Genomic DNA, 230,686 nt, shown 5'->3' with positions numbered 1-230,686 from the left:
AATTAAGCCGACATGTTCATTAGTAGGTAACTTTGGTAGGCCACGAACGTCACGATTAACACGCCGCCTTCAATACGATTCACACTGCGTGATTTTCCTAGTGCCATCACAACAAGCAGTAGTGAGACACCTAGCATTACCCAGAAGTCACGGCCCATTGCAAACTCGCTCAAGATTGAAGGATTCAAGATGCCCGGGATACCCATAACAGCAAGGATGTTGAATACGTTTGAACCGATGATGTTACCCACGGCCATATCGTCTTCACCTTTCATTACACCAGCCAGTGATGCTGCAAGTTCAGGAAGGCTAGTACCAACAGCAATGATGGTTAAACCAATCACAAGGTCGCTCATGCCGAAGAATTTCGCGATGATCACAGCGTTATCTACTAGCATATCAGCAGCTAAAGGTAAGACGATTAGACCAATCACCACCCACATTGCGGCTTTAGGGTTACTGACGCCTTCTGGGATCTCTGATTCTTGTTCATCAAGGAAAGCATCGCCGTTCTTTTTCTCGCTGCGGCTGATTTGCAACATAGCAAACAAAAACGCGGCAAAAAGAACAAACAACAACACGCCTTCATAGAAGCCTAAGTGGTTATCCCACAATAGGGCGCCCGCTAGTAGAGTGACACCGATCATTAATGGTAGTTCACGACGAATCACGCCTGAGCTAATAGATAATGGCTTAATCAGCGCTGTAATACCTAAAATCAGAGCGATGTTGGCGATGTTTGAACCTAAAACGTTACCAACGGCTGTATCTGTTTTGCCATCAAGGGCTGCTGTTGCAGAAACCATCATTTCAGGAGCCGAAGACCCCATTGCTAAGATCGTCATACCGATAACTAGTGGTGAAATACCGAAGTTTCGAGCAAGAGCAGCGGCACCGTAAACCAGCTTATCTGCACTCCACACCAAAAAACCTAGACCGATAATAAGAAACGCAATCGCTTCAAGCATGATGATTCCTAAAAATTAATAAAAAACGGAGAATTAACCGCTAATTTTGACTTGTTGCTAGTTAAAAGGGAAGTCACTCGACAAATTAATTACCAGTTAGTAGTAAAGAAATAGAATCGAATGGATAATTTCTCAATGCTTTCAAATCCCTGCCATACTTTTCTGTTTAATATGAATTAATCGAACAGTGCTTTTAATTCTAAAGTAGACTCATTATTATTGCAGCCATAAATGGCGTTTTTTAAAGCAAGGAAACAACAAAAATATGTTGAACACTGAGCTTGTGAAAGTTAAGAACCTCAGCTTTTCACGCGGTGATCGCGTTATCTTTGATGATATAAGTTTAGAGGTACCTCAAGGCAAGATAACCGCAATCATGGGGCCGTCAGGGATCGGTAAAACGACTTTGCTGCGTTTGATTGGTGGTCAATTGCCGCCAGATGAAGGCGAAGTTTGGTTTGATGGCGACAATATCCCTGCATTATCACGTCGAAAGCTGTATCAAGCACGTAAAAAAATGAGCATGCTTTTCCAGTCGGGTGCACTTTTTACGGATCTCAATGTCTTTGATAATGTGGCGTTTCCACTACGTGAACACACTGAACTGAATGAAAAGTTCATTCGTACCATCGTATTACTTAAGCTTGAGGCGGTAGGGTTACGAGGAGCGGCACAGTTAATGCCGAGTGAATTGTCTGGTGGTATGGCGAGAAGAGCGGCATTGGCACGTGCGATTGCCTTAGATCCAGAACTCATCATGTACGATGAACCGTTTGTTGGCCAAGACCCAATCACCATGGGTGTCTTGGTTGAGCTTATCCGTAACCTCAATCAAGCGTTGGGCTTAACCTCGATTGTCGTTTCTCACGATGTTCCAGAAGTAATGAGTATTGCGGATTGGGTTTATCTCATGGCTGATAGCAAAATCATTGCTGCGGGAACGCCTGAAGAGTTGTACAACAATGACGATCCGAGAGTGCAGCAATTCTTGCAAGGTGAAGCTGATGGCCCGGTGCCGTTTAGATTCCCTGCACAAAGTCTAGAAAAGGATTTGTTTTAATATGATTGCTAAAACTATTGCGGGTGTCGGTAGACGCACACTTGCGATTTGCGAGTCATTTGGTCGAGCAAGCCTGATGTTATTCGGGGCTTTGTTTGGCATCCCGCGACTAAAAAACTTCCCTTTATTAGTAAAACAACTTTATAGCGTTGGCGTTCAGTCATTAGCTATTATTTTAGTTTCGGGTCTGTTCATTGGCATGGTACTTAGCCTACAAGGCTATGTCGTGCTCATCGACTACGGCGCAGAGGGTAACCTTGGTCAAATGGTCGCTCTTTCTCTATTACGAGAGCTCGGTCCTGTAGTGACAGCACTGCTATTTGCAGGTCGCGCAGGTTCGGCGTTAACGGCTGAGATTGGCTTAATGAAAGCAACGGAGCAGATCTCAAGTCTTGAGATGATGGCCGTTGATCCTCTAAAACGCATTATTGCACCACGACTTTGGGCCGGGCTTATCTCAATGCCATTGCTTGCTATGATCTTTATGGCAGTAGGTATTTGGGGCGGTCAGTTAGTGGGTGTTGATTGGAAAGGTATTGACCACGGTAGTTTCTGGTCTGCAATGCAGTCTTCTGTTGAGCTAGGCCGAGATATTGGTAACAGCATGATCAAGTGTATGGTCTTCGCTATCACCGTAACTTGGATCGCACTTTTCAATGGTTATGATGCGGTACCAACCTCTGAAGGTATTAGTCAGGCAACCACACGCACAGTAGTGCACTCTTCTCTAGCGGTATTAGGGCTAGATTTTGTTCTTACCGCATTGATGTTTGGGAATTAATCATGCAACAAACTCGAAAATTAGAATTATGGGTCGGCACCTTTGTTATTGCCGGAATTTGCGCAATCTTAATCATGATCTTTCAAGTCGCTGACGTAAAAGGTATAGGTTCGAACCATACTTATAATCTAAAAGCGACCTTTGACAACATTGGTAGCCTAAAGGTTCGTTCTCCTGTGAAAGTCGGTGGTGTGGTTGTTGGCCGAGTTCAAAGCATTGAACTTGATACTGAGAGCTACCTACCAGTGGTTCAATTGTCTATTGATTCGAAGTACTCACAATTTCCAGATACCTCTAGTGCTCAAATCTTAACGTCTGGCTTAATCGGTGAGCAGTACATCAGCTTGGTGCCGGGTTTCATTTTTGATGATGAGGAGATGTTGGTTGATGGTGACTCGATTGAAGACACCAAGTCAGCATTGGTACTAGAAGATTTGATTGGCCAAGTGCTGTATAGCGTTGGTGGTTCTGATGATAGCGAAGCTAAGGAGTAGGCACATGTTAAAGACGAATAACTTATTCAAGGTATGGTTTCTGACAGCCGTCGCTTTTCTTATGTCGGCTCAAGCTTTTGCTGCAGAGTCGATTGATCGTACTCAGCCATACCAGATGATGACTCAAGTAGCAGAAGTTGCATTTGATCGTTTGAAGAGCGAACAAGACAACATCCACCAAGACCCAGAACTGTTGAAGGTCATTGTGGAAGAAGAGTTGATGCCTTATGTGAATGCACAATATGCAGCACTTAAGTTGCTTGGGCCAAACTTGAAAGGCGCGGATAGAAAAGACGTGCGTGTATTTATCGACTCATTCCGTAAATACCTGGTTTCTTCTTATGCTCAAGTTCTGACTCAATATACCGATCAGACAATTGAATTTGGTCCTGAACCAAAAATCAAAGCGGATAGCCGCATTACCAGTATCAAAGTAGACATCATCGATTCGCCGCGACCTAACATCAAGCTTGAATTTAAGCTTCGCAAAGACAAAAAGTCGGGCGAGTGGAAGGCATTTGATATGGTTGCAGAAGGCATTAGCCTATTATCGAGCAAGCAGTCAGAGTGGAATACTAAGATTCGTCAGGAAGGCATCTTACAAGTTGCCGACGAACTAGAGAAACTGGCCGCACAACCGATTCGTTTTGAGAGTAACAAATAATGAGCCATTCTCAATGGCAAGCACTAAGCTCTAAAGAGTATCAGCTGCTCGGTGATATCGACCGAGACAGTGTCCCTGCAATCTGGCGTATATTGGAAAAGTGGCAAACAACGGAATCGAGCGTTGAAATTGACCTTAGCCATATAAATCGAGTCGATTCAGCAGGAATGGTGATGCTAATTCACTTATTAGAGCATGCAAAAAATCAAAACTGTCATATAATGCTCAGTTTCGTGCCAGAACAATTACGAACGTTGTTCCAATTGAGCAATATCCAGCCAATGATGGCAGAACACATAAAAAATTAGGCAGGAGCTATTTGTGGACAGCACAAAAGTACAAGAATTATTAGCAGAGGCACTGAACCTTCAAGAGATTTTCGTGAAGGGTGAAGGCAGTCATTACGAAGTTGTTGCAGTTGATCCATGTTTTGACGGCATGAATCGAGTTAAGAAGCAGCAACTAATCTACGGCCCACTAATGGAATACATTCAACGCAATGACATCCATGCTCTTTCTATTAAGGCTTTCACGCCAGAAGAGTGGGAACGTGATAAGAAACTGATGTCACTTTAAGGTTTATGATGGAAAAGTTTCGAGTTATTGGATCGGACAAGCCGCTAAGCGGTGAAGTGACGATCTCAGGCGCAAAAAATGCAGCGCTACCTATCTTATTTGCTTCAATTCTTGCTGAAGAGCCAGTGGAAGTGAGTAATGTTCCTCACCTACGTGACATCGATACTACGATGGAACTACTAAAGCGTCTTGGCGCAAAAGTATCACGTAACGGTAGTGTTCATGTTGATGGCAGCGAAATTAATGAATTTTGTGCGCCTTACGATTTAGTAAAAACAATGCGTGCTTCTATCTGGGCTTTGGGTCCACTGGTAGCTCGTTTTGGTGAAGGCCAAGTGTCACTTCCTGGTGGTTGTGCGATTGGTGCTCGTCCAGTTGATCTGCATATCCATGGCCTAGAGCAGCTAGGTGCAACGATTACGTTGGAAGATGGTTATGTTAAAGCAAGCGTTGATGGCCGTCTGAAAGGCGCGCACATCGTGATGGATAAAGTAAGCGTTGGCGCTACGATTACTATCATGTGTGCAGCAACACTAGCGGAAGGTACAACAGTATTAGACAACTCTGCGCGTGAGCCTGAGATTGTTGATACCGCTGACTTCCTAAACAAGCTGGGTGCTAAGATTTCTGGCGCAGGTACAGACACGATTACTATCGAAGGTGTTGAACGCCTTGGTGGTGGTCAACACTCTGTGGTTGCAGACCGTATTGAGACAGGTACGTTCCTTGTTGCTGCGGCAGTGTCTGGCGGTAAAGTTGTTTGTCGTAACACTAACGCTCATCTTCTTGAAGCTGCATTAGCGAAGCTTGAAGAAGCGGGTGCGAAGGTTGAAACGGGCGAAGACTGGATCAGCCTTGATATGACAGGTCGTGAGCTGAAAGCGGTGAAAATCGTAACAGCACCTCACCCTGGCTTCCCAACCGACATGCAAGCTCAGTTTACCCTGCTTAACATGATGGCGAAGGGCAGTGGTGTTATCACTGAGACTATCTTTGAAAACCGCTTCATGCACATTCCTGAATTACAGCGAATGGGTGCAAAAGCAGAAATCGAAGGCAACACGGCTATCTGTGGTGAAACGGAAAAATTGAGCGGCGCTCAAGTAATGGCAACGGACCTTCGTGCATCAGCGAGCCTTGTTATTGCTGGCTGTATCGCTCAAGGTGAAACCATCGTTGACCGTATTTATCACATCGATCGTGGCTACGATAAGATTGAAGATAAACTGTCAGCCCTAGGCGCAAACATTACACGATTTCGAGAGTCTAGCTAACTTAGGTTAGTGAGTTCATGAGTCAGTAAAATGAAAACACAAAAGTCGGAACCTTGGTTTCGGCTTTTTTATAGTTGTATTTACCGCAAGTGAATCTATTGCCAGTGTTTGTGTGAATAGATGAACCCGCTTCGCGGTTGGTGAGGAACAAAATGATAGCAATATTACGTATTTTCGCAGTGGCGATATTTGCGATTCTTATGTTTGTATTTGGATGTGGTTACTGTTTACTGAGCCCACGTAATCCGAAACACGTATTTACCTTTGGCCGTTACTTCGGCCGTATGTCGAAAATTTTCGGCATGAAGTTAGAACTTCGTATCCCAGAAGATGCTTATTCTCGTGGCCAACATGTGTATGTGGCAAACCACCAGAACAGCTGGGATCTATTCACGATTTCATCGGCGGTAACGCCTAAAGTTGTGACGGTTGGTAAGAAGAGCTTAGTGTGGATGCCGCTATTTGGTCAGCTTTACTGGCTGACGGGTAACATCCTTATTGACCGTGCTAACCGCAGCAAAGCTGTAGGTACTATCGATCAGGTAGTGACTAGCCTAAAAGAGAGCGATGTTTCAGTATGGATGTTCCCTGAAGGAACTCGTTCTCGTGGCCGTGGTTTGCTGCCATTCAAAACGGGTGCTTTCCACGCTGCAATTGGCGCTGGCTTACCGATTATCCCTATCGTGTGTAGTTCAACGGGGGGCGTGAAGCTAAACCGTTGGAACAATGGCCATGTGATTGTTGAGATGCTGCCACCAATCAGCACTGAAGGTTTTGATAAGTCTAACGTTCGTGAACTGGCTAACTTAGCTCGTGAGCAAATGGCTGCGAAACTTGAAGAATTAGACAAAGAAGTGGTTGAGCTCAACAAGAAGTAATTGAGCAAAACGCTGAACAATAAAAAAAGGTTGCCAAATGGGCAACCTTTTTTTATATCTGGTAAACGCTCAGCTTTATGCTCAGAGTTTATTTTAGATTTAGAAAGACTATTTACGAACCGCAATAGCTTCGATCTCGATACCTACATCTTTTGGCAGACGAGCAACTTCAACACATGAACGTGCAGGGTAGTTTGCAACGCCGTGCTCATCGAAGAATTTGCCGTAAACTTCGTTTACTGTGCCGAAGTCGTTTAGGTCTTTAACGAATACCGTTAGTTTTACGATGTCTTTTACAGTCAGGCCTGAGGCTTCAACAACCGCTTGAACGTTGTCTAGAGATTGGCGAGCTTGCACTGCGATATCCGCAGATACTTCACCAGTTGCTGGGTTTACTGGGATTTGACCAGAAGTCAGTACCATGTTGCCAAGGTCAACACCTTGTACGTATGGGCCGATTGCAGCTGGAGCAGATTCTGTGTGAAGTACTTTAGTCATTGGTTTATTCCATCAGTTATTAGATAAAAATCGTTTTTCAGTGTGCCTTCAAACTTAGCCTAGGTAAAGCGCAAAATACCCCGCACAGGCGAGGTATTTGATAGTTTTTTCGTTCAAACGGGTTGCCGTATGACGTTATCTTTCTGTCACGATTTCGCGAGAGAAAACTTTTTCGCAGTACTTACACTTCAATCGAATATCTTTTTTCTTTTCAAAGATCTTAAAGCTACTTTCAACAGGCTCGTTATGCGTAATGCAGTTAGTGTTTGGACACTCGAACACATCGTTGATTTGCTCTGGAAGTTCTAAGGCTAACTTCTTAACCACTTCGTAATCTTCGATTTGGTTCACTGTTGCGTGAGGTGCGTAAAGCGCCAGCTTGCTTGCCTGTTCTTCTGTGATAAACACATTCTCAATCTTGAGCAGGTCTTTTCCACCTAGTGCAGATGACGGCAGATTTAGGCCAATGGTCACACGCTGGTGAGAGTTGTGCATGTCGAACAGTTTTAGCACCTTGATCCCGATGTTCGCTGGGATATGGTCGATAACAGTACCGTTTTTGATTGCTTCAACTTTTAATTGAGTCTCTTTAGACATGATATCTCTCCTCTACAGCGTTTCGTTAAGAACAAGGGCCAGTAATGCTTCACGCGCGTAAACACCGTTCTCGGCTTGCTGGAAGTAGTAAGCGTAAGGTGTTTTATCGACATCGATAGTAATTTCGTCAACACGAGGAAGAGGGTGTAGAACCTTCAGGTTATCGCGTGCGTTTTCTAGAAGTGCAGCCGTTAGGATGTACGCTGATTTGATGTGCGCGTATTCCGACTCATCAAAGCGCTCTTTTTGAACTCGCGTCATGTACAGAACATCCAGCTCAGGAATCACATCTTCCATGTCGGTCAGTAGTTGGTACTTGATACCCGCTTCATCAAGTTCTTCACAAATGTAGTCTGGCATCGCCAACGCTTCTGGTGCCACAAAGTAGAAACAGATGTTGTCGAATTTCGCGAGTGCTTGAGTCAGAGAGTGAACCGTACGACCGTACTTCAGGTCACCAACGAATGCCACGTTTAGGTTATCTAGGCGGCCTTGTGTTTCTGCAATAGAGAACAAATCTAATAGCGTTTGCGTTGGGTGTTGGTTTGCACCGTCACCTGCATTAATCACAGGTACGCCGTTAGAGAATTCAGAAGCCAGGCGTGCTGCACCTTCTTGAGGGTGGCGCATTACGTAAGCATCAACGTATGAAGAGATAACCTGCACTGAGTCTGCTAGCGTTTCACCTTTCTTCGCCAGTGAAGTGTTACCGCCACTGTCGAAACCAATCACATCACCACCGATGCGTTGAATCGCAGTTTCAAAAGAGAGACGAGTTCGTGTTGAAGGTTCGAAGAAGCAGCTGGCAACAACTTTGTTCTTGATGAGTTCTGGGTTTGGTTCAGCTTTAAGTTGACCTGCCGTTTGAACAATTAATTCTAGCTCTTCACGAGAAAGCTCTGGAATTGAGATGATGTGCTTTTGATAGAGCGAATTCGCCATGATCTTCTTCCCCACAATAATGTATTGGCCATAAAAAAGCCCCCCATAATGGGAGGCTTTAAAAAAGTGCTGAAAAGCAGAATAGACGGCCTGGCAAGCATGCTAGCTTGCGAGCAATATTATGTGTTTTCACAATTTTATTATGTGTTATCACAATATCATTATGTTTTATCACAACATTGCTTGGCGTCATTTTCACTACTCTCAGACAAATTGCCGAGAATTATACGCTTTCAATTTGTGAGCGCAAGCGATTACATCAAGCTTTTGTTTACTTTCATTATTGTCTATTGACCAAGAGTCGCGACCATCACCGCCTTGATGGTGTGCATGCGATTCTCTGCTTCATCAAATACAATCGAGTAGTCAGATTCAAACACTTCGTCAGTCACTTCCAAGCCGTTCATTCCATACTTGTCTGCGACTTGCTGACCAATCACTGTTTCATTGTTATGGAAAGCGGGTAGGCAATGCATGAACTTCACTTGAGGATTACCAGTTAGCTTAATGACATCCATATTCACTTGGTATGGTTTCATTACTGCTACACGTTCGTCCCAAGCTTCAGGGGCTTCACCCATTGAAACCCAAACGTCGGTGTATAGGAAATCACAACCTTTCACGCCTTCAGCAACGTCTTCGGTTAGCGTGATTTTTGCACCAGTGTTTTGTGCAATGGCTTGGCACTCTTCGACAAGTTGTTCTTCTGGCCAAAAGGCTTTTGGCGCGACAAGGCGAATATCCATGCCCATTTTCGCAGCACCGACTAACAGTGAGTTACCCATGTTGTTACGCGCATCGCCTAGGTAAGCAAAGCTGATCTGGTGTAGGTGTTTACCGCGACCATGTTCGACCATTGTAAGGAAGTCAGCCAAGATCTGAGTTGGATGGAATTCATCGGTTAGGCCGTTCCAAACTGGCACACCAGCGTATGCGCCAAGATCTTCGACAATGCTTTGGCCAAAACCACGGTATTCAATGCCGTCGTACATACGACCTAATACACGAGCCGTATCTTTCATTGATTCTTTCTGACCAATCTGAGAACCAGAAGGGCCTAAATAAGAGACTTGAGCACCTTGATCAAAGGCCGCTACCTCAAAAGCACATCGAGTTCGTGTTGATGCTTTTTCAAAGATCAAAGCGATGTTTTTACCGTTAAGCTTTTTCTGCTCTGTACCTGCATACTTAGCTTTTTTCAGGTCAGCGGACAGATCGAGTAAAAACTGAATCTCTTTAGGAGTAAAGTCGAGAAGTTTTAGAAAGTTACGATTGCGAAGATTAAAGGCCATCTCTCGCTCCTTGTGTATATAGAATCAATGAAGAACTCAGTTAAACATAAAAATGCTATATTTGTGAATATTTATTTTGTTAATTTAATAAAAAAGGCCAGTACGATGGTACTGGCCTAGATAAGTTATTGTGTTTGTTCTATTGAATTATCAGCTTAGATACCGTCTCTTTCGATAGGACAACTCATACAACGAGCGCCACCACGACCACGACCTAACTCGTTGCCTGGAATCGTCAGAACTTCGATGCCCGCTTTGTCGTACTTCTCGTTGGTGTAAACATTGCGTTCATAACCGATAACAGTCCCCGGTTTCACTGTCAGTACGTTGTTAGCGTCATTCCACTGTTCACGTTCAGCTTCATAGTTGTCACCACCAGTTGTGATGATCTTCAGCTGATCAAGGCCTAGAGCCCCTTCAATTGCTGACAGGTAGTTTTCGGCTTTCTCTACGCGCATCTCACCATTTTCTTTAGGTGTTAGGCGCCAAGTATCTAGATCTTTGCGAACAATCTCTGGGTAGACAGAGAAAGTGTCTATATCCATGTGTGTCATCACCGTATCAAGGTGCATACAAGAGCGGTGTTTTGGTAAATCGATAGCAATCACTTCGGTTGCTTGGCCCGAACGGAATAAGCTCGCCGCTAGGTTTTCAACACCTTGTGGCTTAGTACGCTCAGAGATACCAACCAGTACCGCGCCTTTACCGATAACCAGTACGTCACCGCCTTCAATATTGGCGTTGTCGTAGTGCAAATCTTCATCACCGAAGTACTTAATGAAGTCTTGTCCGGCAAACACAGGGTGCCAGCGGTAGATAGCACGTAAGTGGTTTGTTTCGCGTTGACGAGCTGGTTTCATCATTGGGTTCAGCGATACACCGCCATAAACCCAGCATGAGGTATCACGCGTAAATAGGTGGTTCGGCAGTGGTTCGATAACGAAATCAAGTGGGCGATGCATCTTAGGTAGCATCGACGATGATTTGATTGGGAGCTCAGAATAAGCCAAGCCACCGAGTAAGATAGTTGCTAGATGCTCATTATCCATTTGAGCAAGATAGCTTCTTAAGTCACGGGCAAAAGTCGGCCCATAACGGAAATCTGAGATTTGAGTATTTAGCAGCCACTCGCGAGCCTGAGGTACGGCAAGCGTTTCGACAAGTAAGTCATGCAGTAGTAGCACTTCTACGTCTTGACTACGCAGTGTCTCTGCAAAAGCATCATGTTCTTCACCAGCAGCTTCAACAGCAAGCACATCATCAAATAGAAGATCATGACAGTTTGAAGGGGTGAGGTGGGTGAGTGCTCTTTCAGGTCTATTTAGGAGAACTCGTCTTAATTGACCGACTTCGGAGCCAACGTACAGCTTACTCATTTTGCATCCTTACTATTAATCCAGGGTCTATTTATGACAAGCTTGGCCGTAATATGCAAGTTTTGGAGGTTGCGTAAATACAAAGTATTTTTTGAATTTACGGTATTAAAAACCGGGTTGATTTGGTTTTTTGGGCTTAAATACTAATTGAGCATGTATCTCATGGAACAACTGTTTTGAAGATCTATGCTCGATTTAGTGTGTGCGAGAAATCTATTTTGCTTATTATTCGTGACTTTTTATTCACTATTATTCACTTTTTGATAGCAAGCTGGGATTTTATGCACCTTGAAACGGGTTGAACGTATGCATCTGTGGTGACTAAGCACGCAATTTCTATTCAAATACGCTTGAAGCGACAATAAAGATGAAATGCTAAAACAGACGTCAGTTAATAAAATGTTGAAAATTTGTTTCTGTGATTTTGATTTCACTTTTGAATTGATATTGCTCCCGCTATCTAGCGATAAACTTACCTTTCTAAGCCTGATCTGGGTGGCTTTTCTGGACGATCCGTGCCATATTTCGTGGCAATCAAATTTGATCTTTTCATAGTCAACACTCTGGAGCAGACACATGTCTCACGAAGATGAATATCTATCAGTAGCGGAATTAATTGAATTTCAAAAGGAAGAGACTCGCGACATCATTGCAGCACTAATTGAAGATGGTAGCGATCCTGAAGCTCTATACGATATCGAGCATCACCTATTTGCTGAAGATTTCGAAGTGCTTGAGAAAGCAGTTGTTGAAGCATTCAAAATGGGCTTTGAAGTGCTTGAAGCTGAAGAGACAGAAGACGAAGATGGCAACAAGCTACTTTGCTGTGATGCAACCATGCAGTCAGCTCTAGATGCAGAGGCGATCGATGCGCAAGTTGAGAAGCTTGTGAACCTTGCAGAGAAATTCGACATTATCTACGACGGTTGGGGCACTTACTACGAAGGTGAAGATGCTATCTACCCTGACGAAGATGATGAAGGCGAAGAGTAATTTCTTCCCAGTTTGAAAGAATGCCAGCCTAGAGCTGGCATTTTTTTATCCTCAGAAAAATAAATGTCTTTAAATGCATTCATTCATTATAATGCGGTCAAAATTGATCTAGCTCAAGGAATGATATGCGGTTACTTCTCGATGGTCTTTGGCAAATTTCGCCATTGACGGATCTCTCTATCCCACAAGATGACATTACCTTTCCTGCTCCATTAAGCTCAAAGCTCCCTGATAGCTTAAGTGAAGATGAAATCGCAGAGCAAGAGTGGCACCTGATGCATGACATCGAAGTTGATGATGCTATGTTGGCGTGTCCATTCGTTGAGTTGGTCGTAGCGGGTGTCGATTACTTTGCTGAAGTGCGACTTAATGGTGTTGCTGTGTTTGATTGCGATGGTAGCCAAGCTGAATATCGCAAAGATATCCGCCCTTATATGCAGCCTGGCCGAAACCGTTTTGAGATCCTTTTCCTTGAAGAAGAGGAGAGCTTGTTACTCGAAGAGGATATGGATGAGTCTATATCTTCACAGGCTATCGCGAAATCTGATTCACGCATCGGGATTTGGCAAGCACCGTACCTGCAGTTCGTTCGAAACGTCAAACTAGAACAAGTTGTCACTGAGCAGATCTGGCACCACGGTGGTGGCTGTGAGTTTAAAGTGGATGTGATTTATCAGACGCTAAAAGCAGGTTTGGTATCTGCATCAATTAAGTTCAACGGCATGACACTCGTGATGCCGATAGATGTGCGAGCTGAGCATACTGGCGTGGTGTTTCAAGTGGAGGCTCCTATGGTATTTAACCTTGAGAAGCCTAACCCTAAGCACTTATACCAGTTAGAAGTTGAACTCGATGGGCAAAAAGAGAGTTCTTTCGTTGCCTTAAATCCAGCGTCTTGTGTGAGTAACTTTTTACGTTAAAAGCTAGTAACTAGCGTCTGATACTTATAACGCTTTGGCCATGACAACTTCACAAGCATCATGGCCTGTTTCTCCCCAAGCTGAATCAAGGTGTTCAAACTCCAGTTTTTCATAGAGTTTTACTGCAGCACCCAAGCATTCCGTTGTTTCCAAGTACATGTGTTGGTAGCCAAGTTGCTTAGCCAGTTTTAGGCTTTGAGCTACGATGCGCTTTGCCAAACCTTGCCCTCGGGTTTGTGGTAGGAAGTACATTTTCTGTAGCTCACATACATCTGGTCGGCCAGCTAATGGTGCAAAACCACCGCCACCTACCACTTCACCTTGATATTCGATCACCCAGTATATTGCGTTATCTTTGTTATAGACAGAGTACATGTCATCAAGGGTAGGATCGGCCACGCCATAACCTTTATCTTCGGTGAGTCCATGTTCCGCTGAAACTTTACGAATCACATTGGCTAACTGCGGGTTATCTGATTGAGTGAGTGGGCGAAGTATGAACTCGTCAACTTGGCAGACATTTGCTAACCCTTTTAAGTACGTTTCCAGTCCAACTTTCAGCTGTTGTTGTTCATCTTCATTGAGAGTCAGCAGCATGTCTTCGAAAAAGGTGTTTTGTTGCACGTCTAATTGACTCAACATGTTTTGCCCAAGAGACGTCAGTGTCACCCATTGGCTGCGTTTGTCTTTTGAATTTTCGATAGTCTCTACCAACTCAAGTTTGCTGAGTCCAGCCACCGTTCGACTGGCATTAGATTTATCGACATTGAGCTGTTGTGCTAATTGATTGATGGTTAAAGGCTGGAGTTGGATCTCTCCTAATGCATGAGCTTGGACAGGAGTGAGCGTGACCTCACCACATTGTTTATCAAGCATACCCAGTAAGCGCACGGCTTGGCGGGAGTATTGTCTTAGCTTTCGAGCATCCATAATTTTCACCTTTAAATAAAGTTGCGAACCGCAATTAAATTAATTGCGGTATGCAACTTTGTCAATGGTAAATTCTCTTAATTAAGCATGTTGGTGCAAACAGAACTGAGGTTGGGTTGTTTGGCTTTCTGCTTTTCGTAGCCACACTTTCTCGTGGAAGTAGTAAGCAACTGTATTTAAAGTTGGCTCAAGCAAAGCCATCACGCCGCCGATGAAGGCATCGCCAGTCAACAAGTAGACGACGGTAAAGGCAACACTAAAGTGAATGGTCGCAAAACTTGCTGTTTTTAACTTTGTCATCCACTGACGAGTTTTAAGCGCTGGAACTTGAGCCCACGCCTTTTCATGAAAATAGAAGGCAACCGTATTCACAGAAGGCTCAATCATAGCGATTAAGCTACCAATTAAGATGTCGCCTGTTAGTACGTAAGCGACACTAAATGCGATAGTAAAATGTAATGCAGCAAAGGTTAGTGTCTTTTTCATGATAATTACTCAGTCGTTGTGTTGTTTCGATAGAACTATTATTGAGAATTATTATCATTAAATCTAATGGGTAGTTAAGATTGTTTTGATAGGCAAAAGCTATCAAAGAATTCTAGAGATAGCATTATCACTAGTTAAGTGTCATTACATAGTGATAAATATCTTAGTAAGACCCATTCAGCTCTTTGTTATTATTTGTAAAAATTATGATAACTCCCTTTGATTTATCCACTCAAGTTATTGATTAGCATGGCGTGTTTCTATAGCGTGCACTCTCTCAATGCGCACCAAGATGCGCATGATTTAATGATAAACGTCAGATGGAGTTAAAATGGAAAACAAAGAGTTGGAAACCAAGGTTCTCTTTAGTGGGAAAGGGAAAGAGTACTTTGGAATATGGATTGTTAATATTCTACTATCGGTGATCACGCTCGGTATTTATTCGGCGTGGGCAAAAGTACGCAACAAGCGCTATTTCTACGGCCATACGTCGATCGCAGGTGATAGCTTTGAATATCATGGACAACCAATACAGATCCTAAAAGGGCGTATTATTGCGGTAGTTTGTGTAGTGATTTGGTCTGTGTCTGAACAAGTGTCACCTTTGTTGTCTTTAGGGCTAATAGTCGCGTTTGTACTACTGTTGCCTTTGTTGTCTCGTAGCAATGCTCGCTTTGATTCTGCGATGACCAGCTTTCGTAATGTACATTTTTCATTTAATGGAACAATTGCAGGGGCGTATTGGGCGATTCTAGGGCGAGGTACTTTAGCGACTGTAGGATTTGTTGCAGCAATGGGTATGGTTGTGTTTGCAATGAAGCTGAATATAGTGGCGGGCGTGCTAGCAATATTGGTGTTATTGCCTGCTTATGTATACCTACAAGCGTGGTCGTTGGTTGGCATTGCAAACTACTTCTCTAATGGTTATCGCTATGGTGAACGCCAGTTCAAAGCGGATTACAAAAATGCGTTTTACTTTAAAACCTATATTGTCGCGACACTGATTTGGTTGGCGCTGATGGCTCTGGTTTTGGTGAGCTTTGTTGCTATTGTTGGCGTAAACCTAGTTAGTAACCTTGAATCTTTTACTGAGATCATGAGTCATAGCGATATTGCTACCTTTATGATCGGGTACTATTTGGTCTTTATTGCTATCGGTCTTGCGATTGGTGCTTACCTTAAAGTAAAAGTTCGTAACTACACATTCTCTCGATTGGTTCTAGAAGGAAAAGACACTGAGACTGCGTCTGAATTTAGCTTTGTATCTACATTGACCGTTAAAGGTTATGTGAGCTTAGTGGTAACTAATTTCTTACTTCAAGTTGTGACTATTGGTCTTGCTCGACCTTGGGTTATGGTAAGAACGACGAACTATCTTGCTAATAATACCTTTGTTTACGGCGACATAGAGTTATTAGTTGCTAGCGATCAAGACTCTAATGTGAAGTCAGCTGTTTCTGATGAAGTAGCGCAAGCTTTTGATGTCGATCTCGGTATTGGCTAATGTTATTGGGATTGGCTCATCCACCTCGCAGCTCTCAACGCTGCGAGGCAAAGCTTGATACTTCACTGGATGGTATGCTGGTACTTTACGTTGGAGACCAACGTATATCTGCAGGGCTAGATAGGGTAGAGGTCAGTGTTGGTGTTAGTTCAACGCCAAGTAAAATTACTTTTCCCGATGGTTGGCTTTTTGTCGCTCAACCTTGTGATGAACTAACGACATTTTTAAAGCAGCATAACCAACATGATTGGGTTGGAAAGTTAGAAAAGAACGCATTAGCGCTCGTAATCTGCAGCGTAGTCATACTTTCTTTGACGGTTGGAACATTCACTCATGGTATTCCGTGGCTGACTGAGCGTGTCGTCGCTTATCTTCCTGAACCGTTCTCAAAAGTGGTAGAAGAGCGAGTTTTAGTTTCCCTAGATAAGCAATTATTTGAGCCGTCGGAGTTAGCTTTGTCTCGTCAGGTCAAGATTCGGCAGCGGTTTGAAGGACATTTAAGAGAGCTCGGTATTGATGGGAAGGTTCGTTTACTATTTCGCTCTTCCGATTTAGGAGCAAATGCGTTTGCGTTAAGCCATCGCACCATTATTGTGCTCGATGATCTGGTTAAGCTCATGGAAACCCAGCAGCAATTGGATGGTATTTTGTTTCATGAATTGGGGCATTTAGAGCATCAGCATGTCATGAAAACCATTGTGCGTTCGAGCTTGATCTCGCTCTCTATTGCATTGTTGACCGGGGAGAGTTCCGGAGTGATTGATAACTTAGCGGGAATTGGTGTATTTGTTGCTAACAATGGTCAGTCACAGCAAGCAGAACGCGAAGCCGATAGGTATGCAGCGGACTCGATGTGGCAGATACATGGTACCAACAAGCCAATGATTGAGATGTTTCAATTATTACAAGGAAGCTCTGAGCATGTGGCTGAGCTGCCGGCGTGGTTAAGCACTCACCCTGAGTTAACAGAGCGTATTGATTTACTGAAAAGTGTTCAATAGCAATAACTGACAAGATCAAAAAAGGGCAGAATAATCTGCCCTTTTTTACATGCTTGAATTGGTCGGTTAATTTACCAATTACAGTGCAGCGATAGTCGCTTTTTGCTCTTCAAGCTTAACAAGAGTCTCTTGGTAGCCTTCAAGCTTCTCACGCTCTTTCGCGATAACGGCTTCTGGTGCTTTAGCAACAAAACCTTCGTTACCTAGCTTACCTTCGATACGCTTAATCTCACCGTGAGTCTTCGCTACTTCTTTATCTAGACGAGCAAGCTCAGCATCTTTGTCGATAAGACCCGCCATTGGGATCATCAACTCAGATTTGCCAACCAGTTTAGTTGCACAAGCCGGAGTCTCTTCACCGTCTGCTAGGACTTTAATGTCGTCTAGTTTAGCTAGAGAGTTTAGAACGATCTTGTTCGCTTCGATACGAGCAGCGTCTTTCTCATCAGCGACTTTGATCATTACTTCTAAGCCTTGGCTTGGTGCAATGTCGTATTCCGCACGTAGGTTACGGATAGCTGTGATGAAAGTCTTAACCCACTCGATGTCTTCAACGATCTCAGCATTGAAGTTATCTTCGTTAAACTGAGGAAGCGCTTGAGTCATGATTGTCTCGCCTTCAACGCCGTCTACTAGCGGCTTAACGCTTTGCCAGATAGATTCAGTGATGTAAGGAAGAACAGGGTGAGCAAGACGCAGAGTCTTCTCTAGAACCGTGATAAGCGTGTAACGAGTCGCTTGTTGCTGAGCTTCAGTACCTTTCCAAAGAACAGGTTTAGTTAGCTCTAGGTACCAGTCACAGAATTGGTTCCAGATGAATTCGTAAAGCGTGTTTGCTGCCATGTCTAGACGGTAGTTGTCTAGGTGAGCGTTAAACTCTTTCGCTGCAACTTCAAACTGAGATTCAATCCACTTATCTGCTAGAGAGAATTCCATGTTTGCACGGTCTTCAACAGACAGTGACATGCCACAATCGTGCTCTTCTGTATTCATCAGTACGTAACGGCTTGCGTTCCATAGCTTGTTACAGAAGTTACGGTAACCTTCAAGACGCTTCATGTCCCAGTTGATGTCACGGCCCGTTGAAGCCATAGCAGCAAGAGTGAAACGCAGTGCGTCAGTACCGTATGGTTCGATACCGTTTTCGAAAGTTTTACGTGTTGCTTTTTCGATCTTAGCAGCCAGTTTAGGTTGCATCATGTTGCCACAACGCTTCTCTACTAGCTCTTCAAGGCCGATGCCGTCAATCATGTCGATTGGGTCAAGTACGTTCCCCTTCGATTTAGACATCTTGTCGCCGTTTTCATCACGGATAAGACCTGTCATGTAAACCGTTTTGAAAGGTACTTGAGCCTTGCCATCTTCGTCTTTCACGAAGTGCATGGTCATCATGATCATACGAGCAACCCAGAAGAAGATAATATCAAAACCAGATACTAGTACTTCAGATGGGTGGAATGTTTTCAGCGCTTCAGTATCTTCAGGCCAGCCTTGCGTGCCGAATGTCCAAAGTGCAGAAGAGAACCAAGTGTCTAGTACGTCGTCGTCTTGCTTAAGTACAACAACAGGCGCTAGGTTGTTCTTTTCACGAACTTCTTCTTCAGTGCGACCTACGTATACTTTACCATCGTTGTCGTACCATGCTGGGATACGGTGGCCCCACCAAAGTTGACGAGAGATACACCAGTCTTGCACGTCACGCATCCACGCGAAGTACATGTTTTCGTACTGCTTAGGTACGAACTGGATTTGACCATCTTCAACGGCTTTAACTGCAGGCTCAGCAAGAGGTGCTGTGCGCACGTACCATTGGTCAGTCAGCATTGGTTCGATAACTACACCACCACGGTCGCCGTAAGGTACGGTTAGGTCGTGATCTTTGATCTCTTCAAGAAGACCAAGTTCTTCGAATTCAGCAACAATAGCTTTACGAGCAGCAAAGCGCTCCATGCCTTGGTATTTAGCAGGGATGTCTGTTGAGTAAACATCGCTTTCTTCGCCGTTAGTTGTGAATACTTCAGCAGCATCACGGATATCAGCGTTGAACGTTAGGATGTTGATCATTGGTAGGTTGTTGCGCTTACCCACTTCGTAATCGTTAAAGTCGTGAGCTGGTGTGATCTTCACACAACCAGTACCTTTTTCCATGTCTGCGTGCTCATCACCTACGATAGGGATAAGACGGTTTACTACAGGAAGTAGGATTTCTTTACCGATAAGATCTTTGTAACGTGGATCTTCTGGGTTTACCGCTACGCCAGTATCACCAAGCATGGTTTCTGGACGAGTAGTAGCAACAACAATGTAGTCTTTGCCATCCGCCGTTTTAACACCGTTCGCTAGCGGGTAGCGGAAGTGCCACATGAAACCTTTTTTGTCTTTGTTTTCAACTTCAAGATCAGAAATCGCAGTGTGCAGTTTAGGATCCCAGTTTACTAGACGCTTACCACGGTAGATTAGGTCTTCTTCGTATAGACGAACAAACACTTCTTGAGTCGCAGCCGATAGGCCGTCATCCATAGTGAATCGCTCGCGATCCCAGTCTACAGATGCACCAAGACGACGAAGTTGTTGAGTGATCGTGCCACCTGATTCACCTTTCCATTCCCAGATCTTGTCGATGAAAGCTTCACGGCCGTAGTCGTGTTTTGTTTTGCCTTCTTCAGCAGCAATCTTACGCTCAACAACCATTTGAGTTGCGATACCAGCGTGGTCAGTACCCACTTGCCAAAGCGTGTTTTTGCCTTTCATACGTTGAGCACGGATAAGCGTATCCATGATCGTATCTTGGAACGCGTGACCCATATGCAGGCTGCCAGTGACGTTCGGTGGCGGGATCATGATGCTGTAAGCTTCTTTTGATGTGTCACCGTGTGGCTTAAAGTAGCCTTTCTCTTCCCAAGTCTGATACAGAGCTTGTTCGATTGATGTTGGGTTGTATGTCTTTTCCATAGTGCTCTTAAACGGATACTGTGAATGGTTAATCGTGGTCAAACTTCATAAGTGAAGCTTCTTGAATCTAAATCCAAAGATAGCTTTAACTATGAGGTTTGACTATGGATGTTGAATCTCGATAGTTTGTAGCTGATATCCAGCCTGACGGTAAATTTTATACCTTTCTCGAGCGAGTTGCTTAGCTTTTTCTTCGCAAGGAACGAAGTCTATCACCTGAGCAAAGGCGTTCGCAAAGGTTGTATGATTATCGGCCAGATTAATTACCAGCTGACGATTCCAATTGTGTTTTACACCTTGGTAGCCAATTTCAATGTTGGTTGAATATTTCGGACCTTCGCCAACTAAGTTGTGCGCAATAAATTCACTGGGTTCAACTTGCCAGAAAATCTCTGCGATACGCTCGGCATGTTCTTTGTCATTACAGTTGAGGTAAAGTTTAGCGCCTTGTTTCGCAAAATGCTGAGCAAGAAACAGCACATAGTGAGCAAAACCTTCTTCACTGGCTTGCGGGCTATCTGATGACACTATGTAAAACGTAGCTGTCTGCATGCTTAATACTCGAACTGGAAATCGTGGCTATTCATCTTACTGGGTCAATAGACTCTGACAAATAGCGCTTATTAAAAAAGGGCCCGTAGGCCCTTCTCATTATTTTGAAGATTGCTCTTCAGTCTCATGGCCGCTGCGGTTCAATAAGAATTGGACTAGCATTGAGACAGGACGACCTGTCGAGCCTTTCGCTGCACCAGATTTCCAAGCTGTACCTGCGATATCTAGGTGAGCCCAGTGGTACTTCTTAGTGAACTTAGACAGGAAGCAACCAGCTGTGATAGTACCGCCAGGGCGGCCGCCGATGTTCGCCATATCTGCGAATGGGCTGTTTAGCTGCTCGTGGTACTCGTCTGCCATTGGTAGACGCCATGCACGGTCACTTGCTTGCTCTGAAGCATTTACAAGTTCGTGAGACAGTGGGTTGTGGTTTGATAGAACGCCACTGATGTGGTGACCTAGAGCAATAACACACGCGCCTGTTAGCGTTGCGACGTCAACTACGCAATCTGGTTCGAAACGCTCAACGTAAGTTAGCGCATCACAAAGAACCAAGCGACCTTCAGCATCAGTGTTTAAAACTTCAACGGTTTGGCCTGACATCGTCGTTAGGATGTCACCTGGGCGGTAAGCATTGCTACCAGGCATGTTTTCACAACCCGCTAGAATACCGACAACGTTGATTGGCAAGTTAAGTTTCGCCAATGCTTTCATTGTACCGAATACAGACGCCGCACCACACATATCGTACTTCATCTCATCCATGCCTTCACCAGGCTTAAGTGAGATACCGCCTGAATCGAACGTAAGGCCTTTACCAACAAGTACAATCGGTTTTGCATCTGAATCAGGTGCGCCTTTGTACTCCATGATAGACATCATAGATTCGTTCTTAGAGCCACGACCTACCGCTAGGTAAGAAGTCATGCCCAGTTTTTCCATCTCTTCTTCACCGATGATCTTAGTCGTTACGGTTTCGAAGTCGTCAGCTAGGCGACGAGCTTGAGAGGCAAGGTATGCTGGGTTAGCAATGTTTGGTGGCATGTTGCCAAGATCTTTAGACGCTTTAACACCAGAAGCAATAGCAAGACCATGAGAGATCGCTTTTTCACCAAGGCTTAGCTCGCGACGTGTTGGTACGTTGAATACCAATTTACGTAGTGGGCGACGAGTCTCTGGTTTGTTGCTCTTGAATTGGTCAAATGTGTAAAGACCATCTTTAGTCGCTTCTACTGCTTGGCGAACTTTCCAGTAAGTGTCACGGCCTTTAACGTGAAGTTCTGTAAGGAAACATACTGCTTCCATAGAACCTGTTTCGTTTAGTGTGCTGATGGTTTTTTGAATAATTTCTTTGTATTGACGCTCGCCTAGCTCACGTTCTTTACCACAGCCTACTAGTAGAACACGTTCTGAAAGTACACCAGGTACTTGATGCAGTAGTAGCATCTGGCCAGGTTTACCCTCTAGATCACCGCGACGAAGCAGTGAACTAATGTAGCCATCGCTAATCTTATCTAATTGCTCGGCTACTGGAGAAAGGCGGCGCGGTTCGAATACACCGACAACGATACATGCGCTGCGCTGTTTCTCTGGGCTGCCACTTTTTACACTGAACTCCATGCGTACTCCTACATCCTGAAGACAAATCGAACTAAATGTTAGATAATGGGTTCTTACTTGTTGGATCCTATAATGGAACTAACCTTAAAGAAGAACGCTAACACTTAGCTAAAAATTTAAAAAAATAAAAGGTTCAACGGGAAATTATAGTGATTCAATCAAAAAAACAAGTTTTGTATAGGTAATTTGAGCGTGATTATTGTTAGATATTTGATCCGCGAGACAATCAAGAGCCAATTTGCGATCTTTTTTGTTCTCTTTCTCGTGTTTCTCAGCCAAAAATTCATCAGTGTTTTAGCGGACGCCTCTGATGGTGATATCCCTGCGAGTCTCATATTGTCTATTGTTGGTCTAAATATGCCAGCAATGGGCTTGTTGATGCTGCCACTCAGTATCTATATTGGTATTTTGCTCACTTTTGGCCGCCTTTACGCTGAAAGTGAAATTGTAGTGATGAACGCTACGGGTATCGGTAATAAATTCCTGATCCAATCTGCGCTTTACTTAGCTTTGATTACAGCATCGGTTGCAGCCTTTAACTCATTTTGGTTATCTCCTTGGTCGCAAGACAAAGTTGAGCAAATGTATGAAGAAGTCGCTGCAGAGAACAGTGTTGATTTGCTACCTAAGGGTAAGTTTGAAGGCACGCCAGATGGCTCATCTGTGGTATTCATCGATGATATCGAAGGTAATAAGCTAGAAAATGTGTTCGTTGCTCAAATGCGTCCACGTGATTCTGTACTTCCGAGCGTGATGTTCTCTAAGTCAGGGGATGTGAAAGAGCTAAGTGATGGTCGTCAAGTTATTGTGATGTACGATGGCACGCGTCATGAGGGTGTGCCTACACGCCTTGATTATATGGTGACGCACTTTGAAGAGTACGAAGGCCTGATTGGTCAGCGTGAAGTGGAGAAAAAAGGTCGAGATTGGGAAGCGATTTCAACTCTTGAACTGATTGGTAATCCAAACAATAGTGCGAAAGCGGAATTACAGTGGCGTATTTCATTGGTACTTTGTATTCCATTGTTGACCATGCTTGTTGTGCCACTATCTGCGGTAAACCCAAGACAGGGGCGTTTTGCAAAGATTGGCCCGGCGATTCTCATTTACCTGACTTACTTCTTGGCAATCAGTGCGACTAAATCTTCTATTGAAGAGGGCAGTATCCCGGCGGTAATCGGCATGTGGCCAATCAATGCGTTATTGTTATTTGTCGCGATTGGTGCAAACTTTATGGATAGCGTGCCAGTAAGGCGTTTGAAAGAAAAATTCAAGAATAAGAGGTTGGCTTAAGCCGTGTTTAAGATTCTCGATTTATATATAGGCAGAACCATCATCGCAACGACGTCACTGGTTTTGGTGACGTTTGTTGGTCTTTCTGGGATCATCAAGTATGTTGAGCAACTGAGAAAGGTTGGTCGTGGTACATACGATCTACTGCAAGCCCTGTATTTCGTTTTACTGAGTATTCCTCGTGATATTGAAATGTTCTTCCCAATGGCGGCACTGCTTGGTGCATTGATTGGTTTGGGGATGTTGGCTGCGAGCTCTGAGTTAGTCGTTATGCAGGCGGCAGGTTTCTCTAAGTTAGATATTGGCTTATCGGTACTCAAAACCGCTATCCCACTCATGATCGTCGTGACTCTTCTTGGTCAATGGGGCGCGCCTCAAGCTCAGAAGATGGCTCGTGACTTAAGAACTATCTCGATTGCTGGTGGTAATATCATCTCGACTCAAAGCGGTGTTTGGGCTCGTGACGCCAATGATTTCATCTTTATCGTTAAAATCGATGATGAGAAGCTTTACGGTATGAACATGTGGCGCTTTGATGAGAACAAAGCACTCAAAACGGCTATCTACTCTGAAGAAGTGGATTACGTCGGAGACAACGTTTGGACTATGAACGATGTGGAGATTACGTCGTTCGAAAATGAAATCCAGATCACTAAAGAAAGTTTACCCACTTATAGATGGGAGACATCACTAGCTCCGGATAAGCTTGCGATAGTAACGGTTAAACCAGAAGAGCTGTCTTTGAGTGGGTTGTATGATTATGTGTCTTATCTGAAGGCGTCAGAGCAAGATGCATCACGCTATGAACTGGCATTGTGGAGAAAGATAACTCAACCTATATCGATAGCAGTAATGATGTTGATGGCACTATCGTTTATCTTCGGCCCTCTGCGTAGTGTGACCATGGGTGCTAGGATTTTGTCTGGTGTTATAGCTGGCTTTACCTTCTATATATCCAGTGAGTTCTTTGGCCCTGTGAGTTTGGTTTATCAAATACCACCGGCCTTTGGTGCGATAGCCCCGAGCGTGGTGTTCCTCGGAATCGCGATCATGCTCTTGAGGCGGAAACTGTAGATAGAAAAAAGGAAGGCATAACGCCTTCCTTTTTTGATCTTGTTTGGATTTCGAATAATGGTGTTATCGAGCCTTCGGTAACACGACCACTTCCGTCTTCGCCCAGATATCGTGGAAGCCACGCTTTTGAGGGTCGAATGGAACACACAAGTTTGCTAGTCCAAAACCTGAAGTGCCTAAGCGAATTAGTGCTTGAGTGATTGTGATCGCAGAGCCATCTTTGTTTTGAACTCGTAGTTTCCAAGCTCGCATCCCCAGTGTTTGGCCTGCTTTTGTCCAGAAGAACATAAAGAAGTACACCCAAACCACTACTAGATAAAAAGTGTAAGCAGGGCTCCAAATAGGGTGGTTAGTTAAGAAGTCACTAACATCGGCATATCCAGTATGGTTGAAAACGCCAAGAGCCATGAGTGCGTGTAGCAGAGCAACAATGACGCCAGCCGCCATCATCTCAATAGCGATTACGATAAGAGCGTCATAGAACAAGGCACCAAATCGGCGCATTACCCCAGCTGGTGGCAGAGTGTTTGTTGATGTCATGGTGTTATTACTTCTTTAAAAATTGAGGCGTCAGAATATAGTTTAAGGCTTGGCCTGAAAAGAGACATGACGCACAGCTTATGACTTAGTGGCGAAATTATCGGCAAACACACATGAATTCAAGTTTTTATACTTGCCACATCAGTTCGCATACGTATAATGCAAAACATCGACAGGGCAATGCCCCAGATAATGCCGGTATGGTGAAATTGGTATACACGACGGATTCAAAATCCGTTGCCTTCGGGCGTGGCGGTTCAAGTCCGCCTACCGGTACCATATTTTAAGACAGAGCCTCAACGAAAGTTGGGGCTTTGTTGTATCTGGAGTTTGGAAAGCGTTGCCTTAGTGGTTACGAGATCAGTACCTGTCTAATCAGTCAGATCTTATTGTTTCATTCCTAAATCTCGCAGTTTCCCTTCGTAATTTCATTTCCTAATAAATTAATCATCTTAAATCATACTGTTACCTGTCATTCCTTCTTCTATTGTCTATGTTTAAATAAATAACAGAGGAGAGAGATATGCTGACAGTAACCCCTTACTTGTTTTTTGATGGTCGTTGTAGTGAAGCGTTGGATTTTTATCATAAGTGTTTTGGCGGTGTGGTTTTATCTAAGCAACTCTTTAGTGATGCACCACAGGTAATAGAGGGAGCTCAACCTGATTGGGTTATGCATGCTGAGTTCGAAGCATTTGGTATGAAGCTCATGATGTCTGATGGTGTAAAGGCAAAAGAACTAGAAGGGAACAACCTTGCGCTCTCTCTTGTTACTGAAGATACCGCAACTCAAGAGCAAATCTTTGAAAAGCTAAAGCAAGATGGTCGCGTAATGACGCCGTTAGCGGATACTTTTTGGGGGGCTAGGTTTGGTAAGGTCGAAGATAAGTTTGGGATACGCTGGATGGTGCATTGCGATTCTTTAAATTGAACCTGTGAAATTGGATAGTGAAATTGCTGCTTGGTTTTATTAGAATTATAAATAGAGATTATTAATCAATATTATATATAAAAATGGGCAGCATAAAGATTACCGTAGATCGCATTCAGCCCGGTCTGCATATACGACTCCCCGTAAAATGGAATGAACACCCATTTTTATTCAACAGTTTTAAAATCAAAGATGACGCCCAAGTAAAGGTAATTCGACATCTTGGGATTAAGCACGTCTATATAAACTTGAATCAAAGCGATACATCTCCTCTACCTGCTAACCATGTGATTGAGCAAGAAGCCGATACTGATTTACAAGTAAGCCTTGAAGCAGAAAGAATGTGGAAAGATAAGCATGAACGTATCGAAACTCTAAGCTCTTATCGTCGCAGAGTGAGTCATTGCGAGAAAGAGTTCGAACGTTCGCTTGCTCGCATGCGTTCTGTGATGACCAAGATCCGTAACCGACCTTTAGATGCAGTAGGGGAGGTAAAAGCTCTGGTTGATGACATTGTCGAAACATTAGTAAGCGATGATAACGTCACATTGCACCTTATGAATGCTAAAGCTGATTTTGAAGACATCTACTTTCATACACTGAATGTTTCTGTTGTCGCGCTGATGATAGGTAAAGCGAAAGGTTACAATACGCAGCAATTAAAAGATCTTTCTTTCGCAGCGTTGTTCCACGATGTAGGCAAAATCAAAATACCAGCCGCTATATTAAGAAAGCAGAGTGCGCTTACGGTACCAGAAGAGAACTACTTAAAGCTCCACACTAAATATGGTGCAGATATTGTCTCAACAATTGATGACTTTCCTGAAAGGGCCAAAAAGGTGATTGCTCAACATCATGAGATGAATGATGGTTCTGGTTATCCTGAAGGCTTAAAAGAAGATGAGATAGATGAATTTGCTAGGATAGTGGCAGTGGCTAATGCATTTGATAACCTTTGCCATGGTAAAACGCAATCTCAACAAATGATCCCGTATCTGGCATTGTCTCACTTATATAAGAGTTGCAAGCATCTATATAGTCAGGACAACTTGAGTTTGCTGGTCAAGTTTATGGGAGTGTACCCGCCGGGAACGGTAGTACAGCTTTCAAATGATTCGATTGGGATTGTGATATCCGTTAATGCTAAGCATATGCTTTATCCGAATGTTCTTATCTATGATCCTAGCGTACCAAGAACCCAAGCTCCGATTATTGACCTCTTTATTAAAGAGATAAAAATCGTCAATGCCGTTCATCCAAGTAAATTACCGGAACAAGTGAGAGAGTATCTAAACCCAAGAGCTCGTTTATCTTACTTTTTTGATAACGGAGAGTAGTTATCCACAAGGTGTTGTGGGTAATTTGTTCGAAACTTGGGGTGAAAATGGTATAAATAAGCCCTTGGTTGAAATGTCTTCGCTTAACCTCTTTTTTCAATAAAAAACGCATTTAATGCTTGCCAATAAGAGCGGCATCTCTATAATGCCGCCTCACTGACACGGCAGACGCCACAAGGCTTCAGCGCCGAATGTTAGTGAAGGCAACTAGCTTTGAGTGATTATTCGCTCCTACTTTTAGAAAGTAGAAATTAATTCCAAATAAGTGTTTGACACTGAGGATTAAGTCGCTAGAATGGCCGCCTCTTCCGAAGTGATGTAAGTCACAACGAAGAGAAGCTCTTTAACAATTTAAACCTATCAATCTGTGTGGGCACTCGTTGATGAATATCAAAACGTTTTATCGTTAGATAAAACAGATTCTTCGGAATCAAAATGATTTCAATGAACTGAGTGACCAATACGAATAATTACTTTCTTTATAGAGAGGGGTTATTTGGCACAGTCAATTCATTACCATTCTGTTGGAATGGTAATAGCTTTAGAATTACTTTTTGTAGTTTTGAAGTCAGTATTCGTTGAGTCACAAAATCTTAAATTGAAGAGTTTGATCATGGCTCAGATTGAACGCTGGCGGCAGGCCTAACACATGCAAGTCGAGCGGAAACGACACTAACAATCCTTCGGGTGCGTTAATGGGCGTCGAGCGGCGGACGGGTGAGTAATGCCTAGGAAATTGCCTTGATGTGGGGGATAACCATTGGAAACGATGGCTAATACCGCATAACGCCTACGGGCCAAAGAGGGGGACCTTCGGGCCTCTCGCGTCAAGATATGCCTAGGTGGGATTAGCTAGTTGGTGAGGTAATGGCTCACCAAGGCGACGATCCCTAGCTGGTCTGAGAGGATGATCAGCCACACTGGAACTGAGACACGGTCCAGACTCCTACGGGAGGCAGCAGTGGGGAATATTGCACAATGGGCGAAAGCCTGATGCAGCCATGCCGCGTGTATGAAGAAGGCCTTCGGGTTGTAAAGTACTTTCAGTTGTGAGGAAGGGGGTAGCGTTAATAGCGCTATCTCTTGACGTTAGCAACAGAAGAAGCACCGGCTAACTCCGTGCCAGCAGCCGCGGTAATACGGAGGGTGCGAGCGTTAATCGGAATTACTGGGCGTAAAGCGCATGCAGGTGGTTCATTAAGTCAGATGTGAAAGCCCGGGGCTCAACCTCGGAACTGCATTTGAAACTGGTGAACTAGAGTACTGTAGAGGGGGGTAGAATTTCAGGTGTAGCGGTGAAATGCGTAGAGATCTGAAGGAATACCAGTGGCGAAGGCGGCCCCCTGGACAGATACTGACACTCAGATGCGAAAGCGTGGGGAGCAAACAGGATTAGATACCCTGGTAGTCCACGCCGTAAACGATGTCTACTTGGAGGTTGTGGCCTTGAGCCGTGGCTTTCGGAGCTAACGCGTTAAGTAGACCGCCTGGGGAGTACGGTCGCAAGATTAAAACTCAAATGAATTGACGGGGGCCCGCACAAGCGGTGGAGCATGTGGTTTAATTCGATGCAACGCGAAGAACCTTACCTACTCTTGACATCCAGAGAAGCCAGCGGAGACGCAGGTGTGCCTTCGGGAGCTCTGAGACAGGTGCTGCATGGCTGTCGTCAGCTCGTGTTGTGAAATGTTGGGTTAAGTCCCGCAACGAGCGCAACCCTTATCCTTGTTTGCCAGCGAGTAATGTCGGGAACTCCAGGGAGACTGCCGGTGATAAACCGGAGGAAGGTGGGGACGACGTCAAGTCATCATGGCCCTTACGAGTAGGGCTACACACGTGCTACAATGGCGCATACAGAGGGCAGCAAGCCAGCGATGGTAAGCGAATCCCAAAAAGTGCGTCGTAGTCCGGATTGGAGTCTGCAACTCGACTCCATGAAGTCGGAATCGCTAGTAATCGTAGATCAGAATGCTACGGTGAATACGTTCCCGGGCCTTGTACACACCGCCCGTCACACCATGGGAGTGGGCTGCAAAAGAAGTGGGTAGTTTAACCTTTCGGGGAGGACGCTCACCACTTTGTGGTTCATGACTGGGGTGAAGTCGTAACAAGGTAGCCCTAGGGGAACCTGGGGCTGGATCACCTCCTTATACGAAGATACTCACGATAAGTGTCCACACAGATTGATATGTTTAAACAGTTAAGAGTAACCTATGTCCCGTTCGTCTAGAGGCCTAGGACACCGCCCTTTCACGGCGGTAACAGGGGTTCGACTCCCCTACGGGATACCATCTTTAAGCGCATTTATTTAAGTGTCTTTAAAAATGGTTCATTTATTGAATCAAGCTCTTTAACAATTTGGAAAGCTGACTGATTGATTACTTACGAGTAATTCAATCAAATTTAAAAGTTCTCAATGTTTATCTTTTGATAAACACAACAAACACATTCAAGTGTCTTGTATTCGATTCAAATTCGTTTGAATCACATTGAGTCCGGCAAACAGTCATTGAGAATTAACCCTTCTTAATGACAACCAAAAACCTTGGTTAGTTGCCATACACTAAGACCCTTTCGGGTTGTATGGTTAAGTGACTAAGCGTACACGGTGGATGCCTTGGCAGTCAGAGGCGATGAAAGGCGTAATAACTTGCGATAAGCCCAGATTAGGTAGTAATAACCTTTGAGTCTGGGATTCCTGAATGGGGAAACCCACTTACATAAGTAAGTATCCTGTTGTGAATACATAGCAACAGGAGGCAAACCGGGGGAACTGAAACATCTAAGTACCCCGAGGAAGAGAAATCAACCGAGATTCCGAAAGTAGCGGCGAGCGAAATTGGATTAGCCCTTAAGCTTTTAATGAGACAGATGAAGGCTCTGGAAAGTGCCGCAATAGAGGGTGATAGCCCCGTAATCGACATCTCATCATCAGTGAAAACGAGTAGGGCGGGACACGTGATATCCTGTCTGAATATGGGGGGACCATCCTCCAAGGCTAAATACTACTGACTGACCGATAGTGAACCAGTACCGTGAGGGAAAGGCGAAAAGAACCCCTGTGAGGGGAGTGAAATAGAACCTGAAACCGTGTACGTACAAGCAGTAGGAGCACCTTCGTGGTGTGACTGCGTACCTTTTGTATAATGGGTCAGCGACTTAATTTTAGTAGCAAGGTTAACCGTTTAGGGGAGCCGTAGGGAAACCGAGTCTTAACTGGGCGTACAGTTGCTAGGATTAGACCCGAAACCAGGTGATCTAGCCATGGGCAGGTTGAAGGTTGAGTAACATCAACTGGAGGACCGAACCGACTAATGTTGAAAAATTAGCGGATGACTTGTGGCTAGGGGTGAAAGGCCAATCAAACCTGGAGATAGCTGGTTCTCCCCGAAAGCTATTTAGGTAGCGCCTCGGACGAATACTACTGGGGGTAGAGCACTGTTAAGGCTAGGGGGTCATCCCGACTTACCAACCCTTTGCAAACTCCGAATACCAGTAAGTACTATCCGGGAGACACACGGCGGGTGCTAACGTCCGTCGTGGAGAGGGAAACAACCCAGACCGCCAGCTAAGGTCCCAAAGTATAGCTAAGTGGGAAACGATGTGGGAAGGCTCAGACAGCCAGGATGTTGGCTTAGAAGCAGCCATCATTTAAAGAAAGCGTAATAGCTCACTGGTCGAGTCGGCCTGCGCGGAAGATGTAACGGGGCTAAGCTATACACCGAAGCTGCGGCTACGTACCTTAGGGTATGTGGGGTAGGGGAGCGTTCTGTAAGCCGTTGAAGGTGGTCTGTAAGGGCTGCTGGAGGTATCAGAAGTGCGAATGCTGACATGAGTAACGATAAAGGGAGTGAAAAACTCCCTCGCCGGAAGACCAAGGGTTCCTGTCCAACGTTAATCGGGGCAGGGTAAGTCGACTCCTAAGGCGAGGCCGAAAGGCGTAGTCGATGGGAAACGGGTTAATATTCCCGTACTTCTTACAATTGCGATGGGGGGACGGAGAAGGCTAGGTGGGCCTGGCGACGGTTGTCCAGGTTCAAGTACGTAGGCGGAAAGTTTAGGTAAATCCGGACTTTCTTAACGCTGAGATACGATGTCGAGCTACTACGGTAGTGAAGTCATTGATGCCATGCTTCCAGGAAAAGCCTCTAAGCTTCAGATTGTAAGGAATCGTACCCCAAACCGACACAGGTGGTCGGGTAGAGAATACCAAGGCGCTTGAGAGAACTCGGGTGAAGGAACTAGGCAAAATGGTACCGTAACTTCGGGAGAAGGTACGCTCTTATCAGTGAAGTCCCTTGCGGATGGAGCAGACGAGAGTCGCAGATACCAGGTGGCTGCAACTGTTTATTAAAAACACAGCACTGTGCAAAATCGTAAGATGACGTATACGGTGTGACGCCTGCCCGGTGCCGGAAGGTTAATTGATGGGGTTAGACTTCGGTCGAAGCTCTTGATCGAAGCCCCGGTAAACGGCGGCCGTAACTATAACGGTCCTAAGGTAGCGAAATTCCTTGTCGGGTAAGTTCCGACCTGCACGAATGGCGTAATGATGGCCACGCTGTCTCCACCCGAGACTCAGTGAAATTGAAATCGCTGTGAAGATGCAGTGTACCCGCGGCTAGACGGAAAGACCCCGTGAACCTTTACTACAGCTTGGCACTGAACATTGAACCTACATGTGTAGGATAGGTGGGAGACTTTGAAACCGCGTCGCTAGATGTGGTGGAGTCGTCCTTGAAATACCACCCTTGTAGTTTTGATGTTCTAACGTTGGTCCCTGAATCGGGATTACGGACAGTGCCTGGTGGGTAGTTTGACTGGGGCGGTCTCCTCCCAAAGAGTAACGGAGGAGCACGAAGGTGGGCTAAACACGGTTGGACATCGTGTGGTTAGTGCAATGGCATAAGCCCGCTTGACTGCGAGAATGACAATTCGAGCAGGTGCGAAAGCAGGTCATAGTGATCCGGTGGTTCTGAATGGAAGGGCCATCGCTCAACGGATAAAAGGTACTCCGGGGATAACAGGCTGATACCGCCCAAGAGTTCATATCGACGGCGGTGTTTGGCACCTCGATGTCGGCTCATCACATCCTGGGGCTGAAGTCGGTCCCAAGGGTATGGCTGTTCGCCATTTAAAGTGGTACGCGAGCTGGGTTTAGAACGTCGTGAGACAGTTCGGTCCCTATCTGCCGTGGGCGTTGGAAAATTGAAGGGGGCTGCTCCTAGTACGAGAGGACCGGAGTGGACGAACCTCTGGTGTTCGGGTTGTCATGCCAATGGCATTGCCCGGTAGCTAAGTTCGGAATCGATAACCGCTGAAAGCATCTAAGCGGGAAGCGAGCCCTGAGATGAGTTTTCCCTGACGCTATAAGCGTCCTTAAGGGTTGTTCAAGACTAGAACGTTGATAGGCAGGGTGTGTAAGTGCTGCGAGGCATTGAGCTAACCTGTACTAATTGCCCGTGAGGCTTAACCATACAACACCCAAGGGGTTTTGTGGACTCAAAGACAGACCTTGAATGAGTTTGAAGAGTTACTTTTAAATACAGTTTTCCGAATTTTAAAATTTGCTTGGCGACCATAGCATTGTGGACCCACCTGATTCCATGCCGAACTCAGAAGTGAAACACAATAGCGCCGATGGTAGTGTGGGGCTTCCCCATGTGAGAGTAGGACATCGCCAGGCTTTAATTTCGACTTTGTCTACAAAGTAGACAAGTCACCATAGAGTTCTAAGTTTTCTTAGTATTTTATGTTGACTTTCAAAGTAGAAAGCGTATTATACGCGTCCTGCTTAAGTGCTAAGGCACTGAAAGCAAAGCTCTTTAACAATTTAAACCTATCAATCTGTGTGGGCACTCGTTGATGAATATCAAAACGTTTTATCGTTAGATAAAACAGATTCTTCGGAATCAAAATGATTTCAATGAACTGAGTGACCAATACAAATAACTTCGGTTATTTGGCACAGTCAATTCATTATCATTCTGTTGGAATGGTAATAGCTTTAGAATTACATGTTTACTTCGGTAAATATTAGTTTTGAAGTCAGTATTCGTTGAGTCACAAAATCTTAAATTGAAGAGTTTGATCATGGCTCAGATTGAACGCTGGCGGCAGGCCTAACACATGCAAGTCGAGCGGAAACGACACTAACAATCCTTCGGGTGCGTTAATGGGCGTCGAGCGGCGGACGGGTGAGTAATGCCTAGGAAATTGCCTTGATGTGGGGGATAACCATTGGAAACGATGGCTAATACCGCATAATGCCTACGGGCCAAAGAGGGGGACCTTCGGGCCTCTCGCGTCAAGATATGCCTAGGTGGGATTAGCTAGTTGGTGAGGTAATGGCTCACCAAGGCGACGATCCCTAGCTGGTCTGAGAGGATGATCAGCCACACTGGAACTGAGACACGGTCCAGACTCCTACGGGAGGCAGCAGTGGGGAATATTGCACAATGGGCGAAAGCCTGATGCAGCCATGCCGCGTGTATGAAGAAGGCCTTCGGGTTGTAAAGTACTTTCAGTTGTGAGGAAGGGGGTAGCGTTAATAGCGCTATCTCTTGACGTTAGCAACAGAAGAAGCACCGGCTAACTCCGTGCCAGCAGCCGCGGTAATACGGAGGGTGCGAGCGTTAATCGGAATTACTGGGCGTAAAGCGCATGCAGGTGGTTCATTAAGTCAGATGTGAAAGCCCGGGGCTCAACCTCGGAACTGCATTTGAAACTGGTGAACTAGAGTACTGTAGAGGGGGGTAGAATTTCAGGTGTAGCGGTGAAATGCGTAGAGATCTGAAGGAATACCAGTGGCGAAGGCGGCCCCCTGGACAGATACTGACACTCAGATGCGAAAGCGTGGGGAGCAAACAGGATTAGATACCCTGGTAGTCCACGCCGTAAACGATGTCTACTTGGAGGTTGTGGCCTTGAGCCGTGGCTTTCGGAGCTAACGCGTTAAGTAGACCGCCTGGGGAGTACGGTCGCAAGATTAAAACTCAAATGAATTGACGGGGGCCCGCACAAGCGGTGGAGCATGTGGTTTAATTCGATGCAACGCGAAGAACCTTACCTACTCTTGACATCCAGAGAAGCCAGCGGAGACGCAGGTGTGCCTTCGGGAGCTCTGAGACAGGTGCTGCATGGCTGTCGTCAGCTCGTGTTGTGAAATGTTGGGTTAAGTCCCGCAACGAGCGCAACCCTTATCCTTGTTTGCCAGCGAGTAATGTCGGGAACTCCAGGGAGACTGCCGGTGATAAACCGGAGGAAGGTGGGGACGACGTCAAGTCATCATGGCCCTTACGAGTAGGGCTACACACGTGCTACAATGGCGCATACAGAGGGCAGCAAGCCAGCGATGGTAAGCGAATCCCAAAAAGTGCGTCGTAGTCCGGATTGGAGTCTGCAACTCGACTCCATGAAGTCGGAATCGCTAGTAATCGTAGATCAGAATGCTACGGTGAATACGTTCCCGGGCCTTGTACACACCGCCCGTCACACCATGGGAGTGGGCTGCAAAAGAAGTGGGTAGTTTAACCTTTCGGGGAGGACGCTCACCACTTTGTGGTTCATGACTGGGGTGAAGTCGTAACAAGGTAGCCCTAGGGGAACCTGGGGCTGGATCACCTCCTTATACGAAGATACTCACGATAAGTGTCCACACAGATTGATTAGGTTTAGAAAAGTTAAGAGACGATATTGGGTCTGTAGCTCAGCTGGTTAGAGCGCTCGCCTGATAAGCGGGAGGTCGGTGGTTCAAGTCCACTCAGACCCACCAATATCGACCTAGATGGGGCTATAGCTCAGCTGGGAGAGCGCCTGCCTTGCACGCAGGAGGTCTGCGGTTCGATCCCGCATAGCTCCACCATCTTTAAGTATTCTCTTAAGAGAGTCTTTAAAAATGGTTTCGAAAGAAATCAAGCTCTTTAACAATTTGGAAAGCTGACTGATTGATTACTTACGAGTAATTCAATCAAATTTAAAAGTTCTCAATGTTTATCTTTTGATAAACACAACAAACACATTCAAGTGTCTTGTATTCGATTCAAATTCGTTTGAATCACATTGAGTCCGGCAAACAGTCATTGAGAATTAACCCTTCTTAATGACAACCAAAAACCTTGGTTAGTTGCCATACACTAAGACCCTTTCGGGTTGTATGGTTAAGTGACTAAGCGTACACGGTGGATGCCTTGGCAGTCAGAGGCGATGAAAGGCGTAATAACTTGCGATAAGCCCAGATTAGGTAGTAATAACCTTTAAGTCTGGGATTCCTGAATGGGGAAACCCACTTACATAAGTAAGTATCCTGTTGTGAATACATAGCAACAGGAGGCAAACCGGGGGAACTGAAACATCTAAGTACCCCGAGGAAGAGAAATCAACCGAGATTCCGAAAGTAGCGGCGAGCGAAATTGGATTAGCCCTTAAGCTTTTAATGAGACAGATGAAGGCTCTGGAAAGTGCCGCAATAGAGGGTGATAGCCCCGTAATCGACATCTCATCATCAGTGAAAACGAGTAGGGCGGGACACGTGATATCCTGTCTGAATATGGGGGGACCATCCTCCAAGGCTAAATACTACTGACTGACCGATAGTGAACCAGTACCGTGAGGGAAAGGCGAAAAGAACCCCTGTGAGGGGAGTGAAATAGAACCTGAAACCGTGTACGTACAAGCAGTAGGAGCACCTTCGTGGTGTGACTGCGTACCTTTTGTATAATGGGTCAGCGACTTAATTTTAGTAGCAAGGTTAACCGTTTAGGGGAGCCGTAGGGAAACCGAGTCTTAACTGGGCGTACAGTTGCTAGGATTAGACCCGAAACCAGGTGATCTAGCCATGGGCAGGTTGAAGGTTGAGTAACATCAACTGGAGGACCGAACCGACTAATGTTGAAAAATTAGCGGATGACTTGTGGCTAGGGGTGAAAGGCCAATCAAACCTGGAGATAGCTGGTTCTCCCCGAAAGCTATTTAGGTAGCGCCTCGGACGAATACTACTGGGGGTAGAGCACTGTTAAGGCTAGGGGGTCATCCCGACTTACCAACCCTTTGCAAACTCCGAATACCAGTAAGTACTATCCGGGAGACACACGGCGGGTGCTAACGTCCGTCGTGGAGAGGGAAACAACCCAGACCGCCAGCTAAGGTCCCAAAGTATAGCTAAGTGGGAAACGATGTGGGAAGGCTCAGACAGCCAGGATGTTGGCTTAGAAGCAGCCATCATTTAAAGAAAGCGTAATAGCTCACTGGTCGAGTCGGCCTGCGCGGAAGATGTAACGGGGCTAAGCTATACACCGAAGCTGCGGCTACGTACCTTAGGGTATGTGGGGTAGGGGAGCGTTCTGTAAGCCGTTGAAGGTGGTCTGTAAGGGCTGCTGGAGGTATCAGAAGTGCGAATGCTGACATGAGTAACGATAAAGGGAGTGAAAAACTCCCTCGCCGGAAGACCAAGGGTTCCTGTCCAACGTTAATCGGGGCAGGGTAAGTCGACTCCTAAGGCGAGGCCGAAAGGCGTAGTCGATGGGAAACGGGTTAATATTCCCGTACTTCTTACAATTGCGATGGGGGGACGGAGAAGGCTAGGTGGGCCTGGCGACGGTTGTCCAGGTTCAAGTACGTAGGCGGAAAGTTTAGGTAAATCCGGACTTTCTTAACGCTGAGATACGATGTCGAGCTACTACGGTAGTGAAGTCATTGATGCCATGCTTCCAGGAAAAGCCTCTAAGCTTCAGATTGTAAGGAATCGTACCCCAAACCGACACAGGTGGTCGGGTAGAGAATACCAAGGCGCTTGAGAGAACTCGGGTGAAGGAACTAGGCAAAATGGTACCGTAACTTCGGGAGAAGGTACGCTCTTATCAGTGAAGTCCCTTGCGGATGGAGCAGACGAGAGTCGCAGATACCAGGTGGCTGCAACTGTTTATTAAAAACACAGCACTGTGCAAAATCGTAAGATGACGTATACGGTGTGACGCCTGCCCGGTGCCGGAAGGTTAATTGATGGGGTTAGACTTCGGTCGAAGCTCTTGATCGAAGCCCCGGTAAACGGCGGCCGTAACTATAACGGTCCTAAGGTAGCGAAATTCCTTGTCGGGTAAGTTCCGACCTGCACGAATGGCGTAATGATGGCCACGCTGTCTCCACCCGAGACTCAGTGAAATTGAAATCGCTGTGAAGATGCAGTGTACCCGCGGCTAGACGGAAAGACCCCGTGAACCTTTACTACAGCTTGGCACTGAACATTGAACCTACATGTGTAGGATAGGTGGGAGACTTTGAAACCGCGTCGCTAGATGTGGTGGAGTCGTCCTTGAAATACCACCCTTGTAGTTTTGATGTTCTAACGTTGGTCCCTGAATCGGGATTACGGACAGTGCCTGGTGGGTAGTTTGACTGGGGCGGTCTCCTCCCAAAGAGTAACGGAGGAGCACGAAGGTGGGCTAAACACGGTTGGACATCGTGTGGTTAGTGCAATGGCATAAGCCCGCTTGACTGCGAGAATGACAATTCGAGCAGGTGCGAAAGCAGGTCATAGTGATCCGGTGGTTCTGAATGGAAGGGCCATCGCTCAACGGATAAAAGGTACTCCGGGGATAACAGGCTGATACCGCCCAAGAGTTCATATCGACGGCGGTGTTTGGCACCTCGATGTCGGCTCATCACATCCTGGGGCTGAAGTCGGTCCCAAGGGTATGGCTGTTCGCCATTTAAAGTGGTACGCGAGCTGGGTTTAGAACGTCGTGAGACAGTTCGGTCCCTATCTGCCGTGGGCGTTGGAAAATTGAAGGGGGCTGCTCCTAGTACGAGAGGACCGGAGTGGACGAACCTCTGGTGTTCGGGTTGTCATGCCAATGGCATTGCCCGGTAGCTAAGTTCGGAATCGATAACCGCTGAAAGCATCTAAGCGGGAAGCGAGCCCTGAGATGAGTTTTCCCTGACGCTATAAGCGTCCTTAAGGGTTGTTCAAGACTAGAACGTTGATAGGCAGGGTGTGTAAGTGCTGCGAGGCATTGAGCTAACCTGTACTAATTGCCCGTGAGGCTTAACCATACAACACCCAAGGGGTTTTGTGGACTCAAAGACAGACCTTGAATGAGTTTGAAGAGTTACTTTTAAATACAGTTTTCCGAATTTTAAAATTTGCTTGGCGACCATAGCATTGTGGACCCACCTGATTCCATGCCGAACTCAGAAGTGAAACACAATAGCGCCGATGGTAGTGTGGGGCTTCCCCATGTGAGAGTAGGACATCGCCAGGCTTTAAATTTATTTTCACTTTTCAAAAGTGAAGACAAAAGTTTCAGAATCGTTTTAAATGATTCTTGAACTGCTGATATAGCTCAGCCCGGTAGAGCGCACCCTTGGTAAGGGTGAGGTCCCCAGTTCGAGTCTGGGTATCAGCACCATATTTGGTTGATTTGATTATTCAAATTAACAACAGAATTTGTTTGACGACCATAGCATTGTGGACCCACCTGATTCCATGCCGAACTCAGAAGTGAAACACAATAGCGCCGATGGTAGTGTGGGGCTTCCCCATGTGAGAGTAGGACATCGTCAGGCTCAAATTGCTTTAAGCTGAATAGACACTGCGGAGTGGTAGTTCAGTTGGTTAGAATACCGGCCTGTCACGCCGGGGGTCGCGGGTTCGAGTCCCGTCCACTCCGCCAATTATAGAGAAGCCCTGCTAGAAATAGCAGGGCTTTTTTACATTTGAATCATTGTATATTCTCCCTTCGGTCGAAAGAGTCCCGCTCGTGCGCGAGTCCGATGGAATGCCAGCCCAGCCACTTCTTAGAAAGCCTCGTCTTATGACTAGGCTTTCGTCATTTCTGAGCGTAGATGTTTTGATCTTTGACTACGAGTCCCAATCTTCTGAGGCCCAAGCTACAACTACTCTTATAAGAAGTCTCGTTAGACATAGCGGAGTCTTTTGTAGCTAAATAATGGCTTATCTTTCTTTGGACTTACTTACATCAGTATTTAGCCTATCTTACTTTGAAAAAGCTTGTTGCACGTCGATAAGCATACGTCTTTGCTCTGTGAGTAATGATTTCTTGCTGCATGAGTCGTTAGTTATTTACTCATCATAAAAAACCTTCGTTGAGAGTCATTAGGCTTTTTGGACTTAATCTAATTATCCGGACTCCGTTGTTACTTATAGGCTCGACTATTTAGTCACAGTCCAGAAGCTCAATAGTAGAATTAGATTAACGCGCTTCTTGCATCGAGTTTTGTTTTTCGGCTACTTAATCTAGTGAAGACTTTAATGCCATTACAAGGCTCTGTTGAGAGTATAAACATTTCCCTAGAGGGTAGCTGCGCAGTTCGACTACCGAACTGAGTGACTTAAGAGGTTTATATGGATCAGTTCTCGGAAGGTTTACTATCAGCTACGTCTTCATACTCACGCAGGAATCTTGCGATCAAAATAGTGCTATTAGAAAGCGCGAGATATAGATACTTGTAAACAAAGCTTCACCCTACTTTTACCCTCCGCTCACTCTGTTTGTCGCTCACAATCAGGATTTGTAATGATTAGCCAGAGGTTTCCCCAGAAATATCACAGCCTCTAAGCTGGCATAGAGTGTAGAAAGAATTTCGCTCTGCAGTTATACAAGCTAGTACTTACCACAAATACCTTTTGTTGAAGCGCTAGAGGCTATCGTAGCTGCTACTCAACAGTCTTTGTCGCTATCGCCTTAGATAGCTCTTAGAGACTTTAGGCGCCTCATGAATGCACCTTAGAGATGAGCCTCAACATTATTACTTTGCTTGCTATTCATGTACTAGTTAGTCGTTGAATAAGAAGGAGGGGGGGGTAGATTGGAAGAGCATTACTAATGTGTATCCAATTAGGGACAATATCTTTAGCACTGATGTATATAAAGTTGTATGAGGTTTATTGGTTACGACTTCCCAAGAGATATTTCTTGGCCTGTCGGTGGAGGTGTGCTTGTTTCCTCAACACTGGCGATGGATATGTGAGGATAGTGATTAGTGATTAGTGACTGTGAGTTATTTATTTTAATGCTTGTTAGTTCAAGCTATGTTCTGGCTAATGCGGCTAACATTAGGTTGGAACTATTAAATTCCCTAAGATAATGAATTTACGATTTTGGAAACTAGGCACATTCCTAAGCCTCAAAGGTAACTCGATGAAATTAAGTTTTAACTTTGAAGATGCTAGCCAGATCTTTGTTGGATCTTTTGCTTTGGCCGTACCGATTTCTTTTTCTGAAGAGGCCTGGAAACTAGGGGAGACTTTACCCACAGCTAACTTATTATTACTGTTCTTGTTGTCTGCGGTGTTCCTGGGCTTTTATACCTATGAGAGTGTCTTTCAGAAAGATATTGTTGCTCGCCTGCCGGTCTTTATTTTTCGAATCGTTATTGCTTATGTGATGACAGCGTTGGTTGTTGCGTTGGTACTGACTTGTTTGGACAAGTTGCCTTTACTAAGCGATCCAATTGTATCGATCAAAAGGGTGATTGTAATTTCCATGCCTGCATCTATGGGAGCGATTGTAGTGGATAGTTTTGATAAAGAGTGAATCGTATATCATCTCAATTTAATCAACCAGTAGCGCCTTTCTAGAGCCAATTTGGTTCACTCTAAAGCTTGTTCATTTCTATAGAATTAATCAACAGTAACGTAACTAATAAGTCCGTTATGACTGGCTCTTTGTACAAATTGATAATCTGTTGTTACTGGATCTAAAACGGAATTAAAGAGTAAAGCGTGATGAGCTTTGAAGGGTATTTAAAACTGTTGGTTTCTGGATTAAATGAGATATTAGAAAGAGGAAGTTATTGAAAAATCAGGATCTCCAGATGCAAAAAAGCCGCATCAGTGATGCGGCTTTCTTTAATTGGCTCCCCTTGCAAGACTTGAACTTGCGACATACGGATTAACAGTCCGCCGTTCTACCAACTGAACTAAAGGGGAATTGATTGTTTAGTCTCTAATCAAGAGAATGGTGCCGACTACCGGAATCGAACTGGTGACCTACTGATTACAAGTCAGTTGCTCTACCTACTGAGCTAAGTCGGCATCATGAATCAAAAAGCTTATGCTTGATGATTAACTTGGCTCCCCTTGCAAGACTTGAACTTGCGACATACGGATTAACAGTCCGCCGTTCTACCAACTGAACTAAAGGGGAATTATTCTTAAAGCTTTAAAGAAATGGTGCCGACTACCGGAATCGAACTGGTGACCTACTGATTACAAGTCAGTTGCTCTACCTACTGAGCTAAGTCGGCACATAATATTTCTTTGTGCTTTACTGTTGTTGTCTAAGACACCAACAAATAAATTGTGGTGCCCGGAGGCGGAATCGAACCACCGACACGAGGATTTTCAATCCTCTGCTCTACCGACTGAGCTATCCGGGCGACGAGGTGTATTAAACGTGTTTTCGCGTTCTGGGTCAACATTAAATTGCAAAAAAAGTATCGTTTGATGTTTTTCTATACTTAGTGGGTTGTTTTTGTTCATTTGGCACGAAAAACCTAGGTCTAGCATGCCTTAAAAGAGAGCAAAACTTAGGTTAACTACACTGAATGGGTGCCGAAATAAAAAAAGCACGTATGAAAACGTGCTTTTTTACTGAAGAATTTTATCGAGAGTTTAGTGTTTTACTTCAAACCTATTAACCCAAGCTTCTAATTCGTTAGAAAGAGAGGCTAGGGTTTGGGTACTGTTGTGACTTTCTGTCACGACATTACTCAGTTGGTTGCCACTTTCTTCGATCATGTTGATGCGCTTTGAAATGTCATCGCTCACCTGGGTCTGCTCAGCAGCAGCTGTCGCGATTTGATGACTCATCGAGGAAATAGACTCCAGAGCGATAACAATCTGTTGTAGCGCTTCAGAGGCATTTTGAGACTCGGTTACGGTGCTCTCACTGGTTGCTGCACACACTTTCATGGTTTGAATAGCGTTACGAGAGCCTTCTTGAAGGTTATTAATCATCAATTGGATTTCTTTGGTGCTTGATTGTGTTCGACCAGCAAGGTTACGAACTTCGTCAGCAACAACCGCAAACCCACGACCTTGTTCGCCAGCTCGTGCGGCCTCAATAGCTGCATTCAGTGCCAATAGGTTAGTCTGTTCTGCAATGTCACCGATAACGTCGAGTACTTTCACAATGTTATTTACATCGTTATCTAGATTAGCGACAGCTTCACTTGCTGTACCTAGTTGGCCTGCTAGCCCTTGAATGTTGTCTACTGTGTTGCGAATAAGACGTTGGGTATGCTTGCTCTGCTTGTCTGCTTCATCAGTATTACGAGCTGTATCGCCTGCTGAATCAGCAACATTGTTAGCCGAAGAAGCCATTTCGGTCATTGCTGTCGCGATCATCTCAGTCGATTGTTGCTGAGTTTCGGTTAGTTGAGCGATAGAACCTGCACGATCTTCCACGCGCTGTAATTCGCCTCTTAATGCCAGCATAGAAGCATTTAGGTTCGATACTAGTTCAGCTAACGATTTACTCATTTGCTGAACAGCGTGATAGATACTGCCGTTGATCGCTTGAGTTTCGAAAGAGGTTTGAATACGACCTTCTGCGACGGCTTGTACCGCTTCTCTTACATCTTTAGGCTCGCCACCAAGAAGCGCTAGCATGCGTTTAATGGATACGATTAAGCTCGATAGAATGAGGCCTGCAATCATGACACAAAGGAATAGCTGCCATTGAGCGGTAGACCAAAAACGAGCGTTAACTTCGTTGAAGCCGATACCTGTGCCGACAACCCAACCCCAGTGCGGGGTTTTCTCTGCAATAGACAGTTTTTCTTCAATGGTTCCGTCTGGCAGATTTTGCGTCCAAGTGTATTCAACGATCTGTCCAGTACGATTGCCAAGTACTCTTTGTATAAGCTGGCCTACGCTATTTCCATCACCGTCTTTAAAGTCATTGAAGCTGGTTCCATGCAGCTGTGGATCTAGCGGTGTCGCGACAAACGTCATGTTTTCATCTGCAACGTAGACGTATTCATTGTCTTTATAGATGTTGTTACGCAGTAGGCGAGTAGCAAGTTGTTTCGCTTGTTGCTCTTCTAAAGTTCCATCAATAGCCATTTTCTCGACTTCAGTAAGAATGCTGTATGCACTCTTAAATAGCTCTGTAACGCGAGCTTTGTTGTCCATGTTGCTAGCGACTCTCAAGGTCCATAAACCAGTAGCAGTCAGCGCTAGCAAGGCGATCAAGATGATGCCTGATAATAAGTAAGCTTGCGTTTTTAATTTCATATTTCCCCGCGCAGCGATTCAATAATTAGTATTAGGTATATTTCATCGAATCTTAATCTAAGTCGTGTAGGGCAGATATCAGAAAGATATCAAAACATGATGAAGATTAAATTTACGAAGAAAAAAAAGTAACAGAACGAAAGCTCGTTTATTTTTGTGTGACTATGAACGAGTTTGAAAAGTGTTGGTTTGGTGAATTTACGGAGTTTGGGGCGCGAGTTCGTGGGAAGTTAATTAAGAAGAAGATATTGTCGTGAGAGTGAAGAGGGGCTTTATAGGGGTTGTTAAGGTTAGATGCTGTGGTCGAATAGATTTAGCTTTCGTTCAAACGAAAAAAAGCCAAGTCTTTCGACTTGGCTTTCTTGAATGTGGCTCCCCTTGCAAGACTTGAACTTGCGACATACGGATTAACAGTCCGCCGTTCTACCAACTGAACTAAAGGGGAATTACTTGTCTCAACATCAGGTCTATTAAGACCATTATTTGTTAAGTATCAAATAATGGTGCCTCGAGGCGGAATCGAACCACCGACACGCGGATTTTCAATCCGCTGCTCTACCGACTGAGCTATCGAGGCAAAAGAATGGTGCCGACTACCGGAGTCGAACTGGTGACCTACTGATTACAAGTCAGTTGCTCTACCTACTGAGCTAAGTCGGCACACTAAATTCTTTGCTTGAAGAGTAAACTCTTCGTTAGAACCTCATTAAAATGAAGCCCTTTAAAATGGCTCCCCCTGCGGGACTCGAACCTGCGACATACGGATTAACAGTCCGCCGTTCTACCAACTGAACTAAGGGGGAATTACTTGTCTCAACATCAGGTCTATTAAGACCATTATTTGTTAAGTACCAAATAATGGTGCCTCGAGGCGGAATCGAACCACCGACACGCGGATTTTCAATCCGCTGCTCTACCGACTGAGCTATCGAGGCAAAAGAATGGTGCCGACTACCGGAGTCGAACTGGTGACCTACTGATTACAAGTCAGTTGCTCTACCTACTGAGCTAAGTCGGCACACTAAATTCTTTATGCTTTTGTCCGTGTTGCTACTCCCTGTTAAAGAGTGTTGACACCAACAAATCAAATTGTGGTGCCCGGAGGCGGAATCGAACCACCGACACGAGGATTTTCAATCCTCTGCTCTACCGACTGAGCTATCCGGGCAACGGAGCGCTATTAAACGGATTTTCTGCATAACCGTCAACACCTTTTTTGAAAATAATTAAAAAAAACGTTCGTTAGTTGTTTTTTTATTCAAAAGTGAGGCTTACGTTTTACCTTGGTTAAAATCTTTCTTGAATTTTGTTACTTTTTCTAGGTATCGGCGCGACTCTTTATTTGGGTGCTTCTTGGTAAGTGCCCAGTACGCTTGGCTAGGTTGGAGCGAGTTTAGGTCTCGCATTGCTCGTTTTCTGTCCTTACTGAACGTATTGAGTACGCCACCAGTACCGCCGTTGTATGCAGAAATCATGCTGTACTCAAGTGTTGTTGGGTGTTGCACGTCTTTTAAATAACGATTTTTAAGGATGTAAAAGTACGCCGTGCCAGCATCAATGTTGTTTTCTGGATTGAATAAATACTCAGGGGTCGGTTCTCCAGGCTTGTTCTTTACCAGCTTAAATACGTCTCGACCTGCAGTTTTCGGCACGACTTGCATAAGACCGTAAGCATTCGCCCAGCTCACAGCATATGGGTTAAAACTACTTTCTGTTTTGATGATGGCGTAAATCAAGTCTTCAGGAATGTCATAACGCTGAGACGCTCTGCGCACGATATCGGCATATTGATAACTACGCTGACTCGCGTGATCGGCCACCATTGGGATCTCAACGTAGTAGGCTTTTTTAAAGTCGACCTCTTTAGTTTTGAGGTTATTAGCGATCAAGTAATCTGCGAATTGGTTAGCGCGCCATGTCCATTGAATGGGCTTTTTCTCTTGGTCGACGACCTGATTGTAGAGGAAAGGTTTACCTTCTAACTTGATGCTTTTTGAAGAGAATAGGTCGACATGCGCCGGATCATCTGGTGTCAAAAGCGTCGTCATTATTGCATTTTTGAGGTGTTTTTTAGGCTCAGTTGAGGACACAGTTTCTACTGTGATCAGGCCTTCGCTAAAGTTTACTTCTGAACGACTCAAGTAATTATCTATGTATTTCACATAGTTACTCTTACCTGCTATTTTTACTTCACTGCTGCCCCAGCGCTTTTGGATATTGCCAGAAAAGCTATTAATCAAAGCATCCAGTGCACCGGTGTCTTTTTCAAACTGACCAGGTAGCTCTGCCAAGTTGCTGACAAATCGGTTGGTCGGTTCGTAATTCACATCATAAATGCTTTCGACAAATTCACGGCTGCAGCCTGTTAATAACATGGCTGTTAGGAAGTAACTTAGCTTTTTCATAGTTCCTCATACAAAAATGACATCGCAGCGTTAACCATGATGTCATTAAAATTTGCTTAAATAAATGTCTTATTCGCTTGGTGGAGTATAGCCATCAATTACGACATCTTTACCTTCGAAAAGGAAGTTAACCATCTCAGTTTCAAGAAGTTTACGATGCTCAGGATCCATCATATTTAGCTTCTTTTCATTGATCAGCATTGTTTGCTTGCTTTGCCATTGTCCCCAAGCTTCTTTAGAGATGTTGTCAAAGATACGCTTACCTAAGTCACCTGGGTAAAGTTGAAAATCTAAGCCTTCAGCGTCTTTCTGGAGGCGAGCACAAAATACAGTGCGGCTCATAGTGGTTCCTCTTATCGCGTTCGTTGATTCAAACGTCGTCGTTCAGTTCAAAGGGTAGGCTCTCAATAAGCTGCTTCACAGGAGCGGCTAGGCCAATTTCTTCCGGTTTTGATAAGTTATACCAGAGACCTTTGGTCCCTTCCATTATCAAATCTGGTTGTTTATCTAATTTTACTAATACTGGTGTGATATCTAAGTGGTAGTGACTGAAAGTGTGCCTAAACGCAATCATGGTCTTGATTGAATCGGTTTCAGCATCTTTGATCGAGCGAAGATCTAACTGATGTTCAATCTCTGCGTTTTCATTTTGAGGAAAGCAGAATAAGCCTCCCCAGATACCAGACTGAGGACGCTGTTCAAGCCACACTTGATTGTTGTGATAAAGAATCACAAACCATGTTTCTTTTACTGGTTTCTCTTTCTTAGGTTTCTTGCCCGGGAAGTCGAGTTGTCTATCAAGCTTCTTAGCTTCACACATGCTTTCAATCGGACACAGAGTACATTTAGGTTTGCTACGAGTACAAACCATGGCACCCATGTCCATCATTGCCTGATTGTACTTATCGACATTTTTCTTCGGAGTATGAGCTTCTGCATGCTCCCAAAGTTGGTTTTCAACCTTCTTTTGTCCAGGCCAACCTTCAACGGCAAAGCTTCTTGCAAGCGTTCGCTTTACATTGCCATCAAGAATCGCATGAGGAAGCTTATGAACGGAAGACAGCACTGCGGCGGCTGTTGAGCGGCCAATACCCGGTAGCGCGTTCATCTCTTCAAGAGAAAGCGGAAACTCACCACCATACTGCTCAGCAACAATCTTAGCTGCTTTATGCAAGTTACGAGCTCGCGCGTAATAACCAAGCCCCGTCCATAAGTGGAGCACCTCATCTTGTTCAGCGTTCGCTAGGTCAATCACCGTAGGAAAGCGTTCTAAGAAGCGCTGGTAGTATGGAATCACCGTGGCGACCTGAGTCTGCTGAAGCATGATTTCAGATAACCAAACGGTGTAGGCGGTTTTGTTTTGTTGCCAAGGTAATTCTTTACGCCCGTAGGCGTCATACCACTTTAATATGGCGGTTGCGAAAGGAGTCACGACATGCTCTATGCTTTGCTATTATTAGAAGCGAAATTGCACCACACTTAACGTTGGATGTAAAACAGACAAATTGTGTGGGAATTTATCCACGGAAAGACTTGCACCGAAGGCAATTCTTTGGATAATCCCCGCTTTGATTAATCAATGTGCAGGCAAAAATCAATGAGTGAAGTGACCACTAACGAATATACTGAAGACGGCAAACTGGTTCGTAAGATCCGTAGTTTTGTTCGCCGCGAAGGCCGCTTAACAAAAGGCCAAGAAAACGCGATGAATGAATGTTGGCCAACAATGGGTATCGACTACAACCCAGAGCTTCTGAATTGGAAAGAAGTATTTGGCAACGATAACCCAGTTGTACTAGAGATTGGCTTCGGTATGGGTGCATCACTGGTTGAAATGGCAAAGAACGCACCTGAGAAAAACTTCTTAGGTATTGAGGTTCACAGCCCAGGTGTTGGTGCTTGTTTAGGTACAGCGCGTGATGCTGGCGTAACTAACTTGCGTGTAATGTGTCACGATGCAGTAGAAGTATTTGAACACATGATTCCAGATAGCAGCCTGCATACACTGCAACTGTTCTTCCCTGACCCATGGCACAAAGCTCGTCACCACAAACGTCGTATTGTTAAGGCTGAGTTTGCAGAAATGGTTCGCGGTAAGCTTCAACTTGATACTGGTATTTTCCACATGGCAACAGACTGGGAAAACTACGCAGAGCACATGATTGAAGTGATGAACGTTGCTCCAGGCTTCGAGAATATCGCTGAAGATGGTGATTACATTCCTCGCCCTGATGAGCGTCCACTGACTAAATTTGAAGCTCGTGGCCACCGTCTTGGTCATGGTGTTTGGGATATTAAGTACAAGCGTACTAAGTAATTCTCGAGCACAACAAGTGAAGGCAAACCTGCTTTAGGTTAAACCTTACACTTTGTGGGATTGATTAAAGCCAACATTATTGTAATGTTGGCTTTTTTGTCCTTAGGCTTTTATTGAAATAAAGGTTTAAGGACAGAAAGTAATGTTAGACCCCTACAAAAATAACAATATAGAAGTAAGCACACATGAAACCAACTCAAGCTATTTTGGCCGAGATTTTAGACGAAGTTCGTCCCCTAATTGGTCAGGGAAAGGTTGCTGATTATATCCCTGCATTGGCTCGCGTATCGAACCAGAAACTGGCGATTGCGGTATACACAAACGAAGGTGAGGTGATTCAAGCAGGTGATGCAGAGGAGGCCTTTTCTGTGCAATCTATCTCTAAAGCCTTGAGCCTGACGTTAGCTATGGTGTTATACAAGCCTGAAGAGATTTGGCAACGCGTAGGCAAAGAGCCTTCTGGTCAAGCCTTTAATTCTATGATTCAGCTTGAGATGGAACATGGCATCCCCCGCAACCCGTTCATTAATGCGGGTGCAATTGTCGTTGCAGACCTACTACAAAGCCGCTTGTCTGCGCCTAGACACCGTTTGTTAGAGTTTGTTCGTCAGCTATCGGGTGATACTCATATTGTGTATGACAAGGTGGTAGCTGCTTCAGAAATGATGCACAGCGATCGTAATGCTGCCATTGCTTATTTGATGCGTTCATTTGGTAACTTTGAGAATGATGTTATCCCAGTTCTGAATAACTACTTCCATGCTTGTGCGCTTAAAATGACGTGTGTGGATTTGGCGAAAACCTTTAGTTATTTGGCGAACAAAGGTGTGTCGGTTCAGACTAAGAAAGAGATCATCACGCCAGTTCAAACTAAGCAGTTGAATGCCTTGCTTGCGACATGTGGTTTGTACGATGGGGCGGGTGAGTTTGCTTACCGTGTTGGTATGCCGGGTAAGTCGGGTGTGGGTGGCGGTATTATTGCCATCGTTCCGGGTGAGATGACAATCGCCGTGTGGTCTCCAGAGCTTGATCCTTCTGGTAACTCTCTTGCTGGTACTAAGGCGCTAGAGTTGCTTTCAGAGCGAATTGGTCGTTCTATTTTTTAAAAGCGCTTTTAAGTTGGAGTTCTACATTTACAAGATCTCCCCAACGCACTCTTGAGGATGACGGTGTTGTTGGTAACTTTCGATGCACTCGCCTCTAACTTTTTGGGATAAGACTTGTTTGATGTCCGTCATTCCCGATAGCGACGAAGGAGCGTAATCGGGAATCTATTATTTGTCGGCGCGTAAATTAGAAAAGGGTTGGCCCTAAAGCCAACCCTACACAATACATCTCGAATCTCGAACTATTCGTCTTCTTCAGCCATAAAAGCTTCCAGCAGATCATTTAAGAACAGCTTTCCTTTTTCGGTGATCTGCCAGTGAGTGTCGGTTTCGTTTAAGTAACCTAGCTCTTTTGCCCACTCAATCGTTGACTGAACAGCGTCAAAACCAAGCCCTGTCGTATCGATGAAATCTTGTTTTGGACACGCTTCCATTAACCTAAAGCGGTTCATAAAGAACTCAAAAGGGCGGTCTTCATTCGGCACTTCAAACTCATCAGATAGATAAGGCTTCACCATGTTTTGGTAAGCCGCTAAATAGCCTCTAGGGTGTTTAACCTTAGTCGTGCGAATGATGCGTCCATCAGCAAAACTCAGCTTGCCATGAGAGCCACAACCAATACCTAGGTAGTCACCAAAGCGCCAATAGTTAAGGTTATGTTGACACTGGTAGCCGGGCTTGCTGTAGCCTGAAATTTCGTACTGCACATAGCCTGCGTCTGCGAGTTTCTTATGACCTAGGTCGAAAATATCCCAAAGGTCATCGTCGTCAGGTAGCTTTGGCGTTTTGTAATAGAACATGGTGTTAGGTTCTATTGTTAGTTGATACCAAGATAAGTGTGGAGGATTAAGCTCGATCGCTTTATCTAGATCCGCCAATGCTTGATCTATGCTTTGATCCGGCAAGCCATGCATGAGATCTAAGTTGAAACTGTTCAATCCGATCTTATGTGCTAAGTGAGCGGCATTCACTGCTTCATCTTGACCATGAATTCGCCCAAGTCTTTCTAGCTTCTCTTGCTCAAAGCTTTGTACACCCACTGAGATTCGAGTAATACCCGCCTTTTGGTAACCTGCAAAACGTTCAGCTTCAATGGTGCCTGGGTTGGCTTCCATGGTGATTTCGATTTCCGGTTTGAACGGGATACGTTGTTCAATGCCTTGGAGTAATCGACCTATCCCTTCTGGAGAGAATAGGCTCGGGGTACCACCACCAATAAAGATTGAGTGCAATGGACGAGGTGCGCCCTTGAGTTGGTACTTTTCGATATCAGTATCGAGATCCTCAAGCAGCGCATCGATGTACTCCTTTTCAGGAATATCGGCTTTCAGAGCGTGTGAGTTGAAATCACAATACGGACACTTTTGTACACACCATGGGATGTGTACATAGAGACTAAGTGCTGGTGGTATAAGCGCTGTATCGTGCATTACAGAGCTTGCTCCTTGATTGCTTCGAATAGAGAAGCAAGGGCTTTACCGCGGTGTGAAAGCTGCTTTTTACGTGTAGATTCTAGCTCAGCAGATGCACAGTTATCTTCTGGTACAAAGAATACAGGATCGTAGCCAAAGCCATTCTCACCGTGCTCTTCAGTCAGAATACGACCTTCCCATTTACCGTGACACACTAATGGTGTTGGATCGTTTTCGTGACGCATTAGCACCAACACACAGTGGAAACGAGCAGTACGCTTTTCAGTTTCCACACCTTGCATGGCATCAAGTAGCTTTTCAATGTTTTGCTTATCCGTCGCCCCTTCACCTGAGTAACGAGCTGAGTAGATGCCCGGAGCACCCTTAAGGAAATCAACCTCTAAACCTGAGTCGTCAGCGATCGCTGGTAGCCCTGTCTCTTTAGCAGCATGGCGAGCCTTGATGATGGCATTTTCAATGAAAGTTGTTCCTGTTTCAGCGACTTGTGAAACGTTGAACTCACTTTGTGCGACAACGTCAAAACCAAACTCAGACAGAATATCTGCCATCTCGCGAACTTTACCTTGGTTGCCTGTGGCTAAAACAATCTTACTCATGGGGATGTGGCTCTAATAAGTTAGTGAACAGAAAAGTGACGGTTGAAGTTACTCTTCTATATAGAATTTTTGTGTGAATCGCAGTGGGCCTGTGCCTTTCAAACCTGCGTTAACATCGATATTAAAAGTGATGTTTTCTTCGTGTGTTACAGGGAACTCAGCTAGGTAATAAATCGCATCACCCTCCTTTATTTCGCGGAAGTTAAGTGTGCGAGTGTTGCCGACAAGGTTCTTCGCTGTTCCTGTGATTTTAGCCGTTGTTGCTGGCTTGCCAAGGGAAGCTCTGTCTAACACGCTGATGTTCAGAATCGCTGAGTAGCCATTTCGCTTAAGCTTGTATTGCTTAGCGACCTGAGCTGTTAGAAATGTCGAGTTAAAAGCCGAGTAGTGAACCTCGACATCCTTAATGTTTTTAAATTGTCCTGCTGAGCTTGGTAGGGCAACAAGAGCGGTGAGTAGTGCTGTAATCCATAGACGCATAGTGACTCCAATAAATAGCAAAAAGCCATCATAGGATGGCTTTGACTTCAGTTGGGATTTGACTTGGCGAGCATATTCGAACTTGCTTATGCCGACCGAGCTCTCCCTTTTCTATCTTAATTTGCCCTTTAGCGACCTTAAACTGTTTCGCTAGGTATTTCGCTAAGTGGGCATTGGCTTTGCCATCTACTGGTGGAGCAGTAATGGCAATTTTGAGTTCCTCACCGTGCAAGCCAACAATATTGTCTCGGCTTGCTTTGGGTTGGATATAGAGCCTAAGAAGAATATCGTCTTCCTCGGCCCAAACCGCTTTTGGCATCGTCAAAGTACCTGATGTTCGTACTTGAATTATAGCTGATACCAAATAGGACCAATCATGTCGCCCATTAGGAAGTTCGCAAATTGCAGAACAATGAACAGAACCAGCACGCTTAGGTCGAAGCCACCCATATCCGGTAGGATACGGCGGATAGGCATTAGCATTGGCTCAGTCAGTTGATGGAAAACGTACTCGATTGGGCTACGGCCTTGGCTAACCCAGCTAAGGATTGCGCGGATTAGTAGAACCCAGAAGATCAAACCACCCGCCGCTTTTAACAAAGATAATGCACCAAAGATCAGGAAGCTGATATCGAATACCGCAGCGCCGCCAGAGATAATTAGGTTTAGAGCAACGAACTTAAGCACACATAGCACATAAGCAAAAACAACCGTCGCAAGATCAAGGCTGCCGATAGATGGGATAACTCGGCGTAGTGGGGCAACAACCGGTTGTGTCGCTTTTACGATGAATTGTGAGAATGGGTTGTAGAAATCTGCACGTGAAGCTTGTAGCCAGATACGCAAGATCACAACCATGATGTAAAGATCAAAAACGGTCGAGATCAGAAAGCTCATCGAGTTCATATTGTTTCCTTTTTCGGATTTACTTGCCGCTTAGATATAAACCGAGCGACAAAATGCTTAAAACAGTTTTTCCATCTCTTCAGCTCGAGCGACAGCCGCTTGCATGGCTTTGGCTACGATGTCTGATAGTTGATGTTCATTGAACGTGCGCAATGCTTCTGCGGTTGTCCCGCCTTTTGAAGTCACTTGTTCACGCAGTGTTGATAATTCAGTATTTGGGTTCGCTACTACCATCTCTGCCGCGCCTAATGCAGACTGCTGCACTAATTTGCGAGCGGTTTCCTGATCGAAGCCTTGGTTGATTGCCTCAGCTTGCATTGCTTCCATAAATAGGAAGAAGTAAGCCGGAGCACTACCCGCCGCCGCAATGATGTTGTTGATACCAGATTCTTGTTCAACCCAGCTCACTTCACCTACAGCTTGCATCAGCTGAGATGCGAAGTCTTTATCATCTTGGCTGACCGTTGAATCGGCATAAAGACCGCTCATTCCTTTACCTAGCAGTGATGGCGTGTTTGGCATCACACGAACAAGGTTCAGTTGGCAGTTTAACATCTCATTGAGTCGATTCGCATTAATACCCGCAGCAATTGAGATAACCAGTTTGTTGCTAAAGTCGATGCTTTGTAAGGGTTTACATACATCAGCCATCATCTGTGGCTTCACTGATAACACAACAACGTCTGCTTGTTCAGCTGCGGCAATATTATCGCTGGTGGTATTGATGCCGTATTCTTGCTCTAACGGCAGCCTTCTGGTGTCTGAAGGCGCTGTCGCAGTAATCTTTTGCGCTGGGTAACTACTTGCTACTAAGCCCGCTACAATTGAGCGAACCATGTTTCCCGCCCCAATAAAGGCGATGTTCTTATGTTCCATATATAAAATCCTGAGCGTGTCGCTGCGCGATTCAAGCGAAGCGGTATCAATACTTATCGTCGATTTCTGGTTGCTAACTATCTGGTTGCTAACTAATTGCTATTTTGCGTAATCACGAGCACCAAAGATGGCCGTTCCAATACGAACCATGGTACTGCCAGCCTCAACTGCTGCGTCCATATCACCACTCATACCCATAGACAGGGTATCGATGTCTGGATACTTCGCGGAGAGCTTATCTTTAAGCTCTGCCAGTTGAGAGAATGCATTAAGCTGAGATTGATAGTCAGAGACGTTTGCAGGAATTGACATCAATCCTCTTAAAGTGAGGTTAGGGAGCGACGAAATCAACTCCGCCAGTGCAAAAACTGTCTCTTCAGAAGTACCAGACTTAGACTCTTCACCACTGGTGTTCACCTGGATAAGCACCTGTAGAGGTGAAAGTTCGCTTGGGCGTTGATCGTTAAGCCTTTGTGCGATCTTATCGCGATCGACTGAATGCACCCATCCGAAGCTTTCTGCGATAGGGCGAGTTTTATTGGACTGAATTGGACCAATAAAGTGCCACTCTAAATTTAGGTTAGAATGTTGTTCTGAAAAGTGTTTTACTTTATCGACACCTTCTTGAACATAGTTTTCACCAAAGGCAACTTGGCCTCCGAGTGCGGCTTCTAGAATCGCATCAATAGGTTTAGTTTTGCTGACGGCTAAAAGTTGCACGGACTCTGGAGCTCGTCCGCACTTTTGCTCAGCACTACGAATCTGTGAGGTGATTTGTTCGATATTTTGTTGAATACTACTCATAGCTGACTTTACTTAAGGGAAAATAAATGGATATCACTGAGTTACTAGATTTTAGTGTAAAGCATAACGCGTCAGATCTACATCTTTCTGCGGGTGTATCTCCAATGGTACGTATAGATGGTGAAGTAAGGAAGCTTGGAATACCAGCTTTGAGTCATGCTGATGTGCATCGTTTAGTTTTTGAGATCATGAGCGATTCACAGCGTGGTGAGTTTGAAGAAAAATTGGAAGTCGACTTCTCTTTTGAATTACCCAATGTTGGTCGTTTCCGTGTTAACGCTTTTAACCAAGCTCGTGGTTGCTCCGCTGTCTTTCGAACTATCCCTGTAGAGATCCCGACTTTAGATCAGTTAGGTGCGCCTGAAATCTTTGAAAAGATTGCGAACTACGAAAAAGGTTTAGTGCTCGTTACTGGCCCTACTGGTTCTGGTAAATCGACAACGCTCGCAGCGATGGTTGATTACGTAAACCGTAACCACAATAAGCACATCCTGACGATTGAAGACCCGATTGAATTCGTTCATACCAACAATAAATGCCTTGTTAACCAGCGTGAGGTTCATCGTGATACTCACAGCTTTAAAGCGGCGCTGCGCAGTGCGTTACGTGAAGACCCAGATGTAATTCTTGTTGGTGAGCTTCGTGACCAAGAGACGATCAGCTTGGCGCTAACCGCAGCGGAAACCGGCCACTTGGTTTTTGGTACTCTGCATACCAGCTCTGCTGCTAAAACTATCGACCGTATTATCGATGTATTCCCGGGTAGCGACAAAGACATGGTGCGTTCAATGCTGTCTGAATCGTTGCGTTCGGTCATCGCTCAGAAGTTGTTGAAGCGTGTTGGTGGCGGTCGTGTGGCTTGTCATGAAATCATGATGGCGACACCTGCTATTAGAAACTTGATTCGTGAAGACAAGGTCGCGCAGATGTATTCGATCATTCAAACGGGCGCAGCACATGGTATGCAGACCATGGAGCAAAATGCGAAGCAGCTAATGGCTCAAGGCTTGGTTGACTCGGAAGAGGTCGAGAGAAAGATCGAAATTGAAACCTCAATGTTTTAATCAAGGTGAAGAAAATGGAATTGAATCAAATCCTTGAAGGGATGCTGTCTCAAAAAGCATCGGATCTTTATATCACCGTTGATGCACCTATCCTGTTTCGTGTTGATGGTGAATTACGACCTCAAGGCGATAAGCTGAATGCGGCTCAGATTGCTCAATTACTTGATGCGATGATGGATCAAGACCGACGTGATGAATATCAGCAAACACGTGAGGCAAACTTTGCCATTGTGCGTGAGTTTGGTCGCTTTCGTGTCAGTGCATTCTTCCAACGAGAGCTACCTGGAGCGGTAATTCGACGCATCGAGACTAACATCCCAACCTTTGAGCAATTAAAGCTTCCTGATGTATTACAAGACCTTTCAATCGCTAAGCGGGGGCTTGTGCTGGTGGTTGGTGCGACTGGCTCTGGTAAATCGACCTCAATGGCCGCAATGACAGGCTATCGCAATACCAATCGTTCAGGGCACATCTTAACGGTTGAAGACCCGATTGAATTCGTCCATGAACATAAGAAATGTATTGTGACTCAGCGTGAGGTCGGGCTCGACACCGAGAGCTACGAAGTCGCACTTAAGAACTCGTTACGTCAAGCACCAGATATGATCTTGATTGGCGAAATCCGTAGCCGTGAAACCATGGAATACGCGATGACCTTTGCTGAAACGGGTCACTTGTGTATGGCTACACTGCATGCGAATAACGCTAACCAAGCACTAGAGCGTATTCTCCACTTGGTGCCAAAAGAGCAGAAAGAACAGTTCCTGTTTGATCTGTCGATGAATCTGCGTGGTGTGGTCGCTCAACAGCTAATTCGAGATAAGAATGGCTGCGGTCGTCATGGTGTGTTTGAGATTTTACTCAACAGCCCCCGAGTGTCTGACCTAATTCGTCGTGGTGAGCTGCATGAACTAAAAGCAACGATGGCGAAATCGAAAGAGATTGGGATGCAGACCTTTGACCAAGCTTTGTATGATTTAGTTATAGCAGGCAAGATCAGCGAAGAGGATGCGTTCCACAGTGCTGACTCCGCTAACGACTTACGCTTGATGCTAAAAACCAGACGTGGCGATGATGACTACGGGACCGGTGCTTTGGCTGGTGTGAAGATCGATATGGGGTAGATTCAGTGCTTAGTGCTCAATCTTAGTACCAATAAAAAAACCCGCTCGAAAGGCGGGTTTTTTGTGAAGCGAATAAATTAGTGGTTTGCAAAACTGTTGTTATCGTTCGAGTAACCGCGTTCTTTTTCTAATTTAATTTTAGTTGGATATTGCTCGCCAGTATAACCAGCCGAACCACCACCCATTGAACTACATGCTGAAATAGTTAGAGCGGCGAAGATTGCTAGAAAAATTTTCATGTGAACTCCCACGTTCTTATTTTGAATTGCATCGACATTACGATATGAAATTCGAGTGGGATCACAGGTTAGTTCACATTTTGCTCACTTATTTTTCGTTATGAATATTGTGCTTCAAACCAGCTCTCTAAAATAACCACAGCTGATTGGTTATCAACATTGCCTTTGCTTAGTGCTTTATAGCCACCCATGTCAAAAAGATCGGCTCTTGCTTCTGCGGTCGATAGCCTCTCATCATGCAGTTCAACATCAACACCAAAGCGTCCTTTCAGGCGGTTAGCGAACTTCTTCGCTCTAGGTGTGATGGTTGCTAAATCTTTGCCGTGAAGGTCGGTAGGAAGGCCAACCACAATCAGATTCGGTTGCCATTCCTTAATTTGCTTCTCGATATCGTCCCAGTTTGGGATGCCATCTTTGGCTTTAAAGGCTTTCAGAGGGCTTGCTGTGCCTGTGATTTCTTGTCCAATCGCACTGCCGATACTTTTTGTACCGTAGTCAAATGCCATAATTGTTCGTGACATGGGGCTTCCAAATTAATCTGTGTTTGAGTGTTTATTTTATTGATCTGAGCTGAGTTAGGCGTGGCCTGCATCTGCTGAAAGCTGAGCGGCATTAATACCTAACATTTGTACCGCAACTTTCCAGCGGTCTGAGATTGGTGTGTCGAAGATGACCTTTGGATCGGCTTCAACGGTTAGCCATGAGTTCTGGGTCAGTTCGATCTCCAGCTGACCAGGCTCCCACCCAGAATAACCAAGTGCAACCAGATAATTGATAGGTTCATCTTCGGTCCCTAACACCATCAAGATATCTTTTGAGGTTGTTACCGATATTTGGTCGGTCATGTTGATACTGGATTGATAGCTGCCTTTGGGCTTGTGCAAAATAAACCCGCGGTCTTCTGCTACAGGTCCACCATTTAATACAGGCTTATCAAGGCTTGCTTGGTTGGATTTTGGTTGTTCAGAATCAACCTCAACTTGTTTGAGCATGCTGCCGACAGTGACATCGATAGGAGCGTTGATCATCAAACCCATTGCACCTTCGTCATTGTGCTCACAAAGGTAGATCACCGAGTTTTGAAAGTATGGGTCTTTCATTCCGGGCATTGCGACCAGAAAGTGGTTCGTTAAATTCATAGAGCCTCCTGCCAGTGTGTTCCCAGTAAAGGAAGAAGAGCGGCGTAAAGCCGCTCATTGATTCTGTGTCTAAATGTTTGCGAATAGCTAAGACTTTCTTAAGTTTAGGCTATTTAGCGTTAACGCGACGCTCGATTGCATCCATTAATTTACCCGTAACTGAAATATCAAAAGCAGCTTCAATTTCACGGATACACGTAGGGCTCGTCACGTTAATCTCAGTCAGCTTGTCACCGATAACGTCAAGTCCTACGAAGATTAAGCCTTTCTCTTTTAGTGCTGGAGCAACCGCTCGTGCGATAGCCCAGTCAGTTTCACTTAGAGGGCGAGCTTCACCAGTACCACCAGCAGCTAGGTTGCCTCGAGTTTCCCCTTTAGCCGGAATACGCGCTAGGCAGTAAGGCATTGGCTCACCATCAACCACAAGAATACGCTTGTCACCGTTGCTGATGTCTGGAACAAAGGTTTGTGCCATTGCGTAGTTTTGACCGTGGTTAGTCAAGGTTTCAATGATCACTGATACGTTTGGATCGCCTTCCTTAACACGGAAGATAGATGCGCCACCCATACCATCAAGTGGCTTAAGGATTACGTCACCGTGCTTCTCGCGGAACTCTTTAATCTTTTCAGCTTTACGAGTCACGATAGTGGTTGGTGTCAGCTCTGGGAACCAAGCTGTAAATAATTTCTCGTTACAGTCACGTAGGCTTTGTGGTTTGTTTACGATCAGTGCGCCGTTCTCTTCAGCACGCTCAAGAATGTAGGTCGCGTAGATGTACTCAGTATCAAACGGAGGATCTTTACGCATTAGCACTGCATCTAAATCAGATAGCGCGATAGTCTGTTCTGACTTGAACTCGTACCAACCGTTTGGATCTTCTTTGAGTTCTACAACCTTTGTGTCAGCAATGGCTACGCCTTGATCTAAGTGTAGATCATTCATTTCCATGTAATGGATTTCGTAACCACGACGCTGCGCTTCAAGCATCATGGCAAAGCTAGAGTCTTTTTTGATGTTAATGGATGAAATCGGATCCATTACGATGCCAAGTTTGATCATTTTTTTCTCCTAGCCTAGATCGCCAAAACGGACTTGTAAGGCAGTAATTGCGGTTAGAGCTGCTGTCTCGGTACGAAGTACACGTGGGCCGAGTAGCGTCTCTTCAAATTTGTATTGTTCTGTCATGCCGATTTCTTCAGCTGACAAGCCACCTTCAGGACCGATCAATAGGCGTACCTTGCTGATAGGTTCTGGAAGGGTATTAATTGAGTATTTTGCTCGAGGGTGCAGGTTCAGCTTTAATGCTTCACTCGGTTCGCTACACCACTCTTCAAGTTGCATGATTGGGCGAATGACTGGAACCGTGTTACGGCCACACTGTTCACACGCCGCGATCGCAATCTTTTGCCACTGCGCGAGTTTTTTCTCGAAGCGCTTAGTATCGAGTTTAACGCCACAGCGCTCTGAAATCAGAGGGGTAATGGTGTTCACACCAAGCTCAACCGACTTTTGAATCGTAAATTCCATTTTGTCGCCACGTGAAATCACTTGGCCTAAATGTAAGTCTAACGGAGATTCATTGCTGCGCTCGATTCGCTCAGTAACATTAACCGTTACATTCTTCTTTGATACTTCAGCAATTGTCGCTGGGAATTCAGCGCCACTGCCATCAAATAGAAGAACCTCTTGACCTTCTTTCATACGAAGTACACGACCAACATGACCCGCGGCATCTTCGCCTAAAGCGAGAGAACCTAACTGGTGAATGCGTTCTGGGTGATGGATACGAGGGATTCTCATGCTGGTAAACCTATAAATATGATCATTTGGGTATTTTGTCTCTGCATAACATGGATGCTTTTAGTTGAAAAAACAAGGGTAGAGCAAGAGTTTCAGGGGCAATTCTGAAACTCTTGTTTGAGATGGTTAGGAATGTGGGTTACGCGAGCGGCGTTATTTACAAGCTGGGTAAACAAATGGGTTGTGATTACCTTGGATGGCATGAATACGCTCATCACGAGTACATTCCCACTCATCGACAGGGAACTGCTTGTTCCACGCCATCATCAGGTTGGTTTGTTGCTTAGATAGCTTGAAACCATACTCTTGGCTCATGTAAAGATAAGTACGAGCGATAGAGCCTTTTGCTCTGTCTGGCGGCATCACCTTACGTTGCTTGAAGTTGACCTGCATTTCACACTGACCATAGCTCACTCCATCCATGCCATTCCATTGACTGAAATTGTAGTTGGATCGATCACCGTTAACCTCGCCAATCGCCGGAGTTAGGTTGTGAAGGTCGGCTTCCATGGATTTGAATACTTTGTCATTACGAGTGCAATTCTTGCGTCCACCGTCTTGCCAGCACTGACGCTGGTGGCCAAATTGCCAAGCGGGCACCACGTGTTCCCATTCAATTCGACTCGCCCGTTTTTGCTGCTTTCGTACTTGATAACCACAGCCGTCAAGGTCTGGAATGCCTTTCTTTTTGTCTTTCCAAGTAATGTCACACCCACAATAGAATGAAGTCGGGTGATCAAGGTAGATCTTCACGGCTTCTTTTTTTGCTTTGGAGAATGAGCTTGGTGGAGCGGCGAAAACGCTTTGGGTTACCAATAGGCCAAATACTATTGATAAGTAAAAAGACACTGATAGGCCAAATGCTTTTGGAGTGGTTTTATGCATAGAAAAAGACTGATAAAAGTATGATAAATATCAGTCTAGCACTCAAGTGATAGATTTCTCCATTACATTTCAATCATCTACTTGTTGGAGTGCAGTTTCTTGAAGAAAAGTAAGCGGGCTACTCAATTGGACACGTGCGAGTGATAGGGCGTTAGCTGAGCTGCGTTCCTGTAAAGGCCAAGGTTTGATTGCACTGTTGGCAGCGATAGCTTGACTGGTTACGCAATACCTTGTTGTGACGTCTAATCGAAAGTGGGTAAACCGTGCAGTCGCAGCGGTATTCAAAGGTCTTGCCTTGCACTGAGGTGATCTCAAAACTGTGGGTTGTTTTGGCTGGTACGTTGAATACCTTTTCCATCACGTATTTCCACTCATTCCCGTGAGGTCTCACTCGTCCAAATACTTGATGTGTGATCAGATGTGCCAGTTCATGAGGCACCACCTCGTTAATGAAGGCATCTTCATTCTCGGCGAAGAGTACATGGTTAAGCTTAATTTCATTGAGCTGAAGGTAGGCCTTTCCCGCAGCTTTGCCTCTTAACTTGTAAGTAATGGTTGGGCATGGGAATTCACGAGAGAAATGTTGATTAGCGATAGCTAGGCACTCGGCCAACTTCTTATTTGCTCGATGTTGTTGCGGGGTGTAAGACAAACGTTGTTAACTCCAAAAAAAGGCCTCAGCGTTTAAGCTAAGGCCTCATCATAACATTGCTCGTTATTCTGGCGATAATTTATAGGTGGTGATTCTTCTTAATGATTTCGTGGTAGGCATGCCATGTACCATAACCAAGTAGTGGCATGGTGACGATCATACCAATGCCGTAGGTCGCGAAGCCCACCAGAATACCGGCACAAATAATACTTGCCCACACCACCATTGCTGGGATATTGGATTTCACGGCATTGAAGCTAGTAAAGATCGCGCTCATCACATCCACGCGTCTCTCCATCATCAATGGGATAGAAAACGCTGAGATGCTGAAGATTAGGCTAGCGATAACGAATCCAATCACAGACCCCGTGATCAAGAAGGGCGCAAACTCGGCCAGTGGCGCACCTTGTACAGATGGATACAAAGCATGCAACAGAGCGGCGATACGCATCCAAAATATCATCGCGACCATTAAGACAATCGCAAAAGCCCATTGATGGGTTGAGTTGCGAGTGATGGCTTTCATGGAGTGGAGTAGGCTGGCGTTGTGTCCTTTTTCTCTTTCCCAGGCTGCGTCATACAAGCCCAGAGCAAGAAAAGGTCCTATTAGCATGTACACAATCAAGCTTGGCATCACCACCAAGTGTGTTCCTTGCCATTGGACAAGTTGAACTATGGCGATTGCCGCTCCCATAAAGCACAAACCGTAAAATGCGCTGATTAATGGCATTCTTACTAAGTCATGCAGAGCAAGCGACAACCAATGAAAGGGTGCGGAAATACTGATTTGGTTGCAAGGAATGGTACGAGCGTAATCCTTATCGCTGACCTTGTGTTTTTTATCGTTCAGTTCGGATGGGTGCGCGGTACGAGGCATAGATCCCCCTAGTTAAATAACGTCCTAGTTATAATTCCATAAGGCTCATCGGTGTGGCTTTTGTGAGAGTTATGGTGTTGAGCTAAATTGCTCTTTGTCATCCCAGTTTTTGTTCTAGCGTGCATTTAACGAGCGTTATCAGACTGAATTAATTTAAGTTAAATGTGAGCTTGATCGCCTAGGAGTTACCTTAACTATTGTCAGTAGTGTTAGAAAACACAAATTATCGGCGGCTTTTTATACTTAGTGGTTAACGGTAAAGAAGGGCGTGAAAGAAGGGTGTTGCGAGTAAAAGTTTGGTAAGTACATAAAAATAAAGCCCTTACTAAGCAGTAAGGGCTTTAAAGAAACAAATCGCAGTGGCTAAATTATTTTAGGCCAGCGAAGTCTGCAAGGATTGCTGCTTTGTCAGTCGCTTCCCAAGGGAACTCTTCACGACCGAAGTGACCGTATGCTGCAGTCTGCTTGTAGATAGGCTGAAGAAGGTTCAGCATTTCTTGAAGACCGTATGGACGTAGGTCGAAGTTTTGACGAACAGCTTCAATGATGATTTCGTGAGCTACTTTCTCAGTACCAAACGTTTCAACCATGATAGATGTTGGATCTGCAACACCGATAGCGTAAGACAGTTGAATCTCACAACGGTCAGCCATGCCAGCAGCAACGATGTTTTTCGCAACGTAACGTGCTGCGTAAGCTGCAGAACGGTCAACTTTTGATGGATCTTTACCAGAGAAAGCACCGCCACCGTGACGAGCTGCGCCGCCGTAGGTATCAACGATGATCTTACGACCTGTTAGACCACAGTCACCCATTGGTCCACCGATTACGAAACGGCCTGTTGGGTTGATGAAGAAGTTAGTGTCTTTGTTGATCCACTCAGAAGGAAGTACTGGCTTGATGATCTCTTCCATTACTGCTTCACGTAGATCCGGAGTTGTTACTGAATCACAGTGTTGAGTAGAAAGAACAACAGCATCGATACCAACGATCTTACCTTGGTCGTACTGGAATGTTACTTGAGATTTCGCATCTGGGCGAAGGAAGTCAAGTTTGCCGCTCTTACGTACTTCAGCTTGCTTCTTAACAAGAAGGTGAGAGTAAGTAATTGGAGCTGGCATTAGGATTGGCGTTTCGTTAGTTGCGTAACCAAACATGATGCCTTGGTCGCCAGCGCCTTGCTCTTTAGGGTCTGCTTTATCAACACCTTGGTTGATGTCTGGAGACTGCTTACCAATTGTGTTTAGAACAGCACAAGAGTCAGCGTCAAAGCCCATATCAGAATGAACGTAACCAATTTCACGTACTGTTTCACGAGTGATTTCTTCGATATCAACCCATGCAGACGTTGTTACTTCACCGCCAACCATAACCATGCCGGTTTTTACGTAAGTCTCACAAGCAACACGTGCTTTTGGATCTTGTTCCAAGATGGCATCAAGAACAGCATCAGAGATTTGGTCTGCAATTTTATCTGGATGGCCTTCTGAAACAGATTCAGAAGTGAATAGGTGCTTAGCCATGAGAGCTCCACTTTTAGGTTTTGGTGTAAATAGTTTTATGGCGTCGCAAGCTAGGAAGCGCCGCCATTAAATACAGTATATTTTGTAGGTGTTTCTACATCTAGACGGCTATTCTAAATTCCAGCGGTCGAATTACAAGCTCTTTTTTATGATATGTCATAACTAAACGTTTGCGTATCGTTTGAGATAAGCCGTTGCTAAGTGATGTAAATGATCGAAAATTGCGAAAAATGACCGTTAAAATGCCAGTAAAACGTTTGCAGTCGCTATAGTCGTTTGAGAGAATACCCGCGCTAATAAAAATGAAAACTTTAGCATCAATCTCTTTTTTAAATCGCTTATGTATCCAGGAGCAGACATGCCTTCTCGTAAAGATCTAGCCAATGCAATCCGCGCACTTAGCATGGACGGTGTTCAACAAGCAAATTCAGGCCACCCAGGCGCACCTATGGGCATGGCTGACATCGCTGAAGTTCTTTGGCGTGGCCACTTGAACCACAACCCAGCAAACCCAGAGTGGGCTGACCGCGACCGTTTTATCCTGTCTAACGGCCACGGTTCAATGCTGATTTACTCTCTGCTTCACCTTGCAGGTTACGAGCTTTCAATTGAAGACCTTAAAAACTTCCGTCAACTTCACTCTAAGACTCCAGGTCACCCAGAGTACGGTTACGCTCCTGGTATCGAGACAACTACTGGTCCTCTAGGTCAAGGCATCACTAACGCTGTTGGTATGGCAATGGCTGAGAAAGCACTGGCTGCACAGTTCAACAAAGAAGGCCACGACATCGTAGACCACTACACTTATGCATTCATGGGTGATGGCTGTCTGATGGAGGGTATCTCTCACGAAGCATGTTCTCTAGCAGGTACGCTAGGTCTAGGTAAACTGGTAGCTTTCTGGGATGACAACGGCATTTCTATCGATGGTGAAGTTGAAGGTTGGTTCTCGGACGATACACCTAAGCGTTTTGAAGCATACGGCTGGCACGTAATCCCAGCGGTAGACGGTCACGATTCTGATGCTATTAACGCTGCGATTGAAGCGGCTAAAGCGGATCCTCGTCCAACGCTTATCTGTACTAAAACTATCATCGGTTTTGGTTCTCCAAACAAAGCGGGTACGCACGACTGTCACGGTGCTCCACTAGGCGCTGATGAAATCACAGCAACTAAAGCTGCACTTGGTTGGGAGCACGGTCCTTTCGAAATCCCAGCTGATATCGCAGCTGAGTGGAATGCGAAAGAAGCAGGCGCAGCGAAAGAAGCAGCGTGGAATGCTAAATTTGACGCATACGCAGCGGCTTACCCAGAGCTAGCAGCAGAATTCAAACGTCGTACTAACGGTGAACTTCCAGCTGAGTGGGAAGAAAAAGCAAATGCAATCATTGCTGATCTTCAAGCTAACCCAGCAAACATCGCTTCACGTAAAGCATCTCAAAACGCACTAGAAGCGTTTGGTCAAATGCTTCCAGAATTCATGGGCGGCTCTGCTGACCTTGCGCCTTCTAACCTAACTATGTGGTCTGGTTCTAAGTCTCTTGAAGCAACTGACTTCTCTGGTAACTACATCCACTACGGCGTACGTGAATTCGGTATGACGGCTATCATGAACGGTATCGCTCTGCACGGTGGTTTCGTACCATACGGCGCTACTTTCCTAATGTTCATGGAATACGCGCGTAACGCAATGCGTATGGCTGCTCTGATGAAAGTTCAGAACATCCAAGTTTACACGCACGACTCTATTGGTCTTGGTGAAGATGGTCCTACTCACCAACCGGTTGAGCAGATCGCATCTCTACGTTTGACTCCAAACATGAGCACATGGCGTCCATGTGACCAAGTTGAATCTGCAGTCGCTTGGAAACTGGCTATTGAGCGTAAAGATGGTCCTTCATCTCTAATCTTCTCTCGTCAAAACCTTGCACAACAAGATCGTAACGCTGAGCAAGTCGCTAACATCGCTAAGGGTGGTTACATCCTGAAAGATTGTGAAGGCAAGCCAGAGCTAATCATCATTGCAACAGGTTCTGAAGTTGAGCTTGCAGTTGAAGCTGCTGCACAACTAACCGCTGAAGGTAAAGCTGTACGCGTAGTATCTATGCCTGCAACTGACGCGTTCGACAAGCAAGACGCTGAATACCGTGAGTCTGTACTTCCATCTGACGTTACTGCTCGTATCGCAGTAGAAGCTGGTATCGCTGACTTCTGGTACAAGTACGTAGGTTTCGGTGGCAAGATCATCGGTATGACAACGTTCGGCGAATCTGCACCAGCAGGCGAGCTATTCAAGATGTTCGGTTTCACTACTGAAAACGTAGTAAACACAGCGAAAGAGCTTCTTGCTTAATCATTGACTGATGGCCTTGTGCTAACAGTTAAATGAAAGAAAAAACCGAGCGCTGAGCTCGGTTTTTTGTATCTGGGATTTGTTTTCTCCTAGACTCATCTTTATACGCAGCAGATCAATCTGTCCTAAGTAGGCTGAGTTATTCAAGTAATGCCTTTTGGGTAGGATTCAGTTATCATCTGTTGCACGAAATTTTGGTTAGATGTACGGAACTATGCTAAAAGTCGCGATAAACGGATTTGGAAGAATAGGGCGTAATGTATTACGCGCTGTTTATGAAAGTGGCAAAAGCCAACAAATCAAAGTAGTAGCTGTCAATGAGCTTGCTCAGCCTGACGCTATGGCTCACCTATTGCAGTACGACACCAGTCACGGCCGCTTCGGTAAGAAGATCTCCAACGACCAAGAGCACATCTATGTCCATCATGGCATTGGTGCGGAAGATAAAGGTGACTTCGACACTATTCGTATCTTGCACCTTGCTGATATCGAGTTGTTGCCTTGGCGTGACCTTGAGGTGGATATTGTACTCGATTGTACCGGTGTTTACGGTTGCCGAGCTGACGGCCTAGCACATATTGCTGCTGGGGCGAAAAAGGTGCTGTTTTCACATCCTGGTGCGAACGACCTTGATAACACCATTATCTATGGCGTGAATCACGATACCATCGAAGCTGACCACCGAATCGTTTCCAACGGTTCATGTACCACCAACTGTATTGTTCCTATCATTAAGGTTCTTGATGACGCCTTTGGCATCGAATCCGGTACCATCACAACGATTCACTCTTCAATGAATGATCAGCAAGTGATCGATGCGTACCACAGCGACCTTCGTCGTACTCGAGCTGCGAGCCAATCCATCATTCCTGTCGATACCAAATTGCATAAAGGTATTGAAAGAATCTTCCCGAAATTTTCTAACAAGTTCGAAGCGATATCTGTGCGTGTACCAACGGTAAACGTAACAGCGATGGATTTAAGTGTCACAATTAATACAAATGTGAAAGTTAATGACGTAAATCAAACCATTGTTAATGCGTCCCAGTGTACATTACACAATATAGTTGACTATACTGAAGCGCCGCTCGTTTCCATCGACTTTAATCACGATCCCCATAGCGCAATCGTCGATGGTTCACAAACTCGAGTGAGCAACGGCCACTTAGTAAAAATGCTAGTGTGGTGTGACAATGAATGGGGCTTTGCGAACCGAATGCTGGATACGGTTCTCGCAATGCAAGCTTCTGAAGGCAAGAAGTAAGACCTAGAAGCAAATGTGCGGATTATTTATTTTTTAGCTTGAAATAAATGCTAAGTGTCCACATATTAATAGTAGTTAAAGAATTACCAGTTGAATAATTTATAGGCTTAGCAGGGTTGCTGAGTTTCCAAAACTTTATTTTTATTTAAATTTGAGAGGACAAATCATGTCTGTGATCAAGATGACTGACCTGGAACTTGCAGGTAAACGCGTATTTATCCGTGCTGACCTAAACGTACCAGTAAAAGACGGTAAAGTAACTTCAGATGCACGTATCCTAGCATCTCTACCAACTATCAAGCTTTGCCTAGAAGCTGGTGCAAAAGTAATGGTTACTTCTCACCTTGGTCGTCCTACTGAAGGCGAATACAACGAAGAGTTCTCTCTAGCTCCTGTAGTTAACTACCTAAACGACGCACTAGATTGCGAAGTTAAACTAGCTAAAGATTACCTAAACGGCCTAGAGCTAAACGCTGGTGAACTAGTTGTTCTTGAAAACGTTCGTTTCAACGAAGGTGAGAAGAAGAACGAAGAAGCACTTTCTAAGCAGTACGCTGCGCTATGTGACATCTTCGTGATGGACGCATTCGGTACAGCTCACCGTGCACAAGCATCTACTCACGGTGTTGGTACTCACGCTCCTGTAGCATGTGCTGGTCCTCTTCTTGCTGCTGAGCTTGAAGCTCTTGGCAAAGCAATGGACAACCCAGAGCGTCCGCTAGTTGCTATCGTTGGTGGTTCTAAAGTATCGACTAAGCTAACAGTTCTTGAGTCTCTATCTAAAATCGCTGACCAACTTGTTGTTGGTGGTGGTATCGCGAACACATTCATCGCTGCTGAAGGCCACAATGTAGGTAAGTCTCTATACGAAGCTGACCTAGTTGAAACTGCTCAGAAGCTAATGAAAGAGTGTGCTATCCCAGTAGCGACTGACGTTGCATGTGCTAAAGCATTCGACGAAAACGCAGAAGCTGAAATCAAGCACGTTTCTGAAGTTCAAGACGACGACATGATCTTCGACCTTGGCCCAGATTCAACTGCAGCACTAGCTGAAATCATCGGCAACGCAAAAACTATCCTTTGGAACGGCCCTGTAGGCGTATTCGAATTCAAAAACTTCGAAGCGGGTACAGCTGGTATCTCTAAAGCAATCGCTGAGTCTGCAGGTTTCTCTGTAGCAGGTGGTGGTGACACGCTAGCAGCTATCGACAAGTTCGGTATCAAAGCTGACGTTTCTTACATCTCTACTGGCGGTGGCGCTTTCCTTGAGTTCGTTGAAGGTAAAGTACTTCCTGCAGTAGCAATGCTTGAAGAGCGTGCTAAAGCATAATTGATTTAGAAAGGCGAGATGCGAATCTCGCCTTTTAACGTTTGCTGCATATCACACTTTTTTGCTAGAATGGCATAAGTTGTGAGCAAACGATTGCAAGTTTTTGAACTTAAGTTTTTTAATCTTAAAACGATAGAATAAATAGGACTATTTCCATGTCTAAGATCTTCGATTTTGTAAAACCTGGTGTGATTTCTGGCGATGACGTACAGAAAGTATTTGAAGTAGCAAAAGAAAACAAATTTGCTCTTCCTGCTGTAAACGTTGTTGGTACTGACTCTGTAAACGCAGTACTAGAAGCAGCTGCTAAAGTTAAAGCTCCAGTAGTTGTTCAGTTCTCTAACGGTGGCGCTGCATTCTTCGCAGGTAAAGGCGTTAAACTTGAAGGTCAAGGCGCACAAGTTCTTGGCGCTGTAGCTGGTGCAAAATACGTACACGCTGTAGCTGAAGCTTACGGTGTTCCAGTTATTCTACATACTGACCACGCTGCTAAGAAACTTCTTCCATGGATCGACGGTCTACTAGACGCTGGTGAAGAGTTCTTCGCACAAACTGGTAAGCCTCTATTCTCTTCTCACATGCTAGACCTTTCTGAAGAGTCTCTAGAAGAGAACATCGAAACATGTGCTAAGTACCTAGAGCGCATGGCTAAAATGAACATGACAATCGAGATCGAACTTGGTTGTACTGGTGGTGAAGAAGACGGCGTAGATAACTCTGATATGGACGCATCTGAGCTTTACACTTCTCCAGAAGACGTAGCATACGCATACGAGAAACTAATGGCTGTTAGCCCACGTTTCACTATCGCTGCTTCTTTCGGTAACGTACACGGTGTTTACCAAGCTGGTAACGTTGTACTTACTCCAACTATCCTACGTGATTCTCAAGCATACTGTGCAGAGAAGTTCGGTATCGCACCTAACGCTCTAAACTTCGTATTCCACGGTGGTTCTGGTTCTTCTGAAGCAGAAATCCAAGAGTCTATCGGCTACGGTGTTATCAAAATGAACATCGATACTGATACACAGTGGGCAACTTGGGACGGTATCCGTCAGTACTCTGCTGACAACTTCGATTTCCTGCAAGGTCAAATCGGCAACCCAACTGGCGAAGCTGCTCCAAACAAGAAGTACTACGATCCACGCGTATGGCTACGTGCTGGTCAAGCTTCAATGGTTGCTCGTCTAGAGAAAGCATTTGCTGACCTTAACGCTGTAGACGTACTATAATTCTTTGAATTAAGTACTCTTTAAGTTTTAAAAACCCGCTCATTGAGCGGGTTTTTTTATGTCTGATAAAAACTTGTATTAATTATGTGAAAAACCTAGCGTGCGGTGAATAAATTTCGTAGTCTTTTAGTTATCGGTATTTGTGTTTATCAGTAAGTTTTATTATTTCAAAAGCTTACATAAATATGACTTTGCAATCTGTCAAAGATAGGATATCGTGCCGAAAAACTGGACTTGGTTCAGTTTATAAAAAAGGACTTGGCTTTAATTTACTTTTAACACAATGACTTAACAGAAATTAAACTGTTTGCTTTGTTGTTTGGTAGGTTTGGCTTAAGGCAGTTTAGCTCATAGCATATTACATAGAGGATGCACATTATGGCTGAGAGTTCTACAACGATTGAGACCCCGCTTGTGGATGGTCTTTCAAATGCAGAACAATGGTTAACGGATAACTCAGATTTGTTTATTCAATACGGTGTAAACATTATTTCTGCGCTCGTTATTCTATTTATTGGTAACTTAATCGTTAAAGCAGTAGCGAATAGCGTGTCTAAGGTTCTTCAGAAGAAGAAAATGGACCGAGCGGTTGTCGAGTTTATCCATGGCTTAGTTCGTTACTTGTTATTTGTTATTGTTCTAATTGCAGCCCTTGGTCGCTTAGGTGTTCAAACAGCATCTGTCGTTGCTGTAATTGGTGCGGCTGGTTTAGCTATCGGTCTGGCTCTACAAGGCTCACTATCTAACTTTGCTGCTGGTGTACTTATTGTAGCATTCCGTCCATTCAAGTCTGGTGACTACGTGGAAATCGGTGGTGTAGCGGGTTCAGTTGATTCGATTCAAATCTTCCAAACTGTTCTAACAACACCTGACAACAAAATGGTTGTGGTACCAAACGGCAGCGTTATCGGTAGCCCAATCACGAACTACTCTCGTCATGACACACGTCGTATCGACCTAATGATCGGTGTTTCTTACGGTGCTGATCTACAAAAGACCAAAGAACTTCTGACTAAGATCTGTGAATCTGATGAGCGCGTATTGAAAGAACCAGGCGTTCAAGTGGGTGTTCACACACTTGCTGACTCTTCAGTTAACTTCGTGGTTCGCCCATGGGTTAGCACTGCAGAGTACTGGAATGTTTACTTCGACCTGATGCAAGCAATCAAAGAAGGCTTGGATAAAGAAGGTATCGAAATTCCATTCCCACAAATGGATGTGCACATGAATAAAGTAGAAGCTTAATTCTTTAATCGGCTTTTACAGCGGTAAGCTTTTATAACGAAAGGCGGATAACTTAGGTTGTCCGCCTTTTTTGTTGTCTTCAATATCATTCCTCTTACTCGTTAGCTCTTGTTACTGCTTAGCTTCTTTTCTTTGTATATCCCTATTTTGCGTTCTACTTGACGTTGGCCATAACGATGTTTTCAGCATCGCATATAAGGGTTTTCTGACTTCTTGTCCTCCCAAGATAGCCAATAAACATAAACCTCCAGGAATCAAAATCATCATCAGTAGTGGTCGAAGTAGGTAAGAGAAGCAAAAGATCGTGGGCAGAAAAATCAGCACTTGTCCCAGTCGGTTTAATATATTCATCATCTCCGTATCTCCAAAATTAAATTGAGCGTGCTCATTTTTATAATTGAGCGCGCTCAATTTGTCAAATTAGAGCACTAAGAGTATGATCAAGCTTGATTTGAGAAGGGTGTATTTTCGTGAGTAAGAGAGAGATAACGAAACAGAAGATCTTAGCATCTGCTTGGGAGCTGTTTGAGGAGAATGGTTATGACAACACCACAACTCGCCAGATCGCTCGTCACGCGGGTGTGGCAGATGGCACGGTGTTTAGTCATTTTGAAACCAAGCTGACGATTCTTCGAGAAGGAATGCTATTGCAGTTGGAAAAGCTTGGTCAGGAAGTGTTAGCTGCTGATCAAGATAGACGTGCTGTGGATGTCGGTATCTCGCTGATTGAACATTACTATCGCTATTATTTTGATAATGTTGAGTTAAGTCGAGCGTTACTCAAAGAGGTCATTTGGGATTTAGACTATTATCGCACCTTTGATCAGGCACTCTTTCAGACGGTTAATATCGATGCATCTATTTCTGAAAAAATGCCATTGATTATGGATAGCTATTTCATGACCTTGATAAATCACTTGAGCCAACCGGAACCAAGCCTTGAAGCTGCGTTGAGTCAGCTGAACAGTAAAATTCGAGTCATTCTAGCGTAACTCATTATTATATTAATGAGTTACTGATGTCTTCCCTGGCTTGGTCGGCAGTCTTTGTTCTTTAATTGCTTACCAGTATTGCTCAACCAGTCCATTGGTAAGCACAGCAGCAATTGCGAACATCATAGTTGCTACTGCGATATCAATGCCTTTCTTAACATTCGGTTTAGATAGCGTTGGTCCTAGCTTGGCTGCACCCAGTGACAAAGAGTAAAACCAAACGAACGAAGCCAAGATGGTTCCCATAGCAAAAGCAATTCTGTCGTTACCTTCAAACTGTCCGCCAATCGACCCAAGAATCACCACGGTATCCAAATAGAGGTGTGGGTTTAATACTGTCACCGCCAAGGCACCCAAAATAACGGTGCGCTTACCACGAGCCAGTATCTCCCCTTTTGACTCCTCGCTTGAGCGCGCTTTAAATGCACTGCGCAGTGATAACAAACCATACACGGTTAGAAAAGCGATGCCGCCTAATGTCACTGAGGTAAGTAGCAATTCATTTTGCGACAGAATCGCACCGCCACCAAAGATACCCAATGAGATAAACAGAGTGTCGAGCAGGCTACAGATTGTCGCTGTGGTTAAATGGTGGTTGCGCTTTATCCCTTGATTTAGGACGTACGCATTCTGAGCGCCAATAGGGATAATCATGCTTGCCCCTAGACCAAAACCTTGTAATAAAACCCAAAAACTCATTTTAACCTCCACTTATTTAACGATATTTACGTGCTATATGGCGAAGATACTCCGACCCTGTAAATAAGTATAATTAATGATTTTAATCTATTATTAGAGTTGCTAATGTGGTGTTGAGTTAGCTTAAAAAGGAAGCAAGTTGATGCGTGGATTGGATTATAAGTGGATAGAAGCACTGGATGCTGTGGTGAAACAACGCAGCTTTGAAAGGGCTGCGGAGCAGTTATATATCTCCCAGTCTGCGGTGTCTCAACGCATCAAACAGCTAGAAAAGTGGTTAGCTCAACCTGCTTTGGTGAGAGAAAACCCGCCTAGGCCGACTCCTGCTGGTAAAAAGTTATTGGGTTTGTATCGCCGGGTTCGTTTGTTAGAGCATGAACTGGTGCCTGAGTTGATGAATGAAGATAGTGTGCAACCTTTATCAATATCTATTGCCACCAATGCTGATAGCTTAGCGACATGGCTGTTACCAGCATTATCGGATGTGATGAAGTCTCGCCAAGTGGAACTGAACCTCGCGATTCATGGCGAGGCGAGAACCATTGATAAGATAAAAAGTGGTGAGGTTGCTGGCGCAATCAGTTTAGAGTCTCAACCTATCCCCGGTTGCAGTGCTGACTATCTTGGCAGGATGGATTATGTGTGTGTGGCGAGCCCTGACTTCCATCAGCGCTATTTTTCTGAGGGCGTAAACTACGCCACATTAAGTAAGGCACCGGCGGTTTCTTATGACCAATACGATGATCTGCATAAGAAGTTTCTGCACGATCACTTTAACGTACCAAGGGACAGCGTAATCAATCACACAGTCGGCAGCTCGGAAGCATTTGTGCGTTTAGCGTTGTCAGGTGTTGCTTATTGCTTGATCCCTCGGTTGCAGATCATCGATGAGCTAGAGTCCGGTGTATTGATCGATATTACGCCCGGTTTTTTGTTGTCTTATCGTATCTATTGGCACCACTGGCAGCTTGAAAGTGGGGTACTCAAAGAGATATCTCAAGCGATATTAGGGTTTGCTCACAACCACTTACCTCAGTAAATTGTTGGTTTTTTCAGCGTCAAAGTTCTGTTAGAAGTTCGGCATCAGGATTGGCTAAACGGCAAATTGCTCTATGATGAAAGTACATTTGTTTAGCATAGGTCTACCTAATGAAGTTTGCACCAAAGATGTTAGCAACGTCTATTACTCTTACTGCAGCGTTGAGTGCTGTGAGTTTTCCATCATTGGCTGACTCTCCATCCTTCCCGCATATTTCAACGACGGGTTACGGTGAAGTGATCGCAACACCAGATATGGCGACATTCTCTGTTAGAGTCGTGGAATCGACGATGACTGCTGAACAAGCTAAAAATACCGTAGATAAAGTAGTGACTGGCTTCCTCAATAAACTGCATCAAGCCGGTGTAGAAGAGGCGAGCGTACACAGTTCTAACCTGTATCTATCTCCTCAATACCATTATCCAAAAGATGGCAAACCAGAATTGGTAGGCTACCGCGCTTCACGTAATGTGACCGTTCAAGTGAACGAGCTAGCTAATCTCAATGAGTACATGGATATTGCGATTGGAGAGGGCATTAATCAGATCGACAACATTCAGCTTCAAGTTCGTGATCAAGCTAAGTATCAAGAGCAAGCGCGTTTAGAAGCCATCAAGGATGCGCGATCGAAAGCGAAATCATTAGCGAGTGGTTTTGAGCGTGAGCTAGGTGATGTTTGGCGTGTTGATTACAACGCACAATCTTCTCAGCCTGTGCTAATGCGTTCAATGGCGATGGATGCGAGAACTGAATCGAACTCTTATGAAGACTCAACGATCACCATTCGAGATCGCGTTAATGTGATCTACCAGATCGAAGAGTAATGACAGCTGCATAGAGGCTTTTGGATCATGATGATCTAATTACCTACGATAGGCTAAATACTAAAAAGGCTCTCATAATGAGAGCCTTTTTGTTTTTACTAATATCGAGTTCGATGATTAGTGAAGTAGACGAGCACGGATTGTGCCTTCGATCTCTTTCAGTTTAAGCAGTGCTTCTTCTGAACGATCCGCTTCTACATCGATAACTACATAACCCATATCAGCCGCAGTCTGTAGATACTGACCCGCGATGTTGATGCCTTCTTCAGCGAAGATGGTGTTGATCTGAGTTAGGATACCTGGGCGGTTTTCGTGAATGTGTAGCAAACGAGACGTGCCCGTGTGTAGCGGTAGAGATACCTCTGGGAAGTTAACACTTGATAACGTAGAACCGTTATCTGAGTATTTCGCTAGCTTGCCAGCCACTTCAACACCGATATTCTCTTGCGCTTCCTGAGTTGAACCACCTACGTGAGGCGTAAGAATCACGTTGTCGAACTGCATTAATGGAGACTCAAATGGGTCTGCATTGGTTTTTGGTTCAGTTGGAAAAACGTCGATCGCTGCACCTGCAAGGTGACCAGAATCTAGAGCGCCACACAGAGCTGGAATGTCTACCACTGTGCCACGCGCTGCGTTGATAAAGATAGAACCAGGCTTCATGCGCTCGAACTCTTCTTTACCCATCATGTTCTTAGTTTCGTTGGTTTCAGGGACGTGCAAAGAGATCACATCACACTTGTTCAACAGTTCAGTCATGGTGTGAACTTGCGTTGCGTTACCCAAAGACAGCTTGTTTTCGATGTCGTAGAAGTAAACGCGCATACCAAGGTTTTCCGCAATAATACCCAGCTGAGTACCAATGTGACCGTAACCAATAATACCTAAACGCTTACCACGAGCCTCGTAAGAGTTGTCTGCACTCTTTTTCCAAATACCACGGTGCGCAAGAGCGTTCTTTTCTGGAATGCCACGAAGTAGCAATAGAACCTGACCAAGAACCAGCTCAGCAACACTTCGAGTATTTGAGAACGGTGCGTTGAACACAGGGATGCCGCGCTTTGCTGCTGCTTGAAGGTTGACTTGGTTAGTACCAATACAGAAACAACCAACGGCAACCAGTTTTTCAGCCGCATCAATTACTTCTTGGGAGATGTTTGTGCGAGAACGGATACCAATGAAGTGAGCATCTTTAACTGCTTCAAGAAGTTCATCTTCCGGTAGCGAGCCTTTGTGGTACTCAATATTTGTGTAACCAGCAGCTTGCAGTACTTCTACAGAAGAAGGGTGAAGACCTTCTAGAAGTAGAATTTTTATTTTTTCTTTTTCCAGTGAAACTTTGGCCATTGTTCTCGTCCTTAAAATGGAAAGGTTGGGCAAATGCGGCGCACGTGCTACAAAATGGCTGAAAGGGGAACAAATTCACCACTTTGTTAGGAGACAAACGTTTTCCCTGTGCGTCTTCTGAACAATAAAGTAACAAAAAAAAAATGTTTTGGGTAAGAAAATTACGGAATAAGACATAATTTTACAGGTATAAAGCAAAAAAAACGGCGCCCTTGGGCACCGTATGTAATGAAGTAACAGAAAAACTCAATCTTCTATTATTTATTCTTCGATTTTTGCACCTTCTGGTGTGCCAGTGATAACTACATCAGCACCACGGTGAGCGAACAGACCAACCGTTACCACACCAGCGATACCATTGATGATATCTTCTAGTTGTTTCGGGTTTTCGATCGCCATGCCGTACACGTCTAGGATCATGTTGCCGTTATCGGTTGTGCAACCTTCGCGGTAAACTGGGTCACCACCAAGCTTTACTAGCTCACGTGCAACGTATGAACGCGCCATTGGAATCACTTCAACAGGCAGTGGGAATTTACCCAACACATCGACTGCTTTAGTGCCGTCAACAATACACACAAACTTATCAGAGATAGCCGCTACGATTTTTTCACGAGTCAGAGCAGCACCGCCGCCTTTGATCATGTCGCGAGTTGGGTTGATTTCATCTGCGCCATCAACATAGATGTCTAGCTTAGCGACATCGTTACACTCATACACTTTGATCTCTAGCTCTTCTAGTCGTTGCGTTGAAGCAACAGAGCTTGAAACCGCACCTTTGATTTTGTCTTTCATTGTGCCTAGTGCGTCGATGAAGTGATTTACTGTAGAGCCAGTACCTACACCTACAATGCTGCCTTCTTCAACATATTGAAGTGCTGCCCAGCCAGCTGCTTTTTTCATTTCATCTTGAGTCATGCCATTCTCCTGAATAAGGTCTTGCGCTTTGAATTGATCGTTTGCGTAATGATGAAGTTAACGTTTAGATATTGAGTTAACGTTTAGATATTGAGTTAACGTTTCTATATCGAGGTTAACGTTTGCGGCGCGATTATAGCGCTTTAATGGTCATTTTCCCATTGCCAAGTTTTACTCGGAGTCACGATTTTAGGTAAGGGAATGTCCCATTCTTCAATCGGTAAGGTATCGACATGTTGGCAATCGTGAGCCAAACCAATTGGAGTTGCGCCTTCGCCAGTCTCGAACCATTTCGCTAGGGTGCGATCGTAATATCCGCCCCCCATGCCCAAGCGATGACCATGAGAGTCAAAGCCGACAAGGGGCGTCAGGATAAGGTCGAGTTGCTGACAAGGTTTCACCAACATTTGATTAAGCTTGGGTTCTACAATGCCGTACTTATTTAAAACCGTGGGTGTGGTTGGAGAGTAATGTAGGAACAACAGGTGTCCGGCAGAGAAGGGGTGCAATACTGGTAAATAAGTTTGCTTACCTTGCGACCATAACCATTCAATTAAAGGCTGGGTATCGAGCTCGCCATCAATCGAAATATAAAGAGCAATATGCTGAGCAGACTGAATCTCATCAAGCTGCGTGCACTGCTTAACTAGGTCTAAACTAGATTGAGTTTGTTGTTCGCCAGATAAGGCATTGCGTTTGATACGGATCTGTTTGCGAAATTCGCTGCGTGTGAGCGTCTTCATAAGAAGGGATACCCCAAAGTGCCGTTGAGAATAGATGGCCCTTGAACCAGCGAGTTCAAGGCGGATCAGCAATGATTACCGTAGGCTTCTCGGCGGACCGAGCATGCTCAATAGCACTCAAGTACTAACCCTTAGGGATTGCTTATCGGCTCGGGGACGTGAATCCTCTGACAAACACTCCAGGGTAAATTTTGTGTACGCTATTGCTGTCCGTGCTTAACTTTACTGAGGACATCTGAAAGCGATGTCGTGAGCTGTTCCATTCGCTCGGTCAGTGCGTTTTGTTCATCATTTGCTTCAAACTTCTTGGTTTGTAATTCGTAGCAAATATTCAGAGCTGCAATAGTCAGCAGCTTCACTTCATTGGTTACCTTAGTACGTTCAGCCATCTCTTTCAATCGATTATCAAGATCGGCCGCCGCTGCAATCAATGACTCTTCTTGCCCTGGTGGACAATTCACTCGAGTCAGTTTTCCTAATATTTCAACGTCTACCGCTTGATTACTCATGATGGATGAACTCTTTAACGCGCTATTTTAAGGCTGTTGCCCTTCGCCATTTTTTGAGAAAGAAAAAGTGCAAGTACCGATGAGGAAGCAATCTCCTCTGAGGGAGAAACTATAGGTAAACCGCTATTAAGATTCAAGCTTTTCAGAGTGACTGTTTGTAAATGAGAGCTTGAGCACACAGTAATTCAGCAAATTGAACAATTGCTAGTCAGTCATCCTTCAATTGCTAGGGATCGATGCTTACCAGAATTGGGGTGAAGTGGTACGATTATACTATCGATATAAAGAATAACTGAGCGAGCTATCTGATGAGCGAAACTACTTTACCTGACTACCTAACGGTTGCGACTGAACTTCAATCGGCAAGTCTAGCCGTAACCCCTGCTGAGATGCATGGTTTATTAACGGGTATGTTAAGCGGAGGCTTAAACCTTGCAGATAAAAGCTGGCAACCATTGATCTTCGATTACACCAATGAAGGTATGGGCTGGCCAGATCGCGCGCTAACGCTAGCGGAAGCAACACTGAAAGTCACAACTAGCGAAATCACAGGCTCAGGCATGGAACTGTCTATGTTACTGCCGGATGAAGATGCAAGCGCGAGCGTGTTTGATCTTGCTGATGGTGTATCTGATTGGATTAACCATTTCATCTCTGGTTTAGGTCTTGTTGGCGCTCAATTGAACAAAGCGTCTGAAGGCACGAAAGAAGCATTGGCTGATCTTGAAGAGATGGCGAAGCTAGGCATTGACGAAGAAGATGATCTGGAAGAGCAAGCACAACTTCTAGAACACGTTATTGAGCATGTAAAAGCGTGTGCATTAACGATTCATGCTGAATTTGGTGCACGCCCATCAGAAGATGCGGCTCCAACTATTCACTAATCGTTTGTCGGTTTGAGGTTATGATGGCTCAATATGATGTTGTAATTGCTGGTGGCGCAATGGCAGGGGCAACTCTAGCCCTTGCTCTGAATCACCTAAGCCAAGGTTCGTTGTCGATTGTGGTCGTTGAGCCTTATCAGGTTGATCATCAAGCTCACCCTGGGTTTGATTCTCGTTCGATCGCATTGTCTTACGGCACGGTACAGATCCTTGATTCATTGCACTTGTGGCAATCTATCGCTCCAGTCGCTACCCCGATTAAAGATATTCATGTATCGGATCGTGGGCATGCTGGGATGACGGATATCTACAGTGAAGAATTGGCTGTAGATGCGCTTGGCTATGTGGTCGAGTTAGCGGATGTTGGTCGAATCTATCAGCAGAAGCTGGAATCAGAAGCGGCAATTACGATGCTGTGTCCTGACTCGGTAGCGAAAGTCGAACGAAGTGAGTCACTGACGACCATTGACCTCAACAGTGGACAAACCGTCACAACTAAGTTGCTGGTTGCGGCTGACGGTGCAATCTCAACCTGCTGCCAGCAACTCAATATCTCATTGAGTGAGCATGACTTTGAACAGGTCGCTGTGATTGCCAATATCGTGGCGAGCGAACCTCATCAAGGTCGAGCGTTTGAGCGTTTTACTCATCATGGGCCTGTTGCTCTACTACCGATGAGCGATAACCGTTTGTCTCTGGTTTGGTGTTTGCCGCCGGAGCAAGCGGATAAAGTTATGGCTTTCAACGACGACGAATTCCTTGAACAGCTTCAGAGCGATTTTGGTTGGCGATTAGGTCGACTAGAAAAGGTTGGTAAGCGTGCGAGCTACCCACTGATTCTTCGTCATCGTAAGCAAAATATCTCTCATCGATTCGCGATTGTAGGCAACGCCGCTCAAACCCTTCACCCAATTGCAGGGCAAGGTTTTAATCTCGGTATTCGTGATGTGGCCTCTCTAGCGGAAGAATTGTGTACTCAGTTGGATGATGTCGGTCGTTACACTGGTCTTGTTAACTTTAGAAAACGTAGAGAACAAGACAGAGGTGCGACGATTACACTGACTTCAAGCCTCGTTCATCTGTTCTCAAACGATTTTTTGACTGCTCGTATCGGGCGTAATCTTGGGTTAGCCGTTATGGATAACCTTCCACCACTTAAAGGTCCACTTTTGCGTCATACGCTTGGCCTAGTAGAAAGATAAGGTAGATAAATAATGATGCAAAGTGTTGATATCGCGATTGTTGGTGGTGGAATGGTTGGCCTAGCGCTCGCGGCTGCATTGAAAGACAGCGATCTAAGAATTGCCGTAATAGAGGGTAAAGCACCTAGCGAAGGTCTGAATGAATTACCGGATGTTCGTGTGTCGGCATTGAGCCGCTCTAGTGAGGTGATTCTGCGTAATCTAGACGCATGGCAAGGCATTGAACAAAGACGTGCTGCACCGTATCAAGCGATGGAAGTGTGGGAGCAAGATAGCTTTGCCCGTATTGAGTTTGACTCAACACGTTTGGCACAGCCTAATCTAGGTCATATTGTTGAGAATCGTGTGATTCAATTAGCGTTGCTTGATCAGGTTAAGAAACAAGACAATGTTAGCCTCTACATGCCTGCGACATGCAAAACAATGGCAATTGGAGAGAGCGAAGCGTGGCTAACTCTAGACAATGGCCAAGCACTGACCGCTAAGCTAGTTGTCGGTGCGGATGGCGCAAATTCTTGGGTTCGTAAGCAGCAAGATATCCCATTAACACATTGGGATTACGGGCACAGTGCAATTGTCGCGAACATCAAAACCACAGAGCCGCACCACAGCGTTGCGCGTCAAATATTCACACCTCAAGGTCCACTGGCATTCTTACCAATGCAGCCGAGCAACATGAGCTCGATTGTATGGTCTACTGAGCCTAATCGTGCCGAGAATCTCGTATCTATGTCGGATGCTGAATTCAATAAGCAGTTAACGGCAGAGTTCGATTCAAAGCTTGGGTTGTGCGAAGTCGTCGGTGATCGTTTTGCCTTCCCACTGCGCATGCGATACGCACGAGACTTTGCTGTTGATCGTGTGGCTTTGGTGGGTGATGCTGCCCACACCATTCACCCGCTAGCAGGGCAGGGCGTGAACCTTGGCCTATTAGATGCTGCAAGTTTAGCGCAGGAGCTGTTAAAGCTTTGGGCTGCTGGTGAAGACATTGGCACCAAGCGTAACCTACGTGGTTATGAGCGCTGGAGAAAGGCAGAAGCGGCGAAAATGATTGCTTCAATGCAGGGCTTTAAAGATCTGTTTGAAGGCGACAATCCGGCTAAGAAGCTGATTCGTGGCATTGGTATGAAGCTTGCGGGTCAACTACCTGGTGCGAAAGATGAAATCATGAAGCGAGCACTTGGCCTTGCGGGCAACCTGCCTGATTTAGCAAAGCGCCCTGTGACTCATCGTTAGTCGTTTAATTTTCAGGTGATCAGTCACCTGAACTCATGGCCTCTCTCAGAGTCATGTGTACGAAAAAAGGGTTGGCACATGCCAACCCTTTTTGTTTTGAATTCTTTAGATAATCAGATTATGCGTAAGCACAGCGCAGTTTCATGATTTCACTATTTATTTCTTTCACTGTTTGAAAGTGGCGCTTCTCTGCTCGATCTGGCAGGACTAGCTTGCCGTTATCAAACTCAAATTTCCCTACGCCGTAAATGTAGATTCGTCCTTTGAAAAGTCGACTTACATGTTTAGCAATCATACTCGGTGTATAGCGCTTAAACAGTCTCATTCTTAATTATCCTTATATTTACCTAGCCTGCACATTATAGAAAAACTCCGAGATAATAATTGTGATAAGCATGGAGTAATATGCAGTAGCGATGACGTTAATTAGATATTTGTGCTGTTCTAAGCACTTTCTACAGTAAATATCTATTTTTACGTGAGCTCCTCCCCAAAATAATACTGAGTCGTGAACTGCTGTGAACTTTCCTGTCCGGTATTAAGCAGTGGTAATGTTACAAGTATAAGAATAGGCGGGATTTTTTTGTTTGTGTAATCAAATTGTAAATTTTAGACATAAAAAAAGCCCGTATAAAACGGGCGAATAGTCACAGATGCATTACACAAAAGTGGATACTGATGTTACTCAGTGGATTCACTTGTACTGATTTGCCTAAAGGCTAGTCAGTAAATTCACAATAACGCAGATTTTGCTTTGTGACTACTTATGCTTTAATTTTGATTAACTATTTAATGTTGGCGTGTTTTTCTTATGACGAGCTTCACACTAAATATGTATCTAATGAAAACTTTAAAGAAGGTTTGCGATCAATTACGTCTTAGAATGGATCATCGACTGATCTCTGCAACGATTGGCGCGCATAACGCCATAAGATCCTCGAGATCAAGTGCAACGCCTGCCATTCGATCACCAGAACTAATGGTCACGGTTGAGTTACTCTGAATGGAAGGATCAAAAATGATCGGCATGTGCCTCTTTAGAGCAAGCGGACCGACACAACCAACCTTAAAGCCGGTGATGGATTCCACATCGGTGAGTGGTACGCAGGTCATGCGGCGGCAATTCAACACCGAGCGCACTTTCTTGGGGTCGACTGAGCGATCGCCAGTTGTACAGGCCAACGCATATTGGTTGCCCATATCCTTGAGCAAGATGCACTTAACCATTTGAGAGGCGTCGATGCCTCGTTCTTGCGCGGTTTCTTCGATGCTGGTGGTAGGTTTGCTTTGCATCAGCAGGCGGTAGCCCACCTGCTGTTGATCCAGCCATTGTGTAATCAGTGTTTCCACGTGATTACTCGTCTTCGAGGCTGTAAGGCAGTGGCAGGATATTCCATGTTTGATCAGGCTGAGCAGTCAATCGAAGTTGAACATCGTCATCAAGGTTGTTTGGCAACACCATCAAACCAATCGCTTGGTTATCAGCAAATTGATATACGTTTAATAGTCGGCCAGCACCACGCCAGTTCTCACCCACACTACGCTCTAGTTCAATAGGGTTCTCTAGAGACAGTACGTCCGCAGTTGTGCCCGACACAATGCGCATCTCACGCTTGTTCATGCCGCGGTACTTAGCACGAGCAACCGTTTCTTGACCTGTGTAACAACCTTTTGAAAAGCTGATACCGCCGATTGCTTGTAGGTTAAGCGCTTGAGGGATGTGCTCGTTTTGCTCTGCTTTTGATAGGTTAGGCTGAGCATCAATAATTTCATGATACTGCCATAACGCTTCTGATACTTTTTCCGCAGCGGTGTTTGACACCAAGGCTTCAGCGGCTTCTTCTGTCACAAGTAGAGCCCAGCGGTTATCTGCAACTTGAACGGCTGTACCGCCAGAGATTGCACGTACATTGCCTTGGCTTTCTGAAATAGAATCAATGTATTGATTAGCAGATGCACCCATCACACCGATAACAACGTCCGACGTTTGCTCGATATCGACCTTAGAGAACACCGCGTATTTCTTGATTTCAACGAGCTCGACTTCAATCGCAGATTTAGGTTGCATGAGTGCGTAGCCACCGTTGTGGTGGAACAAACGAAAGATACTCCATACCTTTCCTTTTGCATCACAGTGTGCACCTAATGTCGATTCATCATTAGGAAGAGTCACGACGTCGCACGTTACTTGACCTTGCAGGTACGATTTTTTGTCATCGCCTACCATGGTAATTGCGCTCCAATCTGATACGTGTGTCATCATCAGTTCTGGAAGCGAGTCATTTTGCGTATGAGCGTGCGGCTGAAATGTGTTTTTCCAATCCATTTTATCTTTCCTAAGAATTTTATTTGGCTCTATGTTAATCCTGTTCTGTTTCTTTGTCAGCCTAGGTTTTTTTGTGAGCTTAGATAGGGACTGTGACTCACATAGTAGTTGCAGAGCGTATGACTTGTTACACTCCGAGAAAGAAAAATTATAGGTGAGGATAGCCAATGTACACTGCAGAGCAGAAAGCACGAATTAAATGGGGTTGCCGTCGCGGCATGTTAGAACTTGATGTAGTCATCATGCCATTTTTCGAAGAGTGTTTTGATTCATTGCAAGAGCAGGAACAGCGCGAGTTTGTTTCTCTACTAGAGTGTGATGACCCAGATTTGTTTACTTGGGTGATGGGACACGGACGCAGTGAAAATCTAGGCCATGCATCAATGGTTGATAAAATTGTCGCACACAACCTCAGCAAGGTTCGTTAAGCTCCAGCTTAACCCTTCATATTTCGCATTATTTGCAAAAGGCACTGTTTTCGGCTGCCTTTTGTTTTTCATCGTCCTGTCTTCTATCCCACTTGTTGTCAGCCTTTATTGCTTGGCACTGCTGATTCATCTGCTTCAAACCAACCATCTGATTTTGAATAGTGCCCATGGCCGTTTTGACTATAAAGAGGATGGTGAGATTCGATTGAATGACCGACGCTATATTCTAAAATCCGTGGATAAGATCTGGGCGCAATTCTTTATTAAATTGCAGTTTGAGTGTGGACACTCAGTCTTGTTGTGGCGGGATAGTTGTTGTGATCGTGAATATCGACATTTCTTGGCGAACCTGCAACGAACAGGTTAGATAAATCAAAATATCAGGCTGAAAGCAATGAGCACAGATGAAAGAAAGGGAGCACTAGGCTCCCTTTTTCGCATTTTATCCATCAATCTATCAAGATTAAGACTGGCTTTTCTCTGGTGTCAGAATCGTTGGGCCGCTGTCTTCAGCAAGTTCTGGATAATCCAACGTGTAATGAAGGCCGCGGCTCTCTTTACGTTGCATTGCACAGCGAACCATTAGTTCAGCGACTTGTAGCAAGTTACGCAGCTCTAATAGGTTGTTTGAAACCTTAAAGTTGCTGTAATACTCGTGAGTTTCTTGCTGCAACATCTGGATACGACGCATTGCGCGCTCAAGACGTTTATCAGTACGCACGATGCCCATGTAATCCCACATGAATAGACGCAGCTCATGCCAGTTGTGCTGAATGATAACCTCTTCATCACTGTTAGTGACTTGGCTTTCATCCCATGCTGGCAATTCAGCGCATAGCTGAGATTGGTCGATGTTCTCGACGATGTCTTTGGCCGCTGCCCATGCGTAAACCACACACTCAAGCAGTGAGTTTGAAGCCATACGGTTCGCACCATGCAGGCCAGTGTAGCTCACTTCACCAATCGCATACAGATTCGCTAGATCGGTTTGACCTTGCTTATTGACCATGACACCACCACAGGTGTAGTGGGCTGCTGGTACGATAGGAATCGGCTCTTTGGTCATGTCGATACCCAAGTCCATCAAACGAGTGTGGATCATTGGGAAGTGCGCTGTGATGAATTCTTCAGGCTTGTGGCTGATGTCAACGTACATGCAGTCAGCACCTAAGCGCTTCATTTCAAAGTCAATTGCGCGAGCAACCACATCACGAGGAGCCAGTTCACCGCGCTCATCGAAGTCCTTCATGAAGCGAGAACCGTCTGGACGACGCAGGTACGCACCTTCACCACGCAGTGCTTCCGTTAGTAGGAAGTTACGCGCTTCTGGGTGGAACAAGCAAGTTGGGTGAAATTGGTTGAACTCAAGGTTCGCCACACGACAACCTGCACGCCAAGCGATAGCAATACCATCACCTGAAGAGACATCTGGGTTAGACGTGTATTGATAAACCTTTGAAGCGCCGCCAGTTGCTAATACAACAAATTTAGCGCGCACGGTTTCGACGTGTTCTTGGTTGCGGTTCCAAATGTAGGCACCGATAACCTTGTCTTTCGAACCACCAACCTTATCTTCAGTGATCAAATCCAACGCATTATGGCGCTCGAAGATCTCGATGTTTGGGTGATTCTTTACGTTATCTTGTAGTGAGGTTTGCATCGCCATGCCGGTTGCATCGGCAGCGTGCAGAATTCTGCGGTGGCTGTGTCCACCTTCACGAGTAAGGTGGTATTTTGGCTGGCCTTCGGTGCTGTTCTCATCTTTATCAAATGGAACACCGCCATCAATTAGCCATTGCACACACTCTTTAGCATTTTCAGCAATGAATTGAACTGTATCTTCTTCACATAACCCAGCCCCAGCAATTTGAGTATCTTCTACATGAGACTCAATACTGTCCGACTCATCGAACACCGCGGCGATACCACCTTGTGCGTAATACGTCGATCCTTCGCTGCGTGGTCCTTTGCTTAATACAATTACTTTTGCATGTTCTGCTACGCGTAAGGCTAATGACAAGCCTGCCGCACCACTTCCTACCACTAATACATCACACTGATGTTCACGGTTTGCGTTCATAAAACTTATTAAATCCCGGGCTATAGTCGAGTTGTCCACTCTCAATTGACTTTGTCTTGTTTTAGGACTTGCGGTAAGACTGTTATAATCTCCCCAGAGTCATCCTAAAACGCTACGCAAAATCAATATATAGACAGCTATCTAGAAATATTTAATTGCTCAATACCATTGCTTTTGCTCAAGGTTTCCCCAAATTGATAGGGATAACCATTTTTATTACATCACATTGTGAAACAATAATGGCAAATAATTTTAAGAAAGTTGGAACTTTCGGTATTTGGCTTAGTCACAATAGTGCTCTTGTAGACGGTGGTGTCAATACTACATTTCGCATAATTAGTACCCATATCTGTGAAGGTGAGGGTTATAACAATAGGAGTACCCGCTCGAATGAACGAGCAGCTAACCGATCAAGTGTTGATTGAGCGAGTTCAGAGTGGAGATAAGCAGGCATTTAACTTACTAGTGGTTAAGTATCAAAACAAAGTTTGTAATCTTATCTCTCGATACGTGAATAATTCCGGTGATGTACCTGATGTAGCACAAGAAGCTTTTATTAAAGCTTACCGCGCGATACCTAACTTTCGCGGCGAGAGTGCCTTCTATACATGGTTATACCGAATTGCCGTGAACACCGCTAAAAATCATATTGTTGCCCAGAGCCGTAGGCCGCCAGCAACAGATGTAGATGCAGAAGATGCTGAATATTACGAAACAGGCAGCGCGTTAAAAGAAATATCGAACCCTGAGAACTTAACGCTGTCAAAAGAATTGAAACAAGTCGTTTTTGGAGCGATTGAAGCGCTGCCAGAAGACTTAAAAACTGCAATGACGCTGCGTGAGCTTGAAGGTTTGAGCTACGAAGAGATTGCAGAAGTAATGGATTGCCCTGTAGGAACCGTACGTTCGCGTATTTTCCGAGCTCGTGAAGCAGTGGAAAAGAAAATTAAACCTCTTTTGCAACGCTAGAACTTGTAATAATTATGGTGAAAATAATGGCTGATAAAGAAAAGCTTTCGGCACTCATGGATGGTGAAACGATCGATAAAGCTCTCATTGTAGACCTTGAATCTGATCAAGAAAGCATGAATACCTGGCAGAGTTACCATTTGATTGGTGACGTAATGCGTGGGGATGCGCCAGAAACTCAAGATTGGAACATTGCTGACAGTGTGGCAGCGGCGCTTGAAGCCGAGCCTGCACATAGTGCAATGCCGAACCTGCACCAAGTGAATGTTGAACCTACTGTTGCTCCAATTGAAGAGCAGCCGAAACCTCAGCAAGCGAAGCGTCAGCTTCCTGCGTGGTTACAACAGTTTGGACAAGTTGCCGTGGCAGCTTGTGTATCGTTAGCCGTTGTACTCGGTGTTCAGCAATATGGTGGCAGCGACCCTGCAGCACCTGAGCAATTGCCTGTACTACAGACGATTCCATTTGCGGGTTCTGCGGAACCAGTAAGCTTAACGCGCGACTCTGTTGAGAAGCCGGCATCTGAAGCTAACCTGCAAGAGCAACGCAAACGTGTTCATGCAATGTTAGAAGATTATGAGCTACAACTAAGATTAAACAGTGATGCATCGCCAATGCAAGATGCACATCTAGAATCGGACATTGAATGAAGAAAATCCTGGTCAGTGCACTGACACTGTTCAGCTTGATGTCTCCAGCAGCCTTTGCAGAGGAACCCACTGCAAAGGCCTTGTTGCATCAAATGAACGAGGCCAGTCAGCATCTAAATTACGAACTCTCCTACATATTGATAAAGAAGAGCAGTATTGAACCTCTACTTTATCGTCATGCAGTTAACGACGACCAACAACTCGCACACCTTGTTTACCTAAGCGGCCCTGTTCGTGAGGTCATTCGACGTGGCAATGAAGTTAGCTACATAGAACCGGGTACAGAGCCATTTACCATTCAATCGGGTAGCATGGTTGCACCTGTTATTCCGATGATTAACCGAGATATCGACTCTCTTAACCAATACTACGACTTCGTCAAAGTGGGACGCTCTCGTGAAGCGGGCAGCACAACACAAGTATTGCGCGTAGTGCCGAAGGATGGTCTGCGTTACTCATACGTAGTTTGGGTCGACGAGAAAACGAATCTTCCTTTGCGTGCCGATCTCTTAGATCGTGACGGTGAAGTGCTTGAACAGTACCGTACTATCTCTTATGTGGTGAATGACAAGATCGCAGAAGCTATGGGTGGTTTAAACCAAGCGAAATTGCCGAAGGTTTTATCACTACCAGAAGGCTTAGTGAGCGATACCAACTGGCAAGCGTCTTGGGTGCCTGAAGGGTTTAAGTCGAAAGAGCTTAGCCGTTACCAAATGGCAGCGACCGAAAAAATGGTCGAGAGTCAGCTTTTCAGTGATGGATTGTTTAGCTTTTCGGTGTACATCGCCGACAAAGATGAGCATTCATTGAAAGGGCAGTTGGTACGTCAAGGACGCAGAACCTTACACAGCTTAGTGATTGGCGACAGAGAAATCTCAGTGGTTGGTGATATTCCGCCAGCAACGGCTAAGCGTATTGCTCAGTCAGTCACGTTCAATAACCCGGTACCAGCGCAATGATGACCGCGCTGGCGACCGTTAGCTCAGTCGAACAAAAAGGTAAGCAATATTTTGTTCAACTGAGCTGCGAACAACAAACCAGTTGCAGCAGCTGCTCTTCTCAAAAGAGCTGTGGAACCGGTATCGTCACCAAGGCTGTAGGCAATAAATCGTTGTTTTGGCAGCTTAAAACCAAAAGTCTTGTTAAAGCCGGACAAATCGTAGAGATCGGCTTCCCAGAAAAAAGCCTGCTTCAGTCGGCAGCTATCGTTTACCTCATCCCACTTTTCATGTTGATGATTGGTGCTGGCGTTGGACAACTCTTGTTACAACCCTTACTCCAAGGGGGCGAGGGGATTGTTATACTCTGTGCTGCACTATTTACTGCTGGTGGTATTGCCTTAGCGAAGCGGCTAGCCAAACCTATGGAAGACAAATCCAAGCAAGAAGTCGTCTTGATTCGAATCCTAGGTGAGTCTCTCGTCTAATTTATGATGCTTATTGCCCTTAAATTGGGTAGAATCTGCCAACTTGATTGAAATGCCGCCACCAATGCTGATGCTAGATTGGAAGCATAGCGGCTTTCTTATTATCCCTATTCAAAGAGTTTAGTCACACCAAGCCTATGAAGCACATTCGTAATTTTTCGATTATCGCCCACATCGACCACGGTAAGTCGACCCTTTCTGACCGCTTAATCCAAGTTTGTGGAGGATTAAGTGAACGTGAGATGGCAGCTCAAGTCCTCGATTCTATGGATATAGAACGCGAGCGTGGTATTACAATTAAAGCGCAGAGTGTGACTTTAGATTACAAAGCTAAAGATGGTGAAACTTACCAACTTAACTTTATCGACACTCCTGGACACGTAGACTTCTCGTACGAAGTATCTCGTTCTCTAGCGGCTTGTGAAGGCGCACTACTTGTAGTGGATGCTGGCCAAGGTGTTGAAGCACAAACTCTAGCAAACTGTTACACAGCAATCGAAATGGAACTGGAAGTTGTGCCAATCTTGAACAAGATTGACCTACCAGCTGCTGAACCAGAGCGTGTTGCTGAAGAGATCGAAGAGATCGTTGGCATCGATGCGATGGAAGCGACTCGCTGTTCTGCGAAAACAGGTTTAGGCGTTGATGATGTTCTAGAAAACATCGTGACGGCTATCCCACCACCGGAAGGCGATCCTGAAGCGCCTCTACAAGCGCTGATCATTGACTCTTGGTTCGATAACTACCTTGGCGTTGTTTCTTTGGTTCGTATCAAGAACGGTACACTGAAGAAGAACGACAAGATTCGCGTAATGTCGACAGACCAAGTTTGGGGTGTTGACCGTCTAGGTATCTTCACACCTAAGCAAATCGACACCACTGAGCTAAATACTGGTGAAGTAGGTTGGGTTGTTTGTGGTATTAAAGACATCCTAGGTGCACCGGTTGGTGATACGTTGACGCTTGCTAAAGGCGGCAGCACTGAACGTCTACCTGGTTTCCAAAAAGTGAAACCTCAGGTATACGCAGGCCTGTTCCCTGTTTCATCTGATGACTACGAAAACTTCCGTGATGCACTAGGCAAACTAAGCCTGAACGATGCGTCACTGTTCTTCGAACCAGAAAGTTCGGCAGCACTTGGTTTTGGTTTCCGTTGTGGCTTCTTAGGAATGCTTCACATGGAGATCATCCAAGAGCGTCTAGAGCGTGAATACGACCTGGACCTAATCACAACAGCTCCAACAGTAGTGTATGAAGTTGTAAAAACAGATAAAACGGTTCTTTACGTTGATAGCCCGGCTAAACTGCCAGCGGTTAATGATCTAGAAGAAATTCGTGAGCCAATTGCACGTTGTAATATTTTGGTACCTTCGGACTACCTAGGTAACGTAATCACACTGTGTGTTGAGAAGCGTGGCGTACAAGTAGACATGGTTTACCACGGTAACCAAGTTGCTGTGACATACGATCTTCCTATGGCAGAAGTAGTTCTAGACTTCTTCGACCGTCTGAAATCAACGTCTCGTGGTTACGCATCATTGGATTACAACTTCCAACGTTACGAGCCATCAAACATGGTACGTGTAGACGTATTGCTGAATGGCGAAACGGTTGATGCACTGGCTATCATCACGCACAAAGACATTGCTCAGTCTCGTGGTCGTCTACTGGTTGAGAAGATGAAAGAATTCATCCCTCGTCAGATGTTCGATATCGCGATTCAAGCAGCGATTGGTAACCACATCATTGCTCGTTCTACAGTGAAACAGCTGCGTAAGAACGTAATCGCAAAATGTTACGGTGGTGATATCAGTCGTAAGAAGAAACTTCTTAAGAAACAAAAAGAAGGTAAGAAGCGTATGAAGCAGATCGGTAACGTTGAACTGCCTCAAGAAGCATTCTTAGCGATTCTTCATGTTGGTAAAGACTAGGTATCAATCGCACTAACTACCTGCTGAACATTACTGGTTAAAATCGTTTATTTCTTTGTTGCAAAGATTGCAATTAGGCCCACTAGTCACTGCACTTTGCGTCTCGAACTAAACGATTTTTCCTGCGTAATCTCCCCAGCATTTAGTCAGCATGATTGATACAGATTAGAAATATTAAGCAGAGTGAAAGGGTTATACTCTTTCACTTTCGTTATTTTTAAAGAAATGAAATTTAAGGGATATCAATGGCTAATACATTTTCGCTTATCTTAGTGATCGTAACTCTAGTGACTGGCATTGTATGGGCGTTGGAAAAGTTTGTGTGGGCGAAGAAGCGCCAACAAAAACTGGCTGACGTTGAAGCACAATCGAATGGCCTAGACGCTGAAACCAGCGCAAAAGTTACGGCTCAGCCTTGGTGGGTTGAGAACAGTGTTTCCATTTTCCCGGTAATTGCATTTGTTTTGGTTCTGCGTTCATTTATTTATGAACCGTTTCAAATCCCTTCTGGCTCGATGATGCCAACCCTTTTGGTTGGTGATTTCATCTTGGTAGAGAAGTACGCGTACGGTCTAAAAGACCCGGTATGGCGCACTCAACTGGTAGAAACGGGCAAGCCAGAGCGTGGTGATTCAATCGTATTTAAGTACCCACCTCAGCCTAACATCGACTACATCAAGCGTGTTGTTGGTATGCCAGGTGACACCATTCGCTACAGCAGTCGTAAAGAGATCTGCATTCAAGCGAAGGGCACAAGTAGCTGTGAACCAGTGAAACTAAGTAACGTTGAAGAAAGCCAATTTGTTCAAGATGGTGTGCCTCTGATTCAGCTGAATGAACAGCTTGGAGACGTAGAGCACCAAATTTTAGTTAACCCATTACGCCGCGACCGTGTGCAAGCATATCAGCCTCGCAATGGTGTTAACGAGTGGGTTGTTCCAGAAGGTCAGTACTTTGTGATGGGTGATAACCGTGACAACAGTGCCGATAGCCGTTACTGGGGCTTTGTCCCTGAAGCAAACCTTGTTGGTAAGGCCGTTGCAATTTGGATCAGCTTCGAGTTCGAACGTGGTTCAGACAGTGTACTTCCAACATGGATTCCTACTGGTGTGCGTTTTAATCGCATCGGTGGGATTCATTAATCGATCAATTAACACATCGAGAGAGCATGAATTCTCCAATTGATAAACTAGAGAGAAAGATTGGCTATCAGTTCAATGATGCCGATCTTATCCACTTGGCGCTGACTCACCGCAGCGCCGCAGGTAAACATAACGAACGTCTTGAGTTTCTGGGCGATTCAATTTTAAGTTTTGTTATCGCTGATGATCTTTACCACCGTTTTCCTAAGGTAAACGAAGGTGATATGAGCCGCATGCGCGCAACATTAGTACGTGGTCATACATTGGCAGAACTAGGTCGTGAATTCGAACTAGGAGATTACTTAAAATTAGGTCCAGGTGAGTTGAAGAGTGGCGGTTTCCGTCGTGATTCTATTCTAGCGGATGCTGTTGAAGCGATCATCGGCGCTGTCTATTTAGATAGTGATACCGAGACGGTTCGCGGCATTATTTTAAGCTGGTACCAATCTCGCCTAGAAGCAATTCAGCCTGGAGTATCTCAAAAAGATCCGAAAACTCGTCTTCAAGAGTTTTTGCAAGGTCGAAGAAATCCTCTACCTGTCTACACAGTGACTAATATTAAAGGTGAAGCACACAACCAAGAGTTTACGGTTGAGTGTGAAGTGGCAGGTGTGGATAAACCTGTTATCGGTAAAGGCACTAGCCGCCGCAAGGCAGAACAAGCGGCTGCTGAAACAGCATTAGAGCAACTAAGCAATGTCTGATAACAACCAAGATTTCGATATCGATGCATTCTTTTCATCTGATAGCAAACAAACAGGCCTACCGGAAAACCAACACTGTGGCTTCATCGCTATTGTCGGTCGCCCAAATGTAGGTAAGTCGACGCTTCTGAATCATATTCTGGGTCAGAAGATCTCTATTACATCACGTAAACCACAGACGACACGCCACCGTATTATGGGCGTTGAAACTGAGGGTGATTACCAAGCGATTTTCGTTGATACTCCTGGACTTCATATTGAAGAAAAGCGTGCAATCAACCGTTTGATGAACCGTGCGGCGAACAGCTCACTGAGTGATGTGAACCTAGTATTCTTCCTTGTCGACGGTACTCACTGGACTGACGACGATGAAATGGTTCTGAACAAACTGAAGAAGACCGATTTCCCAGTTGTACTTTGCATCAACAAAGTAGATAACGTTCAAGACCGTACGAACGTCATGCAACATATGATGGAAGTTTCTAAGAAGATGGACTTCATTGATGTTGTGCCAATCTCTGCGAAGCAAGGTAAGAACATTGATGTACTGCGTAAGCACGTACGTGAACACTTACCAAAAGCGACTCACCACTTCCCAGAAGAATACGTGACGGATCGCTCGCAACGCTTTATGGCATCTGAAATTATCCGTGAAAAGCTAATGCGCTTTACGGGTGACGAGCTACCTTACTCGGTAACGGTTGAAATTGAACGCTTCGATTACAACCCAGATAACGATGGTTTCCACATCAATGCTCTGATTCTTGTTGAACGTACTGGTCAGAAGAAGATGGTGATTGGTAAAGCGGGCGAGAAGATCAAAACGATTGGTCGTGAAGCGCGTATCGATATGGAAGAGCTATTCGGTCGTAAGGTTTACCTAGAGACTTGGGTCAAGGTTAAATCTGGCTGGGCTGATGATGAGCGTGCACTTCGCTCGTTAGGCTACATCGACGATCTATAATATATTGAACGTCACTTTCTGAGATTAAGAAAGTTGAACTGAAGATAAATCCAAGAGAGAGTGCGAACTCTCTCTTTTTGTATCTGTAATAAGGGTAAGTGATTGAGCGAAGGGTTACAGCGATGCTTTGTGTTGCACCGTCGGCCATACAGTGAGTCGAGTCTGATCTTGGACGTCTTCAGTGAAGAGTTCGGTCGGATGACGTTGATGTCTAAAGGCGCACGCAGCAAGCGTTCCAATTTGAAAGGTGCATTGCAACCTTTTACGCCGCTACTGCTTAAGTGGTCTGGTAATGGTTCGATGAAAACCTTACGCCAAGCTGAGCCAATCAGCTTGGGGCTTCCTCTCGCGGGGATAAACCTGTATTCAGCCATGTATGTGAATGAGCTTATCGGACGCGTATTGATGGCTGAAGTACCAATGCCTGCACTTTTTCACGACTATCTTCATGCTTTAACAGAGCTCGCGCATAATGAGAACCCTGAGCCAGCACTGCGTCGCTTTGAGTTGGCTCTGTTATCAGCTATGGGTTATGGCGTCGACTTTTTACACTGTGCAGGTACCGGTGAACCGATCGATCCAACAATGACTTATCGCTATCGAGAGCAGAAAGGTTTCATCGCTTCAGTGCGTCGAGATAACCTGACTTTTATGGGCGATGAACTTATTGCAATCAGCGAACGTAGGTTTATCACTAAAGAGCAGTTAAAAGCGGCAAAACGCTTTACACGCATAGCCTTAAAGCCGTATCTTGGCGGCAAACCATTAAAAAGTAGAGAGCTATTTATGCCAACAATAGCCCTCTCTAGAGCACGGAGTATTGGAAAATGAGCTCAATCCTTTTAGGCGTTAATATCGACCATATTGCAACACTACGTAATGCACGTGGTACTAAATACCCAGATCCAGTACACGCAGCTGAAATTGCTGAACGTGCTGGTGCAGACGGCATTACTATTCACTTGCGTGAAGACCGTCGTCATATCGTTGATCGCGATGTGCGTATTCTGGCTGAAACACTTCAAACTCGCATGAACTTGGAGATGGCCGTAACGGACGAGATGGTTCAAATTGCACTCGATACTAATCCTGAGTTTGTTTGTCTGGTTCCTGAAAAACGTGAAGAGCTAACCACTGAAGGTGGCTTGGACGTCGTTGGTCAACTAGAGAAGATCAAAGCGGCGACACAAAAACTGTCTGCAGCGGGTATCAAGGTGTCTCTGTTTATCGATGCTGACCGTGAGCAAATCGACGCAGCAAAAGCGTGTGGCGCACCGTTCATTGAACTGCACACGGGTCACTATGCTGATGCTAAGACAGAAGAAGACCAACAAGACGAGCTTAAGAAGATCGCAGCAGGCGCAAGCTACGCAGACGATCTTGGTATCACAGTCAATGCGGGGCATGGCCTGACTTACCACAACGTTGCACCAATTGCGGCACTTCCAGAGATCTACGAGCTGAACATCGGTCACTCAATCATGGGACGCGCTGTGTTTGATGGCTTAAACAAAGCCGTTGCAGACATGAAAGCAATCATGGAAACAGCACGTAACAACGCTTAGTTCGGCAAGTCGTCGGCACTAAGCGACGTTCAGTTAATCAGTGAATCATTAGATAGAAGTTAAGTAGTAGAGGAAGCATGGCAGTTGTTGGATTAGGTACAGATATCGCAGAAATCGAACGTGTCGAGAAGGCGCTGTCGCGAAGTGGCGACGCTTTTGCTCAGCGTATTTTAACGGATTCTGAGTTTGAAGTATTCCAACAGTTGAAGCAAAAAGGCCGTTACCTTGCAAAACGCTTTGCCGCTAAAGAAGCAGCATCTAAGGCGTTAGGTACGGGTATTGCGCTGGGTGTTACCTTCCACGACTTTGAGATTTCAAACGATGAGCATGGTAAGCCAGTATTGAGCCTGCACAAGAAAGCGCGTGAAATCGCAGAGGCGAGTGGTACAACATCAATTCACCTGACAATCTCAGATGAACGCCACTATGCTGTGGCAACCGTGTTACTCGAATCGTGATTGATTACGACTAACCTGAACCTAATGTTTGATTAGCGACTCGCTACAAGACAAAAAAGCAGAGCTTATGAGCTCTGCTTTTTTATTGGCTGGAAAACCGTTTAACGATTTTTTTGAACAACTATTCGTTAAGCCTTCGCGGGTTTCAAATAGTGAATCGCAGTGGCTTGGACTTTTTCTAGTTCATCCTGAAGTTCAAAAAGCTCCGGCTCAATATCTTCAACAGAAGTGCCTGAACGTAGTTCTTTCTCTATCGTTGCACATACCGATTTGAGCCTTGGAACGCCACTGTACGAGCTGCTGCCATGCATCTTGTGGATGATGTGTATCAGTTGTTCAACAGGGTAGTCGCTGTCTTCAATGGCTTTCTCTGCGGCCTCATAAACCTCAGGAATGAAGTCCACTAGCATTTGCAACATATCGCGTGCGAGGTCTTCTTTATTGGCGGCTTGCTTCATTGCAGCTTGCCAATCAATGATGATGTTCTTGTGCACGCTGGCTTCAGTTTCTGACACTTGGCTGTTGTCGATTTCAGCTGAAACAGCAGGGTGGTCTGGATTGATTTTTTCGATGTGCTCAACCTCAGAGGTCGGGCTCCAGTGAATCAGAACCTGCTGTAACACATGCTCTTCAATTGGCTTGGTTAGGTAATCATCCATACCGGCTTCAAGCAGTCGGTCACGCTCGCCAATCATCGCATGAGCGGTCACGGCAATGACTGGCGTATTAGCATTGTTCGCCAGCTTCTTAATATTCTCACAAGCCGTCACACCATCCATTTGTGGCATTTGAATATCCATGAAGATGATATCAAACGGTGTTTCTGTCGCCTTGTCGATCGCCTGTTGCCCGCTAGTACAACTGATAACGGTTTCTACACGTTCTTTAAGCAGCGCGGTAATCAACTTAAGGTTGGCTGGGTTGTCGTCCACTGCCATCACAGTAAGCGGCAGCTTCTCTTCAGAATGCGTTTCAATTGCTGGTGCTATCAAGGTTGGTGCTTGGTTAGACACCAAAGTTTGCAGTAGCTTCTTACGAGACAGAGGCTTGGTGATACACTGAACATCAACCTCTTTCATCAGTTGCTCACCCAATGCTAACTCGGTACTCGGTGTACCAATAATCACGTTCTGAGCAATCTTCTTCGCACCAATTGCCCAACCACTTACCGTATCAAATTGGTAATCTTGGTTAGCCGCAAGGTTAAGCAGAACGTAGTCGTATGAGGTCGACTCATCAGGCATTACCGAACGGTAAGTAACGACTAAGCCTTCTTGAGTCAGAATTTGCTGAGTAATCGAAGCCGCTTGCATGTTTGGTTCGATAAGCAGCAGTTGCTTGTCTTGCAGACATTGAGTTTCAATCAGCTCGGTCATTGGCATATCGGTAGTCGAAAGCCTTAAAGTGAACCAGAAGGTTGAACCTTGGTGCAGACGACTGGTTAGACTGATTTCACCACCCATTTGGCTAACAAGCTTCTGAGTGATAACCAGACCTAGGCCAGTACCGCCATAGCGACGAGAGATACTCGCATCCGCTTGGCTGAAGGCTTGGAATAATTGGGCTTGTTGACGCTCTGAGATACCAATACCGGTATCGCGAACCATGAATTGCAGCTCGATGTTGTCTTCGCTTTGCGAGCGCAGTTCAACACTGATATCAATGTTGCCACGCTCAGTAAACTTGATTGAGTTACCAACGAGGTTGGTTAGGATTTGCTGGATACGCAGTGGGTCACCAACAACGCCCGGTGGCACTTTAGGATCAATCTTAAGCGTCAATTCTAATCCTTTCTCATGGGCGTTAGTCGCTTGAAGGTTCACAACCTCTTCAAGGCTGGCTTGGAATTCAAATGGAATGTTTTCTAGGGCTAGTTTACCGGCCTCAAGCTTCGAGAAGTCCAAGATATCGTTAATGATACTAAGTAAGTTATTGGCAGAGCGTTCGATGGTTTGTAGATAATCGGTTTGGCTGTTCGACAGGTGAGTTTTAAGCATCTGTCGAGTAAAGCCAATCACACCATTTAGTGGTGTTCTTAGCTCGTGAGACATATTGGCTAAGAATTCAGACTTAACACGAGCCGCTTCTTGTGCGCGTTTTTTCGCGATGTCCAACTCAACGTTTTGAATCTCTAACTGTTCAAGGGTTTCACGCAGATCCGAGGTTGCTTGGTCAATGCTGTGCTGCATCTCGACGTGATATTCCGACAGCGACACCGCCATCGCGTTGATACCATTTTTCAGCGAGTCCAACTCACCGTGCATTTTACCTTCAATACGGACATCTAAGTGACCACGACGAATCCGGTCGACCATGTTCTTCATGTGTGTGATCGGTTGAGTCACATCGTGCATCAAGCGGAAAGCGAACACACCAGAAAGCCCCAGTCCTAGAATCAGTACTAAGAAGGCTGAGAACACCTCTTGGTATTGTTGCAAACGAAGTGAAGATAGGTCTAACTCAATCGCGATATAACCAATGGCTTGGTTGGCTTGTGATTGGCCATTGGCCGAATTGATGTACTGACCTTCCGCAATAATTGGTGTCCGAAGAATCAGCGTATTATCGAGCAGATTCGACGAGCTTAAATGCGGAATAGGTTTATCTTTCGGGTAGGTCAGGCTTTCAAAATCAGGGTGGAAGTTTGACGTTACAAACAACTCGTGTCGTTCATCGAACACCGCGATACTGCGCACAAGCTTAGAATTCTTTCGATGCGCATAGCTAATCAGCTGACGAACAGACTCTCGGCTTTCGAGTTGCATGCCGGATTCACTCGCAATCGCCAGTGGTTCAATGATGCTAGTACCAGTGTTAACCACTTGCCCCTCAAGGTCTTGATAGCGGTTAAATGAGAAAAATGCACTCAATAGCAACCCAATAATCAGGGTTGGAGCTAGAGTTAAGGTAATTACACGGGCTCTTAAGCCATATCTGGTCATGTTCTTTAATTACATCGAGGTCTGGATATGGGAAAATAACGCACACAATGGCGGTTAAGTGAACGGTAAGCTTAATCAAAGCCGTGACGTTCGACAATGATTCCAAGACAGAATAATGAGTCCTGGATACCAATTACTTATTAAAAGATACATTAGGCGCAAGCAATGGCACGTTTTTTCCAACCAAAAAAGAAAACTCAACTCGAGACCAAGCATCAATCGGTTTTAGTTGAACGAATGGATCACAATGGCGCTGGTATCGCTTATCAGAAAAACAAACCTGTTTTCATTGATGGCGCATTGCCTGGTGAGCAGGTGGTTATTCAACTTACTGAGAGTAAGAGTAAATTTTCACGCGCGAAACTCATCAAATTATTGAAGCCGAGCGAGCAACGTTTAAAGCCTTTTTGTAAACACTTTAATCAGTGTGGTGGCTGCCATCTTCAGCACCTTGGTTACGAATCTCAGATTGAGCACAAGGCGCAATCTCTCACGCACTTAATGAACCAATATAAGACGGATAAGACCGAAGTTGCCCAACCGATTGTGGGTGATGAAACCGGTTATCGTCGTCGTGCGCGCATCAGCCTGTTTGTTGATAAGAAAACACAGAAGCTTCAGTTTGGATTCCGTAAGAAGCAAAGCAAACAGATTGAAAACATCACTGACTGTGCCGTGCTTGATCCTCGTCTTAATGTCTTGCTGCCAAAGCTGAAAAATTTACTCAACACTTTCAGCAACCTTACCTCTTTAGGACACGTTGAATTGGTATTGGGTGATACTGGCCCTGTTATGGTGCTGCGTCACCTTAAGCCTTTGGTAGAAAAAGATGAGCAAGCGCTGATTGCGTTAGCGAAAGAGGAAGATGCGACTCTGTACTTGATGCCAGAAACCGACAAATTACTTCGCTTAGTGGGTGATGCGCCAGCTTATAAAGAAACGGGTGTGACATTGCCGTTTGAACCAAACCACTTTATTCAGGTTAACCAGAAGGTAAACCAACAGATGGTGGCTCAAGCGATTGAGTGGTTAGAACCTAAAGCGGATGAGCGAGTGCTTGACCTGTTTTGTGGGTTAGGTAACTTCAGTCTGCCTATCGCACAGCAATCGGCGTTTGTGGTTGGTGTTGAAGGTGTTGACGAAATGGTACAACAGGCCACGTCGAATGCAGAATTAAACCAATTGAGTAATACCGAGTTTTACCAAGCGAACCTTGAAGAAGACTTATCTTCACAGCCTTGGGCAAAAGAGAAATTCGATAAAGTATTGCTCGACCCTGCAAGGGCTGGAGCGAGTGGGATCGTTGATCAAATTTCAGCGTTAGGAGCGAAGCGTGTGGTTTATGTTTCGTGTAATCCTGCTACTCTAGCTAGAGATTCTGAGAGCTTGGAAAAACAAGGCTACCAATTAGCCAAGCTTGGTATGTTGGACATGTTCCCACATACCAGTCATCTAGAATCCATGGCTCTCTTTATCAAGGCTTAGAGGCCCTTAAACAAGGCTTCAAAATGAATCACAAAGGCGCAGGGAAACTTGCGCTGATATCAATATGGTCGAACTAACTTGGAACCAGTTAGTCATATTGAATTGGGTATAAACAGAATAACTAGGAAGGCATGATGGTTGCGGTACGAAGCGCACATTTAAACCCAAGCGAACAGTTTGAGCTAGAAAGTTGGATTGCGTCATTGAATCAAGACGCAAAAACCTCGAATAAACTGATTAAAGTTTATCGTCACTGTGAAGAACTTTTAAAAGATCACGAGCAAGCATCGCTCTTGCTTTGGCGTGGCCGAGAGATGATCGAAATCTTGGTCACCTTGTCCATGGACCGTGCCACTTTAATTGCTGCACAACTTTTCCCCGTCGTCTCTAGCGGCGTTTTTGAGCGCGAAGCGTTTGAAGAAAGCTACGGCAAAGAAACCGTAAAGTTGATTGATGGCGTTGAAGAAATGGCGGCCTTGGGCCAGCTTAACGTGACCCTTGAAGGCAGTGCAGCCTCGGGTCAAGTCGATAACGTTCGTCGCATGCTATTAGCAATGGTTGACGACTTCCGCTGCGTAGTCATCAAGCTAGCAGAGCGAATCTGTAACCTTATCGAGGTGAAAAAAGCGCCTGATGCTGTGCGCCGCGCGGCAGCAAAAGAGTGTTCTAACATCTATGCACCACTGGCTAACCGTCTCGGCATTGGTCAGCTTAAGTGGGAAATCGAAGATTACGCATTCCGCTACCAACAACCAGACACTTACAAGCAGATCGCTAAGCAGTTGTCTGAGCGTCGCATCGTACGTGAACAATACATTACAGATTTCGTTGACGACTTAACGGCAGAAATGAACCGTTCAAGCATTAATGCTGAAGTCAGCGGTCGACCAAAACACATCTACAGCATCTGGCGCAAAATGCAGAAGAAAGGCTTGGCCTTCGATGAGCTTTTTGACGTTCGAGCTGTGCGTATCATCGCCGACCAACTTCAAGACTGTTATGCCGGTCTAGGTGTCGTTCATACCAAATACAAACATCTACCAAGCGAATTTGATGACTACGTGGCGAATCCTAAGCCAAATGGTTACCAGTCGATTCACACGGTTGTTCTTGGCCCTGAAGGCAAGACCATTGAGATTCAGATCCGTACCAAGCAGATGCACGAAGACTCCGAGCTTGGCGTTGCGGCGCACTGGAAGTACAAAGAAGGCGCTTCAAGCGGTCGCAGTGGTTACGACGAGAAAATTACTTGGTTGCGTAAGCTTATCGATTGGCAAGAAGAGATGTCGGATTCTGGCGAGATGCTGGATGAAGTTCGTAGCCAAGTCTTCGATGACCGCGTATACGCGTTTACACCGCGTGGTGACGTGGTCGACTTGCCAATGGGTGCAACTCCGTTGGACTTCGCTTATCACATCCACTCGATGGTTGGTCACCGTTGTATCGGTGCCAAAGTGGCAGGGCGTATCGTACCGTTCACCCATAAGCTATCAATGGGCGACCAAGTAGAGATCATCACCCAGAAAGAGCCGAACCCATCTCGCGATTGGCTGAACCCAACCACAGGTTTCGTTCACTCTGGACGTGCTCGAGCGAAAATCAATGCATGGTTCCGCGCGCAAAGTCGTGAGAAGAACCTAGAAGCGGGTCGTGACATCCTTGAGGTTGAATTAGCGAAGGTTGGTGCAACTCTCAAAGATGCTGACCAATACGCGCTAAGACGCTTTAACGTGAACACACCAGATGAGCTTTATGCCGGTATCGGTAGTGGCGACTTGCGCATTAACCAAGTGGTTAATCACATCAATGCGCTGGTTAATAAGCCAACAGCCGAAGAAGAAGACAAAAAAGCACTAGAGAAATTGCTTGAGTCGGAAAACAAGCCAGCACAACAGAGTCGTCCAAAGAAAGATGCCGTAGTCGTTGAAGGCGTTGATAACCTAATGACGCACCTTGCACGTTGTTGTCAGCCAATCCCAGGCGACACCATCAAAGGCTACATCACTCAAGGTCGTGGTATCTCGGTTCACCGCAGTGACTGTGAACAACTGAGTGAGCTAAGCTTGCATGCGCCAGAACGTATCATTGATACCGTTTGGGGTAACGGCTTTGTCGGTTCTTACATCCTAACGCTGCGTGTTGAAGCGCTAGAGCGTAATGGCTTGCTGAAAGACATCACCTCACTGTTCTCGAACGAGAAGATCAGCGTGACCACGATGAAGAGCCGCATCGACTACAAGCGTCAGCTGTCGGTAATGGATTTCGATTTGGAAGTGACCAATATTGAGATTCTGAGTCGAGTGACGAGCCGAGTCGAGCAGATTAAAGATGTAATGAGCGTCAAGAGATTAGGATGATATTTGGTATCATCCTCGTCATTCCCTACAGTGAGGGACGAACGTGATAGGGAATCTCGCCAAGCGGTTTGAGATCCCCAACTCGCTCATTCTTCACTCTTGGGGATGACGAATAAAGATAAAGGTGAGTGGTTTTGGCTGCTCACCTTTTTTAGTTTTAGAAGACGTTATAAATTTAAAAATCAAAGACAGTAATAGGAAGAAAACGATGAATCACCCGATTGAACAACTTGAACAGATCATGACTAAGCTGCGCGATCCAGAAGGTGGCTGTCCTTGGGATTTAAAACAAAATTTTGAAACAATTGTCCCGCATACTATCGAAGAGACCTACGAAGTGGTGGATGCGATTCACAACAAAGATTGGCCGAACCTACAAGAAGAGTTGGGTGACTTGCTGTTTCAGGTGATCTTCTATAGCCAGTTAGCGAAAGAGCAGGGGCTTTTTGAGTTCTCTGATGTGGTTGACGGCATCAATGAGAAGTTAACACGACGTCACCCGCATGTGTTCTCTGATACCGAGTTTGCCAGTGATGAAGAAATCAATGCTAACTGGGAAGCGGAAAAAGCCAAAGAAAAAGCACAAGCAGGCAAAACTCAAGAAAGTATTCTAGACTCAATACCAAACTCTCTACCTGCGCTTTCGCGTGCTACAAAGATTCAAAAGCAGGTCGCGAAATTTGGCTTTGATTGGGACTCAATTGGCCCCGTCGCGGATAAGGTTTTAGAGGAAGTTGACGAGGTGCTGGAAGAGGCGCTTCAAGTCACACCTAACGAAGATTTGGTTGAAGAAGAGTTAGGTGATTTGCTGTTTGCGACGGTCAATTTGGTGCGACATTTAGGTAAAAATCCAGAAACGGCGCTGAACAAAGCCAATCTGAAGTTTTCGCGTCGCTTTAAAGGGGTGGAACAAAAAGTTCGTCAGCAAGATAAAAATTTGACCGATTTTTCACTACAACAGCTTGATTCCATGTGGGATGAAGTCAAAGTGGCGGAGAAAAGATAACCAAAGCTTTTATCATGAATTGATTTGAAGCAAAAAATAAAAAATAGCAGTGTGATAGATTTCACGTTGTGGCGATAAGGGGCTTCTGGTATATTTTCATCCCGTCCAGAAGTAGTCCATTTCCCTCATTCAACCAATTTCAGGTTAAACATGACGACAAATTACATTTTTGTTACTGGCGGGGTTGTATCCTCTCTAGGTAAAGGTATTGCTGCAGCATCTCTTGCGGCTATTTTAGAAGCTCGTGGTCTTAAAGTGACTATGATGAAGCTTGACCCTTACATCAACGTTGATCCAGGCACTATGAGCCCGACTCAGCACGGTGAAGTGTTCGTTACGGAAGATGGCGCTGAAACAGACCTTGACCTTGGTCACTATGAGCGATTCATTCGCACCAAGATGACTAAGCGTAACAACTTCACTGCAGGTCGTGTTTACTCAGACGTACTCGCTAAAGAGCGTCGCGGTGATTACCTAGGTGCAACAATTCAGGTTATCCCACATATCACAAACTCTATCAAAGAGCGTGTTATTTCTGGCGCAGCTGGCCACGATATCGCGATCGTTGAAGTTGGTGGTACGGTTGGTGATATCGAATCTCTACCATTCATGGAAGCGATTCGTCAGCTAGCAGTAGAACTAGGCCGTGAACGCGCAATGTTCATGCACCTTACTCTAGTGCCATACCTAGCAGCTGCGGGCGAAGTGAAAACTAAGCCAACGCAACACTCTGTAAAAGAGCTACTGTCTATTGGTATTCAGCCAGACATCCTAGTTTGTCGTTCAGACCGCAACATTCCTTCGAACGAGCGTAAGAAAATTGCTCTGTTCTGTAATGTGCAAGAAAATGCAGTTATTTCTATGCGCGATGTTGACTCTATCTACAAGATCCCTCAGCTTATTAAAGCTCAAGGCACTGATGAACTTGTATGTAAGCGTTTCGGCATCACAGCTCCAGAAGCAGATCTGTCTGAATGGGAACAAGTAATTTACGAAGAAGCTAACCCAACGGGTGAAGTGACGATTGGTATGGTTGGTAAGTACATTGAACTACCAGACGCATACAAATCAGTAAATGAAGCGCTAAAACACGCAGGCTTGAAAAACCGCCTAAGCGTTAATATTAAATACGTAGATTCACAAGATGTTGAGTCTCGTGGCGTAGAAGTTTTAGAAGGCCTAGATGCAATCCTAGTTCCTGGTGGTTTTGGTGATCGTGGTGTTGAAGGTAAGATTCTTGCTGCTCAATACGCTCGTGAAAACAAAGTACCGTACTTAGGTATCTGTCTGGGTATGCAAGTAGCGCTTATCGAGTACGCTCGTAACGTTGCTAAAATGGAAGGGGCGCACTCTTCTGAATTCTGTACTGAAACTAAGTACCCAGTTGTTGGTCTTATCACTGAGTGGACTGATGGCGAAGGTAAAGTTGAAGAGCGTACAGAATCATCTGACCTAGGCGGCACGATGCGTCTTGGTTCACAGCTTTGTCACCTAGCGAAAGGTACGAAAGCATACGAATTATACGGTAGCGCGACGATCCATGAACGTCACCGTCACCGTTACGAAGTGAACAACAATCTTCGTCCACAAATCGAAAAAGCGGGCCTAAAAGTATCGGGTCTATCTGCGGACAAGAAACTGGTTGAAGTTATTGAGAACCCGAACCACCCATGGTTCGTTGCGGCTCAATTCCACCCAGAGTTCACTTCAACACCTCGCGATGGTCACCCATTGTTTGCAGGTTTCGTTAAAGCGGCTGGTGAGTTCCAGCGCGGCGAGTTAGAAAAGTAAAAAGGAATACAGGTAGCTGCGTAAGTTGTGCTGCTACCTTTAAATTTGACATTTATATATTCAACGAGAAGGAAACATTCAATGTCTAAGATCGTTAAAGTTCTAGGTCGTGAAATCATCGATTCACGTGGTAACCCAACTGTAGAAGCTGAAGTACACCTAGAAGGCGGTTTCGTAGGTATGGCTGCTGCTCCATCTGGCGCATCTACTGGTTCTCGCGAAGCTCTTGAGCTACGTGACGGCGACAAATCACGTTTCCTAGGTAAAGGTGTTCTTAAAGCTATTGAAGCTGTAAACGGCCCAATCGCTGAAGCTCTAGTTGGTACTGACGCTAAAGCACAAGCTGACGTTGACCAAATCATGCTTGACCTAGACGGTACTGATAACAAGTCTAAGTTCGGCGCGAACGCTATCCTAGCTGTATCTCTAGCTAACGCAAAAGCTGCTGCTGCTGCGAAAGGCATGCCTCTATACGAGCACATCGCTGAGCTAAACGGTACTGCTGGTCAGTTCTCTATGCCTCTACCAATGATGAACATCATCAACGGTGGTGAGCACGCAGATAACAACGTTGACATCCAAGAGTTCATGATCCAACCAGTTGGCGCTAAAACTCTTAAAGAAGGTCTGCGTATCGGCGCTGAAGTATTCCACAACCTAGCTAAAGTTCTTAAGTCTAAAGGCTACAGCACTGCAGTTGGTGATGAAGGTGGTTTCGCTCCTAACCTTAAGTCTAACGCTGAAGCTCTAGAAGTTATCGCAGAAGCTGTTGCAGCTGCTGGTTACGAACTAGGTAAAGACGTTACTCTTGCTATGGACTGTGCAGCATCTGAGTTCTTCGACAAAGAAGCTGGCATCTACAACATGAAGGGCGAAGGTAAAACTTTCACTTCTGAAGAGTTCAACCACTACCTAGCTGAGCTAGCGAACAACTTCCCAATCGTTTCTATCGAAGACGGTCTTGACGAGTCAGATTGGGATGGCTTCAAGCACCAAACTGAACTTCTAGGCAACAAACTTCAAATCGTTGGTGACGATCTGTTCGTTACAAACACTAAGATTCTTGCTGAAGGTATCGAGAAAGGCGTAGCTAACTCTATCCTTATCAAGTTCAACCAAATCGGTTCTCTAACAGAGACTCTAGCTGCTATCAAGATGGCTAAAGACGCTGGCTACACTGCAGTAATCTCTCACCGTTCTGGCGAAACTGAAGATGCAACTATCGCTGATCTAGCGGTAGGTACAGCTGCAGGTCAAATCAAAACTGGTTCTATGAGCCGTTCTGACCGTGTTGCTAAGTACAACCAACTAATCCGTATCGAAGAAGCTCTAGGTTCTAAAGCTCCTTACAACGGTCTTAAAGAAGTTAAAGGTCAATAATTCCTAGTGAATTGTTAATTTAAGCTTTTTAAATGCCTCGCTTATGCGGGGCATTTTTTTGTCTGCAGAAAGGTGGAGTAAAGAATCTCTAGGTTCTAAAGCTCCTCCTTTTTACAACGAAAGCGGTCTTAAAGAAGTTAAAGGTCAATAATTCCTAGCGAATTATTAGCTTAAAGCTTTTTAAAACGCTCTACTTCGGTAGGGCGTTTTTTTGTCTGTAAAAAATGACGGGAAGAAGCTCTAGGTTTTAAAGCTCCTCCTTGTTACATCTAAAGTTCGTTATTCCCTAGACTGACGAAGGAAGGAATCGGGGGGATCTCTTATTTGCGTTTGCCTCGATAGATTCCCAACTCAGTCGTTCCTCCTTCTTGGGAATGACGGGGCACGTGACTTAGGAAAGATACTCTGTCTTCGGTTCTTTCGTCTGCAGTCGTTTGTATCCTTCGTCATTCCCTAGACTGACGAAGGAAGGAATAGGGAATCTCTTATTTGCGTTTACCTCGATAGATTCCCAACTCAGTCGTTCCTCCTTCTTGGGAATAACGGGTGACGTGATTTAGGAAAGACGTTCTGTCTTTGGTTGTTTCGTCTGGAATAGTTTGTTCGTCATTATCGAGATCGATGGAGGAGGGCGTTGAGAATCTTATTACAGGTTTCGAACAACAATAATTCTCCTACTTATTGATTCCCTTACGCCACATATCTCGCACCAATAAGCTCATTATGGTATATATGTGCCTTATTCTAGTTCCTTCTTTTTCAACCGGCGAAAGGTGTTATGCGAATTTTTGCTTTAGTACTGCTCATAGTGTTTGGCTGGCTACAACACACACTGTGGCTCGGTAAAAATGGTATCTCTGATTACTACGGTGTGAACAACGAAATCCAAGTTCAGCAACAAGTAAACGAAAAGCTGCATGTTCGTAATGCCGAGATGTTTGCCGAAATCGACGATCTACGCCAAGGCTTAGACGCGATAGAAGAGCGTGCACGTCATGAACTTGGAATGGTAAAAGAAGGCGAAACGTTTTATCGCATCATTGGTGAGGAATCCCATTAATGTCGACTCAACTTCAAAGCGTGATTGCTGTTGTACCTGCGGCGGGCGTGGGTAGCCGAATGCAGGCCGACCGTCCTAAGCAATATCTTAAGATTAACGGCACAACGATTTTAGAACACACGGTTGAGAAATTATTGTCTCACCCACAAGTCTCTCAAATTGTCGTCGCGATTAGCGATGATGACCCATACTACCCAGAACTTGCCCTTAATCAGAACCCACAAGTGATCAGAGTCCCTGGTGGAAGCGAAAGAGCGGACTCCGTACTCTCTGCTTTAGATTACATAGCTGAGCAACAGCTCGGTGATTGGGTAATGGTCCACGATGCCGCAAGGCCTTGTGTTCAATTGGGTGATATCGATAAGTTGATCTCAGGTGCGATGAACCATGATGTCGGGGCTATTTTGGCCGCGCCCGTTCGTGACACGATGAAGCGAGGTGCCCAAGGGCAGATTGAGCATACCGTTGAACGAGCTGATTTATGGCACGCACTGACGCCGCAAATGTTTAAAGCCGAGCCTCTGTGGAATGCATTGAGTGAGGCGCTTCAACAAGGTGTTTCGATTACCGATGAAGCTTCCGCTTTTGAGTGGAAAGGTTTATCGCCCGCTTTAATCGCTGGGCGTTCAGATAATTTTAAGATTACTCAGCCAGAAGATTTAGCGCTCGCTGAGTTCTATTTAAGTCAGAATAAGGAATAATGATGATTCGTATTGGCCATGGCTTTGATGTACATAAGTTTGGTGGTGAAGGCCCGGTAATTATTGGTGGCGTGAGCGTCCCTTATGAACAAGGTCTTATTGCACACTCAGACGGTGATGTTGCCCTGCATGCGTTATGTGACGCTTTATTAGGTGCGATTGCTGCGGGTGATATCGGTCGTCATTTCCCAGATACTGATGATGAGTGGAAAGGGGCAGACAGCCGTGAGTTATTGAAAGATGTTTATCGTCGAGTAAAAGAGCAAGGCTACGTGATTGGTAATGCCGACATTACTATCATGGCGCAAGCACCAAAAATGGCGCTTCATATAGAATCGATGTGCCAAGCTATTGCACAAGACTTAGAAACCAGCATCAGTAATGTGAATGTAAAAGCCACGACCACAGAGCGTTTAGGTTTTACAGGTCGCAAAGAGGGCATCGCATGTGAAGCGGTGGTCCTAATTACCAAAAGTGCGTAAGCACCAACACGAAAAGAACAGCATGTCAGATATTTTATCTTCATTGGATTATCTAAACGGTAAACCAACTGCAAAAGCAAAACTAAAAGCAAAAGCCGAACACTTTGTCGTTAATGAAGACTTGGGTTTTGAATTTACTGGCGAAGGCGAGCATCTCATGGTTCGCATCCGTAAAACGGGTGAGAACACGAGCTTCGTGGCGAATGAGTTGGCTAAGGCTTGCGGTGTTAAGTCTAAAGACGTGAGCTGGGCGGGTTTGAAAGACCGTCACGCAGTGACAGAGCAGTGGTTGAGCGTTCACCTACCGAAAGGTGAGCCTGACTTTTCAGCGTTCTTAGCACAATACCCAAGCATTGAAATCCTAGCGACAGCACGTCATAACAAAAAGTTACGTCCAGGCGATTTAGTTGGCAACCAATTTGAGTTGACCTTGTCTGAAGTAACGGATTGCGAAGATGTGGTAAAGCGTTTGGAAAAAGTCGCTCAAGTGGGCGTGCCAAACTACTTTGGTGCTCAGCGTTTTGGTAATGAAGGTAACAACCTATCTGAAGCTCGTCGTTGGGGTCGTGATAACGTTCGTACTCGTAACCAGAATAAACGCAGCTTGTACCTTTCTGCTGCGCGCTCGTGGATTTACAACCTAATCCTTTCAGACCGTATTGAGCAAGATGCGTTTGCATCAGCATTGGTTGGCGATATCGTGCTGAAAGACGGCGCTCAACTAACGGTAACGGCTGACAACATTGAAGCTGTAAACCAAGACATCGCGAGCGGTTCTGCTTTGATGACTGTTGCTTTGGCTGGCGATAATGCCTTGCCAACGACTGATGAGTCTCAAGCTCTAGAACAGAAACACCTTGATGCTGAACCAGATCTAATGGCTCTGATTCGTGGTAACCGTATGCGCCATGATCGCCGTGAAGCGTCACTGAAACCAACGGATTTAACTTGGGAAGTGAACGAAGATAATGTCACGCTTAAGTTCTCTCTTGATGCGGGTTGTTTCGCAACAGCGATCGTTCGCGAATTGGTTGAAGAAGTACACGTAGAAAGAAGCTACGAGCAATAACGATTCTGCTTGGAGCTAAGTCACTTGATATTGGAATTTAGTCACTTGGCATTGGAACAAAAAGAAAGGATACAAGATGAAGATTTTACTCAGCAACGATGATGGTGTGCATGCTCAAGGTATTCATGAGCTAGCAAATGAATTACGTGATCTTGCTGAAGTTATCATTGTTGCACCTGACCGTAATCGCTCAGGTGCTTCAAATTCATTAACTTTAGAACAACCTTTGCGCGTTCAAGAAATTGCAGAAAATACCTACTCGGTACAAGGCACGCCGACCGATTGTGTGCATTTTGCGTTAAATGAACTGCTAAAGAACGATATGCCCGATCTGGTTTTAACGGGCATTAATCACGGTGCTAACCTTGGCGACGATGTGCTTTATTCAGGCACAGTCGCAGCCGCAATGGAAGGGCACTTTTTAGGCGTTCAATCGGTGGCGTTTTCACTGGTGGGTAAAAAACATTTTAAGACAGCGGCAGCGATTGCTCGTCGTATCGTCGAACAACATTTAGTAAACCCAATCCCAACCAATCGCCTGTTAAACGTTAATGTTCCTGATCTGGCTTTAGATCAGCTCTCTGGTACTCAAGTAACGCGCCTAGGTGCTCGTCACCATGCTGAAGATATGATTAAGCAAAAGGACCCTCGTGGTCATGATATCTACTGGCTTGGTCCTCCGGGTAAAGAGCAAGATGCTGGCGAAGGTACCGATTTTTACGCGATCGAACATGGCTTTGTATCGGTAACACCGTTACAAGTTGATCTGACGGCGCACGAGTCGTTAGGTGCGATGACAACATGGTTAGGGGAGAAGTAAGTGAGCAATCCACAAGCCGAGCGCTTAGTTACTTTTCTGATTGAAAATGGCATCCGAGATCAAAAGGTTCTTGATGCTATTTACCAACTGCCGAGAGAGAGCTTTTTATCACAAGCGATGTACCATCAAGCTTATGATAATAATGCGCTACCGATCGGACAGGGGCAAACCATCTCGCAACCATACATTGTTGCTAAAATGACAGAGTTACTTGAGTTACAACAAGATAGCCGCGTTTTGGAGATCGGAACAGGTTCTGGCTACCAAACCGCAGTATTGGCTCAGCTTGTTGATCATGTCTATTCGGTTGAAAGAATAAAGTCGCTACAATGGGATGCTAAACGCAGGTTGAAGCAACTCGATTTCTACAATATTTCAACTAAGCATGGTGATGGTTGGCAAGGGTGGTCTTCAAAGGCGCCTTTTGATGCGATTATTGTTACCGCTGCTGCAGAGTCGATTCCTCAAGCGCTTCTGCAACAGTTGAAAGATGGCGGTCGTTTACTGATTCCTGTTGGGGATGATGAACAACAACTGTTGAAGATCGTTCGTCACGGCGATGAATTTTTGTCGAGTGTTATCGAAATGGTGAGATTTGTACCTCTTGTTCCTGGTGAACTAGCTTAATAACAAGACTAATGGTGTAGGTGGATAGAGAGTCGATGCGTTCGAAGTTGTTTAAAGGAAGTACTTTACTGCTTAGCTGTGCCCTTGTTGGGTGTGCAGCGAATTCGCCTGCGCCGGTTTCAAGCCTTAACAAGAAATACTCATCGATTGATCGTGGTAGTTATCGCGGTAGTTACTATGAAGTGAAAAAAGGCGATACGCTTTATTTCATCGCTTATGTGACCAATAAAGATGTGAATGACCTCGTCAGTTACAACAAATTGTCTGCGCCTTATACTATCCACCCAGGGCAGAAGCTTAAGTTGTGGCGTCCTAGCTACAACGCGCCAGCGTATGGTAAATCAACGGTAGCGGCTGCAGCAGTTGCTGCGCCTGTCGCGGCATCGACAACGTCATCTGCGGCAAGTAAACCTAAAACCACATCGCAACCGAGCAAAAACTCTAAACCTGCCCCAGCTCAAACTACCACCAAAGTGGCGAAAAAAGATCCACCAAAGAAGGTTGAACAATCCAAATCAAAGGAGTATGTTGGTTCTAAAGGTAAACAGAATGTTACACCGTCCACCAAACCAACAAGTGATAAAGTATCCAAATGGTTATGGCCAACTAAAGGGAGAGTAATCAAGAATTTCTCTGTAGGCGAACAAGGAAATAAAGGCATAGACATAGCAGGACAGCGAGGTCAGCCAATAGTATCTACTGCAGGGGGAACGGTTGTTTATTCGGGTAATGCACTACGAGGCTACGGCAATCTAGTGATTGTGAAGCACAATGATAATTACTTAAGTGCATACGCGCATAACGACCGACTATTAGTATCTGAAGGGCAAAGTGTGAAACCAGGGCAGAAGATTGCAACAATGGGAAGCTCTGGAGCCAGCAGTGTTAGGCTGCACTTTGAGATTCGTTACCAAGGTAAATCCGTAAATCCAAAACGATATTTACCTTAAATACAGTATGCAAAATTACGTATTGTATGGAGTGACACAGTCATTTAGCGACATATGAAGTTGTAATGTCATGCTAATTTCGCCAGGGGGAGGCGTTATGAGTATAAGCAATGCAGTAACCAAAGAAGAGTTCGATCTTGACCAAGTAACCACGGAACCGGAAGCTCTTGGAAAAGCAAAACGAACAGTCACTAAGAAAACCGAAGCGAAAGAAGAAGTTGAAGTTACGTCTAAAAGCTTAGATGCCACTCAACTGTATCTAGGCGAAATTGGTTTCTCACCACTATTAACCGCAGAAGAAGAAGTGCTTTACGCACGTCGAGCTCTACGCGGTGATGAAGCAGCTCGTAAACGCATGATCGAAAGTAACCTGCGTTTGGTGGTAAAAATTTCTCGTCGTTATAGCAACCGTGGTTTGGCACTTCTCGATCTAATCGAAGAAGGCAACCTAGGCTTGATTCGCGCCGTAGAGAAATTTGACCCAGAGCGTGGCTTCCGTTTTTCAACTTACGCAACATGGTGGATTCGTCAAACCATTGAACGTGCGTTGATGAATCAGACTCGCACTATCCGTTTGCCAATTCATGTTGTGAAAGAGCTGAACATCTACCTACGTACTGCAAGAGAGCTATCACAAAAGCTTGATCACGAACCAACGGCAGAAGAAATTGCTTCTAAGCTAGATAAGCCGGTTGGTGATGTGAGTAAGATGCTTCGTTTAAACGAAAGAGTGAGCTCTGTTGATACGCCAATTGGTGGTGACGGTGAGAAAGCACTGTTGGATATTATTCCAGACATCAACAATTCAGATCCTGAGGTTTCAACTCAAGATAGCGATATCAAGAACTCACTGATATTCTGGCTTGATGAACTGAATCCGAAGCAGAAAGAAGTGCTTGCACGTCGATTTGGACTACTAGGCTATGAACCGTCAACGCTAGAAGAAGTTGGCCGTGAAATCAGCCTGACTCGTGAGCGAGTTCGTCAAATCCAAGTTGAAGGTCTTCGCCGTCTACGTGAGATTCTGATTAAGCAAGGTCTGAACATGGAAAACCTGTTCAACGTTGAAAACGACTAAACGATATTCCATGATATCGAAATAAAAAAACGCTGACCTCATGTCAGCGTTTTTTAGTTTTAGCTTCTGGTTTAGCTTTTTACTTCAGCTAGAAACCACAGCGCTTAGCTATTTAAACTAGAGTGCTTCTTAAGTTAGAGAAGCTTCTTCAAGCGGTAGAGTTCTTCTAATGCTTGGCGAGGTGTTAGATCATCAGGATCAACATTCGCTAGTGCTTGTTCCACTTCACTCGGTTCAGGGATCAGGCTAAGTTGGTTTGCGATATCAACGCCACTTGGTTTCGATGTCGGAGACTCAATACTCAATGCCTCGAGCTGTGTTAGCTTCGCGCGAGCGTTTTTGATCACGGCTTTTGGTACACCCGCCAACCCTGCAACCGCTAGGCCGTAAGACTTACTTGCCGCACCTTCTTGAACCGCGTGCATAAAGGCAATGCTGTCGCCGTGTTCTACTGCGTCTAAGTGGACGTTGGCCAGTGTTGGAAGTTGGTTAGGCAGCTCGGTTAACTCAAAGTAGTGCGTTGCAAACAGAGTCATCGCATTGATCTGATTCGCTAGCCATTCTGCGCTTGCCCACGCCAGTGATAGACCATCGTAAGTACTGGTACCACGGCCAATTTCGTCCATTAGCACAAGGCTATTTGGTGTTGCGTTGTGCAGAATATTAGCGGTCTCTGTCATCTCAACCATGAAGGTTGAACGACCAGAAGCCAGATCATCCGACGCGCCAATACGAGTAAAGATACGGTCGATAGAGCCAATAGTCGCGCTTTCAGCTGGCACATAACAACCGATATGAGCCATCAATGCGATAAGTGCAGTTTGGCGCATGTAAGTCGACTTACCACCCATGTTTGGACCCGTGATGATCAGCATTTTACGCTTATCGTTAAGGTCGATAGGGTTGGCGATGAAAGGTTCGTCCATCACTTGCTCAACCACTGGGTGACGACCCGCTTGGATCTGTACACCGGCTGCTTTTGTCATCGTTGGGCGACAGTAATCCAGCGTATCTGCGCGCTCAGCTAAGTTCTGTAGTACATCAAGTTGCGATACTGAAGAAGCGATGTTTTGTAGTCGTTCTAGATATGGCAGTAGCAAATCAAACAACTCTTCCCACAACTGCTTCTCGATAGCCAGTGCCTTCGATTTAGAGTTAAGCACTTTGTCTTCGTGCTCTTTCAGCTCAGGAATAATGTAACGTTCAGCATTCTTCAGCGTTTGACGACGAACATAATGTGGCGGTACAAGGTGGCTTTGTCCGCGGCTTACTTGAATGAAGAAACCGTGTACGTTGTTGTAACCAACTTTTAGCGTGTCGATACCGTGACGTTCACGCTCTTCTTGTTCAAGCTTATCCAGAAACTCGGTTGCACCCGCAGCAAGGTCACGCCATTCATCTAGCTCGGCGTTGTAGCCTTCTGCAATCACACCGCCGTCGCGGATAACCACGGGCGGGTTCTCTTTGATTGCACGTTCAAGCAGTTCTGAAACCTCATCTAAAGGAGATGCATACTGAGCAAGTTGAGTTAGGTATGGGTGCTTAAGTTGCGTTAGCGTTTCAGCAAGCTCTGGCAAATATTCCATTGCTTGGCGAAGGCGCGCCATATCTCGTGGACGAGCAGAACGAAGTGCAAGACGAGCCAGAATACGCTCGATATCACCAATCTGTTTTAATGTCGGTTGTAGCTCTGTGAATAGAGCCAAATCTTTCATTTCACCAATCGCATCTAGGCGTTGATCAAGTGCAGAGATATTGCGCATTGGTTGATGTAACCAACGCTTCAGCATACGACTACCCATTGCCGTAGCAGTGTGATCAAGTACTTCAGCAAGGGTGTTATCTGTTCCACCGCCAAGGTTTTGCGTGATCTCTAGATTGCGGCGAGTCGCAGCATCGAGGATCACTGAGTGATCTTGCTTATCCATGGTCAGTGAACGGATGTGTGGAAGGGCAGTACGTTGCGTATCTTTTACATATTGAATAAGACAGCCAGCTGCACAAAGGCCAAGTTTGGCACCTTCGACGCCAAAACCAACAAGGTCGCGAGTGCCAAATTGTTGGTTCAGCTGCTGCTTCGCGGTATCTAATTCAAATTCCCAGACTGGGCGACGACGATTACCGTTACGGCTTGCCATTAAATCGACAGGTTCGAAATCTTCAGGGAACAGCAGCTCTCGCGGAGAGGTTCTCTGTAGCTCAGCGGCCATTGCTTCTTCAGTTTCAGGCTCGCAGAGTTGGAATCTACCGGAAGTAATATCGAGCGTCGCATAGCCGAACTTACCGTTGTGGTGATAAATGGCTGCAATCAGGTTATCAATGCGTTCAGAAAGCAATGCTTCGTCGGTTACTGTACCCGGTGTCACGATACGCACGACCGCGCGCTCAACAGGGCCTTTTGAAAGTGCTGGATTACCAATCTGTTCACAAATTGCTACGGACTCACCAAGTTGCACTAACTTTGCAAGGTATCCTTCAACCGCATGGTATGGAACACCTGCCATCGGAATCGGCTCACCATTTGATGAACCACGCTTAGTCAGTGAAATATCGAGGAGTTGAGAAGCTTTTTTAGCGTCATCGTAGAAAAGCTCGTAGAAATCGCCCATGCGGTAGAACAGCAGAATTTCTGGATTTTCTGCTTTTAGTTTTAGGTACTGCTGCATCATGGGAGTATGTTTTTGATCGGCTTTCACAGTTAACTTCTTTCGTTTATTTCTATTGCGGCTTAGGATACGTGAAAGCGTTTCGTGCGAAAAGCGGCTGATGCGAAAAGATGCGAATCCAAATGATATGACAGTAAATAAAGGGAAGTTGATAATGCAGATGACTCAAGCTCTTAGTGAAAAACTCGGATCATTACTGGCAAAACATAAACAAGTGCTAGTGACCGCTGAATCTTGTACTGGCGGCGGTGTAGCAACGGCGGTCACCGATGTGGCAGGTAGCTCTGGATGGTTTGATCGTGCTTTTGTCACATACAGTAATGAAGCTAAGCAAGAGATGATTGGTGTTCAGCTTGAAACCTTGGTTGAGTTCGGTGCGGTAAGTGAACCTGTGGTGATAGAAATGGCCAAGGGTGCGCTACAACATTCAAATGGCACTATTTCTGTGTCGATCAGTGGTATTGCTGGCCCTGGCGGCGGCACAGAAGAGAAGCCTGTTGGTACCGTCTGTTTTGCTTGGAAGGCATTAAACGGTTGGGATAAAGTGGAAACGAATGTATTTACAGGTGATAGATCACAAGTACGCCAACAAGCCACGCACCATGCCCTGCAAGTTATTTATGATTACCTATCAATGGAAGGTAAGTAACATTTGTACAAATTATTTTCATACAGGTATAGACACTGTATGAATCAACAGTATAATGAAAGCCAATTAGTCACCCCTATGTGGGTTAGAAATAGATTCTAGATCGCTTGTTGAGACAACCGATTATGTGGAGATAGAAATGGACGAGAATAAACAAAAAGCGTTAGCCGCAGCCCTTGGTCAGATTGAAAAGCAATTTGGTAAAGGTTCTATCATGCGTCTTGGTGATAACCGCACAATGGACGTAGAAACTATTTCTACTGGTTCTCTATCTCTAGATATCGCACTAGGTGCTGGTGGCCTACCGATGGGACGTATCGTAGAAGTTTACGGTCCAGAATCATCAGGTAAAACAACGTTAACGCTTGAGCTTATTGCTGCAGCACAAAAAGTTGGCAAGACGTGTGCTTTCGTTGATGCGGAACACGCACTAGACCCTATCTACGCTCAAAAGCTTGGTGTTGATATCGATGCGCTTCTTGTTTCTCAACCAGACACTGGTGAGCAAGCACTAGAAATCTGTGATGCACTGGCTCGTTCAGGTGCAATCGATGTACTTGTTATTGACTCAGTAGCAGCACTAACACCAAAAGCAGAAATCGAAGGCGAAATGGGCGATAGCCACATGGGTCTTCAGGCTCGTATGCTTTCTCAAGCGATGCGTAAGCTAACTGGTAACCTAAAGCAGTCTAACTGTATGGCTATCTTCATCAACCAAATCCGTATGAAGATTGGTGTGATGTTTGGTAACCCAGAAACCACAACTGGTGGTAACGCTCTTAAGTTCTACGCATCTGTTCGTCTTGATATCCGCCGTACTGGTGCGATCAAAGATGGTGATGAAGTTGTTGGTAACGAAACGCGTATCAAGGTTGTTAAGAACAAGATTGCTGCACCGTTTAAACAAGCTGAAACTCAAATCCTATACGGCAAAGGCTTCAACCGTGAAGGTGAGCTTATCGATTTAGGTGTTAAGAACAAGCTGGTAGAAAAAGCGGGCGCTTGGTACAGCTACAAGGGCGATAAGATCGGCCAAGGTAAAGCTAACGCTGGTAAATACCTACGTGAGAACCCAGAAGTTGCTCTTGAGATCGACACTAAACTTCGCGAGTTGCTACTAACTCCTGCTGTTCTTGAAGAGAAAGATGTAGAACAGGAAGAAGAAAACGAAGAGCTATAAGCTAACGTTTTATTGAGTGGACGTTTGAAAGGAGCATCCACTTTGAAAAATTTAAAGCCTCGCATTTTTTATGCGGGGCTTTTTTATTGGGGCTTACCTTTGCAGTAAAACGAGTTCAACAGTGGTGTAATGATTGAGTGGTAGATATTTGCGTTATCTAGTTTCTGCTTAAATATGTTTTGGCTTTTTCTATTACTGGTAAAAACAAAGGCGTACATCGAGATAATATTATCCCTGTATGCTGAATTACTGATTCGAATGTAGATGCTTTTCACGTTGCATTGCGACAACTCCAAACTATCTATATAGGCTTTCATTTGTGTCGAAGTTACCTTCTTGGAATCGTCATTGAGGTACAGCGTCGCACTGCCGAATTGATAAGGTTGGTAGCTTTCTTTATTTAAGAAGGGCGCTTGTTCAGTGCTGTAGTGAATAAGGTAATAAGCAACCAAAATGACGCCACACCATAGTGCACATAAATTTATCGCAAATTGACGAGGAGACCTTAGCTTTGCACCTTCATTGTTGGTTGGTCGCTGAGTGTGAGGGTTGTTTTTTTTCACATCTTCAACTGTTATCTCGTTATCTAAAATGTCGTTTTCAGATGTCGCCTCTATTATATTTCGGTCTATTACTGGTGACCTATCCGTTAGCTGCTGTTGAACCTGCTTGCTCTCGGTAACTGAAAGTGAGTATCCCTTTTTACTAATTGTTTTGAGCTCTAGCTCGTCCGTGTCTAAATTTTTGATGACCTTTCGAATATAACTGATGGTATTGGTCAGGGATTGATCGGTGACCAATACCCCTTGCCAGCACTCTTCAAACAACTCGTCTCGAGATATGCACTGACCTTGGCGCTCTAACAGATACAAAAGAACCTTGAATGGCAAAGGACGCATACTGATCGTGGTGTCAGATGATGTATGTGTGATTGTCCTCATTTCACTATTGATAATGATTTGAGCAGTGATATTGCTTTTGTGATTCATGGTCTCGGTATGAGTGGTCGTTTTGGTTTGGCGGGCTGTACTCTAAGCGTAGGAGGCTAGGCTGTAACTGTAAAACGTCATTGGTTATATAAAAATTACATTTCGTTATCTGGTTATATTTTTATTTGGCAATGGTTTGTAGCGAAAGCAAAAGGTGATTGTTAACGTTACGCCGCCTTGAGCTTGGATGATAGCTCGATTACTAATCGTTGTTTAATAGGTAAATAGGATGCCAGAAATCAAACAGAAGAACTCTGAATCAGTGAAGACCCTGTTGCAAGAGTACAAAGAAGTGACCTCTGTTGAGTCTTTTCAATTAGATGTCGTTAAGTCTTTAACCAAGATCTTTACCGACACTGATAAAAGCCTTGAGCAAGGCGACAAAGTGACCTTAATAAAGGTCGCACAACAACATATCGATGAAGAGATCGATTTTTCACTTTCTGTTGGCTTTGATGATGCGGTTCCTATCCTAACTGAGATGAGAAAAGTAATTGAGGCTGTCTAAGCGTTGTTTTGAATGTCTTTAGATAGAGACAACGCAGTGAGCTAGAACAGCAATATTATAATTACATTGAAAGGAAGAAATCATGAACACAGTTACATTTTTAGGCGACAAGATTGCACTAGCAGGTGACTTCCCACAAAAGGGCGAAGTACTGACAACACCTGCGATGACAACAGTATCATTAGCTCCGCTAACGATCTCAGAAAAAACGGCTGAGTTTAAGCTGATTTACTTGCTCCCAAGTGTTGATACGCCGGTATGCTCAAGCAGCACTAAGACTATCTCTGAACTAGCTGAATTGAAATCAGATTCTGTTGATATCTACACAATTTCAACCGACCTTCCATTTGCACTTGCTCGTTTCCAAGAGAAAGAAGAAGTGAAAGGCATTGAACAACTGTCAGTATTTAAGACCCCTGAGCTGTTGAAAGCGTTTGGTACTCAATTTGAAGAGCACGCTTTGTCTGGTTTATCAGCTCGTGCGGTTATCTTGTTAGATGCTAATAACGTTGTAGTGCACAGCGAATTGGTTGCTGAAGTAACTGAAGAGCCAAACTACAGCGCTATCATTGAAGCTTTAAAAGCCTAATGGTGTTTGAGACCTTGGTGAATTTTGGGCACCAAGGTTTCATTGTTTTAGGAGCAGCGACAACCCGTTGGTTTCGTTTTCGCAATCTTGGGTAAATTCGGTCTACGCTTATAATTCAGTTGCTTGTCCGTGGACTACAGGGCAAGTGTTTGGGGCTATTAGTCAGATATACGGTGTTATCCATTGAGAAAAGCTAAGTTAGCGATTTTTGTTTGTGTTTCAGTGATAGGGGCGCTTACTCTTGCCATTGTGTTACTTACCCCACCACTCGTTCTGCGAGGGAGTCAGTGGGCTTGCAACCTCAAACAAATGGGCTTTGTCACACCCTCGTATGCGCAATACTCTGAATTGAATGAATTTATGCTTTACTCATTTAGTTCAGATGAAGACTTTTTTGTCAGCGACAGAATTCAAACCTTGAATCAACAAGGCGATGTTGAAACGGCAGAAGTGGTCTTTGTGGGTAAATATACCCTGAACGATAATCAGCTAGAGATGGTGTTTAATGAGGTCAACTTTAGACACAAGCACCCTAATGACATGATCAATCGCAACCAGCAGTTGTATAGAGGGTTCACTATCCAATATGAGATCGAATTGGATGGGGATTTTCTTTACTTGTATTCATCCAACAACAGTGAAGAATTTAACCACATTTGTACCAAGCGCTAACGGCGGTTATTCACCTACTAGTAATGTTTTCCTCTAAGATAAATCCTATCCCGCGTAACTCTATTTCGCTGTATGTTCCCGGTCTCAGCTAGTGAAATATTCTCCATTTTGTCGATTTACAACTAAAATCCTGCCCAAGGGTGTCTTTTCTACAAGAAAACTAGTCGAAGCCTTAACCATGATCTACAATACGGCAAAATTCTAACTCGACTATTTTCAGGAAGAGCTGCATGTACATGAGCACTGATGAGGTTCGCAACGCGTTCCTTAAGTTCTTTGAGAGCAAAGAACACCAAATCGTAGACAGTTCATCGTTAGTTCCACATAACGATCCAACCCTGCTATTTACTAACGCAGGTATGAACCAATTCAAAGATTGCTTCCTAGGCGCCGAAAAGCGTGCCTACACACGAGCAACTACGGCTCAGCGTTGTGTACGTGCGGGTGGTAAACACAATGACCTTGAAAACGTAGGTTTCACGGCTCGTCACCACACATTCTTCGAAATGCTAGGTAACTTTAGCTTTGGTGATTACTTCAAAGAAGAAGCAATTGCGTTTGCTTGGGAATTCCTGACTGAAACTCTTCAACTGCCAAAAGATCGTCTACTGGTAACGGTATACGAGACAGATGATGAAGCATTCGATATCTGGAACAAGAAAGTAGGTGTACCTGCTGACCGTATCGTTCGCATTGGCGACAAAGAAGGCGGTAAACAGTTCGAGTCTGATAACTTCTGGACAATGGGTGACACTGGTCCTTGTGGTCCATGTACTGAAATCTTCTACGATCACGGCGAGCATATCTGGGGCGGCCGTCCTGGCACACCTGAAGAAGATGGTGACCGTTTCATCGAGATCTGGAACAACGTATTCATGCAGTTCAACCGTCACGCTGACGGCACAATGGAACCGCTACCTAAGCCTGCTGTTGATACAGGCATGGGTATTGAGCGTATCTCTGCAATCATGCAGGGCGTGCACTCTAACTACGAAATTGATGTATTCCAAAAGCTAATCAAAGCGACAGCTGAAGTTGTGGGTCATGACGACCTATCTAACCAATCGCTACGCGTTATTGCTGACCACATCCGTTCTTGTTCATTCCTAATCGCTGATGGCGTTATGCCTTCAAACGAAGGTCGTGGCTACGTTCTACGTCGTATTATCCGTCGTGCAGTTCGTCACGGTAACAAGCTTGGCGCACAAGGCGTGTTCTTCCACAAACTTGTGGGTGTACTGGCTGAAGTGATGGGCTCTGCGGCAGATGAACTTAAGAAACAGCAAGAGCTTGTTGAAAAAGTACTTCGCATTGAAGAAGAGAACTTCGGTCGTACTCTAGAGCGCGGCATGGTTATCCTTAATGACGCATTAGATGCACTTGAAGGCAAAGAGCTTGACGGTGAAACAGTCTTCAAACTTTACGATACATACGGCTTCCCTGCTGACCTTACTAACGATGTAGCTCGTGAACGCGACTTTACTATCGATGAAGAAGGCTTTGAGAAGGCGATGGAAGCACAGCGTCAGCGTGCACGTGAAGCTGGACAATTCGGCACGGATTATAACGCGACGATCAAAGTAGACACCAACACTGAGTTCTGTGGGTACACAGGTACTGAAGGTTCTGGTGAAATTTCTGCGCTATTCGTTGACGGCGAAGAAGTATCTTCACTATCAGCGGGCGACAAAGCCATCATCATCCTTGAAGAGACGCCATTCTATGCAGAATCAGGTGGTCAATGTGGTGATGCTGGTAGGCTGAAAACGGCTTCGGGCCTATTCAAAGTACAAGACACTCAGAAGCTAGGTAATGCATTTGCGCACCACGGTGAGCTAGTTGAAGGTGTATTTGCTCAAGGTGACAAAGTAGAAGCAACAGTTGATGCTGAGCGTCGTGCTGCTATCTCGCTAAACCACTCTGCAACGCACTTACTTCACTCTGCACTGCGTGAAGTTCTAGGTGAGCATGTTGCTCAGAAAGGTTCTTTGGTTAAGCCTGATAACCTACGTTTTGACTTCTCTAACCTTGAAGCGGTAACACCGGCACAGATTAAAGAAGTCGAGCGCTTGGTTAACGCACAAGTTCGTAAGAACCACGTGATTGAAACCAACATCATGGACATCGAGTCAGCGAAACAAAAAGGTGCAATGGCACTGTTTGGCGAGAAGTACGATGATGAAGTTCGCGTTCTGTCTATGGGCGATTTCTCTACTGAGCTTTGTGGTGGTATCCACGCAAGCAACACGGGTGATATCGGTCTGTTCAAGATCACTTCTGAAGGTGGTATCGCTGCTGGTATTCGTCGTATCGAAGCGGTAACAGGCGAAGCGGCTCTAGATGCTATAGAAGCTCAAGCTAACGCTTACGAAGAGAAACTGGCTGAGTCAGCTAAGAAAGCGAAATCTCTAGAGAAAGAAATCCAACTGCTTAAAGAAAAGATGGCTGCAGCTGAAGGCGCAAACATCATGGGCAAAGTGGAAGAAATCTCAGGTACTAAAGTACTGGTTGCTGCAATCGAAGGCGCAGACAACAAGAACCTACGTACTATGGTTGATAACGCTAAAAACCAAGTGGGTAGCGGCATCATCCTGATTGCTAACGTAGCAGACGGTAAAGTTGGCCTAATTGCTGGCGTAACCAAAGACCTTATCGGCAAAGTTAAAGCGGGTGACCTAGTTAAGATGGTTGCTGAGCAAGTTGGCGGTAAAGGTGGCGGTCGTCCAGATATGGCTCAAGCGGGTGGTACTGATGTTGAAGCACTACCTGAAGCGCTTAAATCTGTACGCACTTGGCTAGAAGAACGTCTTTAAGCTTAAGTAATTGATACAAAGATGCCCAATCAGATGATTGGGCATCTTTTATTTTGTCTATTGGAAGTGTGTAAATCAGGTTTGATTGAGATTAACCACGAAGTCTAATGGTTACGTTAGACTCCTTGGTTCATTTTTTATTGCTTCGCCATGACGCGGAGTATGTGTTTTTTTGTCATATATAGACATTGGTCTTGGGAAGGTGAGGACGGGTGAAAATGCCTCTTATCGTGCAGAAATTTGGTGGAACGTCGGTGGGTTCAATAGAACGAATCCATCATGTAGCAGAAAAAATCATTGAAGCGAAAAATGAAGGGAACCAGATCGTGGTTGTCGTTTCTGCTATGTCAGGTGAAACAAATCGGTTGGTTAACTTAGCCACACAAGTTGATAGCGTCCCCAACGCTAGAGAACTGGATGTGCTGTTAACGGCTGGAGAGCAAGTTTCCATGGCTTTGTTAGCAATGACGTTACACAAGTTAGGTTATGAAGCGACATCGATGACTGGCTATCAAGCCAAGATACACACCGATTCTAATCATAATAATGCGACGATAGAGCGTATTGATACTGCTCCTATTCAAGCCTTGTTAGACGATAATCAGATTGTGATTGTGGCTGGCTTTCAAGGCATGAATGCGAAAGGCGACATTACCACTCTAGGTCGAGGCGGCTCAGATACCACGGCGGTTGCGTTAGCGGGTGCACTTCAGGCGAAAGAGTGCCAGATCTATACTGATGTTGATGGTGTGTACTCTTGTGACCCGAGGGTTGTAAAACATTCGAAGAAACTTGATACCTTAGACTTTCCGTCGATGGAAGAGATGGCTCGCCGAGGTGCAAAGGTTCTTCATTTACCGTGTGTTCAGTATGCATGGCAACATAATGTGCCATTAAGAGTGCTTTCCAGCTTTGAAGCAGGCGAGGGCACATTGATTGCGGGCAGCCAGTGTTTGAATGATATTGCTGGCATCGCCATTCAAAGAGACATGGTACGTATCGAGTGTTTGAATGAGGATTTACCGTCTTTCATATCGCATTGCCAACTGTTAGGGATCGAAGTCTGTAGTGTGATCGAGGAAACAGAACGGGCAGCACTCATTATTAAACAAGACATAAGTGCCAAATTAAAACTAGTTTTTGACGAGAAAATCCGTAATAGTGAACAGGTTAGTTTGTTAACTGTGGTAGGAAGCCGAACACAAGAAATTGTGGTCAGTTCACATGGATTGTTGTCTGAAGGCGAAATTGATGTACAGCATCACTTATTGCAGCAGCAGTCTTTAACTTTGGTGATATCACCAACGCAAGTCGATATGGCTGCTAACATATTACACAATGCATACATCGTAGCGCGTGAAACACAGGGTTATCCTAAAAAAGAAGTGCATTTTGGTTAAATAAACTCAATCGATAGTTTACGAAAATATAACTTTTGTTGGATAATGCTCTCGTAGCTAGATAAATTTAGAGATTACTCAAGGAGCAAAGAATGCTAATTTTGACTCGCCGCGTTGGCGAAACACTGATGATTGGTGATGAAGTAACAGTTACTGTACTAGGCGTTAAAGGTAACCAAGTACGTATTGGTGTTAACGCACCTAAAGAAGTATCTGTTCACCGTGAAGAGATCTACATGCGCATTCAAGCTGAAAAAGGTAATGGTAACGTTGCATCTGGCAACTACTAATACTTTTGCGTAGAGAAGAGGCTAGCATTGTTGCTAGCCTTTTTTGATCTTGGAGAACAGAAGTGTTCATTGAGATATAGATGGCTTAGATAACTGGCCAGTATTCACTCGGTGAAATGAATGCTCCATAACACTGTGAAATACCGTTGCGGTTGTTCAACGTTGTTTATTTCCATTTTGTTTGGCAAAGCTCAAGATTTGTTTGCTTCTCCTATAGCGTAAAAACGCATCCCGTAGTAAGGTGCAAACAGCGTTAGCACTTGCTGCTGAAGAAATTAGATAATTGTTTTCGGCTGTTTATTCTTGCCAATCTTTCGCCTTAATTTTTAAGGAAAAAAGCGCGACTTGAATCTTATAAGTTCAATTTGCAAGCGCTTTGATTAAATAGCAAACGGTTGAGTGTTTTTGTCCAATTTTTTTCAATAAAGTGTTTGACATATTTTCGGTAAAACGTAATATGTGCCTCCGCAAGACGGTGAGGTGGCCGAGAGGCCGAAGGCGCTCCCCTGCTAAGGGAGTATGTGGTTTGTAGCTGCATCGAGGGTTCGAATCCCTCCCTCACCGCCATTTCTTGCGAGTCTAAAATTAGCAATTTAGACAATGTAAATGTGCGTCCTTAGCTCAGCTGGATAGAGTACCTGGCTACGAACCAGGCGGTCGGAGGTTCGAATCCTCCAGGACGCGCCATTCTCTCTTCTCTTACTTGTAAGTGATGTGAGAATAATGAATTAGGTGAGGTGGCCGAGTGGCCGAAGGCGCTCCCCTGCTAAGGGAGTATGTGGTTTGTAGCTGCATCGAGGGTTCGAATCCCTCCCTCACCGCCATTCATTACAGGCCGATGGCCTTTTTTTTTCTTCGTAGCAAGAAGAATGTGATATATTTCACAACTTCATTCTTAATGAATGAACACCGTGCGTCCTTAGCTCAGCTGGATAGAGTACCTGGCTACGAACCAGGCGGTCGGAGGTTCGAATCCTCCAGGACGCGCCACTATTTAGGGTTTCCTCTCTTTGAGAATGAAAATCCTTGTATTGGCTATAAGTTGATACTAAAACCGTGCGCTCTTAGCTCAGCTGGATAGAGTACCTGGCTACGAACCAGGCGGTCGGAGGTTCGAATCCTCCAGAGCGCGCCACTATTTAGGGTTTAGTTCATATATGAATTTGAATCCTGATATTGATAAATCGTTTATCGAGAATTAATATCAAAAGCGTGCGTCCTTAGCTCAGCTGGATAGAGTACCTGGCTACGAACCAGGCGGTCGGAGGTTCGAATCCTCCAGGACGCGCCACTATTTAGGGCTTCCATCTTATGAGAGTGAAATCCTTGTATTGATTGTGTAATAGCAACTTGATACTAAAACCGTGCGTCCTTAGCTCAGCTGGATAGAGTACCTGGCTACGAACCAGGCGGTCGGAGGTTCGAATCCTCCAGGACGCGCCACTATTTAGGGCTTCTCTCTTACGAGAATAGAAATCCTTGTATTGGCTATAAGTTGATACTAAAACCGTGCGCTCTTAGCTCAGCTGGATAGAGTACCTGGCTACGAACCAGGCGGTCGGAGGTTCGAATCCTCCAGAGCGCGCCACTATTTAGGGCTTCTTTCTTATGAGAATGAAATCCTGGTATTGAAATGTTGTTTACAACGAATTGATACTAAAACCGTGCGTCCTTAGCTCAGCTGGATAGAGTACCTGGCTACGAACCAGGCGGTCGGAGGTTCGAATCCTCCAGGACGCGCCACTATTTAGGGCTTCTTTCTTATGAGAATGAAATCCTTATATTGATACGTTGTTAGTAACAATGAATTGATATTAAAACCGTGCGCTCTTAGCTCAGCTGGATAGAGTACCTGGCTACGAACCAGGCGGTCGGAGGTTCGAATCCTCCAGAGCGCGCCACATTATTAAAAAAAGCCTCGTTTTTACGAGGCTTTTTTTATGCCTGCTATATAAATGTTGATCAAATGTTAAATTTTATTAAAATTTAACTTGTTGTATTTTAAGTACTTCTTGAATGCTTCTTTGTTATTCCACCTTTCTCATATCATTTCTCAGAAAAGCCCCGTTTAAGTCACAGTTTAAATATCTAAAAATGACTCATTTGACAGATTTATGTGATCTGATAGGCGAATAATTAACCTTATGTGTGCGTTATCCGTAACAGAACCTTAAACAAAATTGACAAAGTTTTACCAATCGAGATAATCCATGGGTCGGGATCACTATTCGCTGAAATCCTGTACATATGTCAGGATGACGAAGAAAGGAAGCAACATGACTAATATTGGAAGCCTGCTAGGAGATGCGGCGACTCTAATGATAACGGGAATGTCCGTTGTCTTTATTTTTCTAACTATTCTAGTTTACCTCGTTCGGTTGATGTCAAAACTGGTACCAGAAGAAGTACCTGAGCCGATCGCAGCACCTAAAAAAATTCAAAAATCACAATCAAACCCTTCAGCTGTTAGTCCACAGGTAGTGGCAGCAATTTCGGCCGCGGTTCATCAATACCGTGCGTCTACTGCTAAGTAGCATTTAAAGGATTAAAAAGGAGTTTATGAGCATGTCTAAACCACTAGCTATCACAGATGTGGTACTTCGTGACGCGCACCAGTCACTATTTGCTACTCGTATGCGTATCGAAGATATGCTGCCAATTGCGGCAGAACTGGATAAAGTCGGTTACTGGTCTCTAGAGACTTGGGGCGGCGCGACGTTTGATTCGTGTATTCGTTTTCTTGGAGAGGATCCATGGGAGCGTTTGCGTGAACTGAAAAAAGCGATGCCAAATACACCAATGCAGATGCTACTGCGTGGTCAAAACCTGTTAGGTTACCGTCACTACGCGGATGATGTAGTAGAAAAATTTGTTGAACGTGCCCATAAGAATGGCATGGACGTATTCCGTATTTTTGATGCGATGAATGACGTACGTAACTTTGAAAAAGCGGTGAAAGCAACGATTGATGTTGGCGGCCACGCTCAAGGTACCTTGTCTTACACAACCAGTCCGGTTCATAACTCTGATACTTGGGTTGATCTGGCTAAGCGTCTAGAGGATCTAGGTTGTCATTCACTATGTATCAAAGATATGTCAGGTTTATTAAAGCCTTATGAAGCGGAAGAGTTAATTACACGCATCAAAGCATCGTGTGATGTTCCTCTAGCGCTACATAGCCACGCGACAACGGGTCTATCGACAGCAACAGCGGTTAAAGCCGTTGAGGCGGGTATCGATATTCTAGACACGGCTATCTCTTCAATGAGTTGTACTTACGGCCACACGCCAACTGAAACGGTTGTGGCGATGTTAGAAGGCACTGAGCGCGATACGAACCTTAAACTTGACCAAATTGAACCAATCGCATCTTACTTCCGTGATGTACGTAAAAAGTACGCGAAATGGGAAGGCCAGCTAAAAGGTGTCGATTCTCGCATCTTGATCGCTCAGGTTCCTGGCGGCATGTTGACTAACATGGAAGGTCAGCTGAAAGAACAAGGCGCAGCCGATCGTATGGACGAGGTTCTTGAAGAGATCCCACGCGTACGTAAAGAGCTTGGTTACATTCCTTTGGTAACACCAACTTCTCAAATTGTCGGCACTCAAGCGGTTATTAACGTGCTAACGGGTGAGCGCTATAAGAGCATCACTAAAGAGACTGCTGGTCTACTGAAAGGCGAATACGGCCAAGCACCTGCGGAAGTAGATGCTGAATTGCAAGCAAAAGTTCTGGATGGTGCAGAGCCAATCACTTGTCGCCCTGCTGATTTGCTTAAGTCAGAAATGGATACGCTGACTACGGATCTTTTAGAGAAAGCGAAATCAGAAGGCATTTCTCTAGCTGAAGATACCGTTGATGATGTACTGACTTACGCACTTTTCCCACAAGTGGGTCTTAAGTTCCTTAAGAACCGTCGTAATCCTGAAGCATTTGAACCTGCACCAACGGCAGAAGTTGCGACTCCAGTTGCTGCAGCTCCGGCGCCTGTGTCTGGTGGCATCGAAAGCTACAGCGTGAAGGTTGATGGTCAAGTTTACGATGTCGAGGTTGGCCCACAAGGTGAACTAACATCTGTTGCGCCATCAGCAAAACCTGCTCAAGCGGCTCAGGCTGCACCTGTAGTAGCTTCTGACGCTGAAGCGGTTCCTGCTCCATTGGCGGGTAACATCTTTAAAGTTAACGTTCAGGCGGGTGCTGAGGTTGCTGAAGGCGATGTTCTACTTATCCTAGAAGCGATGAAGATGGAAACGGAAGTTCGTGCTGCTCGTGGTGGTATCGTTCAAGAACTGAATGTTAAAGAAGGCGATGCAGTTACTGTAGGCGCTCCACTACTAAGCTTGGCGTAAGGGAGTACCATGGAAGGATTGATGACCTTATGGTCTGAAACAGGGATTGCGAACTTTGAGTTCGGCCAGATCTGTATGATGTTGGTTGGTTGCTTATTGTTGTTTTTGGCAATTCGTAAAGGATTTGAACCGTTACTTCTACTACCGATTGGTTTTGGTGCTGTATTAGCAAACATTCCAAATGCTGGGTTTACTGATCCAGGTGGTTTGCTTTACTACGTTTACTACATTGGTATTGAAACGGGTATTTTCCCACTGCTTATCTTTATGGGTGTTGGTGCGATGACGGACTTCGGTGCGTTGATTGCGAACCCTAAAACATTGTGGCTAGGGGCAGCGGCTCAGTTTGGTATCTTCGCAACGCTATTTGGTGCGATCTTACTGAACTATGTTCCAGGCATGGAATTCTCGATGGCCGACGCTTCTTCCATTGCGATCATTGGTGGTGCCGATGGCCCAACCGCGATTTTCTTGGCGAGTAAGCTCTCTCCTGATCTTTTAGGTGCAATTGCAGTAGCGGCGTATAGCTACATGGCATTGGTTCCTATTATTCAGCCGCCAATCATGAAGGCGTTAACGTCTCCTGAAGAGCGTAAGATTAAGATGGCTCAACTTCGTCACGTTAGTAAAGCAGAGAAGATCCTCTTCCCGCTTGCTGTACTACTGATGACGATTTTGTTCCTCCCTTCAGCAACACCTCTAGTGGGTATGTTCTGTCTGGGTAACTTGATGCGTGAAGCGGGTGTGGTTGATCGCCTATCGAAAACAGCGCAAAACGAATTGATTAACGTTGTGACTATTTTCCTTGGTCTCGGTGTTGGTTCTAAGCTTCAAGCGGATACTTTCTTGAACTTAGAGACACTGGGTATTCTTGGCTTAGGTGCAGTTGCGTTCAGTATTGGTACTGCGGGTGGTGTATTGATGGCGAAGGTTCTAAACCGCTTCTCGAAAGAGGACATCAATCCATTGATTGGTGCAGCTGGCGTATCAGCGGTTCCAATGGCGGCACGTGTTGTAAACAAGGTCGGTCTTGAGGCAAACCCTCAGAACTTCTTGTTGATGCATGCGATGGGCCCGAACGTAGCAGGTGTACTTGGTAGTGCGGTTGCGGCGGGTATTCTATTAGCGCTAGTCGGTTAATGGATTACTGGTCATGTATCGTTACGTTAATTGGTCGTCAATTTACGAATGAGCGGTTAACTTAGCCTTATTAAATGGTTTATAGTCAAAGGGATGCTTTCGCATCCCTTTCTTTTTATTAATTAGGGTGCTTGCTCACTAGGGCTTTTATCAATCAAGGAAATGTGGAAATGGAAAATAAACAGATTGCGATTACTCAATTCGGCGGCGTCGAAAACCTTAGTATTCAAACCAGTACGATTCCTGAGCCTAAGGCTGGAGAAGTGGTGGTTAAAGTTTCCTTTTCGGGCATTAATCCGATTGATGTGAAAACCCGAGCTGGCCTTGGTTGGGCAGCAGCACAAAACAAAGACAACCTTCCTTGGGTGCTGGGATACGATATTTCGGGCCAAGTTGTCACGCTAGGCGATCAGGCTGAGCGTTTTACTGTTGGTGATAACGTTGCAGGCTTTATTGGTTTTCCACTGCAAGGTGGCGGTTACAGCCAATATGTGTGTGTTCCAGAAGCGGCACTCAGCATGGTTCCGGACTCTGTTACCCTAGAAGCGGCAGCAGCATTACCGCTTGCTAGCCAAACAGCAGCACAAGCGCTTAATAAAGCCGAAGTGAAAGAAGGTGATCGCGTGCTTATCTTAGCGGGCGCGGGCGGCGTTGGTCACCTTGCAGTTCAAATTGCAGTGGCAGCAAAAGCCGAGGTTTACACCACCTGTAGCGAAGCTAACCTCGATTATCTTGCAACGCTTGGCGCTCATGCGATCAACTATAAATTTGCCCCTGCTTCAGAACGAGTTTCTGATGTTGATGTGTTGATTGATTTGGTCGGTGGCGATACCGCGCTTGATGCATTGAAGTGCTTGAAAGACGGTGCGAGAGTAGTGACCGTTCCGACTCTATCTGCAGAACTGATCTGCGAAAAAGCCACACTACTAGGTTTTACTGCATCAGGCATGCTTGTTGAGCCAAAACCTGAGCAGATGGACACCATGCTTTATATGGTGAGTGTTGGATTACTTAAAACAGAAATTCAAGGTATCTACCAATTAGATGAAGCGCAGTCGGCGCACCTACAGGTTGAAACCGGACACACCAGAGGCAAGGTGCTACTTAAAATGCAAGAAGGCTGATAGGCAGTGCTAGAGTTCTTTAATTCCCTTTTTGAAAACATAGCGCTGTGGTTCTCTGACTCGGCGCTTTGGGTACTCTTCATCAGTGGTTTTTTAAGTGCCACGTTATTGCCCGGCGGTTCAGAAGCCAGTCTTGTTGCAGCATTGAGCCTAGATCAATTCTCAACATCGTCGATTATTCTCATAGCGACACTCGGTAACACCTTAGGTGGTCTGACTAATTATTGGATTGGTTTGTGGCTGCCCAATCGAACTCAATCTGAAAAGCATGGTCATAAGGCTATAGCTTGGCTGAGCCGTTATGGTTACTGGACACTGTTATTCAGTTGGTTGCCCGTTATTGGTGACCCTTTGTGTCTCGCGGCGGGTTGGCTGAGAATGAAATTTATCCCTAGCGTTATTTTGATAGCGATTGGCAAAGCCGCTCGCTACAGCTTACTTGCTGCTATCTACTTCGGTTTTTTCTAAGGAGAACCTATGAAAAAGGTTTTACTTGGTACATTTTCTCTTATCGCCATCGCAGGCTGTTCTTACAATGTACCTAGCTCAACATCCTTCTTTTCCTCATTGCCAGAAGGCGTCACTCTAGTCGAAGAGGTTAAACCTTCTAAAGACAAAGTGGTGATCCCTTACACCAAATATCAGCTTGAAAATGGCCTGACAGTTATTCTTTCCCCGGATGATTCTGATCCCCTTGTGCATGTGGATGTGACTTATCACGTAGGTTCTGCTCGAGAAGAGATAGGTAAATCGGGTTTTGCTCACTTCTTCGAACACATGATGTTCCAAGGTTCTGAGAACGTTGGTGACCAGCAGCACTTTAAGATCATTACAGAGGCTGGTGGCTCGCTAAACGGCACCACTAACCGTGATCGTACTAACTACTTTGAAACTGTTCCATCTAACCAACTTGAGAAAATGTTGTGGTTAGAATCAGACCGAATGGGCTTCTTATTGGATGCGGTTTCTCAGAAGAAATTCGAAGTTCAAAGAGGCACGGTTAAAAACGAGCGTGCTCAAAGTTACGAAAACCGCCCTTATGGCTTGATGTGGGAACGCATGGGTGAAGCGCTTTACCCTGAAGGTCACCCTTATTCATGGCAACCAATCGGTTATGTGGAAGATCTAGACCGTGTTGATGTGAATGACCTTAAGGCGTTCTTCCTACGCTGGTACGGCCCAAATAATGCGGTACTGACTATCGGTGGTGATATCGACGTTGATGACACGCTAGAGTGGGTTAACAAGTACTTTGGCCCTATCCCTCAAGGCCCAGAAGTTAAGGCTGCAGAGAAACAACCTGCCGTACTAACAGAAGATAAGTACATCACCCTAGAAGATAATATTCGTCAGCCGATGGTGCTTGTTGGTTGGCCAACAACGTATCGTGGTGAAGAGACACAAGCTTCATTGAATGCACTGTCTAATGTATTGGGTTCAGGCACTAACAGCTACCTGTATCAAAACCTCGTAAAAACACAGAAAGCAGTCAGCGCGGGATCTTTCCATGATTGTGCTGAGCTTGCATGTACCATGTATGTGTATGCGATGGGTAACTCGGGTGAAAAAGGTGATTTGACGGTTCTTAATAAAGAATTGATGGATACCCTAGAGCAGTTCTCTAAAGAGGGCGTTCAGCAAGAACGTCTAGATCAGATCACCGGTATGGCTGAAGCAGATGCGGTTTTTGCACTGCAAAGTGTCAAAGGTAAGGTTTCACAACTCGCATCTAACCAAACCTTCTACGGTCAGCCAGATCGTATTGAATCACAGTTGGATCAAATCCGAGCGGTGACGCCTGAAAGCGTAAGTCAGGCCTACCAAGATTTCATCGAAGGTAAGCACAAGGTGACCTTGAGTGTGGTGCCTAAGAAGCAACTTGATTTAGCGGTTCGTGAAGCGACCTTTACCACCCCAGCTCGCACTTTGCCTGAATACAGCAAGGTGACAGAAGACCAACTGGATTTCAGAAAAGCACCTAATACCTTTGATCGTAGCGTGATGCCAGAAGTGAACTTTGGTGTTGAAGCTACGATGCCTGATTTGTACCGCATGCACTTTGCAAACGGCACGGATTTGATTGGTACCGTGACCAGTGAAACGCCGACCGTACAGTTGCAGATTCAACTTCCAGCCGGTGAGCGTTATGTTCGTAAAGGGCAAGAAGGCCTAGCGAACCTAACGGCTTCGATGATGGAAGAGGGCTCGACAAAGCGAACGGTTGAAGAGTTACAAGCGACGCTAGATAAGCTTGGTAGCAGTGTGAGTATCAGTGCGGGCAGTTACACCACGGATATTTCAGTTTCTACGCTAGAGAAAAACCTGCCTCAAACCTTAGCGATCGTGCAAGAGGTTCTGTTTGAGCCTAAGTTTGACGAGCAAGACTTTGAGCGTGTTAAGAAACAGATGCTAGAAGGCGTTGTATACCAGCACCAACAACCAAGTTGGATGGCGTCTCAAGCAACCCGTGAGGTGCTGTTTGGCGACAGTATTTTTGCTCGAGCGAGCGATGGTACTAAAGCATCTCTATCGAAACTTACTCTAGACGATGTGAAAAAATTCTATGACCAACACTACACACCTGAAGGTGCCAATATTGTTGTTGTGGGAGACATATCGAAGAAAGAGATTGGAAAACAGCTACAATTCTTTGAAGAGTGGCAAGGCGATGCTGCACCATTAACACGCCCACAGATCGTCAAAGAGCTTTCAGGTCAACACCTGTATTTGGTCGACAAACCGGGTGCACCGCAAAGTATTGTTCGCTTGGTGCGTAAAGGCCTGTCGTTTGATGCAACAGGTGAACTGTATTTGAGTCAACTGGCTAACTTTAACCTAGCGGGTAACTTTAATAGCCGTATCAACCAGAATCTACGTGAAGATAAAGCCTACACTTACGGTGCAAGCGGTTACTTTGCGAGTACTCGTGAAACTGGCGCGGTGGTATTCAGTGCTCAGGTAAGAGCGAATGCGACGGTTCCATCGATTCAAGAGTTCATTAATGAGCTGAACGAGTTCAGTCAAAGTGGATTAACTGACGAAGAGGTGAAATTTATGCGCCTCGCCGTCGGTCAACAAGATGCGCTTAAATACGAAACGCCAAGTCAAAAGGCTGGGTTGTTGAGTAATATTGTCGCATTGAGCCTTGATGAAGATTACCTACAACAGCGTAATCAGATAGTTGAAACGGTTTCAAAGGAGACCTTAAATGAGCTATCGAAGAAATGGTTCGACCCGAATGATTATCAAATAATCGTTGTTGGTGACGCGACTTCGCTTCGCCCACAATTAGAAAAGTTAGATATTCCAATAGAAGAGCTTGAAATCATTCGTTAGAGTACACATTAAAGGGGGAGGGAAGAGACTCTACTTTTCTCCTCCAACCTAATTTATGATAGTTCTAATCAGAACAATATAAGATAAGTGAACTGAATTTTGACTGATTTTGCTGCGCGACTAAAGCAAGTTGCAACCAACCCTAAGACCTTCTCTCAATTTGGTCGTGGTGTTGAAAGGGAAACGTTACGCTACACGGAAGATGGCCACCTTGCTACTGGGCCGCACCCTAAAGCTTTAGGATCTGCGTTGATGAACGAATGGGTAACGACCGATTTTTCTGAGTCGCTACTGGAATTTATCACGCCTGTTTCTAATGACGTTCCGACGCTTTTGAATCAGTTGTCTGATATCCATCACTTCACGCAAACCAAGTTAGATGGCGAAAAGCTATGGCCGCTCTCTATGCCTTGTTACGTTGGTAGTGAAGATTACATTCAGCTAGCGCAATACGGTACTTCTAACAACGGTAAGATGAAGACGCTATATCGTGAAGGCCTTAAGCGTCGTTACGGTAGCCTGATGCAGATTATTTCAGGTGTTCACTTCAACTTCTCATTCCCAGAAAGCTTTTGGGATAGCCTGTTTGGAGAGCAAACAGAAGAAGCGCGTTGTGAAGCTAAGTCAGATGCTTACTTTGGCTTGATCCGTAACTACTACCGCTTTGGTTGGTTAATTCCTTATTTCTTCGGTGCTTCACCTGCACTGTGTTCTTCTTTCATCAAAGGAAGAGAAACCAACCTACCTTTCGAAAAGGTTGGTGAGACACTTTATCTGCCAAAAGCAACGGCACTGCGCCTGAGTGACCTTGGTTACACGAACAGTGCGCAAAGTGTATTGAAGATTGGCTTCAACGGCCTAGGTCAGTACCTTGAAGGGCTGAATCAAGCGATTCGTACGCCATCAGAAGAATTCGCCGAGATCGGCACTAAGGTTGATGGTGAATACCGTCAGCTAAACAGCAACGTACTGCAAATTGAGAACGAGCTTTACGCTCCAATCCGTCCTAAGCGTGTCGCGAAAAGTGGTGAGAAGCCATCTGAAGCGTTGGCTCGCGGCGGTGTTGAGTACATCGAGGTTCGTTCTCTAGATGTAAACCCATTTAGCTCAATCGGTATCACCGAGCAGCAAGTTCGCTTCTTGGATCTATTCCTAACGTGGAGTGTACTAACAGACTCTGCTGAGATGGATAACTGCGAACTTGAATGCTGGCGCGATAACTGGAACAAGGTAATCTTAGAAGGTCGTCAGGTTGGCTTAGAGCTGCAAATTGGTTGTCATGGCGAGCGCTTGTCTCTGCAAGATTGGGCGAAGCGTGTATTCAAAGATCTGCGCTCAATTGCCGAAATGATGGACGCAGAACAAGGTGGTCGTGCATATCAAGAAACATGCGATACGCTTGAGGCTTGGATTGATAACCCTGAGCTAACGATTTCTGGCCAGTTGCTAGAAGAGACCAAAAAACTGGGTGGCTTAGGTAAAGTGGGTTGTGCGTTAGGTAAAACGTACGCTCAACAACACAAAGCGCATCAATATAAAGTTTACTCAGCTGAGTTGATGGAAGCGGAAGTTCAACGCTCTGTGATTGCTCAGCAACAAAGTGAAGAAGCAAGCACTCAAGATTTTGATAGCTTCTTAGCGGATTATTTTTCGTATTTAAAAGCATAGCGAGACGTTGGTGGAAAGGAAGCAAGACTTATTAGGTCAGCCGACTCGTGTGAGTGGTAAATGGTTACCTGTAGTGACTGTGGGTGTTGTCTCTAGCCTATTGGTTGGGTGTGCAACGCCACCGCCTAAGCAGCAAGATAATTTGTGTAGCATCTTCAGAGAGCATCCATCTTGGTATGAAGATGCACTTGATATGCAAGAGGAGTGGGGCACGCCGATTAACGTAGCGATGGCTTTTGTGAAACAAGAGAGTAGCTTTCGTCATGATGCTCGCCCACCCAAAGATTACATTCTTGGCTTTATTCCGTGGGGACGCGTAAGCAGTGCCTACGGTTATGCACAAGCTCAAGATCCTGCTTGGGAAGACTTCCAAAAAGCAACCAATAACGGTGGTTCAAGAACCAACTTCGATGATGCATTGATGTTTATTGGTTGGTATACCAGTGAGACACGTCGTCAGTTGGGGGTTTCGCTATGGGACCCTTATAACCAATACCTGGCTTATCATGAAGGCCGTGGTGGTTATAAGCGTAAGTCATACAACAGCAAGCCATCGCTAATTAAGGTGGCTCGCAAAGTCGAACAGCAAGCAAAAGATTATGGATGGCAGCTGAAACAGTGCCGCAAAGAACTAGAAGACAATCGAAGCTGGTTTTTCTAAAGCCAGCCGTCACGGAGAAGAGCAATGCCTTTATTAGATAGTTTCACTGTTGATCACACACGCATGAACGCACCTGCAGTTCGTGTTGCTAAAACAATGCAAACCCCAAAAGGGGATACCATCACTGTGTTTGACCTGCGTTTCACTGCGCCAAACAAAGACATCCTATCTGAGAAAGGTATCCATACTCTTGAGCATCTATATGCTGGTTTCATGCGTAATCAATTGAACGGTTCAGATGTAGAGATCATCGATATTTCACCTATGGGTTGTCGTACTGGTTTCTACATGAGCCTAATTGGTACACCAACAGAGCAGCAAGTGGCTGACGGTTGGTTGGCTGCTATGAAAGATGTACTGAAAGTTGAGAACCAGAATAAGATCCCTGAGCTGAACGAATACCAATGTGGTACAGCGGCAATGCACTCTTTGGATGAAGCGAAAGAGATCGCGAATGCAATCATCGCTGCAGGTATCTCTGTAAACAAGAATGATGAACTGGCACTGCCAGAGTCGATGCTTCAAGAGCTTAAAATCGACTAATCATTGTTAGCTCACCTTGAATACGCTTCACTCTAGATACATTTTGCTCTAGAGACTGAGCGAGCTAGATACTAAAAGGCCCGATTCAATGAATCGGGCCTTTTATTTATGTCTCACGTGAGCTTGTGTGCTCATTTAGCTATTACAGCAAGCCATATTTATCCGTTAACGATCTGTGGGAACACGCGTACCAGTTTGATACGGTTCTCTTCGAGTTCTACGATTTCCATTGGGTGGCTGGCAACCTGAACACTCAGATGACTTTCTGGAATATCTTCTAGGTGTTCCAGTATTAAACCATTCAGTGTTCTTGGACCGTCGGTAGGCAATGCCCACTGCAAGCCTTTGTTGATGTCTCGGATATTGGCGCTGCCTTCAATTAAGAAGCTGCCATCACTTTGTGGCGTGATCTCTTCAGATAAGCTTGGTGCAATTGAAGTGGTAAACTCACCCACGATCTCTTCCAAAATATCTTCCAAGGTAACCAAGCCGTTGATGTCGCCATACTCGTCAACAATCAAACCGATACGCTGTTTATTGCGCTGAAACTTAAGCAGTTGAATGTTAAGTGGTGTCGCTTCAGGAATAAAGTAGATCTCATCTGCCGCACGCAGCAGGGTCTCTTTATTGAATTCGTTTTTTTCCAGCATTAAACGGTAAGCTTCACGCAGCCTAAGCATACCAACCACTTCATCTATCTGGTCACGATAGAGAACCACACGACCATGAGGAGAGTGAGTCAGTTGGCGCACAATTGATTTCCAGTCATCATTGATGTCGATGCCGGTGATTTCATTACGAGGCACCATGATGTCGTTCACGGTCACGTGCTCTAAATCGAGAATCGATACCAACATATCTTGGTGACGCTGGGGGATCAGGCTGCCCGCTTCATTTACCACGGTTCTGAGCTCTTCTGAGCTTAAGTGGTCGGTCGCATCATGACTGGCTTTGACACCTAAGATACGAATGAAGCCGTTGGTAATGAAGTTAACCAAAATCACCAATGGTGACAGTACCTTCATCAGAACCATCAAAAGGATGCTGCTGGCGTAAGAGACACGCTCAGGAAATAGAGAAGCGATAGTCTTTGGGGTTACCTCGGCGAATACGAGGATCACTAGAGTCAGGGTACCAGTAGCGATAGCCACACCGATATCCCCGTAGATGCGCATACCAAGAATAGTAGCGATCGCAGATGCAAGAATGTTGACGAGATTGTTGCCGATGAGAATGAGGCCAATCAATCTGTCTGGGCGGTTCAGAAGTTTTTCTACGCGTTTGGCACCTTTATGACCCGTATTGGCCAAGTGCTTTAAACGGTAGCGGTTCAAGGACATCATGCCCGTTTCGGAACCAGAGAAATAACCAGAAATTACAATGAGACACGCGAGTAGCGCAAATAAGATACCCGTTGATATGTCGTCCAAAACTATTCTTTTCCTATTTGTGTATCTTGATTAATTTATGACCGAACATGGTCGAGATGTCAATTGAATCTAACGGACTCAATATTTTAAAGGCAAGGTGTGTGAGACCTTGCCTTTATTTTACAGACTAGTTCAGGATGATTTCCTGAACGAAGCGGCTACCGAAGTAGGCTAATGTGAGCATGCTGGCGCCCGCAAGTGCGAACCAAGTGACTTTCTGTCCACGCCAACCTTTTTGGTAGTGACCCCATAAAAGGATGGAGTAGATAACCCAAGCGATAAAAGACAATACCGCTTTGTGCGCCTTTCCTTGAGCAAACATATCTTGTACGAAGATAAGGCCAGTCAGCAAAGTACCCGTTAATAAACCATTACCAATCAGAATGATCTTGAAAAGCTGTCTCTCCACCATCATTAAAGGAGGTAGGTTAGGGTTAATCACTAAGGCTTTTTTCTTTTTAAGCTTGTGATCAAGCCACGCGAGTTGCAGGGCGTATAACGCACCGATAGTCAGCGTCGCGTATGAGAACAATGCCAAAGATATGTGCACGAGCAGTTTCGGGTCATTCTCTAGATGTTTGATGAAGGTACTTGGAAGAAACGTTGCGGCCATGAGGTTAAGCGCTGCGAAGCTATAAACAACAGGCAAAATGAACCACAAGCGGGTTCTGAGCATCGCGCCGCTCATCACTATAGAAATGATTAAACTGATTAATGAGGCAACGTTCAAGATACTGAGGTTTTGGCCACTGGCATTAAAGATTAAATCGCCAAGCAACCAAGCATGGAAAGCTAAAGCAAGTAATGCGCTAATAAACACCGTTTTTACACGGATTCCTGTTTGGTGCACGAGACCTGGAATGATCGTGGAAATCGCCATTGTATAAAGAAAGGCTGCTGCGATCGCAATAAGACTGTCCATGGTATCCATTTAAATGATTACTAATTGACGAATTATACCTTGCATCGCTCTTTGGGGCTACGGTGAACCTCACTCAATTCCAAGTGAACAATGTCTCACATCACAAGCGTGGATGATTAACGCTCCACAACGGGTATGACTCTAATCAACGCTAATGTATACTCACAGTAATAGTCGCAGGATTGAGCGAAGAGAAAACTATGTTTGATAATTTAACGGATCGTCTATCCAAAACGCTGAAGAACATCAGCGGTAAAGGTCGTCTGACCGAAGACAATATAAAAGAGACGCTGCGTGAAGTACGTATGGCTCTACTTGAAGCCGACGTAGCACTGCCAGTTGTCCGCGATTTTGTTAAGCGCGTAAAAGAAGGCGCTGTGGGTGTTGAGGTTTCTAAATCTCTAACGCCTGGTCAAGAATTCATTAAGATCGTTCAAGCTGAACTTGAAGCGGTGATGGGTGAGTCTAACGAGGCTCTTAACCTAGCTGCGCAACCGCCAGCTGTTATCTTAATGGCGGGTCTACAAGGTGCGGGTAAAACCACATCGGTAGGTAAGTTATCTAAGCTTCTAACTGAGCGTGACAAGAAAAAAGTTCTGGTTGTATCTGCCGACGTTTACCGTCCAGCGGCGATCAAACAGCTTGAAACGTTAGCAAGCGATGTTGGCGTCGACTTCTTCCCATCTTCAGCTGACCAAAAGCCTCTTGATATTGCAAACGCTGCAATCGACCACGCGAAGAAGAAATTCTACGACGTACTTTTAGTCGATACTGCCGGTCGTTTGGCTATCGATGAAGAGATGATGGGCGAGATCAAAGAGCTTCATACTGCAATTAAACCAGTAGAGACACTGTTCGTTGTTGATGCAATGACAGGTCAAGATGCTGCGAACACTGCGAAAGCCTTTGGTGATGCGCTACCACTAACCGGTGTTATCTTAACGAAAGTCGATGGTGATGCGCGTGGTGGTGCTGCACTGTCTGTTCGTCATATCACAGGTAAACCAATCAAGTTCTTGGGTGTTGGTGAAAAAACTGACGCACTAGAACCGTTCCACCCAGATCGTGTTGCTTCTCGTATCCTTGGTATGGGCGACGTACTGTCTCTTATTGAAGACCTACAGAAAAACGTTGATACCGAGAAAGCAGAGAAGCTAGCTAAGAAATTCAAAGAGAAGAAAGGCTTTGACCTTGAAGACTTCCGTGAACAGCTTGGTCAGATGCAAAACATGGGCGGCATGATGGGTATGATGGATAAGCTTCCAGGCATGTCTCAGCTACCAGACAACGTTAAAGATAAAGTTGATGACAAGATGTTCAAGCAGATGGAAGCGATCATCAACTCTATGACAATGAAAGAGCGTCAACGCCCTGATCTAATCAAAGGCTCGCGCAAAAAGCGTATTGCTGCTGGTTCTGGTACACAGGTACAAGATGTAAACCGCATGCTTAAGCAGTTCACCCAAATGCAGAAGATGATGAAGAAGATGCAGAAAGGTGGCATGAAAGGCATGATGCGCAACATGCAAGGCATGATGGGCGGCGGTGGAGGTATGGGCGGAATGGGTGGTGGCTTTAACCCGTTCGGTCGATAACCTACAAATGTAAGCTTTAGCTACGTTACTTTTCATAGTGTTAGCTGTGTCACAGAAAGTGTACGGCAGCTATGTTGGTGAAAAAATAGCTAAAGCCCTTGCATTGCACCGGAATAAGAGTAAAATTCCGGGGCTTTAATTTGGCACGAGACCCCAAGCTATTACTTAGACTTGGGGTTAATTATTTTATTAAGAAAGCAAAGAGGACGACATGGTAACCATTCGTTTGGCACGTCACGGTGCAAAGAAGCGCCCATTCTATCAAATCGTAGTTGCGGATAGCCGTAACGCTGCAACTGGCCGTTTCATCGAGAAAGTAGGTTTCTTTAACCCTACAGCTCAAGGTCAAGAAGAAGGTCTTCGTCTAGACCTAGATCGTGTTAACCACTGGGTTGGTCAAGGCGCATCTCTATCTGATCGTGTAGCTAAGCTAGTTAAAGACGCTCAAAAAGCGGCTTAATTCTTTTTTAAAGAGAAATAGCTTATGTCGATGAAGGGTAAAGAAACAATGAGCAAGCAAGACGAAAAAATTGTTATGGGCAAGTTTGGTGCTACCTATGGCATTCGTGGCTGGCTTAAAGTTTTTTCCTACACAGACAATGCTGAAAGCATATTTGATTACTCCCCTTGGTACGTTAACCAAAAGGGGAAGTGGGTTGAATTCAAAGTAGAAAGCTGGAAACGTCATAACAAAGGTATGGTGTGTAAGCTGGAAGGTTTTGAGATCCGCGAGGACGCTCATGTACTGACCAACTTTGAAATTGCAGTAGACCCTGCTTCGTTACCAGAATTGTCAGAAGAGGAATTCTACTGGCGTGAATTGTTTGGTATGCAAGTTGTAACCACTAAAGGTTACGATCTAGGTGTTGTTACAGACATGCTAGAAACTGGCTCAAACGATGTTCTAGTAATCAAAGCAAATCTTAAAGATGCTTTCGGACAAAAGGAACGGTTAGTACCGTACCTTGAAGAGCAAGTGATCAAGAAAGTTGATCGCGAAGCTCAACGGATCGAAGTTGACTGGGATCCTGGATTCTAACTTTAAAATCATAGAGCGAGAGAACACATGTGGGTTGGCGTAATTAGCCTATTTCCTGAAATGTTCCGTTCAGTTACTGATTTTGGAGTAACGGGTCAAGCGGTAAAGAAAGGTCTTTTATCTATTGAGACATGGAATCCTCGCGATTTCACTCATGATAAACATCGCACTGTTGATGACAGACCTTACGGTGGTGGTCCTGGCATGTTAATGATGGTTCAGCCTTTGCGCGACGCTATCCAAACTGCCAAGCAAGCATCACCGGGAAAGACGAAGGTTATCTATCTTTCACCTCAAGGTCGTAAACTCGACCAGAAAGGTGTGGAAGAGCTGGCAACAAACGAGAATTTACTTCTTATTTGTGGTCGCTACGAAGGGGTAGATGAGCGCATCATTCAATCTGAAGTTGACGAAGAATGGTCGATTGGAGATTTTGTGATGACGGGTGGCGAGCTGCCAGCCATGACGTTGATTGATTCAGTATCTCGGTTTGTTCCGGGTGTACTTGGAGATTTCGCTTCAGCAGAAGAAGATTCTTTTGCAAATGGCTTGCTAGATTGTCCCCATTATACGCGCCCTGAGGTGCTAGACGATAAAGATGTGCCATCGGTACTCAAGTCTGGAAACCATAAGGACATTCGTCGCTGGCGATTAAAACAATCGTTGGGCCGAACTTGGCTAAGAAGACCAGAACTCCTGGAAAACCTAGCTCTGACTGACGAACAGGAACAATTACTGGCTGAATTCATTAAAGAGCAACGCTCTTAACGAAAAGCAAGCAGTAACCTATTAAATTTAGTATCAGTTTATTCTAGGAATTTATACAAATGAGCAACATCATTAAGGCTCTTGAAGAAGAGCAACTAAAATCAGACCTTCCTAAATTCGCACCAGGTGACACTGTTGTAGTTCAGGTTAAGGTAAAAGAAGGTGACCGTGAGCGTCTACAGGCTTTCGAAGGCGTTGTAATCGCTATTCGTAACCGTGGTCTACACTCTGCATTCACAGTTCGTAAGATCTCGAACGGTGAAGGTGTAGAGCGTGCGTTCCAAACTCACTCTCCAATGGTTGATAGCATCGAAGTTAAACGCCGTGGTGCAGTACGTCGTGCCAAGTTGTACTACCTACGTGAGCGTTCTGGTAAGTCAGCTCGTATTAAAGAGAAACTTGCTAAGAAGTAATTCTTTTTGCATTCTATCGATAAAAGCGGAGCCATTTGGCTCCGCTTTTTTGTGCCTGCTATTTAGAGTTTTGAAAACCAGAATCCCCAACTCGCTCGTTCCTCACTCTTGGGGATGACGGAGTAAACCGAAACTTAAAATAAATCGTCATTCCCTAGACTGATGAAGGAAGGAGTAGGGAATCTCTTTCAGTAAACACCAAACTATCTGCAATAAAAAAGGATTGACGCAAAACGCCAACCCTTCAATCATTTTCCGAATCTCGAATCTCGAATCTCGAATCTCGAATCTCGAATCTCGAATCTTAGTACGGATCTTCCGACCAACCGTCGCTATCTGACATGTCTGGTGCGCCAGCGATGCTGTTCTCTTCGTCTGCCCACTCACCAAAATCAATCATCTGACATTGCTTACTGCAAAACGGGCGATGTGGGCTTTGTTCACCCCATTCAACGTCAGCATTACATTGAGGGCATTTAACGATGGTGATTTTCTTCGACATAGTGATTCTTAATTTGAGGGTGTAATAAGAGTGAGTTTAGGCTCGAGTGAGGACTCAAGCCAAACGATAAAAGGAAATTAATTAGGTGCAGATGGCCAATTCAAATTCGATATCTTGAGTACAAGCTTGCCCTGTTTCAAAGCTCATGAATTTAACTGCAAAACGGTTCTTATGGCCCGAGATCATCGGGTAGGCACCGTATTGCATTGGAATCGAAAGGCGAAGGATATTCGCTTCATCAGCATCGCTCTGGAAGAAGCCTGCACGAGCAATCTGCTCTTTAAAGTGGCCAGTCTCTCTGGTGAGCTTTAACCATAGCGTTAGCGCTTCATACAGAGGCTGTAGGCTATCCATCCATGCCTTGGCATCCCTCATTCTCTTATCGAGAGGAAGGTGCAGCCAATAATGCAGAGCAGGTAAATCAAAGCAGCATGAGCCACCTGGTAGATTAAAGCGTTGGCGAATCGCACTCAGGAACCTGTCTTCCTTAAGTGATTGGCCAAAGCGCTCTGCTTGCATAAGCTCGCGATAGATGTTGCCAATATCGGTGAGCAGAGATGTAAGCATCTCTTGATCGACACCTTCAACATCTAACCAACTTTTGTAGGTTACACGCTGCTTCTCAATGTCTTTTGCGAGTTCGCTCTTGAGCTGGATCTGTTCGAAGATTTCAATCAGATCAAAGATAGAACGGAAAAAGAGTTGATACTGTTGAGCATCGGAAAATGTAGAAGACAAGTGTAGCTGCCTCAAGAGCGATTCAACTCTTAAGTAGATGCGTGTTTTCTCATTTAGAGGATGTTCAAATTTGTGGGTGATCATCGAGCAAACCTTCATTCAACATTGTTCTATTCTGACCCATCTACTGTACTGATTGCCAGATACTTTTGATGTAAATCTGTGATTTGAGGCAAAAGTTCTTGGTTTTTAGTATGGTTTTTAATCACGTCATCTGCAACTGCTAAGCGCTGTTCTCTTGAAGCCTGTGATTTTAAAATTGACGTTACTTGTTCCCTAGAAACATTATCTCGACTCATCGTACGCTCTATTTGTACTTCAGCTGGAACATCAACTATTAACACGCGATCGGCCATGCCTTGCATTTGGTTTTCAACCAAGAGCGGTGCGACTAATAAAGCATAAGGGGAGGTGACTTTAGACAAGTCACTGTCAATTTTATCGCGGATCATAGGGTGGAGAAGATCATTGAGCCACTGTTTTTCTGTTGGGTCAGAGAAGATAACTTCGCGCAACTTGGCTCGGTTTAACGTTCCATCGTCTAGTAATATGTCTTCACCAAAATGATCGGTAATCTGATCGAGGCCTTCACTGCCTAGTGCGACGACTTCACGTGCCACGATATCAGCATCGACAATATCAATGCCAAAATGTTCGTTGAACAGGTTAGCGACGGTCGTTTTACCACTGGCGATACCGCCACTTAATCCGATAATGATTGCCATGGTTACATTCCTAGTACAGAAGTTAAATACCAACCCATGATGTCGTTACCCCACATCAAGCTAACCCAACCTGCGATGGCAAGATAAGGCCCAAATGGGAAGGCTTTATCTATGCCTTGCTGTTTCAAGCGCAGCTGAATCAAACCGAAAACCAATCCAACAAGTGACGATAAAAGGATGATCATTGGTAGATTCTGCCAACCAAGCCATGCACCAAGTGCCGCCAGTAACTTGAAGTCGCCGTAACCCATGCCTTCTTTGCCTGTCAGCAGCTTAAACAACCAGTAAACCGACCATAAAGCTAGGTAGCCTGCCATTGCGCCAACTACAGAATCTTGAAGCGATACTGGGCTGATATTAAACAGAGCTAACGCAATACCAGACCAAACCAAAGGTAAGGTGATTTGATCAGGCAGTAGCATGGTATCGAGATCGATAAAGGTCGCTGTAATCAGTGCAAAGGTGAAAAAGATCAGCGCAATAGAGTAGAAACCAAAACCAAAGTGGCTTGCGACTACGGTACAAAGGATTGCGGTAAGCAACTCGACCAAAGGGTAGCGTGCACTGATTGGATTCGCGCAACTGTGGCATTTGCCCTTTAAGAACAACCAGCTTAGCACTGGAATATTGTCGATGATTCTTAATTGGGTTTCGCATTTCGGACAAGTCGAACGTGGAATGCTCAGGTTAAATTTCCCTTCAGGTGCTGGAATTTTGTATTGAGAGAAATATTCTGAGCACTCTTTTTGCCATTCACGTTCCATCATAATCGGTAAGCGGTGTATGACGACGTTGAGGAAGCTGCCAATAAGAAGGCTAAAAATGAAAGCTAATACGGGGAATAGCCAAGGATAGTAGTGAAATACTTCCATAGTGTCCTTTACCACTTGATCTATATGAGTAGAAGTTTGCTACTCATGGGTGTTTAGTTGCTTTTGGCTATCCTAACACACTCATAAGATTAAAGATCGGTAAGTACATCGCAACCACAAGCCCGCCAACAACCGTCCCCAAAAATACGATGATCAATGGCTCTAAGATCTTGCCCAGATTATCGACGGTGTTGTCGACTTCAAACTCGTAAATTGAGGCCACTTTATTAAGCATATCGTCAAGGTTGCCTGACTCCTCTCCAATCATCACCATCTGCAACACCATCTCGGGGAAGGCATTAGTATTACGCATCGCGATATACATTGGCATGCCAGCTGCAGTCTCACGGTGAACCTCAATAATTGCCGATTCATAATGCAAATTGCCTGCGGTTTTGGCGGTGGTTTTAAGGCTCATGAGAATCGGAATACCAGAACTAAAACTGGTGGATAGAGTTCGACTGAATTTCGCAATAGAGGCTTTGGCCATCACACCACCAAGCACCGGAAATCGTAACCCTAAGCGGCTGGCTGACAAGCGAATCGAGTAAGAGCGCTGGCACAATTGATGGACTAATAGCGCCAGCAAACCGATTCCTACAGCCGTATAAAAACTGTAAGCCTGCATCCAATGAGAAAGATGAAGAACTTGTTGGGTAAACCAAGGGAGATCTGCGCCAAAACCTGAAAACATAGATTCAAATTCGGGGATCACCATGGTCAGCATTAGGTAAGAGACAGTCAGTGCAACAATGACCACCATCGCTGGGTAAATAAGTGCTTTGATGACCTTAGATTTTAACTGTTCACTCTTTTCTCTATAGGTTGCCAATCGTTCAAATACTTGCGCTAGGTTTCCAGAGAGTTCTCCTGTGGCAACTAAGTCGGTATACAGATCATCAAAGTGACGGCTTGCGGTTCGCATCGCTTTTGATATCGGAGTACCTGCTTCTACACCTTTACAGATATGCGAGAGGATGGACTTCATTTCAGCTTTGCGATGGTTGTCTGATACTAACTTGATAGCCTGCACGATAGGCACACCAGTAGCTAACATAGTCGCAAGTTGTCGAGTTAAAATAGTGATGTCTTTGGGTTTTACGCGATGTGTTAAACGAGTCAGTGCAGAGATGCTTTTCTTTTTGATTTTCTTAATTTGAATGTGCTGATCTTTGAGCTTTTCTCGCACCTCTAATTCGGTAAGCGCTAAGGTCTGCCCCGACACTTTCTTTCCCGAGCTATTAATGCCTTTCCAATGGTAGCTTTTTAGTTGTGATTGCTTGGACTTACTGCTCATTGGTGCTCCATTGAATTATATGTACAGAACACGTTGTAGCTCTTGATAGCTGGTGGTGCCTTCAAGCAGTTTGTCTAAACCAGACTCTTGCAGTGTTCTCATGCCTTCTCGGCGAGCGAGATCTTCAATCGCTAACGCATTAGGTTTGTTAATTAGGCTGTTTTTAAGTTTGTCGGTGAATGGCATTACTTCGTAGATACCAACGCGACCGGAGTATCCTTGATTGCACTCATTACAACCTTGAGTGTTGGCTTTGTAGATGATTTGGCTATTTGGGATAGAGTGACGCAGGTAAATATCTGGTGAATCGTCTTCAGCTTTACAATGGTTACATAAGCGTCTCGCAAGACGTTGAGCAATAATCAAGCTCAATGACGAAGCAAGGTTAAAAGGCTCAATACCCATGTGAGCGAGTCGAGTCACGGTTTCTGCTGCAGAGTTGGTGTGCAACGTAGATAGCACCAAGTGACCGGTTTGCGATGCTTTGATCGCGATCTCAGCGGTTTCTAAATCGCGGATCTCACCGACCATCACCACATCAGGATCTTGTCGTAAAAACGATCTCAATGCTTCCGCGAACCCAAAGCCGATCTTTGGCGTGACTTGCACTTGATTGATGCCACACAGGTTAATTTCGACGGGGTCTTCGGCTGTGGAAATATTACGTTCAGTGGTATTCAGTACTCGAAGCCCAGTATAAAGAGACACGGTTTTGCCACTGCCGGTTGGTCCTGTCATTAGGATCATTCCCTGCGGGCGCTTCAAGGCATTAAGGTAGAGTGCTTTTTGATCTTCACTATAGCCAAGCTTGTCGATATCGAGATTGGCAGAACTGCTATCAAGCAGTCGCAGTACTATCTTCTCTCCCCATAAGGTCGGCAGTGTTGATACTCGCATATCTATCGCGAGTTCATTATTCAAACGGAGCTTAATGCGCCCATCTTGCGGCAAGCGCCGTTCGGCAATATCAAGTTTGGCGAGAATCTTTAAACGAGCAGATAAACGGCGACTTAAATGGGAAGCGGGTTGCTGTATTTCAACCAGAATACCATCACAACGCAGTCGTACACGATAGTGCTCTTCGTAAGGTTCAAAGTGGATATCCGATGCACCTTTGCGCACCGCATCAACCAGTATCTGATTGATAAATCGGCTAACGGGGGAGTCGTCTTGGCTGAGGTCTTCAATCGAAGTCATCTCATCGTCGGAGACTTCAACAAGGTTGGCAAGTTCGTCTTGGGTGATCTCTTTACGCTTAGAGTCTTGCCCTGAAATAGAGCGGCCATACAACTTTCGTATTGCGCCTTCTAATTCAGAATAGTTAGCGACAACAAGTTCTATCTGCAATCCAGTCGCGAACCGGAAATCATCTTCTGCTTGTAAATCGGTCGGGTCAGCTGACGCTAATGTGAGAGTCGAACTAGACACTGAAATCGGGATAGCGTGATACTTGGTGATCAGCTCGCGAAGCCCTAATTGGTCACACAAGACTTCATAGTCAACATTGGCAAGCTGTATTAACGGCAAACCGAAGATGGCCTGAATGTTATGTGCGAGACTCTCGCTAGTGAAGAAATCAAGAACGAGTAAAGCTTCAGGTGTAGATACACCTGAAGCATGTATGTGTTCCGCAACGGCTTGTTCTTGAGTCAGGCTAAGTAAATCAGCCTGACGTAGAACGGTTGGGAGGTTGGTTAGCATTTATTTAAGGTCTACAGCTTTTTGGTAACAAATCGCTTGATACTGCTTGAGCGCCGGAAGCTACACATGACCATGAACCATTGCTATCTCTGTCTAGTTGAAACTCACTAGCAATTAAAAGGGAGCTAACGTCTGAAGATGAAAAGGTAAAATCAATACTGCCAGCAGATGATTGCGCTGGTGCAAAGGCAATTGTTCCTTGTGGAATGTTAGCCGGGACCCCCAAAGCTGCTGATTGAGCTGCAGAAGGGAAAGCTCCATATTCGACAGCATAAGCTTCAACATTTGTTTTTACACCTGTCATGGTTGCGAGAGCTGCCGCAACTTCAGCCTTAGCTACGTATTTTTGATATTGAGGAATCGCAATAGCTGAAAGTACCCCTATCACGGCCACCACTATCATCAATTCAATCAGCGTAAAGCCTTTTTGGTTCGTTCTTTTGTTCTTGTTATTCATTGTCTAATTCCATTCTTTAGTTTGTTTCAGCGCAAGCACTGGTTGGTAGAGAGAATAGAAGTCGAGGTGGGGAAGTGGAATGGTGTTCAGGTGTGGTCGCGAGTGGTTTTGTATTTATTAGTGTGGTGTTTCATATAGCGCGCAAATTTATGCGATCAACTTAAATAACTGCTTGAAATACTGACAATTAAGGCAATAAAAAAGGCACTGTCATTAACAGTGCCTTCAGCGATAACTTATTTATTATTCAGTAAATTACGCTTTGAATCTCATTGATAGATCCATTGCTTTTAGGTGCTTAGTTAGTGCACCAACAGAGATGTAATCAACACCTGTTTCAGCAAATTCTGCAATCGTATCTAGCGTCACGTTGCCAGAGTTCTCTAGTGCAGCACGCCCCGCGTTGATTTTAACCGCTTCACGCATCATGTCTGTGGTGAAGTTGTCTAGCATGATGATGTCTGCACCCGCGTTGATTGCTTGCTCTAGCTCTTCTAGGCTCTCTGTTTCCACTTCAACAGGCTTACCTGGGTTAAGCTCTTTTGCTGTTGAGATAGCTTTCTCAATGCCACCACAAGCGATGATGTGGTTTTCTTTAATTAAGTAGGCATCGAAAACACCGATACGGTGATTGAAGCCACCACCACAAGCGACTGCGTATTTTAGTGCGCTGCGCAGGCCAGGAATCGTTTTACGAGTATCTAATAGGCGACACTCTGTGTGTTTGATTTTGTCTGCGTAGATAGCTGTCGCCGTCGCACAACCAGATAGAGTTTGAATGAAGTTCATTGCGTTACGCTCGCCCGTTAGTAGCGCACGTGCTGGGCCAGTTAGCGTGCAAAGCGTTTGATTTGGTTCGACCTTATCGCCATCTTCTACATTCCACTCGATCGTTACTTCACCGCCCAATTGCTTAAACACTTCATCAGCCCAAGCTTTACCACAGAACACACCGTGCTCACGAGTAATGATGGTTGCGCTGTTGATTGCGTCTGCTGGGATTAGACTTGCTGTGATGTCAGCCGCTGGATCTAACGTACCACCTAGATCTTCTTTGATAGTCTCGGCTACTGCACGAGTGATCTCTAAAGGCAGTTGCTCTTTTAAGTAGTCAAGGCGTTGGTGGCTGTTATGTGTGTTTTTCATCGCAAATCTAATCTTGAAAGGGAGTGGGAATGGAATGATACTCTTGCTTAACTTCAAATTAAAGAGGCTAGCGCGACTGCTCTATGGGCAAGGTCACATCTTATTGTGCTAGCAGAAAAGAAAGTGAGACCAAGATGACGATCAGCTCCGACGGATGGTACGACAACGCTCGGCATGTTCCTTCCCCGTATTTTGACGCTCGGCCGAGTGTCGATGATATCTCTCTGCTGGTGGTCCATAATATTAGCCTGCCACCGGGGCAATTTGGTGGGCCTTATATCGAGCAGTTCTTTACGGGTAAGCTAAACGCCGCTGAGCATCCCTTTTTTAAGGTGATTCATCAAATGGGTGTGTCTGCACACTGCTTGATTCGTCGCGATGGCGAAGTGGTGCAGTTCGTTTCTTTCCTTGATCGAGCTTGGCATGCCGGTCAGTCGAGTTTTGCAGGGCGTGAAAGGTGCAATGATTATTCAATCGGTATTGAACTGGAAGGCAGTGACTTTGTTACTTACACCGAGCAGCAATATCAAGCGCTGACTCAGTTAACGGAATCACTGATATCAAGCTTTCCTCAGATCACCAATGAACGCATCACTGGCCATCAATATATTGCACCTCTGCGCAAAACTGACCCAGGTTTGGTTTTCGATTGGCAGAAGTTTAAAGGTGAGCTGAACTTCTAGGCTTTCATTCTCTTTATGGCTCTGTTGATTACAGAGCCATAGATAGTCAACGCTGAGCATAATCACTTGTGAATTTTTGTTGTTGCGATGTAAAGAAAGTGGTTGAAGGAAGGGCATCAATAAATCGAGAGTGTGACGAGCTTATCAAACACTCATATATTAAAAATTATGAACAGAATTTCCCTCCCAAATGTGCGCTTGGTTCGATTTTTAACCGAGTTAGGCTAATCTTTCTGAAACAATTCATTTTTATCCTGAAAATTTCTAGCACGAATCCTCCCCAAAAGTATTACCCCTGTAAATGGTAAGACCAATTTGGTTGCTGTTTTAAATTTCATTTGTTAAATCACGGTTAATTCATGCTGCATTCTATGATGCAGGTCAATTTTACGCTGGACAGTGGCGTTTTAATTATGTTAATTTCTGCCCAACTTAAAATTGGTATTACCAATTGTCAGCGAAGAAAAAGAAGAACAACAAACTATGGCTTATCAAAGGATTCGTCAGCCAAAACTCTCCGATGTTATCGAACAAGAGTTAGAAAGGTTGATAGTGGAAGGAACACTGGCTCCAGGGCAGCAGCTGCCGCCTGAGCGCGAACTGGCGAAACAGTTCGATGTGTCTCGTCCTTCAATCCGAGAAGCGATACAACGTTTAGAAGCAAAACGCCTGCTTACTCGCCGTCAAGGCGGAGGTACGTTTGTTAGCGAAAATATCTGGAAAAGCTTTTCAGATCCTTTGCTTAATTTGTTGTCCTCCCATTCTGAAACCCAACTAGACTTGTTGGAATCGCGTCATGCGATGGAAGGGATTTCGGCTTACTTTGCGGCATTGCGTGGCACTGATGAAGACTTTGCTCGAATTCAAGCATGCCAAGATAAAATTCACGGCGCGCAAGATAAGGGTGATATTGAAGCCGAATCTGCAGCGGTGATGGCTTTTCTTATTGCTTTAACAGAGGCAGCGCACAATGTGGTGTTATTACACATTGTTCGTAGTTTGGCTCCGTTACTCGAACAAAACGTCTTAGAGAATTTAAAGCTGTTGCATCGTCGTAAAGACGTTGTGGAGAAAGTGAGTATACATCGAGCTAACATTGTAGATGCGATTGTTTCAGGGCAGCCAGAACAGGCACGTGAAATGTCACACTCTCATTTAGCTTACATCGAAGAAACATTGCTGGATTTGACGAAGGAAGAGTCGCGCCGCGAACGTTCTCTACGTCGAATTCAACAGGGTAAATAGCCGTAATACTTCGGCTTTTTACGTGTTTAGTAGAATCCAACTAACAAAAAGGATAGATCGCCATGTCTGACATGAAGCATGACGTTGATGCTCTGGAAACTCAAGATTGGTTAGAAGCTCTTGAGTCAGTAGTACGTGAAGAAGGTGTAGAACGTGCACAGTTTTTACTAGAACAAGTTCTAGATAAAGCGCGTTTAGATGGTGTTGATATGGCTACAGGCATCAACACAAACTACATCAACACAATTCCAGCAGCACAAGAGCCAGCTTACCCTGGTGACGTAACTCTTGAGCGTCGTATTCGTTCGATTATTCGCTGGAACGCAATCATGATCGTATTGCGTGCTTCTAAGAAAGACCTAGACCTTGGTGGTCACATGGCTTCTTACCAGTCAGCAGCAGCGTTCTACGAAGTATGTTTCAACCACTTCTTCCGTGCTCCAAACGAGACTGACGGTGGCGATCTAGTTTACTACCAAGGTCACATCTCTCCAGGTATCTACTCTCGTGCATTCGTTGAAGGTCGTCTAACTGAAGAGCAGCTAGATAACTTCCGTCAAGAAGTTGATGGTAAAGGTATTCCTTCTTACCCGCACCCTAAACTGATGCCTGAGTTCTGGCAGTTCCCTACAGTATCTATGGGTCTAGGTCCGATCTCTGCGATCTACCAAGCTCGTTTCCTTAAGTACCTAGAAGGCCGTGGTCTTAAAGATACTTCTGCTCAACGTGTATACGCTTTCCTAGGCGACGGTGAGATGGATGAGCCAGAATCACGTGGTGCTATTTCTTTCGCTGCGCGTGAGAAGCTAGACAACCTATGCTTCCTAATCAACTGTAACCTACAGCGTCTAGACGGCCCTGTAATGGGTAACGGTAGCATCATCCAAGAACTTGAAGGCCTATTCAAAGGTGCAGGTTGGAACGTTGTTAAAGTTATCTGGGGTAGCAATTGGGATTCTCTACTAGCTAAAGACACTACTGGTAAGCTTCTTCAACTAATGAACGAAACTATCGATGGTGACTACCAGACATTCAAATCTAAAGATGGCGCATACGTACGTGAGCACTTCTTTGGTAAGTACCCAGAAACAGCTGCACTAGTTGCAGACATGACTGATGACCAAATCTTCGAACTGAAGCGTGGTGGTCACGATTCTTCTAAACTGTTCGCTGCATTCAACAATGCAAAAGAGACAGGTGGCAAGCCAACAGTAATCCTAGCTAAGACAGTTAAAGGTTACGGCATGGGTGAAGCTGCAGAAGGTAAGAACATCGCTCACGGTGTTAAGAAGATGGACATGACTCACGTACAATACCTACGTGACCGTCTAGGCCTACAAGACATCCTTTCTGATGAGAAAGTGTCTGAGCTTCCTTACCTGACTCTTGAAGAAGGTTCTGCTGAGTACGAATACCTGCATGCTCGTCGTAAAGCCCTACAAGGTTACACGCCAGCACGTCTGCCAAAATTCACTCAAGAATTCAAAGTTCCTGAGCTAGACGCATTCGCACCTCTACTAGGTGAACAGAAGCGTGATATCTCTACAACTATGGCTTATGTACGTACGCTAAACATCCTTCTTAAAGATAAGAACATTGGTAAGAACATCGTTCCTATCATCTGTGATGAAGCTCGTACATTTGGTATGGAAGGTCTATTCCGTCAGGTTGGTATCTACAACCCACACGGTCAAGAATACACACCTGAAGATAAAGGCATCGTTTCTTACTACAAAGAAGCAACGTCTGGTCAAGTACTTCAAGAAGGCATCAACGAGCTAGGTTCTATGGCTTCATGGGTTGCAGCTGCAACTTCATACAGCACGAACGACCTACCAATGATCCCGTTCTACATCTACTACTCAATGTTCGGTTTCCAACGTATTGGCGACATGGCATGGCTAGCAGGTGACCAACAAGCTCGTGGCTTCCTACTAGGTGCTACAGCTGGTCGTACAACACTGAACGGTGAAGGTCTACAGCACGAAGATGGTCACTCGCACATCCAAGCGAACACGATCCCTAACTGTATATCTTATGACCCAACGTTCGCTTACGAGCTAGCAGTAATCATGCAAGACGGTATCCGTCGCATGTACGGTCCTGAGCAAGAGAACGTTTACTACTACCTAACAGTAATGAACGAGAACTACGCAATGCCAGCAATGCCAGAAGGCGCTGAAGAAGGCATCCGTAAAGGTATCTACAAGCTTGAATCTCACGCTGGTGCTAAGGGCAAAGTTCAACTAATGAGCTCTGGTACTATCATGAACGAAGCGCGTAAAGCCGCTGAAATTCTAAGCGAAGAGTACGGCGTAGCATCTGACGTATTCTCAGTAACGTCGTTCAACGAACTAACTCGTGACGGCCAAGCGGTAGAGCGTGACAACATGCTTCACCCAGAAGCTGAAGAGAAAGTACCGTACATCACAACTGTTCTTGGTAAAGAACCTGCAATCGCAGTGACTGACTACATGAAGAACTACGCTGAGCAAGTACGTGCGTACATGCCAACTGAGTCATACAAAGTACTTGGTACAGATGGTTTCGGCCGCTCTGACAGCCGTGCAAACCTACGTCGTCACTTCGAAGTTAACGCTGGCTACATTGTAGTTGCAGCTCTAACTGAACTGGCTAAACGTGGTGACATCGAGAAATCAGTAGTTGTTGAAGCAATTGCTAAGTTCGATATCGACACTGAAAAAACTAACCCGCAATACGCATAAGACTGGCATTAAGGTAGGTAAATACAATGACAATCGAAATTAATGTACCAGACATCGGTGCTGACGAGGTTGAAGTAACTGAGATTCTTGTAAACGTTGGCGACAAGGTTGAAGAAGAGCAGTCACTGATCACTGTTGAAGGCGACAAAGCTTCAATGGAAGTTCCAGCGTCTCAAGCGGGTATCGTTAAAGAAATCAAAGTAGCAGAAGGCGATTCTGTTTCTACTGGTTCTCTTATCATGATCTTTGAAGCGGAAGGTGCTGCAGCAGCACCGGCTGCTCCAGCAGTTGAAGCGGCGGCACCAGTTGCTGCAGCTCCTGCAGCGGCGGCTGAGCTTAAAGAAGTTCACGTACCAGATATCGGCGGTGATGAAGTTGAAGTAACTGAAATCATGGTTGCTATCGGTGATGCAGTAGAAGAAGAGCAATCTCTTCTTACTGTTGAAGGCGACAAGGCTTCAATGGAAGTTCCTGCACCATTCGCTGGTATCGTTAAAGAAATCAAGATCGCTTCTGGTGATTCAGTTTCTACTGGTTCTCTAGTAATGGTATTCGAAGTAGCTGGTTCAGCACCTGCAGCAGCTCCGGCTCCTGCGGCGGCAGCACCAGTTGCAGCGGCTCCAGCAGCGTCTGCTGAGAAAGAAGTAAACGTTCCTGATATCGGCGGTGACGAAGTAGAAGTTACTGAAATCATGGTAGCGGTTGGCGATACAGTAGAAGAAGAGCAATCTCTAATTACTGTTGAAGGCGACAAAGCTTCAATGGAAGTTCCTGCACCATTCGCTGGTACAGTAAAAGAAATCAAGATTGCAGCTGGCGACAAAGTGTCAACTGGCTCTCTAATCATGACTTTCGTAGTTGAAGGCGCAGCGCCTGCTCCTGTTGCAGCACCTGCACAAGCAGCAGCTCCAGCGGCGGCACCTGCTCCTAAAGCAGAAGCACCTGCAGCGGCTCCAGCAGCAGCTGGCGACTTCCAAGATAACGGTGACTACGCGCACGCTTCTCCAGTTGTTCGTCGTCTTGCTCGCGAATTTGGCGTTAATCTTTCTAAGGTTAAAGGTACTGGTCGTAAGAGCCGTATCCTTAAAGAAGACGTTCAGTCTTACGTTAAAGATGCACTTAAGCGTCTAGAATCTGGTGCTGCGGCATCTGGCAAAGGCGGCGACGGTTCTGCTCTTGGTCTACTACCATGGCCAAAAGTTGACTTCAGCAAGTTCGGCGAAACTGAAGTTCAGAAACTTTCTAAGATCAAGAAGATCTCTGGTGCAAACCTACACCGTAACTGGGTAATGATCCCTCACGTTACACAGTGGGATAACGCAGACATCACTGAGCTAGAAGCATTCCGTAAAGAACAGAACGCAATCGAAGCGAAGAAAGATACTGGCATGAAGATCACTCCACTTGTGTTCATCATGAAAGCTGTTGCTAAAGCGCTAGAAGCATTCCCAGCGTTTAACTCTTCTCTTTCTGAAGATGGCGAAAGCATCATTCTTAAGAAGTACGTAAACGTGGGTATCGCTGTTGATACACCAAACGGTCTAGTTGTTCCTGTATTCAAAGACGTGAACAAGAAAGGCATTTACGAGCTATCTGAAGAGCTAATGGCTGTTTCTAAGAAAGCACGTTCTGGTAAGCTAACAGCGGCAGACATGCAAGGCGGTTGTTTCACAATCTCTAGCCTTGGTGGTATTGGCGGTACTGCATTTACTCCAATCGTAAATGCGCCAGAAGTAGGTATCCTAGGTGTATCTAAGTCTGAAATTAAGCCAGTTTGGAACGGTAAAGAGTTCCAACCACGCCTACAGCTTCCACTGTCTCTATCATACGACCACCGTGTGATCGATGGTGCAGAAGGTGCACGCTTCATTACTTTCCTAAACAGCGCACTATCTGACATTCGTCGTCTAGTACTGTAATTGAGAAAGTAATTATTAAGGTGGCTTTCGGGTCACCTTAATTCTTTATATAAAGACTATTTTTAGAGAACAGTTTCCCGCATTTCTCATAAAGCAGAAGGGAATTGTTGTCTAGCTCACAGGCTAACTTAAAGCTACTTTCACACTGTTAACATCTCTGTAAAATGTTTCCTGTTTGAAAGCCCAATAATTTAAGAACATCTACTCAGCCTGTTAGGGATAATGACTACAAGAGGTCACAATGAGCAAAGAAATTAAAGCCCAAGTTGTTGTACTTGGTTCAGGTCCTGCTGGTTACTCAGCTGCATTCCGTTGTGCGGATTTAGGTCTAGAAACAGTACTAGTTGAACGTTACAGCACTCTTGGTGGTGTATGTCTAAACGTTGGTTGTATTCCATCAAAAGCACTTCTTCACGTTTCTAAAGTAATCGAAGAAGCTAAAGCGATGGCAGAGCACGGCGTTGTATTCGGCGAGCCACAAACGGACATCAGCAAGATCCGTATCTGGAAAGAAAAAGTAGTAGACCAACTAACTGGCGGTCTTGGCGGTATGGCTAAGATGCGTAACGTAACTGTTGTTAACGGTTTCGGTAAGTTCACAGGTCCTAACAGCATTCTTGTTGAAGGCGAAGGCGAAGCAACAACTGTTAACTTCGACAACGCAATCATCGCTGCGGGTTCTCGTCCAATCAAGCTTCCTTTCATCCCACATGAAGACCCACGTATTTGGGATTCTACGGATGCACTTGAGCTAAACGAAGTTCCTGAAAAACTGCTTATCATGGGCGGTGGTATCATCGGTCTTGAAATGGGTACGGTTTACCACTCTCTAGGTTCTAAAGTAGACGTAGTTGAGATGTTCGACCAAGTTATCCCTGCTGCGGATAAAGACATCGTTAAAGTCTTCACTAAGCGCATTAAGAACAAGTTCAAGCTAATGCTTGAAACTAAAGTTACAGCTGTTGAAGCGAAAGAAGACGGTATCTACGTTTCAATGGAAGGCAAAAAAGCACCAGCTGAAGCTGAGCGCTACGATGCTGTTCTTGTTGCTATCGGTCGTGTTCCAAACGGTGCACTTATCGACGCTGAAAAAGCAGGTATCGAAGTTGATGAGCGCGGTTTCATCAACGTTGATAAGCAAATGCGTACAAACGTTCCTCACATCCACGCGATCGGTGACGTTGTTGGCCAACCAATGCTTGCTCACAAAGGTGTGCATGAAGGTCACGTAGCTGCTGAAGTTATCTCTGGTAAGAAGCACTACTTCGACCCTAAAGTAATCCCATCAATTGCGTACACTGAGCCAGAAGTTGCTTGGGTAGGTAAGACTGAGAAAGAAGCGAAAGCGGAAGGCCTGAACTACGAAGTTGCGACTTTCCCTTGGGCTGCTTCTGGTCGTGCAATCGCTTCTGACTGTGCAGACGGTATGACTAAGATGATCTTCGATAAAGATACTCATCGCGTAATCGGTGGTGCTGTTGTTGGTACTAACGGTGGTGAGCTTCTTGGTGAAATCGGTCTAGCAATCGAAATGGGTTGTGACGCAGAAGATATCGCTCTTACTATCCACGCTCACCCAACTCTACACGAGTCTGTTGGTCTAGCTGCGGAAGTATTCGAAGGTTCAATCACTGATCTTCCAAACAAAAAAGCAGTGAAAAAGAAGAAGTAATTCTTTCTTAGCCACTCGTTAATGTTATTAAAAGCCGCTGATTCGTCAGCGGCTTTTTTATGTCCGAAGAAAAGCGGGTCGTCATGTCTGTATGAGATCCCCAACTCGCTCGTCCCTCGCTCTTGAGGATGACGAAGTGAGGAGTGAAAGTTTATGCTTTGACGATATCTCTAGCGTAAAGGTGAGAACTGTCGCTCTATATTCCCGTCATTCCTTAGACTGACGGAGGATGAAATAGAGAGTGTCTGATTAATTTCTTCGCTTCTCGTTTATGATGAGGGATGCAGTAAGGTACATGGTTCTTTATTCCCGTCATTCCCTAGACTGACGAAGGAGGGAATAGGGAATCTCTGGCTTTAGTGTCTAAGTAATTTTTCCGCCTCTCGTTCATGGTGACGATGAAGTAAAGCGCAGTGGTTGGCTATGTCCGTCATTCCCTAGACTGACGGAGGAGGGAATAGGGAATCTCTGGCTTTAGTGTCTAATTAATTTTTCCGCCTCTCGTTCATGGTGACGATGAAGTAAAGTGCAGTGGCTGTTTATATCCGTCATTCCCTGGACTGACGAAGGAAGGAATAGGGAATCTAATTCTGGCTTTCTATCGGCAATAAAAAAGGGCTGGCGTAAAAGCCAACCCCTTAGTTTTGTTCGAATCTCGAATCTATTTATAGATGCACAGCATATTTAGGTAGCTATCCGTTAAGCTTGAAAGCTCTTCTGGCGTTTCTACACGTTTCGCTTGAATGAATAGCGAGTAGCAGATGCCGTGGAATAGGTTCGCTAGATGCTTAGGATCGTGATCGTCGCAAACTTCGCCGCGTTCAATCGCTTTGCTAAACATGTTCTGTACTAACATTTGGTTAGTGCGGTTAGTGGTTACGAATAGAGGCCATACTTCATCACGAGTTGATGCGCTCCATTCGAACCATACGTTCAACCAATGGCTATCTTGAGCCACTAACGTCACCATTTCAGTCGCAATATTATGTAGGTTTTCTTTTGCGTGAATATCTAAGTCGATATTGTCTGAAAGGAAGTTAGAGAATTGGCGTACGACGTGATTCAGTACTTCATCAACCAGATCTTCACGGGTTGGGAAGTAGTTAAATACGGTTGCTACAGACACCTGAGCAATATCTGCAATGTCTGCGTGTCCACCACGGCCAATGCCACGGCGAGAGAACACTTCAAGTGCGATTTCCATCAATTGAAGTTTTCTTTTTAGGGGTGAAAGCCTAGTTCTAGGTCTCTTAGAGATTGAGTCCATTTTGTTTTCCTTGCCAACGAATTTCTTATATTAATGATTTTATTATTATTTAAGCCAAGATGAGTGTAATGGTGCATATGCGAATGGTCAATCCTTTGAGCTTATTTAATAGACAGTTACATCAAACTTGATACATAAAGCGTGATCAGTATTGATGTGAAAGGAAGCGAGTATCGGACAAGGCATCAACGCGTATTATCGTTGATAATCTGACAGTAAATTTGAACCATAAGGTGGTGTGGGTATTTGAGCAGTGCTAGACTTACGCACAAATTGAGCGGCGCCGATGGCAGAACTGTCTACACTTGTCGCAATCACCAAATAAAATGAGAGCAGTATGAAGCATACAGTTGAAGTCATGATCTCTGAGCAAGAAGTTCAGGATCGAGTGAACGAACTAGGCAAACAGATCACGGAACACTACAAGGGTAGTGAAGATCTAGTTTTAGTTGGCTTATTACGTGGATCTTTTGTCTTTATGGCGGATCTTGCTCGTGCTATCGATTTAACTCACCAAGTTGATTTCATGACTGCATCTAGCTACGGCAACGGCATGGAAAGCTCACGTGATGTTCGTATTTTGAAAGACCTGGATGATGATATCCAAGGCAAAGACGTTCTGCTTGTTGAAGACATTATCGATACAGGTAACACACTGACTAAAGTGAAAGAGATTCTGAGCCTACGTGGTCCTAAATCTATCGAAATCTGTACGCTACTAGACAAGCCTTCTCGTCGTGAAGTGACGGTAGATACTAAGTGGATTGGCTTTGAAATCCCTGACGAATTCGTTGTTGGTGTTGGTATCGACTACGCACAAAAATATCGTCACCTGCCGTACATCGGTAAAGTTGTACCTCAAGAGTAATTATTACGCTTGTCGAATAGAAGTCATTAAAAAGCCCGCATCAAGCGGGCTTTTTTGTATTTATAGCGGAATGGTCTAGCCTTGCTGGCTAAGAAGAGGCGTCGTTAAGATTTTATTCAATGCCTCTAAATGACTGTTCTCTAGGGTATCGTTACTTGAGCAACGTACGCCAAGGTCTTGTAACTTGCCATCGCCAATGCCGTAAACCACACCGTGGATTTCAACCTCTTGGCCTCGCTCCCATGCGTTTTGCATAATGGTTGAGTTACCTAGGTTATAAACCTGCTCTGCGACGTTAATCTCGCATAGCTTGTCACCCCATTGCTCACGAGGAAGCCCTTCGATCTGCTTACGGTATTTTAGGTAATTGTCGCGGATGTGAAGTAACCAGTTATTGATTAGGCCAAGTTTAGGATTATCAATTGCCGCGTTAACACCGCCACAACCGTAGTGGCCACAAACAATAATGTGTTTAACTTTGAGTACATCGACCGCGTACTGCACAACAGACAGGCAGTTTAGGTCGGTATGAACCACTTGGTTAGCAACGTTTCGATGAACAAACAGTTCGCCAGAATACAAACCAGTGAGACGCTCGGCCGGTACACGGCTATCAGAGCAGCCGATCCATAGGAAACCAGGGTTTTGACCCTCTTCAAGCGTTGTAAAATACTCTGGTCGCTCTGAACGAATTTCTTCAGACCATTTAGAGTTGTTTTCAAAAAGCTGTTTAATCTCTGGCATTTTGCGTCTTACATCCCTTAATTAAGAATCACAACTATACACAATGTTACAAATTCAATCTCGTAAAAACTGTGTCAATTAGTACTCATCTGACGTGTTCTAGTCGTTAAAATCATGAACTTAGCTTAGAAGCTATGATCCGGTTATAAGACATGAATAATGTGATTGAATTAACACTTTCTGAACACTTGATACATTTGTTAAAGTGATAAGGTTTGTCATTTCATCATCAGGAAGGTGTGTTTTGTTTGTAAGTCGTTTTACGGATATCAATCTCAAAGGGGATATGTTTGGCGGTGTGACTACAGCCATCATCTCACTGCCTTTAGCGTTGGCATTTGGTGTTGCTTCTGGGGCTGGTGCTGAAGCAGGCCTTTGGGGCGCGATTATGGTCGGCCTATTTGCCGCTTTATTTGGCGGTTCAAGCAGCCTGATATCTGAGCCAACCGGCCCGATGACAGTGATTATGACAGCGGTAATGACGAGCATGGTCGCTAAATATCCTGAAACCGGAATGGCAATGACCTTCACCGTCGTGATGATGGCGGGGGCGTTTCAAATACTACTTGGCACGTTAAAGCTCGGAAAATACGTTACTTTGATGCCATATAGCGTGATCTCCGGTTTTATGTCGGGTATTGGCGTTATTCTGATTATCCTTCAACTATCGCCACTGCTCGGGCACGCCGCCCCCTCTGGTGGAGTGATGGGCACACTCTCCGCGCTTCCTGATACGCTAGCAAACCTGAAAGTGAGCGAACTGTTTTTGGGTGCTTTGACGCTCGGTATTCTCTTTGGCTTCCCAGCTAAGTACCGTAAGTATGTGCCCGCACAACTGGTCGCGTTAGTGGCTGTAACTCTGCTGTCTGTTATCTTCTTCGATACCGATTCTATTCGCCGCATTGGTGAAATCCCTGCCGGGCTACCTTCTCTTGTTATTCCTACCATTAGCGCTGAGCAGTTTACTACCATGGTTATTGATGCCTTAGTGCTTGGTACGTTGGGTTGTATTGATACACTTTTGACTGCGGTTATTGGTGATTCACTGACTCGTAAAGAGCATGACTCTGATAAAGAGCTTCGAGGGCAGGGCATCGCAAATATGCTTTCTGGTCTCTTCGGTGCACTACCTGGTGCGGGCGCGACTATGGGTACCGTAACCAATATTCAGGTTGGCGCACGCTCTCCACTGTCTGGTGTAATTCGTGCCTTAGTATTAGCACTAGTCGTTTTGGTCGCTGGTGGCTTAACCGAACCTATTCCGATGGCGGTGTTGGCGGGTATTGCCATGTACGTGGGTTTCAACATCCTTGATTGGAGTTTCATTCAACGCGCCCATAAGGTCAGTTATGCGGGCATGGGCGTGATGTATGGCGTAATGCTGCTAACCGTGTTCGTTGACCTGATTATTGCTGTTGGGCTTGGTGTCTTTATCTCGAATATTCTTATTATTGAAAGATTGAGTCGAGAGCAAGCGAGGCAAGTTAAGGCGATCAGTGATGGTGATGATGAAGATGATATCCCACTCACTGATAGTGAACGTCAGCTGCTCGATAGCGCGAATGGTAAAGTTCTGCTCTTCTATCTTTCAGGGCCAATGATCTTCAGTGTTTCTAAAGCGATTTCGCGTCAGCACTCGAGTATCTCTGACTATGAAGCAATGATTCTAGATTTAACGGACGTTCCGATGATTGATGTGACGGTAGGTCTAGCGCTGGAGAATGCCATCAAGGATGCCCTAGATGCGCAGTGTGAGGTGTACTTGTTGTGTCCAAACGAGAATACGCGTCAGCAGCTTGAGAAATTTCATGTGATTGACTTGGTTCCTGAATCCAATACTTACCGATTCCGTTATGAAGCGCTGACGGCTGCAACCAGTTATGTTGAGAGAGACGAGCACCAATTTGAGTCAGTTTAAGCCTCAGCGATGAACTTATTTGGCTAATCGGTTCTTCATTTAATTCTGATAAAAATGCCGTTAAGCGAATGACTTGGCGGCATTTTTTGTTTATCAAACATGTTTGTTCTCTTTAGTTCGCTGAGATCTTCCACTGTTTTAAAAAGAAAGCACGAATCGACATTTGTATTCATCGTCAATCAACGATAAACTTGTTCGCTAAATGGCCGAGTAAACAAATCTTGGGTTAGCTTTCCGCTAGTTCGTTTTACGTTTCACTCTCTTCCTCATGCTCGGTCATCAACATCTATCTATAGCAAATGGCAGTCTATCTCTATGTATGCATTAGAAATTGAGCAATTAAGAAAAACTTATGCTGGGGGCTTTGAGGCTCTTAAAGGCATTAGTTTACAAGTAGAAAAAGGCGATTTTTACGCACTACTTGGTCCAAACGGTGCGGGTAAGTCGACCACCATCGGTGTAATCTCTTCACTGGTTAACAAGACTTCAGGCAAGGTTAAAGTGTTCGGCTACGACATTGATACTGATCTGGAGTTGGCGAAACAAAACCTAGGTTTAGTGCCTCAAGAGTTTAACTTTAACCCGTTTGAAACCGTTGAGCAGATCGTTTTGCAACAGGCTGGTTACTACGGTGTGCCGAAAGCACTGGCAAAAGAGCGAGCGAAAAAGTACTTATCTCAACTCGATTTATGGGAAAAACGTGGCGAACGTGCGCGTAACTTGTCTGGTGGTATGAAACGTCGTTTGATGATCGCTCGTGCACTGATGCATGAGCCACAGCTGCTGATTCTTGATGAGCCAACTGCAGGTGTCGATATTGAACTGCGTCGCTCTATGTGGGAATTCCTGAAAGAGATCAACGAGAAGCAGGGCATTACCATTATCTTGACCACGCACTACCTAGAAGAAGCGGAAATGCTGTGTCGTAATATCGGTATCATCAATCGTGGTGAGCTGATTGAGAACACCACCATGAAAGCGTTGCTAGGTAAGTTGAGTGCCGAGACCTTTATTTTGGATCTTGAAGAGGGCGCGACTGAACCTAAGCTAGAAGGCGTGAATAGCCAAGTGATGGTAAACGGCTCACTAGAAATTGAGATCGACAAGAACCTCGGCTTGAATACCATCTTCGCTCAGTTGAGTGATCAGCAGGTGAAAGTCCTCTCTATGCGTAACAAAGCAAACCGTCTAGAAGAGCTATTCGTGAGTATTGTCCGTGAGGGGAGTAAATAATATGTACAGCCTATATTGGACAGCTTTCTGTAGTTTATTAACTAAAGAGATCAATCGCTTTACGCGTATCTGGGTGCAAACTCTAGTGCCGCCAGCGATTACCATGACACTTTACTTCATCATTTTCGGTAACCTGATTGGTGCGCGTATTGGTGAAATGAACGGCTTTAGCTACATGGAATACATTGTTCCTGGTTTGATCATGATGTCGGTGATCACCAACTCATATTCAAATGTGGCGTCGTCGTTCTTTAGTGCTAAGTTCCAAAAGAACATTGAAGAGTTACTTGTAGCACCTGTTCCTAACTACGTGATTATCGCTGGCTTTGTGATGGGTGGTGTCGTGCGTGGTTTGTTAGTCGGCACTATCGTAACCTTCGTATCACTGTTCTTTGTTGACCTACAAGTCGATCATTGGGGCGTGATCATTGCGACGGTATTCCTAACTTCAGTCGTATTCTCTCTGGGTGGTCTGATAAATGCAGTCTTTGCTCGCACGTTTGATGATATCTCGATTATCCCTACCTTTATTTTAACGCCACTGACTTATCTTGGCGGTGTGTTCTACTCGATCAGTTTATTGCCTGAGTTTTGGCAAGGTATATCGAAGCTGAACCCTATCGTGTACATGGTAAACGCGTTCAGATATGGCTTCTTGGGTGTGTCTGATGTGGGTATTGTGACGTCATTTGGTGTGCTAGGTGTGTTTATCGTGGTTCTGTATGGCATCGCACATTACCTAGTGACGAAAGGTATCGGTTTACGCAGTTAATACCAATCGTAGTCAATAACTGGTTATCCTGAATAACAGACAAAGAAAAAGGTCGATATTACATCGACCTTTTTTGTTTTTTTCGTTTGTGCTTTTGCTTTGCGTTAGAAGCTGGTTTACGCAAAGAGAAGAACGCGATTACTCAGCGGTTTCTTCTTTCACTTCTTCTTTCGTTTCCGTTACCAAATCAAGAACTTGGTTGTCGATAAGACGAGTCTTACCTAGGAAAGCCGACATAAGAATCACTGCTTGAGTTGATTCTGAAGTGATAGCTTGTAGAGTCTTAGCATCACAAATGAAGATCTCATCTGGTTGCAGATCGGCTGCGCGAAGCTGGTCAGTTGCATCTTCAATCACTGATGCGTAATCATCGCGACCGCCACGAATTGCACTACTGATCCAACGCATGGTGCGCGCTAGAACAGGTGCGCGTTGGCGCTCATCAATGGTGAGATTGCTATTGCGAGAGCTCATTGCCAAACCGTCCATTTCACGAACCGTCGCGACACCCACAACTTCAATGTCTAACGCTAAGTCAGTCGTCATCTGGCGAATCACAGCAAGTTGCTGGAAATCTTTCTCGCCGAAGCATGCAAAATCTGGCTGAACGATGTTGAACAGTTTAGTGACAATCGTTGAGACACCGCGGAAGTGACCCGGACGAGAAGCACCTTCAAGCATGTGAGAGATTCCCGGGACTTCAACAAACGTCTGCTTGTCTAGTCCTTCCGGGTACATAACCTCTGGCGTTGGTGTAAATACCAGTTCAACACCTTCGCCTGTTAGTTTGCTTAAGTCAGCTTCTAACGTACGAGGATAGTTGTTTAGATCGTCGGCACGGTCAAACTGCATTGGGTTAACAAAGATGCTTACCACAACAATGTCAGCCAGCTCACGCGCTTTCTTTACCAGAGTTAGGTGGCCTTCATGCAGGTTTCCCATTGTCGGAACAAAAGCAACCGTACGTCCATCACGCTTAAACTGTTTAATCTGCTCACGAAGAGCCGCTATTTCAGCAAAAGTTTGCATACTTACTCCTAAGCGATTGTATGAGCTTCATCAGGGAAGCGCGCGCTCTCTACTTCTTCTTTGTATAGAGCTACAGCCTTACGCATATCACCTGTTTCAGCTAGGAAATTCTTAGAGAATTTCGGCATGTAATTCGCAGAAATACCGAACATGTCATGCATAACAAGGATCTGACCATCGGTAACGTTACCTGCGCCGATACCAATAACAGGTACGTCACAAGCTTCTGTAATTCGTTTTGCTAATGAAGCTGGTACACATTCAAGTAGAACGATTTGTGCGCCTGCGTTTTGCAATGCTAGAGCATCAGCAACCATTTTATCGGCTTGCTCGTCATCACGGCCTTGAACCTTGTAACCACCAAAGATGTTCACAGACTGAGGCGTTAAACCCAAGTGTGCACATACTGGTACAGCACGCTCTGTTAGCATCTTCACAGTATCAACCAACCAACTTCCGCCTTCGATTTTTACCATGTTCGCGCCAGCACGCATTAAGGTTGCAGCGCTCTCACAAGCTTGCTCTGGAGTCGCGTAGCTCATGAAAGGCATGTCAGCCATAAGAAGGCAGTTAGGGCTACCAGCACGCACTGAGCGCGTATGGTAAGCAATCTCTTCAACGGTAACTGGTAGAGTGTCGTTATGGCCTTGTAGAACCATACCTAGTGAATCACCGACAAGCAGCACTGGCATTTCTTGGCTTTCGAATAATTGAGCAAAGCTCGCATCGTAAGCTGTCGAAGTCGCGAATTTACGGCCTTCAGTTTTGCATTTGATAAGGTCGTTAATGGTTACTTTTTTCATTGGTTTTCCTTAATGCGTTTGGCTATTGCTGCCAAACATTGAGCCCGTTCTTATCTACTATTTTGAGTAGTTCTGTCAGCTCAGTCCCATCAGGGAGTTGTAAACTTGGTGCGATTTCAGCAAGCGGGTAGAGTACAAACTCTCGTTCTTTCATTCCGTAATGAGGAACGATTAAGCGCTCTGAATCGATCACCTCATTGCCGTATAACACAATGTCGAGATCCAAGGTTCTTGGCCCCCAACGCTCGTCTTTACGGACGCGCCCTTGCTCTAGCTCGATTTTTTGAGTGCAATCAAGCAGTTCAATTGGCGTTAATTCGGTTTGGATTGCCACTACCGCGTTGATGTAGTCCGGTTGATTTTGTGGCCCCATTGGAGTGCTACTATATAGCTGTGAGGTCGCAACAAACGTTGATCGCGGTAGGTTTTTTAGCGTTTCGATAGCCAAATTTGCTTGGCTAACTGGGTCGGCAAGGTTGCTGCCGACCGCAATGTAAGCAGTGATCATTCTGATTGCTTACTCTTTTTGTTTCGGTAAGTCTTACGGCGACGATTGCCCGACTTCGCTGGTGCTGCTACGTCATTAGCCATAGCTTGGCGCATATTGCGACCGGCAGTTTGGTAGCGCTCCCACCATTTCGCTAGATCTCTGGTTTCGCCACCTTCAATCTCACCACGCATTTCTAGGAAATCGTAGCCTGCACGGAACTTGTTTAGTTCCATTAGGCGAACGGCACGTTTACCGTTGCGGCGAGGTAGTCGTAATTGTAGCTGCCAAACTTCACGAATGGTTGCTGTGTGACGACGAGGGATAGCAATAGATTTAACTTGCTGGTCAAGGATGATGTTGCTCGCTTCCATGATCGCATCGTAGTGCGCCATGCCTTGCTCTGCGACTAGCTTGTCTGCCAATTTGTTCATTGGGTACCAAAGAATCGCAGCAAACATAAACGCAGGGTTTACTCGTTTACCATCTTCGATGCGAAGGTCGGTAGAGTCGAGTACCAAGTCAAGCATCTGTTCTGTGTGAGAGTCGTATTCTTCAGTGAAGAACTCAGCGATTGCTGGGAACATCTGTTGGAACAGGTTGTATTCACGCATCAGATGATAGGTTTCTAAACCGTGGCCTGATTGAAGCAATTTAAGAGACTCTTCGTAAAGACGCGCTGCCGGAATATCTTTTAGAAGGTGTGCCAGCTCCTCAATCGGGTCAGCTGTGTCTTCTTCAATATCGAAGTCCAGTTTAGCGGCGAAGCGCATTGCACGCAGCATACGTACTGGGTCTTCGCGGTAGCGTGTTTCTGGATCGCCGATTAGGCGGATCAGCTTGTCTTCTAAATCTTCTACACCACCGGCGTAATCGTGGATGCTGTAGTCTGCAATGTTGTAGTACATCGCGTTGATTGTGAAATCGCGGCGCTCTGCATCTTCATCAACACTGCCGTATACGTTATCGCGTAGCAGCATGCCTTCTTTAGATTGTGCAGACACGTTTTTCGATGGCTCTTGATGGTGACCACGGAAAGTAGCTACTTCGATGATGTCACGACCAAACATGATGTGCGCCAAGCGGAAACGGCGACCGATAAGGCGACAGTTTCTGAAAAGGTTCTTGATTTGCTCTGGCGTTGCGTTGGTCGCAATATCAAAATCTTTTGGCTGAGAGCCTAATAGGATGTCGCGTACACCACCACCGACTAAAAACGCGTCAAAACCCGCACCATTCAGGCGATATAACACTTTTAGTGCGTTGTCGCTGATCTGCTTGCGTGAAATATTGTGCTCTTGACGAGTATAAATATTCAGAGCTAATTCGTGGAATCCGCGTTGTTCGCTTGGGGTATTGTCGTTTGTATTCATTAGTTTAGAACAAAGTAGGTATCGCCAACTTTGTTTTTCTCTTAGTCCAAAGTGGTAGTGCAGAGTTTAATTGCGGCTAATAATAGCTTAGCGCGAGCCATTTGAGAACATCGTCTGCTTAACCACTGTGGTAGGTTATGGCATTTTTATGTGTCGTTTTTGCTATTTGCCGTGAATTTCGAGCTAATTACAGTGCTCTTTTTGTAAACTATCAGGTAACTGACTGACGTTCCATTGTTGGCAGCCCCACAATAAAATCTCATCGATTGAAGCCTCACAAATAGCCTCAGGAATAGTGAAACCTAAGAAATGCATGGCATTAAGTAGCGTTGGTTTTGGGTTGTCGAGATCGATAGCTGTGGCGTGGTTCTGTTTTGACAGTTTATTCCCCAAGCCATCGGTTGCCAATGGTAAGTGCAGGTAACTGACGGTTTTTTGCTTGAGTGTCTTATACAAACTGATTTGTCGACCTGTTGGTTCGATTAGGTCTGCGCCTCTAACAACTTCAGTCACCCCTTGGTCGATATCATCAAGGACAACCGCCAAGTTATAAGCAAACAGTCCATCTCGGCGTTTGATAATGAAGTCTTCTTCCGCTAATGCCTTAGGTATCTGGATTGTGCCGTGACGAACATCGTCAAACGACTCGACAGGATAATCCATGCACAAGCGTACCGCTTGCTCACCTGAATCAATCAGACCTGCGTGTCGACAGTGGCTATTATAGAAACCACCCAAGGCTTTTATCTGTTTACGAGTGCATTGGCAGTAGTAGGCTTGTTTATCAGCGACCCATTGATCAATTTGAGCTTGATACATGTCGTGACGTTGGCTTTGATAGATGACTTCGCCATCCCAAAAGAGATGGTAAGCCTCAAGCGTCTTAAGAATCAGATCTGCAGCTCCGGCCATTTCTCTTGGTGGGTCTAGGTCTTCCATACGCACCAACCATTTTCCTTGGTTAGATTTTGCTTGGAAGTAGCTACCAAGAGCAGCAACAAGTGAGCCAAAATGAAGAGGACCTGACGGTGATGGTGCAAAGCGCCCGATATAATTCATGTGTGAATAACCTAATCTGGATGGTACCGCAGTAGCCGATTCTTAAGACGTTTAACTGTCGTAGTATTGCTTCTAACTCACGCTTTAACGCTGAGTTCACCAACAAAAAAGGGAGCCAAAGCTCCCTTTCTTTATATCTGCAAGAATTAACCTTGCATCTGTTTCTCTTTGATCTCTGCAAGTGTTTTACAGTCAATACAAAGGTCAGCAGTTGGACGAGCTTCAAGGCGACGAATGCCAATCTCGATACCGCAAGAATCACAGAAGCCGAAATCGTCTTCTTCGATCTTGTCTAGTGTCTTTTCAATTTTCTTGATTAGACGACGCTCACGGTCACGGTTGCGTAGCTCTAGGCTGAATTCTTCTTCTTGAGAAGCACGGTCAACTGGGTCTGGGAAATTCGCTGCTTCGTCCTGCATGTGGTGAACAGTACGATCAACTTCTTCCCTGAGCTGGTTGCGCCAAGCTGCTAAAATTTTTGTAAAATGTTCCGTTTGCTCAGGTGACATGTATTCTTCACCTGGCTTTTCTTGGTACGGTTCAACACCTGCGATGGCTAGGATGCCTAGCGCTTTTTTCTTAGATTCTGGCATACAGCATCTCCTATTTACACCTAGTCAACTGCAAAGCAGCTAATTTTAAGGCGGGTATCTATAGCAGAAAGAACGAATGGTGGCAAATACTCTTATTCAAACTTGCAATCAATGTGATTTGTTCAACACCTTTGTTCAGTTATTGATAAATTCAACAGATTGTTTTAGTTGTATTTGAGTACTGCTGAGCTCTGCTTTATAGCAAAGCACTTCAACTCCAGCGTCTTGTGCTTGTTTTAGTAATAACGAATATTTGGCGTCTATATGGTGTGCCGCAGACACTTTTTCAATACCTGAATGCAAAACAGTGAATAAAAGTACCGCTCTATTTCCAGATTCGACCATTTCTGTGAGTTCACGCAGATGTTTTTGGCCTCTGGTGGTGACCGCATCAGGGAAAAAACCTTGTCCTTCGGTTGACGCTTGTTGCTCGTCGAGCAAAGTGACGCTTTTTACTTCGATATAACAAGGCGGCTTTTCGTTATCTTCAAGCAGAATGTCAATTCGACTATTCTCGCTACCATACTTCACTTCGGTTCGTAACGCGTTATAACCTAAGAGTTCAACTATAGTCCCATTTTCAATTGCTTCCACCGCTAGCTGGTTTGCTCGCGCAGTATTTACACAAATACGGTGACCTTTGTCTGTTTCTGAGATCTCCCAACTGTTTGGGTACTTTCTTTTTGCATTATCGGATGTTGAGTACCAAACGGTGTTGCCTGGAGTCGCACATCCTGTCATTGCGCCAGTGTTAGCACAGTGAATAGTACGCTCGCTGCCGTCAGGAAGTTTGATGTCAGTGAGGAAACGTTTATAGCGTTTGATAAGAGTCGCTGACTCTAATGGCGGATTGAAGTGCATATTACTTATTTAGACGGGTAGGTTTTTATGTACAATGTTGCCAACATTACACCACAAGGTTCTCCCATTGCCACAACTGCCCATAGAAGCTGTGATGCCAGATCTGCTCGCTGGCGTAGAAACACACACTCAACTTATTCTAAAGGCCGCTCCCGGTGCAGGTAAGTCAACATTCTTCCCTTTACAGCTGGTTAAGACTAATGCCGTTCAAGGCAAAATTATCATGCTTGAGCCTAGGCGTTTGGCGGCAAGAAATATTGCGACTTACTTGGCGAGCCAATTGGGAGAGAAGGTCGGGGAGAGTATAGGTTTTAGAGTTCGTGGTGAATCTAAAACCAGCAGCACAACTCGCTTGGAGATCGTTACCGAAGGGATCATGACAAGAATGATCCAAACCGACCCTGAATTGACAGGGGTGGATATGGTGATCTTCGATGAGTTTCACGAACGCAGCATTCATGCCGATACCGCTTTGGCTTTTAGCTTAGAGATCCAAGAGGCGCTACGTGATGATTTGAAAGTGGTTGTGATGTCGGCAACGTTAGATCAACAAGCGTTGCAATCTTTATTGCCGAATGCCAAATATGTTGAATCTCAAGGTCGTACTTTCCCGGTCGACTTTCGCTATCAGCCTCTCAGTACTAATGAATATTTAGCCCCTAAAATGGCGAATGTGATTCGTTCTTTGATGGAGAAGGAATCCGGTTCGTTGTTAGCATTCTTGCCTGGCGTTTCTGCAATTAAGCAGGTGGAGTCTCAATTAGAACAACTCTCTAGCGATATCGATGTGTGCCCTTTGTATGGTCAACTCAGTTTTCCTCAACAGCAGAAAGCGATAGCACCATCTGAGAAAGGACGACGCAAAGTGGTATTGGCTACCAATATTGCTGAAACCTCTTTGACCATTGAGGGTATTCGGTTAGTGGTGGATTCTGGTCTTGAACGTGTGGCGAAGTTTGATTTGAAAACCGGTATCACTAAGCTTGAGCAAGTGAAAATCTCGCAGTCTTCCGCTGAGCAGCGTGCAGGCCGTGCAGGGCGAATTGAAGAAGGTCTGTGTGTTCGCTTGTACAGCGAAACGCAATTAATGCAGCAACCCGCTGTACCTGAACCTGAAATTTTACATTCAGATCTCTCTTCGCTGGTGGCTGAGCTGACGCAATGGGGTGCAGCAAATGCAGATGAGTTGCAATGGCTAGATGTTCCGCCACAAGCTTCAGTTGAGCAAGCCAAACAACTGCTGCAAAGCCTTGAGCTATTAGACAGCAATGGTCAATTTACGGCGCTAGGTAAACAGGCTCAACGTTTAGGCCTTGAGCCACGTATCGCCAGCATGCTGATAAAAGCGCAACAGAACAGCCCGGCATTGCTGAATGCTGCGATTGTCGCCGCCGCTTTACTTGAAGAACCTGAACGCAACGTCACCGATATTCAGCATTCATTGCACCGACTTAAGCAAAGAAAACATTCGAAAAACAGCGTGGTGATGCAGCGAGCGAAAAGTCTCGCCAGCAAACTCAATCATCACGTAGATTTGTCACAACTTGATGAATCATTGTTACCATTAGTGCTTTGTTTTGCATTCCCTGACCGAATAGCTCAAGCGAGAAGCGCAACCAGTAGTGCTTTCCTGCTTGCGAATGGTCACGGCGCTGAGGTGCGTGATGATGATCCATTGGCGAACAACGATTACATCGTGGTGATTGATTTGATGCGCAGCACAGGACGAGCCAGTCAGATTTTCTTGGCAACCGCCGTTGATATTGCGCAGTTAGAAGAAGCGTTTCCAAAACTCTTTGCCTGTTCAGATTATGCGGATTGGGATGAAAAACGTGGCCGCTTAGTTGCCGAGCAGCGAGTCTCTTTGGGCAAACTGATTATCAGTACCAAAGCCTTACCTGAGCCGAGTGCGGATCAGGCAAGCCAAGCGCTACTCAATTATATCGCTCGATGCGGGCTTGATCATTTACATTGGACGCCAGCCGCGAAGCAGCTTGTTGAGCGTGTACGATGCGCTCAGCTTTGGATGCCAGAATATGATTGGCCTGCGATGGATAATGCTAGCTTGATTGAACATCTAGATACTTGGTTATTGCCGTATTTGAATGGCATAAAGTCAGCAAAAGGGTTGTCGGGTGTTTCCATTGAACAGGCACTGTCGGCGTACCTTGGTTGGCCGTTGAATCAAGAAATAGACCAATGGTTACCAACGCATTACGTGATGCCTACAGGCAGTAAAAAAGCGATTCGATACCAATATCAATCGGAGCCTGTGATCTCGGTGCGAATGCAAGAAGTCTTTGGTGAACAAGACTCACCATTGATAGCGCAAGGTCGTAAAAAAGTCGTGCTTGAGTTACTTTCTCCAGCGCAGCGACCATTGCAAATCACTCAGGATTTAGCTGGCTTTTGGGCTGGCGCATATAAAGAAGTACAAAAAGAGATGAAAGGCCGTTACCCAAAACACCCTTGGCCCGATGATCCTGCTAACCATGTAGCAACCACTAAAACCAAACGACAGTTGAACCGATGATGACCAAAATGTTAACGCCCAAAAAGGCACCACCTAAAAAAGCGCCAGCAAAGAAGTCACCAGCGACCAAAGCCAAGCCTCGAAAACCGAGAGCAGCCGCGAAGAAGACCAAACCAAGAGCCAAGAAAACGGGCAACCGAGGTTGGTTGAAGATCCTTTGGGGCATAGCTTGGAAAGCGGGCTTAGCCTTGGCCGCGTTGTTGTTGTTCGTCGGTATCTATCTAGATTCGGTGGTCAAGCAGCGCTTTGAAGGTCAATTGTTTGATTTGCCTACCGTTGTTTATGCTCGCGTGTTGGATCTGTCTCCGGGTACGGCGGTGAGTTTGACACAGGTTAAGAATGAACTGGATGTACTTAATTATCGTAAGGTGAATTCTCCTCGTCATCCGGGTGAGTACTCTTCTTCTTCAACCAAGATTGAGATGATTCGTCGTCCGTTCGAGTTCGTTGACGGGCCGGAAGCTGACCGTCATGTGATGTTGCACTTCAATGGCAATGAATTAACTCGAATCCAGTCGCTAGAGAAAAAAGGCGACATGGGTTATCTACGTGTTGAACCGAAAATGCTGGGCATGCTTGAGAAAAGCAACGATGAGCAGCGACTGTTCTTAAAACGTAACCAATTCCCAGAAGTGATGGTTGATGCGCTACTGGCGACCGAAGACCGAAACTTCTACCAACACGATGGGGTTTCGCCATTGGCTATTGCTCGTGCGATGGTGGTGAATGTTAAAGCCGGACGCACGGTACAAGGTGGTAGTACGCTGACTCAGCAGTTGGCGAAAAACTTGTTCCTATCTAGTGAAAGAACACTGTGGCGTAAGGTTCGTGAGGCCTACATTGCACTGATCTTGGATCATCGTTATAGCAAAGATCGCATCCTAGAAGCTTACTTGAACGAGGTTTACCTAGGTCAGAATGGCGGTCAAGCCATCCACGGCTTCGGCTTGGCTTCGCGTTTGTACTTCGGTCAACCGATCCAAGAGCTGCGCATCGATCAGCTAGCATTGCTAGTCGGTATGGTGAAAGGGCCGTCGTATTACAATCCTGTTCGCTATCCTGAACGCGCTAAGACTCGACGAGATCTGGTTCTTCGCTTATTGATGCAACAAGATATTTTGACTCCAAGACAATATGAAGAGGCTGCAAGCCGTGACTTGGATATTCAAGATAATCCGCGCATTGCTAGCCGACAGCCTGCTTACTTCCAACAGGTTAACATCGAGCTGAAAAAGTACGTTGGAGACCGATTTGAAGCCAAGAAAGGGATACGAGTATTTACCTCTCTTGATCCTGTGTCTCAAGATAAGCTAGAGAAGTCGATTGCGCGTAAGGTACCAGACTTATCCAAAACTGCACGTGACAAGCTTGAAGCGGCCGCGATTGCTGTTGATAGAAATACTGGTGAAATCCGTGCGATGGTAGGGGGCAAGCGTACGGGCTACGATGGTTTTAACCGTGCCTTGAATGCAAGTCGCCCAATTGGTTCATTAGTCAAACCTGCAATCTACCTGACGGCATTGGAGCAGCCACAAAAGTACACGCTTGCAACGACTTTGATGGATACACCACTCAGCTTGAAAGGCAGTAAAGGCAGCGTCTGGAGCCCGAGAAACTTCGATCGTAAGTTCCGCGGAGAGGTGCCTTTGTATGTGGCACTTTCGAAATCTTATAACGTGCCAACGGTTCGATTGGGAATGCAGTTAGGTATTGATAGTGTCTCGGATACAATTGGAAAGCTGGGTGTCGATAAAAATGAGATTCGCCCAGTGCCATCGATGTTCTTGGGTTCATTCTCACTGACACCATTCCAAGTTGCACAGATGTACCAGACAATCACCAACTCAGGCCGTATCGCACCGCTGTCTGCGCTTCGCTCAGTGGTTGATAATGATGGTGAGGTTCTATATCAATCAATCCCTCGCGTATCGCAAAGTGTTGATCAGCAAGCAGCTTGGCTAACAACCTATGCGATGAAGCGTGGTGTGTCGGAAGGAACGGGGCGTTTCCTACAAGGTCAGTTTGCATGGGCAGGGTTAGCCGGTAAAACGGGCACCAGTAACGACAGTCGCGATAGTTGGTTTGTTGGGGTTGATGGTCGTGAAGTGACGACGATTTGGCTCGGGCGTGATGACAATAAACCGACTAAACTGACAGGTTCTAGTGGTGCGCTGCGTGTCTATGCCGATTACCTGAAGCAAAGAACACCGGAACAGTTATTGCTGCCTTGGCCGACAGGGATTGCGACCGCCAGCTTTACTCGAACTCCCGAAGGTGCTTTGGAGTTTGACTGTGATGGTACCGTTAAATTGCCTGTTTGGGATGAAAGCGGGAACATTAAAAAGGGCTGTGAAAGTCAACCAAAACAGTGGCTAAAGAAGCTTTTTCAGTGGTAAAGTCGTAACAGAAAACAATGACAAGGATAGTTTAAAGAATGATTTCTCGTTGGTTAGTGAGCAGCTTAGGTGTTGTAGGTACAGTGATCAGTTTTCAACTGTTTGCAGCAACTGCGACGAAGGTTGATTCATCAGAACACGTTGAACTTGCACAAGCTCATAAAAGGCCAACCGTCGCTGTCGTTCTTGCTGGTGGGGGAGCGAAAGGTGCTGCCCACATCGGTGTGCTTAAAGCCTTAGAAGAGATGCAGATCCCAGTCGATTACATCACTGGTACCAGTATGGGCGCCTACGTTGGTGGTCTTTATGCGACAGGGATGAGCGCTGACGAGATTGAAAGTTTTATTTACACGGTTGATTGGAATCGTGGTTATCGCGACCGCGTTAACCGTAGTGATCGCCGTGTGCGTGACAAAGAGTATGAAGATCGCTATCAATTGAACACCGACCTCGGTTTAGGCTGGGGTGAAATCAAAGCGAGAAAAGGTGTGGTTCAAGGTCAGAATATGTTGCGTATCCTGCGCGAGACCACCGGAAATCTGTCTTCATTCGACTCTTTTGATAACCTTGCTATCCCATACCGTTCTGTAGCTACTGATATTATTGAACTCGAAGAAGTGGTTATTGACCATGGTCACCTCGTTGATGCCATGATGGCGAGTATGTCAGTACCCGGAGCGCTTCCACCTTATGAAGTCGATGGGCGAATGCTAGTCGATGGTGGTGTTACCAATAACATGCCTGTGGATGTTGCTCGAGCGATGGGTGCAGACATCGTTATTGCTGTTGATATCAGTACAAACTATAAGAGCAAAGAAGACTTCACTAATTTTCTTGCTGCCGCAGACCAACTCTCTAATTACCTGGTTCAACGCAGTACCCAAGAGCAAGCCGCTACGTTAACAGACCATGATTTCTTCCTACGCCCTGATGTTGGGGAAATGGAAACCACAGAGTTCGACAAAATGCCGACGGCTTATCATGCTGGGTATGAAGCGACTAGGCAGTACACAGAGCAGCTTTCTAAGTTGTCGCTCTCGAATGTAGACTACCAACACTATATTGATGACAAGCAGAAAGCTCGAAGACAGCTGAAGCACGGTGATAAAACCAAGATCGACAAGGTGGTGATCAATAACAACACCCACTATTCAGACAAGCTGATTGAAAATCGCTTAAACCTCGATGCCGGTGAGGTTCTGAAAACCAGTGAAATCGAATCTAAAGTACAAGACCTCTATGCATTAGATAGATTTGAACTCGTGACTTATGAATTTGAAACGGTTGATGGTGAAGAGCAACTTCATGTGGATGTGAATGAGAAGTCGTGGGGCCCTAACTACCTCAACTTCCGATTCTTTCTTGAAGACGATTTCTCTACCACAAGCCAGTACTCGATCGGTCTCTCGGCTAACTTCACCGATATTAACTCACACGGTGCGGAGTTAAGAACCAATATCGAGATGGGTACCGACAAGCGAATTGAGGCGGAACTCTTTTCGCCTTTCTTCTCTAGTCAAAAGTTATTTACTTCAGCTTCGATTGTCTACAGCAAGCAAAATCGAAATTTGCCAGTGGATATTGATGAGATTGCAGAACCCACTCTGGATGTAACTCAAGACTATTTCCCTATGACATACAGCGAATACATTGGTGAAATCGCGTTGGGCTATCAACCCACTTTGTGGCAAGAGCTTAAATTTGGTGCTCGCTATACCGATGGTGATGTAGAAGTGGCTTCGCTGCCTTCTCTTGGTAACGGTGGTTACACACGTATTGGCGGTTTCATCAGTTATCGATTGGATACTTTAGATAACTTTAGCTTGCCTACCGAAGGTTATTTTGTCGACTTGGAATATCTGGTCTCTCATGACGACTTTCAGAATGATACTAATATCAATGACACTGAACTCACCTCTGAGAGTGATACGGTTTATGAGTTTTCAGCGAATTTCATGGCTGCACAAAGTTATGAAAGACATACTTTAGTCGGAAAGGTCGATTATGGCATTGTGGAGAGTAAGAACTCGATTTTTCCTATCGACCCTAAAGAGCTAGGTGGTTTCCTTAACCTATCGGGTATCCCAAGAAATAGCTTAATCGGTCAGAACTTGGCGTACACCAGTCTGATCTATCGATATAAGTGGTTTGAAAATGACTTCGGTCTCTTTGAATCACCGTTCTACGTGGGCGCATCCATTGAACATGGTGGTGTCTGGTCGAACAATGATTTAAGGCTTGATGAAGCGCCAATGTACACCGCTGGATCTGTGTTCGCGGGTGTGGATTCGCCAATTGGGCCAATCATATTAGCTTATGGACGAACTGAAGATAACTTCGACTCGGTTTACTTGATTGTAGGAACCTCTTACAAATAATCATGCGCAGAGTCGTCATTTAAGTGCGTAAATAGGCAAAAATAGTGGGACTTTCGTCTTAACTTGCTATGTTGGTCAAAATGATAAGATTTTAATTTAACGTTAAATTTGCTATTCTACCGCCCACAGTTTGGCCTCTATGACGCCGCTCATCAATACAAATTGAATGACAAAAATGGCAATGGAGAGCCAAGTTTCCAAGGATGTTCGCTTCTTTATTTTACTAACAATTATGAAGGTAAGAAGTGAACCGCAATGAGAGGAAAAAAGTCGTGCTTGAAGCCTACCGTAAACACGTCGAAGAACGTGCTGCCGAGGGAGTTGTTCCAAAACCACTAGATGCTGAGCAGGTTGCTGGCCTAGTTGAACTTCTGAAGAATCCACCTCAAGGTGAAGAAGAGATCATTCTTGACCTACTAGAAAACCGCATTCCACCAGGTGTAGATGAAGCTGCTTATGTAAAAGCAGGTTTCCTTACGGCTATCACAAAGGGTGAAGTATCATCTCCGCTAGTAAGCAAAGCAAAAGCTGCAGAATTGCTTGGTACTATGCAAGGTGGTTACAACATCGAATCTCTAGTATCTCTGCTTGATGATGCTGAGCTTGCTCCTATCGCTGTTAAAGCGCTGTCTCACACTCTCCTAATGTTCGATGCATTCTACGACGTAGAAGAGAAAGCGAAAGCTGGCAATGCTGCTGCACAACAAGTACTTCAATCTTGGGCTGATGCTGAATGGTTTACAGCGAAAGATAAAGTAGCAGAAAAAATCACAGTAAAAGTATTCAAAGTCACTGGTGAAACGAACACCGATGACCTATCTCCAGCGCCAGATGCATGGTCACGTCCTGATATCCCAGTACACGCAAAAGCGATGCTGAAAATGGAGCGTGAAGGCATTACCCCTGATGATCAGGGTAACGTTGGTCCAATTACTCAAATTGAAGAACTACAAAAAGATGGCATTCCGCTGGCTTACGTTGGTGATGTTGTTGGTACAGGTTCTTCTCGTAAATCTGCGACAAACTCAGTGCTTTGGTTCATGGGTGAAGATATCCCATTCGTACCAAACAAACGCACTGGTGGTGTTTGTCTAGGTGGTAAAATTGCTCCAATCTTCTACAACACAATGGAAGATTCAGGCGCACTACCTATCGAACTGAACGTACAAGACATGAACATGGGCGATATCATTGATATCTACCCGTACGAAGGTGTTGTTCACAAAAACGGTTCTGTAATTTCAAACTTCGAACTCAGCAAAGTTCTTCTAGATGAAGTTCGTGCTGGTGGCCGTATTCCACTGATCATTGGTCGTGGCCTAACAGGTCGTGCTCGTGATTCTTTAGGTCTAGCTGAAACGGATATGTTTGCTAAACCAATTGATCCTTCTGCTTCTGATAAAGGCTACACGCTTGCTCAGAAGATGGTAGGTAAAGCATGTGGTATTGAAGGCGTTCGCGCTGGTCAATACTGTGAGCCGAAGATGACAACCGTAGGTTCTCAAGATACTACGGGTCCTATGACGCGTGATGAACTTAAAGACCTTGCGTGTCTTGGCTTCTCTGCGGATCTAGTGATGCAGTCTTTCTGTCACACATCGGCATATCCGAAACCAGTTGACGTAAACACGCATCACACGCTACCTGATTTCATCATGAACCGTGCGGGTGTTTCACTGCGTCCGGGTGATGGTGTTATCCACTCATGGCTCAACCGTATGTTGCTTCCTGATACTGTTGGTACAGGTGGTGACTCGCATACTCGTTTCCCATTAGGTATTTCGTTCCCTGCGGGTTCTGGTCTAGTCGCATTCGCGGCAGCAACGGGTGTTATGCCACTTGATATGCCTGAATCTATCTTGGTTCGTTTTAAAGGTGAAATGCAGCCAGGTATCACGCTACGTGACCTAGTACACGCGATTCCTCTATACGGTATCAAGCAAGGTCTACTGACCGTAGAGAAAGCAGGTAAGATCAACGAATTCTCTGGTCGTGTACTAGAAATTGAAGGTGTTGAGCACCTATCTGTTGAGCAAGCATTCGAACTTTCTGATGCATCTGCTGAGCGTTCTGCTGCAGGTTGTACGGTTAAGCTTTCTGAAGAGTCTATCTCTGAGTACTTGAACTCGAACATCGTGATGCTTAAGTGGATGATCGCTGAAGGTTACGGTGATGTTCGTACTATCGAACGTCGTATTACAGCTATGGAAGAGTGGCTAGCTAACCCTGAGTTACTGTCTGCTGATTCAGATGCTGAATACGCTCACGTTATCGAGATCGACCTTGCTGACATCGATCAACCAATCCTATGTGCTCCAAACGATCCAGATGATGCTCGTCTTCTTTCTGACGTTCAAGGCACTGAGATTCAAGAAGTGTTCATCGGTTCTTGTATGACGAACATAGGTCACTTCCGTGCTGCAGGTAAGATGCTTGAAGAGTTCAATGGCTCTCTAAACACTCGCCTATGGGTTGCTCCGCCAACTAAGATGGATAAAGACCAGCTGACAGAAGAAGGCTACTACGGCATCTTCGGCCGTGCTGGGGTTCGTATCGAAACTCCGGGTTGTTCACTGTGTATGGGTAACCAAGCACGTGTTGCAGATAAGTCGACAGTAATGTCTACGTCTACTCGTAACTTCCCGAACCGTTTGGGTACTGGTGCGAATGTTTACCTAGCTTCTGCTGAACTTTCTGCAGTTGGTGCGATTCTTGGTCGTATCCCAACGAAAGAAGAGTACCTTGAGTACGCAGAGAAGATTAACGCAACGGCTGCAGATACATACCGCTACCTGAACTTCCATAAAATGGGTCAGTACACGGAAAAAGCAGATACGGTTATTTTCCAAGAGCCAGCATAACCGCTGACTGATTGAGTAACTTGCTGAACGCCTTCTATTCGTAGAAGGCGTTTTTTTATGTCTGCATGTTCGGTGACGAGCGACTCGATCTCTTGATAACTTCGCTATATACTCTCGCCTCATTTTTAACCCTATCTGTCATTAGTGCGCGGAGCCTTTATGGAATTTGAATTTACAAGAAACACTTTAATGGGCGAGTACTATGTAAAGTGCAGCATGGGGCACGAGATCGTTGGCCGCTGGCTACAAGAAGAGATCGGTAAAGATAAGCAGAAGCTAGAAAATATAATGGCGCTTATTGAGCAATCTCGACAGGATCTGAGCAATGAAGTGACCTTGCTTGGTAAAGAGATCAGTTTAGCGATCAATGAAGACGAAGTGACGATTCAAGAAAACGTACTTGGCCACGAGCAAGAGATGGAAGAGGGCAGTGAGTTCGACTTTTATAACTGCGAGAGCCAAGCAAGCTGTGGCATCGATGACTTCGAGCTACTGATTGAGCGTTGGATGGAGTTTCTAGGTTACTAGTCTTTGATTTTCTAAGCTCGATATTCTGTTTCTATTTTTAGCTTTGAAGACCTTGTTGCCCAAAACTGGAGCAACAATAGTGCAACGCATTAAGATAGTGAAAAGGCCGCACCATATTGGTGCGGCCTTTTTTGTTATTGCGGCTTTATTATTTTTATATTCTTTAAAATCAATAGGTTAACTTTTTGGCACGCTACTTGGATTGTAATAAGAGAATTAACGGATTAAGTGAAGAATTTAAGGAACGAATATGAAACTAATAAATGCCATTGTTAAGCCATTCAAATTAGATGATGTACGTGAAGCACTCTCTGATGTGGGTATTGAAGGTATGACGGTCTCTGAAGTGAAAGGCTTTGGTCGTCAGAAAGGACACACTGAATTGTACCGTGGTGCGGAATACCAAGTAGATTTCCTACCAAAGGTAAAACTAGAGATAGCTACTCAAGCTGAAAATGTTGACCGAGTTGTTGAAGCGATTAGCCAAGCGGCACACACCGGAAAAATCGGCGATGGCAAAATTTTTGTGTATGACCTAAGCCAAGCCGTACGAATTCGTACTGGTGAAATGGATGCTGAAGCACTTTAAAGAATTACAAGGACTGGAGACTTTAATATGGAACTTACAACAACAGTAACGGAACTACGTTACGCACTAGACACTTTTTTCTTCCTCATTTCAGGTGCGTTAGTAATGTGGATGGCAGCAGGCTTCGCGATGTTAGAAGCTGGCCTAGTTCGTTCAAAGAACACCACAGAAATTTTAACTAAGAACATTTGTTTGTACGCGATTGCTTGTACTGCTTTCTTAGTTGTTGGTTACAACATTATGTATGTAGATAACGGTGAAGGCGGTTGGTTGCCATCATTCGGAACTCTGATTGGTACTCAAGGTGAAGGTGCAGACCACTCTTTAGAATCAGACTTCTTCTTCCAGGTAGTATTCGTTGCAACAGCAATGTCTGTGGTATCTGGTGCGGTTGCTGAGCGTATGAAGCTTTGGTCATTCCTAATCTTCTCAGTAGTACTAACAGCGTTCATTTACCCTGTTGAAGGTTACTGGACTTGGGGCGGTGGTTTCCTATCAGAAGCAGGTTTCAGTGACTTTGCTGGCTCAGGTATTGTACACATGGCTGGTGCAGCTGCTGCATTAGCAGGTGTTCTACTACTAGGTGCTCGTAAAGGTAAATACGGTAAGAACGGTGAAATTTTCCCAATCCCTGGTTCAAACATGCCGCTTGCAACACTAGGTACATTTATCCTTTGGTTCGGTTGGTTTGGTTTCAACGGCGGTTCTCAACTAATGGTTTCAGACTTCGAGAACGCGACAGCAGTTGGTCAAATCTTCCTTAACACCAACGCAGCAGCAGCTGCGGGTGCAATCGCAGCACTACTAGTATGTAAAACAACTTGGGGTAAAGCAGACCTAACAATGATTCTCAACGGCGCATTAGCTGGCCTAGTAGCAATCACTGCTGACCCTCTATCACCATCACCTCTATTCGCGGTAGCAATTGGTTCGGTATCTGGCGCATTGGTTGTATTCAGCATCATCGCTCTAGACAAAGCTAAGATTGATGATCCAGTCGGTGCTATCTCAGTACACGGTGTGTGTGGTTTCTTCGGTCTAATGGCTGTGCCACTAAGCAACGCTGATGCAACGTTTGGTGCTCAACTACTAGGTGCTGCAGTAATCTTTGCTTGGGTATTTGGTGCGAGCCTAGCGGTATGGGCTGTGCTTAAAGCAACAATCGGTATCCGTGTCAGTGAAGACGAAGAGCTGGAAGGTATGGACATGCACGATTGTGGTGTAGGTGCTTACCCTGAGTTTGTATCTGTAAAATAACGTCGCTATTGGGTTGTTAAGGCTATAGGTAACGTACCCAAATAAAACGAAATTAAGTTTAAACGAACAAACCCCACACCTGAATGGTTGTGGGGTTTTCTGTTTGTATGGACGAGCTATAAGACCTTTATAAAGTCGAAATTCGGTATAGCAATCTTGAAGTAATGACAATGTTTACAGAAATAAATTGTTACAAAAGTGGGAGGGTGAAGGGGCAGACCAGGCTATTTTTTTGTCAGACGTCATTGTAATTATGTTACTGATGAATATAATAACGCAACTGATATACATTATCATTTCGATATAAAGGATTTTACAATGAAGAAACTGCTAACACTTTCAGCTCTAGCGTGCGGTGTAATTGCCCCGACAGCAATGGCTGCGGAAGAAGTAAACGTATACTCTTACCGTCAACCTTTCCTTGTTGAGCCAATGTTTAACGAGTTCACAAAAGAGACTGGCATTAAAGTAAACGTTAAGTTTGCTAAAAAAGGTTTAGCAGAGAAGTTAGCTCAAGAGGGTGAATACAGCCCAGCTGACGTTGTCTTAACTGTAGATATCAGCCGTCTATCTGAACTAACTAAACAAGGCCTAGTTCAATCTGTAGAGAGCGATGTACTTGAAAAGAACATCCCTGCTCAATACCAAGATACAGATAACGAGTGGTTCGCACTAACAACTCGTACACGTAGCGTTTATTCGTCACGTGACCGTGTTGGTCGTCTAGGTGAAGAGTTCACTTACGAAGATCTAACTAAGCCTGAATTTAAAGGTAAAATCTGTACTCGTAGCGGTAAGCACCCATACAATGTTTCTCTAGTGTCTTCGATGATTGCTCACAAAGGTGAAGCTGAAACGAAAGAATGGCTAGAAGGCGTAAAAGCAAACCTAGCACGTAAGCCTCAAGGCAACGACCGCGCGCAAGTTAAAGCGATTAAAGAAGGTCTATGTGATGTTGCTCTTGGTAACAGCTACTACCTAGGTAAGATGGTTAACGATAAAGAGCAAAAAGCTTGGGCTGACTCTGTTTACATTAACTTCCCTAACCAAGAGACGACAGGTACTCACGTAAACATCTCTGGTATGGCAATGGCTAAATACTCTCCAAATGAAGAGAATGCCGTTAAGCTGATGGAATTCCTGTCTGGTAACACAGCGCAAAGCATGTACGCAGAAGTGAACTACGAATACCCAGTGAAAGCAGACGTTAAACCTTCTGAGCTTGTTGCTTCATGGGGCGAGTTCAAAGCGGATACTATTTCTCTAGATGAAATTGCAAACCACCACGCGGCTGCAATCAAGCTATTAGATGAAGTTAAGTTCGATCTATAATTTATTACGGTAGGCTTCGGCCAAAGTAAAATGACAACCTCAAGTCGCCATTTTGGCTGCTTGGGGTTGTTTGTTATTGGAAAATCACTTTTTGATACAAAGCACCCCGTTGATCCCTTGAGTTATTAGCATCTCACCTTGAAGTCATTAGAGTATATGGGTATAAATAACCCCACCATTAAAAGGATATGAGATGTATTTGCAAATGCATTTGTGTTTCATTAAGCCTCGTTGTAGTTAGGCGATGAAAGAAAAAAATTATTTATGGAACACCAGTAGTGGCATTATTGCGGTATTACTGGTTTTACCAATCTTAGCGATTTTTACGACGGCTGTTGGAGAAACAGATGAGCTATTTTCTCATCTGATGTCCACAGTGATGCCTACCTATGCCTACAATACGGTGGTTTTAGTCATAGGAACCATGTTTCTGTCTTTAGTTTTTGGTATTCCGTCTGCTTGGGTTATGGCAATGTGCCGTGTTCCGGGAGAGCGCGTTTTACAGTGGGCACTCGTCCTGCCATTAGCAATGCCAGGCTATATTGTTGGGTATATCTTTACCGATTGGTTTGATTTTGCCGGTCCTGTTCAGGTTCTATTGCGAGACCTTACTGGGTGGGGACCTGGTGAGTATTGGTTTCCGGATATTAGAACCTTATCCGGCGCTATTATTGTTCTGTCACTCGTTCTCTATCCTTATGTTTATTTGTTGTGCCGCGCGGCATTTATGGAACAAAACGTATCCTTATTGCAATCCGCTCGTTTGCTAAAATGCTCACCTTGGGAAAGTTTCCGTCGTATCTCCTTACCACTTGTTCGTCCATCAATGGCGGTCGGTTTATCGCTTGTTGCAATGGAAACCATCGGTGATTTTGGCACGGTGAGCTACTTTGCGGTAAATACCTTAACGACCGCGGTGTATGACACGTGGCTTGGCTACTCTAGCTTGACCGCTGCCGCTAAGATCTCAGCCATTATGCTGATTATCGTGATACTGCTGTTGAGCTCTGAACGTTACAGTCGTCGTAAGCAGAAGCTGTTTCAAAACCAATTTAGTAGCCGAGAAGATTTCCGTTACAACTTAGTCGGTTGGAAGAAGTGGCTAGCACTGTTTTGGTGCTGGGGATTAGTTTGCGTTGCATTCTTGTTTCCGCTTGGTCAGCTGATTATTTATGCCTACAAATATTTTGCTCAAAGCTGGACCCCTGAATTCAGAGAGTATGCCGTTAACAGCCTTTATGTGTCGGTGGTTGCTGCGATTATTGGCGTGGTTATCGCGATGGTTGTTAACTTCAATCAACGCGTTAGTCCGAACAAGAAAAATCAGGCTTATATGCGTCTCGCTTCGATGGGCTATGCCGTTCCAGGTACGGTGTTAGCTATTGGTGTGATGGTACCTGTTCTGTTCATGGATCATTTAGTCAATGACATTGCGAAAGTGATGGAGTGGGGGCGACCTGGTTTGATCTTCTCTGGTTCCATGTTCGCGCTAATCTTTGCGATGGTGGTGCGCTTTTCGGCAGTCGCAATCGGCAGTATTGAAAGTAGCTTGAGTAAAGTATCCCCTTCATTGGATATGGCTTCTAAAACCATGGGTTGTAATACCAATCAGATGTTACGCCGTGTTCATTTACCTTTGATTAAACGTGGTGCATTGATCGCTGGTTTACTGGTGTTTATCGAATCAATGAAAGAGTTGAATGCGGCATTGCTGCTGCGTCCTTTCAACTTCGAAACATTAGCGACTTATGTTTATAACTATGCCTCAGATGAGCACCTAGAATTGGCGGCGATGCCTGCTGTATTATTGGTGTTGGTGGGTTTAATTCCTTTGATCATCGTAAACCGTTCCTTGGAGCAGAAAAACTAATGAGTTGTGCATTATCAATTAAAGATCTGACTTGTAAGTATGAGTCGCAAACCATTTTGGAAGCGCTCTCGTTAGAAGTCGAGCATGGTGAAATTGTTTGTTTGCTTGGTGCAAGTGGATGCGGAAAAACCACCTTACTTAAGGCGATTGCGGGCTTACTCCCATTGAGTAGTGGTGTGATGAGTTTGAACTGTCAAACCATTGATGATGGTGCTAATTGGTTACCGCCAGAGCAACGTAATATCGGTATGATTTTCCAAGATTACGCGCTGTTCCCACATCTGACGGTAAATCAGAACGTGGCATTTGGTCTGCGCGATATGTCTGAGCAAGAGAAGAAAGCAAAGGTTCAAGAGATGCTTGAGCTCGTTCATCTTGATCAATACGGCGACCGTTACCCGCATCAATTGTCTGGTGGTCAGCAACAACGTGTCGCGATTGCGCGCTCTTTGGCTTATAAGCCAGACCTATTGTTGTTGGATGAACCTTTCTCGAACATTGATACTCAAGTGCGTCATGAGCTGATCTCTCAGATTCGTAAGATCTTTAAGAAGCAAGGCGTGACGGCAATCTTTGTGACCCACAGCCGCGAAGAGGCGTTCGCTTTTGCAGATAAAATGGCCGTAATGAACCATGGTGTGATTGAACAATATGGCTCAGCATCTGAGTTGTACTTCCACCCATCAAGCAAGTTTGTGGCTGATTTCTTAGGTGGTGGCAGCTACCTGAACGCACAACGTGTTTCAGACAACGAGTTTGAAACCAGCTTAGGTCTGATTGAAGCGAAAGCACAAACAGAGATTGAGTTAGGTACGGATTGCGCGTTGTTGTTAAGACCTCAGCACATTGTAGCGAGTCATGATGTCGACAGTAATCTGTCTGTATTAGAGCAGCAATTCATGGGCGACCATTGTCGCTATGTGATTGAAGCCAATGGTCAGAAGTTATTAGCGACCTCATCGGAAGCGCTTGAAGTCGGTATGCCAGTCACTGTGAAAGTAGATACCAAAGGTGTGCTGGCGTTCTAACTCAGCTTAGTCGCTAGCTAGCCCAGTAAATCCGACTCTGCTAAGCAATAGCAGTTAGCCATAAAAAAGGTTCATCGCGGCTTTCCGGGGAAAGCCGCTTTTATCTTCAAGAAGAAGTAGTCTGTATCTCGATACCCATACCCCATTCGCTTGATTAACTTTATTTTGTTGTTTATCCCTTCCAATGTGCAGGTGTTGAGCGGATAACTTGCCGATCCAATAATACCGTGAAGATAAGGCCTCAGTTTTCGTGCGAACTCTTTCAATGGCTTAATTCCACTTTCTTGCACTTGTGCCCACCATACCTCCCAGAGCCCCTTAGCATGTGCTTCTGATTCACAATACCAAAGCTCTTTGAGTTGTGAACCGAGTATATAAGTGGTCATTAAGTCCTTATTGATATTCAATATTTCGGTAAGGTAACTATCTTGCCGTGGATTTAAGTTGCTTCTATTTTTCAACAATACCCAGCGTGAACGCTTGACCCATTGCCTCGTTTTTTTATCTTGCTTGAGTTTGTTGGCTTGGTCGACTCTGACTCTATCCATCACCTCACGACCGAACTTAGCAACAACATGGAATAAGTCGTAAACGATTTTTGCGTTCGGGCAGTGCGCTTGTACATCAACGAAGGCAAAAGCCGTATTCATGTCCATTGCGACCGCTTCGATATTGTTGCCATGCTTGCCTAACTGCTCGAAGAACGGTCGTATGTCCTTGCGGCTACGGCCTAACCCTATCCAAATGACTTGGTGAGTCTTAGCATCAGCGATGACTGTGGCATATCGGTGCCCTTTAAAGATGGCGAACTCGTCCATGACGAGTTGCGTTAACTCCTCCCATTTCACCGAAGGTACAACTTGGCGAAGTCGACGTTTATCTATCTCTTTAATGGTGTGCCAATGAACGCTCGTTAACTGGGAGATATGCTTAATTGGAAGAAGAGGCAGCAATTGTTCTATATAGCTTTTTAGGCGTTTCGTTATACGAGCATAAGGCTCCAACCAAGATAAAGACTCTGTTTTTATGCCGCAGTCACGACACTTAATCCTTCGAGTTTGAACGGAAAGTTCAACAGGAACACTGAACAACATGGCCTCTTTCACATGACGCCATTGATACTCATGGATAGCCTCGGCTTCAAGACCGCAAAGGCATTTAGCCTCAGAGTTAGGTTTAAGAGTCAGTGTAATAAGTGATGCTGTCTGGTGAGACTTTACTATTTTAAAGCCTTCCCAGAATGAAGATAGGAAAGTATGATTCGGCATGAAAACGGTAGTTTGTGTATGATTTTTGTTTGGCGACTAAACCATATCACTTACTACCGTTTTTGTTTTTAGTTCCCGCTAATCCGCGATGAACCATAAAAAAGCCCAGCACTTTAATCTAAAGTACTGGGCAAGAGTTCTTCATCTATAGGTTTTAACAAGGCAGTAATTTGTTAAGTCCCATTTAAAACTGCTGCACTCTATAAGCCTATAGAGAGAGGAAGTCTTTCACTTTTTGAAGAACACGTTCTGCAGTGTCTTTATCTTCCATTTCTGCGAAGATTCGTAGTAATGGCTCTGTTCCTGAGAAACGAGCAATTACCCAGCCGCCATTCTTGAAGTACACCTTAGCACCATCTTCATAGCTGACTTTTTCAATTTCATATTCAAATTCAGGCAGTTGCTTCTCTACGTAGATCTTGGTGTAGAGCGCTTCTTTTTCTGAAGGCTTGAATTTGCAATCGCCTTCCGCGGTGTAGGCGTAGCCATACTTAGAGTAGATCTCATCAAGCAGTTCAGACAATTTCTTACCTGTCACACTGATCATCTCAACCAATAGGCTTGATGCGAATACGCCATCCTTACCCTTGATGTGACCACGAATTGTTAAACCACCAGAGCTTTCACCACCGATGAGAGAGTCATCGGCTTCCATTTGCGAGCTGATATGTTTAAAGCCTACCGGAACCTCAAAGCTCTTTTCGCCATGATCCGCCGCGACTTTATCGAGTAGGTGTGTGGTTGCGATATTACGAACCACTGAGCCTTTCCAGCCCTTGTATTCCAACAAGTAGTAGTAAAGCAGCAGTAGCACTTCGTTAGGGTGGATGAAGTGACCTTTCTCATCGATGATACCCAAACGGTCGGCATCGCCATCGGTACCAATACCAATGTCATAACCTTCTGCTGCAACTAAGTGCTTCAAGCGATACAGTGTTGCTGCGCTTGGAGAAGGCATTAGGCCACCGAAGTCTGGGTTCTTGCCATCGTTGATCACGTCGACATCACAACGACCGTTGATAAGAACCGTTTGCAGAGCGTTTTTCGCCACACCAAACATTGGGTCGATCAGCACGCGTAGATTCGCTTTCTTAATCGATTCAATATCGATGGCATTAATGATGGAATCAACAAAGGCGTTCATCGGGTTGATGATTTCGATCTCTTTGTCATTCAACGCTTGCTCGAAATCGACACGAATAACATCTTCGTTGGTTAAGGTTGCGATTTGCTGTTCGATCTTCTCTGTGATGATCTCATCAGCATCACGGCCACCTTCAATGAAGATCTTAATGCCGTTGTAGTCCGCTGGGTTGTGAGAAGCGGTAATACATGCCGAGTAGGTGCAGCCCATCTCTTTTGCTTGGAACATTACAATAGGAGTTGGGACGAACTTATCGATGAAGCTCACTCTGATGTTGTTAGCCGCTAATACTTCAGCAAACCAACATGCGGCTTTATCGGAAAGGAAGCGACGGTCATAGCCGATCACGAATCCGTTCTTGGCTGCATTTTCGTTGTTGATGATGTTTGCGAGAGCTTGTGCCACAAGACGAACGTTCTCTCTGGTGAACTCTTCACCAATGAAAGCGCGCCAGCCACCTGTACCAAATTTAATCATTAGAAAATCCTTTTAGTCTCATTGTCTCAAGCCTGTAAAGACTTGAGACAAGAGCTGTTCGTTAAATTGAGTGACTAGCCTAGAACAACGACAACATCGTTCACGCTGCCTTCTGCTTGTACTGGAATTGCACCTTCAACTGGCTCACCGTTGATAGTGATAGAAGCAACGCCTTTGCTTACTGCATTCGGGTTCTGTACCGTGATGTTGTAAGTTGCACCGCGCCATTGACGAGTAACTTCGAATTCTGGCCAATCCGTCGGGATACAAGGATCGACAGTTAAGCCTTCGAAGCCTGTTCGAACACCAAGAATGAAGTTGGTTACCGCAAAGTAAGCCCAACCAGAAGTACCGGTTAACCATGGGTGGTTTGCACGGCCGTGGTCTTGGTGGTCTTTACCCATGATGAACTGCACGTACGAGTATGGTTCTGCGTAACGCGTTTCAATCATGTCATTTTGGTTGTATGGGTTGAGTGCATCGTAGAATTTCATCGCACGGTCGCCACGGCCAAGTTTCGCTTCTGCTACCCAAGCCCATGGGTTCGGGTGAGAGAAGATAGCGCCATTCTCTTTTACGCCTTGGTAAACGCGAGTTACGAAGCCGATGTCATCGTTTGGTGTAGCGAATGATGGAGAGTTCAGGTGTAGGCCGTATTCAGAGAATAGGTTCTCATCAACAGCGTCCATCGCTTTCTCACCGCGCTCCTGAGAAACCGCACCAGACAGAACTGCTAGTGTGTTTGACTCAAGGTGAACTCGACCTTCAGTTTGTTGAGCTGTACCGATCTTGTCGCCATTTTTCGTTAGACCACGGATGTACCAACCGCCTTCGTCATCCCAAAGGTGTGTTTCACACGCTTCACGAACGTTCGCTGCCATTTCTGTGTATTTCGCAACGTCAGCGTCGTTATTGCGGAACTTAGCAAGGTCTAAGAATTCTTGTAGTGCCCAGAAGTGAAGGAATGAAACCATTGAAGATTCACCGCCACCTAGGTTCAAACAGTCATTCCAGTCAGCACGTAGACCTTTACAGATACCGGTTTGACCTACGTATTCAGCAGAGAAGTTCAGTGCCGCTTTCATGTGTTCGTAAACAGTCGCTTCGCCACCGTCTGCGTATGGAATTACTTCGTCAAAGAAGTCGTGCTCACCGGTTTCCATCACGTATTTGATGATGGTTGGGACGATCCACAAGTGATCATCCGAACAAGTATCTTCAATGCCGTGGATCTTGTCGTCATCTGAAGGAGTCGGAACAACCGTTGGTGATTTCGATGGCTCAACGTCTGCTTTCTCTGGATCAAACCAGTCTGGATCGAATAGGTGTAGACCGTAGCCCGCTTTCACTTGGCCGCGTAGCAGGTCGATAATACGTTTCTTAGTCATTTGTGGGTTGGCATGAGGTACTGAGATCGCATCTTGCGCAGTATCACGGTAACCAAGACCTGTACGGCCGCCAACTTCAATGAATGATGCAAAGCGCGACCAAACCACACAAGTTTCTGCTTGGTATAGTGTCCACGTGTTGATCATTGTGTCTAAGCCTTCGTTTGGAGACTTAACTTGGAATTTGTTGCAACGCTCGTCCCAGTGATCTTTTATGCCTTGGAGTGCTGCGTCTACGTTTGCTGTGTCTTGGTATTTTTCACGTAGGCGTTCACCATTGCCTTTGCCGATACCTAGTACATAGGCAAAGCGAACTTCTTCACCCGGTTGAATGGTAAATTGCTTGTGTAGAGAACCACAGTGGTTGTAACAGGTTTGAGCGCTGTTAGAACATTTACCATTTTCAACTGCTATTGGGTTAGCTTCATCACGGTACATGCCAAGGAAGTTGTCACGTTGGCCATCGTAGCTATCTGGTGAGAAGGTTGACGCTAGGTAGTAGAAGCCTTCAAAGTCGTTAGTGTTGTAGTACAGGTCGTATTCCAACACACCTTCTTGGTAAGACGTACCTGCAGAGTACAAAGACATCTGGTGGTTCTGGTTATCAGATTGGATGTGGCTGAACGAGAACTCAACAAATGAGAATGTGCTGATAGTACGTGGCTTATCCGTGTTGTTCTTTAGGACAACATCCCAAACTTCTGCATCTTCGCCTTTAGGTACGAATAGTGTTTTGGTCGCGGTAATACCGCTGTATTCACATTTGAACTTTGAGTATGACAAGCCATGACGAACTTCGTAATTCGCTTCATCTAGGCTCTTTGCCACAGGCTGCCAAGAGATAGACCAGTAATCACCCGTCTCATCATCACGTAGGTAAACATAGTGTCCAGGACGGTCAAAGGTACCGTTCGGACGGAATTTAGTAACACGGTTGTATTCCGGAGAATTGTAGAACGAGTAACCGCCCGCATTGTGCGAAATCACGGTACAAAACTTTTCAGTACCTAGGTAGTTGGTCCAAGGTGCTGGTACATCAGGGCGAGTGATGACGTATTCGCGATTGTCGTTATCGAAATAGCCGTATTTCATTGTCATTTCCTTTTTAACAAACTGCATCTATGCAGCTAATTTTTAAATAGTAATGCTGAGTTTTATTAGACTGAGCACCTTAATTTGAGTCAGCAATCACTCGATGTGAGTGTGCTGTGGTTTTGTTTTATTCAGCTTTCCAAGGGTTGCGATAATCGACATTGAGCCTGTCGAGTAGTGGCAAGTGACCCTTTAGGCGAGATAGGTAATCTAGCCAGTTTCGGTTGTTTTTATGTGTCCAACATCCTTCAGCTAAAGCGCTAATTCTTGGAAATACCATGTAATCCATACGCTTTTGGTTGGTGACGATCTCACACCATAAAGCACACTGAATTCCGCGGATCCGCTTACGAATTGGGTCGATGTCGGATATCTCAGCAAGCGCTTCGTAGGTATAAGCTTGTTCTAATGGGATAACGGAAGCCCAATCTACGCCCGGCTCTTCCGGTGCATAATCTTGGGTCATGTCGAGATAGGTAAATTGTGCAGGTTGCAGTACCACATCAAAGCCTTGGCGAGCACAGTTCACAGCCGCTTCTTCGCTGAGCCACGAGTAGATGATGGTCTCTTTGCTCACCTTGTCGCCGTGCTGAGCTTCTTCCCAGCCCACCATACGTTTGCCAAGTTGCTTAAGTTTGTTCTCGGCATAGCGGAATAGGTGACCTTGTAAGTCTTTGCTGTCTTGGTACTGGTGCTCTTTCATCAGTGCTTGAGCGGCAGGGCTGTTAGTCCACACACCCGGTGGTACTTCGTCTGCGCCCATGTGAATCAATTCGCTAGGGAATAGCTTTGCAACTTCTTCAATAACCGCATCTAGGAACTGGTAAGTACCCGGCAAGCCTGGGTTTAGCACGTTGTCGTTGTAGTGCTGGATACTCTTGTATTGAGTGGTGTCAGCTTGCTCTACCAACATATTAGGCAGTGATTTGATCGCGGCGCGACAGTGTCCCGGGATATCGATCTCAGGGATAACCGTGATACTACGTTGTTCTGCGTATTCAATAACTTCGCGAATCTGTTGTTGTGTGTAGAAGCCGCCGTAGTTTTCAGCAATATGGGTATATTGCGGTTCCAATGCATGGTCAGGACCACGCCAAGCACCGATTTCAGTAAGTTGAGGTAGGCTCTTTATCTCGATTCTCCAACCTTCATCATCAGTTAGGTGCCAATGAAAAACGTTGAACTTGTAGTGCGCCAATTGGTTGATTAAGCGCTTCACTTGCTCCACTGAATGGAAGTGACGCGCGCAGTCCAGCATCATGCCACGGTATTTAAAGCGTGGTTGGTCGGCGATTTTGCAACATGGCACAGAGAAGCTTTCTGCACCCTGTTGTTGAACCAATTGAATCAGACTTGCTACAGCGTGTGTGAAACCAGATTGGCTGCCTGATTCAACAATTATTTGTTGTTCAGTAATGCGGAGTTTGTATTCGGCTTCGTCTAAAGTCGGATTACTACGAAATAGAAGGTCATCGCCTTCTCCCGTTGGAAGCTGATTCGAAATCGACAGTTCAAAGGTAGAAAGTAATTCTTGTTTCAGCCAAGTGACGGCTTTATCTGCAAGGTGAGACTGAACCTCAATCTTGCATTCGCTGTTTAGGGCGAAGCTACCTTGCTTAAGTTCGATCTGGTTCGGCTGAGGAATCAATGCCACCTCAGCAGCGTTCACTTCAGGTATCTGATTGCGTTCACGGTATGGTGACGCCAGAACAATGGGTGATATCGCAACTGGCAGTGCTGAGGTTTCGCCTTGGTGATGCGTTTGGATAAAGGCATCGTTTAGACCGTCAGAATAAAAACGGAATGGGGCGCTTTGAATACTGAATTCAAGGTAGTAATGGTTGTTCGCTTTTAACACTGACGAACTTGGTTTGAACGAACAAAAGCTGCCAACTTGAGTCAGTTCACCCTGCGACAGACTCTCTTGAAGGATGAATCGGTCAAACGCAAAATGCAGTGACCAATCTGTTACGTCAAGGTCACTTAAGTTATGTACCGTAAGGCCAAATCGGCAGTTATTTTTTTGTTCAGAAAGAACAGCTAAGTCGATGCGATAATTCATATAACTTCCCTGCTAAGCCTGTTGATACAAATTGTGTTGTGGTTTACCTGCAAACATCAATGCGCCTTCGATAGCGTCAAATTGAGGTTCAACGATCCATTGTTGTACTGGAGGTGATAGCCAGTTGAGAATGCGCTCTGCGATACTGCCCATTAGGCACACCTTGTCCGCACCTTTACGATGCAGTGCTAGTACAAACATTTCGATATCAGCGGCGGTTTGCTTGAGCATCTCGATAGCGAGCTCATCGCCTTCGTTAGCCAGTTGAAAAATCACTGGCGAGAATTGACCGTAGTCCTTTGGAATAGCGCCTTTTGACCATTCGACGATGGCATCAACATCATTGCCAAAGTGGTTCATCACGTGTTGAGTCAGTGGTGTCTTGTTGCGAATACCATCTTCAGCAAGCAGAACTTGTTGAATCAAGCGAAGGCCCATAACCGCGCCACCACCTTGGTCGGAAATTGGGAATTCACGACCGCCAACCACGTGCTGAACACCATCTTGTAGGTAGATGCCGCATGAACCAGTTCCACCAATCATGATGGCGCCGTTTTGGCCATTGTGAGCGCCAATACAAGCACCATAGGCGTCAGTGTTGAGCGTCATACTTGCGAAAGGGTGTGGTTGAGCCATGAAATCGAACCATGCCGACTTTTGCTCAGCGCCAGCTAATGCAAGGCCGATATGCATATTGGAAAAATGATTTGAGTCGAGTTGCCCTTGCTGCGCGGCTTGAGTAATCGCATCAACAATTGAGCTCATCGCAACATCAACACCCAAAAGGATGTTAGCGCTGCCACTTTTCGCTTCACCAATGAGTGTGCCTTGGTCATCGCGAATACGAGCACGACAAGACGTGCCGCCACCATCAATACCTACGTAGTAAAGAGTCATGATTATTGCTCCTTACGCTGTGTTAGGAAATTGAATTGCGCAGCGGTTGCCAATAGGAACCAAGCGCCGTGAGGGATCCATTGCTCGCCCCAGCGCCAGTTTTGGAGCATGTCATCTTTTTGTGCTGGTGGATTGAACGCAATGTCTTGGTCATCTTCAAAGCCAGCGGTGATGCCGTTACAAATACCGCCTTTCGCATTGAAAAACCCAAGTTGCGGTAAGTAGTCAGGGTTGTTATGACCATGACCATCAAGCATGCACATGTGGTATGGATTGAGACCTAAAATCCAATCTAGGCTGTTCTGTGAAAGTTGGATTAAACGCTTTTGTAGTTCGCTGTCTTGAATGTGTGGTTGAACTAAGTACGCCATGGTTGCGATTGAGCCAAGACGAGCGTTTTCGCCTTGCCACCAGTAGCCAGTCTCGTTCTTCTGAGCGACGAAGAAAGCATGGCGCTTATCACCATCAACATTTTTAACGTATTGTCGTGGGTAGCCAAATGGGTTGGTTACTTTATCGGTGATGTTGATTTCGAACTGACATGCTTGTTCAACAACTGTGCGAGCCTGTTCTTTCAGCTCAGTATCGGTTTCATTGTCGATGTATTCACACAGAGCAATCACTGGAAGGCCAGCTTCAGCTGCATGAAAGTATGGTCGAGTGCCATCAGCGTTTGCTGACCAGAAGTGCTCAAATGAGTCATCTGACTGTTGGCGAGAGATTAAACGAGTCGCCCAAGTTCTTGCTTCTGATAGGTATTGTTCGTCTTGTGTTACTCGGTACAGCTCATTGGCTGCGAGTAGGGCGCAATACTCATCAATGATGTTCTCTTCACCATCGTTTAGGTACTGCAGGTTGTACTCTTTGAGATGCCAGTAACCTTTGGTTGCGGTATCAAGATAGGTTTGGCTAGAGTAGCTGCCTGAAACCTCAAGCTCAGAAGCTGCGGCTAATGCTGCAATAGCAACACCGGCACCTTGTCGGTAGCCTGCTTGCAAATCTGTAGACTTATGACCTTCTTGAGTGGCGTATGCGCAGATGTCGCGTTGGTTGATATCTTTGCTCCACTTGTCGAATACTGTCATGTAGAAGTATCCAGCCGCGTCTTGCATACGAACCAAGAAATCAGCACCGAATAGTGCTTCTTCTGTTAGGCGAGTCATCGAGAATTTAGGGAAGTCTGGATTGTCGCTGGTTAAGCGCACGCTTTTGAGCATGTTCCAAACCACCATAGGAATCTGTTGTGGGTTGAGGTAGTTGCCGTAAGACAGGTGGCTAAAGTACTTACTTACATCACCTGATGCATCGTACCAACCACCATGCACATCAACGTATCTGTCGGTGCCGAGAATTTGTGCTTGTCGATCTTTCTTGTCAAAAGTGCCACCACAACGTTGAGACTTAAAGTAATGGAGCACATCAGAAAATGTGTGGTTCATTAGTAGGTTGTTGCCAATCTCAAACACTTCTGAACGCAGGTTATCAAAGCGCAGGTAGTAGCGACCGGATTCGGTAAATGAACTGAAATCGATTGTGAAGAATTGTCCTTGATGCCAGTTTGCTACGCGGCCTTGTTTTACAACATCAAAGTTGCCCACAGTAATATGGTTGTCGGCACACACCAAAAGTGCAGTCGTACTCGATAAACGAGTCTTTTTAGTTTGTAAGATCGCCTGCTTAGGAGCCGAAGATTCGTAGCCAATATGGTTGGTCAATAACAGCATCAATGTTCTCCAAAGGTCCCAGTTTCTTTTGGCTAGGTACCTGAATTGGTTTGGATATGAGTAGTTAGGGTCCACAGACCCTAACTCAGTCTTAATGTTTAGCTTTCGTGCAGGTAACAACGAACAAAGTGGTTATCGGCTAATTGAGTCACACCCGGTAGTTGCTCTTTACACTTGTCCATTGCGTGAGTACAACGGCCTGCAAAAGGGCAGCCTGCTGATACTGGAGTCCAAAGAGGAATTTCACCTTTGTTACCTGCCAATTGTTCGTGGATCGATTTCTTAGGGTCTGGAACAGCAGAAACCAGTAGCTGAGTGTAAGGGTGTTGAGGGTTAGCAATAACGTCATCGGTATCGCCCCATTCCACCATGTGACCGACGTACATCACTGAAAGATCTTCAGCAATGTAACGAGCTGTCGCGATGTCGTGAGTGATGTAAAGCAGAGACATTTGCTTCTCAAACTTCATCTCTTCCATTAGGTTCAAAACACCAGCACGAATTGAAACGTCCAGCATTGAAGTTGGCTCATCCGCTAGAACAACCTCAGCACCAACCGCGATATTACGTGCTAGGTTGACACGTTGACGCTGACCGCCAGACAGTTGGTGAGGGTACTTCTTCGCTGTCTCTTTTGGCGGAATCAGGCCCACTTGCTCTAAAAGATCGTAAACGCGTTCTTCTAGTTCTCTCTTATTGCCCGGAGTTACCTTCTTGTGAATCAGCAGTGGTCGAGCAATGTGGTGGAAGATATTGTGTGTTGGATTGAGTGAACCAAACGGGTCTTGCCATACCATCTGCACACCTTCACGGTAGTGCATAAGATCTTTTCTGCTTGAGATCTCTTGGATATCGCGGCCTTTGTATTCAATCGTACCGCCTGAAGGCGCGTACATCTTTGCGATCATTTTTGCGGTTGTTGATTTACCTGAACCAGATTCACCAACGACCGCTAAGCCGCGGCTTTTGTACATCTTGAATGACACGTCGTTGATCGCACGCATCATTGGGGTTTGAATGGTGGTACTGCTTATTGGGAAGTCTTTTACGACATTCTTACCTTCTACCAATAATTGACCGAAATCTTTGCTCATAGTTGTCTCCAGAATCCTTGTTCGCTTTGCTTGTTTTTAGGCGGTCGAGCCGCCTGTCTAGTTATTCACACCGTAAAGCGTGCAAGCTATAGCTTCCTTTGTACTATTGGGTCGCCGTACAGGTGGCAGTTAGACAAATGTCCCGGTTCGATAGAACGCAGCTTGGTTGGCACCTTGGTACAGGTTTCATGTACACGGTCACAACGAGCTTGGAAACGACATCCTTCAGGAATCTCTAATAGGTTCAGAGGGTTGCCCGGGATACCTGCTAGTTTTGTCTTTGGCCCTGTTAGTGGAGGGAAAGAACTTCCCAGCCCTTTGGTGTAAGGGTGGTAAGGGTTTTCTAGAATATCTTGAGATTTAGCGACCTCGATAAGCTCACCTGAGTACATGATGCCGATGCGGTCAGAGAACTCGACCATCAATGACAAGTCATGGGTAATGAACAGAATCGAGAAGCCAAACTCTTCTTTCAGTGCATAGATCTTTTGTAGGATTTCGCGTTGAACAACCACATCAAGTGCGGTCGTTGGTTCATCCATGATGATCAGTTTTGGATTCAGTGCTAATGCGATAGCAATAACCAAGCGTTGACGCATGCCACCAGAGAATTGGTGAGGGTAGTCACTCAAACGGCTAGGGTGAATATCTACGATTTCTAGTAGACCTTCAGCACGTTGCTTCGCTTGCTCACGAGTCATGTTGGTGTGACGCATGATTACGTCACAGAACTGCTCTTCCATTGGTAGTACTGGATTGAGCGCGTTCATCGCACTCTGGAATACCATCGACATCTCGCTCCAACGAAACGCTTGCATGCGGTCATCACTGTACTCAAGGATGTTCTCACCGTTGAAGATAACCTCACCACCACTGATGTAAGCGGGCGGCTTATGAAGACGCATTAGCGAGAAAGCAACGGTTGATTTACCACAGCCAGACTCACCGGCTAGGCCGAATACTTCACCTGGTGCGATATCGAAGCTTACGTTGTTACACGCACGAACATCGCCAGACTCTGTGATGTAATCCACGCATAAGTTGCGGATAGAAATTAGTGGTTCAGACATGATTATTTATCTCCGCTCCAAAGTGCATTTTGTGGTGGTAGTTCTGGTTCACGTTCTTCTTTGTCTTGAGCTGCTAGTTTCTTCCAACGCTTCATGCCTTTGTGAGAACGCAGTTGCGGGTTAGCAATTTCATCGACAGCAAAGTTAAGTAGAGCAAGACCAGTTACTAATAATGTCAGTGCGATACAAGGAGCCAACAGTTCCCACCAAGCGCCAATCAGCATTGATGAAGAGGTTTGAACGTTGTAAAGCATGATGCCCCAGCTGATTGTGTTCGGGTCACCAAGACCTAGGAACGAAATCGTTGCTTCCATCATGATTGCGTACATCACCGAGCCGATGAAACTCGCACCAACGATAGAGATAAGGTTTGGCAGAATCTCTACGAAGATGATACGGAATGAAGATTCACCCAAAACTTCTGCGGCTTTTACAAACTCTTTTTCACGTAAAGCTAAGGTTTGGGAGCGAACAACACGGGCGCCCCAAGCCCAGGACATAAAGCCAATAACCAAGGTTATGGTGAGTGGCCCTGCCTCACCGATAAAGGCTGCAACTACGAACAATAATGGGTATTGAGGGATAACCAACATAATGTTCATTGCGGCAGTTAGAACGTCATCGACACGTCCACCGAAGTAGCCTGCAGAAACACCAATAACTGTTGCTAATAGACATACGGTTAGACCCGCACCAAAACCTACAGCAAGAGATACGCGTGCGCCGTATACCACTTGAGACCAAACGTCACGACCCATACGAGTTGTACCAAGTACGTGGTCTGCCTTTTTAGACATAATCAATGTACGACGGTCATCTGCTAGGTTTTGAGCAACCCAGCCATCAGGGTTAGTTTGTGCTGATTTAACAACGAAGCCAGGGTATTCGTGTGGATTACCTGTACGCTTGTCTGGTACATGTTTTGTGATCAATGGAGCAGCAAGTGCGCCAAGGATGAAAATACTTAGGATGATGACGCCTGTTAGTGCCATCGGGTTACGCCAAATGAGTTTTAGAAAGTCTTTCATGATTATTTACCACCCTTACGAAGACGAGGGTCAAGAACAACATAAAGCATGTCTGCAACTAGGTTAAAGAACAGCATGAATAGCGTCATGATAAGCAGCTGACCTTGCAGTACTTGGTAGTCACGCGCGTTAATTGCGTTGAAAAGTACACTGCCAAGACCTGGGTAGTTAAAGATGATTTCGATAATTAACTGACCACCGATTGCCATACCTAGCGACATTGAAAGCGCTGTCACACTTGGTAGCATCGCGTTACGAGCTGCGTAGTTGAATACCACTCGGTTTTCGCTCAGGCCTTTGCCTTTCGCCATGGTGATGTAGTCTTCTGCCAGTAGGTTGATCATGTTGTTACGCATGTTTACTAGGAAGCCACCAATTTGAACAACAGAAGCACAGAACAGTGGTAAGAAGGCATGGTAAGCGACATCTTTAATGAATGCCCAGCTTGTCCAGTCAGGCATAGTACCTGCGGTGTAGGCATAACCGGTTGGAAACCACTTCAAGCCAATCGCAAAGGTAAATAGTGCAATCATCGCGATAACAACTTGAGGAACGGCTTGTAGAATCAGCATCCCTGGCGTTACGAAGGCATCGTATTTACTGCCGCGTTTCCACGCTGCGAAAATACCTAGGATTGAACCAATCGAGAAAGAAAGAATAACTGCGGTGCCAGCTAAGAAAAGCGACCAACCGAATGCTCCGCCCAACAGTGTGTTTACAGAAAGTGGGTAGAATTGAATTGATGTACCAAGTTCCCAGCTAAGAATGTTCTTCATGTACGCTACGTATTGAACCAGTAAGCCGCCATCAACGAAGCCTAATAGCTCTTTCATTGCAGCAATACGCTCTGGAGTAACTTGTACAGAAGCGTTCGCAAACATCATGGTAACTGGGTCACCAGGCATTGCTCTTGGAATAATAAAGTTTAACGTCGCAGCAACTAATAGCGCGACAAAATAAAATGACAAACGTCTTAAAAAATAACCCATAACTCACACCTTACTCACCCAGATTGTTTCCCTGTTTCTGGATTCAGGTCGCTCCTAGCGAAATTTGGAACGAAAAATCCCCTGACGACTAGCGCCATACTTTCAATTGAGAGTGTGGGGATTTTTATAAGCGGCGTAAGAGGTTACGCCGCAAGGATTGAACGATTACTTATTTAACTGGTTTTAGGTCCAGTACATGAAGTAGACGCTCTGGAATACCAGCCCAAATGTTTGGACGGCCTTTTGGATTTTCTTCGTTCCACCAACCAGTGAAGCGAGTTGTGTTGTATTGGTACATGTAAGCACCAGACATCACAGGGATTGTCACTTGGTCTGCAGCGATGATTTGCTGAATACCGTGTGCAATATCTAGCTGCTCGTTCTTATCAGCTGTTTTGTAGAAGCTGTTTAGAAGACCATCTAGCTTTTCGTTTTTGTAGAAGTGCATTGCGAAACGAGGCATACCATCACCAGATTGTAGTGATGAGTTGTAAGCACTGTTCCAGTACGTGTATGGATCCGCACCGTGGAAGTAGTTTGTGTATGCTACGTCGTATGTACCTTCAAGCATTGCTTGGTTGTATACAGAGAAATCTGGTGTACGAGCTTTCGCTTTGATACCGATTTCGTTTAGCTGTTCTACCGCTAGTTGAACTGTGTTGTTGAAGTCAGTCCAGCCGTTTGGCGATTGGATCATTAGTTCGAAAGACTTGCCAGATGGAGTGTCAACAAAACCATCTTTGTTTACATCTTTGAAGCCAGCGTCAGCAAGAAGCTTTTTCGCGCCTTCAGCGTTGTAAGTGTTGAAGCCTTTGTACTTGTCATGAGTTTTTTCATCAGACCAAGCTTCAAACGCGTAACCAAGACCCGATGCGAAATCGTTCACAGTACCGCCGCCGTAGAATGCGATGTCGATGATAGTTTGACGGTCAAGAGCCATAGAGAAAGCACGACGGAAGTCAACGTTGCTCAACGCTTCATGCTTCGCAGCATCAGGGTGTTTGAAGTTAACGATGAATGCCTGTGTACCTGCTGGCGGGTACCAGTAGTGGTGTTTAGGGCTAGCTGCTGCGTATGTACGGTCGATATCTGGAACGAAAGAAGACGTCCAGTCCATTTCACTGTTTACAACTTTACCTAGGAATTGGTCGTTGTTCGCAATTTGTGGAACACGTAGACAGTCAACATCTAGGTTGTCTGCATCCCAGTAGTTCGGGTTTGCACACTGGATGTATAGTTGCGCTGTAAACGTATCGATTTCTGTAAACGGACCAGAACCAACTGGATTTTCATTGGTAAACGTTGATGGATCTTTAACGTCTTTCCAGATGTGCTTAGGTACTACTGGTACTTTAGCAATCTCATAAGGTACGTTCGAGTTTGCTTCTGTTAGGCTGAACTTAACTTGGTTGTCGTTCAGTTTTTCTACAGAAGTTACCCAAGAGTTGATACCAGATTGGTCAAGCTCTGGCTTCTCTTTTACAAGGTTGAAAGAAAAAACAACATCATCAGCAGAGAAAGCTTCTCCGTCAGACCATTTAACACCCTTACGAATGTCGAAAACTACGCTCATCAGATCATCTGACATTTTGAAGTTTTCAGCTAGACGGAACACTGGAGTGTTACCGTGCATTTCGTTAAATACTACTAGCGGCTCATACATGAAGTCAGTTGTAGTATGTAGGTTAGTAGCACCAAGGTACGGGTTAAAGTTACGTACGAATGTAGTGTACTCTTTCGGGTGAACGGTCAGTTCACTGCGTTCTGCAGCTGTTGCTACTGATGCAAAACCTGTTGTAGCGGTCGCAATAATTGCTGTTGCTATTGCTGTTTTTTTTATATTGGCAAGCATAGCTGTTCCTTACTATTTGCTTTCATTTCACTAATGGATTGAATGTTATCTGTCGCTAAATGGTTTAGTAGATACACACTCTAGTTAAAGGCCTACCTCTTCTTCGTTGCTCCAGATTCATCGTTGATTCCGAGAAGTGGTAAGAGTGGCCTGTAGGCCTTTGGCAGGAGTAAGAAAACACCTTATCGATGAATTAATCAAACTCGTTTCCCGTCAAAAACGTTAAAAACACATAACCACACGTCATTAACGTCAAAATAGGGTGGTTTGATGGTTTTTTGCACGCAATTGTTATGGTGATGTGACTCGCAATTGAATTTGTGTTGGTAATTAAATGTTAGTGCTTACTTACTTTCTGTTCTTTTAATTATATAGCCTTGTTCTGTTTTAATGTAATTGTAGATCTTGGTCACTTGCTCGTTTTACGTTAAATTTCCCTAGAAAATTAAATCTGCCGTTCTGTTGTGACTCGCTTCTCAAACTGCAACAAAGAGTCAGCTAATGGTTAAGAATGGTGAAGAAAAGGGCAAGTAACCGTGAATTTTAACAGTGCCGTTTGCGCTCAAGTAACGTGATATTTTGCTTGTTTAATGATGTGAAAAAAGTGGTTTCAAGGAGGCGTTATTGTGCCTTTTACTGGAATGCCATGCACAAAAAAGCCCACACGAGGTGGGCTTCATTATTTGAAGTATCGTGATGTTAGTTCAGGATTAGCTGGTCAGTAATTTCTGTAGCTTGTCTCTGAGCATCTCAATGTGTGTTCTTTCTGGCGTTTGCTCTTTGCAGTGTTCGAGAATGAATTCGATAGAGCTCAATACCGTTCGCCAGCGAGGTGTTTTCGGCAGCGTTTCTACGCGCAGGTATTTGTCCAACGTTCGCGTTTGAAGCGTGCTACGGTCTAAGTAGACGCGCCACAACCCACTCTTTTCTGCGAAAGCAAACTTGGTCTCACCGGTAACAGACTCCCAGTAGATAATGGCGTTAGTCATGGCATCCACTAGGACTTCACGCATTAATTCTTGCTTGTTTTTCCCTTCTCCAGTCGCTTTATCAGCAAGGCGAGTAAATTCACCACCAAGTTCTTTGAGTTGTTGCAGCTTATCTTTGTCACCTTCAAAGGCATAACTAGAAAGCGCTTCAACGGCCGTCTCAAGGTTATTGATACGGTTTGAGTTAACGCCACCACCAACATTAAATATGTACATGGTGTCGAGCCCAGAACCTTCTGGCAGCTTGAGGATGTCACTTGGTATGCGCTGACGGGTATCGTCAATATAGATGTCGATATCACCACAATAGTGCGCCTGTTCCACCTTAAGGTATTTAGGTGCGATGATCTCATCGGCCATAGAGCGCTTAAGTTGTTCTTGTCCGCGTCTAAACAGTTTCGCTGCGGCTTCATTGGCAAAGCGAATACGCTGATCGTCACGAATACAGATGATGGCTTCTGGAGCCGACTCTAACTGTTCTAGCAAACGTCCTTGAGTTTCTAGCAAGTTAGCTTCAACCATGGCTCTGTGTTTGAGCTCAAGTTGCAATTGGTCATTCTCAAGGCGCCTTTGCTCTGCTTTACTTGCTGATAAGTGAGCCGTGATTCGCGCAGCCAGTTCCTGTTTGTTGAACGGCTTAGATAAGTAATCATTAGCACCCGCTTCGAAACCGCGTACACGGTCTTCTGCTTGGTTGAGTGCCGTCAGCATGATGATTGGCAACTGTGCGTGATCATACTGCTTACGTAGCGATTCACACACTTGATAGCCACTCATGCCCGGCATCATGATGTCGAGTAGAAGTAGTTCTGGCTTCTCCTTCTCAATCAATTCAATAGTTTCCGGTCCGTCACAGGCTGTGCGTACTCGATAGCCTTCTAATTTCAAGAAGCTGTCCAATACTCGCAGGTTAACTGGCTCATCATCAGCGATAACCAGTAGTGGGCCATCAGGATTCTCACTGATAACACTGTTCTCTTGCTGAGCGTTATCAATCAAATCAGGCGCTTGGAAGTGTGAGTAGCTGCCTGATTCGTTGTAGTTCTTAAGTTCTTCTTCTGTAGCCAGAGGTAAAGTAAAGCTGAACGTGGTACCAAGCATCGGTTGACTACTTACATACAGCGATCCACCCATTAGCTCGATTAGCTGGCGACTGATTGATAATCCAAGCCCTGCACCTTGGCGGTAGTTACTCGCATCTTGTCCTGCTTGAATTAACGGCTCAAAGATGTGCTCAAGGTACTCTGCTGGTATGCCTTGGCCAGTATCGACCACTTGCACACGAATGTTATCGTCGATAACGCTCGCTGAGATAACAATCTTACCTTCGGATGTGTACTTGATGGCATTACCGACCAAGTTATACATCACTTGCTCAAGTCGTTGAGGGTCGGAGGAGACGAGCCCTAGATCGCTTGGGACTTGGTTAATAATACGGATTGGCTTGTTACCCAGTAGGTGATGAGATAACTCAAGCACTAAGCTGGTGGCTGCAGACAGATCAACTGCGGATTTCTTAATATCTAAGCTGCCGTAACGCATCTTGTGGTAATCAAGCAGGTCATCAACCAACGTAGCTAATCGCTGACCACTATTGATGATGATATCTAATTGATATTTCTGGTTAGCCGGAATAGGACCATTCGCGCCAGATATCAGTGCTTCAGCGATACCAACCATACCATGCAGTGGTGTTCTCAATTCGTGAGAGGTGGTCGCTAAGAATTCATCTTTAAGTTTGTTAGCCAGCTGTAGCTCTTCGTTTTGCTTCTGGATTGTCTTGAGGTTGTCTTCGAGTTCATCATTTTGACTTTTGATGAGCTGCATTTTTTCACGAATAGAACGCTGCATTCGTTCAAAACTGACCGCCAAGCGACCGATTTCATCTTTACGCTCGGTGTTGATCATCGTCTCATCAAGATCACCAGCAGATACTTTTTCAGCTGCCCATGTCAATTTAAGCAGCGGTGAGGTGATGAAGTTAGAGAGGTAATGCGATGCGACAACCACCAGAATGATCGCGGTTAGCATCACGATCACGAAGATCTTTTCTAGTTGATGAATACGGGCAAATGCTTCTTTTTCTGGAAGCTCGACAACGAGAGCCCAAGTCGCGTACTTGAGTTCAATTGGTGTATAGGCCGCGATAATCGCCTGATCTAGAGTGTTATCAAATGTGCCTACGGCTGTTTTGCCCGCCAGTGCTTTATCAACCACGTCTAGGCTTAAGTTAATCGACTCTTGAGAGTGCGCAAGGCTACGAGGTAAGTGATCACTACCTACAAGAAGCGTTTGAATGTTAGAGCTCTTGTTTAGATCGGCAATCAGTTTGGTGATGCCGTTGATCGGCAGTCTGAACATGGCATAACTGTGTAGGTAACCCTGCTGTACGATAGGCGCACCTAGCCATGCCGTCTGTTTACCGTTCTCGTCTTTAAAGTCCGATACAATAACTGGTGTGTAATCTTCGTTGGATTTGCGTCGTTCAGTGACATCTTTAGCTAGTCGTTGAAAGGTAACGCCTAGGTTTGAGTCTTTGTATTTACCAGTCAGCAAGTTAGTGCCGTAATCGTCATTTTTAAAGACGGAGTAAGCAACGTTGCCATTGATATCAACCAATAGAATATCGTCAAAATCGGAGCGTTTAAGCAGCTCTAGGTAAGCGTTATGGTAGCGCTTGTGCAGTAGGCGGTAACGTTCACTACCAATGTAGCTACTCGACTCAGGAAGAATCGATGTTTTGATTTGATCGCCCGATCCTGGAATGTAGCGTTGCTGCGCATTACTGCGTGCTTCGTCAATATCTAGACCAAGTCGCTGGAAGGCATTGATCAAACCATAGAATCGGCCGCCACTGGCATTGGCTAATTCTGAGCGAACAAAGCCCATCACTTGGGATTCTTGAGCTTGAAGGTAATCGACAATTTGTTGTTGCTTAGTATCACGGACTGAAACAAGGTGTGAGGTACTTTGTTCCTGAAGATCCTGACTGTGCGATTGAAGGAAAAATATCGCGATAAGTGTCACTGGGGTAATACTGAGGACAAGAAATGCCAGCATTAGGGTATTTTGAAGGCGCTTAAACTTCTGCTTACGATAAAATCTAAACATAAATTGGGTACTACTTTCCTTTGATGTACTGCTAAAAAGGGGCGAAAACAAGTACAGAGAATAGAATTAATGGTTTCCAATTTAACGAAATTAACGAGTTTTTTTACTTTGACAAGTAAGTGGTATTTAAAGCGTGTGCAAAAGCTCACTTTTATAGACTTTTGATAAAAATATGAACAGACAGCGCAGATAATGACCCTGCGCTGTGCTAGAGAGGCTACTTACTTGCGTGGTAGATCGCGAATTTGGTGGTCTTATTTAGAGTCGCGCATTTTCCAAACGCTTGTTCAATAATTGGGGTGTATTTTAAGAAACTGTTCGCGACAATAATCATCTCACCTGAGCGCTTCAAATGTTTAGGTGCCTGCGCAAGTAAGGTCTCAGTCGCGCTGTAGCTGGTGTCTAAACCGGAGTGGAATGGTGGGTTACTGATGATGAACTGGTAGTCTTGTGCTGTATCAGAATAGACATCTGACGCGAAGACTTTGCCTGTTAAACCATTTGCTTCTAGTGTTGCTTGGCTTGATGCTACGGCAAATGCACTGATGTCGCACATCTCTAGCTCGATATCAGGGTTACGAGATGCCATTACAGCGCCTAACACGCCTGCACCACAACCGAAGTCCAGAACTTTGCCTTTCAGTTTTGGCAAAGTATCCAACAGCAGTTGACTACCCACATCGAATTCACCGTGGCTGAATACGCCAGGAAGGCTTTTCACGGTCAGCGATTGCTCACCAATGTTCACTGTGTAGGTTTTAAACCAGTCTTGTAAGTTGAAAGCTTGTGGCTGTTCGAAGCATTGGCCCCAGTAGAAAGAACAGCGACGCGCTGAATCGTATTTTACGACCTTACCGTAAGGCGCAAACATCTTCTCAATACTTTTGACGCCAGAGCGGTTTTCACCGACAACGACAATCTCTGTGTCCTTACCTAGCTTGGCAAACAGCATCGCCAATAAATACTCAGCTTCTGCCTTGGCTTTCGGCCAGTAGAGCATCACTAAGTCAGCTTTGGTCTCTTCGGTAAACTCAGCACCGTAAAAACGTTGGATGCTGCTATAACCTTCAAGCTGACGGTAGTAGCTGTAGTTTGAAGTAAATACAGTGACTGATTCACAGTGTTTTGCTAATTCAACAGGGAATAAGTCTTCAGCCTCACCTGCAACTAAAACATGTTTGCCTTCAAAGTAGGCAAGTTGGCGCTCAGCAATCTGGCTTGGGGCAATATAAGCTGACATAGGACACTCTATTGAATCGTTAGCAAAAATGAGGGCGGATTTTCGCATAATCCGCCCAAAGCTTGAAGTGTTTAATACTCGTTCGGCAAGCAAGTTGCCTCGGAGTCGATTAACTTTTGTCTTGCTGGTTTAAAAAGTCCTTAAACTCTTCATCGTAGATGTTGAATAGGACAATAGTAATAGCAAAAATCAGTGGGCCGTAGATAAGACCAATCAAGCCAAACAGTTGAATACCACCTAGCAATGAGAAGAAAATCATTAAGGTGTTCATGCCCGCGCTGCCTTGCATTAGCAGCGGACGCAGAAGGTTGTCGATTGAGCCAACAATTGCGACACAGTAAACCGTTAGGAAAATTGCCCACGTAGTATCACCAGTTAAGAACAAGTAGGTCGCTGCAGGGATCCAGATTAGTGCAGTACCGACCACAGGGATGAACGAGGCGAAGCCCATCATTGTGCCCCAGAATAGCCCTGGGAAACCTGCAATCCACATACCTAAGCCGCCGGCAAAACCTTGTGCAATCGCCGTTAAAAATGAGCCCATAACTGCTGATTTAGAAACTTGCTCAATCTCAGTGAGGAGCTTGTCTTCTTGGCTGCGAGATAACGGAAGAATATGACGAACTACACTGATGATTTTGTCGTGATCTCTCAACAAGAAGAACAGAACAAACAACATCAAGAAGAAATCCATTAAGAAGTTGGTCGCATCACCAAGGATTTTTGCGCTGATTCCAACAAGTTTAGAGCCAAAGCTTGTCGCGAATTCACCGACCTTCTGCGCGATCGCTTGAGGTTCAATATTGTCAAAAGGCAGATAGTTGTTCACGAACGACAGGGCTTTCACAACCAAAGGGTGTTCGAACAGGGTTTGAATGCCGCCGTGTGTTACCCATTGGTAGGTGTTCTGAGAGAACAGAGAACCTTGCTGCACAATAGCTGCAAACACCGCCAATAAGGGGATCACGATAATAAAGGTTAAGATGACACAAGAAAGCAGGGAGACCACGTTTTCTTTATTCGGTATCTTTTTTTCAAGCCACTCATGGATTGGGAACATTAAAAGTGAAATGATAAAGGCCATCACAATCGAGTTAACGTATGGTTCGATAAGCAGGTAACAAGCATAAGCCGCCGCAAGCAGGGCAATGATGATCACCCAGTGGCTGGAATTGATTTTGATTTTTTCTGACACGGTAATGGTCTCTATATTTGCGTTCTGAGTTTATAATGGCTGCAAAACAGAGAGTTAGCAATGAGGAGTTTTGATTATGGGATGCTGTGATAAAGATAAGAAATGCCAAGACGAACAACAGCAAACAAAAAAAGAGATCCCTTGGTTCAGAATGTTCCTTGGTACGCTGATGTTGTTGGTTTTTCTGTTCTGGGAACGTTAGACGCTTTTCGTTAAATTTTCGAACAAATTGATGGGTAATCTAAGCGGAAATACTCGAGTTTAATTTAGTCGATGTATTAAAAAGGGCTGCGTTAATGCAGCCCTAAATTCAATCGGTTAGCGACTTATAAAGTGCTTTCGATTATTTGCTTTCAGCAGCAATGATAGCAAGAGAACGGTCAGCGGCTTCTAGTGTCGCATCCAGCTCTTTTGAACCATGAGCAAGAGAAGTAAAGCTTGCTTCGAATGCTGAAGGAGCAAGGTAAACACCGTGATCTAGCATTAGGTGGAAGAAGCGCTTGAAGCGTTCTACATCACACTTAGTTACATCTTCGTAGCACGTCACAGTTTCTTGGTCTGTGAAGAAGAAACCAAACATACCACCAACTTGGTGTACTAGCATCGGGATGCCGTGCTTGTCAGCAAGCTGCTTGAAGCCATTCGCCAGTTGTTTAGTTTTTGAAGCTAGACGCTTTTCGTTGCCTTCTTCACGTAGAAGGTTCAAACATGCGTAGCCAGCAGCCATTGCAACAGGGTTACCTGAAAGCGTACCTGCTTGGTAAACAGGGCCGGTTGGTGCGATGTATTGCATCACTTCTTTACGACCACCAAAAGCACCCACAGGCATACCGCCGCCGATAACTTTACCAAGACACGTTAGGTCTGGCTTGATGTTGTAGTAAGCCTGCGCACAGCCTTCAGCAACGCGGAAACCTGTCATTACTTCATCAAAGATTAGCAATGCACCTTCTTGATCACAGATTTCACGTAGACCTTCGTGGAAGCCTTCTACCGGTGGGATACAGTTCATGTTGCCCGCAACTGGCTCAACGATGATGCACGAGATCTCGCCTTTGTTCGCTGCGAATAGCTCACGTACTGAATCTAGGTTGTTGAAGGTTGCTGTAAGCGTGTGCTTAGCAAAATCAGCTGGAACGCCTGGAGAGCTTGGTTGACCTAAAGTAAGCGCGCCAGAACCTGCTTTTACAAGTAGGCTGTCTGCGTGGCCGTGGTAGCAGCCTTCAAACTTAAGAATTTTGTCACGACCTGTAAAGCCACGAGCAAGACGAATCGCACTCATTGTTGCTTCTGTGCCTGAGCTAACCATACGTAGCTGTTCCATTGATGGAACCATCTCTGATACAAGCTCAGCCATTTTGATTTCAGTTTCGGTTGGAGCACCGAAGCTAAGGCCGCGTTGAGCTGCTTCAATAACCGCATCACGGATAACAACGTGGTTGTGACCAAGGATCATTGGACCCCAAGAGCCAACGTAATCGATATATGCTTTACCATCAGCATCAAAAATAAGTGGGCCATCAGCGCGTTCAACGAAGATTGGAGAACCACCTACGCCATTGAATGCACGAACTGGAGAGTTTACGCCACCAGGAATAGTTTGCTGTGCTTTTTCGTACAGCTCTGCTGATTTGGTCATTGATATATCCTCTTTTGACTGTCGGACCAATTGCCACGCATTGTACCTATCCCTAATCCAACTAGGAATGCTTTCGCCCAGATAATCGCCCGAATCTGGTTGTTTTGTGTGGTTACACGTTTTAATTGCCAGATATTGACGAGTTTACAGCAGTAAAAGGAAGGATCCGGTGGTGAATACTTGAACGTTTCAGTCAGGTATTAGATAATCACCCGAATATAAGAAAATACTCAACAACACTGGTCTCGAATTAGATTTGTATCATGTTGTTTTTGACACAGGTAAGAGAGGTTGTCGTGAGCGAAGTAAATATCCCATTGTCTTTTTCTGATGCAGCAGCTACCCGCGTACAAACGCTAATCGCTGAAGAAGAAAACCCAGAACTAAAACTACGTGTATACATTACAGGTGGTGGTTGTAGTGGTTTCCAATACGGCTTCACATTTGATGAAAAAGTAAATGATGGCGACACTACGATTGTAAACAGCGGTGTAACGCTGGTTGTTGACCCAATGAGCCTACAATACCTAATGGGCGGCATGGTTGATTACACAGAAGGCCTAGAAGGCGCACGCTTCTTTGTGAACAACCCGAACGCTACAACAACATGTGGTTGTGGCGCATCATTCAGCGTATAGCTTGAAAGATAGCTAGAGTTAAAAGACAGCTTTAGCTGAAAGCTACAGCAGAAGGTTGTAAACGCCGAACTTATGTTCGGCGTTTTTGTTTTTATATCCCCAAATTTCTCTTCATAACAAAGCTCGGTTCTGATCAAGGCTGTTGTTTTTCACGCAGCCTCAAAATTGCTAAGACATATTAAGTCATTGCTTTTAAAACCATTCCAACCTTCTATTTTGTCATTTTTAGTACACGGCATATTTTTTAAACTGTCGATAGCGTCCAACTTCGTTTGGTTTTGGTCTGTTAAGGTTACCTATGTGTATCAGGAAGTTGCACATGACAGTGTTAAGCCATTTAGCGCGTCTTAATCACATCGGACAAAAGGATTTGCTATGCCCACTCTATTTTCTAACTCACCACTTTTTCAGAAACTGAAACAGCCGTGGCTGGTGTCTTTGATTTTAGTGATGTTGTTGTCTATCTGGCTTGGCCTAGGAGTGGGGCAAGCAGAAGAGTCGCCAGAGAAAAAAGCGACAGAAATCCCGTTAGCCAAGGTCTCTTTTCAAACATTTACCTCATCACCCACCTTTAAAACCATTGATTTATACGGTCGCACGGCACCCGACAGGCATGCTCGGTTAGGGGCGGAAGTTGCGGGAAAGATTGTTCGCTTGAACGTCGTGAAAGGCGATGTGGTTAAAGCGGGGCAGGCGATTGCTCAGATAGATAAAGGTGATTTGGAGATACAGTTAGAGCGAGCATCGGCTCTGTATCGTTTAAAGCAGAAAGAGTTCAAAGCGGCGCAGTCACTTAAGAAAAGAGGTCTGCAAGGTGAGATAGCTTATACCACCGCTGAGGCTTCGTTAACTGAAGCGAAAGCCATGATGCGAAATGCAGAATTGGCTTTAAAGAATACTGTTATTACCTCGCCTTTTTCGGGTGTGGTTCAGGATTTGATGGTTGAGTTGGGTGATTTCGTTGGTGTTGGTGATCCAGTCGCAGGCGTGATTGACCTTGATCCTCTGGTGATTGAAGCTGATGTTAGTGAGCGCCACATTCAACATCTGCTAGTCAATCAATCTGCTTTGGTTCGCTTGCTAGGAAGAGAAGAGGCAGAAGGGCGCTTGCGTTATGTGTCTCGAATTTCTTCGGCCTCAACTAATACTTTTCCAATCGAGATTGAAATCGATAACTCTGAAGGTCTATTACCTGCAGGGGTTAGCGCTGAAGTGAAACTCAACCTAGAAACAAGAGACGCAATCAAGGTGACTCCAGCGATGTTGGCTTTGGATGAAGTCGGTAATCTTGGGGTCAAAACGTTGGTTTCAGTCGATGATTCACCCATCGTAAAATTTGTTGGGATTCAGCTAGTGAAGGCAGAACAAGATGGGGTGTGGCTCACGGGTTTAGGTCAACGGGTCGATATCATTACTGTAGGACAAGGGTTTGTGCGTGATGGTGATTCGGTGATTGCGGTTGAGCAAGGTGCTGAACTCCCAAACGTAACAACTGAGTAGGAGATAACAGATGTATTCAATTATTGATGCAGCCTTGTCTCGTGCTCGAACAATGCTCTCTCTGTTGGCGCTTATTCTGGTTGCAGGTGTCATTACCTATATCACGATCCCCAAAGAGTCGAGCCCTGACATTACGATCCCGATTATCTACGTTTCCGTCGGGCACCAAGGGATCTCGCCAACTGATGCTGAACGTCTTTTAGTTCGACCTATAGAGCAAGAGCTGAGGTCGATTGAGGGCGTAAAAGAGATGACAGCCACTGCAGCGGAAGGTCATGCCTCTGTGGTGTTGGAGTTTAACGTTGGAGTCGATCTTACCAAAGCGATGGCGGATGTTCGTGATGCCGTAGACCTTGCCAAACCAAAGTTACCAGAAGACAGTGATGAACCAACCGTAAATGAAGTCACACTCGCTTCTGAGCAACCAGTACTTTCTGTTGTGCTATTCGGTACTGTTCCTGAACGTACTATCGTACAAATTGCCCGAGAAGTAGGAGATAAACTCGAAAGCTATCGCCAGATATTAGAGGTCGATATTGCAGGTGATAGAGAAGACATCGTTGAAATCATCGTTGATCCTCTATTGATGGAGAGCTATAGCCTAGATCAAGCGGATATCTACAACTTGATCGCTTTGAACAACCGAGTGGTTGCCGCGGGTTTTGTTGATACGGGCTATGGTCGTTTCTCGGTTAAAGTGCCCTCGGTGTTTAATTCCTTAAAGGATGTGCTTGAGTTACCTATTAAAGTGGATGGCAAACAGGTGGTCACTTTTGGTGATGTGGCTACAGTTCGTCGAGCATTTAGAGATCCAGAGAGCTTTGCGCGTTTAGATGGTAAATCTGCGGTGGTCTTGGACATCAAAAAGCGTGCAGGTGAGAACATCATCGAAACCGTTGAGCTAGTGAAAGCCGTGATGGCTGGGGCTCAGCAGCAAGCTGAATGGCCAAATAACCTGTTGGTTAAATACACTTGGGACGAATCCAAAGATGTGAAGATCATGCTGAATGATCTGCAAAACAATATCTTATCCGCCATTATTCTAGTCGTGATTGTGATTATCGCGATTCTTGGCGTGCGTACCGCGTTATTGGTGGGCATCTCAATTCCAGGATCATTCCTGACGGGGTTATTGGTTCTGTCTGTATTCGGCTTAACCGTTAACATCGTGGTGCTGTTCTCTCTGATTATGGCGGTCGGGATGTTGGTCGACGGTGCGATTGTGGTGACTGAATTTGCCGACCGGAGAATGCAAGAAGGGGAAGTGCGTAAAGCAGCCTATCGAGATGCAGCCAAACGAATGGCATGGCCAATAACGGCATCAACGGCGACAACCTTAGCGGCGTTTGCTCCACTTCTATTTTGGCCAGATGTAACAGGTGAATTCATGAAGTTCCTGCCACTCACTCTGATCGCTACCTTAACTGCTTCATTGATTATGGCGCTGTTATTTGTGCCCGTGTTAGGTGGCTTAATTGGAAAACCGCAATACGTATCGTCCCAGAGCCAAGCTCGAATGGTGGCTTTGCATAACGGTGATTTCTCACAGGCGACAGGCTTAACCAAGGCTTATTACCACACACTGTCGATTGCGATTAAACACCCATTTAAGATTCTGTTCAGTGCGATATTACTTGCGGTGGCGGTTGGTTTTACGTATTCAAAAGCAGGACTCGGTGCTGAGTTCTTCCCTGAGGTTGATCCACCATTCTTTAACGTCAAAGTTCGTTCTCATGGCGATCTTTCAATTCAAGAAAAAGATGACATCATGCGCGATATTGAACAGATGATGCTGAATCATGACGAGTTCGATACCGTTTATACGCGTACCGGCGGGGACGACCAGATTGGTTTGATATCGATTACTCCTGTTGACTGGCAATACCGCCGCAGTGTTAAAGCGATTATTGATGAGTTAAAGGTGCAAACCGATCAATACGCTGGTGTCGAGATTGAATACAAGTTTCCCGATGCTGGGCCTCCGGTTGAAAATGACTTGGTGATTGAGCTGTCGGCTAAAACACCGGAGCAACTTAATCAGGCAGCAAAAATTGTGAGAAATTGGGCGGATGGCAATCAAGCACTGACCAATATCAGCGACACTGCGAGTAAAGATGGCATCGATTGGAAGGTGGATATCCGTCGAGATGATGCTGCGCGTTTTGCAGCAGACGCAACCTTGGTTGGCAACACCGTTCAGTTTGTCACTAACGGGCTAAAGATTGGTGATTACTTACCTGATGACTCATCAGAAGAGGTCGATATTTTGGTGCGTTACCCGAATGATAAAAGGGATATCGGACGCTTTGATCAATTGAGAGTCAAAACACCTGCTGGCTTAGTGCCAATTACCAACTTTGCTCAGATTGTTCCCGACCATAAACAGGACACAATTAAGCGTCTCGATGGTAAGCGAGTCGTGAACATTATGGCGGATATGGAAGAGGGATATAATCTTACTCTTGAACTGCCAAAGATCGAGCAAGCGTTAAGTGAATTGGGACTGCCGAGTAGTGTTGAGTTTCGTATCCGCGGCCAAAACGAAGAACAAGAGAACTCGTCAGCCTTCTTACAAAGTGCTTTCTTGGTTGCACTGGCGGTAATGGCCTTGATCCTAATTACTCAGTTCAACAATTTCTATCAAGCGTTCTTGATTCTAAGTGCGGTGCTGTTCTCTACGGTTGGTGTGTTTGTTGGTCTGCTTATCTTCCAGCGCCCGTTTGGCATTGTTATGTCGGGTATCGGAGTGATCGCACTGGCAGGGATAGTGGTGAACAACAACATCGTACTGATTGACACTTATAATCAGCTGATCAAAAGAGGCTTAGATAAGCGAGATGCGATTCTGAGAACCGGTGTTCAGCGTTTAAGGCCAGTAATGCTCACGACTGTTACGACTATCTTAGGATTGATGCCAATGGTGTTAGAGATGAACATCGACTTGATTAATCAGAAGATAGAGTTTGGCGCGCCAAGTACACAATGGTGGTCACAGCTCGCGACTGCTATTGCTGGTGGGCTAGCATTTGCCACGGTACTGACCTTGGTACTGACACCATGTCTATTGATGTTAGGTCGAGAAAAGAAGCCTGAAAAATAACAGAACATTTGGATTCTGCGAAAATAAAAAGAGCGCCTTGATAGGCACTCTTTTTATTTTTAACGTGATTAGACTTTGAATCTAATTAGTTGCTAGCAACTGACCGTATCGCTCAAGGTTCTTCAATCGAATCTCTGAATTCGCAATGAAAGTAGCTTTTGCTTTACCGGTTAGCGACTTGGATTGTGGCAATTTCACGGTACGTGCATTCTTGTGAACGCCATTAACCAAGAATTCATAGTGTAAGTGCGGACCAGTAACACGACCTGTACCACCCAAAGTACCAATGGTTTGGCCTTGTTTGACTCGTTGACCCGTTTTCACCATGCGTCGCTTCATGTGCAAGTACTTGGTGATGTAGGTGTTGCTGTGGCGGATGAACACATAGTTACCATTGAACTGGTTGTAGCCAGATTTCTGAACGATACCATCACCTGCCGCCCAGATAGGCGTACCAACAGGGGCTGCGTAGTCAGTACCACGGTGAGCACGAACCTTGCCTGTTACTGGGTGTTTTCTGCGTGGGTTAAAGTTCGATGTTACACGACGGAAATCAATCGGAGAGCGTAGGAAGGCCTTCTTCATTGCTCGACCATTTTCATCGAAGTAGTTGCCGCTTTTGTCATCCAATACCGCGGTAAATGAATCACCTTGGTTTTTGAATACTGCCGCCATAATCTTGCCTCGACCAATAACTTCGCCTTCAACTACTTTCTCTTGATACAAGATCTTGAAACTGTCGTTTTTACGAATATCCAATGCGAAGTCTATATCCCAACCGAAAATACCCGCCAGTTCCATGATTTGGTTTGCTGTTAGGCCTGCACTGACACCGGCATTCCAGAAGTTAGAGGTGATGTTGGCTTCGGCATAGTTGTATTGGTAGGCCACTTCTTTCTTGTCGAAGCTAGAAGAAAATGAATCGCCAGATTTAGTGATTTTGAAGCTTTCAAAGGCACTAAGTTGTCGTTTTAACTGAATAAGGTCGTTGTTTTCATCAAAGCCGAATTGCAATACATCGCCAGGTCTCAGGTTCGACAGCTGTTTCTTAATATCATTATTGGTATTGAGTAGCGTGATTAACAGGCGGTATGAGAGGCCAATACGCTCGAATAAAACAGAGGTGCTTTCGCCAGAACGAACGGTGTATTTTTCCCAATTGAGTACTGCCGTTGGTGGTGCATCACTTGAGCTAACCAGCGCAGATGCATCGATAGTCAGTGGATAATGTTTTCCCACGACTAAAGCGCCCGAGTCGTCACGCAAACTGTTGACGTCGGGGAGTAGAAAAATCGCGACGAAAATTACGGCACTAAAAAATGCGATAAAAGCCCGGTGCAAAATAGGAAGGCGTGCAAAAATAGACAACATGTTCCGGTTCGTTCTGTAAATATTATGAAAATCGGCGACGGAATAGTGTAACTGGTTTCAAAATACATCGCTATTCAAGTAAGATGTCTAATTAATGTATTTTTGCCAAATCTGTGGGAGTGAACAAGAATGGCGAGTATTGAAGCTGCACTAGCCGAGATCAAACGTGGCGTAGAAGAACTGATTCCAGAAGACGAACTGATTGATAAATTAAAAGAAGGTCGTCCTTTACGCATTAAGCTGGGTGCCGATCCAACAGCTCCAGATATCCACTTAGGCCATACGGTTATCTTTAACAAGCTTCGTGCTTTCCAAGAGCTTGGTCATGAAGTGACATTCCTTATCGGTGATTTCACTGCAATGGTTGGTGACCCATCAGGTAAAAACTCAACGCGTCCACCGCTAAGCCGTGAAGACGTATTGAAGAATGCTGAAACTTACAAAGAGCAAGTATTCAAGATTCTAGATCCTGCGAAAACGCAAATTCGTTTCAACTCTGAGTGGCTATCTGAGCTTGGTGCTGAAGGTATGATTCGTCTTGCTTCTAACCAAACTGTTGCTCGTATGCTTGAACGTGATGACTTTAAAAAGCGTTACGCTGGTGGTCAACCGATCGCTATCCACGAATTCATGTACCCACTTCTTCAAGGTCACGACTCTGTTGCACTAGAGAGCGACGTTGAGCTTGGCGGTACTGACCAGAAGTTTAACCTTCTAATGGGTCGTGAACTGCAAAAAGCAGCAGGTCAAAAACCACAAGCGGTACTGATGATGCCACTACTTGTTGGTCTAGACGGCGTGAAGAAGATGTCTAAATCTGCGCACAACTACATCGGTATCAGCGAAGCACCAAGCGAGATGTTTGGTAAGATCATGTCTATCTCTGACGATCTAATGTGGAGCTACTACGAGCTATTGTCTTTCCGTCCACTTGAAGAAGTTGCGGAACTGAAAGCTGGCGTTGATGCAGGTAAGAACCCGCGTGACGTGAAAGTGCTACTAGCAAAAGAGATCATTGCTCGTTTCCACTCTGAAGCGGATGCTGATGCAGCAGAGCAAGAGTTCGTTAACCGTTTTGCTAAGAATCAAGTGCCAGAAGATATGCCTGAATTCGAATTCGAAGCAGGCCTACCAATTGCTAACGTTCTAAAAGAAGCGGGTCTAGTAAACTCGACTTCTGATGCGATGCGTATGATCAAGCAAGGCGCAGCTAAGCTTGAAGGCGAGAAGATTGAAGACAGCAAATTTGTACCTGAAGCAGGTACTGCGGTTTACCAAGTTGGTAAGCGTAAGTTTGCTCGTATTACTATCAAGTAATAACGCTCATCAATAATTGAACAAAAGGCATCTACGGATGCCTTTTTTATTGACCTAAAATTGACGAAACTTTGAAACGCCTATTGCTACACTATGCGCGCTGTCAAATTGACAGTAATTCTGGAGATTTTTATGAACAATACCGACCATCCTCCTAGTTTGAATGGAGAAGAATAACCTGTCTCGGTATTGATCTATTGTCCTGCCGTTCAGGTAGGGTATCTGTGTTTTTTCCCCTCATTCTTTTCCACACTCTAGATTCTAACAAGTAGACACACCAGTAGTTTTCAGCTTTTGGTGCGCCTAGTTATACGTTCTTGGTGCGCTTTGCTACATCCTCTTGGTGTAAACGCTATATGCCCTTGGTGTATTAGCTATAAGCTATTTGTTTTGATGGTCGTTACCTTTGCCAATCGGGAGATTCGCCATGACGGTAATGAACAACACTTTTTTATCTATTGAAGCTCTGTACTCAGAGCAAGACATCCAAGCTGTATCGAATGCATTTCAACAGTACGGACGTGAGCAACAAGTTAACCTTTTGAACCGCATGCCGCTTGAAGATGCGGTGATAGTACTTGGGCAATGTTCTCTTAGTACGATTCAGACTTTACTTAGTGAGTTAGAAGAGCAGGGCTTTGAGAAGCGCTCTCGACATCTAGCTCACCAACTAGGGCTGATCTACTCGGAGGTTGAACCTCAACAGGGTTACCTTTCAACAGGGGTGATGAGCCACGTTAGGCAGCGCATCGGTTGGATTATTGCCTTAGCACTGCTGGGTATCGTTTCTGGGCTTATCATCGCTCAGTATGAAGACATCCTTAGCCAGTTAGTACTTCTGGCTATTTATATGCCGGTAATCGCTGCTGCGGGGGGTAACACAGGAACACAAGCAGCGACTCTAGTGATTAGAGCCTTAGCCACCGGCGAGTTGAAGAAGCGTCAATGGGCTAACGTTTTATGGAAAGAGTTTAGAGTTGCTATTTGCTTGGCACTTGCGATTGCTGTGGTGATGATTGGTCGTATTTTGCTGTTTAGCGAAAACCAATCGACTGGCGGTTATGACATCAACATGATTGCTTTAGCGATTGCCGTAGCATTGTTTATTCAGGTGACGATATCCACAGTGCTCGGTGGTGGGTTGCCGATCGTTGCTAGGCTATTTAAGCTTGATCCTGCGGTTTTAGTGAGCCCAGTACTTGCATCGATAGTCGATATATCAGGAATGTGGATCTATTTCACGGTCGTGAATTCATTCCTCGGTATCGCTTAGCTCCTATAAAAACAGGCACCTATAAAAATAGCTAAAAATATCTTAGAAACAAAAATGGCGCTGAAGATTCAAGATCTTCAGCGCCATTTTCTATTGTTTAATTGAACGCTTACAAGAAACTAGCCGCTACTGAGATTTGTTCTGTGTTTGACTAAACTCGACCACATCTTTGTAGAAAGCGCGTTCAAACTGCGTGATCGGTGCTTCCACTGGTCTGTCAGGATTTGGCTTTTCAGGAAAATAATCACGAACAAACTGCACGAAGACCGAATTTGGATTCCCTGATTTATCTAAACCAAACCCCGCCATATTGTAACTGCCGTATAGAGAGCCGCTTTTGGCAATGATGTTGCCTTGAATCGGTGCTTTTCGCATGCTATGACGATACTTAAGCGTTCCATCAATACCTGACGTTGGCATTGCATCAATTAGGTTGAGCTGCTTGTCGTTCTCCCAGATGTAACGCAGAACTTGCACCATGGTCTGCGACTTCATTCGGTTATTTCTAGATAACCCTGAACCATCGACTAACTGCGCTTTGCTGAGATCGATGTTGGCCTTAGTCAGTAAGATCTGCTTTATCGCTTCAGTGCCGTTATTGAAGCTGCCCGGTTGAACATAAAACGTCGCACCTAGCGTTTTGGTAAGGTTGTCAGCAATTAGGTTGTCTGATTTCTTCAGCATAGTATCGAGCAGTTCTGGAAGTTTTTCAGAATGGTGGCTAGCGACTAATGTTGTTTTGTCTGCTTTCTCTTTTTCCCCAACGATAACATCGCCCTTAACCTGGATCTTCAGTTCTTTAAGCAATGAACTCACTACTTGAGAGGTATAAAGCTCTGGATTTTGAATCGCAAACTTGAGTGGTAGTGGTTTCTTACGCTCTACCAAGCAACCGGAGAGCTTGTAAGCGTTGTCTGGGGTAGTAATGAGCTCTAAGTCGCATTGTGTCGCCTTCTGCCCTGAGCGCGTTACGGTGGCAGCAGTAGTTGTCACGTCTATCGGGTAATGTGCAGGGATATATACGCGCGTTGTCCCGTTATCTTTTGTATAAATAGAGGCTTGTGCGCAGTTGCTGTCTAATGTCATCGCGCTAGAAGGCGCGCTGTAACAAACCCCTAGAATATCCCAAGGCCAACCAACCGCTCGTTGATAGCCAGTATAAGCCGAGTTATCGAGGTATAAATTGCCCTTGATGGTTCTAGATTGCGACTTAGCGTATTGAGCTAAAAGGCTTTTTAGGTGCTCTCGTTGTAGTGTTGGGTCACCGCTGAATGAGATCACAACATCTTCGTTAGAACGAGCGATGTTGGTTGTGTAGTGAAAGTCATCTCCTAACTCCAATTTAGCCGCTAAAGCTGTAACCAGTTTTAAAGTGCTGGCTGGTGGATAAAAGCCATCACTGTTGGTATTCATTTTATTTGAACTGCCACTTAATGACTCTAAGATTAAGCTTGTGCTACTGCCATCGGGCAGTTTATTCAGCGGAGAGTAAGCAAGTACCGAACAAGATATTAGGGACGCAGTAAGAAGATAAAACTTGAACATATTTGTTCCAATAGGAGAATAGTTTCAAAACTGTTGCCAAGTTATCTCACTATGACTCAAAGGTCACGTATGTGAGCTAAGTTTCAATGCAAAGGTAGAACTATTTTGATTATAGCCCCAAAAGATGGTGGGTTAATATCAATCAGAGTACGAATTTTTAAAGTTGAGTTAGGAATGGTGGGAGCAAATATGAAAAAGGTCCAGCGTTAGCCAGACCTTTAGTTTTCATATAACAAACAGAGTGTTTGTTAACGCATTAGAATGCGTATTTTAGACCTAGACGCATAGTATCTTCGCCTTCAGTTTTAACACCTTGAGCATTTGATACGCTATCAAGGTTGTTCAGTTGGTAAGCAACGTAAGCATTTAGGTTGTTGTTAAATGCATAGTCACCTGTGATTTCGAAGAAATCACTCTTATCCTGAGATTTACCTAGTAGGTTATCTTCTTCAGTTTTTTGGTATGCACCCATTAGAGTGAAGCCGTTACCAAAACCGTAAGTAGCTGCGAATTCCATACCGTTGAAGTCAGAGTTGGATTTGTCGTCTGCTTCACCAGTAGTGTATGTACCTGCTAGGTATAGAGAGTCAAGCGTGTAGTTCACACCAGCGATGATAGCGTTACCAGTACCTGCGTTCTCACCGTTGTCACCTGCTGAGTAACCAAGACCGAAGCCTAGGCCCATAGGAAGAGTGTAGATAGCAGATACACCGTAAGCATCAGTGTCTTTATCTTCGCCTGCAACTAAACTTGCTTTCACTGTTAGAGCGTCAAATTCGCCAGTGTAAAGGATTGTGTTGTTGATTTGCTCGTTACCAGCGCTGATGAATTCTTTTTGAGCACCAGTAAATGTCGTTACGTCAGACATTTGAGAGATTTGTACTGCTGCTGTATCTTGGCGACCGAAAGAAACGGCACCGAACTCACCTTGAAGACCTGCAAACATGTAACGCTGTTTGAAAGTATCGTTAGCGTCATTGTCGCTAGAAGAGTTTACTGTTTGTTCTGCTTCGTAGAAACCAAAGCCGCTTAGTGATTCGTTGATTTCTGTAGTACCACCAACGTTAAGACGGAAACGGCTGTTGTTAGCCATAGTGCCTTCGATTTCTTCACCACCGTTACCAATGAAATCACCACGGAATTCCGCGCGACCACCAACGTTTAGTTCTGTGCCATCTTGGCTGTATACGTTAGCTGCATTTGCGCCAGCTGATACTGTTGCTGCTACTGCTAGAGCGATCAGAGTCTTGTTATTCATGTTATTAATTCCTAATTACTGTCCATAAAGGTATTTATCAAGGATTTGAATCCTTTTTGTGTATTGCTCGTATTAATCAAGCTTCATAATCATGCTTAGAACAAAAGCGTGAAACTTGCCAGAGCAATTCATGGGGTACTTTTTACCTCTAAAGTTCCATTGCCAGTTAGTAAAATGATATCAATAAAAATAGTGAACACTGTTTTATTATATTTACTGTTATTTAAGTAGTTGTTTTTATGTTGTTTTTATAAAAGTGTGATCTGTGTTTATTTGGTTTGTTTTTGTTTTTTTTAGGTATTTTATCGCAGACTTATTGATGGGTAGGTTATTATTCATTTTTGTGATGTCTGTAATTTAGACCTAGATAAAGCTTTTATAACGCAAAGTGGAATAAAGGTGATTTAGCTATCAAGTTTGTTTACACTAAGCCAAATCGTTTTGTTTCTATCACCCAATAAATATGTTGGGTGGATTTATGTTGGCCAAAGAAAGCTTTGGCATAGAGGTAAAAAATGGAAAAGGTTCCAATGACAGTACGTGGCGCTCAGCAGCTACGTGATGAATTAGATCGCCTACTTAAGCTGCGCCCTATTATTTCAGCAGCTATTGGTGAAGCACGTGAACTGGGTGACTTGAAAGAGAACGCAGAATACCACGCGGCTCGTGAAGAGCAGGGTATCTGTGAAGCTCAAATTCGAGATATCGAATACAAGCTATCACTTGCTCAGATCATCGATGTAACTCAGATGGATAACACAGGTAAGATTATCTTCGGTACGACAGTGACTTTGATTGATGTGGATACGGATGAAGAATTCCGCTACCAAATCGTTTCTGAAGACGAAGCTGACATCAAGACTGGCCGTATTTCTGTGAAATCACCAATTGCTCGCGGTCTTATCGGTAAGATGGAAGGCGACGAAGTAATGATCTCTACCCCTGGTGGTGACAAAGACTTCGAGATCGACAAAGTAGAATATATCTAATTGAATTTTCTTTGTTTCTGATAAGTAAAAAGGTCGCTTAATGCGACCTTTTTCGTTTCTCACGCTACACTAAAAGATAAGCGCTGAGGCTTTCTCTTGGTGAAGTTAGCTTATATTAAGCTTTTATTTACGTGGAATCTCGATTTTACGTGCTTCTGACTGACGGAACAGTACTAGAACTTTACCGATAGTCTGTACTTTTTCAGCTTTAGTTTCACGTACAATTGCATCGATAATCAGTTGCTTAGTCTCACGGTCTTCTGATGCAACTTTAATCTTGATCAGTTCGTGGTGGTCTAGAGCTAATTCGATTTCCGCTAGAACAGCTTCAGTAAGTCCATTTGCGCCCATTAGCACTACAGGTTTTAAACTGTGAGCTAGGCCCTTTAGATGCTGCTTTTGTTTGGTACTTAGGTTCATTACGCGGCCAATTTTCTTTACTATTAGGGTTGAAAAAACCTATTTTAACGCCATCTAAAGCTGAAGACTATAATTTATTCAGCAATTAGTACTTTCCTCCAATTTAGGTATCCAATGAGCAAACAGAAACACTCGGCCAGTTCAGGCCGTTGGTTGAAGGAACACTTCGACGACAAGTATGCAAACGAAGCAAGAAAGAAAGGCTATCGTTCACGTGCTTATTTCAAAATGGAAGAGATTCAAACGAAAGATAAATTGCTGTCTCCTGGGATGACCATTGTGGATTTAGGTGCAGCGCCTGGCGGTTGGTCTCAATATGCTGCTAAGATTGTTGGAGACAACGGACAAATCATTGCGTGTGACTTGTTACCAATGGATCCGATCGCTGGCGTTAGCTTCTTACAAGGCGATTTTCGTGAAGACGCTGTGCTAGAAGCTCTATTGGAACGTATACAACCAAACATGGTTGATGTAGTGATGTCAGATATGGCGCCTAATATAGCAGGCAACAATTCTGTGGATCAGCCAAGAGCTATGTATTTAGTTGAATTAGCTTTGGATATGTGTCGACAAGTTCTAGCTACCAATGGTAGTTTTGTTGTAAAAGTATTCCAAGGCGAAGGCTTTGACCAATATGTTAAAGACGTCCGTGAGATGTTTAAAACAGTCAAAGTTAGAAAACCCGACTCTTCTCGTGCTCGATCTCGTGAAGTGTTCATCGTAGCCACTGGTTACAAAGGTTAACGATTCTCTTCCAAGAGTGAGAGTTAACAACATGGCTACAGGTTACAAACTGTAGTACCCTACCTTTAATTACAATTAGTTATCGAGAGGCTTACACCTTGAGTGACATGGCAAAAAATTTAATTCTGTGGCTTGTTATCGCGGTAGTGTTGATGTCGGTATTCCAGAGCTTCGGCCCTGGGGAAAGTAACGGCAGAGCAGTAGATTACACCACGTTTGTACAGGAAGTTGGCCAAGGCCAGATTCAAGACGCACAGTTCAATAACAGCGAAATCACTTTCACACGTCGTGGTGGTGGTTCTAAGTATGTAACTTACATGCCTGTTTATGACCAAAAGCTACTTGATGACTTAATTAATCAAAACGTAAAAGTTCAGGGTACACCACCTGAAGAGCAGAGCCTGCTTGGCACTATCTTCATCTCTTGGTTCCCAATGATCTTACTGATTGGTGTGTGGATTTTCTTCATGCGTCAAATGCAAGGCGGTGGCGGCGGTAAAGGCGCTATGTCTTTCGGTAAGAGTAAAGCTCGAATGATGAGCGAAGAACAAATCAAAACGTTGTTTGCGGATGTTGCTGGTTGTGACGAAGCAAAAGAAGACGTGAAAGAGCTTGTTGATTACCTTCGTGACCCAAGTCGTTTCCAAAAGCTAGGTGGTAAGATCCCGACAGGTATCCTGTTGGTTGGTCCTCCTGGTACTGGTAAGACATTGCTTGCAAAAGCGATTGCTGGTGAAGCAAAAGTACCGTTCTTTACTATCTCAGGTTCTGACTTCGTTGAAATGTTTGTTGGTGTTGGTGCATCTCGTGTACGTGACATGTTCGAACAAGCGAAGAAAGCGGCACCTTGTATCATCTTTATCGATGAAATCGATGCTGTAGGTCGTCAACGTGGCGCTGGTGTTGGTGGTGGTCACGATGAGCGTGAGCAAACACTAAACCAAATGCTGGTTGAGATGGATGGTTTCGAAGGTAACGAAGGTATCATTGTTATCGCCGCAACTAACCGTCCAGACGTACTAGACCCAGCGCTACTTCGTCCAGGTCGTTTCGACCGTCAAGTTGTGGTTGGTCTACCTGATGTACGTGGTCGTGAACAGATTCTTAAAGTACACATGCGTAAAGTTCCACTATCTGGTGATGTTGAACCATCTCTGATTGCTCGTGGTACTCCAGGCTTTTCTGGTGCAGACCTTGCAAACCTTGTGAACGAAGCGGCTCTATTTGCTGCTCGTGGTAACAAGCGCAATGTCTCTATGGTTGAGTTTGAACTTGCGAAAGATAAGATCATGATGGGTGCAGAGCGCCGTTCAATGGTTATGTCTGAAGAAGTGAAAGAGTCAACGGCTTACCACGAAGCGGGTCACGCGATTGTTGGTCGTTTGGTACCTGAGCACGATCCAGTGTACAAGGTGTCAATCATTCCACGTGGTCGTGCACTTGGTGTGACTATGTACCTACCTGAACAAGACCGCGTAAGCATGTCTCGTCAACATCTAGAATCAATGATTTCTAGCTTGTACGGTGGTCGTCTTGCTGAAGAGCTTATCTACGGTAAAGACAAAGTGTCGACTGGTGCGTCTAACGATATCGAACGTGCAACTGATATTGCTCGTAAGATGGTAACGCAGTGGGGCTTTTCTGAAAAACTGGGGCCTCTTCTTTATGCTGAAGAAGAAGGTGAAGTTTTCCTAGGTCGCGGCATGAGCCAAGCTAAGCATGTTTCTGACGATACAACTAAGCTGATCGATGAAGAAATTCGTATTCTAATCGACCGCAACTACGCTCGAGCGAAGCAAATTCTTGAAGAGAACATGGATATCATGCACTCGATGAAAG

190 protein-coding genes, 28 tRNA genes, 7 rRNA genes and 1 other RNA gene (1 of these 226 running past the window's edge) are annotated in these 230,686 nt (G+C 45.1%); 131 read left to right on the top strand and 95 right to left on the bottom strand.

The genetic code is table 11. From position 1 onward, the window contains the following. Positions 1-2 precede the first annotated feature (2 nt). Entirely contained in the window at positions 3-968 is a 966-nt protein-coding gene (locus OCV12_RS14215) for a calcium/sodium antiporter (RefSeq protein ID WP_017063737.1), read from the bottom strand. A 265-nt stretch (positions 969-1,233) separates the two neighbouring features. On the opposite strand from OCV12_RS14215, the gene mlaF reads away from it, so the two are divergent. From mlaF to OCV12_RS14175, 8 genes are all read left to right on the top strand, one after another. Then, a complete protein-coding gene (mlaF, locus tag OCV12_RS14210) occupies positions 1,234-2,028 on the top strand; it encodes a phospholipid ABC transporter ATP-binding protein MlaF (RefSeq protein WP_123306381.1) in 795 nt (264 codons plus the stop codon). A 1-nt stretch (position 2,029) separates the two neighbouring features. Next, positions 2,030-2,809: a lipid asymmetry maintenance ABC transporter permease subunit MlaE gene (gene mlaE, locus OCV12_RS14205; protein ID WP_017632286.1), complete on the top strand. Its 780-nt coding sequence runs from the start codon at positions 2,030-2,032 to the stop codon at positions 2,807-2,809. A 2-nt stretch (positions 2,810-2,811) separates the two neighbouring features. Next, on the top strand, positions 2,812-3,303 hold the full coding sequence (gene mlaD / locus OCV12_RS14200) for an outer membrane lipid asymmetry maintenance protein MlaD (protein ID WP_017632287.1): 492 nt from the start codon (positions 2,812-2,814) through the stop codon (positions 3,301-3,303). 61 nt (positions 3,304-3,364) lie between these two features. Beyond that, positions 3,365-3,967 (top strand): MlaC/ttg2D family ABC transporter substrate-binding protein, encoded by a 603-nt coding sequence (locus OCV12_RS14195; RefSeq protein ID WP_239718121.1) that lies wholly within the window; start codon positions 3,365-3,367, stop codon positions 3,965-3,967. Further along, entirely contained in the window at positions 3,967-4,275 is a 309-nt protein-coding gene (locus OCV12_RS14190; protein ID WP_004735315.1) for an STAS domain-containing protein, read from the top strand. The genes OCV12_RS14195 and OCV12_RS14190 overlap by 1 nt, the downstream gene beginning before the upstream one ends. Positions 4,276-4,288: 13 nt before the next feature. Next, the gene (gene ibaG / locus OCV12_RS14185) at positions 4,289-4,543 is read left to right on the top strand and encodes a BolA family iron metabolism protein IbaG (RefSeq protein WP_017058924.1); all 255 of its coding nucleotides are present in this window, start codon (positions 4,289-4,291) and stop codon (positions 4,541-4,543) included. A gap of 8 nt (positions 4,544-4,551) precedes the next feature. Next, on the top strand, positions 4,552-5,817 hold the full coding sequence (gene murA, locus OCV12_RS14180; RefSeq protein WP_086715546.1) for a UDP-N-acetylglucosamine 1-carboxyvinyltransferase: 1,266 nt from the start codon (positions 4,552-4,554) through the stop codon (positions 5,815-5,817). A 152-nt stretch (positions 5,818-5,969) separates the two neighbouring features. After that, the gene (locus tag OCV12_RS14175) at positions 5,970-6,695 is read left to right on the top strand and encodes a 1-acylglycerol-3-phosphate O-acyltransferase (RefSeq protein ID WP_050652139.1); all 726 of its coding nucleotides are present in this window, start codon (positions 5,970-5,972) and stop codon (positions 6,693-6,695) included. A 108-nt stretch (positions 6,696-6,803) separates the two neighbouring features. On the opposite strand, the gene OCV12_RS14170 is transcribed toward OCV12_RS14175, so the two are convergent. The 5 genes from OCV12_RS14170 to arcA form a co-directional block, all read right to left on the bottom strand. Then, positions 6,804-7,193 (bottom strand): RidA family protein, encoded by a 390-nt coding sequence (locus OCV12_RS14170; RefSeq protein WP_009847729.1) that lies wholly within the window; start codon positions 7,191-7,193, stop codon positions 6,804-6,806. 135 nt (positions 7,194-7,328) lie between these two features. Beyond that, complete coding sequence (gene pyrI / locus OCV12_RS14165; RefSeq protein ID WP_261884918.1) at positions 7,329-7,790, bottom strand: aspartate carbamoyltransferase regulatory subunit; 462 nt, start codon at positions 7,788-7,790, stop codon at positions 7,329-7,331. 12 nt (positions 7,791-7,802) lie between these two features. After that, positions 7,803-8,732 carry an aspartate carbamoyltransferase gene (gene pyrB, locus OCV12_RS14160; RefSeq protein ID WP_132764310.1) on the bottom strand — a complete coding sequence of 310 codons (930 nt, stop codon included), beginning with the start codon at positions 8,730-8,732 and terminating at the stop codon, positions 7,803-7,805. A gap of 287 nt (positions 8,733-9,019) precedes the next feature. Continuing rightward, positions 9,020-10,024, bottom strand: coding sequence for an ornithine carbamoyltransferase (locus OCV12_RS14155; protein WP_261884917.1), 1,005 nt, complete (start codon positions 10,022-10,024; stop codon positions 9,020-9,022). Between the two features lie 155 nt (positions 10,025-10,179). Further along, positions 10,180-11,400, bottom strand: a complete 1,221-nt coding sequence (arcA, locus tag OCV12_RS14150; protein WP_017632293.1) for an arginine deiminase — start codon at positions 11,398-11,400, stop codon at positions 10,180-10,182. A 576-nt stretch (positions 11,401-11,976) separates the two neighbouring features. Between arcA and rraB the strand changes: the two genes are divergently transcribed. Next, a complete protein-coding gene (gene rraB, locus OCV12_RS14145) occupies positions 11,977-12,393 on the top strand; it encodes a ribonuclease E inhibitor RraB (RefSeq protein WP_017633027.1) in 417 nt (138 codons plus the stop codon). Positions 12,394-12,518: 125 nt separating this feature from the next. Next, complete coding sequence (locus tag OCV12_RS14140; RefSeq protein ID WP_261884916.1) at positions 12,519-13,313, top strand: glycosyl hydrolase 2 galactose-binding domain-containing protein; 795 nt, start codon at positions 12,519-12,521, stop codon at positions 13,311-13,313. Positions 13,314-13,337: 24 nt separating this feature from the next. On the opposite strand, the gene OCV12_RS14135 is transcribed toward OCV12_RS14140, so the two are convergent. Together OCV12_RS14135 and OCV12_RS14130 are read right to left on the bottom strand one after the other, a co-directional pair. Then, on the bottom strand, positions 13,338-14,243 hold the full coding sequence (locus tag OCV12_RS14135) for a bifunctional helix-turn-helix transcriptional regulator/GNAT family N-acetyltransferase (protein ID WP_261884915.1): 906 nt from the start codon (positions 14,241-14,243) through the stop codon (positions 13,338-13,340). Between the two features lie 81 nt (positions 14,244-14,324). After that, positions 14,325-14,729: a DUF2061 domain-containing protein gene (locus tag OCV12_RS14130; RefSeq protein WP_171762531.1), complete on the bottom strand. Its 405-nt coding sequence runs from the start codon at positions 14,727-14,729 to the stop codon at positions 14,325-14,327. Between the two features lie 331 nt (positions 14,730-15,060). On the opposite strand from OCV12_RS14130, the gene OCV12_RS14125 reads away from it, so the two are divergent. Then, a complete protein-coding gene (locus OCV12_RS14125; protein ID WP_261884914.1) occupies positions 15,061-16,233 on the top strand; it encodes a YjgN family protein in 1,173 nt (390 codons plus the stop codon). Continuing rightward, a complete protein-coding gene (locus OCV12_RS14120; RefSeq protein ID WP_261884913.1) occupies positions 16,233-17,234 on the top strand; it encodes a M48 family metallopeptidase in 1,002 nt (333 codons plus the stop codon). Before OCV12_RS14125 ends, OCV12_RS14120 begins: the two co-directional genes overlap by 1 nt. A 78-nt stretch (positions 17,235-17,312) precedes the next feature. Here the strand turns inward: OCV12_RS14120 and OCV12_RS14115 are convergent, their stop codons facing one another. The 3 genes from OCV12_RS14115 to pepA form a co-directional block, all read right to left on the bottom strand. Further along, complete coding sequence (locus OCV12_RS14115; RefSeq protein ID WP_261884912.1) at positions 17,313-20,186, bottom strand: valine--tRNA ligase; 2,874 nt, start codon at positions 20,184-20,186, stop codon at positions 17,313-17,315. Positions 20,187-20,288: 102 nt separating this feature from the next. Further along, on the bottom strand, positions 20,289-20,738 hold the full coding sequence (locus OCV12_RS14110) for a DNA polymerase III subunit chi (RefSeq protein ID WP_017055302.1): 450 nt from the start codon (positions 20,736-20,738) through the stop codon (positions 20,289-20,291). A 99-nt stretch (positions 20,739-20,837) separates the two neighbouring features. Then, entirely contained in the window at positions 20,838-22,358 is a 1,521-nt protein-coding gene (gene pepA / locus OCV12_RS14105) for a leucyl aminopeptidase (protein WP_017633033.1), read from the bottom strand. 192 nt (positions 22,359-22,550) lie between these two features. On the opposite strand from pepA, the gene lptF reads away from it, so the two are divergent. Further along, positions 22,551-23,651, top strand: a complete 1,101-nt coding sequence (gene lptF / locus OCV12_RS14100) for an LPS export ABC transporter permease LptF (protein ID WP_261884911.1) — start codon at positions 22,551-22,553, stop codon at positions 23,649-23,651. A 3-nt stretch (positions 23,652-23,654) separates the two neighbouring features. Continuing rightward, entirely contained in the window at positions 23,655-24,725 is a 1,071-nt protein-coding gene (gene lptG / locus OCV12_RS14095; protein WP_017633035.1) for an LPS export ABC transporter permease LptG, read from the top strand. 63 nt (positions 24,726-24,788) lie between these two features. On the opposite strand, the gene OCV12_RS14090 is transcribed toward lptG, so the two are convergent. Further along, on the bottom strand, positions 24,789-25,265 hold the full coding sequence (locus tag OCV12_RS14090; RefSeq protein WP_261884910.1) for an RDD family protein: 477 nt from the start codon (positions 25,263-25,265) through the stop codon (positions 24,789-24,791). Positions 25,266-25,459: 194 nt separating this feature from the next. Here OCV12_RS14090 and OCV12_RS14085 point away from each other — a divergent pair. From OCV12_RS14085 to OCV12_RS14010, 16 genes are all read left to right on the top strand, one after another. Further along, positions 25,460-25,544, top strand: a tRNA-Leu gene (locus OCV12_RS14085). 244 nt (positions 25,545-25,788) lie between these two features. Beyond that, positions 25,789-26,196, top strand: a complete 408-nt coding sequence (locus tag OCV12_RS14080) for a VOC family protein (RefSeq protein WP_176680474.1) — start codon at positions 25,789-25,791, stop codon at positions 26,194-26,196. A gap of 83 nt (positions 26,197-26,279) precedes the next feature. After that, positions 26,280-27,533: an HD-GYP domain-containing protein gene (locus OCV12_RS14075; RefSeq protein ID WP_261884909.1), complete on the top strand. Its 1,254-nt coding sequence runs from the start codon at positions 26,280-26,282 to the stop codon at positions 27,531-27,533. A gap of 595 nt (positions 27,534-28,128) precedes the next feature. Further along, a 16S ribosomal RNA gene (locus OCV12_RS14070) occupies positions 28,129-29,683 on the top strand. 65 nt (positions 29,684-29,748) lie between these two features. Beyond that, positions 29,749-29,824: transfer RNA gene (locus tag OCV12_RS14065), tRNA-Glu, on the top strand. A 294-nt stretch (positions 29,825-30,118) separates the two neighbouring features. Further along, a 23S ribosomal RNA gene (locus tag OCV12_RS14060) occupies positions 30,119-33,010 on the top strand. A 93-nt stretch (positions 33,011-33,103) separates the two neighbouring features. Further along, positions 33,104-33,219, top strand: a 5S ribosomal RNA gene (rrf, locus tag OCV12_RS14055). A gap of 389 nt (positions 33,220-33,608) precedes the next feature. Then, positions 33,609-35,163, top strand: a 16S ribosomal RNA gene (locus tag OCV12_RS14050). 67 nt (positions 35,164-35,230) lie between these two features. Further along, positions 35,231-35,307, top strand: a tRNA-Ile gene (locus OCV12_RS14045). A 14-nt stretch (positions 35,308-35,321) separates the two neighbouring features. Further along, a tRNA-Ala gene (locus OCV12_RS14040) sits at positions 35,322-35,397 on the top strand. A gap of 293 nt (positions 35,398-35,690) precedes the next feature. Then, positions 35,691-38,582 (top strand): 23S ribosomal RNA (locus OCV12_RS14035). A 93-nt stretch (positions 38,583-38,675) separates the two neighbouring features. Beyond that, positions 38,676-38,791 (top strand): 5S ribosomal RNA (gene rrf, locus OCV12_RS14030). A 70-nt stretch (positions 38,792-38,861) separates the two neighbouring features. Beyond that, positions 38,862-38,938, top strand: a tRNA-Thr gene (locus tag OCV12_RS14025). A 41-nt stretch (positions 38,939-38,979) separates the two neighbouring features. Next, positions 38,980-39,095 (top strand): 5S ribosomal RNA (gene rrf, locus OCV12_RS14020). The 16S, 23S and 5S rRNA genes sit together here with 5 tRNA genes alongside, the layout of an rRNA operon. A gap of 30 nt (positions 39,096-39,125) precedes the next feature. Beyond that, a tRNA-Asp gene (locus OCV12_RS14015) sits at positions 39,126-39,202 on the top strand. Between the two features lie 1,488 nt (positions 39,203-40,690). Continuing rightward, positions 40,691-41,086 carry a DUF2391 family protein gene (locus OCV12_RS14010; protein ID WP_017079303.1) on the top strand — a complete coding sequence of 132 codons (396 nt, stop codon included), beginning with the start codon at positions 40,691-40,693 and terminating at the stop codon, positions 41,084-41,086. A gap of 319 nt (positions 41,087-41,405) precedes the next feature. Here the strand turns inward: OCV12_RS14010 and OCV12_RS14005 are convergent. The 16 genes from OCV12_RS14005 to mutY form a co-directional block, all read right to left on the bottom strand. After that, positions 41,406-41,481 (bottom strand) — tRNA-Asn (locus OCV12_RS14005). 29 nt (positions 41,482-41,510) lie between these two features. Then, positions 41,511-41,586 (bottom strand) — tRNA-Thr (locus OCV12_RS14000). 36 nt (positions 41,587-41,622) lie between these two features. Then, a tRNA-Asn gene (locus tag OCV12_RS13995) sits at positions 41,623-41,698 on the bottom strand. A 24-nt stretch (positions 41,699-41,722) separates the two neighbouring features. Further along, positions 41,723-41,798: transfer RNA gene (locus OCV12_RS13990), tRNA-Thr, on the bottom strand. Positions 41,799-41,854: 56 nt separating this feature from the next. Next, positions 41,855-41,930: transfer RNA gene (locus OCV12_RS13985), tRNA-Phe, on the bottom strand. 235 nt (positions 41,931-42,165) lie between these two features. Beyond that, positions 42,166-43,791 carry a methyl-accepting chemotaxis protein gene (locus OCV12_RS13980; protein ID WP_261884908.1) on the bottom strand — a complete coding sequence of 542 codons (1,626 nt, stop codon included), beginning with the start codon at positions 43,789-43,791 and terminating at the stop codon, positions 42,166-42,168. Between the two features lie 369 nt (positions 43,792-44,160). After that, positions 44,161-44,236, bottom strand: a tRNA-Asn gene (locus tag OCV12_RS13975). A gap of 56 nt (positions 44,237-44,292) precedes the next feature. Beyond that, positions 44,293-44,368, bottom strand: a tRNA-Phe gene (locus OCV12_RS13970). 7 nt (positions 44,369-44,375) lie between these two features. Next, a tRNA-Thr gene (locus tag OCV12_RS13965) sits at positions 44,376-44,451 on the bottom strand. Positions 44,452-44,518: 67 nt separating this feature from the next. After that, positions 44,519-44,594, bottom strand: a tRNA-Asn gene (locus tag OCV12_RS13960). A gap of 56 nt (positions 44,595-44,650) precedes the next feature. After that, a tRNA-Phe gene (locus OCV12_RS13955) sits at positions 44,651-44,726 on the bottom strand. Between the two features lie 7 nt (positions 44,727-44,733). Continuing rightward, positions 44,734-44,809, bottom strand: a tRNA-Thr gene (locus OCV12_RS13950). 74 nt (positions 44,810-44,883) lie between these two features. Further along, positions 44,884-44,959, bottom strand: a tRNA-Phe gene (locus OCV12_RS13945). A 103-nt stretch (positions 44,960-45,062) separates the two neighbouring features. Further along, entirely contained in the window at positions 45,063-46,196 is a 1,134-nt protein-coding gene (gene mltC, locus OCV12_RS13940; protein ID WP_086712026.1) for a membrane-bound lytic murein transglycosylase MltC, read from the bottom strand. 69 nt (positions 46,197-46,265) lie between these two features. Then, the gene (locus tag OCV12_RS13935; protein WP_004735465.1) at positions 46,266-46,538 is read right to left on the bottom strand and encodes an oxidative damage protection protein; all 273 of its coding nucleotides are present in this window, start codon (positions 46,536-46,538) and stop codon (positions 46,266-46,268) included. A 28-nt stretch (positions 46,539-46,566) separates the two neighbouring features. Then, positions 46,567-47,628: an A/G-specific adenine glycosylase gene (gene mutY, locus OCV12_RS13930; RefSeq protein ID WP_261884907.1), complete on the bottom strand. Its 1,062-nt coding sequence runs from the start codon at positions 47,626-47,628 to the stop codon at positions 46,567-46,569. Positions 47,629-47,793: 165 nt separating this feature from the next. Between mutY and trmB the strand changes: the two genes are divergently transcribed. Together trmB and glsB are read left to right on the top strand one after the other, a co-directional pair. Beyond that, on the top strand, positions 47,794-48,513 hold the full coding sequence (gene trmB / locus OCV12_RS13925) for a tRNA (guanosine(46)-N7)-methyltransferase TrmB (RefSeq protein WP_010435641.1): 720 nt from the start codon (positions 47,794-47,796) through the stop codon (positions 48,511-48,513). Positions 48,514-48,698: 185 nt separating this feature from the next. Beyond that, positions 48,699-49,619 carry a glutaminase B gene (gene glsB, locus OCV12_RS13920; RefSeq protein ID WP_017629544.1) on the top strand — a complete coding sequence of 307 codons (921 nt, stop codon included), beginning with the start codon at positions 48,699-48,701 and terminating at the stop codon, positions 49,617-49,619. A gap of 242 nt (positions 49,620-49,861) precedes the next feature. On the opposite strand, the gene hemW is transcribed toward glsB, so the two are convergent. From hemW to OCV12_RS13885, 7 genes are all read right to left on the bottom strand, one after another. Further along, positions 49,862-51,049, bottom strand: coding sequence for a radical SAM family heme chaperone HemW (gene hemW, locus OCV12_RS13915; protein ID WP_261884906.1), 1,188 nt, complete (start codon positions 51,047-51,049; stop codon positions 49,862-49,864). Then, entirely contained in the window at positions 51,049-51,648 is a 600-nt protein-coding gene (locus tag OCV12_RS13910; RefSeq protein ID WP_261884905.1) for an XTP/dITP diphosphatase, read from the bottom strand. Before OCV12_RS13910 ends, hemW begins: the two co-directional genes overlap by 1 nt. Before the next feature lie 48 nt (positions 51,649-51,696). Beyond that, positions 51,697-52,128 (bottom strand): DUF4426 domain-containing protein, encoded by a 432-nt coding sequence (locus tag OCV12_RS13905; RefSeq protein ID WP_261884904.1) that lies wholly within the window; start codon positions 52,126-52,128, stop codon positions 51,697-51,699. 28 nt (positions 52,129-52,156) lie between these two features. Then, positions 52,157-52,447, bottom strand: a complete 291-nt coding sequence (gene yggU, locus OCV12_RS13900; RefSeq protein ID WP_261884903.1) for a DUF167 family protein YggU — start codon at positions 52,445-52,447, stop codon at positions 52,157-52,159. Positions 52,448-52,476: 29 nt separating this feature from the next. Continuing rightward, positions 52,477-53,034 carry a YggT family protein gene (locus tag OCV12_RS13895; RefSeq protein WP_010435653.1) on the bottom strand — a complete coding sequence of 186 codons (558 nt, stop codon included), beginning with the start codon at positions 53,032-53,034 and terminating at the stop codon, positions 52,477-52,479. Positions 53,035-53,091: 57 nt separating this feature from the next. After that, positions 53,092-53,910 (bottom strand): pyrroline-5-carboxylate reductase, encoded by an 819-nt coding sequence (gene proC, locus OCV12_RS13890; RefSeq protein WP_261884902.1) that lies wholly within the window; start codon positions 53,908-53,910, stop codon positions 53,092-53,094. 99 nt (positions 53,911-54,009) lie between these two features. Continuing rightward, positions 54,010-54,714: a YggS family pyridoxal phosphate-dependent enzyme gene (locus OCV12_RS13885; protein WP_261884901.1), complete on the bottom strand. Its 705-nt coding sequence runs from the start codon at positions 54,712-54,714 to the stop codon at positions 54,010-54,012. A 26-nt stretch (positions 54,715-54,740) separates the two neighbouring features. On the opposite strand from OCV12_RS13885, the gene OCV12_RS13880 reads away from it, so the two are divergent. Together OCV12_RS13880 and OCV12_RS13875 are read left to right on the top strand one after the other, a co-directional pair. After that, positions 54,741-55,778 (top strand): type IV pilus twitching motility protein PilT, encoded by a 1,038-nt coding sequence (locus tag OCV12_RS13880; protein ID WP_017629549.1) that lies wholly within the window; start codon positions 54,741-54,743, stop codon positions 55,776-55,778. A gap of 14 nt (positions 55,779-55,792) precedes the next feature. Next, the gene (locus OCV12_RS13875) at positions 55,793-56,902 is read left to right on the top strand and encodes a PilT/PilU family type 4a pilus ATPase (protein ID WP_261884900.1); all 1,110 of its coding nucleotides are present in this window, start codon (positions 55,793-55,795) and stop codon (positions 56,900-56,902) included. Between the two features lie 77 nt (positions 56,903-56,979). Here OCV12_RS13875 and OCV12_RS13870 read toward each other — a convergent pair whose 3' ends face one another. The 9 genes from OCV12_RS13870 to metK all read right to left on the bottom strand — a co-directional run bounded on the left by OCV12_RS13870 (position 56,980) and on the right by metK (position 64,018). Next, a complete protein-coding gene (locus OCV12_RS13870) occupies positions 56,980-57,141 on the bottom strand; it encodes a hypothetical protein (protein WP_261884899.1) in 162 nt (53 codons plus the stop codon). Positions 57,142-57,239: 98 nt separating this feature from the next. Then, positions 57,240-57,662, bottom strand: coding sequence for a Holliday junction resolvase RuvX (gene ruvX, locus OCV12_RS13865; RefSeq protein ID WP_048659417.1), 423 nt, complete (start codon positions 57,660-57,662; stop codon positions 57,240-57,242). Positions 57,663-57,716: 54 nt separating this feature from the next. Then, positions 57,717-58,280 carry a YqgE/AlgH family protein gene (locus OCV12_RS13860; RefSeq protein ID WP_261884898.1) on the bottom strand — a complete coding sequence of 188 codons (564 nt, stop codon included), beginning with the start codon at positions 58,278-58,280 and terminating at the stop codon, positions 57,717-57,719. Positions 58,281-58,389: 109 nt separating this feature from the next. Beyond that, positions 58,390-59,340: a glutathione synthase gene (gshB, locus tag OCV12_RS13855; protein ID WP_261884897.1), complete on the bottom strand. Its 951-nt coding sequence runs from the start codon at positions 59,338-59,340 to the stop codon at positions 58,390-58,392. A 9-nt stretch (positions 59,341-59,349) separates the two neighbouring features. After that, a complete protein-coding gene (gene rsmE / locus OCV12_RS13850; protein ID WP_261884896.1) occupies positions 59,350-60,081 on the bottom strand; it encodes a 16S rRNA (uracil(1498)-N(3))-methyltransferase in 732 nt (243 codons plus the stop codon). A gap of 153 nt (positions 60,082-60,234) precedes the next feature. Continuing rightward, positions 60,235-60,966, bottom strand: a complete 732-nt coding sequence (locus tag OCV12_RS13845) for an endonuclease (protein WP_261884895.1) — start codon at positions 60,964-60,966, stop codon at positions 60,235-60,237. A 151-nt stretch (positions 60,967-61,117) separates the two neighbouring features. Next, entirely contained in the window at positions 61,118-61,618 is a 501-nt protein-coding gene (locus OCV12_RS13840; protein ID WP_261884894.1) for a SprT family zinc-dependent metalloprotease, read from the bottom strand. A 79-nt stretch (positions 61,619-61,697) separates the two neighbouring features. Beyond that, positions 61,698-62,495 (bottom strand): DUF2189 domain-containing protein, encoded by a 798-nt coding sequence (locus tag OCV12_RS13835; RefSeq protein ID WP_017069586.1) that lies wholly within the window; start codon positions 62,493-62,495, stop codon positions 61,698-61,700. A gap of 368 nt (positions 62,496-62,863) precedes the next feature. Then, on the bottom strand, positions 62,864-64,018 hold the full coding sequence (metK, locus tag OCV12_RS13830) for a methionine adenosyltransferase (RefSeq protein WP_017629557.1): 1,155 nt from the start codon (positions 64,016-64,018) through the stop codon (positions 62,864-62,866). 358 nt (positions 64,019-64,376) lie between these two features. Between metK and tkt the strand changes: the two genes are divergently transcribed. The 6 genes from tkt (at position 64,377) to OCV12_RS13800 (ending at position 72,434) form a co-directional block, all read left to right on the top strand. Continuing rightward, complete coding sequence (tkt, locus tag OCV12_RS13825) at positions 64,377-66,371, top strand: transketolase (protein ID WP_048605833.1); 1,995 nt, start codon at positions 64,377-64,379, stop codon at positions 66,369-66,371. A 214-nt stretch (positions 66,372-66,585) separates the two neighbouring features. Beyond that, the gene (gene epd / locus OCV12_RS13820) at positions 66,586-67,635 is read left to right on the top strand and encodes an erythrose-4-phosphate dehydrogenase (RefSeq protein WP_032545610.1); all 1,050 of its coding nucleotides are present in this window, start codon (positions 66,586-66,588) and stop codon (positions 67,633-67,635) included. A gap of 166 nt (positions 67,636-67,801) precedes the next feature. Next, entirely contained in the window at positions 67,802-68,965 is a 1,164-nt protein-coding gene (locus OCV12_RS13815) for a phosphoglycerate kinase (protein ID WP_017068708.1), read from the top strand. Positions 68,966-69,120: 155 nt separating this feature from the next. Beyond that, complete coding sequence (gene fbaA / locus OCV12_RS13810; protein ID WP_010435694.1) at positions 69,121-70,197, top strand: class II fructose-bisphosphate aldolase; 1,077 nt, start codon at positions 69,121-69,123, stop codon at positions 70,195-70,197. A gap of 378 nt (positions 70,198-70,575) precedes the next feature. Continuing rightward, the gene (mscS, locus tag OCV12_RS13805; protein WP_017629560.1) at positions 70,576-71,442 is read left to right on the top strand and encodes a small-conductance mechanosensitive channel MscS; all 867 of its coding nucleotides are present in this window, start codon (positions 70,576-70,578) and stop codon (positions 71,440-71,442) included. A gap of 470 nt (positions 71,443-71,912) precedes the next feature. Continuing rightward, positions 71,913-72,434, top strand: coding sequence for a TetR/AcrR family transcriptional regulator (locus OCV12_RS13800; protein WP_261884893.1), 522 nt, complete (start codon positions 71,913-71,915; stop codon positions 72,432-72,434). A 69-nt stretch (positions 72,435-72,503) separates the two neighbouring features. Here the strand turns inward: OCV12_RS13800 and OCV12_RS13795 are convergent, their stop codons facing one another. Further along, complete coding sequence (locus tag OCV12_RS13795; RefSeq protein ID WP_261884892.1) at positions 72,504-73,133, bottom strand: LysE/ArgO family amino acid transporter; 630 nt, start codon at positions 73,131-73,133, stop codon at positions 72,504-72,506. 142 nt (positions 73,134-73,275) lie between these two features. Between OCV12_RS13795 and OCV12_RS13790 the strand changes: the two genes are divergently transcribed. Both OCV12_RS13790 and OCV12_RS13785 read left to right on the top strand, forming a co-directional pair. Further along, the gene (locus OCV12_RS13790) at positions 73,276-74,172 is read left to right on the top strand and encodes a LysR family transcriptional regulator ArgP (protein ID WP_261884891.1); all 897 of its coding nucleotides are present in this window, start codon (positions 73,276-73,278) and stop codon (positions 74,170-74,172) included. Between the two features lie 110 nt (positions 74,173-74,282). Continuing rightward, positions 74,283-74,996 carry an oxidative stress defense protein gene (locus OCV12_RS13785; RefSeq protein WP_261884890.1) on the top strand — a complete coding sequence of 238 codons (714 nt, stop codon included), beginning with the start codon at positions 74,283-74,285 and terminating at the stop codon, positions 74,994-74,996. A gap of 117 nt (positions 74,997-75,113) precedes the next feature. Here the strand turns inward: OCV12_RS13785 and serA are convergent, their stop codons facing one another. From serA to zapA, 5 genes are all read right to left on the bottom strand, one after another. Next, a complete protein-coding gene (serA, locus tag OCV12_RS13780; protein ID WP_123301095.1) occupies positions 75,114-76,343 on the bottom strand; it encodes a phosphoglycerate dehydrogenase in 1,230 nt (409 codons plus the stop codon). Between the two features lie 261 nt (positions 76,344-76,604). Then, entirely contained in the window at positions 76,605-77,261 is a 657-nt protein-coding gene (gene rpiA / locus OCV12_RS13775; RefSeq protein WP_017629565.1) for a ribose-5-phosphate isomerase RpiA, read from the bottom strand. 143 nt (positions 77,262-77,404) lie between these two features. Further along, positions 77,405-78,004, bottom strand: a complete 600-nt coding sequence (locus OCV12_RS13770) for a 5-formyltetrahydrofolate cyclo-ligase (RefSeq protein ID WP_261884889.1) — start codon at positions 78,002-78,004, stop codon at positions 77,405-77,407. 6 nt (positions 78,005-78,010) lie between these two features. Beyond that, positions 78,011-78,193, bottom strand: a non-coding RNA gene (gene ssrS / locus OCV12_RS13765) — 6S RNA. 11 nt (positions 78,194-78,204) lie between these two features. Then, positions 78,205-78,513 (bottom strand): cell division protein ZapA, encoded by a 309-nt coding sequence (gene zapA, locus OCV12_RS13760; RefSeq protein ID WP_004735366.1) that lies wholly within the window; start codon positions 78,511-78,513, stop codon positions 78,205-78,207. A 308-nt stretch (positions 78,514-78,821) separates the two neighbouring features. Here zapA and OCV12_RS13755 point away from each other — a divergent pair, with 308 nt between their 5' ends. Genes OCV12_RS13755 through OCV12_RS13745 form a run of 3 tightly spaced genes read left to right on the top strand, consistent with a single transcriptional unit; the run spans position 78,822 to position 81,835 of the window. Next, positions 78,822-79,397: a YecA/YgfB family protein gene (locus tag OCV12_RS13755; RefSeq protein WP_019826273.1), complete on the top strand. Its 576-nt coding sequence runs from the start codon at positions 78,822-78,824 to the stop codon at positions 79,395-79,397. Positions 79,398-79,420: 23 nt separating this feature from the next. Continuing rightward, on the top strand, positions 79,421-80,599 hold the full coding sequence (ubiH, locus tag OCV12_RS13750; RefSeq protein WP_261885963.1) for a 2-octaprenyl-6-methoxyphenyl hydroxylase: 1,179 nt from the start codon (positions 79,421-79,423) through the stop codon (positions 80,597-80,599). 12 nt (positions 80,600-80,611) lie between these two features. Beyond that, a complete protein-coding gene (locus tag OCV12_RS13745) occupies positions 80,612-81,835 on the top strand; it encodes an FAD-dependent 2-octaprenylphenol hydroxylase (RefSeq protein ID WP_017629569.1) in 1,224 nt (407 codons plus the stop codon). A 118-nt stretch (positions 81,836-81,953) separates the two neighbouring features. On the opposite strand, the gene OCV12_RS13740 is transcribed toward OCV12_RS13745, so the two are convergent. From OCV12_RS13740 to ygfZ, 3 genes are all read right to left on the bottom strand, one after another. Then, entirely contained in the window at positions 81,954-82,160 is a 207-nt protein-coding gene (locus OCV12_RS13740) for a DUF1107 domain-containing protein (protein WP_009847660.1), read from the bottom strand. Positions 82,161-82,723: 563 nt separating this feature from the next. Then, the gene (locus tag OCV12_RS13735; protein WP_261884888.1) at positions 82,724-83,185 is read right to left on the bottom strand and encodes an aminoacyl-tRNA deacylase; all 462 of its coding nucleotides are present in this window, start codon (positions 83,183-83,185) and stop codon (positions 82,724-82,726) included. 4 nt (positions 83,186-83,189) lie between these two features. Continuing rightward, the gene (ygfZ, locus tag OCV12_RS13730) at positions 83,190-84,161 is read right to left on the bottom strand and encodes a tRNA-modifying protein YgfZ (RefSeq protein ID WP_261884887.1); all 972 of its coding nucleotides are present in this window, start codon (positions 84,159-84,161) and stop codon (positions 83,190-83,192) included. A gap of 167 nt (positions 84,162-84,328) precedes the next feature. On the opposite strand from ygfZ, the gene OCV12_RS13725 reads away from it, so the two are divergent. Then, on the top strand, positions 84,329-84,589 hold the full coding sequence (locus tag OCV12_RS13725) for an FAD assembly factor SdhE (protein WP_004735374.1): 261 nt from the start codon (positions 84,329-84,331) through the stop codon (positions 84,587-84,589). Continuing rightward, entirely contained in the window at positions 84,537-84,956 is a 420-nt protein-coding gene (locus OCV12_RS24925; RefSeq protein WP_315972791.1) for a protein YgfX, read from the top strand. Before OCV12_RS13725 ends, OCV12_RS24925 begins: the two co-directional genes overlap by 53 nt. A 96-nt stretch (positions 84,957-85,052) precedes the next feature. Here OCV12_RS24925 and nadB read toward each other — a convergent pair whose 3' ends face one another. After that, a complete protein-coding gene (gene nadB, locus OCV12_RS13720) occupies positions 85,053-86,669 on the bottom strand; it encodes an L-aspartate oxidase (RefSeq protein WP_176680453.1) in 1,617 nt (538 codons plus the stop codon). A 390-nt stretch (positions 86,670-87,059) separates the two neighbouring features. On the opposite strand from nadB, the gene rpoE reads away from it, so the two are divergent. The 11 genes from rpoE to acpS all read left to right on the top strand — a co-directional run bounded on the left by rpoE (position 87,060) and on the right by acpS (position 96,478). Then, a complete protein-coding gene (gene rpoE, locus OCV12_RS13715; RefSeq protein WP_008223963.1) occupies positions 87,060-87,638 on the top strand; it encodes an RNA polymerase sigma factor RpoE in 579 nt (192 codons plus the stop codon). Between the two features lie 26 nt (positions 87,639-87,664). Continuing rightward, complete coding sequence (locus tag OCV12_RS13710; RefSeq protein WP_017629574.1) at positions 87,665-88,288, top strand: RseA family anti-sigma factor; 624 nt, start codon at positions 87,665-87,667, stop codon at positions 88,286-88,288. Continuing rightward, complete coding sequence (gene rseB / locus OCV12_RS13705; RefSeq protein WP_176680451.1) at positions 88,285-89,247, top strand: sigma-E factor regulatory protein RseB; 963 nt, start codon at positions 88,285-88,287, stop codon at positions 89,245-89,247. Before OCV12_RS13710 ends, rseB begins: the two co-directional genes overlap by 4 nt. Further along, entirely contained in the window at positions 89,244-89,714 is a 471-nt protein-coding gene (locus OCV12_RS13700; RefSeq protein WP_176680450.1) for a SoxR reducing system RseC family protein, read from the top strand. The genes rseB and OCV12_RS13700 overlap by 4 nt, the downstream gene beginning before the upstream one ends. Positions 89,715-89,851: 137 nt before the next feature. Next, complete coding sequence (gene lepA / locus OCV12_RS13695; RefSeq protein ID WP_017629577.1) at positions 89,852-91,645, top strand: translation elongation factor 4; 1,794 nt, start codon at positions 89,852-89,854, stop codon at positions 91,643-91,645. Positions 91,646-91,890: 245 nt separating this feature from the next. Then, positions 91,891-92,787, top strand: a complete 897-nt coding sequence (gene lepB / locus OCV12_RS13690; protein ID WP_086711995.1) for a signal peptidase I — start codon at positions 91,891-91,893, stop codon at positions 92,785-92,787. Between the two features lie 26 nt (positions 92,788-92,813). Then, positions 92,814-93,491 (top strand): ribonuclease III, encoded by a 678-nt coding sequence (rnc, locus tag OCV12_RS13685; RefSeq protein ID WP_017629579.1) that lies wholly within the window; start codon positions 92,814-92,816, stop codon positions 93,489-93,491. After that, complete coding sequence (gene era / locus OCV12_RS13680; RefSeq protein WP_017629580.1) at positions 93,484-94,455, top strand: GTPase Era; 972 nt, start codon at positions 93,484-93,486, stop codon at positions 94,453-94,455. Before rnc ends, era begins: the two co-directional genes overlap by 8 nt. Before the next feature lie 102 nt (positions 94,456-94,557). Then, positions 94,558-95,286: a DNA repair protein RecO gene (gene recO / locus OCV12_RS13675; RefSeq protein WP_261884886.1), complete on the top strand. Its 729-nt coding sequence runs from the start codon at positions 94,558-94,560 to the stop codon at positions 95,284-95,286. Then, complete coding sequence (pdxJ, locus tag OCV12_RS13670; RefSeq protein ID WP_017059040.1) at positions 95,283-96,020, top strand: pyridoxine 5'-phosphate synthase; 738 nt, start codon at positions 95,283-95,285, stop codon at positions 96,018-96,020. Before recO ends, pdxJ begins: the two co-directional genes overlap by 4 nt. Before the next feature lie 77 nt (positions 96,021-96,097). Next, the gene (gene acpS / locus OCV12_RS13665; RefSeq protein WP_176680449.1) at positions 96,098-96,478 is read left to right on the top strand and encodes a holo-ACP synthase; all 381 of its coding nucleotides are present in this window, start codon (positions 96,098-96,100) and stop codon (positions 96,476-96,478) included. A 128-nt stretch (positions 96,479-96,606) separates the two neighbouring features. On the opposite strand, the gene barA is transcribed toward acpS, so the two are convergent. Beyond that, positions 96,607-99,420: a two-component sensor histidine kinase BarA gene (gene barA / locus OCV12_RS13660; protein ID WP_239848414.1), complete on the bottom strand. Its 2,814-nt coding sequence runs from the start codon at positions 99,418-99,420 to the stop codon at positions 96,607-96,609. A 165-nt stretch (positions 99,421-99,585) separates the two neighbouring features. Between barA and rlmD the strand changes: the two genes are divergently transcribed. The 13 genes from rlmD (at position 99,586) to rpoS (ending at position 114,226) form a co-directional block, all read left to right on the top strand. After that, positions 99,586-100,905 carry a 23S rRNA (uracil(1939)-C(5))-methyltransferase RlmD gene (gene rlmD / locus OCV12_RS13655; protein ID WP_261884885.1) on the top strand — a complete coding sequence of 440 codons (1,320 nt, stop codon included), beginning with the start codon at positions 99,586-99,588 and terminating at the stop codon, positions 100,903-100,905. Positions 100,906-101,039: 134 nt separating this feature from the next. After that, a complete protein-coding gene (gene relA, locus OCV12_RS13650; protein WP_176680446.1) occupies positions 101,040-103,262 on the top strand; it encodes a GTP diphosphokinase in 2,223 nt (740 codons plus the stop codon). Between the two features lie 208 nt (positions 103,263-103,470). Next, positions 103,471-104,268, top strand: a complete 798-nt coding sequence (gene mazG, locus OCV12_RS13645; RefSeq protein ID WP_017629585.1) for a nucleoside triphosphate pyrophosphohydrolase — start codon at positions 103,471-103,473, stop codon at positions 104,266-104,268. A 150-nt stretch (positions 104,269-104,418) separates the two neighbouring features. Continuing rightward, positions 104,419-106,059 (top strand): CTP synthase, encoded by a 1,641-nt coding sequence (locus OCV12_RS13640; protein WP_017629586.1) that lies wholly within the window; start codon positions 104,419-104,421, stop codon positions 106,057-106,059. 81 nt (positions 106,060-106,140) lie between these two features. Then, positions 106,141-107,439 carry a phosphopyruvate hydratase gene (eno, locus tag OCV12_RS13635; RefSeq protein WP_017063215.1) on the top strand — a complete coding sequence of 433 codons (1,299 nt, stop codon included), beginning with the start codon at positions 106,141-106,143 and terminating at the stop codon, positions 107,437-107,439. Positions 107,440-108,217: 778 nt separating this feature from the next. Next, positions 108,218-108,499 carry a cell division protein FtsB gene (ftsB, locus tag OCV12_RS13630; RefSeq protein WP_017633218.1) on the top strand — a complete coding sequence of 94 codons (282 nt, stop codon included), beginning with the start codon at positions 108,218-108,220 and terminating at the stop codon, positions 108,497-108,499. Next, positions 108,499-109,200 carry a 2-C-methyl-D-erythritol 4-phosphate cytidylyltransferase gene (gene ispD / locus OCV12_RS13625; RefSeq protein ID WP_261884884.1) on the top strand — a complete coding sequence of 234 codons (702 nt, stop codon included), beginning with the start codon at positions 108,499-108,501 and terminating at the stop codon, positions 109,198-109,200. The genes ftsB and ispD overlap by 1 nt, the downstream gene beginning before the upstream one ends. 2 nt (positions 109,201-109,202) lie before the next feature. Then, positions 109,203-109,682: a 2-C-methyl-D-erythritol 2,4-cyclodiphosphate synthase gene (ispF, locus tag OCV12_RS13620; protein ID WP_261884883.1), complete on the top strand. Its 480-nt coding sequence runs from the start codon at positions 109,203-109,205 to the stop codon at positions 109,680-109,682. Positions 109,683-109,704: 22 nt separating this feature from the next. Next, complete coding sequence (gene truD, locus OCV12_RS13615) at positions 109,705-110,751, top strand: tRNA pseudouridine(13) synthase TruD (RefSeq protein ID WP_261884882.1); 1,047 nt, start codon at positions 109,705-109,707, stop codon at positions 110,749-110,751. Positions 110,752-110,827: 76 nt separating this feature from the next. After that, positions 110,828-111,571 carry a 5'/3'-nucleotidase SurE gene (gene surE, locus OCV12_RS13610; RefSeq protein ID WP_176680440.1) on the top strand — a complete coding sequence of 248 codons (744 nt, stop codon included), beginning with the start codon at positions 110,828-110,830 and terminating at the stop codon, positions 111,569-111,571. Continuing rightward, positions 111,572-112,198, top strand: a complete 627-nt coding sequence (locus OCV12_RS13605) for a protein-L-isoaspartate(D-aspartate) O-methyltransferase (RefSeq protein ID WP_017633213.1) — start codon at positions 111,572-111,574, stop codon at positions 112,196-112,198. 35 nt (positions 112,199-112,233) lie between these two features. Next, positions 112,234-113,148 carry a murein hydrolase activator NlpD gene (gene nlpD, locus OCV12_RS13600; protein WP_123284049.1) on the top strand — a complete coding sequence of 305 codons (915 nt, stop codon included), beginning with the start codon at positions 112,234-112,236 and terminating at the stop codon, positions 113,146-113,148. Positions 113,149-113,245: 97 nt separating this feature from the next. Beyond that, positions 113,246-114,226: an RNA polymerase sigma factor RpoS gene (gene rpoS / locus OCV12_RS13595; protein ID WP_261884881.1), complete on the top strand. Its 981-nt coding sequence runs from the start codon at positions 113,246-113,248 to the stop codon at positions 114,224-114,226. Positions 114,227-114,360: 134 nt separating this feature from the next. Here rpoS and mutS read toward each other — a convergent pair whose 3' ends face one another. Continuing rightward, entirely contained in the window at positions 114,361-116,922 is a 2,562-nt protein-coding gene (mutS, locus tag OCV12_RS13590) for a DNA mismatch repair protein MutS (RefSeq protein ID WP_261884880.1), read from the bottom strand. Between the two features lie 124 nt (positions 116,923-117,046). Here mutS and pncC point away from each other — a divergent pair, with 124 nt between their 5' ends. Next, positions 117,047-117,541 carry a nicotinamide-nucleotide amidase gene (gene pncC / locus OCV12_RS13585; RefSeq protein WP_261884879.1) on the top strand — a complete coding sequence of 165 codons (495 nt, stop codon included), beginning with the start codon at positions 117,047-117,049 and terminating at the stop codon, positions 117,539-117,541. 139 nt (positions 117,542-117,680) lie between these two features. Continuing rightward, positions 117,681-118,721 carry a recombinase RecA gene (gene recA / locus OCV12_RS13580; RefSeq protein WP_176680438.1) on the top strand — a complete coding sequence of 347 codons (1,041 nt, stop codon included), beginning with the start codon at positions 117,681-117,683 and terminating at the stop codon, positions 118,719-118,721. Between the two features lie 83 nt (positions 118,722-118,804). On the opposite strand, the gene OCV12_RS13575 is transcribed toward recA, so the two are convergent. Continuing rightward, the gene (locus OCV12_RS13575; protein WP_261884878.1) at positions 118,805-119,710 is read right to left on the bottom strand and encodes a transcriptional regulator; all 906 of its coding nucleotides are present in this window, start codon (positions 119,708-119,710) and stop codon (positions 118,805-118,807) included. 229 nt (positions 119,711-119,939) lie between these two features. Here OCV12_RS13575 and OCV12_RS13570 point away from each other — a divergent pair, with 229 nt between their 5' ends. The 25 genes from OCV12_RS13570 to luxS all read left to right on the top strand — a co-directional run bounded on the left by OCV12_RS13570 (position 119,940) and on the right by luxS (position 138,804). Next, complete coding sequence (locus OCV12_RS13570; protein WP_261884877.1) at positions 119,940-120,218, top strand: hypothetical protein; 279 nt, start codon at positions 119,940-119,942, stop codon at positions 120,216-120,218. Between the two features lie 82 nt (positions 120,219-120,300). Next, positions 120,301-120,807, top strand: coding sequence for a thiol peroxidase (gene tpx, locus OCV12_RS13565; RefSeq protein ID WP_261884876.1), 507 nt, complete (start codon positions 120,301-120,303; stop codon positions 120,805-120,807). 360 nt (positions 120,808-121,167) lie between these two features. After that, positions 121,168-121,479: a hypothetical protein gene (locus OCV12_RS13560; protein ID WP_261884875.1), complete on the top strand. Its 312-nt coding sequence runs from the start codon at positions 121,168-121,170 to the stop codon at positions 121,477-121,479. A gap of 230 nt (positions 121,480-121,709) precedes the next feature. After that, a complete protein-coding gene (gene alaS, locus OCV12_RS13555; RefSeq protein WP_261884874.1) occupies positions 121,710-124,292 on the top strand; it encodes an alanine--tRNA ligase in 2,583 nt (860 codons plus the stop codon). Positions 124,293-124,510: 218 nt separating this feature from the next. Continuing rightward, entirely contained in the window at positions 124,511-125,692 is a 1,182-nt protein-coding gene (locus tag OCV12_RS13550; RefSeq protein ID WP_261885962.1) for an aspartate kinase, read from the top strand. A gap of 92 nt (positions 125,693-125,784) precedes the next feature. Further along, positions 125,785-125,982, top strand: a complete 198-nt coding sequence (gene csrA / locus OCV12_RS13545; protein ID WP_004415691.1) for a carbon storage regulator CsrA — start codon at positions 125,785-125,787, stop codon at positions 125,980-125,982. Between the two features lie 474 nt (positions 125,983-126,456). Continuing rightward, positions 126,457-126,549, top strand: a tRNA-Ser gene (locus OCV12_RS13540). Between the two features lie 43 nt (positions 126,550-126,592). Then, a tRNA-Arg gene (locus tag OCV12_RS13535) sits at positions 126,593-126,669 on the top strand. Between the two features lie 44 nt (positions 126,670-126,713). Beyond that, positions 126,714-126,806 (top strand) — tRNA-Ser (locus tag OCV12_RS13530). Positions 126,807-126,895: 89 nt separating this feature from the next. After that, positions 126,896-126,972: transfer RNA gene (locus OCV12_RS13525), tRNA-Arg, on the top strand. Between the two features lie 68 nt (positions 126,973-127,040). Further along, positions 127,041-127,117: transfer RNA gene (locus OCV12_RS13520), tRNA-Arg, on the top strand. Positions 127,118-127,196: 79 nt separating this feature from the next. After that, positions 127,197-127,273, top strand: a tRNA-Arg gene (locus OCV12_RS13515). Positions 127,274-127,348: 75 nt separating this feature from the next. Then, positions 127,349-127,425 (top strand) — tRNA-Arg (locus tag OCV12_RS13510). 68 nt (positions 127,426-127,493) lie between these two features. Continuing rightward, a tRNA-Arg gene (locus OCV12_RS13505) sits at positions 127,494-127,570 on the top strand. Between the two features lie 78 nt (positions 127,571-127,648). Next, positions 127,649-127,725 (top strand) — tRNA-Arg (locus tag OCV12_RS13500). 81 nt (positions 127,726-127,806) lie between these two features. Continuing rightward, positions 127,807-127,883 (top strand) — tRNA-Arg (locus OCV12_RS13495). A 375-nt stretch (positions 127,884-128,258) separates the two neighbouring features. After that, on the top strand, positions 128,259-128,516 hold the full coding sequence (locus tag OCV12_RS13490; RefSeq protein ID WP_004741884.1) for an oxaloacetate decarboxylase subunit gamma: 258 nt from the start codon (positions 128,259-128,261) through the stop codon (positions 128,514-128,516). Positions 128,517-128,547: 31 nt separating this feature from the next. Further along, on the top strand, positions 128,548-130,332 hold the full coding sequence (gene oadA / locus OCV12_RS13485) for a sodium-extruding oxaloacetate decarboxylase subunit alpha (protein ID WP_261884873.1): 1,785 nt from the start codon (positions 128,548-128,550) through the stop codon (positions 130,330-130,332). A 9-nt stretch (positions 130,333-130,341) separates the two neighbouring features. Then, positions 130,342-131,472, top strand: coding sequence for a sodium ion-translocating decarboxylase subunit beta (locus tag OCV12_RS13480; protein ID WP_019825842.1), 1,131 nt, complete (start codon positions 130,342-130,344; stop codon positions 131,470-131,472). A gap of 170 nt (positions 131,473-131,642) precedes the next feature. Continuing rightward, complete coding sequence (locus tag OCV12_RS13475) at positions 131,643-132,596, top strand: NADP-dependent oxidoreductase (RefSeq protein WP_261884872.1); 954 nt, start codon at positions 131,643-131,645, stop codon at positions 132,594-132,596. Between the two features lie 6 nt (positions 132,597-132,602). After that, the gene (locus OCV12_RS13470; RefSeq protein ID WP_261884871.1) at positions 132,603-133,064 is read left to right on the top strand and encodes a YqaA family protein; all 462 of its coding nucleotides are present in this window, start codon (positions 132,603-132,605) and stop codon (positions 133,062-133,064) included. A gap of 9 nt (positions 133,065-133,073) precedes the next feature. Then, on the top strand, positions 133,074-135,932 hold the full coding sequence (locus OCV12_RS13465) for a M16 family metallopeptidase (RefSeq protein ID WP_261884870.1): 2,859 nt from the start codon (positions 133,074-133,076) through the stop codon (positions 135,930-135,932). Positions 135,933-136,031: 99 nt separating this feature from the next. Beyond that, a complete protein-coding gene (gene gshA, locus OCV12_RS13460; RefSeq protein WP_261884869.1) occupies positions 136,032-137,600 on the top strand; it encodes a glutamate--cysteine ligase in 1,569 nt (522 codons plus the stop codon). 10 nt (positions 137,601-137,610) lie between these two features. Then, the gene (locus OCV12_RS13455; RefSeq protein WP_261884868.1) at positions 137,611-138,261 is read left to right on the top strand and encodes a transglycosylase SLT domain-containing protein; all 651 of its coding nucleotides are present in this window, start codon (positions 137,611-137,613) and stop codon (positions 138,259-138,261) included. A gap of 24 nt (positions 138,262-138,285) precedes the next feature. Further along, on the top strand, positions 138,286-138,804 hold the full coding sequence (luxS, locus tag OCV12_RS13450; RefSeq protein ID WP_017629423.1) for an S-ribosylhomocysteine lyase: 519 nt from the start codon (positions 138,286-138,288) through the stop codon (positions 138,802-138,804). Between the two features lie 158 nt (positions 138,805-138,962). Here luxS and OCV12_RS13445 read toward each other — a convergent pair whose 3' ends face one another. After that, the gene (locus tag OCV12_RS13445) at positions 138,963-140,234 is read right to left on the bottom strand and encodes an HlyC/CorC family transporter (protein WP_017629424.1); all 1,272 of its coding nucleotides are present in this window, start codon (positions 140,232-140,234) and stop codon (positions 138,963-138,965) included. A gap of 127 nt (positions 140,235-140,361) precedes the next feature. Continuing rightward, the gene (locus tag OCV12_RS13440; protein ID WP_239848430.1) at positions 140,362-141,156 is read right to left on the bottom strand and encodes a cytochrome C assembly family protein; all 795 of its coding nucleotides are present in this window, start codon (positions 141,154-141,156) and stop codon (positions 140,362-140,364) included. Positions 141,157-141,356: 200 nt separating this feature from the next. On the opposite strand from OCV12_RS13440, the gene ffh reads away from it, so the two are divergent. The 5 genes from ffh to rplS all read left to right on the top strand — a co-directional run bounded on the left by ffh (position 141,357) and on the right by rplS (position 144,971). Further along, a complete protein-coding gene (gene ffh / locus OCV12_RS13435; protein ID WP_010435884.1) occupies positions 141,357-142,751 on the top strand; it encodes a signal recognition particle protein in 1,395 nt (464 codons plus the stop codon). Between the two features lie 211 nt (positions 142,752-142,962). After that, on the top strand, positions 142,963-143,211 hold the full coding sequence (gene rpsP, locus OCV12_RS13430) for a 30S ribosomal protein S16 (protein WP_004410028.1): 249 nt from the start codon (positions 142,963-142,965) through the stop codon (positions 143,209-143,211). 24 nt (positions 143,212-143,235) lie between these two features. Further along, positions 143,236-143,790 (top strand): ribosome maturation factor RimM, encoded by a 555-nt coding sequence (rimM, locus tag OCV12_RS13425; RefSeq protein ID WP_017629425.1) that lies wholly within the window; start codon positions 143,236-143,238, stop codon positions 143,788-143,790. A gap of 27 nt (positions 143,791-143,817) precedes the next feature. Then, the gene (gene trmD / locus OCV12_RS13420) at positions 143,818-144,558 is read left to right on the top strand and encodes a tRNA (guanosine(37)-N1)-methyltransferase TrmD (RefSeq protein WP_017629426.1); all 741 of its coding nucleotides are present in this window, start codon (positions 143,818-143,820) and stop codon (positions 144,556-144,558) included. 59 nt (positions 144,559-144,617) lie between these two features. Beyond that, complete coding sequence (gene rplS / locus OCV12_RS13415) at positions 144,618-144,971, top strand: 50S ribosomal protein L19 (protein ID WP_004738151.1); 354 nt, start codon at positions 144,618-144,620, stop codon at positions 144,969-144,971. A 304-nt stretch (positions 144,972-145,275) separates the two neighbouring features. Here the strand turns inward: rplS and yacG are convergent, their stop codons facing one another. The 8 genes from yacG to nadC all read right to left on the bottom strand — a co-directional run bounded on the left by yacG (position 145,276) and on the right by nadC (position 152,409). After that, on the bottom strand, positions 145,276-145,473 hold the full coding sequence (gene yacG / locus OCV12_RS13410; RefSeq protein WP_010435916.1) for a DNA gyrase inhibitor YacG: 198 nt from the start codon (positions 145,471-145,473) through the stop codon (positions 145,276-145,278). An 81-nt stretch (positions 145,474-145,554) separates the two neighbouring features. Beyond that, on the bottom strand, positions 145,555-146,295 hold the full coding sequence (zapD, locus tag OCV12_RS13405) for a cell division protein ZapD (protein ID WP_176680430.1): 741 nt from the start codon (positions 146,293-146,295) through the stop codon (positions 145,555-145,557). A gap of 26 nt (positions 146,296-146,321) precedes the next feature. Continuing rightward, positions 146,322-146,936: a dephospho-CoA kinase gene (gene coaE, locus OCV12_RS13400; RefSeq protein ID WP_261884867.1), complete on the bottom strand. Its 615-nt coding sequence runs from the start codon at positions 146,934-146,936 to the stop codon at positions 146,322-146,324. 2 nt (positions 146,937-146,938) lie between these two features. Then, positions 146,939-147,808 (bottom strand): prepilin peptidase, encoded by an 870-nt coding sequence (locus OCV12_RS13395; RefSeq protein ID WP_261884866.1) that lies wholly within the window; start codon positions 147,806-147,808, stop codon positions 146,939-146,941. Positions 147,809-147,875: 67 nt separating this feature from the next. Further along, positions 147,876-149,105, bottom strand: a complete 1,230-nt coding sequence (locus OCV12_RS13390) for a type II secretion system F family protein (protein WP_261884865.1) — start codon at positions 149,103-149,105, stop codon at positions 147,876-147,878. A 15-nt stretch (positions 149,106-149,120) separates the two neighbouring features. Then, a complete protein-coding gene (gene pilB / locus OCV12_RS13385) occupies positions 149,121-150,806 on the bottom strand; it encodes a type IV-A pilus assembly ATPase PilB (RefSeq protein WP_261884864.1) in 1,686 nt (561 codons plus the stop codon). A gap of 4 nt (positions 150,807-150,810) precedes the next feature. Beyond that, positions 150,811-151,263: a pilin gene (locus OCV12_RS13380; protein ID WP_261884863.1), complete on the bottom strand. Its 453-nt coding sequence runs from the start codon at positions 151,261-151,263 to the stop codon at positions 150,811-150,813. 255 nt (positions 151,264-151,518) lie between these two features. Continuing rightward, positions 151,519-152,409 carry a carboxylating nicotinate-nucleotide diphosphorylase gene (nadC, locus tag OCV12_RS13375; protein WP_004738163.1) on the bottom strand — a complete coding sequence of 297 codons (891 nt, stop codon included), beginning with the start codon at positions 152,407-152,409 and terminating at the stop codon, positions 151,519-151,521. An 83-nt stretch (positions 152,410-152,492) separates the two neighbouring features. Between nadC and ampD the strand changes: the two genes are divergently transcribed. The 5 genes from ampD to lpdA all read left to right on the top strand — a co-directional run bounded on the left by ampD (position 152,493) and on the right by lpdA (position 160,654). Next, positions 152,493-153,092, top strand: a complete 600-nt coding sequence (gene ampD, locus OCV12_RS13370) for a 1,6-anhydro-N-acetylmuramyl-L-alanine amidase AmpD (RefSeq protein ID WP_261884862.1) — start codon at positions 152,493-152,495, stop codon at positions 153,090-153,092. 483 nt (positions 153,093-153,575) lie between these two features. Next, positions 153,576-154,337 carry a pyruvate dehydrogenase complex transcriptional repressor PdhR gene (gene pdhR, locus OCV12_RS13365; protein ID WP_017629813.1) on the top strand — a complete coding sequence of 254 codons (762 nt, stop codon included), beginning with the start codon at positions 153,576-153,578 and terminating at the stop codon, positions 154,335-154,337. 62 nt (positions 154,338-154,399) lie between these two features. Then, positions 154,400-157,063, top strand: a complete 2,664-nt coding sequence (gene aceE / locus OCV12_RS13360; RefSeq protein WP_017629814.1) for a pyruvate dehydrogenase (acetyl-transferring), homodimeric type — start codon at positions 154,400-154,402, stop codon at positions 157,061-157,063. A 26-nt stretch (positions 157,064-157,089) separates the two neighbouring features. Then, positions 157,090-158,982 (top strand): pyruvate dehydrogenase complex dihydrolipoyllysine-residue acetyltransferase, encoded by a 1,893-nt coding sequence (gene aceF, locus OCV12_RS13355; RefSeq protein WP_261884861.1) that lies wholly within the window; start codon positions 157,090-157,092, stop codon positions 158,980-158,982. 241 nt (positions 158,983-159,223) lie between these two features. After that, positions 159,224-160,654, top strand: coding sequence for a dihydrolipoyl dehydrogenase (gene lpdA / locus OCV12_RS13350; protein WP_017630530.1), 1,431 nt, complete (start codon positions 159,224-159,226; stop codon positions 160,652-160,654). Positions 160,655-161,315: 661 nt separating this feature from the next. Here the strand turns inward: lpdA and OCV12_RS13345 are convergent. Beyond that, complete coding sequence (locus OCV12_RS13345) at positions 161,316-161,921, bottom strand: LuxR/HapR/OpaR family quorum-sensing transcriptional regulator (protein WP_048664508.1); 606 nt, start codon at positions 161,919-161,921, stop codon at positions 161,316-161,318. A gap of 337 nt (positions 161,922-162,258) precedes the next feature. Between OCV12_RS13345 and hpt the strand changes: the two genes are divergently transcribed. Next, positions 162,259-162,789 (top strand): hypoxanthine phosphoribosyltransferase, encoded by a 531-nt coding sequence (hpt, locus tag OCV12_RS13340; protein WP_017633235.1) that lies wholly within the window; start codon positions 162,259-162,261, stop codon positions 162,787-162,789. 75 nt (positions 162,790-162,864) lie between these two features. On the opposite strand, the gene can is transcribed toward hpt, so the two are convergent. Continuing rightward, entirely contained in the window at positions 162,865-163,533 is a 669-nt protein-coding gene (gene can / locus OCV12_RS13335; protein ID WP_017633236.1) for a carbonate dehydratase, read from the bottom strand. Between the two features lie 286 nt (positions 163,534-163,819). Between can and OCV12_RS13330 the strand changes: the two genes are divergently transcribed. The 3 genes from OCV12_RS13330 (at position 163,820) to OCV12_RS13320 (ending at position 167,456) form a co-directional block, all read left to right on the top strand. Continuing rightward, complete coding sequence (locus OCV12_RS13330; RefSeq protein ID WP_261885961.1) at positions 163,820-165,451, top strand: SulP family inorganic anion transporter; 1,632 nt, start codon at positions 163,820-163,822, stop codon at positions 165,449-165,451. A gap of 315 nt (positions 165,452-165,766) precedes the next feature. Further along, on the top strand, positions 165,767-166,684 hold the full coding sequence (locus OCV12_RS13325) for an ABC transporter ATP-binding protein (protein ID WP_261884860.1): 918 nt from the start codon (positions 165,767-165,769) through the stop codon (positions 166,682-166,684). A 1-nt stretch (position 166,685) separates the two neighbouring features. Further along, the gene (locus OCV12_RS13320; RefSeq protein ID WP_017633239.1) at positions 166,686-167,456 is read left to right on the top strand and encodes an ABC transporter permease; all 771 of its coding nucleotides are present in this window, start codon (positions 166,686-166,688) and stop codon (positions 167,454-167,456) included. A 138-nt stretch (positions 167,457-167,594) separates the two neighbouring features. Here the strand turns inward: OCV12_RS13320 and panC are convergent, their stop codons facing one another. From panC to sfsA, 7 genes are all read right to left on the bottom strand, one after another. After that, positions 167,595-168,485 (bottom strand): pantoate--beta-alanine ligase, encoded by an 891-nt coding sequence (panC, locus tag OCV12_RS13315; protein ID WP_086048786.1) that lies wholly within the window; start codon positions 168,483-168,485, stop codon positions 167,595-167,597. A gap of 8 nt (positions 168,486-168,493) precedes the next feature. Then, positions 168,494-169,288 carry a 3-methyl-2-oxobutanoate hydroxymethyltransferase gene (gene panB / locus OCV12_RS13310; protein WP_261884859.1) on the bottom strand — a complete coding sequence of 265 codons (795 nt, stop codon included), beginning with the start codon at positions 169,286-169,288 and terminating at the stop codon, positions 168,494-168,496. 22 nt (positions 169,289-169,310) lie between these two features. Next, positions 169,311-169,796, bottom strand: coding sequence for a 2-amino-4-hydroxy-6-hydroxymethyldihydropteridine diphosphokinase (folK, locus tag OCV12_RS13305; RefSeq protein WP_048664512.1), 486 nt, complete (start codon positions 169,794-169,796; stop codon positions 169,311-169,313). Further along, positions 169,793-171,148, bottom strand: a complete 1,356-nt coding sequence (gene pcnB / locus OCV12_RS13300) for a polynucleotide adenylyltransferase PcnB (protein WP_261884858.1) — start codon at positions 171,146-171,148, stop codon at positions 169,793-169,795. The genes folK and pcnB overlap by 4 nt, the downstream gene beginning before the upstream one ends. 183 nt (positions 171,149-171,331) lie before the next feature. After that, entirely contained in the window at positions 171,332-172,207 is an 876-nt protein-coding gene (gluQRS, locus tag OCV12_RS13295) for a tRNA glutamyl-Q(34) synthetase GluQRS (protein WP_261884857.1), read from the bottom strand. 146 nt (positions 172,208-172,353) lie between these two features. Beyond that, a complete protein-coding gene (gene dksA, locus OCV12_RS13290) occupies positions 172,354-172,800 on the bottom strand; it encodes an RNA polymerase-binding protein DksA (protein ID WP_004738189.1) in 447 nt (148 codons plus the stop codon). Positions 172,801-172,935: 135 nt separating this feature from the next. Beyond that, positions 172,936-173,661, bottom strand: a complete 726-nt coding sequence (gene sfsA / locus OCV12_RS13285; RefSeq protein WP_261884856.1) for a DNA/RNA nuclease SfsA — start codon at positions 173,659-173,661, stop codon at positions 172,936-172,938. 94 nt (positions 173,662-173,755) lie between these two features. Between sfsA and hrpB the strand changes: the two genes are divergently transcribed. The 10 genes from hrpB (at position 173,756) to OCV12_RS13235 (ending at position 190,433) form a co-directional block, all read left to right on the top strand. Continuing rightward, a complete protein-coding gene (gene hrpB, locus OCV12_RS13280; RefSeq protein WP_261885960.1) occupies positions 173,756-176,194 on the top strand; it encodes an ATP-dependent helicase HrpB in 2,439 nt (812 codons plus the stop codon). Next, entirely contained in the window at positions 176,191-178,590 is a 2,400-nt protein-coding gene (mrcB, locus tag OCV12_RS13275; protein WP_261884855.1) for a penicillin-binding protein 1B, read from the top strand. Before hrpB ends, mrcB begins: the two co-directional genes overlap by 4 nt. 38 nt (positions 178,591-178,628) lie before the next feature. Further along, complete coding sequence (locus OCV12_RS13270; protein WP_261884854.1) at positions 178,629-180,968, top strand: patatin-like phospholipase family protein; 2,340 nt, start codon at positions 178,629-178,631, stop codon at positions 180,966-180,968. A 272-nt stretch (positions 180,969-181,240) separates the two neighbouring features. Next, complete coding sequence (gene acnB, locus OCV12_RS13265; protein ID WP_261884853.1) at positions 181,241-183,829, top strand: bifunctional aconitate hydratase 2/2-methylisocitrate dehydratase; 2,589 nt, start codon at positions 181,241-181,243, stop codon at positions 183,827-183,829. A gap of 159 nt (positions 183,830-183,988) precedes the next feature. Further along, complete coding sequence (locus tag OCV12_RS13260) at positions 183,989-184,357, top strand: YacL family protein (protein ID WP_261884852.1); 369 nt, start codon at positions 183,989-183,991, stop codon at positions 184,355-184,357. A gap of 250 nt (positions 184,358-184,607) precedes the next feature. Further along, a complete protein-coding gene (glnK, locus tag OCV12_RS13255) occupies positions 184,608-184,946 on the top strand; it encodes a P-II family nitrogen regulator (protein WP_004738200.1) in 339 nt (112 codons plus the stop codon). Positions 184,947-184,973: 27 nt separating this feature from the next. Further along, the gene (locus OCV12_RS13250) at positions 184,974-186,203 is read left to right on the top strand and encodes an ammonium transporter (protein WP_239848447.1); all 1,230 of its coding nucleotides are present in this window, start codon (positions 184,974-184,976) and stop codon (positions 186,201-186,203) included. Between the two features lie 318 nt (positions 186,204-186,521). Beyond that, a complete protein-coding gene (locus OCV12_RS13245) occupies positions 186,522-187,535 on the top strand; it encodes a Fe(3+) ABC transporter substrate-binding protein (RefSeq protein ID WP_017633252.1) in 1,014 nt (337 codons plus the stop codon). A 244-nt stretch (positions 187,536-187,779) separates the two neighbouring features. Next, entirely contained in the window at positions 187,780-189,405 is a 1,626-nt protein-coding gene (locus tag OCV12_RS13240; protein WP_261884851.1) for an ABC transporter permease, read from the top strand. Then, positions 189,405-190,433: an ABC transporter ATP-binding protein gene (locus tag OCV12_RS13235; protein ID WP_261884850.1), complete on the top strand. Its 1,029-nt coding sequence runs from the start codon at positions 189,405-189,407 to the stop codon at positions 190,431-190,433. The genes OCV12_RS13240 and OCV12_RS13235 overlap by 1 nt, the downstream gene beginning before the upstream one ends. 71 nt (positions 190,434-190,504) lie before the next feature. Here the strand turns inward: OCV12_RS13235 and OCV12_RS13230 are convergent, their stop codons facing one another. From OCV12_RS13230 to OCV12_RS13165, 14 genes are all read right to left on the bottom strand, one after another. Continuing rightward, positions 190,505-191,701 (bottom strand): ISL3 family transposase, encoded by a 1,197-nt coding sequence (locus OCV12_RS13230; protein ID WP_261884849.1) that lies wholly within the window; start codon positions 191,699-191,701, stop codon positions 190,505-190,507. A 208-nt stretch (positions 191,702-191,909) separates the two neighbouring features. Next, positions 191,910-193,322, bottom strand: coding sequence for a phosphoglucomutase/phosphomannomutase family protein (locus OCV12_RS13225; RefSeq protein ID WP_261884848.1), 1,413 nt, complete (start codon positions 193,320-193,322; stop codon positions 191,910-191,912). A 74-nt stretch (positions 193,323-193,396) separates the two neighbouring features. Then, positions 193,397-195,802 (bottom strand): GH36-type glycosyl hydrolase domain-containing protein, encoded by a 2,406-nt coding sequence (locus OCV12_RS13220; RefSeq protein ID WP_261884847.1) that lies wholly within the window; start codon positions 195,800-195,802, stop codon positions 193,397-193,399. 127 nt (positions 195,803-195,929) lie between these two features. After that, positions 195,930-197,864 (bottom strand): beta-N-acetylhexosaminidase, encoded by a 1,935-nt coding sequence (locus OCV12_RS13215; protein ID WP_261884846.1) that lies wholly within the window; start codon positions 197,862-197,864, stop codon positions 195,930-195,932. Positions 197,865-197,876: 12 nt separating this feature from the next. Continuing rightward, complete coding sequence (locus tag OCV12_RS13210) at positions 197,877-198,761, bottom strand: N-acetylglucosamine kinase (RefSeq protein ID WP_261884845.1); 885 nt, start codon at positions 198,759-198,761, stop codon at positions 197,877-197,879. 2 nt (positions 198,762-198,763) lie between these two features. Further along, a complete protein-coding gene (locus OCV12_RS13205; protein WP_261884844.1) occupies positions 198,764-200,485 on the bottom strand; it encodes a glycoside hydrolase family 9 protein in 1,722 nt (573 codons plus the stop codon). Positions 200,486-200,583: 98 nt separating this feature from the next. Further along, on the bottom strand, positions 200,584-201,579 hold the full coding sequence (locus OCV12_RS13200; protein ID WP_017063264.1) for an ABC transporter ATP-binding protein: 996 nt from the start codon (positions 201,577-201,579) through the stop codon (positions 200,584-200,586). Between the two features lie 86 nt (positions 201,580-201,665). Further along, positions 201,666-202,649, bottom strand: a complete 984-nt coding sequence (locus OCV12_RS13195; protein ID WP_017633260.1) for an ABC transporter ATP-binding protein — start codon at positions 202,647-202,649, stop codon at positions 201,666-201,668. A 2-nt stretch (positions 202,650-202,651) separates the two neighbouring features. Beyond that, positions 202,652-203,677 carry an ABC transporter permease gene (locus OCV12_RS13190; protein WP_017633261.1) on the bottom strand — a complete coding sequence of 342 codons (1,026 nt, stop codon included), beginning with the start codon at positions 203,675-203,677 and terminating at the stop codon, positions 202,652-202,654. A gap of 2 nt (positions 203,678-203,679) precedes the next feature. After that, a complete protein-coding gene (locus tag OCV12_RS13185; RefSeq protein ID WP_017633262.1) occupies positions 203,680-204,666 on the bottom strand; it encodes an ABC transporter permease in 987 nt (328 codons plus the stop codon). A 169-nt stretch (positions 204,667-204,835) separates the two neighbouring features. After that, positions 204,836-206,518, bottom strand: a complete 1,683-nt coding sequence (locus OCV12_RS13180) for an ABC transporter substrate-binding protein (protein WP_017633263.1) — start codon at positions 206,516-206,518, stop codon at positions 204,836-204,838. A 710-nt stretch (positions 206,519-207,228) separates the two neighbouring features. Next, a complete protein-coding gene (locus OCV12_RS13175; RefSeq protein ID WP_261884843.1) occupies positions 207,229-210,618 on the bottom strand; it encodes a response regulator in 3,390 nt (1,129 codons plus the stop codon). Between the two features lie 217 nt (positions 210,619-210,835). Then, on the bottom strand, positions 210,836-211,858 hold the full coding sequence (gene rsmC, locus OCV12_RS13170; RefSeq protein WP_261884842.1) for a 16S rRNA (guanine(1207)-N(2))-methyltransferase RsmC: 1,023 nt from the start codon (positions 211,856-211,858) through the stop codon (positions 210,836-210,838). A gap of 109 nt (positions 211,859-211,967) precedes the next feature. After that, positions 211,968-213,053, bottom strand: coding sequence for an AI-2E family transporter (locus OCV12_RS13165; protein ID WP_017633266.1), 1,086 nt, complete (start codon positions 213,051-213,053; stop codon positions 211,968-211,970). A 76-nt stretch (positions 213,054-213,129) separates the two neighbouring features. On the opposite strand from OCV12_RS13165, the gene OCV12_RS13160 reads away from it, so the two are divergent. Next, positions 213,130-213,255, top strand: a complete 126-nt coding sequence (locus OCV12_RS13160) for a hypothetical protein (RefSeq protein WP_048658168.1) — start codon at positions 213,130-213,132, stop codon at positions 213,253-213,255. Between the two features lie 141 nt (positions 213,256-213,396). Here the strand turns inward: OCV12_RS13160 and hemL are convergent, their stop codons facing one another. After that, positions 213,397-214,692: a glutamate-1-semialdehyde 2,1-aminomutase gene (gene hemL / locus OCV12_RS13155; protein WP_048605689.1), complete on the bottom strand. Its 1,296-nt coding sequence runs from the start codon at positions 214,690-214,692 to the stop codon at positions 213,397-213,399. Between the two features lie 296 nt (positions 214,693-214,988). Here hemL and erpA point away from each other — a divergent pair, with 296 nt between their 5' ends. From erpA to OCV12_RS13140, 3 genes are all read left to right on the top strand, one after another. Beyond that, positions 214,989-215,330: an iron-sulfur cluster insertion protein ErpA gene (erpA, locus tag OCV12_RS13150; protein WP_004734539.1), complete on the top strand. Its 342-nt coding sequence runs from the start codon at positions 214,989-214,991 to the stop codon at positions 215,328-215,330. 375 nt (positions 215,331-215,705) lie between these two features. Next, positions 215,706-216,830 (top strand): efflux RND transporter periplasmic adaptor subunit, encoded by a 1,125-nt coding sequence (locus OCV12_RS13145; protein WP_261884841.1) that lies wholly within the window; start codon positions 215,706-215,708, stop codon positions 216,828-216,830. Between the two features lie 10 nt (positions 216,831-216,840). Then, positions 216,841-219,930, top strand: coding sequence for an efflux RND transporter permease subunit (locus OCV12_RS13140; RefSeq protein WP_261884840.1), 3,090 nt, complete (start codon positions 216,841-216,843; stop codon positions 219,928-219,930). Between the two features lie 81 nt (positions 219,931-220,011). On the opposite strand, the gene OCV12_RS13135 is transcribed toward OCV12_RS13140, so the two are convergent. After that, the gene (locus OCV12_RS13135) at positions 220,012-221,301 is read right to left on the bottom strand and encodes a peptidoglycan DD-metalloendopeptidase family protein (RefSeq protein ID WP_176680400.1); all 1,290 of its coding nucleotides are present in this window, start codon (positions 221,299-221,301) and stop codon (positions 220,012-220,014) included. A 129-nt stretch (positions 221,302-221,430) separates the two neighbouring features. Here OCV12_RS13135 and tyrS point away from each other — a divergent pair, with 129 nt between their 5' ends. Continuing rightward, complete coding sequence (tyrS, locus tag OCV12_RS13130; protein ID WP_261884839.1) at positions 221,431-222,618, top strand: tyrosine--tRNA ligase; 1,188 nt, start codon at positions 221,431-221,433, stop codon at positions 222,616-222,618. Positions 222,619-223,045: 427 nt separating this feature from the next. Next, entirely contained in the window at positions 223,046-223,891 is an 846-nt protein-coding gene (locus OCV12_RS13125) for a magnesium transporter (protein ID WP_017633273.1), read from the top strand. Between the two features lie 126 nt (positions 223,892-224,017). On the opposite strand, the gene dacB is transcribed toward OCV12_RS13125, so the two are convergent. Together dacB and OCV12_RS13115 are read right to left on the bottom strand one after the other, a co-directional pair. Continuing rightward, positions 224,018-225,436, bottom strand: a complete 1,419-nt coding sequence (gene dacB, locus OCV12_RS13120; RefSeq protein ID WP_261884838.1) for a serine-type D-Ala-D-Ala carboxypeptidase — start codon at positions 225,434-225,436, stop codon at positions 224,018-224,020. A 256-nt stretch (positions 225,437-225,692) separates the two neighbouring features. Further along, a complete protein-coding gene (locus OCV12_RS13115) occupies positions 225,693-226,694 on the bottom strand; it encodes a porin (RefSeq protein WP_261884837.1) in 1,002 nt (333 codons plus the stop codon). Between the two features lie 515 nt (positions 226,695-227,209). On the opposite strand from OCV12_RS13115, the gene greA reads away from it, so the two are divergent. Then, complete coding sequence (gene greA, locus OCV12_RS13110) at positions 227,210-227,683, top strand: transcription elongation factor GreA (protein ID WP_017633277.1); 474 nt, start codon at positions 227,210-227,212, stop codon at positions 227,681-227,683. Between the two features lie 123 nt (positions 227,684-227,806). Here greA and yhbY read toward each other — a convergent pair whose 3' ends face one another. After that, on the bottom strand, positions 227,807-228,103 hold the full coding sequence (gene yhbY, locus OCV12_RS13105; RefSeq protein WP_004738252.1) for a ribosome assembly RNA-binding protein YhbY: 297 nt from the start codon (positions 228,101-228,103) through the stop codon (positions 227,807-227,809). A 114-nt stretch (positions 228,104-228,217) separates the two neighbouring features. Between yhbY and rlmE the strand changes: the two genes are divergently transcribed. Further along, the gene (gene rlmE / locus OCV12_RS13100) at positions 228,218-228,847 is read left to right on the top strand and encodes a 23S rRNA (uridine(2552)-2'-O)-methyltransferase RlmE (protein WP_017633278.1); all 630 of its coding nucleotides are present in this window, start codon (positions 228,218-228,220) and stop codon (positions 228,845-228,847) included. A gap of 107 nt (positions 228,848-228,954) precedes the next feature. After that, on the top strand, positions 228,955-230,686 hold the 5' portion of the coding sequence (gene ftsH, locus OCV12_RS13095; protein WP_261884836.1) for an ATP-dependent zinc metalloprotease FtsH. It continues 236 nt past the right edge of the window; only the first 1,732 of its 1,968 coding nucleotides appear in the window; the start codon lies at positions 228,955-228,957; the stop codon falls past the right edge of the window.

Source organism: Vibrio pomeroyi (assembly GCF_024347595.1).
Taxonomy (GTDB): Bacteria; Pseudomonadota; Gammaproteobacteria; order Enterobacterales; family Vibrionaceae; genus Vibrio; species Vibrio pomeroyi.
This window is presented reverse-complemented; position numbering and strand designations above follow the sequence as displayed.

Excerpts from the sequence above, each read along its gene's own strand:
- luxS (WP_017629423.1), top strand. The coding sequence starts at position 138,286 with ATGCCTTTATTAGATAGTTTCACTGTTGATCACACACGCATGAACGCA.
- OCV12_RS13490 (WP_004741884.1), top strand. The coding sequence starts at position 128,259 with ATGACTAATATTGGAAGCCTGCTAGGAGATGCGGCGACTCTAATGATA.
- acpS (WP_176680449.1), top strand. The coding sequence starts at position 96,098 with ATGGCAGTTGTTGGATTAGGTACAGATATCGCAGAAATCGAACGTGTC.
- OCV12_RS13190 (WP_017633261.1), bottom strand. The coding sequence starts at position 203,677 with ATGAAAGACTTTCTAAAACTCATTTGGCGTAACCCGATGGCACTAACA.
- yggU (WP_261884903.1), bottom strand. The coding sequence starts at position 52,447 with ATGCCAAAAGCGGTTTGGGCCGAGGAAGACGATATTCTTCTTAGGCTC.
- OCV12_RS13390 (WP_261884865.1), bottom strand. The coding sequence starts at position 149,105 with ATGAGCAGTAAGTCCAAGCAATCACAACTAAAAAGCTACCATTGGAAA.
- OCV12_RS14195 (WP_239718121.1), top strand. The coding sequence starts at position 3,365 with ATGTCGGCTCAAGCTTTTGCTGCAGAGTCGATTGATCGTACTCAGCCA.
- hemL (WP_048605689.1), bottom strand. The coding sequence starts at position 214,692 with ATGACCAAATCAGCAGAGCTGTACGAAAAAGCACAGCAAACTATTCCT.
- OCV12_RS13220 (WP_261884847.1), bottom strand. The coding sequence starts at position 195,802 with ATGAAATACGGCTATTTCGATAACGACAATCGCGAATACGTCATCACT.
- OCV12_RS13860 (WP_261884898.1), bottom strand. The coding sequence starts at position 58,280 with ATGAATTTAACGAACCACTTTCTGGTCGCAATGCCCGGAATGAAAGAC.
- rpiA (WP_017629565.1), bottom strand. The coding sequence starts at position 77,261 with ATGACTCAAGATGAAATGAAAAAAGCAGCTGGCTGGGCAGCACTTCAA.
- OCV12_RS13330 (WP_261885961.1), top strand. The coding sequence starts at position 163,820 with ATGTTTGGCGGTGTGACTACAGCCATCATCTCACTGCCTTTAGCGTTG.
- OCV12_RS13395 (WP_261884866.1), bottom strand. The coding sequence starts at position 147,808 with ATGGAAGTATTTCACTACTATCCTTGGCTATTCCCCGTATTAGCTTTC.
- rraB (WP_017633027.1), top strand. The coding sequence starts at position 11,977 with ATGTCTCACGAAGATGAATATCTATCAGTAGCGGAATTAATTGAATTT.
- trmB (WP_010435641.1), top strand. The coding sequence starts at position 47,794 with ATGAGTGAAGTGACCACTAACGAATATACTGAAGACGGCAAACTGGTT.
- rnc (WP_017629579.1), top strand. The coding sequence starts at position 92,814 with ATGAATTCTCCAATTGATAAACTAGAGAGAAAGATTGGCTATCAGTTC.
- OCV12_RS13980 (WP_261884908.1), bottom strand. The coding sequence starts at position 43,791 with ATGAAATTAAAAACGCAAGCTTACTTATTATCAGGCATCATCTTGATC.
- ffh (WP_010435884.1), top strand. The coding sequence starts at position 141,357 with ATGTTTGATAATTTAACGGATCGTCTATCCAAAACGCTGAAGAACATC.
- nadC (WP_004738163.1), bottom strand. The coding sequence starts at position 152,409 with ATGAAAAACACACATAACAGCCACCAACGCCTTGACTACTTAAAAGAG.
- nadB (WP_176680453.1), bottom strand. The coding sequence starts at position 86,669 with ATGAACGCAAACCGTGAACATCAGTGTGATGTATTAGTGGTAGGAAGT.
- murA (WP_086715546.1), top strand. The coding sequence starts at position 4,552 with ATGGAAAAGTTTCGAGTTATTGGATCGGACAAGCCGCTAAGCGGTGAA.
- OCV12_RS14140 (WP_261884916.1), top strand. The coding sequence starts at position 12,519 with ATGCGGTTACTTCTCGATGGTCTTTGGCAAATTTCGCCATTGACGGAT.
- pilB (WP_261884864.1), bottom strand. The coding sequence starts at position 150,806 with ATGCTAACCAACCTCCCAACCGTTCTACGTCAGGCTGATTTACTTAGC.
- pncC (WP_261884879.1), top strand. The coding sequence starts at position 117,047 with ATGCAGATGACTCAAGCTCTTAGTGAAAAACTCGGATCATTACTGGCA.
- OCV12_RS13210 (WP_261884845.1), bottom strand. The coding sequence starts at position 198,761 with ATGACTCTTTACTACGTAGGTATTGATGGTGGCGGCACGTCTTGTCGT.
- mrcB (WP_261884855.1), top strand. The coding sequence starts at position 176,191 with ATGATGACCAAAATGTTAACGCCCAAAAAGGCACCACCTAAAAAAGCG.
- rpoS (WP_261884881.1), top strand. The coding sequence starts at position 113,246 with ATGAGTATAAGCAATGCAGTAACCAAAGAAGAGTTCGATCTTGACCAA.
- yhbY (WP_004738252.1), bottom strand. The coding sequence starts at position 228,103 with ATGAACCTAAGTACCAAACAAAAGCAGCATCTAAAGGGCCTAGCTCAC.
- gluQRS (WP_261884857.1), bottom strand. The coding sequence starts at position 172,207 with ATGAATTATATCGGGCGCTTTGCACCATCACCGTCAGGTCCTCTTCAT.
- aceE (WP_017629814.1), top strand. The coding sequence starts at position 154,400 with ATGTCTGACATGAAGCATGACGTTGATGCTCTGGAAACTCAAGATTGG.
- OCV12_RS13755 (WP_019826273.1), top strand. The coding sequence starts at position 78,822 with ATGAGCGAAACTACTTTACCTGACTACCTAACGGTTGCGACTGAACTT.
- OCV12_RS13480 (WP_019825842.1), top strand. The coding sequence starts at position 130,342 with ATGGAAGGATTGATGACCTTATGGTCTGAAACAGGGATTGCGAACTTT.
- mlaE (WP_017632286.1), top strand. The coding sequence starts at position 2,030 with ATGATTGCTAAAACTATTGCGGGTGTCGGTAGACGCACACTTGCGATT.
- hpt (WP_017633235.1), top strand. The coding sequence starts at position 162,259 with ATGAAGCATACAGTTGAAGTCATGATCTCTGAGCAAGAAGTTCAGGAT.
- OCV12_RS13815 (WP_017068708.1), top strand. The coding sequence starts at position 67,802 with ATGTCTGTGATCAAGATGACTGACCTGGAACTTGCAGGTAAACGCGTA.
- OCV12_RS13160 (WP_048658168.1), top strand. The coding sequence starts at position 213,130 with ATGGGATGCTGTGATAAAGATAAGAAATGCCAAGACGAACAACAGCAA.
- OCV12_RS13440 (WP_239848430.1), bottom strand. The coding sequence starts at position 141,156 with ATGGACAGTCTTATTGCGATCGCAGCAGCCTTTCTTTATACAATGGCG.
- OCV12_RS13225 (WP_261884848.1), bottom strand. The coding sequence starts at position 193,322 with ATGATTAAATTTGGTACAGGTGGCTGGCGCGCTTTCATTGGTGAAGAG.
- proC (WP_261884902.1), bottom strand. The coding sequence starts at position 53,910 with ATGGAACATAAGAACATCGCCTTTATTGGGGCGGGAAACATGGTTCGC.
- OCV12_RS13180 (WP_017633263.1), bottom strand. The coding sequence starts at position 206,518 with ATGCTTGCCAATATAAAAAAAACAGCAATAGCAACAGCAATTATTGCG.
- hrpB (WP_261885960.1), top strand. The coding sequence starts at position 173,756 with ATGCCAGATCTGCTCGCTGGCGTAGAAACACACACTCAACTTATTCTA.
- aceF (WP_261884861.1), top strand. The coding sequence starts at position 157,090 with ATGACAATCGAAATTAATGTACCAGACATCGGTGCTGACGAGGTTGAA.
- trmD (WP_017629426.1), top strand. The coding sequence starts at position 143,818 with ATGTGGGTTGGCGTAATTAGCCTATTTCCTGAAATGTTCCGTTCAGTT.
- surE (WP_176680440.1), top strand. The coding sequence starts at position 110,828 with ATGAAGATTTTACTCAGCAACGATGATGGTGTGCATGCTCAAGGTATT.
- ispD (WP_261884884.1), top strand. The coding sequence starts at position 108,499 with ATGTCGACTCAACTTCAAAGCGTGATTGCTGTTGTACCTGCGGCGGGC.
- OCV12_RS13845 (WP_261884895.1), bottom strand. The coding sequence starts at position 60,966 with ATGCATAAAACCACTCCAAAAGCATTTGGCCTATCAGTGTCTTTTTAC.
- pyrI (WP_261884918.1), bottom strand. The coding sequence starts at position 7,790 with ATGTCTAAAGAGACTCAATTAAAAGTTGAAGCAATCAAAAACGGTACT.
- OCV12_RS13560 (WP_261884875.1), top strand. The coding sequence starts at position 121,168 with ATGCTTTACTCATTTAGTTCAGATGAAGACTTTTTTGTCAGCGACAGA.
- OCV12_RS13935 (WP_004735465.1), bottom strand. The coding sequence starts at position 46,538 with ATGAGCCGCACTGTATTTTGTGCTCGCCTCCAGAAAGACGCTGAAGGC.
- OCV12_RS13200 (WP_017063264.1), bottom strand. The coding sequence starts at position 201,579 with ATGAGCAAAGATTTCGGTCAATTATTGGTAGAAGGTAAGAATGTCGTA.
- OCV12_RS13740 (WP_009847660.1), bottom strand. The coding sequence starts at position 82,160 with ATGAGACTGTTTAAGCGCTATACACCGAGTATGATTGCTAAACATGTA.
- rplS (WP_004738151.1), top strand. The coding sequence starts at position 144,618 with ATGAGCAACATCATTAAGGCTCTTGAAGAAGAGCAACTAAAATCAGAC.
- OCV12_RS14115 (WP_261884912.1), bottom strand. The coding sequence starts at position 20,186 with ATGGAAAAGACATACAACCCAACATCAATCGAACAAGCTCTGTATCAG.
- OCV12_RS14120 (WP_261884913.1), top strand. The coding sequence starts at position 16,233 with ATGTTATTGGGATTGGCTCATCCACCTCGCAGCTCTCAACGCTGCGAG.
- relA (WP_176680446.1), top strand. The coding sequence starts at position 101,040 with ATGGTTGCGGTACGAAGCGCACATTTAAACCCAAGCGAACAGTTTGAG.
- OCV12_RS13910 (WP_261884905.1), bottom strand. The coding sequence starts at position 51,648 with ATGAGTAAGATTGTTTTAGCCACAGGCAACCAAGGTAAAGTTCGCGAG.
- mltC (WP_086712026.1), bottom strand. The coding sequence starts at position 46,196 with ATGAAAAAGCTAAGTTACTTCCTAACAGCCATGTTATTAACAGGCTGC.
- rsmE (WP_261884896.1), bottom strand. The coding sequence starts at position 60,081 with ATGAGAATCCCTCGTATCCATCACCCAGAACGCATTCACCAGTTAGGT.
- OCV12_RS13570 (WP_261884877.1), top strand. The coding sequence starts at position 119,940 with ATGCCAGAAATCAAACAGAAGAACTCTGAATCAGTGAAGACCCTGTTG.
- era (WP_017629580.1), top strand. The coding sequence starts at position 93,484 with ATGTCTGATAACAACCAAGATTTCGATATCGATGCATTCTTTTCATCT.
- tkt (WP_048605833.1), top strand. The coding sequence starts at position 64,377 with ATGCCTTCTCGTAAAGATCTAGCCAATGCAATCCGCGCACTTAGCATG.
- OCV12_RS14125 (WP_261884914.1), top strand. The coding sequence starts at position 15,061 with ATGGAAAACAAAGAGTTGGAAACCAAGGTTCTCTTTAGTGGGAAAGGG.
- ftsB (WP_017633218.1), top strand. The coding sequence starts at position 108,218 with ATGCGAATTTTTGCTTTAGTACTGCTCATAGTGTTTGGCTGGCTACAA.
- OCV12_RS14170 (WP_009847729.1), bottom strand. The coding sequence starts at position 7,193 with ATGACTAAAGTACTTCACACAGAATCTGCTCCAGCTGCAATCGGCCCA.
- OCV12_RS13700 (WP_176680450.1), top strand. The coding sequence starts at position 89,244 with ATGATGACCGCGCTGGCGACCGTTAGCTCAGTCGAACAAAAAGGTAAG.
- OCV12_RS13185 (WP_017633262.1), bottom strand. The coding sequence starts at position 204,666 with ATGGGTTATTTTTTAAGACGTTTGTCATTTTATTTTGTCGCGCTATTA.
- rpsP (WP_004410028.1), top strand. The coding sequence starts at position 142,963 with ATGGTAACCATTCGTTTGGCACGTCACGGTGCAAAGAAGCGCCCATTC.
- OCV12_RS13790 (WP_261884891.1), top strand. The coding sequence starts at position 73,276 with ATGCGTGGATTGGATTATAAGTGGATAGAAGCACTGGATGCTGTGGTG.
- tyrS (WP_261884839.1), top strand. The coding sequence starts at position 221,431 with ATGGCGAGTATTGAAGCTGCACTAGCCGAGATCAAACGTGGCGTAGAA.
- lepB (WP_086711995.1), top strand. The coding sequence starts at position 91,891 with ATGGCTAATACATTTTCGCTTATCTTAGTGATCGTAACTCTAGTGACT.
- OCV12_RS13345 (WP_048664508.1), bottom strand. The coding sequence starts at position 161,921 with ATGGACTCAATCTCTAAGAGACCTAGAACTAGGCTTTCACCCCTAAAA.
- rlmE (WP_017633278.1), top strand. The coding sequence starts at position 228,218 with ATGAGCAAACAGAAACACTCGGCCAGTTCAGGCCGTTGGTTGAAGGAA.
- OCV12_RS14010 (WP_017079303.1), top strand. The coding sequence starts at position 40,691 with ATGAAATTAAGTTTTAACTTTGAAGATGCTAGCCAGATCTTTGTTGGA.
- OCV12_RS13875 (WP_261884900.1), top strand. The coding sequence starts at position 55,793 with ATGGAATTGAATCAAATCCTTGAAGGGATGCTGTCTCAAAAAGCATCG.
- OCV12_RS13725 (WP_004735374.1), top strand. The coding sequence starts at position 84,329 with ATGTACACTGCAGAGCAGAAAGCACGAATTAAATGGGGTTGCCGTCGC.
- csrA (WP_004415691.1), top strand. The coding sequence starts at position 125,785 with ATGCTAATTTTGACTCGCCGCGTTGGCGAAACACTGATGATTGGTGAT.
- OCV12_RS13880 (WP_017629549.1), top strand. The coding sequence starts at position 54,741 with ATGGATATCACTGAGTTACTAGATTTTAGTGTAAAGCATAACGCGTCA.
- rpoE (WP_008223963.1), top strand. The coding sequence starts at position 87,060 with ATGAACGAGCAGCTAACCGATCAAGTGTTGATTGAGCGAGTTCAGAGT.
- OCV12_RS13125 (WP_017633273.1), top strand. The coding sequence starts at position 223,046 with ATGACGGTAATGAACAACACTTTTTTATCTATTGAAGCTCTGTACTCA.
- OCV12_RS13245 (WP_017633252.1), top strand. The coding sequence starts at position 186,522 with ATGAAGAAACTGCTAACACTTTCAGCTCTAGCGTGCGGTGTAATTGCC.
- pepA (WP_017633033.1), bottom strand. The coding sequence starts at position 22,358 with ATGGAGTTCAGTGTAAAAAGTGGCAGCCCAGAGAAACAGCGCAGCGCA.
- zapD (WP_176680430.1), bottom strand. The coding sequence starts at position 146,295 with ATGATCACCCACAAATTTGAACATCCTCTAAATGAGAAAACACGCATC.
- rlmD (WP_261884885.1), top strand. The coding sequence starts at position 99,586 with ATGGCACGTTTTTTCCAACCAAAAAAGAAAACTCAACTCGAGACCAAG.
- mazG (WP_017629585.1), top strand. The coding sequence starts at position 103,471 with ATGAATCACCCGATTGAACAACTTGAACAGATCATGACTAAGCTGCGC.
- panB (WP_261884859.1), bottom strand. The coding sequence starts at position 169,288 with ATGAAAAAAGTAACCATTAACGACCTTATCAAATGCAAAACTGAAGGC.
- OCV12_RS13885 (WP_261884901.1), bottom strand. The coding sequence starts at position 54,714 with ATGAGTAGTATTCAACAAAATATCGAACAAATCACCTCACAGATTCGT.
- OCV12_RS14130 (WP_171762531.1), bottom strand. The coding sequence starts at position 14,729 with ATGAAAAAGACACTAACCTTTGCTGCATTACATTTTACTATCGCATTT.
- rsmC (WP_261884842.1), bottom strand. The coding sequence starts at position 211,858 with ATGTCAGCTTATATTGCCCCAAGCCAGATTGCTGAGCGCCAACTTGCC.
- OCV12_RS13195 (WP_017633260.1), bottom strand. The coding sequence starts at position 202,649 with ATGTCTGAACCACTAATTTCTATCCGCAACTTATGCGTGGATTACATC.
- OCV12_RS13575 (WP_261884878.1), bottom strand. The coding sequence starts at position 119,710 with ATGAATCACAAAAGCAATATCACTGCTCAAATCATTATCAATAGTGAA.
- pdxJ (WP_017059040.1), top strand. The coding sequence starts at position 95,283 with ATGAGCTCAATCCTTTTAGGCGTTAATATCGACCATATTGCAACACTA.
- ruvX (WP_048659417.1), bottom strand. The coding sequence starts at position 57,662 with ATGTCACGAACAATTATGGCATTTGACTACGGTACAAAAAGTATCGGC.
- pcnB (WP_261884858.1), bottom strand. The coding sequence starts at position 171,148 with ATGAATACAAACGACAATACCCCAAGCGAACAACGCGGATTCCACGAA.
- pdhR (WP_017629813.1), top strand. The coding sequence starts at position 153,576 with ATGGCTTATCAAAGGATTCGTCAGCCAAAACTCTCCGATGTTATCGAA.
- alaS (WP_261884874.1), top strand. The coding sequence starts at position 121,710 with ATGTACATGAGCACTGATGAGGTTCGCAACGCGTTCCTTAAGTTCTTT.
- ygfZ (WP_261884887.1), bottom strand. The coding sequence starts at position 84,161 with ATGGATTGGAAAAACACATTTCAGCCGCACGCTCATACGCAAAATGAC.
- glnK (WP_004738200.1), top strand. The coding sequence starts at position 184,608 with ATGAAACTAATAAATGCCATTGTTAAGCCATTCAAATTAGATGATGTA.
- OCV12_RS13215 (WP_261884846.1), bottom strand. The coding sequence starts at position 197,864 with ATGAATTATCGCATCGACTTAGCTGTTCTTTCTGAACAAAAAAATAAC.
- OCV12_RS13870 (WP_261884899.1), bottom strand. The coding sequence starts at position 57,141 with ATGAAAATTTTTCTAGCAATCTTCGCCGCTCTAACTATTTCAGCATGT.
- mlaD (WP_017632287.1), top strand. The coding sequence starts at position 2,812 with ATGCAACAAACTCGAAAATTAGAATTATGGGTCGGCACCTTTGTTATT.
- coaE (WP_261884867.1), bottom strand. The coding sequence starts at position 146,936 with ATGGCAATCATTATCGGATTAAGTGGCGGTATCGCCAGTGGTAAAACG.
- rimM (WP_017629425.1), top strand. The coding sequence starts at position 143,236 with ATGTCGATGAAGGGTAAAGAAACAATGAGCAAGCAAGACGAAAAAATT.
- hemW (WP_261884906.1), bottom strand. The coding sequence starts at position 51,049 with ATGCACGATACAGCGCTTATACCACCAGCACTTAGTCTCTATGTACAC.
- arcA (WP_017632293.1), bottom strand. The coding sequence starts at position 11,400 with ATGAGTAAGCTGTACGTTGGCTCCGAAGTCGGTCAATTAAGACGAGTT.
- OCV12_RS13325 (WP_261884860.1), top strand. The coding sequence starts at position 165,767 with ATGTATGCATTAGAAATTGAGCAATTAAGAAAAACTTATGCTGGGGGC.
- yacG (WP_010435916.1), bottom strand. The coding sequence starts at position 145,473 with ATGTCGAAGAAAATCACCATCGTTAAATGCCCTCAATGTAATGCTGAC.
- serA (WP_123301095.1), bottom strand. The coding sequence starts at position 76,343 with ATGGCCAAAGTTTCACTGGAAAAAGAAAAAATAAAAATTCTACTTCTA.
- OCV12_RS13475 (WP_261884872.1), top strand. The coding sequence starts at position 131,643 with ATGGAAAATAAACAGATTGCGATTACTCAATTCGGCGGCGTCGAAAAC.
- OCV12_RS13745 (WP_017629569.1), top strand. The coding sequence starts at position 80,612 with ATGATGCAAAGTGTTGATATCGCGATTGTTGGTGGTGGAATGGTTGGC.
- OCV12_RS13250 (WP_239848447.1), top strand. The coding sequence starts at position 184,974 with ATGGAACTTACAACAACAGTAACGGAACTACGTTACGCACTAGACACT.
- OCV12_RS13140 (WP_261884840.1), top strand. The coding sequence starts at position 216,841 with ATGTATTCAATTATTGATGCAGCCTTGTCTCGTGCTCGAACAATGCTC.
- greA (WP_017633277.1), top strand. The coding sequence starts at position 227,210 with ATGGAAAAGGTTCCAATGACAGTACGTGGCGCTCAGCAGCTACGTGAT.
- truD (WP_261884882.1), top strand. The coding sequence starts at position 109,705 with ATGTCAGATATTTTATCTTCATTGGATTATCTAAACGGTAAACCAACT.
- zapA (WP_004735366.1), bottom strand. The coding sequence starts at position 78,513 with ATGAGTAATCAAGCGGTAGACGTTGAAATATTAGGAAAACTGACTCGA.
- epd (WP_032545610.1), top strand. The coding sequence starts at position 66,586 with ATGCTAAAAGTCGCGATAAACGGATTTGGAAGAATAGGGCGTAATGTA.
- OCV12_RS13770 (WP_261884889.1), bottom strand. The coding sequence starts at position 78,004 with ATGAAGACGCTCACACGCAGCGAATTTCGCAAACAGATCCGTATCAAA.
- sfsA (WP_261884856.1), bottom strand. The coding sequence starts at position 173,661 with ATGCACTTCAATCCGCCATTAGAGTCAGCGACTCTTATCAAACGCTAT.
- OCV12_RS14080 (WP_176680474.1), top strand. The coding sequence starts at position 25,789 with ATGCTGACAGTAACCCCTTACTTGTTTTTTGATGGTCGTTGTAGTGAA.
- OCV12_RS13380 (WP_261884863.1), bottom strand. The coding sequence starts at position 151,263 with ATGAATAACAAGAACAAAAGAACGAACCAAAAAGGCTTTACGCTGATT.
- OCV12_RS14075 (WP_261884909.1), top strand. The coding sequence starts at position 26,280 with ATGGGCAGCATAAAGATTACCGTAGATCGCATTCAGCCCGGTCTGCAT.
- OCV12_RS13145 (WP_261884841.1), top strand. The coding sequence starts at position 215,706 with ATGCCCACTCTATTTTCTAACTCACCACTTTTTCAGAAACTGAAACAG.
- OCV12_RS13115 (WP_261884837.1), bottom strand. The coding sequence starts at position 226,694 with ATGAATAACAAGACTCTGATCGCTCTAGCAGTAGCAGCAACAGTATCA.
- ubiH (WP_261885963.1), top strand. The coding sequence starts at position 79,421 with ATGGCTCAATATGATGTTGTAATTGCTGGTGGCGCAATGGCAGGGGCA.
- OCV12_RS13465 (WP_261884870.1), top strand. The coding sequence starts at position 133,074 with ATGAAAAAGGTTTTACTTGGTACATTTTCTCTTATCGCCATCGCAGGC.
- dacB (WP_261884838.1), bottom strand. The coding sequence starts at position 225,436 with ATGTTCAAGTTTTATCTTCTTACTGCGTCCCTAATATCTTGTTCGGTA.
- OCV12_RS13795 (WP_261884892.1), bottom strand. The coding sequence starts at position 73,133 with ATGAGTTTTTGGGTTTTATTACAAGGTTTTGGTCTAGGGGCAAGCATG.
- mlaF (WP_123306381.1), top strand. The coding sequence starts at position 1,234 with ATGTTGAACACTGAGCTTGTGAAAGTTAAGAACCTCAGCTTTTCACGC.
- OCV12_RS13835 (WP_017069586.1), bottom strand. The coding sequence starts at position 62,495 with ATGCCTCGTACCGCGCACCCATCCGAACTGAACGATAAAAAACACAAG.
- gshB (WP_261884897.1), bottom strand. The coding sequence starts at position 59,340 with ATGATCAAACTTGGCATCGTAATGGATCCGATTTCATCCATTAACATC.
- OCV12_RS13640 (WP_017629586.1), top strand. The coding sequence starts at position 104,419 with ATGACGACAAATTACATTTTTGTTACTGGCGGGGTTGTATCCTCTCTA.
- tpx (WP_261884876.1), top strand. The coding sequence starts at position 120,301 with ATGAACACAGTTACATTTTTAGGCGACAAGATTGCACTAGCAGGTGAC.
- OCV12_RS13550 (WP_261885962.1), top strand. The coding sequence starts at position 124,511 with ATGCCTCTTATCGTGCAGAAATTTGGTGGAACGTCGGTGGGTTCAATA.
- panC (WP_086048786.1), bottom strand. The coding sequence starts at position 168,485 with ATGCAAACTTTTGCTGAAATAGCGGCTCTTCGTGAGCAGATTAAACAG.
- OCV12_RS13205 (WP_261884844.1), bottom strand. The coding sequence starts at position 200,485 with ATGCTGTTATTGACCAACCATATTGGCTACGAATCTTCGGCTCCTAAG.
- dksA (WP_004738189.1), bottom strand. The coding sequence starts at position 172,800 with ATGCCAGAATCTAAGAAAAAAGCGCTAGGCATCCTAGCCATCGCAGGT.
- OCV12_RS13270 (WP_261884854.1), top strand. The coding sequence starts at position 178,629 with ATGATTTCTCGTTGGTTAGTGAGCAGCTTAGGTGTTGTAGGTACAGTG.
- OCV12_RS13230 (WP_261884849.1), bottom strand. The coding sequence starts at position 191,701 with ATGCCGAATCATACTTTCCTATCTTCATTCTGGGAAGGCTTTAAAATA.
- mscS (WP_017629560.1), top strand. The coding sequence starts at position 70,576 with ATGGCTGAGAGTTCTACAACGATTGAGACCCCGCTTGTGGATGGTCTT.
- can (WP_017633236.1), bottom strand. The coding sequence starts at position 163,533 with ATGCCAGAGATTAAACAGCTTTTTGAAAACAACTCTAAATGGTCTGAA.
- OCV12_RS14155 (WP_261884917.1), bottom strand. The coding sequence starts at position 10,024 with ATGGCCTTTAATCTTCGCAATCGTAACTTTCTAAAACTTCTCGACTTT.
- lpdA (WP_017630530.1), top strand. The coding sequence starts at position 159,224 with ATGAGCAAAGAAATTAAAGCCCAAGTTGTTGTACTTGGTTCAGGTCCT.
- OCV12_RS14110 (WP_017055302.1), bottom strand. The coding sequence starts at position 20,738 with ATGCAGACAGCTACGTTTTACATAGTGTCATCAGATAGCCCGCAAGCC.
- OCV12_RS13710 (WP_017629574.1), top strand. The coding sequence starts at position 87,665 with ATGGCTGATAAAGAAAAGCTTTCGGCACTCATGGATGGTGAAACGATC.
- ampD (WP_261884862.1), top strand. The coding sequence starts at position 152,493 with ATGGGCAAGGTCACATCTTATTGTGCTAGCAGAAAAGAAAGTGAGACC.
- OCV12_RS13175 (WP_261884843.1), bottom strand. The coding sequence starts at position 210,618 with ATGTTTAGATTTTATCGTAAGCAGAAGTTTAAGCGCCTTCAAAATACC.
- OCV12_RS13235 (WP_261884850.1), top strand. The coding sequence starts at position 189,405 with ATGAGTTGTGCATTATCAATTAAAGATCTGACTTGTAAGTATGAGTCG.
- OCV12_RS14090 (WP_261884910.1), bottom strand. The coding sequence starts at position 25,265 with ATGACATCAACAAACACTCTGCCACCAGCTGGGGTAATGCGCCGATTT.
- OCV12_RS14175 (WP_050652139.1), top strand. The coding sequence starts at position 5,970 with ATGATAGCAATATTACGTATTTTCGCAGTGGCGATATTTGCGATTCTT.
- recA (WP_176680438.1), top strand. The coding sequence starts at position 117,681 with ATGGACGAGAATAAACAAAAAGCGTTAGCCGCAGCCCTTGGTCAGATT.
- fbaA (WP_010435694.1), top strand. The coding sequence starts at position 69,121 with ATGTCTAAGATCTTCGATTTTGTAAAACCTGGTGTGATTTCTGGCGAT.
- lepA (WP_017629577.1), top strand. The coding sequence starts at position 89,852 with ATGAAGCACATTCGTAATTTTTCGATTATCGCCCACATCGACCACGGT.
- OCV12_RS13240 (WP_261884851.1), top strand. The coding sequence starts at position 187,780 with ATGAAAGAAAAAAATTATTTATGGAACACCAGTAGTGGCATTATTGCG.
- OCV12_RS14215 (WP_017063737.1), bottom strand. The coding sequence starts at position 968 with ATGCTTGAAGCGATTGCGTTTCTTATTATCGGTCTAGGTTTTTTGGTG.
- barA (WP_239848414.1), bottom strand. The coding sequence starts at position 99,420 with ATGACCAGATATGGCTTAAGAGCCCGTGTAATTACCTTAACTCTAGCT.
- OCV12_RS13895 (WP_010435653.1), bottom strand. The coding sequence starts at position 53,034 with ATGAACTCGATGAGCTTTCTGATCTCGACCGTTTTTGATCTTTACATC.
- OCV12_RS14135 (WP_261884915.1), bottom strand. The coding sequence starts at position 14,243 with ATGGATGCTCGAAAGCTAAGACAATACTCCCGCCAAGCCGTGCGCTTA.
- ispF (WP_261884883.1), top strand. The coding sequence starts at position 109,203 with ATGATTCGTATTGGCCATGGCTTTGATGTACATAAGTTTGGTGGTGAA.
- OCV12_RS13135 (WP_176680400.1), bottom strand. The coding sequence starts at position 221,301 with ATGTTGTCTATTTTTGCACGCCTTCCTATTTTGCACCGGGCTTTTATC.
- metK (WP_017629557.1), bottom strand. The coding sequence starts at position 64,018 with ATGGCTAAGCACCTATTCACTTCTGAATCTGTTTCAGAAGGCCATCCA.
- glsB (WP_017629544.1), top strand. The coding sequence starts at position 48,699 with ATGAAACCAACTCAAGCTATTTTGGCCGAGATTTTAGACGAAGTTCGT.
- OCV12_RS13260 (WP_261884852.1), top strand. The coding sequence starts at position 183,989 with ATGGAATTTGAATTTACAAGAAACACTTTAATGGGCGAGTACTATGTA.
- rseB (WP_176680451.1), top strand. The coding sequence starts at position 88,285 with ATGAAGAAAATCCTGGTCAGTGCACTGACACTGTTCAGCTTGATGTCT.
- OCV12_RS13320 (WP_017633239.1), top strand. The coding sequence starts at position 166,686 with ATGTACAGCCTATATTGGACAGCTTTCTGTAGTTTATTAACTAAAGAG.
- OCV12_RS24925 (WP_315972791.1), top strand. The coding sequence starts at position 84,537 with ATGCATCAATGGTTGATAAAATTGTCGCACACAACCTCAGCAAGGTTC.
- eno (WP_017063215.1), top strand. The coding sequence starts at position 106,141 with ATGTCTAAGATCGTTAAAGTTCTAGGTCGTGAAATCATCGATTCACGT.
- folK (WP_048664512.1), bottom strand. The coding sequence starts at position 169,796 with ATGATCACTGCTTACATTGCGGTCGGCAGCAACCTTGCCGACCCAGTT.
- OCV12_RS13785 (WP_261884890.1), top strand. The coding sequence starts at position 74,283 with ATGAAGTTTGCACCAAAGATGTTAGCAACGTCTATTACTCTTACTGCA.
- nlpD (WP_123284049.1), top strand. The coding sequence starts at position 112,234 with ATGCGTTCGAAGTTGTTTAAAGGAAGTACTTTACTGCTTAGCTGTGCC.
- OCV12_RS13905 (WP_261884904.1), bottom strand. The coding sequence starts at position 52,128 with ATGCGTCTATGGATTACAGCACTACTCACCGCTCTTGTTGCCCTACCA.
- pyrB (WP_132764310.1), bottom strand. The coding sequence starts at position 8,732 with ATGGCGAATTCGCTCTATCAAAAGCACATCATCTCAATTCCAGAGCTT.
- oadA (WP_261884873.1), top strand. The coding sequence starts at position 128,548 with ATGTCTAAACCACTAGCTATCACAGATGTGGTACTTCGTGACGCGCAC.
- OCV12_RS14190 (WP_004735315.1), top strand. The coding sequence starts at position 3,967 with ATGAGCCATTCTCAATGGCAAGCACTAAGCTCTAAAGAGTATCAGCTG.